The sequence below is a fragment of the Allobranchiibius sp. GilTou38 genome, from assembly GCF_017565325.1.
Classification (GTDB): Bacteria; Actinomycetota; Actinomycetes; order Actinomycetales; family Dermatophilaceae; genus Allobranchiibius; species Allobranchiibius huperziae.
Genome location: NZ_JAGEKN010000006.1, coordinates 57,672 through 288,357 on the forward strand (window position 1 = coordinate 57,672; position 230,686 = coordinate 288,357).

At 69.6% G+C, this 230,686-nt stretch carries 217 protein-coding genes, 2 tRNA genes, 2 pseudogenes and 2 riboswitches (2 of these 223 only partly in view); of the genes and pseudogenes, 157 read left to right on the forward strand and 64 right to left on the reverse strand.

The annotated features are described in order from the left end of the window. The 8 genes from carB to JOB34_RS05440 all read left to right on the forward strand — a co-directional run. On the forward strand, positions 1–1,524 hold the 3' portion of the coding sequence (gene carB / locus JOB34_RS05405; protein WP_208051753.1) for a carbamoyl-phosphate synthase large subunit. Its footprint begins 1,779 nt before the window's first position; 1,524 of the gene's 3,303 nt are visible here — the last part of the coding sequence; its start codon lies beyond the left edge, outside the window; the stop codon is at positions 1,522–1,524. Further along, positions 1,521–2,402 carry an orotidine-5'-phosphate decarboxylase gene (pyrF, locus tag JOB34_RS05410; RefSeq protein ID WP_208051754.1) on the forward strand — a complete coding sequence of 294 codons (882 nt, stop codon included), beginning with the start codon at positions 1,521–1,523 and terminating at the stop codon, positions 2,400–2,402. Before carB ends, pyrF begins: the two co-directional genes overlap by 4 nt. 237 nt (positions 2,403–2,639) lie before the next feature. Then, entirely contained in the window at positions 2,640–2,954 is a 315-nt protein-coding gene (mihF, locus tag JOB34_RS05415; RefSeq protein ID WP_179480372.1) for an integration host factor, actinobacterial type, read from the forward strand. 3 nt (positions 2,955–2,957) lie between these two features. Further along, positions 2,958–3,509: a guanylate kinase gene (gmk, locus tag JOB34_RS05420; RefSeq protein ID WP_208051755.1), complete on the forward strand. Its 552-nt coding sequence runs from the start codon at positions 2,958–2,960 to the stop codon at positions 3,507–3,509. Between the two features lie 101 nt (positions 3,510–3,610). Continuing rightward, the gene (gene rpoZ, locus JOB34_RS05425) at positions 3,611–3,874 is read left to right on the forward strand and encodes a DNA-directed RNA polymerase subunit omega (protein ID WP_179480376.1); all 264 of its coding nucleotides are present in this window, start codon (positions 3,611–3,613) and stop codon (positions 3,872–3,874) included. Between the two features lie 26 nt (positions 3,875–3,900). Then, a complete protein-coding gene (coaBC, locus tag JOB34_RS05430) occupies positions 3,901–5,130 on the forward strand; it encodes a bifunctional phosphopantothenoylcysteine decarboxylase/phosphopantothenate--cysteine ligase CoaBC (RefSeq protein ID WP_208051756.1) in 1,230 nt (409 codons plus the stop codon). Positions 5,131–5,227: 97 nt separating this feature from the next. Beyond that, the gene (gene metK, locus JOB34_RS05435; RefSeq protein WP_208051757.1) at positions 5,228–6,448 is read left to right on the forward strand and encodes a methionine adenosyltransferase; all 1,221 of its coding nucleotides are present in this window, start codon (positions 5,228–5,230) and stop codon (positions 6,446–6,448) included. A gap of 177 nt (positions 6,449–6,625) precedes the next feature. After that, positions 6,626–8,746 (forward strand): primosomal protein N', encoded by a 2,121-nt coding sequence (locus JOB34_RS05440; protein WP_347813737.1) that lies wholly within the window; start codon positions 6,626–6,628, stop codon positions 8,744–8,746. 28 nt (positions 8,747–8,774) lie between these two features. On the opposite strand, the gene JOB34_RS05445 is transcribed toward JOB34_RS05440, so the two are convergent. After that, entirely contained in the window at positions 8,775–9,386 is a 612-nt protein-coding gene (locus JOB34_RS05445) for a DJ-1/PfpI family protein (protein WP_208051758.1), read from the reverse strand. Positions 9,387–9,430: 44 nt separating this feature from the next. Here JOB34_RS05445 and JOB34_RS05450 point away from each other — a divergent pair, with 44 nt between their 5' ends. From JOB34_RS05450 to JOB34_RS05510, 13 genes are all read left to right on the forward strand, one after another. Next, positions 9,431–10,135 carry an HAD family phosphatase gene (locus JOB34_RS05450; protein WP_208051759.1) on the forward strand — a complete coding sequence of 235 codons (705 nt, stop codon included), beginning with the start codon at positions 9,431–9,433 and terminating at the stop codon, positions 10,133–10,135. A gap of 1 nt (position 10,136) precedes the next feature. After that, positions 10,137–10,682 carry a peptide deformylase gene (gene def / locus JOB34_RS05455; protein ID WP_208051760.1) on the forward strand — a complete coding sequence of 182 codons (546 nt, stop codon included), beginning with the start codon at positions 10,137–10,139 and terminating at the stop codon, positions 10,680–10,682. Continuing rightward, entirely contained in the window at positions 10,679–11,605 is a 927-nt protein-coding gene (gene fmt, locus JOB34_RS05460) for a methionyl-tRNA formyltransferase (protein WP_208051761.1), read from the forward strand. Before def ends, fmt begins: the two co-directional genes overlap by 4 nt. Then, a complete protein-coding gene (locus JOB34_RS05465; RefSeq protein WP_208051762.1) occupies positions 11,602–13,113 on the forward strand; it encodes a transcription antitermination factor NusB in 1,512 nt (503 codons plus the stop codon). Before fmt ends, JOB34_RS05465 begins: the two co-directional genes overlap by 4 nt. Before the next feature lie 11 nt (positions 13,114–13,124). Beyond that, entirely contained in the window at positions 13,125–13,778 is a 654-nt protein-coding gene (gene rpe / locus JOB34_RS05470; RefSeq protein WP_208051763.1) for a ribulose-phosphate 3-epimerase, read from the forward strand. Between the two features lie 108 nt (positions 13,779–13,886). After that, positions 13,887–14,023: riboswitch (FMN riboswitch) on the forward strand. Positions 14,024–14,163: 140 nt separating this feature from the next. Beyond that, on the forward strand, positions 14,164–15,189 hold the full coding sequence (gene ribD, locus JOB34_RS05475) for a bifunctional diaminohydroxyphosphoribosylaminopyrimidine deaminase/5-amino-6-(5-phosphoribosylamino)uracil reductase RibD (protein WP_208051764.1): 1,026 nt from the start codon (positions 14,164–14,166) through the stop codon (positions 15,187–15,189). Further along, positions 15,190–15,813, forward strand: coding sequence for a riboflavin synthase (locus JOB34_RS05480; RefSeq protein ID WP_208051765.1), 624 nt, complete (start codon positions 15,190–15,192; stop codon positions 15,811–15,813). Further along, positions 15,810–16,505 (forward strand): nicotinamide mononucleotide transporter family protein, encoded by a 696-nt coding sequence (locus JOB34_RS05485; protein ID WP_208051766.1) that lies wholly within the window; start codon positions 15,810–15,812, stop codon positions 16,503–16,505. The genes JOB34_RS05480 and JOB34_RS05485 overlap by 4 nt, the downstream gene beginning before the upstream one ends. Position 16,506: 1 nt before the next feature. Further along, the gene (gene ribA, locus JOB34_RS05490; RefSeq protein WP_208051767.1) at positions 16,507–17,754 is read left to right on the forward strand and encodes a GTP cyclohydrolase II; all 1,248 of its coding nucleotides are present in this window, start codon (positions 16,507–16,509) and stop codon (positions 17,752–17,754) included. After that, positions 17,751–18,245 carry a 6,7-dimethyl-8-ribityllumazine synthase gene (gene ribH, locus JOB34_RS05495; RefSeq protein WP_208051768.1) on the forward strand — a complete coding sequence of 165 codons (495 nt, stop codon included), beginning with the start codon at positions 17,751–17,753 and terminating at the stop codon, positions 18,243–18,245. Before ribA ends, ribH begins: the two co-directional genes overlap by 4 nt. Positions 18,246–18,256: 11 nt before the next feature. After that, a complete protein-coding gene (locus tag JOB34_RS05500; RefSeq protein WP_208051769.1) occupies positions 18,257–18,520 on the forward strand; it encodes a phosphoribosyl-ATP diphosphatase in 264 nt (87 codons plus the stop codon). Between the two features lie 30 nt (positions 18,521–18,550). Further along, positions 18,551–19,396 carry an ATP phosphoribosyltransferase gene (hisG, locus tag JOB34_RS05505; protein ID WP_208051770.1) on the forward strand — a complete coding sequence of 282 codons (846 nt, stop codon included), beginning with the start codon at positions 18,551–18,553 and terminating at the stop codon, positions 19,394–19,396. 7 nt (positions 19,397–19,403) lie between these two features. Next, entirely contained in the window at positions 19,404–19,859 is a 456-nt protein-coding gene (locus JOB34_RS05510; RefSeq protein WP_208051771.1) for a PH domain-containing protein, read from the forward strand. 25 nt (positions 19,860–19,884) lie between these two features. Here the strand turns inward: JOB34_RS05510 and JOB34_RS05515 are convergent, their stop codons facing one another. Then, positions 19,885–20,490, reverse strand: coding sequence for a hypothetical protein (locus JOB34_RS05515; RefSeq protein WP_347813738.1), 606 nt, complete (start codon positions 20,488–20,490; stop codon positions 19,885–19,887). Between the two features lie 23 nt (positions 20,491–20,513). On the opposite strand from JOB34_RS05515, the gene hisF reads away from it, so the two are divergent. Then, positions 20,514–21,269 (forward strand): imidazole glycerol phosphate synthase subunit HisF, encoded by a 756-nt coding sequence (hisF, locus tag JOB34_RS05520; protein WP_208051772.1) that lies wholly within the window; start codon positions 20,514–20,516, stop codon positions 21,267–21,269. A 47-nt stretch (positions 21,270–21,316) separates the two neighbouring features. Here hisF and JOB34_RS05525 read toward each other — a convergent pair whose 3' ends face one another. Further along, on the reverse strand, positions 21,317–21,958 hold the full coding sequence (locus tag JOB34_RS05525) for a TIGR03085 family metal-binding protein (protein WP_208051773.1): 642 nt from the start codon (positions 21,956–21,958) through the stop codon (positions 21,317–21,319). Positions 21,959–21,976: 18 nt separating this feature from the next. On the opposite strand from JOB34_RS05525, the gene JOB34_RS05530 reads away from it, so the two are divergent. Both JOB34_RS05530 and JOB34_RS05535 read left to right on the forward strand, forming a co-directional pair. Beyond that, positions 21,977–23,866: an ABC transporter ATP-binding protein gene (locus JOB34_RS05530; RefSeq protein WP_208051774.1), complete on the forward strand. Its 1,890-nt coding sequence runs from the start codon at positions 21,977–21,979 to the stop codon at positions 23,864–23,866. Continuing rightward, a complete protein-coding gene (locus tag JOB34_RS05535; RefSeq protein WP_208051775.1) occupies positions 23,863–25,677 on the forward strand; it encodes an ABC transporter ATP-binding protein in 1,815 nt (604 codons plus the stop codon). The genes JOB34_RS05530 and JOB34_RS05535 overlap by 4 nt, the downstream gene beginning before the upstream one ends. An 82-nt stretch (positions 25,678–25,759) precedes the next feature. On the opposite strand, the gene JOB34_RS05540 is transcribed toward JOB34_RS05535, so the two are convergent. Next, positions 25,760–26,134: a ClpX C4-type zinc finger protein gene (locus JOB34_RS05540; RefSeq protein ID WP_208051776.1), complete on the reverse strand. Its 375-nt coding sequence runs from the start codon at positions 26,132–26,134 to the stop codon at positions 25,760–25,762. Between the two features lie 96 nt (positions 26,135–26,230). Between JOB34_RS05540 and JOB34_RS05545 the strand changes: the two genes are divergently transcribed. From JOB34_RS05545 to JOB34_RS05575, 7 genes are all read left to right on the forward strand, one after another. Beyond that, positions 26,231–27,613, forward strand: a complete 1,383-nt coding sequence (locus JOB34_RS05545) for a serine hydrolase domain-containing protein (RefSeq protein ID WP_208051777.1) — start codon at positions 26,231–26,233, stop codon at positions 27,611–27,613. A 75-nt stretch (positions 27,614–27,688) separates the two neighbouring features. Further along, positions 27,689–27,787: a K(+)-transporting ATPase subunit F gene (kdpF, locus tag JOB34_RS05550; RefSeq protein ID WP_208051778.1), complete on the forward strand. Its 99-nt coding sequence runs from the start codon at positions 27,689–27,691 to the stop codon at positions 27,785–27,787. After that, positions 27,787–29,433: a potassium-transporting ATPase subunit KdpA gene (gene kdpA / locus JOB34_RS05555; protein ID WP_208051779.1), complete on the forward strand. Its 1,647-nt coding sequence runs from the start codon at positions 27,787–27,789 to the stop codon at positions 29,431–29,433. Before kdpF ends, kdpA begins: the two co-directional genes overlap by 1 nt. Beyond that, the gene (gene kdpB, locus JOB34_RS05560; RefSeq protein ID WP_208051780.1) at positions 29,430–31,457 is read left to right on the forward strand and encodes a potassium-transporting ATPase subunit KdpB; all 2,028 of its coding nucleotides are present in this window, start codon (positions 29,430–29,432) and stop codon (positions 31,455–31,457) included. Before kdpA ends, kdpB begins: the two co-directional genes overlap by 4 nt. A gap of 6 nt (positions 31,458–31,463) precedes the next feature. Next, on the forward strand, positions 31,464–32,057 hold the full coding sequence (kdpC, locus tag JOB34_RS05565) for a potassium-transporting ATPase subunit KdpC (protein ID WP_208051781.1): 594 nt from the start codon (positions 31,464–31,466) through the stop codon (positions 32,055–32,057). A gap of 65 nt (positions 32,058–32,122) precedes the next feature. Next, complete coding sequence (locus JOB34_RS05570) at positions 32,123–34,615, forward strand: ATP-binding protein (protein WP_208051782.1); 2,493 nt, start codon at positions 32,123–32,125, stop codon at positions 34,613–34,615. After that, entirely contained in the window at positions 34,612–35,289 is a 678-nt protein-coding gene (locus tag JOB34_RS05575; protein ID WP_179480429.1) for a response regulator transcription factor, read from the forward strand. The genes JOB34_RS05570 and JOB34_RS05575 overlap by 4 nt, the downstream gene beginning before the upstream one ends. A 12-nt stretch (positions 35,290–35,301) precedes the next feature. On the opposite strand, the gene arr is transcribed toward JOB34_RS05575, so the two are convergent. Beyond that, on the reverse strand, positions 35,302–35,727 hold the full coding sequence (gene arr, locus JOB34_RS05580) for an NAD(+)--rifampin ADP-ribosyltransferase (protein ID WP_208051783.1): 426 nt from the start codon (positions 35,725–35,727) through the stop codon (positions 35,302–35,304). Between the two features lie 78 nt (positions 35,728–35,805). After that, positions 35,806–36,636, reverse strand: coding sequence for a glycoside hydrolase family 16 protein (locus JOB34_RS17830; RefSeq protein WP_208051784.1), 831 nt, complete (start codon positions 36,634–36,636; stop codon positions 35,806–35,808). Between the two features lie 277 nt (positions 36,637–36,913). Here JOB34_RS17830 and hisI point away from each other — a divergent pair, with 277 nt between their 5' ends. The 12 genes from hisI to JOB34_RS05640 all read left to right on the forward strand — a co-directional run bounded on the left by hisI (position 36,914) and on the right by JOB34_RS05640 (position 51,487). Beyond that, on the forward strand, positions 36,914–37,267 hold the full coding sequence (gene hisI, locus JOB34_RS05590) for a phosphoribosyl-AMP cyclohydrolase (RefSeq protein ID WP_347813739.1): 354 nt from the start codon (positions 36,914–36,916) through the stop codon (positions 37,265–37,267). A gap of 5 nt (positions 37,268–37,272) precedes the next feature. Further along, positions 37,273–38,817, forward strand: a complete 1,545-nt coding sequence (locus tag JOB34_RS05595; RefSeq protein WP_208052378.1) for an anthranilate synthase component I — start codon at positions 37,273–37,275, stop codon at positions 38,815–38,817. Further along, entirely contained in the window at positions 38,814–39,395 is a 582-nt protein-coding gene (locus JOB34_RS05600; protein WP_208051786.1) for a Trp biosynthesis-associated membrane protein, read from the forward strand. Before JOB34_RS05595 ends, JOB34_RS05600 begins: the two co-directional genes overlap by 4 nt. Positions 39,396–39,466: 71 nt before the next feature. Continuing rightward, positions 39,467–39,730, forward strand: a complete 264-nt coding sequence (locus tag JOB34_RS17420) for an HGxxPAAW family protein (RefSeq protein ID WP_233762293.1) — start codon at positions 39,467–39,469, stop codon at positions 39,728–39,730. 5 nt (positions 39,731–39,735) lie between these two features. Further along, positions 39,736–40,536, forward strand: coding sequence for an indole-3-glycerol phosphate synthase TrpC (gene trpC, locus JOB34_RS17425; RefSeq protein WP_347813740.1), 801 nt, complete (start codon positions 39,736–39,738; stop codon positions 40,534–40,536). After that, positions 40,533–41,816, forward strand: a complete 1,284-nt coding sequence (gene trpB / locus JOB34_RS05610; RefSeq protein WP_208051788.1) for a tryptophan synthase subunit beta — start codon at positions 40,533–40,535, stop codon at positions 41,814–41,816. Before trpC ends, trpB begins: the two co-directional genes overlap by 4 nt. 5 nt (positions 41,817–41,821) lie before the next feature. Continuing rightward, positions 41,822–42,610: a tryptophan synthase subunit alpha gene (gene trpA / locus JOB34_RS05615; RefSeq protein ID WP_347813741.1), complete on the forward strand. Its 789-nt coding sequence runs from the start codon at positions 41,822–41,824 to the stop codon at positions 42,608–42,610. Next, positions 42,607–43,548 (forward strand): prolipoprotein diacylglyceryl transferase, encoded by a 942-nt coding sequence (lgt, locus tag JOB34_RS05620; RefSeq protein ID WP_208051790.1) that lies wholly within the window; start codon positions 42,607–42,609, stop codon positions 43,546–43,548. Before trpA ends, lgt begins: the two co-directional genes overlap by 4 nt. 176 nt (positions 43,549–43,724) lie before the next feature. Further along, a complete protein-coding gene (gene gltB / locus JOB34_RS05625; protein ID WP_208051791.1) occupies positions 43,725–48,272 on the forward strand; it encodes a glutamate synthase large subunit in 4,548 nt (1,515 codons plus the stop codon). Beyond that, on the forward strand, positions 48,265–49,722 hold the full coding sequence (locus JOB34_RS05630) for a glutamate synthase subunit beta (protein ID WP_208051792.1): 1,458 nt from the start codon (positions 48,265–48,267) through the stop codon (positions 49,720–49,722). The genes gltB and JOB34_RS05630 overlap by 8 nt, the downstream gene beginning before the upstream one ends. 71 nt (positions 49,723–49,793) lie before the next feature. Further along, positions 49,794–51,266, forward strand: a complete 1,473-nt coding sequence (gene pyk, locus JOB34_RS05635; RefSeq protein WP_208051793.1) for a pyruvate kinase — start codon at positions 49,794–49,796, stop codon at positions 51,264–51,266. A gap of 135 nt (positions 51,267–51,401) precedes the next feature. Then, positions 51,402–51,487, forward strand: a tRNA-Leu gene (locus tag JOB34_RS05640). Positions 51,488–51,560: 73 nt separating this feature from the next. Here the strand turns inward: JOB34_RS05640 and JOB34_RS05645 are convergent. Further along, on the reverse strand, positions 51,561–51,854 hold the full coding sequence (locus JOB34_RS05645) for a hypothetical protein (RefSeq protein ID WP_179480455.1): 294 nt from the start codon (positions 51,852–51,854) through the stop codon (positions 51,561–51,563). Positions 51,855–51,863: 9 nt separating this feature from the next. After that, complete coding sequence (locus JOB34_RS05650) at positions 51,864–53,522, reverse strand: sodium:solute symporter family protein (protein ID WP_347813742.1); 1,659 nt, start codon at positions 53,520–53,522, stop codon at positions 51,864–51,866. A gap of 374 nt (positions 53,523–53,896) precedes the next feature. Between JOB34_RS05650 and JOB34_RS05655 the strand changes: the two genes are divergently transcribed. The 3 genes from JOB34_RS05655 to galK are packed head-to-tail and all read left to right on the forward strand — an operon-like array spanning position 53,897 to position 56,926. Then, positions 53,897–54,700: a DeoR/GlpR family DNA-binding transcription regulator gene (locus JOB34_RS05655; RefSeq protein WP_347813743.1), complete on the forward strand. Its 804-nt coding sequence runs from the start codon at positions 53,897–53,899 to the stop codon at positions 54,698–54,700. Then, entirely contained in the window at positions 54,687–55,787 is a 1,101-nt protein-coding gene (galT, locus tag JOB34_RS05660) for a galactose-1-phosphate uridylyltransferase (RefSeq protein ID WP_208051794.1), read from the forward strand. Before JOB34_RS05655 ends, galT begins: the two co-directional genes overlap by 14 nt. Then, positions 55,784–56,926 carry a galactokinase gene (gene galK, locus JOB34_RS05665; protein ID WP_208051795.1) on the forward strand — a complete coding sequence of 381 codons (1,143 nt, stop codon included), beginning with the start codon at positions 55,784–55,786 and terminating at the stop codon, positions 56,924–56,926. The genes galT and galK overlap by 4 nt, the downstream gene beginning before the upstream one ends. A gap of 12 nt (positions 56,927–56,938) precedes the next feature. Here the strand turns inward: galK and JOB34_RS05670 are convergent, their stop codons facing one another. Next, complete coding sequence (locus JOB34_RS05670) at positions 56,939–57,586, reverse strand: cupin domain-containing protein (protein WP_208051796.1); 648 nt, start codon at positions 57,584–57,586, stop codon at positions 56,939–56,941. Positions 57,587–57,702: 116 nt separating this feature from the next. On the opposite strand from JOB34_RS05670, the gene JOB34_RS05675 reads away from it, so the two are divergent. From JOB34_RS05675 to JOB34_RS05710, 8 genes are all read left to right on the forward strand, one after another. Then, positions 57,703–58,410, forward strand: coding sequence for a TetR/AcrR family transcriptional regulator C-terminal domain-containing protein (locus JOB34_RS05675; RefSeq protein WP_208051797.1), 708 nt, complete (start codon positions 57,703–57,705; stop codon positions 58,408–58,410). Between the two features lie 148 nt (positions 58,411–58,558). Next, positions 58,559–59,146: a response regulator gene (locus tag JOB34_RS05680; RefSeq protein WP_279538880.1), complete on the forward strand. Its 588-nt coding sequence runs from the start codon at positions 58,559–58,561 to the stop codon at positions 59,144–59,146. Between the two features lie 130 nt (positions 59,147–59,276). Continuing rightward, positions 59,277–60,476: a branched-chain amino acid ABC transporter substrate-binding protein gene (locus JOB34_RS05685; RefSeq protein WP_347813745.1), complete on the forward strand. Its 1,200-nt coding sequence runs from the start codon at positions 59,277–59,279 to the stop codon at positions 60,474–60,476. Between the two features lie 75 nt (positions 60,477–60,551). Next, positions 60,552–61,475: a branched-chain amino acid ABC transporter permease gene (locus JOB34_RS05690; RefSeq protein ID WP_208051798.1), complete on the forward strand. Its 924-nt coding sequence runs from the start codon at positions 60,552–60,554 to the stop codon at positions 61,473–61,475. Then, positions 61,472–63,160: a branched-chain amino acid ABC transporter permease gene (locus JOB34_RS05695; RefSeq protein ID WP_208051799.1), complete on the forward strand. Its 1,689-nt coding sequence runs from the start codon at positions 61,472–61,474 to the stop codon at positions 63,158–63,160. The genes JOB34_RS05690 and JOB34_RS05695 overlap by 4 nt, the downstream gene beginning before the upstream one ends. Continuing rightward, positions 63,157–64,011: an ABC transporter ATP-binding protein gene (locus tag JOB34_RS05700; protein ID WP_243757694.1), complete on the forward strand. Its 855-nt coding sequence runs from the start codon at positions 63,157–63,159 to the stop codon at positions 64,009–64,011. The genes JOB34_RS05695 and JOB34_RS05700 overlap by 4 nt, the downstream gene beginning before the upstream one ends. Further along, positions 64,008–64,724 (forward strand): ABC transporter ATP-binding protein, encoded by a 717-nt coding sequence (locus JOB34_RS05705; protein ID WP_179480473.1) that lies wholly within the window; start codon positions 64,008–64,010, stop codon positions 64,722–64,724. Before JOB34_RS05700 ends, JOB34_RS05705 begins: the two co-directional genes overlap by 4 nt. A 114-nt stretch (positions 64,725–64,838) precedes the next feature. Then, positions 64,839–65,417, forward strand: a complete 579-nt coding sequence (locus JOB34_RS05710; protein WP_179480475.1) for a GNAT family N-acetyltransferase — start codon at positions 64,839–64,841, stop codon at positions 65,415–65,417. Between the two features lie 160 nt (positions 65,418–65,577). Here the strand turns inward: JOB34_RS05710 and JOB34_RS05715 are convergent, their stop codons facing one another. Then, positions 65,578–65,961 (reverse strand): PaaI family thioesterase, encoded by a 384-nt coding sequence (locus JOB34_RS05715; protein ID WP_208052383.1) that lies wholly within the window; start codon positions 65,959–65,961, stop codon positions 65,578–65,580. A gap of 136 nt (positions 65,962–66,097) precedes the next feature. On the opposite strand from JOB34_RS05715, the gene polA reads away from it, so the two are divergent. Continuing rightward, a complete protein-coding gene (gene polA / locus JOB34_RS05720) occupies positions 66,098–68,779 on the forward strand; it encodes a DNA polymerase I (protein WP_208051800.1) in 2,682 nt (893 codons plus the stop codon). A gap of 140 nt (positions 68,780–68,919) precedes the next feature. Here polA and JOB34_RS05725 read toward each other — a convergent pair whose 3' ends face one another. Genes JOB34_RS05725 through JOB34_RS05745 form a run of 5 tightly spaced genes read right to left on the reverse strand, consistent with a single transcriptional unit; the run spans position 68,920 to position 72,793 of the window. Then, positions 68,920–69,666, reverse strand: coding sequence for an AAA family ATPase (locus tag JOB34_RS05725; RefSeq protein ID WP_208051801.1), 747 nt, complete (start codon positions 69,664–69,666; stop codon positions 68,920–68,922). 9 nt (positions 69,667–69,675) lie between these two features. Then, entirely contained in the window at positions 69,676–70,224 is a 549-nt protein-coding gene (locus tag JOB34_RS05730) for a GNAT family N-acetyltransferase (protein ID WP_208051802.1), read from the reverse strand. A 4-nt stretch (positions 70,225–70,228) separates the two neighbouring features. After that, positions 70,229–71,095: a metal ABC transporter permease gene (locus tag JOB34_RS05735; protein WP_208051803.1), complete on the reverse strand. Its 867-nt coding sequence runs from the start codon at positions 71,093–71,095 to the stop codon at positions 70,229–70,231. Then, on the reverse strand, positions 71,088–71,903 hold the full coding sequence (locus tag JOB34_RS05740; RefSeq protein WP_208051804.1) for an ATP-binding cassette domain-containing protein: 816 nt from the start codon (positions 71,901–71,903) through the stop codon (positions 71,088–71,090). Before JOB34_RS05740 ends, JOB34_RS05735 begins: the two co-directional genes overlap by 8 nt. Further along, a complete protein-coding gene (locus JOB34_RS05745) occupies positions 71,900–72,793 on the reverse strand; it encodes a zinc ABC transporter substrate-binding protein (protein WP_208051805.1) in 894 nt (297 codons plus the stop codon). Before JOB34_RS05745 ends, JOB34_RS05740 begins: the two co-directional genes overlap by 4 nt. Before the next feature lie 135 nt (positions 72,794–72,928). On the opposite strand from JOB34_RS05745, the gene JOB34_RS05750 reads away from it, so the two are divergent. From JOB34_RS05750 to JOB34_RS05810, 13 genes are all read left to right on the forward strand, one after another. Continuing rightward, complete coding sequence (locus JOB34_RS05750; RefSeq protein WP_208051806.1) at positions 72,929–74,329, forward strand: sigma 54-interacting transcriptional regulator; 1,401 nt, start codon at positions 72,929–72,931, stop codon at positions 74,327–74,329. A gap of 186 nt (positions 74,330–74,515) precedes the next feature. Further along, a complete protein-coding gene (locus JOB34_RS05755; RefSeq protein ID WP_208052384.1) occupies positions 74,516–76,507 on the forward strand; it encodes a VWA domain-containing protein in 1,992 nt (663 codons plus the stop codon). A 91-nt stretch (positions 76,508–76,598) separates the two neighbouring features. Continuing rightward, entirely contained in the window at positions 76,599–77,222 is a 624-nt protein-coding gene (gene pdxT, locus JOB34_RS05760; protein ID WP_208051807.1) for a pyridoxal 5'-phosphate synthase glutaminase subunit PdxT, read from the forward strand. A gap of 111 nt (positions 77,223–77,333) precedes the next feature. Beyond that, positions 77,334–78,089, forward strand: coding sequence for a YebC/PmpR family DNA-binding transcriptional regulator (locus JOB34_RS05765; RefSeq protein WP_179480494.1), 756 nt, complete (start codon positions 77,334–77,336; stop codon positions 78,087–78,089). Positions 78,090–78,195: 106 nt separating this feature from the next. Next, the gene (gene ruvC, locus JOB34_RS05770; protein ID WP_208051808.1) at positions 78,196–78,756 is read left to right on the forward strand and encodes a crossover junction endodeoxyribonuclease RuvC; all 561 of its coding nucleotides are present in this window, start codon (positions 78,196–78,198) and stop codon (positions 78,754–78,756) included. Then, positions 78,753–79,370, forward strand: coding sequence for a Holliday junction branch migration protein RuvA (gene ruvA, locus JOB34_RS05775; RefSeq protein ID WP_208051809.1), 618 nt, complete (start codon positions 78,753–78,755; stop codon positions 79,368–79,370). Before ruvC ends, ruvA begins: the two co-directional genes overlap by 4 nt. Beyond that, positions 79,367–80,491, forward strand: a complete 1,125-nt coding sequence (ruvB, locus tag JOB34_RS05780; protein WP_208051810.1) for a Holliday junction branch migration DNA helicase RuvB — start codon at positions 79,367–79,369, stop codon at positions 80,489–80,491. Before ruvA ends, ruvB begins: the two co-directional genes overlap by 4 nt. 116 nt (positions 80,492–80,607) lie before the next feature. Further along, on the forward strand, positions 80,608–81,111 hold the full coding sequence (locus tag JOB34_RS05785) for a preprotein translocase subunit YajC (protein ID WP_208051811.1): 504 nt from the start codon (positions 80,608–80,610) through the stop codon (positions 81,109–81,111). A gap of 6 nt (positions 81,112–81,117) precedes the next feature. Continuing rightward, positions 81,118–83,127, forward strand: a complete 2,010-nt coding sequence (secD, locus tag JOB34_RS05790; protein WP_347813746.1) for a protein translocase subunit SecD — start codon at positions 81,118–81,120, stop codon at positions 83,125–83,127. Between the two features lies 1 nt (position 83,128). Then, positions 83,129–84,295, forward strand: coding sequence for a protein translocase subunit SecF (secF, locus tag JOB34_RS05795; protein WP_208051812.1), 1,167 nt, complete (start codon positions 83,129–83,131; stop codon positions 84,293–84,295). Continuing rightward, positions 84,295–84,831 carry an adenine phosphoribosyltransferase gene (locus JOB34_RS05800; RefSeq protein ID WP_208051813.1) on the forward strand — a complete coding sequence of 179 codons (537 nt, stop codon included), beginning with the start codon at positions 84,295–84,297 and terminating at the stop codon, positions 84,829–84,831. The genes secF and JOB34_RS05800 overlap by 1 nt, the downstream gene beginning before the upstream one ends. Positions 84,832–84,840: 9 nt before the next feature. After that, positions 84,841–87,261, forward strand: a complete 2,421-nt coding sequence (locus JOB34_RS05805) for a bifunctional (p)ppGpp synthetase/guanosine-3',5'-bis(diphosphate) 3'-pyrophosphohydrolase (protein ID WP_208051814.1) — start codon at positions 84,841–84,843, stop codon at positions 87,259–87,261. After that, positions 87,248–87,784 (forward strand): GNAT family N-acetyltransferase, encoded by a 537-nt coding sequence (locus JOB34_RS05810; RefSeq protein ID WP_208051815.1) that lies wholly within the window; start codon positions 87,248–87,250, stop codon positions 87,782–87,784. Before JOB34_RS05805 ends, JOB34_RS05810 begins: the two co-directional genes overlap by 14 nt. Before the next feature lie 72 nt (positions 87,785–87,856). Here the strand turns inward: JOB34_RS05810 and JOB34_RS05815 are convergent, their stop codons facing one another. Genes JOB34_RS05815 through JOB34_RS17835 form a run of 3 tightly spaced genes read right to left on the reverse strand, consistent with a single transcriptional unit; the run spans position 87,857 to position 91,241 of the window. Beyond that, on the reverse strand, positions 87,857–89,140 hold the full coding sequence (locus tag JOB34_RS05815; RefSeq protein WP_208051816.1) for a M18 family aminopeptidase: 1,284 nt from the start codon (positions 89,138–89,140) through the stop codon (positions 87,857–87,859). Further along, a complete protein-coding gene (locus JOB34_RS05820) occupies positions 89,140–90,519 on the reverse strand; it encodes a DUF349 domain-containing protein (RefSeq protein ID WP_208051817.1) in 1,380 nt (459 codons plus the stop codon). Before JOB34_RS05820 ends, JOB34_RS05815 begins: the two co-directional genes overlap by 1 nt. Continuing rightward, the gene (locus JOB34_RS17835) at positions 90,516–91,241 is read right to left on the reverse strand and encodes a peptidylprolyl isomerase (protein WP_208051818.1); all 726 of its coding nucleotides are present in this window, start codon (positions 91,239–91,241) and stop codon (positions 90,516–90,518) included. The genes JOB34_RS05820 and JOB34_RS17835 overlap by 4 nt, the downstream gene beginning before the upstream one ends. 104 nt (positions 91,242–91,345) lie before the next feature. Between JOB34_RS17835 and JOB34_RS05830 the strand changes: the two genes are divergently transcribed. Both JOB34_RS05830 and hisS read left to right on the forward strand, forming a co-directional pair. Continuing rightward, positions 91,346–92,041, forward strand: coding sequence for an MBL fold metallo-hydrolase (locus JOB34_RS05830; RefSeq protein WP_208051819.1), 696 nt, complete (start codon positions 91,346–91,348; stop codon positions 92,039–92,041). 24 nt (positions 92,042–92,065) lie between these two features. Further along, positions 92,066–93,388 carry a histidine--tRNA ligase gene (gene hisS / locus JOB34_RS05835; RefSeq protein ID WP_208051820.1) on the forward strand — a complete coding sequence of 441 codons (1,323 nt, stop codon included), beginning with the start codon at positions 92,066–92,068 and terminating at the stop codon, positions 93,386–93,388. A gap of 64 nt (positions 93,389–93,452) precedes the next feature. On the opposite strand, the gene JOB34_RS05840 is transcribed toward hisS, so the two are convergent. Next, complete coding sequence (locus JOB34_RS05840; RefSeq protein ID WP_208051821.1) at positions 93,453–94,064, reverse strand: hypothetical protein; 612 nt, start codon at positions 94,062–94,064, stop codon at positions 93,453–93,455. Between the two features lie 116 nt (positions 94,065–94,180). Between JOB34_RS05840 and JOB34_RS05845 the strand changes: the two genes are divergently transcribed. Continuing rightward, on the forward strand, positions 94,181–94,972 hold the full coding sequence (locus tag JOB34_RS05845) for an SCO family protein (protein ID WP_208051822.1): 792 nt from the start codon (positions 94,181–94,183) through the stop codon (positions 94,970–94,972). Between the two features lie 3 nt (positions 94,973–94,975). Here the strand turns inward: JOB34_RS05845 and JOB34_RS05850 are convergent, their stop codons facing one another. Then, the gene (locus JOB34_RS05850) at positions 94,976–95,479 is read right to left on the reverse strand and encodes a MarR family winged helix-turn-helix transcriptional regulator (RefSeq protein ID WP_179480522.1); all 504 of its coding nucleotides are present in this window, start codon (positions 95,477–95,479) and stop codon (positions 94,976–94,978) included. Positions 95,480–95,507: 28 nt separating this feature from the next. Between JOB34_RS05850 and JOB34_RS05855 the strand changes: the two genes are divergently transcribed. From JOB34_RS05855 to JOB34_RS05905, 11 genes and pseudogenes are all read left to right on the forward strand, one after another. After that, on the forward strand, positions 95,508–96,863 hold the full coding sequence (locus JOB34_RS05855) for a ClC family H(+)/Cl(-) exchange transporter (protein ID WP_208051823.1): 1,356 nt from the start codon (positions 95,508–95,510) through the stop codon (positions 96,861–96,863). A 67-nt stretch (positions 96,864–96,930) separates the two neighbouring features. Further along, positions 96,931–97,854 carry a site-specific tyrosine recombinase XerD gene (gene xerD, locus JOB34_RS05860; protein ID WP_347813747.1) on the forward strand — a complete coding sequence of 308 codons (924 nt, stop codon included), beginning with the start codon at positions 96,931–96,933 and terminating at the stop codon, positions 97,852–97,854. Between the two features lie 101 nt (positions 97,855–97,955). Further along, positions 97,956–98,810, forward strand: coding sequence for an AAA family ATPase (locus JOB34_RS05865; RefSeq protein ID WP_233762203.1), 855 nt, complete (start codon positions 97,956–97,958; stop codon positions 98,808–98,810). A gap of 106 nt (positions 98,811–98,916) precedes the next feature. Next, a pseudogene (locus tag JOB34_RS05870) lies at positions 98,917–99,756 on the forward strand (ScpA family protein); the annotation flags it as partial. Further along, on the forward strand, positions 99,749–100,396 hold the full coding sequence (gene scpB, locus JOB34_RS05875) for an SMC-Scp complex subunit ScpB (RefSeq protein ID WP_208051825.1): 648 nt from the start codon (positions 99,749–99,751) through the stop codon (positions 100,394–100,396). The pseudogene JOB34_RS05870 and the gene scpB, both read left to right, overlap by 8 nt. Before the next feature lie 120 nt (positions 100,397–100,516). Beyond that, positions 100,517–101,422, forward strand: coding sequence for a pseudouridine synthase (locus tag JOB34_RS05880; RefSeq protein WP_208051826.1), 906 nt, complete (start codon positions 100,517–100,519; stop codon positions 101,420–101,422). After that, positions 101,419–102,501, forward strand: a complete 1,083-nt coding sequence (locus JOB34_RS05885) for a prephenate dehydrogenase (RefSeq protein WP_208051827.1) — start codon at positions 101,419–101,421, stop codon at positions 102,499–102,501. Before JOB34_RS05880 ends, JOB34_RS05885 begins: the two co-directional genes overlap by 4 nt. Next, a complete protein-coding gene (gene cmk / locus JOB34_RS05890) occupies positions 102,498–103,187 on the forward strand; it encodes a (d)CMP kinase (protein WP_208051828.1) in 690 nt (229 codons plus the stop codon). The genes JOB34_RS05885 and cmk overlap by 4 nt, the downstream gene beginning before the upstream one ends. Continuing rightward, a complete protein-coding gene (locus JOB34_RS05895) occupies positions 103,180–103,854 on the forward strand; it encodes a lysophospholipid acyltransferase family protein (protein ID WP_208051829.1) in 675 nt (224 codons plus the stop codon). The genes cmk and JOB34_RS05895 overlap by 8 nt, the downstream gene beginning before the upstream one ends. A 46-nt stretch (positions 103,855–103,900) precedes the next feature. Further along, a complete protein-coding gene (gene der / locus JOB34_RS05900) occupies positions 103,901–105,382 on the forward strand; it encodes a ribosome biogenesis GTPase Der (RefSeq protein WP_208051830.1) in 1,482 nt (493 codons plus the stop codon). A 93-nt stretch (positions 105,383–105,475) separates the two neighbouring features. Further along, positions 105,476–105,549: transfer RNA gene (locus JOB34_RS05905), tRNA-Pro, on the forward strand. Between the two features lie 40 nt (positions 105,550–105,589). Here the strand turns inward: JOB34_RS05905 and JOB34_RS18060 are convergent. Continuing rightward, entirely contained in the window at positions 105,590–106,270 is a 681-nt protein-coding gene (locus JOB34_RS18060) for an alpha-ketoglutarate-dependent dioxygenase AlkB (RefSeq protein ID WP_208051831.1), read from the reverse strand. Between the two features lie 88 nt (positions 106,271–106,358). Beyond that, complete coding sequence (locus JOB34_RS05915) at positions 106,359–107,204, reverse strand: helix-turn-helix transcriptional regulator (RefSeq protein ID WP_208051832.1); 846 nt, start codon at positions 107,202–107,204, stop codon at positions 106,359–106,361. Positions 107,205–107,306: 102 nt separating this feature from the next. Here JOB34_RS05915 and JOB34_RS05920 point away from each other — a divergent pair, with 102 nt between their 5' ends. Beyond that, entirely contained in the window at positions 107,307–108,023 is a 717-nt protein-coding gene (locus tag JOB34_RS05920; protein ID WP_208051833.1) for an SDR family NAD(P)-dependent oxidoreductase, read from the forward strand. A gap of 374 nt (positions 108,024–108,397) precedes the next feature. On the opposite strand, the gene JOB34_RS05925 is transcribed toward JOB34_RS05920, so the two are convergent. The 6 genes from JOB34_RS05925 to JOB34_RS05950 form a co-directional block, all read right to left on the reverse strand. Next, entirely contained in the window at positions 108,398–108,979 is a 582-nt protein-coding gene (locus JOB34_RS05925; RefSeq protein WP_208051834.1) for a dihydrofolate reductase family protein, read from the reverse strand. A 53-nt stretch (positions 108,980–109,032) separates the two neighbouring features. After that, entirely contained in the window at positions 109,033–109,743 is a 711-nt protein-coding gene (locus JOB34_RS05930) for an MBL fold metallo-hydrolase (protein ID WP_208051835.1), read from the reverse strand. Then, positions 109,740–110,669, reverse strand: coding sequence for a DUF2090 domain-containing protein (locus JOB34_RS05935; protein ID WP_208051836.1), 930 nt, complete (start codon positions 110,667–110,669; stop codon positions 109,740–109,742). Before JOB34_RS05935 ends, JOB34_RS05930 begins: the two co-directional genes overlap by 4 nt. A 57-nt stretch (positions 110,670–110,726) precedes the next feature. Further along, positions 110,727–112,169 carry an APC family permease gene (locus tag JOB34_RS05940; protein WP_208051837.1) on the reverse strand — a complete coding sequence of 481 codons (1,443 nt, stop codon included), beginning with the start codon at positions 112,167–112,169 and terminating at the stop codon, positions 110,727–110,729. A gap of 174 nt (positions 112,170–112,343) precedes the next feature. Continuing rightward, positions 112,344–112,742: an SRPBCC family protein gene (locus JOB34_RS05945; RefSeq protein WP_208051838.1), complete on the reverse strand. Its 399-nt coding sequence runs from the start codon at positions 112,740–112,742 to the stop codon at positions 112,344–112,346. A gap of 185 nt (positions 112,743–112,927) precedes the next feature. Next, positions 112,928–114,325: a wax ester/triacylglycerol synthase family O-acyltransferase gene (locus JOB34_RS05950; protein ID WP_208051839.1), complete on the reverse strand. Its 1,398-nt coding sequence runs from the start codon at positions 114,323–114,325 to the stop codon at positions 112,928–112,930. Positions 114,326–114,397: 72 nt separating this feature from the next. On the opposite strand from JOB34_RS05950, the gene JOB34_RS05955 reads away from it, so the two are divergent. From JOB34_RS05955 to gcvP, 14 genes are all read left to right on the forward strand, one after another. Then, on the forward strand, positions 114,398–115,753 hold the full coding sequence (locus JOB34_RS05955) for a deoxyribodipyrimidine photo-lyase (RefSeq protein WP_208051840.1): 1,356 nt from the start codon (positions 114,398–114,400) through the stop codon (positions 115,751–115,753). Between the two features lie 67 nt (positions 115,754–115,820). Then, positions 115,821–117,005 (forward strand): nucleotide sugar dehydrogenase, encoded by a 1,185-nt coding sequence (locus JOB34_RS05960; RefSeq protein ID WP_208051841.1) that lies wholly within the window; start codon positions 115,821–115,823, stop codon positions 117,003–117,005. A gap of 62 nt (positions 117,006–117,067) precedes the next feature. Continuing rightward, complete coding sequence (locus JOB34_RS05965) at positions 117,068–119,338, forward strand: FdhF/YdeP family oxidoreductase (RefSeq protein WP_347813802.1); 2,271 nt, start codon at positions 117,068–117,070, stop codon at positions 119,336–119,338. Beyond that, positions 119,338–120,243 (forward strand): formate dehydrogenase accessory sulfurtransferase FdhD, encoded by a 906-nt coding sequence (gene fdhD, locus JOB34_RS05970; RefSeq protein ID WP_208051842.1) that lies wholly within the window; start codon positions 119,338–119,340, stop codon positions 120,241–120,243. Before JOB34_RS05965 ends, fdhD begins: the two co-directional genes overlap by 1 nt. Positions 120,244–120,253: 10 nt before the next feature. Further along, on the forward strand, positions 120,254–120,889 hold the full coding sequence (locus tag JOB34_RS05975; RefSeq protein ID WP_347813748.1) for a CDP-alcohol phosphatidyltransferase family protein: 636 nt from the start codon (positions 120,254–120,256) through the stop codon (positions 120,887–120,889). Next, complete coding sequence (locus tag JOB34_RS05980; RefSeq protein ID WP_208051843.1) at positions 120,886–121,779, forward strand: DUF881 domain-containing protein; 894 nt, start codon at positions 120,886–120,888, stop codon at positions 121,777–121,779. Before JOB34_RS05975 ends, JOB34_RS05980 begins: the two co-directional genes overlap by 4 nt. Beyond that, entirely contained in the window at positions 121,776–122,108 is a 333-nt protein-coding gene (locus JOB34_RS05985) for a small basic family protein (RefSeq protein ID WP_208051844.1), read from the forward strand. The genes JOB34_RS05980 and JOB34_RS05985 overlap by 4 nt, the downstream gene beginning before the upstream one ends. Further along, the gene (locus tag JOB34_RS05990) at positions 122,105–122,848 is read left to right on the forward strand and encodes a DUF881 domain-containing protein (RefSeq protein WP_208051845.1); all 744 of its coding nucleotides are present in this window, start codon (positions 122,105–122,107) and stop codon (positions 122,846–122,848) included. Before JOB34_RS05985 ends, JOB34_RS05990 begins: the two co-directional genes overlap by 4 nt. 43 nt (positions 122,849–122,891) lie before the next feature. Next, positions 122,892–123,278: a glycine cleavage system protein GcvH gene (gene gcvH, locus JOB34_RS05995; RefSeq protein WP_179480571.1), complete on the forward strand. Its 387-nt coding sequence runs from the start codon at positions 122,892–122,894 to the stop codon at positions 123,276–123,278. A 78-nt stretch (positions 123,279–123,356) separates the two neighbouring features. Next, complete coding sequence (locus tag JOB34_RS06000) at positions 123,357–123,791, forward strand: FHA domain-containing protein (RefSeq protein WP_208051846.1); 435 nt, start codon at positions 123,357–123,359, stop codon at positions 123,789–123,791. After that, positions 123,775–124,476 carry a MerR family transcriptional regulator gene (locus tag JOB34_RS06005; RefSeq protein WP_208051847.1) on the forward strand — a complete coding sequence of 234 codons (702 nt, stop codon included), beginning with the start codon at positions 123,775–123,777 and terminating at the stop codon, positions 124,474–124,476. Before JOB34_RS06000 ends, JOB34_RS06005 begins: the two co-directional genes overlap by 17 nt. Further along, positions 124,473–125,003, forward strand: a complete 531-nt coding sequence (locus tag JOB34_RS06010; protein WP_208051848.1) for a bifunctional nuclease family protein — start codon at positions 124,473–124,475, stop codon at positions 125,001–125,003. Before JOB34_RS06005 ends, JOB34_RS06010 begins: the two co-directional genes overlap by 4 nt. 279 nt (positions 125,004–125,282) lie before the next feature. Further along, positions 125,283–125,819 carry a MerR family transcriptional regulator gene (locus JOB34_RS06015; RefSeq protein ID WP_243757779.1) on the forward strand — a complete coding sequence of 179 codons (537 nt, stop codon included), beginning with the start codon at positions 125,283–125,285 and terminating at the stop codon, positions 125,817–125,819. Between the two features lie 51 nt (positions 125,820–125,870). Beyond that, positions 125,871–125,968, forward strand: a riboswitch (glycine riboswitch). A gap of 100 nt (positions 125,969–126,068) precedes the next feature. Next, positions 126,069–128,963, forward strand: coding sequence for an aminomethyl-transferring glycine dehydrogenase (gene gcvP / locus JOB34_RS06020; RefSeq protein ID WP_208051849.1), 2,895 nt, complete (start codon positions 126,069–126,071; stop codon positions 128,961–128,963). A gap of 70 nt (positions 128,964–129,033) precedes the next feature. On the opposite strand, the gene JOB34_RS06025 is transcribed toward gcvP, so the two are convergent. From JOB34_RS06025 to JOB34_RS06035, 3 genes are all read right to left on the reverse strand, one after another. Continuing rightward, positions 129,034–130,251, reverse strand: a complete 1,218-nt coding sequence (locus tag JOB34_RS06025; RefSeq protein ID WP_179480581.1) for a pyridoxal phosphate-dependent aminotransferase — start codon at positions 130,249–130,251, stop codon at positions 129,034–129,036. A 64-nt stretch (positions 130,252–130,315) separates the two neighbouring features. Beyond that, positions 130,316–133,405, reverse strand: a complete 3,090-nt coding sequence (locus JOB34_RS06030; protein ID WP_208051850.1) for an SMC family ATPase — start codon at positions 133,403–133,405, stop codon at positions 130,316–130,318. Further along, positions 133,402–134,577 (reverse strand): exonuclease SbcCD subunit D, encoded by a 1,176-nt coding sequence (locus JOB34_RS06035; RefSeq protein ID WP_208051851.1) that lies wholly within the window; start codon positions 134,575–134,577, stop codon positions 133,402–133,404. The genes JOB34_RS06030 and JOB34_RS06035 overlap by 4 nt, the downstream gene beginning before the upstream one ends. Positions 134,578–134,845: 268 nt before the next feature. On the opposite strand from JOB34_RS06035, the gene JOB34_RS06040 reads away from it, so the two are divergent. Beyond that, the gene (locus tag JOB34_RS06040; RefSeq protein ID WP_208051852.1) at positions 134,846–136,330 is read left to right on the forward strand and encodes a glutamate--cysteine ligase; all 1,485 of its coding nucleotides are present in this window, start codon (positions 134,846–134,848) and stop codon (positions 136,328–136,330) included. Positions 136,331–136,333: 3 nt separating this feature from the next. Here the strand turns inward: JOB34_RS06040 and JOB34_RS06045 are convergent, their stop codons facing one another. After that, complete coding sequence (locus tag JOB34_RS06045; RefSeq protein WP_179480589.1) at positions 136,334–136,951, reverse strand: histidine phosphatase family protein; 618 nt, start codon at positions 136,949–136,951, stop codon at positions 136,334–136,336. A 29-nt stretch (positions 136,952–136,980) separates the two neighbouring features. On the opposite strand from JOB34_RS06045, the gene JOB34_RS06050 reads away from it, so the two are divergent. Next, positions 136,981–137,520: a DUF1697 domain-containing protein gene (locus tag JOB34_RS06050; protein ID WP_208051853.1), complete on the forward strand. Its 540-nt coding sequence runs from the start codon at positions 136,981–136,983 to the stop codon at positions 137,518–137,520. A 116-nt stretch (positions 137,521–137,636) separates the two neighbouring features. Here JOB34_RS06050 and JOB34_RS06055 read toward each other — a convergent pair whose 3' ends face one another. Then, positions 137,637–138,113: a cupin domain-containing protein gene (locus JOB34_RS06055; protein ID WP_208051854.1), complete on the reverse strand. Its 477-nt coding sequence runs from the start codon at positions 138,111–138,113 to the stop codon at positions 137,637–137,639. 23 nt (positions 138,114–138,136) lie between these two features. Here JOB34_RS06055 and JOB34_RS06060 point away from each other — a divergent pair, with 23 nt between their 5' ends. The 3 genes from JOB34_RS06060 to JOB34_RS06070 all read left to right on the forward strand — a co-directional run bounded on the left by JOB34_RS06060 (position 138,137) and on the right by JOB34_RS06070 (position 140,566). Next, a complete protein-coding gene (locus JOB34_RS06060; RefSeq protein ID WP_179480595.1) occupies positions 138,137–138,757 on the forward strand; it encodes an L-threonylcarbamoyladenylate synthase in 621 nt (206 codons plus the stop codon). A gap of 107 nt (positions 138,758–138,864) precedes the next feature. Next, positions 138,865–139,485 carry an N-acetyltransferase gene (locus tag JOB34_RS06065; RefSeq protein WP_208051855.1) on the forward strand — a complete coding sequence of 207 codons (621 nt, stop codon included), beginning with the start codon at positions 138,865–138,867 and terminating at the stop codon, positions 139,483–139,485. A 97-nt stretch (positions 139,486–139,582) separates the two neighbouring features. After that, positions 139,583–140,566 carry a quinone oxidoreductase gene (locus JOB34_RS06070; RefSeq protein WP_208051856.1) on the forward strand — a complete coding sequence of 328 codons (984 nt, stop codon included), beginning with the start codon at positions 139,583–139,585 and terminating at the stop codon, positions 140,564–140,566. Positions 140,567–140,579: 13 nt separating this feature from the next. Here JOB34_RS06070 and JOB34_RS06075 read toward each other — a convergent pair whose 3' ends face one another. Continuing rightward, entirely contained in the window at positions 140,580–141,398 is an 819-nt protein-coding gene (locus tag JOB34_RS06075) for an SGNH/GDSL hydrolase family protein (protein WP_208051857.1), read from the reverse strand. A gap of 35 nt (positions 141,399–141,433) precedes the next feature. Beyond that, positions 141,434–142,594 carry an acyltransferase gene (locus tag JOB34_RS06080; RefSeq protein ID WP_208051858.1) on the reverse strand — a complete coding sequence of 387 codons (1,161 nt, stop codon included), beginning with the start codon at positions 142,592–142,594 and terminating at the stop codon, positions 141,434–141,436. Positions 142,595–143,002: 408 nt separating this feature from the next. On the opposite strand from JOB34_RS06080, the gene JOB34_RS06085 reads away from it, so the two are divergent. The 12 genes from JOB34_RS06085 to JOB34_RS06140 all read left to right on the forward strand — a co-directional run bounded on the left by JOB34_RS06085 (position 143,003) and on the right by JOB34_RS06140 (position 155,545). Next, positions 143,003–144,289, forward strand: coding sequence for a DUF222 domain-containing protein (locus JOB34_RS06085; RefSeq protein ID WP_208051859.1), 1,287 nt, complete (start codon positions 143,003–143,005; stop codon positions 144,287–144,289). A gap of 403 nt (positions 144,290–144,692) precedes the next feature. Then, positions 144,693–145,913 (forward strand): acetyl-CoA C-acetyltransferase, encoded by a 1,221-nt coding sequence (locus tag JOB34_RS06090; protein ID WP_208051860.1) that lies wholly within the window; start codon positions 144,693–144,695, stop codon positions 145,911–145,913. A 58-nt stretch (positions 145,914–145,971) separates the two neighbouring features. Next, positions 145,972–146,724, forward strand: a complete 753-nt coding sequence (locus JOB34_RS06095) for an SDR family oxidoreductase (RefSeq protein WP_347813749.1) — start codon at positions 145,972–145,974, stop codon at positions 146,722–146,724. A 1-nt stretch (position 146,725) separates the two neighbouring features. Then, on the forward strand, positions 146,726–147,529 hold the full coding sequence (locus JOB34_RS06100; protein ID WP_208051862.1) for an SDR family oxidoreductase: 804 nt from the start codon (positions 146,726–146,728) through the stop codon (positions 147,527–147,529). Positions 147,530–147,544: 15 nt separating this feature from the next. Beyond that, complete coding sequence (locus JOB34_RS06105) at positions 147,545–148,528, forward strand: NADPH:quinone oxidoreductase family protein (protein WP_208052389.1); 984 nt, start codon at positions 147,545–147,547, stop codon at positions 148,526–148,528. Further along, entirely contained in the window at positions 148,525–149,205 is a 681-nt protein-coding gene (locus JOB34_RS18065; protein ID WP_208051863.1) for an HAD family phosphatase, read from the forward strand. The genes JOB34_RS06105 and JOB34_RS18065 overlap by 4 nt, the downstream gene beginning before the upstream one ends. Positions 149,206–149,231: 26 nt before the next feature. Then, a complete protein-coding gene (locus JOB34_RS06115) occupies positions 149,232–149,684 on the forward strand; it encodes a MaoC family dehydratase (RefSeq protein WP_208051864.1) in 453 nt (150 codons plus the stop codon). Continuing rightward, positions 149,681–150,703 (forward strand): phosphotransferase family protein, encoded by a 1,023-nt coding sequence (locus JOB34_RS06120; protein WP_208051865.1) that lies wholly within the window; start codon positions 149,681–149,683, stop codon positions 150,701–150,703. Before JOB34_RS06115 ends, JOB34_RS06120 begins: the two co-directional genes overlap by 4 nt. Before the next feature lies 1 nt (position 150,704). Next, positions 150,705–151,928 carry an acyl-CoA dehydrogenase family protein gene (locus tag JOB34_RS06125; protein ID WP_208051866.1) on the forward strand — a complete coding sequence of 408 codons (1,224 nt, stop codon included), beginning with the start codon at positions 150,705–150,707 and terminating at the stop codon, positions 151,926–151,928. 1 nt (position 151,929) lies between these two features. Further along, entirely contained in the window at positions 151,930–153,078 is a 1,149-nt protein-coding gene (locus JOB34_RS06130) for an acyl-CoA dehydrogenase family protein (RefSeq protein ID WP_208051867.1), read from the forward strand. Between the two features lie 63 nt (positions 153,079–153,141). Then, positions 153,142–154,656, forward strand: a complete 1,515-nt coding sequence (locus tag JOB34_RS06135) for a long-chain fatty acid--CoA ligase (protein WP_208051868.1) — start codon at positions 153,142–153,144, stop codon at positions 154,654–154,656. A 7-nt stretch (positions 154,657–154,663) separates the two neighbouring features. Then, positions 154,664–155,545: a YihY/virulence factor BrkB family protein gene (locus tag JOB34_RS06140; RefSeq protein WP_208051869.1), complete on the forward strand. Its 882-nt coding sequence runs from the start codon at positions 154,664–154,666 to the stop codon at positions 155,543–155,545. A gap of 6 nt (positions 155,546–155,551) precedes the next feature. On the opposite strand, the gene JOB34_RS06145 is transcribed toward JOB34_RS06140, so the two are convergent. Beyond that, positions 155,552–156,079, reverse strand: coding sequence for a GNAT family N-acetyltransferase (locus JOB34_RS06145; protein ID WP_208051870.1), 528 nt, complete (start codon positions 156,077–156,079; stop codon positions 155,552–155,554). Between the two features lie 158 nt (positions 156,080–156,237). On the opposite strand from JOB34_RS06145, the gene JOB34_RS06150 reads away from it, so the two are divergent. After that, entirely contained in the window at positions 156,238–157,962 is a 1,725-nt protein-coding gene (locus tag JOB34_RS06150) for a choline dehydrogenase (protein ID WP_208051871.1), read from the forward strand. 30 nt (positions 157,963–157,992) lie between these two features. Here the strand turns inward: JOB34_RS06150 and JOB34_RS06155 are convergent, their stop codons facing one another. After that, complete coding sequence (locus tag JOB34_RS06155) at positions 157,993–158,841, reverse strand: PAC2 family protein (protein WP_208051872.1); 849 nt, start codon at positions 158,839–158,841, stop codon at positions 157,993–157,995. Positions 158,842–159,084: 243 nt separating this feature from the next. Here JOB34_RS06155 and metH point away from each other — a divergent pair, with 243 nt between their 5' ends. Together metH and JOB34_RS06165 are read left to right on the forward strand one after the other, a co-directional pair. Then, a complete protein-coding gene (metH, locus tag JOB34_RS06160; RefSeq protein ID WP_208052390.1) occupies positions 159,085–162,798 on the forward strand; it encodes a methionine synthase in 3,714 nt (1,237 codons plus the stop codon). After that, positions 162,799–163,458, forward strand: coding sequence for an HAD family phosphatase (locus JOB34_RS06165; RefSeq protein ID WP_208051873.1), 660 nt, complete (start codon positions 162,799–162,801; stop codon positions 163,456–163,458). A gap of 8 nt (positions 163,459–163,466) precedes the next feature. Here JOB34_RS06165 and JOB34_RS06170 read toward each other — a convergent pair whose 3' ends face one another. Together JOB34_RS06170 and JOB34_RS06175 are read right to left on the reverse strand one after the other, a co-directional pair. Beyond that, positions 163,467–163,739: a hypothetical protein gene (locus JOB34_RS06170; RefSeq protein ID WP_347813803.1), complete on the reverse strand. Its 273-nt coding sequence runs from the start codon at positions 163,737–163,739 to the stop codon at positions 163,467–163,469. A 41-nt stretch (positions 163,740–163,780) separates the two neighbouring features. Beyond that, complete coding sequence (locus tag JOB34_RS06175; protein WP_208051875.1) at positions 163,781–164,644, reverse strand: PD-(D/E)XK nuclease family protein; 864 nt, start codon at positions 164,642–164,644, stop codon at positions 163,781–163,783. Between JOB34_RS06175 and JOB34_RS06180 the strand changes: the two genes are divergently transcribed. From JOB34_RS06180 to JOB34_RS06200, 5 genes are all read left to right on the forward strand, one after another. Next, positions 164,643–164,885, forward strand: a complete 243-nt coding sequence (locus JOB34_RS06180) for a hypothetical protein (protein ID WP_208051876.1) — start codon at positions 164,643–164,645, stop codon at positions 164,883–164,885. The genes JOB34_RS06175 and JOB34_RS06180 overlap by 2 nt on opposite strands. A gap of 34 nt (positions 164,886–164,919) precedes the next feature. Then, positions 164,920–166,053 carry a site-2 protease family protein gene (locus tag JOB34_RS06185; RefSeq protein ID WP_208051877.1) on the forward strand — a complete coding sequence of 378 codons (1,134 nt, stop codon included), beginning with the start codon at positions 164,920–164,922 and terminating at the stop codon, positions 166,051–166,053. Between the two features lie 10 nt (positions 166,054–166,063). Next, positions 166,064–167,062, forward strand: a complete 999-nt coding sequence (locus JOB34_RS06190) for a tRNA (adenine-N1)-methyltransferase (protein WP_208051878.1) — start codon at positions 166,064–166,066, stop codon at positions 167,060–167,062. Between the two features lie 68 nt (positions 167,063–167,130). Further along, on the forward strand, positions 167,131–168,867 hold the full coding sequence (arc, locus tag JOB34_RS06195; protein ID WP_208051879.1) for a proteasome ATPase: 1,737 nt from the start codon (positions 167,131–167,133) through the stop codon (positions 168,865–168,867). A gap of 219 nt (positions 168,868–169,086) precedes the next feature. Next, positions 169,087–171,393 (forward strand): hypothetical protein, encoded by a 2,307-nt coding sequence (locus tag JOB34_RS06200; protein ID WP_208051880.1) that lies wholly within the window; start codon positions 169,087–169,089, stop codon positions 171,391–171,393. A gap of 3 nt (positions 171,394–171,396) precedes the next feature. On the opposite strand, the gene JOB34_RS06205 is transcribed toward JOB34_RS06200, so the two are convergent. Both JOB34_RS06205 and JOB34_RS06210 read right to left on the reverse strand, forming a co-directional pair. After that, a complete protein-coding gene (locus JOB34_RS06205) occupies positions 171,397–172,671 on the reverse strand; it encodes an FAD-binding protein (protein ID WP_208051881.1) in 1,275 nt (424 codons plus the stop codon). Continuing rightward, a complete protein-coding gene (locus JOB34_RS06210) occupies positions 172,647–173,057 on the reverse strand; it encodes a DUF3054 domain-containing protein (protein WP_208051882.1) in 411 nt (136 codons plus the stop codon). Before JOB34_RS06210 ends, JOB34_RS06205 begins: the two co-directional genes overlap by 25 nt. Positions 173,058–173,564: 507 nt before the next feature. Between JOB34_RS06210 and JOB34_RS06215 the strand changes: the two genes are divergently transcribed. After that, a complete protein-coding gene (locus JOB34_RS06215; protein ID WP_208051883.1) occupies positions 173,565–175,007 on the forward strand; it encodes an HNH endonuclease signature motif containing protein in 1,443 nt (480 codons plus the stop codon). A gap of 96 nt (positions 175,008–175,103) precedes the next feature. Here the strand turns inward: JOB34_RS06215 and JOB34_RS06220 are convergent, their stop codons facing one another. Together JOB34_RS06220 and JOB34_RS06225 are read right to left on the reverse strand one after the other, a co-directional pair. Then, positions 175,104–175,979 carry a slipin family protein gene (locus tag JOB34_RS06220; protein ID WP_208051884.1) on the reverse strand — a complete coding sequence of 292 codons (876 nt, stop codon included), beginning with the start codon at positions 175,977–175,979 and terminating at the stop codon, positions 175,104–175,106. Further along, positions 175,952–176,449 (reverse strand): NfeD family protein, encoded by a 498-nt coding sequence (locus JOB34_RS06225; protein ID WP_208051885.1) that lies wholly within the window; start codon positions 176,447–176,449, stop codon positions 175,952–175,954. Before JOB34_RS06225 ends, JOB34_RS06220 begins: the two co-directional genes overlap by 28 nt. 244 nt (positions 176,450–176,693) lie before the next feature. Between JOB34_RS06225 and JOB34_RS06230 the strand changes: the two genes are divergently transcribed. After that, positions 176,694–177,920 carry a DUF2235 domain-containing protein gene (locus tag JOB34_RS06230; RefSeq protein WP_208051886.1) on the forward strand — a complete coding sequence of 409 codons (1,227 nt, stop codon included), beginning with the start codon at positions 176,694–176,696 and terminating at the stop codon, positions 177,918–177,920. A 4-nt stretch (positions 177,921–177,924) separates the two neighbouring features. Here the strand turns inward: JOB34_RS06230 and JOB34_RS06235 are convergent, their stop codons facing one another. Together JOB34_RS06235 and JOB34_RS06240 are read right to left on the reverse strand one after the other, a co-directional pair. Next, positions 177,925–178,473, reverse strand: coding sequence for a hypothetical protein (locus tag JOB34_RS06235; RefSeq protein ID WP_179480665.1), 549 nt, complete (start codon positions 178,471–178,473; stop codon positions 177,925–177,927). A 493-nt stretch (positions 178,474–178,966) separates the two neighbouring features. Beyond that, positions 178,967–179,920: an alpha/beta hydrolase gene (locus JOB34_RS06240; RefSeq protein WP_208051887.1), complete on the reverse strand. Its 954-nt coding sequence runs from the start codon at positions 179,918–179,920 to the stop codon at positions 178,967–178,969. 93 nt (positions 179,921–180,013) lie between these two features. Here JOB34_RS06240 and dop point away from each other — a divergent pair, with 93 nt between their 5' ends. From dop to prcA, 4 genes are all read left to right on the forward strand, one after another. Further along, positions 180,014–181,540, forward strand: a complete 1,527-nt coding sequence (dop, locus tag JOB34_RS06245) for a depupylase/deamidase Dop (protein WP_208051888.1) — start codon at positions 180,014–180,016, stop codon at positions 181,538–181,540. A 115-nt stretch (positions 181,541–181,655) separates the two neighbouring features. After that, the gene (locus JOB34_RS06250) at positions 181,656–181,859 is read left to right on the forward strand and encodes a ubiquitin-like protein Pup (protein WP_208051889.1); all 204 of its coding nucleotides are present in this window, start codon (positions 181,656–181,658) and stop codon (positions 181,857–181,859) included. Continuing rightward, entirely contained in the window at positions 181,856–182,683 is an 828-nt protein-coding gene (gene prcB / locus JOB34_RS06255) for a proteasome subunit beta (RefSeq protein WP_343048469.1), read from the forward strand. The genes JOB34_RS06250 and prcB overlap by 4 nt, the downstream gene beginning before the upstream one ends. After that, positions 182,680–183,447, forward strand: coding sequence for a proteasome subunit alpha (gene prcA, locus JOB34_RS06260; RefSeq protein ID WP_208051890.1), 768 nt, complete (start codon positions 182,680–182,682; stop codon positions 183,445–183,447). The genes prcB and prcA overlap by 4 nt, the downstream gene beginning before the upstream one ends. Here prcA and JOB34_RS06265 read toward each other — a convergent pair. Then, complete coding sequence (locus JOB34_RS06265; protein ID WP_208051891.1) at positions 183,418–184,200, reverse strand: DNA alkylation repair protein; 783 nt, start codon at positions 184,198–184,200, stop codon at positions 183,418–183,420. The genes prcA and JOB34_RS06265 overlap by 30 nt on opposite strands. A 225-nt stretch (positions 184,201–184,425) precedes the next feature. Between JOB34_RS06265 and JOB34_RS06270 the strand changes: the two genes are divergently transcribed. The 5 genes from JOB34_RS06270 to JOB34_RS06290 all read left to right on the forward strand — a co-directional run bounded on the left by JOB34_RS06270 (position 184,426) and on the right by JOB34_RS06290 (position 191,038). Continuing rightward, positions 184,426–186,240 (forward strand): ABC transporter ATP-binding protein, encoded by a 1,815-nt coding sequence (locus JOB34_RS06270; protein ID WP_208051892.1) that lies wholly within the window; start codon positions 184,426–184,428, stop codon positions 186,238–186,240. Continuing rightward, positions 186,237–188,114 carry an ABC transporter ATP-binding protein gene (locus JOB34_RS06275; protein ID WP_208051893.1) on the forward strand — a complete coding sequence of 626 codons (1,878 nt, stop codon included), beginning with the start codon at positions 186,237–186,239 and terminating at the stop codon, positions 188,112–188,114. Before JOB34_RS06270 ends, JOB34_RS06275 begins: the two co-directional genes overlap by 4 nt. A 43-nt stretch (positions 188,115–188,157) precedes the next feature. Beyond that, positions 188,158–189,519 carry a Pup--protein ligase gene (pafA, locus tag JOB34_RS06280; protein WP_208051894.1) on the forward strand — a complete coding sequence of 454 codons (1,362 nt, stop codon included), beginning with the start codon at positions 188,158–188,160 and terminating at the stop codon, positions 189,517–189,519. A gap of 74 nt (positions 189,520–189,593) precedes the next feature. Continuing rightward, complete coding sequence (locus JOB34_RS06285) at positions 189,594–190,574, forward strand: FKBP-type peptidyl-prolyl cis-trans isomerase (RefSeq protein ID WP_347813750.1); 981 nt, start codon at positions 189,594–189,596, stop codon at positions 190,572–190,574. A gap of 44 nt (positions 190,575–190,618) precedes the next feature. Then, on the forward strand, positions 190,619–191,038 hold the full coding sequence (locus JOB34_RS06290; protein WP_179480681.1) for an FKBP-type peptidyl-prolyl cis-trans isomerase: 420 nt from the start codon (positions 190,619–190,621) through the stop codon (positions 191,036–191,038). Between the two features lie 99 nt (positions 191,039–191,137). On the opposite strand, the gene JOB34_RS06295 is transcribed toward JOB34_RS06290, so the two are convergent. Next, entirely contained in the window at positions 191,138–191,383 is a 246-nt protein-coding gene (locus tag JOB34_RS06295; RefSeq protein WP_208051895.1) for a hypothetical protein, read from the reverse strand. A 180-nt stretch (positions 191,384–191,563) separates the two neighbouring features. On the opposite strand from JOB34_RS06295, the gene JOB34_RS06300 reads away from it, so the two are divergent. The 6 genes from JOB34_RS06300 (at position 191,564) to JOB34_RS06325 (ending at position 198,250) form a co-directional block, all read left to right on the forward strand. Next, positions 191,564–192,544 carry a WYL domain-containing protein gene (locus JOB34_RS06300; protein WP_208051896.1) on the forward strand — a complete coding sequence of 327 codons (981 nt, stop codon included), beginning with the start codon at positions 191,564–191,566 and terminating at the stop codon, positions 192,542–192,544. Further along, positions 192,544–193,512: a WYL domain-containing protein gene (locus tag JOB34_RS06305; protein ID WP_208051897.1), complete on the forward strand. Its 969-nt coding sequence runs from the start codon at positions 192,544–192,546 to the stop codon at positions 193,510–193,512. The genes JOB34_RS06300 and JOB34_RS06305 overlap by 1 nt, the downstream gene beginning before the upstream one ends. A gap of 100 nt (positions 193,513–193,612) precedes the next feature. Beyond that, on the forward strand, positions 193,613–193,942 hold the full coding sequence (tatA, locus tag JOB34_RS06310) for a Sec-independent protein translocase subunit TatA (protein ID WP_208051898.1): 330 nt from the start codon (positions 193,613–193,615) through the stop codon (positions 193,940–193,942). A 30-nt stretch (positions 193,943–193,972) separates the two neighbouring features. Then, positions 193,973–194,794 (forward strand): twin-arginine translocase subunit TatC, encoded by an 822-nt coding sequence (gene tatC, locus JOB34_RS06315; protein ID WP_233762054.1) that lies wholly within the window; start codon positions 193,973–193,975, stop codon positions 194,792–194,794. Between the two features lie 27 nt (positions 194,795–194,821). After that, a complete protein-coding gene (locus JOB34_RS06320) occupies positions 194,822–197,614 on the forward strand; it encodes a DEAD/DEAH box helicase (protein ID WP_208051899.1) in 2,793 nt (930 codons plus the stop codon). 93 nt (positions 197,615–197,707) lie between these two features. Continuing rightward, positions 197,708–198,250: a PH domain-containing protein gene (locus JOB34_RS06325; RefSeq protein WP_208051900.1), complete on the forward strand. Its 543-nt coding sequence runs from the start codon at positions 197,708–197,710 to the stop codon at positions 198,248–198,250. 73 nt (positions 198,251–198,323) lie between these two features. Here JOB34_RS06325 and JOB34_RS06330 read toward each other — a convergent pair whose 3' ends face one another. Next, positions 198,324–199,256 carry a 5'-3' exonuclease gene (locus JOB34_RS06330; RefSeq protein ID WP_208051901.1) on the reverse strand — a complete coding sequence of 311 codons (933 nt, stop codon included), beginning with the start codon at positions 199,254–199,256 and terminating at the stop codon, positions 198,324–198,326. Between the two features lie 28 nt (positions 199,257–199,284). On the opposite strand from JOB34_RS06330, the gene JOB34_RS06335 reads away from it, so the two are divergent. The 4 genes from JOB34_RS06335 (at position 199,285) to JOB34_RS06350 (ending at position 202,992) form a co-directional block, all read left to right on the forward strand. Further along, a complete protein-coding gene (locus tag JOB34_RS06335) occupies positions 199,285–199,728 on the forward strand; it encodes an Lrp/AsnC family transcriptional regulator (protein ID WP_208051902.1) in 444 nt (147 codons plus the stop codon). A gap of 321 nt (positions 199,729–200,049) precedes the next feature. Beyond that, the gene (gene lnt, locus JOB34_RS06340; protein WP_208051903.1) at positions 200,050–201,687 is read left to right on the forward strand and encodes an apolipoprotein N-acyltransferase; all 1,638 of its coding nucleotides are present in this window, start codon (positions 200,050–200,052) and stop codon (positions 201,685–201,687) included. Beyond that, positions 201,680–202,438 (forward strand): polyprenol monophosphomannose synthase, encoded by a 759-nt coding sequence (locus tag JOB34_RS06345; RefSeq protein WP_208052444.1) that lies wholly within the window; start codon positions 201,680–201,682, stop codon positions 202,436–202,438. The genes lnt and JOB34_RS06345 overlap by 8 nt, the downstream gene beginning before the upstream one ends. Continuing rightward, positions 202,435–202,992 carry an FxsA family protein gene (locus JOB34_RS06350; RefSeq protein ID WP_208051904.1) on the forward strand — a complete coding sequence of 186 codons (558 nt, stop codon included), beginning with the start codon at positions 202,435–202,437 and terminating at the stop codon, positions 202,990–202,992. Before JOB34_RS06345 ends, JOB34_RS06350 begins: the two co-directional genes overlap by 4 nt. A gap of 11 nt (positions 202,993–203,003) precedes the next feature. On the opposite strand, the gene JOB34_RS06355 is transcribed toward JOB34_RS06350, so the two are convergent. The 3 genes from JOB34_RS06355 to JOB34_RS06365 form a co-directional block, all read right to left on the reverse strand. Next, positions 203,004–203,363 (reverse strand): RNA polymerase-binding protein RbpA, encoded by a 360-nt coding sequence (locus JOB34_RS06355; protein WP_179480705.1) that lies wholly within the window; start codon positions 203,361–203,363, stop codon positions 203,004–203,006. Between the two features lie 251 nt (positions 203,364–203,614). Continuing rightward, positions 203,615–204,982, reverse strand: a complete 1,368-nt coding sequence (locus JOB34_RS06360) for an MFS transporter (protein ID WP_208051905.1) — start codon at positions 204,980–204,982, stop codon at positions 203,615–203,617. A 2-nt stretch (positions 204,983–204,984) separates the two neighbouring features. Further along, positions 204,985–206,496, reverse strand: coding sequence for an FAD-binding oxidoreductase (locus JOB34_RS06365; RefSeq protein WP_208051906.1), 1,512 nt, complete (start codon positions 206,494–206,496; stop codon positions 204,985–204,987). A gap of 154 nt (positions 206,497–206,650) precedes the next feature. Between JOB34_RS06365 and JOB34_RS06370 the strand changes: the two genes are divergently transcribed. Further along, entirely contained in the window at positions 206,651–207,076 is a 426-nt protein-coding gene (locus JOB34_RS06370) for a VOC family protein (protein ID WP_208051907.1), read from the forward strand. A 9-nt stretch (positions 207,077–207,085) separates the two neighbouring features. Here JOB34_RS06370 and JOB34_RS06375 read toward each other — a convergent pair whose 3' ends face one another. Continuing rightward, positions 207,086–207,979: a LysR family transcriptional regulator gene (locus JOB34_RS06375; protein ID WP_347813751.1), complete on the reverse strand. Its 894-nt coding sequence runs from the start codon at positions 207,977–207,979 to the stop codon at positions 207,086–207,088. A gap of 92 nt (positions 207,980–208,071) precedes the next feature. On the opposite strand from JOB34_RS06375, the gene JOB34_RS06380 reads away from it, so the two are divergent. Both JOB34_RS06380 and JOB34_RS06385 read left to right on the forward strand, forming a co-directional pair. Then, complete coding sequence (locus JOB34_RS06380) at positions 208,072–209,214, forward strand: TDT family transporter (protein ID WP_208051908.1); 1,143 nt, start codon at positions 208,072–208,074, stop codon at positions 209,212–209,214. A gap of 67 nt (positions 209,215–209,281) precedes the next feature. After that, on the forward strand, positions 209,282–209,848 hold the full coding sequence (locus JOB34_RS06385) for an isochorismatase family protein (protein ID WP_208051909.1): 567 nt from the start codon (positions 209,282–209,284) through the stop codon (positions 209,846–209,848). A gap of 10 nt (positions 209,849–209,858) precedes the next feature. On the opposite strand, the gene JOB34_RS06390 is transcribed toward JOB34_RS06385, so the two are convergent. After that, on the reverse strand, positions 209,859–210,413 hold the full coding sequence (locus JOB34_RS06390; protein WP_208051910.1) for a TIGR03086 family metal-binding protein: 555 nt from the start codon (positions 210,411–210,413) through the stop codon (positions 209,859–209,861). A gap of 212 nt (positions 210,414–210,625) precedes the next feature. Between JOB34_RS06390 and JOB34_RS06395 the strand changes: the two genes are divergently transcribed. The 5 genes from JOB34_RS06395 to JOB34_RS06415 all read left to right on the forward strand — a co-directional run bounded on the left by JOB34_RS06395 (position 210,626) and on the right by JOB34_RS06415 (position 213,670). Next, entirely contained in the window at positions 210,626–211,060 is a 435-nt protein-coding gene (locus tag JOB34_RS06395) for a hypothetical protein (protein ID WP_208051911.1), read from the forward strand. 92 nt (positions 211,061–211,152) lie between these two features. Then, positions 211,153–211,416, forward strand: coding sequence for a hypothetical protein (locus JOB34_RS06400; protein ID WP_208051912.1), 264 nt, complete (start codon positions 211,153–211,155; stop codon positions 211,414–211,416). 256 nt (positions 211,417–211,672) lie between these two features. Continuing rightward, positions 211,673–211,888: a hypothetical protein gene (locus tag JOB34_RS06405; RefSeq protein ID WP_208051913.1), complete on the forward strand. Its 216-nt coding sequence runs from the start codon at positions 211,673–211,675 to the stop codon at positions 211,886–211,888. A 626-nt stretch (positions 211,889–212,514) separates the two neighbouring features. Beyond that, a complete protein-coding gene (locus tag JOB34_RS06410; protein ID WP_208051914.1) occupies positions 212,515–212,982 on the forward strand; it encodes a hypothetical protein in 468 nt (155 codons plus the stop codon). Positions 212,983–213,325: 343 nt separating this feature from the next. After that, positions 213,326–213,670, forward strand: a complete 345-nt coding sequence (locus tag JOB34_RS06415; protein ID WP_208051915.1) for a hypothetical protein — start codon at positions 213,326–213,328, stop codon at positions 213,668–213,670. 54 nt (positions 213,671–213,724) lie between these two features. Here JOB34_RS06415 and JOB34_RS06420 read toward each other — a convergent pair whose 3' ends face one another. From JOB34_RS06420 to JOB34_RS06430, 3 genes are all read right to left on the reverse strand, one after another. Next, the gene (locus tag JOB34_RS06420) at positions 213,725–214,192 is read right to left on the reverse strand and encodes a hypothetical protein (protein ID WP_208051916.1); all 468 of its coding nucleotides are present in this window, start codon (positions 214,190–214,192) and stop codon (positions 213,725–213,727) included. 159 nt (positions 214,193–214,351) lie between these two features. Continuing rightward, positions 214,352–214,633 carry a hypothetical protein gene (locus JOB34_RS06425; RefSeq protein WP_208051917.1) on the reverse strand — a complete coding sequence of 94 codons (282 nt, stop codon included), beginning with the start codon at positions 214,631–214,633 and terminating at the stop codon, positions 214,352–214,354. Positions 214,634–215,527: 894 nt separating this feature from the next. Then, positions 215,528–215,995: a hypothetical protein gene (locus JOB34_RS06430; protein WP_208051918.1), complete on the reverse strand. Its 468-nt coding sequence runs from the start codon at positions 215,993–215,995 to the stop codon at positions 215,528–215,530. A gap of 341 nt (positions 215,996–216,336) precedes the next feature. Here JOB34_RS06430 and JOB34_RS06435 point away from each other — a divergent pair, with 341 nt between their 5' ends. Next, the gene (locus tag JOB34_RS06435) at positions 216,337–217,587 is read left to right on the forward strand and encodes an MFS transporter (RefSeq protein ID WP_208051919.1); all 1,251 of its coding nucleotides are present in this window, start codon (positions 216,337–216,339) and stop codon (positions 217,585–217,587) included. 230 nt (positions 217,588–217,817) lie between these two features. Here the strand turns inward: JOB34_RS06435 and JOB34_RS06440 are convergent, their stop codons facing one another. After that, positions 217,818–218,606: a hypothetical protein gene (locus tag JOB34_RS06440; protein ID WP_208051920.1), complete on the reverse strand. Its 789-nt coding sequence runs from the start codon at positions 218,604–218,606 to the stop codon at positions 217,818–217,820. 1,737 nt (positions 218,607–220,343) lie between these two features. Here JOB34_RS06440 and JOB34_RS06445 point away from each other — a divergent pair. Next, complete coding sequence (locus JOB34_RS06445) at positions 220,344–221,303, forward strand: aminoglycoside phosphotransferase family protein (protein WP_208051921.1); 960 nt, start codon at positions 220,344–220,346, stop codon at positions 221,301–221,303. A 443-nt stretch (positions 221,304–221,746) separates the two neighbouring features. Here JOB34_RS06445 and JOB34_RS06450 read toward each other — a convergent pair whose 3' ends face one another. Then, entirely contained in the window at positions 221,747–222,022 is a 276-nt protein-coding gene (locus JOB34_RS06450) for a hypothetical protein (RefSeq protein WP_208051922.1), read from the reverse strand. A gap of 584 nt (positions 222,023–222,606) precedes the next feature. Then, positions 222,607–223,203: a TMEM165/GDT1 family protein gene (locus JOB34_RS06455; protein WP_208051923.1), complete on the reverse strand. Its 597-nt coding sequence runs from the start codon at positions 223,201–223,203 to the stop codon at positions 222,607–222,609. Between the two features lie 419 nt (positions 223,204–223,622). On the opposite strand from JOB34_RS06455, the gene JOB34_RS06460 reads away from it, so the two are divergent. After that, positions 223,623–224,849 carry an MFS transporter gene (locus tag JOB34_RS06460; RefSeq protein WP_208051924.1) on the forward strand — a complete coding sequence of 409 codons (1,227 nt, stop codon included), beginning with the start codon at positions 223,623–223,625 and terminating at the stop codon, positions 224,847–224,849. Between the two features lie 100 nt (positions 224,850–224,949). Here JOB34_RS06460 and JOB34_RS06465 read toward each other — a convergent pair whose 3' ends face one another. Next, positions 224,950–225,354, reverse strand: a complete 405-nt coding sequence (locus JOB34_RS06465; protein ID WP_208051925.1) for a VOC family protein — start codon at positions 225,352–225,354, stop codon at positions 224,950–224,952. 234 nt (positions 225,355–225,588) lie between these two features. Between JOB34_RS06465 and JOB34_RS06470 the strand changes: the two genes are divergently transcribed. Continuing rightward, complete coding sequence (locus tag JOB34_RS06470) at positions 225,589–225,885, forward strand: hypothetical protein (protein WP_208051926.1); 297 nt, start codon at positions 225,589–225,591, stop codon at positions 225,883–225,885. Between the two features lie 66 nt (positions 225,886–225,951). Here the strand turns inward: JOB34_RS06470 and JOB34_RS06475 are convergent, their stop codons facing one another. After that, entirely contained in the window at positions 225,952–226,521 is a 570-nt protein-coding gene (locus tag JOB34_RS06475) for a hypothetical protein (RefSeq protein ID WP_208051927.1), read from the reverse strand. A gap of 142 nt (positions 226,522–226,663) precedes the next feature. Here JOB34_RS06475 and JOB34_RS06480 point away from each other — a divergent pair, with 142 nt between their 5' ends. Together JOB34_RS06480 and JOB34_RS06485 are read left to right on the forward strand one after the other, a co-directional pair. Beyond that, positions 226,664–227,146, forward strand: a complete 483-nt coding sequence (locus tag JOB34_RS06480) for an NUDIX domain-containing protein (RefSeq protein WP_208051928.1) — start codon at positions 226,664–226,666, stop codon at positions 227,144–227,146. A gap of 622 nt (positions 227,147–227,768) precedes the next feature. Then, a complete protein-coding gene (locus tag JOB34_RS06485) occupies positions 227,769–228,569 on the forward strand; it encodes a class I SAM-dependent methyltransferase (protein ID WP_208051929.1) in 801 nt (266 codons plus the stop codon). Between the two features lie 20 nt (positions 228,570–228,589). Here JOB34_RS06485 and mraY read toward each other — a convergent pair. From mraY to JOB34_RS06500, 3 genes and pseudogenes are all read right to left on the reverse strand, one after another. After that, positions 228,590–229,692 (reverse strand): annotated as a pseudogene (mraY, locus tag JOB34_RS06490) (phospho-N-acetylmuramoyl-pentapeptide-transferase). A 302-nt stretch (positions 229,693–229,994) separates the two neighbouring features. Further along, positions 229,995–230,567, reverse strand: a complete 573-nt coding sequence (locus JOB34_RS06495) for a copper resistance CopC family protein (protein WP_208051930.1) — start codon at positions 230,565–230,567, stop codon at positions 229,995–229,997. Positions 230,568–230,620: 53 nt separating this feature from the next. Further along, positions 230,621–230,686 carry the final stretch of a YcnI family protein gene (locus JOB34_RS06500; protein ID WP_208051931.1) on the reverse strand. 699 nt of this gene lie beyond the right edge of the window, so 66 of the gene's 765 nt are visible here — the last part of the coding sequence; its start codon lies off the right edge, out of view; it ends in the stop codon at positions 230,621–230,623.

Genomic DNA, 230,686 nt, shown 5'->3' on the forward strand with positions numbered 1-230,686 from the left:
GTGATGGTCAACTGCAACCCCGAGACGGTCTCCACCGACTACGACACGTCCAGCCGGCTCTACTTCGAGCCGCTCACGCTGGAGGACGTGCTCGAGGTCGTGCACGCCGAACGCGCCGCCGGCCCCGTCGCGGGCGTCATCGTGCAGCTCGGCGGGCAGACCCCGCTGGGCCTGGCCAAGGCGCTCAAGGAGGCCGGCGTGCCCATCGTCGGCACCTCGCCCGAGGCCATCGACCTGGCCGAGGACCGCGGCGCGTTCGGCCGGGTGCTGGCCGAGGCGAAGCTGCCCGCGCCGAAGCACGGCACCGCCTACAGCGCCGACGAGGCCCTGGCCGTCGCGCAGGAGATCGGCTACCCCGTGCTGGTGCGGCCGTCGTACGTGCTCGGCGGGCGCGGCATGGAGATCGTCTACGACGACGACACGCTGGCCAAGTACGTCACCCGCGCCACGGACGCCTCCCCGGAGCACCCGGTCTTGGTCGACCGCTTCCTCGACGACGCCATCGAGATCGACGTGGACGCGCTCTATGACGGGCACGAGATGTACCTCGGCGGGATCATGGAGCACATCGAGGAGGCCGGGATCCACTCCGGCGACTCCGCGTGCGCGCTGCCGCCCGTGACGCTCGGCGCGCAGGAGGTCGCCCGGGTGCGCGAGTACACTCTGAAGCTCGCGCAGGGCATCGGCGTGCGCGGTCTGATGAACGTGCAGTTCGCCCTCGCGCAGGACATCCTCTACGTGCTCGAGGCCAACCCCCGCGCCAGCCGCACGGTGCCCTTCGTGGCCAAGGCGACCGGCGTACCGATGGCCAAGGCCGCGGCGCGGGTGATGCTGGGGGCGAGCATCCAGCGGCTGCGCGACGAGGGGATCCTGCCGCCGCGCGGCGACGGGAGCACCCTGCCGCCCTCGGCGCCGACCGCGGTGAAGGAGGCGGTGCTGCCGTTCAAACGCTTCCTCACCACCGAGGGCGAGGTCGTCGACAGCCTGCTCGGGCCGGAGATGCGCTCGACCGGCGAGGTGATGGGCATCGACGACGACTTCGGCTCGGCATTCGCCAAGAGCCAGCTGGGCTCGGTGACCGGACTGCCGCGCGAGGGGCTGATCTTCGTCTCGATCGCCAACCGTGACAAGCGGGCGATGATCTTCCCGCTCAAGCGGCTCGCTGACCTGGGCTTCGACCTGCTCGCGACCGAGGGCACGGCGGACGTGCTGCGCCGCAACGGCGTCCACGCTCAGGTCGTGCGCAAGCACAGCGAGGGTCGCGGACCGCAGGGCGAGCCGACCGTGGTCGACCGCATCCTGGCCGGAGATGTGGCGATGGTGGTCAACACCCCGTCCGGGCAGGGCGCGCGCGTCGACGGCTACGCCATCCGGGCGGCCACCACGAGCATGGACCGGCCGATCATCACCACGGTGCAGCAGCTGGCGGCCGCGGTGCAGGGCATCGAGGCGCAGCTGGCCGGGCCGATGAAGGTCAAGCCGCTGCAGGCGCACGCCCGGGACCTGAACCTCTACGCACGATGACCTCGGGGAGTTCCGGGAGCTCGGCGAACGCAGTGGGCGGGAGGGCGCCGTTCGGGGTCCGGTTGCGCGCCGCGATGGACGCGCACGGTCCGCTCTGCGCAGGGATCGACCCGCACCGCGCGCTGGTCGAGGCGTGGGGACTGCCCTACACCCTCGCGGGGGTCGAGCGGTTCGCGTTGACCTGCGCCGAGGCGTTCGGTGGGCAGGTGGCGGCGGTCAAGCCGCAGTCGGCGTTCTTCGAGGTCTTCGGGTCCGGGGGAGTGGCGCTGCTGGAGCGGGTGGTCGCGGCGCTGCGGGACGCGGGCACCCTGACCGTGCTCGACGTCAAACGCGGCGACATCGGCAGCACGATGGCGGCGTACGCCGACGCGTTCCTGCGCGAGTCCCCGCACGCACCCGACGCGATCACGCTCAGCCCGTACCTGGGGTACGAGTCGCTGCGCCCGGCGATCGACCTGGCCCACGCGACCGGCCGCGGTGTCTTCGTGCTGGCGCTCACCTCCAATCCCGAGGGCGCCAGCGTGCAGCACGCGACGCTCGACGGGGTGAGCGTGGCGCGCAGCGTCGTCTCCGGCGCTGCCGTCGACAATGCACCGGCGCGCGGTCGGGACGAGCTCGGCAGCGTCGGGCTCGTCGTCGGGGCGACCGTCGGCGACGCCGTACGACGCCTGGACCTGGACCTCGTCGGTGCCGCCACGCCGGTCCTCGCGCCCGGTGTGGGCGCCCAGGGGGCCGGGCCGGCGCAGCTGCGGGACGTGTTCGGGGCGGCGCTTCCGCAGGTGCTGGCCGCGAGCAGCAGGGAGGTGCTGGGCGCGGGACCGGACGTGCGCACCTTGCGGGACACCGCCCGGCGTACCGCGGACGCTCTGCGGGTCTGACCGCCCCGGCGCCCCGGAAGATGGCACCGACGGGAGCAGCCAGCGCGCCGTCACGGGTCTCCCTGACTGATTTCCACGCCCGTTCCTTGCGTCAGTGCCGCTGTCGCGCAGCATGATTGGAGACCCGGATTGCCCAACGTCCCTGTCGGTGGATAGGTTCGCCGGAACGGCTGTCGCGGATTCGCGGGTGGCCATCGACGATGCAGACTGACTACAGACCAACTCAGGAGTAACCCGGTGGCCCTCCCCGAACTGACGCCCGAGCAACGAGCCCAGGCGTTGGAGAAGGCGGCGGCAGCCCGCCGGGAGCGGGCGGAGGTCAAGAACCGCCTCAAGTACGCGCAGGGGTCGTTGCGCGACGTGATCGAGAGCGGGAAGCACTCCGAGGTCATCGGCAAGATGAAGGTCTCGGCCCTGCTGGAGTCGATGCCCGGGGTGGGCCGGGTGCGCGCCGCGCAGATCATGCAGGAGATCGGCATCTCCGAGAGTCGGCGGGTGCGGGGCCTCGGGACCAACCAGATCACCGCCCTGCTGGAGCGGTTCGAGGCCTGAGGGATGCCTGCACTCTTCGTGCTGGCCGGACCCACCGCGGTCGGGAAGGGCACGGTCTCGGCGTACATCCGCGAGCACTACCCCCAGGTGTGGCTGTCGGTGTCGGTGACGACCCGCCGCCCCCGCCCCGGTGAGGTCGAGGGCCGCCACTACCACTTCGTCTCCCAGGAGCACTTCGACGAGCTCGCGGCGCAGGGGGAGTTCCTCGAGTACGCCGTCGTGCACGGTCGGGCGAGCTACGGCACCCCGCGGGCCCCGATGCAGGCCGCGATCGAGGCGGGGCTGCTGCCGCTGCTGGAGATCGACCTGCAGGGCGCGCGGCAGGTGCGCGAACAGCTGCCCGAGGCGCACTTCGTCTTCCTGGCGCCGCCGTCGTGGGACGAACTGGTCCGCCGGCTCGTCGGGCGCGGCACCGAGACCACGGAGGAGCGCGAGCGCCGGCTCGCCACGGCCCGCCTCGAACTGGCCGCCGCGGACGAGTTCGACACCGTCATCGTCAACGACGACGTACAGCGGGCCGCCGGCGAACTCGTACACTTGATGCAGCAGCACTAGACTGCTGCAGTTGCGCGACTGTCGCGCCCAGCACTCGATGCCGGGCGCGACGCCGGTCGCCACCACGAACGCACTTGCACCGCAACGGAAAGAGACTCTTCGTGTCCGGCACCCACGCCACCCCCGAGGGCATCACCGACCCGCCCATCGACGACCTGCTGCGCGTCGCCGACTCCAAGTACGCCCTGGTGATCTACGGCGCGAAGCGCGCCCGCCAGATCAACGCCTACTACTCCCAGCTGTCCGAGGGACTGCTGGAGTACGCCGGCCCGCTCGTCGACAGCCAGGTCAACGACAAGCCCCTCTCGATCGCGCTGCGCGAGATCAACCAGGGTCTGCTCGACATCGAGAAGGTCGAAGCCTAGGTCCCACGACCCCCTCCGGTCGCGTCATGCGGATCGTCCTCGGCGTCAGCGGTGGCATCGCCGCCTACAAGGCATGCTCACTGCTGCGATCGTTCTCCGAGGACGGCCATGACGTGACCGTCGTGCCCACGGCCGCAGCACTGCGGTTCGTGGGCGCGCCCACCTGGGCTGCCCTGTCGGGCAAGCCCGTGAGCGACGACGTCTGGTCGCAGGTGCACGAGGTGCCCCACGTGCGGCTGGGCCAGCAGGCCGACCTCGTCGTGGTGGCGCCGGCGACGGCCGACCTCCTCGCGAAGGCCGCCCACGGCATCGCCGACGACCTGCTCACCAACACCCTGCTGACCGCACACTGTCCGGTCGTCCTGGCCCCCGCCATGCACACCGAGATGTGGCAGCACCCCGCCACCGTCGCCAACGTCGCGACGCTCCGAGAGCGCGGCGTGCACGTCATCGAACCCGCCAGCGGGCGTCTCACCGGCGCCGACAGCGGCCCGGGCCGGCTGCCCGAACCCGCCGACATCGCCGCGTACTGCGCGCCGTTCCTCACCGGCGACCCGGACGATGCGCGCGACCGTGACCTCGCCGGTCTGCACGTGCTCGTCACCGCCGGCGGCACCCGCGAACCTCTGGACCCGGTGCGCTATCTCGGCAACCGGTCGTCCGGAAAGCAGGGATACGCGCTGGCGGCCGTCGCAGCGCAGCGCGGCGCGCAGGTCACCCTCGTGTCCACGGTCAGCACGCCCGCGCCGCCCGGATGCGCGCTGGTGCGTGTCGAGACCGCCCTGCAGTTGCGCGACGCCGTGCTGGCCGCGGACGCCGACGTCGTCGTGATGGCCGCGGCCGTGGCGGACTTCCGCCCCGAGCACGCCGCCACCGCCAAGATCAAGAAGACCTTCGACCCGGCCGCGCCGGACGCGGCGCCCGTCGTCCGCCTGGTGCGTAACCCGGACATCCTGGCCGAGCTGCTGACCCGGCGCGGCGAGGGCACGACGCCGGTGCTGGTCGGGTTCGCGGCCGAGACGGGCGATGAGCAGGGCAGCGTGCTCGACCACGCCCGGTCCAAGCTGGCCCGCAAACCGGTCGATCTGCTGGTCGCCAACGAGGTGGGCGACGGTGTGACCTTCGGTCAGGACGACACCACGGTGCACCTGCTGAGCGGCGACGGCTCCAGCTCGCACGACATCGGCCCGGCGGACAAGACGACCGTCGCGCACGCTGTGTGGGACGCCGTACGCGCCATCGCACCCACCGTCTAGACTCGGCCGTCGGCCGCTCGGTGCCCCGGATGACGGGTGCCGCGCGATCACGCGGCACACGCCGCACGAGCGCCGCGACCCATAGGAGAAGCCTGCAGTGGTACGACTCTTCACGTCCGAATCGGTCACCGAGGGACACCCGGACAAGATCTGCGACCAGATCAGCGACTCGATCCTGGACGCCATGCTGAAAGAAGACCCGCGATCCCGGGTCGCGGTGGAGACCATGGTCACCACCGGCCTGGTGCACGTGGCCGGTGAGGTCACCACCAACAGCTACGTCCCGATCGCGCAGATCGTCCGCGACACGATCGTGAACGTCGGCTACGACTCCTCGCTCAAGGGCTTCGACGGGCACTCCTGCGGAGTGTCCATCTCGATCGGCGCGCAGAGCTCCGACATCGCCCAGGGCGTCGACACCGCGCACGAGCACCGCGCCGAGGGCGGCACCGAGGCCCTGGACAGCCAGGGCGCCGGCGATCAGGGCCTGATGTTCGGGTACGCGTGCGACGACACCGCCGAGCTGATGCCGCTGCCGATCTTCCTGGCGCACCGCCTGTCCGAGCGCCTCACCCGGGTCCGTAAGGACGGCACGCTGCCCTACCTGCGCCCGGACGGCAAGACCCAGGTGACCATCTCCTACGAGGGTGACCGGGCCGTCGGTCTGGACACCGTGGTGCTCTCCACGCAGCACGCCGACGACATCTCGCTGGACGGGATGCTCGCGCCGGACATCGACGAGCACGTCATCCGGCCGGTGTTGCAGGACCTCGCCGCGGCGGGCAACACCCTCGACACCTCGTCGTACCGCAAGCTGATCAACCCGACCGGGCAGTTCATCATCGGCGGCCCGATGGGCGACGCCGGCCTGACCGGCCGCAAGATCATCGTCGACACCTACGGCGGCATGGCCCGCCACGGCGGCGGCGCGTTCTCCGGCAAGGACCCCTCGAAGGTCGACCGGTCCGCGGCGTACGCGATGCGCTGGGTGGCCAAGAACGTCGTGGCCGCCGGACTCGCGACCCGGTGCGAGGTGCAGGTCGCCTACGCGATCGGCAAGGCGCAGCCGGTCGGTCTCTACGTCGAGACCTTCGGCACCGAGACCGCGCCACTGGACGACATCCAGAAGGCCATCACCGACGTCTTCGACCTGCGGCCCGCCGCGATCGTGGAGGAGCTGGACCTGCTCCGCCCGATCTACCAGCCGACCGCCGCCTACGGTCACTTCGGCCGCACCGAGGCGCCCGGCGTCCGGGACGCGTTCACCTGGGAGCGCACCGACCGCATCGAGCACCTGCAGAAGGCCGTCCGCGGGTAATACCCCACGAAGTTTCTCCCCCGCTTCGCTCCTTCGAATACTTCGCGAGGACCCCGAGGCGGGGCGCACCAAACTCGTCCCACAGGTGGGGTCGTGGCGCGCTCCATAGAGCGCGCCACGACCCCATCTGTCGTACGCGCGGACGTGGTGTCCGTCCTGCCCCGTATAACTGAGCGCGTGAACGACGGAAGAGGTGCCGCGCAGGCGCCGAGCGAGCAGCAGCTGGCGTTGCTGCACGCCGCTGCCGCGACCCGTCGTACGACCGCGCGCGCGACCTCCCACGACGGTCCCGAACTCCCGGTCGCCCAGGTGGCCGTCGACGTGGGGCTGCCCCACCTGGACCGGCCGTTCGAGTACGCCGTGCCCGTCGACCTCGACGACACCGCCCTGCCCGGCGCCCGGGTCAAGGTGCGGTTCGCGGGCAAGGACGTCTCCGGCTTCGTGCTGGCCCGCGTCCGGGAGGCCGAGCACGTCGGGAAGCTGACGGACATCCGGCGCGTCGTGTCGCCCGAGGCAGCGCTCACCCCGGCGATCGCCCGGCTGTGCCGCGAGGTGGCCAACCGGTACGCCGGGACGTTCAGCGATGTCGTGCGCCTCGCAGTGCCCGCCCGCCACGCGGCCGCGGAGAAGGCGCTGGACGCCAAGGTGGAGGGTGCCGACGCCCCCTCACCCGGCGGCGGCGGGGAGGAACACGCCGCATCCGCCGCGCCCGATCCGACGAGCCCCGGGACGGATGCCTGGGGGCGGTACCCCGCCGGCCCGGCGTTCCTGCACCGGCTGGGCGCCGGCGGCGCGCCGGCCGCCGCCTGGCTCGCAGCGCCCACCACCGATCCCGTGCTCGACTGGCCGACCGCGATGGCGCAGGCGGCCCGCGCGACGCTCGACGGGGGTCGCGGAGCGGTGCTGGTGGTGCCCGACCACCGCGACGTCGACCGGCTCGACGAGGCCCTGACCGAGCAGCTCGGACCCGGCCGGCACGTGCGGCTCACGGCGAGCCAGGGCCCGCAGGCGCGCTACACCGCCTTCCTGAAGCTGCTGCGCGGACACGTGCGCTGCGTCGTCGGCACCCGGGCCGCGGCGTTCGCGCCAGTGGCCGATCTGGGTCTGGTGGCGTGGTGGGACGACGGCGACGACCTGCTGGCCGAGCCGCGCGCGCCGTACCCGCACGTGCGCGAGGTGCTGCGGCTGCGCGCCGAGCACGAGAGCGCCGGCCTGCTGAGCGGCGGTTTCGCCCGGTCGGTCGCGATCCAGCAGTGGGTGCAGCAGGGAGCACTGCAATCGGTCGACCTTCCGGTGCGCCGCGGGGCGGTGCCACGGGTGATCGTGGCCGGCGACGAGCGCGACGTCGAACGCTCCGGCGCCGCGGCGCGGGCGCACCTGCCGTCAGCGGCGTGGCGCGCCGCGCACGAGGCGCTGCAGCACGGGCCGGTGCTGGTGCAGGTGCCCCGCCGGGGCTACCTCCCGTCGTTGCGCTGCGACACCTGCCGCGACCCCGCCCGCTGCGCGATCTGTCACGGCCCGCTGGCGTTGACGGGGTCGGGGCAGACCCCGGTGTGCCGGTGGTGCGGCGTCCCGGCGACCCCGTTCGACTGCCCCAACTGTCACTCGCACGGGCTGCGGGCGGGTGTCGTGGGCGCGCGCCGTACGGCCGAGGAGCTGGGGCGGGCGTTCCCGGGCGTGCCGGTCGTACGCTCGGGCGCCGGTGAGGTGGTGGCCCACGTGTCGTCCTCGCCCGCGTTGGTGATCGCCACCCCGGGTGCCGAACCCGTTGCGGCGCAGGGTTACCGGGCGACGCTGCTGTTGGACGCGTGGGCGCTGGTCGACCGGCCGGTGTTGTCCGCCGGCGAGGAGACGCTGCGGCGATGGTGCACGGCCGCCGCCCTGACCCGGTCGCACGACGACGACGGCGTGGTCGTCGTGTGCGGGGTGCGCGACGACGAACCGCTGCCCGTGGTGCAGGCGCTCGTGCGATGGGCGCCCGCGTGGCTCGCCGAGCGGGAGCTGGCCGAGCGGGAGGCGCTCGCGCTGCCGCCGGCCGTGTGGATGGCCGGTCTCACCGGCGATGCTCCGGCCGTCGCGTCGATGGATCGGGGCGTCGGCGACGGGTTCGAGCGGATCGGTCCACTGGCACACCCGGAGCGCGACGGCACCGTGCAGGAGCGGCTGCTCTTGCGTACGTCGCTCGAGGACGGTCCGCGGGCGGCAGCCGCGTTGCACGCGGCGCGCGCCGGTCGCAGCGCCCGCAAGGAGCCGGGCAGCGTCACCGTCCGCGTCGACCCGGCGGGCGACCTGCTCTGACCTCACCCGTCGGGGGGAGAGGGGCGGGTCAGACCGGAGGCTGCGGGTCGTACTGGATGCCGCGGCGCACCTGACGAGCCCGCTCTTCACCGGCGAGCCGGCGCACGAGGTGCAGCGCCATGTCGATCCCGGCAGACACCCCGGACGCGGTGATCATGTCGCCGGAGTCGACGTAGCGGTCATCGGGCCGCACCTCGATGCTCGGATCCAGTTCGTGCAACCGTTCCAGCGCTCCCCAGTACGTCGTGGCCGGTCGCCCCGCGAGCAGGCCCGCGGCAGCGTAGACAAGCGAACCGGTGCAGACGCTCGTGAGTAGCGGGACCGACTCGCGTTGAGCGCGCACCCAGTCCAACTGCGCCTCGTCGACCAGCTGCGGCCTGGTGCCCTCGCCGCCGGGGTAGACCAGCACCTCCCATGGCGGCGCGTCCGCGTAGGACAGCGGCGCGATCAGGGTGAGGCCCTTGGCGCACCGCACCGGGCCGCCCTCGCGCGAGAAGCAGGAGACGTCGTACCCGTCGTCCGGGTACTCCCTGGTCCAGAACGACAGCACCTCCCACGGGCCGACGGCGTCGAGTTCCTCCACCCCGTCGAAGAGCAGGATGCCGATCTGCTTGCGCACGGGCGCGGTCTCGGTGGTCATGCCCCGATCGTGCCAGCGCGGGTCGCCGTTAGGCTCCCTTCACCATGAGTTCGAGTCTTCCGGAGTCCGGCGGATCCACCCTGCCCTCGCCCACGTCGGTCGATCGCGACCCTCTCGCACCCGCGCCTGTGCTGGCCGTGGTCTTCGACCTCGGCAACGTGCTGATCGAGTGGGACGCGTACGCCGCCATCAGCACCGTCGTCGGCGACGAGCGGGCTCGGGGCTTCCTCGCCGACGAGACGTTCGACTTCCACGCCTGGAACATGCAGCAGGACGCCGGTCGTGCCTGGGAGGACGCCGAGGCCGACGCGATCGCCCGCCACCCGCACTATCGCGAGGAGATCCTGGCCTATCGCGAGCATTTCGAGGCCTCCCTGGTGGGCCCGATCGAGGGGACGGTCGACATCCTGCGCGAGCTGCACGCCGCGGGGACACCGCTCTTCGCGCTGACCAACTGGTCGCACGAACTCTTCCCGGTGGCGCTCGCGCGCTTCGACTTCCTGCAGCTCTTCGAGGACATCGTGATCTCCGGCGAGGAGGGGATCGCCAAACCCGACCCGGAGATCTTCGAGGTGCTGGCCGAGCGGCTCGAGCACATCGGCGACCTGGAGGAGACGATCTTCATCGACGACCGACTCGACAACGTCCAGGCGGCCGTGCTCGCCGGGATGGACGCGGTGCAGTTCACCAGCCCGTCCGATCTGCGCGCGGACCTGCTCTTCCGCGGTCTTCCGGTGAAGGCCATCTGAGATGTCCGTCACCCCCATCCGCCTCTTCGGCGATCCGGTGCTGCGGACGCCGGCCGCACCCGTCACCGCCTTCGACCGTGAGCTGCAGACCCTCGTCGCCGACCTGACCGACACGATGATGAACGCGCCCGGTGCCGGTCTGGCGGCTCCGCAGATCGGCGTGGGATTGCGCGTCTTCACCTACTACGTCGACGGGCAGTTGGGGCATGTGATTAACCCCGAGCTCACCCTCTCCCCGGAGCTGCAGTGCGGACCCGAAGGGTGCCTGTCGATCCCCGACCTGCGCTTCGACACGACCCGGTCGCTGCGGGCCGTCGCCCGCGGCTTCGACATGCACGGCGAACCGGTGACCATCGAGGGCAGCGACATGCTCGCCCGCTGCTTCCAGCACGAGACCGACCATCTCGACGGCATCCTCTTCGTCGACCGGCTCGACCCGACCGCTCGCCGCCACGCGCTCAAGGCCATCCGGGACGCAGAGTGGGCCGGGCTGCCCGGACCGATCATCCGCGACAGCCCGCATGCGACCTATGGCCGTGCGTTGTGAGGGTCGTCTTCGCCGGCACGCCGGAGGTCGCCGTCCCGTCCCTGCAGGCTTTGCTCGACTCCGCGCACGACGTGGTCGGCGTCATCACCCGCCCCGACGCGCCCGCGGGGCGCGGGCGTTCGGTACGCCGTTCGCCGGTGGGTGTGCTCGCCGATGAGGTGGGCGTGCCGGTGCTCACGCCGCAGCGACCGCGTGATCCCGACTTCCTCGCGCAGTTGGCCGAACTCTCGCCCGACGTGTGCCCCGTGGTCGCGTACGGCGCGCTGGTGCCGCGGGTCGCGCTCGACGTGCCGCGCCTCGGCTGGATCAACCTGCACTTCTCGCTGCTGCCTGCCTGGCGCGGTGCGGCACCCGTGCAGCACGCGGTCATCCACGGCGACGAGGTCACCGGTGCCACCACCTTCCTGCTGGAGGAGGGCATGGACACCGGTCCGATCCTCGGCACGATGACCGAGACCGTGCGGCCGCGGGACACCAGCGGCGACCTCCTCGAGCGGCTGGCGACGGCGGGCGCCGGACTCCTGGTGGCCACGCTGGACACGCTGGCCCAGGGTGATCTCACGCCGATGCCGCAGCCCTCCGAAGGCGTCTCGCTCGCACCCAAGATCTCGGTCGAGGATGCCCGGATCCGATGGCACGAGCCGGCGTTCGCTGTCGACCGCAGAGTCCGCGGAGTCACGCCGGCACCCGGTGCGTGGACGACGTTCCGCGAGGAGCGGCTCAAGGTGGGGCCGGTGAGCCTCCTCGACGAAGAGGTGCGCGATGCGCCCGGCGCGATCCGGGTGGGAAAGGCGGGTGTCGACGTCCAGACCGGCGCCGGAGCCGTGCGCCTCGGCACGGTGCAGCCCCAGGGCAGGAAGGCGATGCCGGCGGCAGACTGGGCACGCGGCTCCCGGATCGGCGAGGACGAGGTGCTCGGATGAGTGACGACGGCGGCGGCTACCGCGACGCGAAGGGGCGTCAGCGTCCCGCGGCGCGACGTCGCTCGAACGACGGTCGCTCGGCTCAGCGACCCACCGATCGGCGGCGTTCGGGTGACCCCGCCCGGCGCGTCGCCTGGCAGGTGACCCGCAACGTCGCGGACGGCGCGTACGCCAACCTCGACCTGCAGAAGCTGCTGCGCGAGGCCGACCTGCACGGCCGGGACGCCGGTTTCGCGACCGAGCTGACCTACGGCGCGATCCGGATGCGCGGGCTCTACGACCCGATCATCGAGCGCTGCGCCGGCCGTCCGGTCGCGCAGATCGACGCACCGGTGCTCGACACGCTGCGGCTCGGTGCACACCAGCTGCTCGGCATGCGCGTGCCCGCGCATGCCGCGGCGTCCGAGACGGTGGCGCTGGCGCGCGAGGTCAATGGAGCGGGCGCCGCCGGCTTCGTCAACGCCGTACTTCGCCGGGTCAGTGAACGCACCCGCGAGGAGTGGGTCGCCGAGGTCGTCGCCGGCCGGGAACCGTTGGAGCGCCTGTCGATCGAACACTCCCACCCGATGTGGGTCGTTCGCGCGATGCGTGCCGCTCTGCTCGAGCGTGGCACGGCCACCTCCGACGACGTGGACGAGCAGCTGCTCGCGCTGCTGCAGGCCGACAACGCGCCACCCCTGGTGTCGCTGGTGGCAAGGCCGGGTCTGGCAACCGTGGAGGAGCTGGTCGCCGCGGGCGCTCACGCCTCCCGGCTGTCCCGGGTGGGCGCGGTGCTCGACGGAGGCGATCCGGCGCAGATCGACGCCGTACGCCGGATGCGTGCGGCCGTGCAGGACGAGGGCTCCCAGCTGCTCACCCTCGCGCTGGCCGAGCCGGGTCTGGTCGAGGGGCGCGAACACCAGGAGTGGCTCGACCTGTGCGCCGGGCCGGGCGGCAAGACCGCGCTGCTGGCGAACCTCGCAGCCGAACAGGGCGCTGTCGTCTTCGCCAACGAGGTCAGCGAGCACCGGACCACGTTGGTGCGCAAGTCATTACGCGCCACCCTCGAAGCAGGGATCGAGGTGATGATCGGCACCGGTGACGGGCGCGACCTGGGCGTCGAGGAGCCCGACACCTACGAGCGCGTGCTCGCCGACGTGCCCTGCACCGGTCTGGGCGCACTGCGCCGCCGCCCGGAGGCGCGCTGGCGGCGTACGCCGTCTGACGTCACCCCGTTGGTGACGCTGCAGCGGGAGCTGCTGCTGTCGGCTCTCGCCACCACCCGGCCGGGCGGCGTCGTCGGCTACTCCACCTGCAGCCCGCACCTTGCCGAGACCTCTCAGCTGGTGGCATCGGTGGTGGAGCAGACGGGGGCCATTCTGCGGGACGCTCGCCCGCTCTTCCGCGACACCGCTGGCGCGCCGATCGAGCACCTGGGCAACGGTCCTGACGTGCAGCTGTGGCCCCACCTGCACGGCACCGACGCCATGTACTTCGCGCTGCTGCGCAAGCCGGAAACCCAGGACTGAGAGGACATTTCGTGCAGATCGCGCCGAGCATCCTGTCCGCCGATTTCGCCAACCTGCAGGCGGAGCTGCAGCGGATCTCCCATGCCGACTGGGCCCACGTCGACGTGATGGACGGGCATTTCGTGCCCAACCTGACGCTCGGCGCGCCGGTGGTGGAGGCGCTGGCCAAGGTCAGCCCGATCCCGCTGGACTGCCACCTGATGATCGAGGACCCCGACCGCTGGGCCACGGACTACGCCGAGGCCGGCGCCGGCAGCGTCACCTTCCACATCGAGGCCGCGCACGACCCGGTACGGCTCGCCCGCGCGATCCGCGCGGCCGGTGCGCGGGCGAGTGTGGCCATCAAGCCGGGCACGGCGTTCGCGCCGTACGAGGAACTGCTCGACGAGGTCGACATGGTGCTGGTGATGACCGTCGAGCCGGGGTTCGGTGGCCAGTCCTTCATGGCCGACCAGATGCCGAAGGTGGCGCAGGTGCGCGAGGCCGTCCGGCGTCGCGGCGGCGAGATCTGGGTGCAGGTCGACGGGGGAGTCTCGAGCGACACCATCGAGCAGTGCGCCCGGGCCGGTGCCGACGTCTTCGTCGCGGGATCGGCCGTGTACGGCGCGGACGACGCCGCGGCGGCGATCGACCGCCTGCGCGAACTTGCCCAGAACTGCTGCTGATCGGCCGACACCCGCGGTTGTCAGCGTCTTTCTGGTGCCGGCGTCCGAGATCCGCTGACAACCGGTCCGCGGCGAGCGGCATGGTGACGCTGCGGTAACATCACGGCAGAACGTGCTCCGGGGTCGGTGTAATTCCGAACCGGCGGTGACAGTCCGCGACCCGGCCCAGCTTCGATCAGTGGGCCGGTTGACCTGGTGGAATTCCGGGACCGACGGTGAAAGTCCGGATGGTAGGCAGCACGTGACCCGCTTCGGCGGGTCCGCGACACGCGTGTCGCGACTGAGCGCACCCTTCCGGGGGCTGCGTCCCGTCGCGGACCGCTGTGTCGCCCATCGCCCTGGAGCCCGTGCCCGACCGGCCGGCCGACAGGAGTTGTGAAGCGCGATGGACACCCGATCCCGCGACGAGACCTTTCTGCTGCGAGCCCTCGAACTGGGGCAGCGCGGTCCGGCCGTCGACGCCAATCCTCGGGTGGGATGTGTTGTCGTAGCAGGTGATTCGGTCGTCGGGGAGGGATGGCACGACGGTGCCGGCACTGCGCACGCCGAGGTCATGGCCCTCGGCGCCGCGGGCGATCGTGCGCGGGGAGCCACGGCGTACGTCACCCTCGAACCCTGTGCTCACGTCGGCCGCACCGGCCCGTGTGCTGAGGCGCTCGTCGAGGCCGGCGTACGCCGGGTCGTCTATGCCCAGTCCGACCCCAACCCCGCCGCCCGGGGTGGCGCCGCCGTGCTGCGCGACGCGGATGTCGAGGTGTCGGGCGGGCTCCGTGCAGCGGAGGCTGCCGCGCTCAACGCCCACTGGACCTTCGCCGTCGAGAACGAACGCCCCTACGTCACCTGGAAGTTCGCCGCCACCCTCGACGGGCGCAGTGCCGCGGCCGACGGCAGCAGCCGGTGGATCACCGGTGAGCTGGCCCGCGCCGACGTGCACCGCCTGCGTGCCTCCGCGGGCGCTCTCATGGTCGGCACCGGCACCGTTCTGGCCGACGACCCGGCACTGACCGTGCGTACGCCGGACGCGCCCCGCCGCCCGCCGGTGCGGGTGATCGTGGGGGAGCGGGAGATCCCCGCCACCGCGAGGGTGCTGGACGACGCCGCCCCCACCCTGCTGCTGCCCGTTCATGACCCGCACGTCGTCCTGAAACAGCTGCACGCCCAGGAGATCCGGCATGTGTGGCTCGAAGGCGGCCCCACGCTGGCCGCGGCGTTCCTGAGGACCGGGCTGGTCGACGAGGTCGTCGCCTACCTGGCGCCGGCGCTGCTCGGCGACGGTCCGGCGGCCGTCGCGGGCCTCGGCATCGGATCCATCGACGGCATCCGCCGATTCCAGCTGACTGACGTCACCCGGCTCGGCGACGACCTGCGGCTACGGCTGCACCCCGCGACCACGACGACGAAGGAAGACTGAATGTTCACCGGCATCGTGGAGGAGCTCGGCTCCCTCGGATCGATCGAGCACGGCAGCGATTCGGCCGTCCTGCGCATCAACGGCACGACCGTCGTGTCCGATGCGCGGCACGGCGCCTCCATCGCGGTCAACGGCGTGTGCCTGACCGTCGTCGACCACGACGAGCTCGGGTTCACCGTCGACGTGATGGCCGAGACGCTGCGTCGCTCGAGCCTCGCCGGGATCGCGCCTGGCGACCCCGTCAACCTCGAGCGGGCGATGCCCGCCGACGGTCGCTTCGGTGGTCACATCGTGCAGGGCCACGTCGACGGCACCGCGCGGGTGCTGGGTCGTGAGCCGGGCGACCGGTGGACCGTCGTGCGGATCGAATTGCCGCACCAGCTTTCGTCGTACGTCGTGGAGAAGGGATCCATCACCGTCGACGGGGTCTCCCTCACTGTGGCGTCCGTCGACGACGACTGCTTCACCGTCTCGCTCATCCCCACCACCCTGGCGCTGACCACGCTGGGCCATCGCACGGTCGGCGAGCCGGTCAATCTCGAGGTCGACATCCTCGCCAAGTACACCGAGCGCCTGCTCGCCGGACGCCTCCGCGCCCGGTCCACCACCGAGGAGGACGCATGAGTTTCTTTCAGAACCTGTACGACGCGCACCTGACCATCTCCGGGCACGCGATCACCTGGCGCGAGATCGTCGGCAACCTCTTCGGCCTCGCGTCCGCGCTCGGCGGCATGCGCCGCAAGGTCTGGGCCTGGCCGATCGGCATCATCGGCAACGCACTGCTTTTCACGGTCTTCTTCGCGGTGGGCTTCACCGGCCACGGCGGCCAGGTGCTCTTCGGGCAGGCCGGGCGGCAGGTGTTCTTCATCCTCACCTCGGTCTACGGCTGGTGGGCATGGCGCCAGACCAAGCGCACCCGCAGGCAGGACGCGCCGGCGGTCGACCCGCGCTGGGCCACGGCCGGCGAACGGGCGGCGTACGTCGGGGTGTGGCTCGCCGGGTTGGTCGTCTGCTGGTGGCTCTTCAAGCTCATCGGCGCCGGGTTCCCCGCCCCTTGGTACTACTACTGGTGCGACGCGTGGATCTTCATCGGCTCGATGATGGCGACCTTCGCGATGGCCCGTGGCTGGAACGATTTCTGGTTGATGTGGCTGGCCGTCGACCTCGTCGGCGTGCCGGAGCTCATCAAGTTCCAGTACTACCCGTCGGCCGTGCTGTACGCGGTCTACGCGGCGTTCGTGATCTGGGGCTTCTTCGTCTGGCTGAACGTGTCCCGACGGGACGCGCTGGTTCTCGAGCCGACCGGGAGCGTGTGACATGCGGCTCGCGACGATCGACGCCGCCCTCGCCGAACTGGCGCTGGGCAGACCGGTCCTCGTTGCGGACGATGCGGACCGGGAGAACGAGGTCGACCTGGTGATGTCCGCGGCGGTCGCCGACGAGTCGTGGATGGGCTGGGCCGTGCGGCACGGTTCGGGCGTCGTCTGCGCACCGCTGCCGGGTGAGGTCGCCGACCTGCTGGCGTTGCCGCCGATGGTGCACGACAACCAGGATCCGAAGGGCACCGCCTACACCGTCTCGGTCGACGCGGCCCGCGGGGTGAGCACCGGCATCAGCGCCGCCGACCGCACCGCCACGGTGCGCGCACTGGCTGATCCCGCCGCGACGGCGAGCGACCTGACCCGGCCCGGGCACGTCTTCCCGCTGCGCGCCCGCCCGGGCGGCGTGCTGGAGCGGCCCGGTCACACCGAGGCAGCCGTCGACCTGTGCCGTCTGGCCGGTCTGTCGCCGGTGGGTGTCATCGTCGAGCTGGTGCACGACGACGGGTCGATGATGCGGCTCGACGCCGCGCTCGACCTGGCCGAGTGCGAGGGCCTGCTGACGATCACCATCGCCGACCTGGTCGCCTGGCGCCGCCGTCAGGACCGGGTGCGTGCGGTGGCCCGCACGACGCTCCCCACCCCGCACGGCACCTTCGCCGTCACGGCGTACGTCGACCGGCTCACCGGCGTCGAGCACCTGGCCCTCACCAGCCCCGCCGGGCCCGGCGACGGACTCGTGCGGGTGCACTCCGAGTGCCTCACCGGCGACGTCTTCGGATCCCGGCGGTGCGACTGCGGTCCACAGCTCGAGGCTGCGATGGAGCGCATCGGGCGCGACGGCGGCACCGTCGTCTACCTGCGCGGACACGAGGGCCGCGGGGTCGGGCTCGCCGACAAGCTGCGCGCGTACGAACTGCAGGACGGTGGATACGACACCGTCGATGCTCAAACCCGGCTCGGTCTGCCCGTGGACGCGCGGGAGTACGACGCCGCGTCGGCGGTCCTGCACGACCTGGGAAGCACCGGCGTCCGACTGCTCACCAACAACCCACGGAAGGCCGAAGCGTTGCAGGAGTTGGGGATCGACGTCATCGAGATGGTGCCGCTGCATGTGGGTCAGACGACGGAGAACGAGCGCTACCTGCGCACCAAGCGCGAGCGGCTCGGCCACACGCCGCCGCTGGAGCCGGTGTCGCCCCTGCACCCCAGCGACCTGACGACCGGTCACGGGGTGTCGGCATGAGCGGGCACGGCGCCCCGGTCGTCACCACCGACGCCTCCGGCCTGCGGGTCGCGGTGATCGCCGCGTCCTGGCACGAGCAGGTCATGAGCGGGCTGGTCGACGGCGCGCTGCGCGGACTGTCCGACGCCGGGGTGGCGGACGACGATATCGAGCTCGTACGGGTGCCCGGCAGCTTCGAGCTGACCGTCGCCTGCGCGCGTCTCGCACCGTCGTACGACGCCCTCGTGGCGCTCGGTGTCGTGATACGGGGCGGCACACCGCACTTCGACTACGTGTGCCAGTCCGCGACCCTCGGGCTGACCCAGGTCAGCGTGCAGACTGGGGTGCCCGTCGGCTTCGGCCTGCTCACCTGCGACGACGAGCAGCAGGCGCTGGCGCGGGCCGGGCTGCCCGGGTCGAGCGAGGACAAGGGCCACGAGGCGGCGACGGCGGCCGTGGCGACCGCAATCACGCTGCGGACGCCGGCCCGGTCGACGTCCATCGCACCGTAACCTGGCTCCTCGTGAAGACGTTCGAGCAGTTGTGGTCCGAGCTGGCCGAGAAGGCCCGCGAGCGACCGGTCGGATCCGGCACCGTCGCGGAACTCGACACCGGTGTGCACGGCATCGGCAAGAAGATCGTCGAGGAGGCCGCCGAGGTGTGGATGGCCGCCGAGCACGAGGGCGTGGAGCGGACGGCCGAGGAGATCAGCCAGCTGCTCTACCACCTGCAGGTGCTGATGCTGGCGCGCGGGCTCACGCTCGAGGACGTCTACTCCTACCTGTGATCCTCTGACCGGCACCGACGAAGGACGACCATGCTGAGAGTGGCAATGCCCAACAAGGGCGCGCTCGCCGAACCCGCCGCCGAGATGCTGCGCGAGGCCGGTTACCGCGGGCGCCGCGACGCCAAGGAGTTGGTGATCCTCGACGCCGACAACGACGTCGAGCTGTTCTTCCTGCGCCCGCGCGACATCGCGGTGTACGTCGGGCAGGGCACCCTCGACGTCGGCCTCACCGGGCGCGATCTGCTGCTGGACTCCGGCAGCCCGGCCACCGAGTGCCTGCCCCTCGGGTTCGGTGCGTCGACCTTCCGCTACGCCGGTTCGGCCGGCGGGGTCGCCGACGTCGCCCAGCTCGAGGGTCGCCGGGTCGCGACCAGCTTCCCGGGTCTGGTGCGCGCCGACCTGAGGAAGCACGGCGTGCACGCGGAAGTCGTACGCCTCGACGGCGCGGTCGAGACCGCCGTGACCCTGGGGGTCGCGGACGTGATCGCCGACGTCGTCGAGACCGGCACGACGCTGCGCAACGCGGGGCTCGAGGTCTTCGGCGAGCCGATCCTGCAGAGCGAGGCCGTGCTGGTGCAGCGCGCCGACGCCGACTCCAATCCGCTGCTGGCAGTGCTGATCCGGCGTCTGCAGGGCGTGCTGACCGCTCAGCGTTACGTCATGGTCGACTACGACATCCGCCGCGAGCTGGTCGAGCAGGCGTTCGCGGTCACGCCCGGGCTGGAGAGCCCGACCGTGTCGCCGCTGCACGACGAGCAGTTCGTCGCCGTCCGCGCGATGGTGCCGCGCCGCTCCACCAACGCGGTGATGGACGAGCTCTACGAGATCGGTGCGCGCGCCATCCTCGTCACCGAGATCGCGGCCTGCCGATTATGAGCATCCGATGACAACGACGTCCGAGCCGTACGCCGTCTTCCGTCCGCGGCGCTCCCGCGTGGTGGCCACGGCAGCGGCGATCGCGTGCGTGATCGCCTTCGCGATCGTGGGGCTGACGGTCCCGCGCGGCGGGGTGACCGGTTGGGCCGGCATCGATTCGGTGATGCTGACGCTCTTCGGGGTGCTCATCGCCGCGTTTTTGATGCGGTACGCGCTCGTGCGTGCCGTGCCGACCGAGCGCGGTCTGCAGGTCCGCAATCTGCTCTCGACGCGCACCATCGAGTGGGTGCAGGTGGTCAACGTCCAGTTCGGCGGTGGCCAGCCCTGGCTCATGCTCGAACTCGACGACACCGAGCACTTGGCGGTGATGGCGGTGCAGCGATCCGACGGGCCGCACGCGCAGGCCGAAGCCGGCCGGATGGCGGCCCTGGTGCAGGTGCACTCGACCGTCCAGGACCGCTGACCCGGCGATCCCTCGCCGATCGAGCTCAGCCGGTCTCGATGGTGAGGTGGGCGTGCTCCGGCGTCCCATCCGCGTCGAAGAGCGACGTCTCCTGTGCGGCCCACCGCTCCCAGTGACCGGCGAAGCCCCCACCGTCGCGATCCTCGCCGCGCCGCCGTCGCAGGTCGGTCGGTGCCTGCACCCACACCCGCACATCGGCGTACGCGCGCGCCGCGCCGACGCTGGAGCCCACACCCTCGACCACGACGTACCGCTGGGGCGGCACCACGAGGGTCTCGGCGTAGGCGCCCGCGACCCAGTCGTAACGCCGGTACGCCGCCCGCTCACCTCGCGCGAGCGGCGCCAGCACCTGCTCCACCAGGAGCGGGACCGCCCGGGCCAACCCGTCCCACCCGGGGTAGATGTCGTCCATGTGCACCACCGGCGCGTCGTCGAGCAGCGGCGCCACGAGCGCCGCGAGGCTGGACTTGCCGGCGCCCCCTCGCCCGTCGATCGCGACGACCACCGGTCGAGGGGCCGCTTCGAGCTCTACCAGTTCGGCAATCGAACGCGCCCACGCCGCAACTGCATTCGCGTCGCCGGCGCGCGCGTCGTTGGTTCCCCACACGAAACTCTGCGCACCGACGTCCACGACCCCACCGTAGGCTGGCGCGCGTGACTTCAGCGGTGCGTGTGATCCCGTGCCTCGACGTCGACGCCGGGCGCGTCGTGAAGGGCGTGAACTTCGTCGATCTGCGCGACGCCGGCGATCCCGTCGAGTTGGCCCACGGGTACGAAGGCCAGGGCGCCGACGAGCTCACCTTCCTCGACGTCACGGCCAGCTCCGCCGCGCGCGACACGACGTACGAGGTGGTCGGCCGCACCGCCGAGCAGGTCTTCATCCCGCTGACCGTCGGCGGGGGAGTGCGCACCGTCGCCGACGTCGACCGTCTCCTGCGCAGCGGTGCCGACAAGGTCGGCATCAACACCGGCGCGATCGCCCGGCCGGAGGTCATCGCCGAGATCGCCGACCGCTTCGGCGCGCAGGTGCTGGTGCTCTCGGCCGACGTACGCCGCGCCGCCGACGGCCACTTCGAGATCACCACCCACGGCGGTCGCACGTCCGCAGGGCTGGAGGCCGTCGAATGGTGCGTGCGCGCCGCCGCGCTCGGTGCCGGGGAGATCCTGCTCAACTCGATGGACGCCGACGGCACCAAGGACGGCTTCGACCTGGAGCTGATCCGCGCCGTACGCCGGGAGGTGTCGGTGCCGCTCATCGCCAGCGGCGGAGCGGGTGCGCCGGAGCACTTCGTGCAGGCGGTCGACGCGGGAGCCGACGCCGTCCTCGCCGCGTCCGTCTTCCACTTCGGCGAGCTCACGATCGGCCAGGTCAAGGACGCTCTGCGGGCAGCAGGCCACCCCGTCCGCTGAGACACCGGTGTCGTCGCGCGCCCTATAAAGCGCAACGACTCTCATCGCTACACCCCGCGCTTGGATTCCCGGTACGCCGCCACGTCGACGTCCGCTCCGTCGAACGTCACCTCCGCGACCCCGTCACGACCGAACACCGACAGGAAGATCTCCCCGGGCCGACCCGTGAGCACCACACTGCCGTGTTCGTCCTTCGGCTTGCGGATCGAACGCCGCCCCACCCCCGGCGCATCGGCCACGACTCCCACCCGTACGTCGCGCATCGCGAGCCGGGCGACCTGCGGCAGGTTGTCCCACAGCGCCTGGGACAGCTGCGGCGAGAGCTCGCGCCGCTGCCACGACTCGCCGCCGCGCAGCACGTCCTCGTGGTGCACGAAGAACTCGCCGAGGTTGCTGAGCATGTCGATCTTGGAGATCCGTGCGGGATGCCACACCGGCGGACCTTGCCGGATCTGCTCGACCAGACCGGGGAAGTCCTTCGCGGCCAGCTCGCGCTGGATCCGTTCGGTGCGGTCGGCGAGCGCCGGCAGCACCGCGCCGAGCGCGGCGTCCGGTCGGCGTTCGCGCAGGATCAGATGGGCGGCGAGGTCACGGGCGCGCCAATCCCCGTCCAGCGTCGGCGCATCGGGGCCGACCTCGATGAAGGTCCGGCAGATGGCGGCACGTTCCTGCTGAGCGATGTTCGGCATACCTCCATACTGGTGCATATGCCCTCGCCCGATGCACCCTCGACCGCGAGGGCGTTCGGACCGGCACTGCGCATCATCGGAGTCGGCTTCCGGCGCGAACCACGGGCACTCGCCGTCGCGGTGCTCGGCAGCTTCGTCTATGGCGTGATGACCGTCTTCACCGCCCGCGTCATCGGCCACCTGGTCGGCGCGGTCGTCAGCCCCGCCGTCAAGGCCCACCACGTCACCGGTTCGCAGGTGTGGACGATCGTGTGGGAGCTCGGGATCGTCGTGCTGCTCAACGCGATCGGCGTCGTCTGCCGACGGGTCGGGGCCGGCACGGCCTACTACAACCTGATCGCGCACTACCGCCGACGGGTCACCCGGCAGTACCTGCACCTGCCCCTCGCGTGGCACCACCGACACCCCTCAGGTCAGCTGCTGTCCAATGCGAACGCCGACGTCGAGGCGACCTGGTCCATCTTCCAACCGCTTCCGCTGGCTCTGGGAGTCGTGGTGATGCTGGTGGTCGGCGTGGTCGAGATGCTGCAGATCGATGTGTGGCTGGCCCTGATCGGGGTACTCGTCTTCCCGACACTCTTCGCGGTGAACGCCGTCTTCCGGTCCAAGATGTCGCCGCGGGCCACCCGCGCGCAGCAGTTGCGCGGTGAGGTCAGCGAGGTCGCCCACGAGAGCATCGAGGCGGCGCTCGTCGTCAAGGCCATGGGCCGCGAGGAGCAGGAGACCGAGCGTTTCGCCGAACGCACCTACGAGCTGCGCGGGGCTGCCATCGAGGTCGGCCGGGTGATGGGCATCTTCGAGCCCGTCATCGACGCGATCCCGACCTTCGGCACGTTGGCGGTGCTGGTTGTCGGCACGGCGCGCGTACGATCCGGCGACCTCAGCGCCGCCGACGTGGTCCAGGTCGCCTACCTCTTCTCGCTGCTCGCCTTCCCGGTCCGGTCGTTCGGGTGGGTGCTCGCGGGCCTCCCGGTCACGCTGGTGGGCTGGACCCGGATCGACAACGTGCTGTCCGCGCAGGGGTCCATGACGTACGGCGACCGCGTCCTGCCCGCCGACGGGTCCGGCGCACTCAGCATGCGGGCGGTCGACTTCTCCTACGAGGCGGGCGGCACGGCCGACCTGTCGAGCAAGGACAGCGCGTCGGTCGGCGGTGCCCAGGTGCTGCACGGCGTCGATCTGGATCTCGCGGGCGGTTCGCTCACCGCGCTCGTCGGCCCCACCGGGTCGGGCAAGTCGACGCTCACCAACGTCGCCCTGCGGTTGGTCGACCCGGACTCCGGCGACGTGCTGGTCGACGACGTCCGGTTGGCCGACGTACGCCGGCACGGCATCCCCGCGGCCGCGACGCTGGTCTCCCAGGAGACGTTCCTCTTCGACGACACCGTGCGGGGCAACATCACCCTCGGCGGACCGTACGACGACCTCGACGTCGACCGCGCGCTGCAGATCGCACAGGCGACCGGGTTCGTCGGAGGGCTGCCGCAAGGTCTCGACACCCGCGTCGGCGAGCGCGGGGCGACGTTGTCCGGGGGTCAACGTCAGCGGATCGCCCTGGCACGGGCGGTGATCCGCTCGCCGCACCTGCTGGTCCTCGACGATGCGACATCCGCGGTCGACCCGACGGTCGAGGTCGCGATCCTCGACGGTCTGCGCGAGGAGGCGCAGCGCCGGGGCAGCTGCAGCACCACGCTGGTCGTCGCCTACCGGCTGTCCACCATCTCGCTCGCCGACACGGTGGTCTACGTCGAGCGCGGGCGGGTCGTCGACACCGGCACGCACGCCGAGCTGATGGCCCGGTGCGCGCCGTACGCACGCATCGTGAGCGCTTACGCCGACGACGCGCAGGATCGGGCGGACGCCAAAGCCGCCTCCGGCAAGGACACGCAGGCGGTGGACGCGCGATGAGCATCGTCACGAAGGAGCGCCCCGACACCCGCACCCGCAGCCTGGGCGACACCGAGAGCATGGGCACGTGGGCCATCCTTCGGCGCGGGCTCGCCCTGTCGCCCGAGCTCGGCCGGGGCTTCTCGATCACCCTGGCGCTGGCGCTGGTCGCCACGCTCGGCCAGGTGCTCGTCCCCATCGCGGTGCAGCAGACCACCGACAAGGGGATCCTTGCCGCCGGCGGCCCGGACGTCGGCCTGGTGCTGCGCCTGGTGCTCGTGGTGGCCGGGGCGGTCGTCCTGACCAGCGTGGCGTCGTACGCCGTCAACCTGCGCCTTTTCCGCTCCTCGGAGAGCGGGCTGGCGACGTTGCGGATCAAGGGTTTCCGTCAGATCCACGACCTGTCGATGCTCACCCAGAACGCCGAGCGGCGCGGGTCGCTCGTCTCCCGGGTGACGAGCGACGTGGACCAGATCTCCAAGTTCGTGCAGTCCAGCGGGCTGACGTTGATCATCTCCGGCGCCCAGATCCTCATCGCCACCGCGCTGATGCTCTTCTACAGCCCGGAACTGACCGGGGTCGTCTGGATCTGCTTCGTGCCGCTCTTCCTGCTGCTGCGCAAGTTCCAGGCGAGGATCGGACGTGCCTACCTCGCGGTGCGCGAGCGCGTCGGCGACATGCTCGGCGCGATCTCGGAGTCGGTAGTGGGTGCGACGACGATCCGCGCGTACGGCGTCGAGGACCGCACCGCCGAACGGATCGACGTCGCCGTCGAGGCGCATCGCCGGGCCGCCATCACCGCGCAGATCCGCACGGTCAGCGCGTTCGTCTCCGGTCAGGTCGTCGCGGGTGCCACCACCATCGCGGCGCTCGGGGTCGGCACGATCCTCGCCGCCCACGGCCGGCTCACGATCGGTGAGCTCGTGGCGTTCCTCTTCCTGGTCAACCTCTTCACCCAGCCGGTGCAGACGGCCACCGAGAACCTCAACGAATTGCAGAACGCCGTGGCGGGGTGGCGCCGGGTCATCGGGCTGATCGACACACCCGCCGACGTCCCCGACCCCGGCGAGGGCGGGGTCGACCTGCCGCGGGGTCCGGTGCGCGTGCAGTTGCAGCACGTCGGTTTCGCCTACCCCGGTGGCCCGACCGTGCTGCACGACATCGACCTCGACATCACGCCGGGATCGCGCGTGGCGATCGTCGGCGAGACTGGATCCGGTAAGACCACGATCGGCAAGCTGCTCACCCGGCTGATGGACCCGGTGTCGGGAGCGGTGCTGCTGAACGGGGTCGACGTACGCCGGATCCGTTTCTCCTCGTTGCGATCCCGCGTCGTGCTGGTGCCGCAGGAAGGCTTCCTCTTCGACGCCTCGCTGCTGGAGAACGTGCGGTTCGCGCGCCCGGGCGTCACCCAGGAGGAGGTGCTGCTGGCCTTCGCGACCCTCGGTCTCGGCGACTGGCTCGACGGGCTGCCGAGCGGACTCGCCACAGCGGTCGGGCAGCGCGGGGAGTCGTTGTCGGCGGGGGAGCGGCAGCTGGTCGCGCTGGTGCGCGCCTACCTCACCGAGCCCGATCTGCTACTGCTCGACGAGGCCACCTCGGCGGTCGACCCGGCGACCGAGGTGCGCATTCAGCGCGCGCTGGAGCGCCTGGCGAGCGGTCGTACGTCGATCGCCATCGCCCACCGACTGTCCACCGCCGAGGCAGCCGACGAGGTCGTGGTCGTCGACCGCGGGCGCATCGTCCAGCGCGGACCGCACGACGAGCTGGTGGCCCAGACGGGGAGCGTCTACGCGCGGATGCACGCCTCCTGGTCGGCCCAGTCCGGCTGACGACCCGGATCGATCGCAGCGAGCAGGGTCGTGGCGCGCTGTACAGGGCGCGCGACGACACCGATCAACCCTGCGCGACGACTCATTCCTCGCCGGAGAAGCGACCCCACGCCGATTGACGCGTCATCCCCAGCGCCGTACCGATGCGCGACCAGGTGACGCCACGGTCCCGCAGCCGCGTCACCCACGTCCCCAGCCCGGTCTCGACCTGGTCGGCGACGCCGGCGATCTTCGGGAGGAGATCGAGCATCTGCTCATCGCTCATGCTCTGCCAGTAGGGGAGTTCGGGCTGTTCGGCCGAGGCCTGATCGGGAGCGGACCCGGCGAGGATCTCGTTGCACAGCCGCACGCATTCGTTGCAGATGTAGATGCCCGGTCCGGCGATGATCTGGGCGATGTCCTTCTCGTCCTTGGCGCAGAACGAGCACCGCACCGTCGTGGTCTGCAGCGTCGGCATGTCGGTCTCCCGTCCTAGCGTCAGGCTGTTCCTGACAACCTTCGTCAGGTTACACCTGACAGGCGTCAGCGCAACCTCTTTGGGTACGGTCGCCCGATGGACCACGTCCGCAGCCAGCTGCTCCCACAGACCGCCCGCGACCTGCACCGTAAGGCGGCCACCAGACAGTCCGAGGGGCGCGTGCCCGGACTGCTCGCCGCCGTCGGTCGTGCCGGCGAGGTGTGGTGGAGCGACGGCATCGGGTCGGCCGACCTCGAGCGGCCCGGCACTCCGCCGGACGCCGACACCCAGTACCCCGTCGCGTCCAACACCAAGACCTTCGTCGCCGTGATGGTCATGCAGCTGCGCGACGAGGGGCGCCTCAGCCTCGACGACACGGTCGAGCGGCACCTGCCCGAGGCGACCCACCCCGGCGTCACCATCCGCCAACTCCTGTCGCACACCACCGGGATGGCCCGTGAACCGGTGGGCGACGTCTGGGAGGAGCTGCGCTTCCCCGGGCGCGACGAACTCGTGTCGGGCTGGAACGAGGCCGAACGGGTCGGCCGTCCCCACGACCGCTGGCACTACAGCAATCTCGGCTTCGCGATCCTGGGCGAGATCATCGCCCGTCTCGACGGGCGCGAGTGGCACGAGAGCCTGCGGGCCCGGCTGCTCGAGCCCCTGGGGCTGCGGCGTACGACGCTCACCCGTGTCGCGCCGGCGGCCGGGCAGTACTTCGTGCCGCCCTTCCACGACGTACCCCTGCGGGAGCCGATGATGGATCTGGCCGCGACGGGTTCGGCCGGTGCGCTGTGGAGCACGGCCGGCGACCTGATCGCGTGGCACGGATTCCTCGCCGACCCGAGCGGCGAGATCCTCGACCCGGACAGTCTGGAGGAGATGGTCCAGCCGCAGGTCGTCGCCGACACGGCCGGCTGGACCTCGGCATGGGGCCTCGGCCTGATGCTCGCGCGGCGCGACGGGAAGACCTGGGTGGGGCACACCGGCGGATTCCCGGGCGCGATCACCGGCGTCTTCACCGAGCGCGAGAGCGCGACGACCGGCTTGGTGCTCATGAACGCCACCGCCACTCCTGACCCGGCGGCGATCGCGCTCGACCTCGGCGCCCACCTCCTCGAGCACGAGCCCGTCGACATCACACCGTGGGAGCCCGGCACCGCGCTGCCGCAGGAGCTGCTGCCCTTGATCGGCCGCTGGTACTCCGAGGGACGCGCGTTCGTCTTCAGCATCGTGGACGGCCACCTCGAGGCGAAGGTCGAGGGGCAGCCCGCGCACCTGCCGCCGTCCGTCTTCGAGAAGGAGAGCAGCGAGGGCGGCGAGGACACGGACGCCTTCCGCACGATCTCCGGCCGCGAGCGCGGCGAGCGCCTCACGATCGACCGGCATTCGGACGGCAGCATCCGCCAACTGCACTGGGCCACCTACCCGTTCACCCGCGAGCCGGTCACCTTCGACGGGTTGCCCCCACGCCGCTGAGCTGGGCGCCGTCAAGATCGCATCAAGAGCCGTGAAGACGGCGTCAACGGGCAGGGCGCCGTCCACGGGCCGTTCTTGACTGTCCGTATGGCTGAATATGTGGGCGCGGGAGTGCTGGCCCTGGCGTTGCTGGGCTACCTCATCTACGCGCTGATCCGACCGGACAAGTTCTGATGGGCGACACCTCCGCGGGGTTGCTCACGCTGCTGACGCTGGTCGTGGTCCTCGCTCTCGTGCACGTGCCGCTGGGCGACTACATCGCCCACACGTTCACCAGCGAGCGTGACCTGCGCGTCGAGCGGGCGATCTACCGCGTATGCGGGGTCTCACCGCGCTCGCAGCAGCGGTGGACGACGTACGCCGTGTCGCTGATCGCGTTCTCGGTGGCGAGCTTCGTGCTCCTCTTCGCCCTGTGCGTCCTGCAACCGCATCTGCCGCTGGCGCGCGGCGCGTCGATGGATGTGAGCACGTCGTTCAACACAGCGATCTCCTTCGTGACGAACACGAACTGGCAGAGTTACGCCGGGGAGGTCGGCGCCTCACCGGTGGTGCAGGCCCTCGGGCTGACGGTCCAGAACTTCGTCTCCGCCGCTGTCGGGCTCGCCGTGGTCGTCGCGCTGATCCGCGGCCTGACCCGCTCGGAGTCCGGCACCGTCGGCAACTTCTGGGTCGACCTGGTCCGTGGGGTCGTCCGGATCCTGTTGCCGCTCGCGGTGATCGGCGCGATCGTCCTCCTCGCCGGAGGGGTCATCCAGGATCTGTCGGCGCCCCACGTGGTCCAGACCCTGGGCGGCGGTCGGCAGACCGTGCAGTCCGGCCTGGTCGCGAGCCAGGAGGCGATCAAGCAGGTCGGCACCAACGGCGGCGGCTACTTCAATGCCAACTCCGCGCACCCGTTCGAGAACCCCAACCCCTTCACCAACCTGGTGCAGATCTTCCTCATGCTGGTCATCCCGTTCTCCCTGCCACGGGTCTACGGCCGGCTGGTGGGGGATCGCCGGCAGGGATACGCCGTGCTCGGGTTCATGGGCGTGTTGTGGGCCGCGGGCATCGCCGTCATCACCCTGGCCGAGCGCGCGTCCGCCACTAACGCTCTCGGCGCGATGGAGGGCAAGGAGGTCCGCTTCGGTGTGTGGGGCTCGACGATCTTCGCCGGCTCGACGACCAGCACCTCCACCGGTGCGGTCAATTCGCTGCACGAGAGCTACAGCCCCATCGGCGGAGGTGGCGCGCTCACCAACATGGCGCTCGGCGAGATCTCGCCCGGCGGCGTCGGATCCGGCCTGTACGGCGCCCTGATCGTCGCGATCCTCGCGGTGTTCATCGCCGGCCTGATGGTGGGGCGCACCCCCGAGCTGCTCGGGAAGGCGATCGGTCGGAAGGAGATCACCTACGCCGCCCTCTACACCGTGGTCACCCCAGCACTGGTGCTCCTGGGCACGGGCGCCGCGCTCGCACTTCGCACCGCGCGCTCCGGTCTTCTGGCCAGCGGCCCGCACGGGCTCACCGAGATGCTGTACGCCTACACCTCGACGGCCAACAACAACGGCTCCGCCTTCGCGGGACTGACTGCCGACCAGCCCTACCTCAACACCACGCTCGGCGTCGTGATGGCACTGGGCCGGTTCCTGCCCATCGTCCTCGTCCTGGCTCTCGCGGGATCCCTCGCGGCGCAACGCAGGCGGCCGGCCACCGACGGCACCATGCCGACGCACACCCCCCTCTTCACCGGACTGATGGTCGGCGTCGCCCTGCTGGTGACCGGTCTGACCTTCCTGCCGGCACTCGCTCTCGGTCCGCTCGCGGAGGCACTCTCATGACCACACAGACCACCAGCCTGCTGCACACCGCGGGCAGTTCCATGCCGGACGCGGTCCGCAAGTTCCATCCCGCCCACCTCTACCGCTCACCCGTGATGTTCGTGGTGGGGGTCGGGTCGGTGCTCACGACGCTGCTCGCGATCGTGCACCCGTCCGTCTTCAGCTGGGCGATCACGGTGTGGCTGTGGGCGACGATCCTCTTCGCCAATCTGGCCGAGGCCATCGCCGAAGGGCGCGGCAAGGCGCAGGCGGACTCGCTGCGCAAGACCCGCACGAGTACGACGGCGCGCCGACTGGGTGCCGACCGCACCACCGAGGAGGAGGTGTCCGCCGCGGACCTGCGCCAGGACGACCTCGTCGTTGTGGAGGCAGGTGGGGTGATCCCCGGCGATGGGGACGTGGTCGAGGGCATCGCCACCGTCGACGAGTCGGCGATCACCGGCGAGTCGGCGCCCGTCGTCCGTGAGGCCGGCGGTGACCGGTGCGCGGTCACCGGCGGCACCACGGTGCTGTCGGACCGGATCGTCGTGCGGATCACGTCCAAGCCCGGTGAGACCTTCATCGACCGGATGATCGCGCTGGTCGAAGGCGCCGAACGCAAGAAGACGCCGAACGAGATCGCGCTCGGCATCCTGCTGGTGGTCCTCACGATCATCTTCCTGCTGGCCGTCGCGACCATCCCGCCGCTCGCGGCGTTCACCGGGAAGCCGCCGTCACTGGTCACGTTGGTCGCGTTGCTCGTCTGCCTGATCCCGACGACCATCGGCGCGCTGCTGTCGGCCATCGGCATCGCCGGCATGGACCGCCTGGTGCAGCGCAACGTGCTGGCCATGTCCGGCCGCGCCGTCGAGGCCGCGGGCGACATCTCGACCCTGCTCCTGGACAAGACCGGCACCATCACCCTGGGCAACCGGCAGGCGACGGATATCCGGGCCATGAAGGGCGCAGACGCCTCCCAGGTGCAGCGGTGGGCGCAACTGTCCTCGCTCGCCGACGAGACGCCGGAGGGCCGCTCGGTCGTCACCTGGACCGCGGAGGCGCTCGGCTCCACACAGGAGTCGCCGGCCGACGCGACGGTGGTGCCGTTCACCGCACAGACCCGGATGAGCGGCCTCGACCTCGCCGACGGCACCTCGCTGCGCAAGGGAGCCGCGGGTTCGGTCTGCCGCTGGGTCGAGGAGTCGGGCGGCGACGGCGTGTCCGAGGCGATGCGGGTGGCGGACGAGATCAGCGAGCTCGGCGGCACCCCGCTGGTCATCGCGGTCCGACAGGGTGATGCGCCGGCCTCCGCCGTCGGGGTGATCCACCTCAAGGACGTCATCAAGCCCGGCATGGTGCAGCGCTTCGAGGAGCTGCGCCGGATGGGCATCCGCACCGTCATGATCACCGGCGACAACCCGTTGACCGCCAAGGCGATCGCCGACGAGGCCGGGGTCGACGACTTCCTGGCGGAGGCCACGCCCGAGGACAAGATGCGCCTGATGAAGAAGGAGCAGCAGGGGGGCCGCCTGGTCGCGATGGCCGGCGACGGCACGAACGATGCTCCCGCACTGGCGCAGGCCGACGTCGGCGTCGCGATGAACACCGGCACCTCCGCCGCCAAGGAGGCCGGCAACATGGTCGACCTCGACTCCGACCCGACCAAGTTGATCGAGATCGTCGGGATCGGCAAGCAGCTGCTCATCACCCGCGGCGCGCTCACGACGTTCTCCATCGCCAATGACCTGGCGAAGTACTTCGCGATCATCCCGGCGATGTTCGTGGGCCTCTACCCGGGGCTGCACACGCTCAACGTGATGCACCTGCACTCGCCGAACTCGGCGATGCTCTCGGCCGTGATCTTCAACGCCCTGATCATCGTGGCGCTGATCCCGTTGTCGCTGCGGGGCGTTCGCTACCGACCGTTGCGCGCCGACCAGCTGCTGGCCCGCAACCTCCTGATCTACGGCGTCGGCGGCGTCATCGCGCCGTTCGTCGGGATCAAGCTCATCGACCTGCTCGTCCAGCTCCTACCCGGAATGTGATCCACGATGGCCTCCTCCTCCCTGTCCATTCCGTCACTGCGTCGACAGACCGTCGCCGCCGTCCGTCTCCTGCTGGTGCTCACGCTGCTGCTCGGCGTGGGTTACCCCGCCGTGGTGTGGGCGGTCGGGCGGGTTGGTCTGCACGACCAGGCGACCGGCTCCCTCGTCCATCACGACGGACGGGTCGTCGGCTCCTCCCTCCTCGGGCAGAACTTCTCCGGAGCCACCTGGTTCCACGGCCGGGCGTCCGCATCGTCGTACGCCGGGAACACCAGCGGCGGCACGAACCTGCCGGAGTCCGACCCGCAGCTGTGGAAGGCGGCGGCGGCCATGCGCAGGGCCGCCGGGTCGATCGGTGACCGGCTGCCGCCGGACGCGCTGACCACCAGTGCCAGCGGGCTCGACCCGGACATCTCCCCGGCGTACGCCGAACTGCAGGCTCCGCAGATCGCCGCGGCCCGGCAGCTGCCGGTCGCGCTGGTCCGCCGCCTCGTCGCGCAGCACACCACCGGCCGGACGCTCGGATACCTGGGCGAGCCGCGGGTCGACGTGCTGGAGCTCAACCTCGCGCTGCAGGATCTGTCCGCAGGGGCGCGCTGAGCGGCCCGAACGGTCCGGGTGATCTGCAGAGTCGTCGACGGCGCACGGTAGGAGAGGATAGCGGCATGTCCAGGGGTCGACTGCGCATCTATCTCGGTGCGGCGCCCGGAGTGGGCAAGACGGTGCGGATGCTGCAAGAGGGCCGCCGTCGACGCGACCGCGGCACCGACGTGGTGGTGGGTCTGGTCGAGACCCACGACCGCGCGTACACGGCCGAACAGATCGGCGACCTGCCTCTGGTGCCGCGGTGCAGCGTGCAGCACCGCGGGACGCACCTGGACGAGCTGGACGTGGACGCGGTCCTCGCCCGGCGCCCGGAGGTCGTCCTCGTCGACGAACTGGCGCACACCAACACCGCCGGCTCCCGCCATGAACGGCGGTGGGAGGACATCGAGGAGCTGTTGAGTCACGGCATCGACGTGATCTCCACGGTGAACGTGCAGCACCTGGAGTCCCTCAACGATGTGGTCCGGGAGATCACCGGGGTCCCGCAGCGCGAGACGGTCCCCGACGCCGTGGTCCGCAGCGCCGACCAGATCGAGCTGGTCGACATGGCGCCCGAGGCACTGCGCCGCCGCCTGGCCCACGGCAATGTGTACGGCGCCGACAAGGTCGACGCCGCGCTGTCGAACTACTTCCGGCCGGGCAATCTGTCCGCACTGCGCGAGCTGGCTCTGCTCTGGGTCGCCGACCGGGTCGACGAGGCCCTGCTGAGGTACCGCAGCGAGCACGACATCCGGCCCACCTGGGCCGCCCGCGAACGCGTGGTCGTCGCCCTCACCGGCGGTCCCGAGCAGGACACCCTGCTGCGGCGGGGAGCGCGCCTGGCCGATCGCGGTGCCGGGGGCGAGCTGATCGCCGTACAGGTGCTCACCGAGTCCGGCCTGCGGGAGACCTCGCCAGACTCCACGGCCGCGGCGAGCGCGCTCACCGAGAAGCTCGGCGGACGCTTCCACACCGTCACCGGTGACGACGTGGGCGAGGCGATCCTGGAGTTCGCGCGCGGGGTCAACGCCTCGCAGATCGTCGTCGGGGCGAGCCGTCGGTCGCGTTGGCAGCAGCTCTTCGGCCGCGGTGTCGGGGAGACCGTGGTGGCGGGTTCGGGCGAGATCGACGTGCTGACGGTCACCCACCCCCTCACCCGCAGCGGCCGGTCCGCCGGGATCTCGCTCCCCGGGCTGGGGCGGCGTCGCACGATGCTGGGGTTCCTCCTGGCGACGGTCGGGGTGGCGTTGCTGACCCTTGTGCTGGACGTGACCCAGCAGTACCACTCCCTGCCCTTGGAGATGCTGCTCTACCTGGCACTCACGGTGCTGGTCGCGATCGTGGGCGGCCTGCTGCCCGCCGTGACGGCGGCGGTGCTCGCGAGCCTGGCGCTCAACTGGTACTTCACCCAGCCCACCGGCACCTTCACGATCGGCCGCCCCGAGAACGTCGCGGCGCTGGTGCTGTTCGTGCTGGTCGCCGCGGCCGTCGCGACCGTCGTCCATCTGACGGCACGGCGCAGCGTGCAGGCCTCCGCCGCCGGCCGCGACGCCCAGCTGATGGCCGCGCTCGCGCACTCCCTGCTGGACGCGCAGGAGCAACTGCCCGCGCTGCTGGAGCAGGCCCGGGACACCTTCGCCGTCCCGGGCGCCGCCCTCGTCAGGACGGCGGACCGGGGCAGCGGCCGCGAGTCCCAAGACGTGGTGGCCTTCAGCGGCGTCATCGACGTGTCCGACGAGACCCTCCTCACCTGCGCGGACGTGGGCGACGACCACCGCCTGGTGCTCGCCACCCGGACCGTCGATGCCCGCGAACGACGCCTCGTCGAGGCCTTCGCCGATCACGCCGAGGCGATCCTGCACCGTGAGGAACTCGCCGCCAAGGCCGACGACGCGGCGGTGCTCGCCAAGGACAACGACTACCGCACGGCGCTGCTGGCCGCCGTCTCCCACGATCTGCGGACTCCGCTCTCGGCGATCAAGGCCGGGGTCTCCGGCCTGCGCAGCACCGACATCGAGCTGTCGCGCTCGGACCAGGTGGAGCTGCTGGAGACGGTGGAGGAGTCCACCGACCGACTCGACGCGCTCATCGAGAACCTGCTGGACATGTCGCGTATCCAGTCCGGCAGTCTCACCGTCCGGCGGGACGAGACCCTGGCGGCGGATCTGATCGAGGGCGCGCTGCACTCGGTCACCGACCGGGCGCAGGTGAAGGTGCGCCAGCCCGACCCGCACCTGACGTGCGCGGTCGACCCCGGCCTGGCCGAGCGCGTCCTCGCCAACCTGATCGAGAACGCGATCCGCCATACGCCGAACGGCACGCCCGTCGCGGTGGATGCAGAGGACGTGGCCGGGCACGTGGAGTTCCGGGTGGTGGACCGCGGTCCCGGCGTCCCACCGGCACGACGTGAGGCGATCTTCGCGCCGTTCCAGCGGTACGGCGACGCCCCGCGCGGCGGCGGTATCGGCCTCGGCCTCGCGGTGGCCAAGGGTCTCTCGGAGGCGATGGGCGCGACCCTGACCGCGGACGACACCCCCGGCGGCGGGCTCACCATGACGGTGCGGCTGTCGTGACCCGCATCCTGGTCGTCGACGACGAACCGTCCCTGGTCCGCACCCTCAGCATCAACCTGCGCGCCCGCGGATACGACGTGGAGCACGCGTTCGACGGGCGCACGGCGCTGCAGAGCGTCGTCGACTCCGTCCCGGACCTGATCGTGCTCGACCTCGGCCTGCCCGACATCGACGGCGTCGAGGTCATCCGCCGGGTCCGCGCCGCGAGTGAGGTGCCGATCATCGTGCTGTCGGCGCGGCACGACTCCGACGACAAGGTCGAGGCCCTCGACGAAGGAGCCGACGACTACGTCACCAAGCCGTTCGGGATGGACGAGCTGCTCGCCCGGGTGCGCTCCAGCGTGCGCCGCGCCGCCAGCGACGCGGCGCACGCGGCCACGGTGCGCACCCCCGACTTCACCCTCGACTTCGTGGAACGACGCGCCACCCGCGGCGGCTCCGTCGTCCGTCTGACACCCACCGAGTGGCAGCTGCTGGAACGCCTCGCCGCCACACCGGGCCGGCTGGTGCCTCAGGCGGATCTGCTGCGCGCCGTGTGGGGACCGGGGTACGAGCGCGAGGCCCACTACCTGCGTGTCTACGCCGCCGGCATCCGCCGCAAGCTCGAACCCGCACCCGGGCACCCCCGCTACCTGCTCACCGAGCCGGGGCAGGGCTACCGCCTGCGGGTCTGACCGGCGCCCTGCTCAGTCGTCGATGACCGCGAGGCCGCGGCGCTGCAGGTCGGCGAGCCCGTCACGCCGGGCCTGCAGCTGTGCGGGGGAGTGCCCCACCCAGCCCACGAGTTCGTCCACGACCCGCACCGCCTCGCGGGTGCGGTAGGAGCAGGTCGGATTGCCCGGGTATTTCCGGTCCGTCACGTTGGGGTCGTCCTCCAGCGCGCCCACCGGTTCGACCAGGTAGATCCGGCCGCGACCCTGCCCCGCCGCGAGTTCGGCGCCCCACGTCGCCGCATCGAGGGTCGCCGTCACGTAGACGTGGTTGGCCTTCCTGCCGGCCTCGAAGTTCGACGCGTGTCCCGGCACGAGCAGATCGCCCGGCACGAGATCTGCTTTGGTCCCGTGCAGCAACGATCCGGACGCGTGGACCTCGAACGGTCGTGGTTGCGTCATCGATCTCTCCCCTTGATCCGACCCGGCACCGTACCGCCGCCGATGCGCCACCGAGGCCTCCGACGCCGTCGCGTCGGCTCAGCTGTTGTAGGCCCATTCCTTGACGTAGGCCAGCTGGATCGTCGCGGTGGAATTCGCGACGAGCGGAGGATTTCCCCACATCCGTTGCAGTTGGACCAGCCAGCGCATCGGGATGGTCGGGTAGGGGAATCCCGAGCCCACGGTGGTGAAGACCTGGGTGCCGTCGATGTAGAACGCCATACCGCCGGGCCACCAGTCGTTCTGGTAGGTGTGCCAGTTGCTCAGTTGCTGTCCGCCGGCGGCCCGCCAGCCGATGGAGCCGTCGTGGTAGGCGTAGTGGTAGTTCCCGTTGTCGACGGTGCCGGGCAGCATCGCACCCTCGTGGTCGAACTCGAACTGTCCACTGTCGTCGGAGGGCCACTGCAACGCCGCGAATCCGAACCCCGAAGCGCCGGTCGCCCGCATCCGATAGACCACCCGTCCGTAGGTGCGGGCTCCGAGCGGGTTGTCGGTCGCCACCGGTTCCACGTTGCCGCCCCAGACGACCCCGTTGACGGCCTTGCCGGTGATGCTCAGGACCCCACCGGAGACGCTGAGCGCCGTCTCGGGGTGGTAGACACCCGCGGCCGGCGACCCCCATCCCGTGGGATAGGTCGCCAGACGGCCGCGGTAGGGGTTCGCGGCCGGCAGTTGGCCCGCGTCCGAGGTGGGGACCCACAGGGTCCCGGACGGCACGTCGCCCCGGTTGAAGAAGAGGTTGGCGACCTGCTTCTGGTAATGGTTCACCGGGCTCACTGGGCCCACCGGCGTCGTGGCCCGGCTCTGCGGGATGATCGCCATCGGGAGGACCACGGCGGCCAGCGCCCATGCGGCGCGTATCCGTCTCACAATCCGTCCCCCGTACTCCGTCAGTGATGGCGCGTTCAGTCCGACGGGGACACTGCTGTCGCCATCGACCGGCTCGTAGCGATCAGTAAATATCGGCGAGAGGGCTCCTGCACCGATTCCGTGGAAATCGGTGGCCCCCGAAGCTGTGACGATGGCGTCTATTGGACTATGCTTCGCCGCCTTGCCCGCGCCATGTCGTCGGGCGGCGCTCGCTGCGGCCGGGTCGGGAGGGGCTGCCGATTCGGTCGGCACCTGGACCCGGCGGCACAATGGCTGCGTGTCCGACACACCCACCCTGTCCGCCGAACTCCTGCGATCCCTGCGTCGCGACGCCGCCGGACTGGTCGCCGCGATCGTCCAGCAGCACGACACCGGCGAGGTGCTGATGCTCGGCTGGATGGACGACGAGGCGCTGCGCCGCACGCTGCACGAGGGTCGGGTGACGTTCTGGTCGCGCAGCCGTCAGGAGTACTGGCGCAAGGGTGACACCTCCGGTCACGTGCAGCACCTGCGCTCGGCGTCCCTCGACTGCGACGGTGACGCCCTGCTGCTGCAGGTGGAACAGGTCGGCGCCGCTTGTCACACGGGCGAGCGCAGCTGTTTCCACCGGCCGGTGGGGGAGTTCGCGTGAACGCGGTGACCGCGACCGATCTGCACGCCGACCTGACGTTCGGGCGGGACTGGCCCTCAGCGGATCTCTTCGCCGAGCTGGCCCGGGATCGGCGGGTGATCCCCGTCGTACGACGCCTGCTCGCGGACGCGGAGACTCCGCTCGGGGTCTACCGCAAGCTGGCCAGGGACCGACCCGGCACCTTCCTGCTCGAGTCCGCCGAGCACGGGGGAGTGTGGTCTCGCTACTCCATCGTCGGGGCCGCGAGCCGCGCCACCCTCAGCGAACGCGACGGGCAGGCGCACTGGATCGGTGAGCCGCCGGTCGGGGTGCCCACCGACGGTGCGCCCACCCAGGCGCTCGCCGACACGCTCGACGCCCTGCGCACGCCGCGCATCCCGGGTCTGCCACCGCTCACCGGCGGCATGGTCGGGGCGGTCACCTACGACGCCGTGCGCCGCTTCGAGAAGCTGCCGGACACCGGTCGCGACGACCTAGGACTGCCGGAGATCAGCATGATGCTGGCCTCGGACCTAGCGGTGCTGGACCACTCGGACGGCTCGATCCTGCTGGTCGCGAACGCCATCAACTACGACCGGCGCCCCGAAGGCGTCGAGCGCTCCTACTACGACGCGCTGGCGCGCCTGGAACGGATGCAGTCGGAGCTGGCGGCGCCCGCCCGCAGTACTGTGTCGGCGCCGGATCCGCGCGAGGACGAGCCCGTCAGCACCCATTCGCGTGAGCAGTACCACGACATGGTCGAGGAGGCCAAGGAGGCGATCCGCTCCGGGGAGGCCTTCCAGATCGTGGTGTCCCAACGCCTCTCGGTGCCCTGCGCAGCCGACGCGCTCGACGTCTATCGAGCACTGCGGGTGAGCAACCCCAGTCCATACATGTACCTGCTGCGGATCCCCCTGGACGACGGATCGACCTACGACATCGTCGGCTCCAGCCCCGAAGCCCTGGTGAAGGTCGAGGGTGATCGGGTCACCACGCACCCGATCGCGGGCTCGCGTCCGCGGGGGAAGACCCCCGAGGACGATCAGCGGCTGGCGTCCGAGCTCGCCGCGGATCCCAAGGAACGCGCGGAGCACCTGATGCTCGTGGACCTGTCGCGCAACGACCTGCAGCGGGTCTGTGCGCCCGGCAGCGTCGAGACGGTGGAGTTCATGCAGACCCGCTACTACAGCCACATCATGCATCTGGAGTCCACGGTCGTGGGCCGGCTGCGGGAGGGTGTCAGCGCGTACGACGTGCTGGTCGCGACGTTCCCCGCGGGCACCCTGTCCGGCGCGCCGAAACCGCGCGCGATGGCCCTGATCGATCGCTACGAAGGGGTGCGCCGCGGCGTCTACGGCGGTGTCGTCGGCTATCTGGACTTTGCCGGCGACCTCGACCTCGCGATCGCGATCCGCACCGCCGTCATCAAGGACGGCCGGGCCCATGTGCAGGCCGGCGCCGGCATCGTCGCCGACTCGGTGCCCGAGAGTGAGTACCAGGAGACCTGGAGCAAGGCCCGCGCCGCGCTGCGAGCGGTCGCCACCGCGCAGGGAATGAGCGACATCTCATGACGAGCAAGCGGTCGGTCTTCTTCGTCGGTCTGGTGGCGGCGCTACTCCTGTTGTTGGCCGGGAGCCGCACCTGGGTGACCGGGAGCGTCGCCGACGCGGTGCTGCAACGAGCGGACGTGCAGGTCGGTGGATCCAGCGCCGCCCCGGTCGTGACGGCCGGCGCGCTGGTGGGCGCCGCGGCGGTCATCGCGTTGCTGACCGTCGGGCGGCTGCCGCGCTCTGTCGCCGCCGTGCTGGCCGCGCTGGCCGGGGTGCTCGCGCTCTACGGCGCGCTGCACGTAATCACCGACCCGGACGGCACGATCCGCGACCACGCCGCGGGGTCCACCGGTCGCACGGGCGATGCCGTCGCGCACGGCGCGCTCACCTTCTGGCCGTGGGTCGGTGTGCTGGGCGCCGTCCTTCTGATCCTCACCGGCGTCCTCGGGTTCGTGGGCGGCCGGCGATGGAGCGGACTGTCCAGCAGGTACGACGCCCCGGCAGCGCGCAAGCGCACCGTGTCGGCATGGGACCGGCTCAGCCAGGGCGAGGACCCGACGGCGGATGACCCACGGGGCGACGCGCGCGGACCGGCCTGACAGAATGAAGCGCCCGTCAGGGGCACCCCGCGCAGTCAGCGGGACGACGTCGTACACGGAGGGCACCGCGGATGGCCGAAGAACACGAGAACCACGGACACAGCATCGCTGCGTGGACCCTGGTCGGCCTGGTGGTGCTGGGCTCGGTCTTCATCGCCTTCGGGGTCGCCTTCGGGCGGCACTCGCTGGACATCGTCGGTGTCGTCATCTGCGTGGTCGGTGTGGCTGCGGGCAAGATCCTGGCCAAGGCCGGCTTCGGGGCTCCCGCGCTGCAGGCCCCCGGCAGGCAGGAGCACCACGAGGTGTCCACCCAGGCACAGACCGGAGTGCACTGACCGGCGTGGGCACTGTTCTCGACGACATCGTCGCCGGCGTCCGCGAAGACCTCGAGGAACGCCGCCGGCTGCTGCCCCTCACCCAACTCGCACAGGACGCCGCCCAGGCAGTGCCTGCTCTGGACGCACTCGCCCGCTTCACCGCCCCCGGGCCGGTGAAGCTGATCGCCGAGGTCAAGCGTCGCAGCCCGAGCAAGGGCGACCTGGCCGACATCGCCGACCCGGCGGGGCTGGCCGCCGACTACGAGGCCGGTGGTGCCACGGCCATCTCGGTCCTGACCGAGCGACGTCGCTTCGGCGGGTCGCTGCGCGATCTGGACGCCGTCCGCGAACGGGTGCGGATCCCGGTGCTGCGCAAGGACTTCATGGTCGACCCCTACCAGGTCACCGAGGCACGCGCGCACGGCGCCGACCTGATCCTGCTCATCGTCGCGGCCCTCGACGACCATCTGCTGCGCGACCTCCACCAGCAGGCCACCGCACTCGGCATGACGGCCCTGGTCGAGGTGCATGACGAGGCCGAGCTGGAGCGCGCGGTCGCGCTCGGCGCGCAGTTGATCGGTGTCAACGCCCGCAACCTGAAGACCCTCGAGGTCGACCCCGCGGCATTCGGGCGCCTCGCGCCGTTCGTACCCGATGACAGGGTCAAGGTCGCCGAGTCCGGAATCGGCGGACCGGCCGACGTCACGGCGGTGGTCCGCGACGGCGCGTCCGCAGTGCTGGTGGGCGAGGCGCTGGTCACCGGCGGCTCCCCGCGCGAGGCGGCGGCGGCACTCATCGACGCCGGACGGGCGGCGACGGTATGACGACGGCTGTGCCTTCGGCGGGGCTCGGCCGGTTCGGCGAGTTCGGGGGCCGCTACGTGCCCGAGGCCCTGGTCGCCGCACTGGAGGAGCTCGACGAGTTCCGCACCAAGGCCATGGTCGACCCGGCGTTCACCGGTGAACTCACCCAGTTGCACCGCACCTACACCGGACGGCCGAGCATCCTCACGGCCGTTCCGCGCTTCGCCGAGCACTGCGGCGGGGCCCAGGTCGTGCTGAAGCGCGAGGATCTGAACCACACCGGCTCGCACAAGATCAACAACGTGCTGGGGCAGGCGCTGCTCACCCGCCGGATGGGCAAGACGCGGGTCATCGCCGAGACCGGAGCGGGCCAGCACGGTGTCGCGACCGCGACGGCGGCCGCCCTGCTCGGCCTGGAATGCGTCGTCTACATGGGCAAGGTCGACACCGAGCGCCAGGCGCTGAACGTCGCCCGGATGCGGCTGCTCGGCGCGACGGTCGTGCCGGTCGAGCACGGCTCGCAGACACTGAAGGACGCGGTCAACGAGGCGTTCCGCGACTGGGTCGCCAACGTCGACCGCACCCACTACGTGCTCGGCACCGTCACCGGGCCCTACCCGTTCCCGGAGATGGTGCGCGACTTCCACCGCATCATCGGGGTGGAGGCCAGGGCCCAGATGCTCGACGAGTACGGCCGGCTGCCGGACGCGATCTGCGCGTGCGTGGGCGGCGGATCGAACGCGATGGGGATCTTCCACCGGTTCATCGACGACGCCGGCGTGCGCCTCGTGGGTCTCGAGGGCGGCGGAGAGGGAGTTCACTCCGGTCGGCACGCGTCCCGCTTCAGTGGTCAGGCCGAGCCCGGAGTCCTGCACGGTGCCTACACCTACGTGCTGCAGGACGAGGACGGCCAGACCGTCGAATCCCATTCGGTGTCAGCCGGACTCGATTACCCCAGCGTCGGTCCCGAGCACGCGTTCCTGCGCGACAGCGGTCGCGCGGAGTACTACCCGGTGACCGACGACGAGGCCATGGAGGCGTTCCGTCTGCTGTGCCGGACCGAAGGAATCATCCCGGCCATCGAGAGCGCGCACGCGCTGGCCGGCGCCATGAAGATCGGCCGTGAGCTCGGACCGTCCGGGATGGTGCTGGTCAACCTGTCGGGGCGTGGCGACAAGGACGTGCACACGGCGGCGAGCTGGTTCGGTCTGCTGGACGACGAGGCGACAACTCCTCCGGGCGACGCGCCGCGGCCCGCGGACGACGAGGCCGCGACCGGTGGCGGGGAGAGCCAGACGTGACCGGGGTGAGCGAGGTCCTGGCCCGCACCAAGAAGGAGGGCCGCGCGGCGCTGATCGGCTACCTGCCCACCGGGTTCCCCACCGTCGAGCAGTCCATCGAGGCGATGCTCGCGATGGCGCAGTCCGGCGCGGACATCGTCGAGGTCGGCCTGCCCTACACCGACCCGCTGATGGATGGTCCGGTCATCCAGAACGCCGCGACGAAGGCGCTGGAGAACGGCGTACGCGTCGCCGACGTCTTCGACGCTGCCGCGGCAATCACGCAGGCCGGAAGCGCGGCCGTGGTGATGACCTACTGGAACCCCGTGCTGCGGTTCGGCGTCGACACGTTCGCGGCGAAGCTGCGCGAGAGCGGCGCGAGCGGTCTGATCACCCCTGACCTCGTCCCCGACGAGGCCGGCGAGTGGATCACCGCCAGCGACGACCACGACCTGGACCGGATCTTCCTGGTCGCCCCGAGTTCGACCCCGCAGCGGTTGGCCAGCACCACGGCGGCCACCCGCGGCTTCGTCTATGCCGCGTCGCTGATGGGCGTCACCGGAGCTCGCGACAGTGTGGGCGACCAGGCGCAGGTGCTCGTCGAGCGCACCCGTGAGGTGACCGACCTTCCCGTCTGCGTCGGCCTCGGCGTGTCAACGCCCGAGCAGGCGCACCAGGTGGCCCGGTTCGCCGACGGTGTCATCGTCGGATCGGCCCTGGTGCGGTGTCTGCTCGAGGCCGACTCCTTTGCCGCCGGCCTGGACGAGCTGCGCTCGCTCACCGGCCGTCTCGCGGACGGCGTGCGCCGGACATGACCTCGTACCTGCCCAGCCCGACCCAGGGAGTCCTCTGGATCGGGCCGCTTCCGTTGCGTGCCTACGCGCTGTGCATCCTCGTAGGGATCTTCGTCGCCGTCTGGATCGCCGGCCGTCGCCTGATCCCGCGCGGCGGCACCCCCGACGACGTCTACACCGTCGCCTGGTGGGCCGTGCCATTCGGCATCGTCGGCGGCCGGGTCTACCACCTGATCACCTCGCCGCAGGCCTACTTCGGCGAGGGCGGCCACCCGCTCAACGCCTTCGCCATCTGGCACGGCGGCCTCGGGATCTGGGGCGCCGTCGCCCTGGGCGCGCTCGGGGGCTGGATCGGATCCCGCAAGGCGGGCATCAGCTTCCTGGACTTCGCCGACGCAGCCGTGCCCGGCGTGCTGGTCGCGCAGGCGATCGGGCGCTGGGGCAACTGGTTCAACAACGAGCTGTACGGCGGCCGGACCGACCTGCCCTGGAAGCTGCAGATCCACGAGTGGGACGAGTCACGCGGCCACGCGGTCGTCCAGAACGGTCACGCGGTCGTGCTCGGCTACTACCAGCCGACCTTCCTCTACGAGGCCATCTGGTGCCTGCTCATCGCGGCGGTCATCCTCGTGCTCGATCGACGCCTGCTCCTCGGGCGCGGCCGGGTCCTCGGGCTCTACGTGATGCTCTACCCGGTCGGCCGCATCGTCTTCGAGCTGATGCGCACCGACCCCGCCAACCACATCCTGGGCCTGCGCGTGAACGTGTGGGTCTGCATCCTGGTATTCCTCGGCGGACTGGCGCTCTTCCTGTGGACCGGCCGGAATCATCCGGACGGTGTGCGCGAAGGCCTGGCCGAGCGGCATGAGGACGCCGGGGCGACCGACGACGAGCGGTCCGACGACACCGCCACGGCAGAAAGCGTCTCGACGGATGAGACGGATACGTCCACCTTGTGAACACCAGAGGGGCCCGGATACGCTGAGCGCCCCGCAGGCCAACGTCGTCCCGCAGGTCACTGGATCACCAGTGCAGAGCCGGCGCCGAGGGCGCGGTCTCTTCAAGGATGTGCGCAACGCGTGAGCGCATGCGCCCCCTCGCCGGGGCGCACGACGACGACAGGACGGTGGGTGCGATGAGCGTTCGCGACAACCCCGGCTTCACCTCGGTGCCGAAGGCCCAGGGGCTCTACGACCCCCGTTTCGAGCGGGATGCGTGCGGTGTGGCCATGGTCGCCACGATGCGCGGCTGGGCCGGGCACGACATCGTCGAGCACGCGCTGACGGCGCTGCGCAACCTCGAGCACCGCGGAGCCACCGGCGCGGACCCGAGCGTCGGCGACGGCGTCGGCGTCCTCACCCAGATCCCCGACGAGCTGCTGCGCGGGGTGTGCGACTTCGAGCTGCCGCCCGCCGGCCGGTACGCCGTCGGGATCGCCTTCATGCCCGTCGACCCCGATGCCCAGTGGCACATCGGCGAGCGTTTCGCGCAGATCGCCGGCGAGGAGGGTTTGCGGGTCGTCGGCTGGCGCGACGTGCCGGTCAACCCCGACGGTGTCGGGCAGGCGGCGCTCGACGTGATGCCGGTCTTCCGCCAGGCCTTCGTGGCCGACGCCGACGGTGAGGCCGCGGGGATCCAACTGGACCGGATGGCGTTCTGTCTGCGCAAGCGCATCGAGCACGAGACCGATGTGTACTTTCCCTCGCTCTCGGCGCGGACCATCGTCTACAAGGGCATGCTCACCACCGGGCAGCTGGAGCCGTTCTTCCCGGACCTGTCCGACGAGCGCTTCACCTCCCAGCTGGCCCTGGTGCACCAGCGCTTCTCCACCAACACCTTCCCGTCGTGGAAGCTGGCGCATCCCTACCGGATGATCGCGCACAACGGCGAGATCAATACCGTGCGGGGCAATCAGAACTGGATGCGCGCCCGCGAATCCACCCTGGCCAGCGAGGTCTTCGGCGGCGACCTGTCGCGCACGTTCCCGGTCTGCACTCCGGGCAACTCCGACTCCGCGTCGTTCGACGAGGTCCTGGAGATGCTGCACCTGGCGGGCCGCAGCCTGCCCGCCTCGGTGCTGATGATGATCCCGGAGGCGTGGGAGAACCACGCGACCATGGACCCCGCCCGACGCGCGTACTACGAGTACAACTCCACGATCATGGAGCCCTGGGACGGCCCGGCCTGTGTGACCTTCACCGACGGCACCCTGATCGGCGCGGTCCTGGACCGCAACGGACTGCGTCCCGGCCGCTACTCGGTCACCGACGACGGACTGGTCGTGCTCGCCTCCGAGGCCGGCGTACTCGACCTCGACCCCACCCGCATCGTGCGCAAGGGACGGCTGCGTCCGGGCCGGATGTTCCTGCTCGACACCGCCGAGGGCCGGATCGTGAGCGACGAGGAGATCAAGCAGGAGCTGGCAGCCGAGCACCCGTACAGCGAGTGGCTGACCGCCGGGATCATCAAGCTCGCGGACCTCTCGGAGCGCGAGCACGTCTGGCACACCCCGGCATCGGTCGAACGCCGCCAGCAGACCTTCGGCTACACCCAGGAGGAGCTGCGGGTGCTCCTCGCGCCCATGGCCCGCACCGGCGGCGAGGCACTCGGCTCGATGGGCACCGACACCCCGATCGCGGTGCTGTCGCAGCGCCCGCGGCTCATCTTCGACTACTTCAGCCAGCTCTTCGCCCAGGTCACCAACCCGCCGCTGGACTCCATCCGCGAGGAGCTGGTCACCTCCCTCGGCACCCTGATGGGTCCGGAGAGCAACGCTCTGGAGATCGGGCCGGCGCACGCCCGCCAGGTCGAGCTGCCCTTCCCGGTCATCGACAACGACGAGCTGTCCAAGCTCGTGCACATCAACGCCGAGGGCAACTTCCCGGGCTACGGCACCTACGTCATCCGCGGCACCTACAACGTCGAGGGCGGCGCGACCGCGCTGCGCGCGCGGCTGCAGGGCATCTTCGCCGAGGTGAGCCAGGCCATCGCCGACGGCTACCGCTTCGTGGTGCTGTCGGACCGGGACAGCAACTCCGAGTTCGCGCCCATCCCGTCGCTGCTGCTGACCGCCGCCGTGCACCACCACCTGGTACGCGAGAAGACCCGCACCCAGGTCGGGCTGCTGGTCGAGGCGGGCGACGTGCGCGAGGTGCACCACGTCGCGCTGCTCGTCGGGTACGGCGCGGCCGCGGTCAACCCCTACCTCGCCATGGAGTCCGTCGAGGACATGGTCCGGCGCGGCGAGCTGCCCGAGATCAGCGCCGACCAGGCCACCCGCAACCTGATCAAGGCACTCGGCAAGGGCCTGCTCAAGGTGATGTCGAAGATGGGCATCTCCACGGTCGCGTCCTACCGGGGCGCGCAGGTCTTCGAGGCGGTCGGGCTGTCGGACGAGCTCATCAAGGACTACTTCACCGACACCTTCTCCCGCCTCGGCGGGGTCGGGCTGGACGTCATCGCCAAGGAGGTCGCCGCCCGGCACGCCACGGCGTACCCCAAGAGCGGCCAGCGTCCGCCGCACCGCACCATCGAGACCGGTGGGGAGTACCAGTGGCGGCGCGACGGCGAGCCGCACCTCTTCGACCCCGAGACCGTCTTCCGGCTGCAGCACTCGACCCGGTCGCGGCGCTACGACATCTTCAAGCAGTACACCGCGCGCGTCGACGAGCAGTCCGCGCGACTCATGACGCTGCGCGGGCTCTTCCGCTTCGACTCAGGCCGCGAGCCCATTCCGCTGGACGAGGTCGAGCCGGTCAGCGAGATCGTGAAGCGCTTCTCCACCGGCGCGATGAGCTACGGCTCGATCAGCAAGGAGGCGCACGAGACCCTGGCGGTCGCGATGAACCGGATCGGCGCGCGCTCCAACACTGGCGAGGGCGGTGAGGACCTGGACCGGTTGCTCGACCCCGAACGCCGTTCGTCGATCAAGCAGGTCGCGTCGGGCCGGTTCGGCGTCACCTCCGTCTACCTGACCCAGGCCGACGACATCCAGATCAAGATGGCGCAGGGTGCCAAGCCCGGTGAGGGCGGCCAGCTGCCCGGCCCGAAGGTCTACCCGTGGATCGCCGGCACCCGGCACTCCACCCCGGGCGTCGGGCTGATCTCGCCCCCGCCGCACCACGACATCTACTCGATCGAGGATCTGGCGCAGCTGATCCACGACCTGAAGAACGCCAACCCCCAGGCGCGGATCCACGTCAAGCTGGTCTCCGAGGTCGGTGTGGGCACCGTGGCCGCCGGCGTCAGCAAGGCGCACGCGGACGTCGTCCTCATCTCCGGTCACGACGGCGGCACGGGCGCTGCGCCGATGACCTCCCTCAAGCACGCCGGTGGTCCCTGGGAGATCGGCCTGGCCGAGACGCAGCAGACGCTGCTGCTCAACAACCTGCGCGACCGCATCGTGGTGCAGACCGACGGCCAGCTGAAGACCGGCCGCGACGTGGTCGTGGCCGCCCTGCTCGGCGCCGAGGAGTTCGGCTTCGCGAGTGCGCCGCTGGTGGTGAGCGGCTGCATCATGATGCGCGTCTGCCACCTGGACACCTGCCCGGTGGGCGTCGCCACGCAGAACCCGGAGCTGCGGGCGCGGTTCAGCGGCAAGCCGGAGTTCGTCGAGACCTTCTTCGAGTACATCGCCGAGGAGGTCCGCGAGCTGCTCGCCGAGCTCGGCTTCGCCACCATCGACGAGGCCGTCGGCCAGGTCGGCGCGCTGGACACCCGCGAGGCCGTCGACCATTGGAAGGCGCAGGGGCTGGACCTGTCGCCCGTGCTGGCCGACGTCGACGTGCCCGAGGGCTCGCCCCGTCATCACACGGTGGCGCAGGAGCACGGACTGGCCAAGGCGCTGGACCAGCAGCTGATCGTGCTGTCCGCCGACGCGCTGCAGGACAAGGCCCCGGTGCGCATCGAGCTGCCCGTCAGCAACGTCAACCGCACGGTCGGCACGATGCTCGGGCACGAGGTCACCAAGCGCTACCCCGAGGGGCTGGCCGACGGCACCATCGACATCTCCCTCACCGGCACGGCGGGGCAGTCGCTCGGCGCGTTCCTGCCCCAGGGCATCACGCTGCGGGTCTTCGGCGAGGGCAACGACTACGTCGCCAAGGGCCTGTCCGGCGGACGGGTCGTCGTCCGCCCGACGCGCGACGCGTCGTTCGTGCCGGAGCTGAACGCGATCGCGGGCAACGTCATCGCGTACGGCGCGACGAGCGGCGAGGTCTTCCTGCGCGGTCAGGTCGGCGAGCGGTTCTGCGTGCGCAACTCCGGCGCGACCGCGGTCGTCGAGGGCGTGGGCGACCACGGGTGCGAGTACATGACCGGCGGCACCGTCCTGGTGCTCGGTCCGACCGGACGCAACTTCGGCGCCGGGATGTCCGGCGGCGTGGCGTTCGTGCTCGACCTGAACGAGCAGATGGTCAACACCGAGCTCGTCGACGTCCTTCCCATCCGCGAGGACGACCTGGAGCGGGTGCACACCCTGCTGCGCGACCACCACGATTGGACCGAATCGCAGGTGGCCGCCAAGCTGCTCGCGAACTGGCCCGAGGCCGCTGCGCGCCTCAGCCTCGTACTGCCGCGCGACTACCAGCGGGTGCTGGACGTGCGGGCCAAGGCCGACGCGGAGGGGCTGGACCCCGACGGCGGCCAGGTCTGGGAACGAATCATGGAGGTGAACCGTGGCTGACCCACGAGGGTTCCTGAAGGTCCGCGACCGGGCGCTGCCGAAGCGTCGGCCCGTCTCGGTACGGATCAAGGACTGGAAAGAGGTCTACGAGGAGCAGCAGCTCGCAGAGCTGCAGCAGCAGGCGGGCCGTTGCATGGACTGCGGAATCCCGTTCTGTCACAACGGGTGTCCTCTCGGCAACCTGATCCCTGAATGGAACGATCTTGCCTGGAAGGGCGACTGGCCCGACGCGATCGAGCGGCTGCACGCCACGAACAACTTCCCGGAGTTCACCGGCCGGCTGTGCCCCGCACCGTGCGAGACGGCGTGCGTGCTCGGGATCAGCGAGCCCGCGGTCACCATCAAGCAGGTCGAGCTGACCACCATCGAGCAGGCCTTCGAAGCCGGCGCGGTCGAGCCCCAACTGCCCACCCGTCTGACCGGCAAGACCGTGGCCGTCATCGGCTCCGGCCCCTCGGGGCTGGCCGCCGCCCAGCAGCTGACCCGGGCCGGTCACACGGTCGCCGTGTACGAACGCGACGACAAGCCCGGCGGTCTGATGCGCTACGGCATCCCCGAGTTCAAGATGGAGAAGGCGGTCCTGGACCGTCGCCTGGAGCAGATGATGGCCGAGGGAACCCGGTTCCGCTGCTCGACCGACGTCGGGGGAGAGCTCACCGGATCGGCGCTGCGCCAGCGGTACGACGCGGTCGTGCTCGCGATCGGCGCCACGGTCCGGCGTGGCCTGCCGGCCCCGGGCCACGAGCTGAACGGTGTGGTGCAGGCGATGGACTTCCTGCCGGGCGCCAACCGGGCGGCGCTCGGTGAGCAGGTCGAGGACCAGATCACCGCCAAGGACAAGCACGTGGTCGTGATCGGCGGCGGCGACACCGGTGCCGACTGCATCGGCACCTCCCACCGCCAGGGCGCCGCGTCCGTGACGTCGCTGGAGATCATGCCCAAGCCCGGTGAGGAGCGTGCCGAGGCCAACCCGTGGCCGACGTACCCGATGCTCTACCGCGTGGCGAGCGCGCACGAGGAGGGCGGCGAGCGGGTCTACGCGATCAGCACCAAGGAGTTCCTGGACGACGGCAACGGGAACGTGAAGGCACTGCGGCTGGTCGAGGTCGAGCGCAAGGGCAGCGGCTTCGAGGAGGTCGAGGGCTCCGAGCGGGAGCTCCCGGCCGACCTGGTGCTGCTCGCCATGGGCTTCCTCGGCCCACAGAGCGAGGGACTGATCGAGCAGCTCGGGGTCGAGCTGGACGAGCGCACGAACGTGCGACGCGACGCCGACTTCATGTCGAGCGTGCCGGGCGTCTTCGTCGCCGGCGACGCCGGTCGCGGCCAGTCCCTGATCGTCTGGGCGATCGCCGAGGGGCGGGCCGCCGCACGTGGGGTGGACGCGTTCCTCAGCGGTGCGTCGGACCTCCCGGCGCCGATCGCTCCGACCGATCGGCCGCTCACCGTCTGATCGGCGAAGTTACCTGGTAGTACGGCGTATCGGGTGCGCGACAGACCGTGCGCCGTCGATAGGCTCGACGCATGCGTCACGCCAAGATCGTCTGCACGCTCGGTCCTGCCACCTCCTCCGCGGAACGCTGTCGCGAACTGGTCGAGGCGGGCATGGACGTCGCCCGCCTCAACCTGTCGCACGGCGCGTACGAGGACCACGAGGAGGTCTACAACAACCTGCGCCGCGCCAGTGAACAGAGCGGCCGCCCGTTGGCCATCCTCTGCGACCTGCAAGGCCCCAAGATCCGCACCGGCCGCTTCTCGGCCGGCCCGATCGTGCTGATCAAGGGCGATCGGTTCACCATCACCAGCGACGACGTCGACGGCACGCAGGAGCGGGTGTCCACGACGTACAAGGGACTGCCCGGCGACGTGCAGCCCGGCGACTCCCTGCTCATCGACGACGGCAAGGTCTCGCTGCGAGCCCTCCAGGTCACCGCGACCGACGTGCTCACCGAGGTCGTCGAAGGCGGCACGGTCTCCAACAACAAGGGCATCAACCTGCCCGGGGTCGCGGTGAGCGTCCCCGCGCTGTCCGCCAAGGACGAGGCCGACCTGCGGTGGGCACTGCGGCTGGGCGCCGACCTGATCGCGCTCTCTTTCGTGCGCGAGGCGGCCGACATCGACCGCGCCCACGAGATCATGGACGAGGTCGGACGCCGGGTGCCGGTCGTGGCGAAGATCGAGAAGCCCCAGGCCGTCGACAACCTGGCCGAGATCGTGGAGGTCTTCGACGCGATCATGGTGGCGCGCGGCGACCTGGGTGTGGAGCTTCCTCTCGAGGAGGTGCCGATCGTGCAGAAGCACGCGGTCGAGCTCGCCCGGCGCGCGGCCAAGCCGGTCATCGTCGCCACCCAGGTGCTGGAGTCGATGATCGAGAACTCCCGGCCGACCCGCGCCGAGGCCAGCGACTGCGCGAACGCGGTGCTGGACGGCGCCGACGCGATCATGCTGTCGGGGGAGACCAGCGTCGGCGCGTGGCCCATCGAGTCCGTCCGCACCATGGCCCGGATCATCGCGAGCACCGAGGACCACGGGCTGGAGCGCATCGCGCCGCTCGGCACCCGCCCGCACACCAAGGGCGGCGCGGTCACACGGGCCGCCGCCGACATCGGCGAACTGCTCGGGGTGAAGTACCTCATCCCGTTCACCACCAGCGGCGATTCCGCGCTGCGGCTGGCCCGGTTGCGCAGCCCCCGCCCGATGCTGGCCTTCACCTGCGACCCGGTCGTGCGCAACCGGCTCGCGCTGGTCTGGGGGGTGCACCCCTACCTGATGCCCGAGGTCAAGCACACCGACCAGATGGCCATGCAGGTCGATGAGATCCTCCTGGCGAACGGCGCCTGCGTCGAGGGCGACCTCGTGGTCATCATCGCCGGATCGCCTCCCGGCATCCCCGGCTCCACCAACGCGCTGCGGGTCCACCAGATGGGCGACGCCAAGAACAAGGTGGCGGCGGCGTACGACGAGCCGGCCACGTCGTACGACGGCCCGATGATCTAGCCGCGACCAGTGCGCCGCCGACCCTGACGCAGTTCGGCCCGACGGCCACAGGTCGACCTGTGGCCCTGGGGCCGACGTGTGCCACCGTCGCGACCGTGTACGCCGCCCCGTATGCTGGCGCGCGCATGAACCACCGCCGGGGTGGTGGAATGGCAGACACGGAGCACTCAAAATGCTCTGCTCGAAAGGGCGTGCGGGTTCGAATCCCGCTCCCGGCACCAGCCTCGCACCGTGAGAACGACGAACGGGGGATCCACCAGGACCCCCCGTTCGTCGTACGTCGAGCCAGGAGAGCTAGAACTCCTTCGGTGCCGTGCTCTTGTCGGCTGATTCGTCCTCGACCGGCACGATGATCGGTCGCAGCCCGGCCCACAGAGCCATCAGGACCGCTACCAGGATCATCGCGAGCCCGGACCACAGGTTGAGGTTGACCCCGCCCGTCTTGTGACTGTCGGAGTCGGTGTAGTTGAAGGCGCCCATGATCGTGAGGACCACGCCGTAGATCGCGAAGAGCGCGGCGATGATGTTGCGGACGTCGAAGAGACCGGCCGCGCGCCGATGGGCGGGCGCTGTTGTCGTCTGAGCCATGAGACGTCCTTAGTGGAAGATGACGTTGAGAATGATGACGAGGACCAGGGACAAACCGGCCAGCTTGGTGGGGGAGAGCCACCAGTGGGCGACCTCGCCCTCGGCGAAGTCGGCCTTGGGGGTCATCGAGTAGACCAGTCCCCGAAGCTCCGACTCCGGCTTGGGACTCGTGTACATCGTGACCACGACGCTCACGATCACGTCGACGACGAATGCCGCACCTGCACTGACGAAGCTGGCGCCCTGGCCGGTGAGGTTCAGCGCGCCGATGGACAAGTTGCCGAGCGCGTCCTTGGACAGGATCGCCACCACGAGAGCGCCGAGCGTTCCCGACACCAGACCGGTCCAGCCGGCCGTGGGGGTCATCCGCTTCCAGAACATGCCGACGATGAAGGTCGCGAAGAGCGGTGCGTTGAAGAACCCGAAGAGGGTCTGCAGGTAGTTCATGACGTTCGGGTACTGGCTGGCGAACGCCGACGTCCCTACGGCGACCAGCGTGCCGAGGACCGTCGCGATCCGCCCGAACGCCAGGTAGTAGTCGTCGCTGCGGTCCTTCTGGATGTAGGTCTGCCAGATGTCGTAGCTCATCACCGTGTTGAACGCCGACAGGTTGGCGGCCATACCGGCCATGAATGCCGCGAGCAGACCGGCGATGGCGACGCCGAGCAGTCCGTTCGGCAACAGGTCGCGCATCAGGAAGAGCAGCGCGTTGTTGTAGTCCGGCTTCTTCTCGCCGGCGAACGCGCCGAGACCGGCGGCCGCCATGCCCGGGATGATCACGATGAAGGGGATGAACATCTTCGGGAAGGAGCCGATGACCGGCGCCCGCTTGGCGGAGTTCATGTCCTTGCTGACCATCGCGCGCTGGACCTCGACGAAGTTGGTCGTCCAGTAGCCGAACGAGAGCACGAAGCCCAGACCGAAGACGATGCCGAGGATGGAGAGGAACGAGCTGCTGAAGCCCGTGAGCCCGTTGCCTGGCCACGAGTGGGTCTGGTCGTGGGTGAGCTTGCTGGTGAGGCCGTTCCACCCACCGATCTTCTTCATCGCGATGATGGTGAGCGGCAGCAGCGCCGCCACGATGACGAAGAACTGCAGCACCTCGTTGTAGATCGCCGCTGATAGACCACCGAGGGTGATGTAGCTGAGGACGATGAGCGCAGCGATCACCGTGGACAGCCAGATGTTCCAGCCGAACAGGGTGTTGACGATGGTCGCCAGCAGGTAGAGGTTGATACCCGCGATCAGCAGCTGGGCCACGGCGAAACTGATCGAGTTGACCAGGTGGGCCGCGGAACCGAAGCGCCGGTACATGAACTCCGGGACACTGCGCACCCCGGAGCCGTAGTAGAAGGGCATCATCACCACGGCGAGGAAGAGCATCGCTGGGACGGCGCCGATCCAGTAGTAGTGGAAGGTCGGCAGCCCGATCTGCGCGCCGTTGGCCGACATGCCCATGATCTCGGTCGCGCCGAGGTTGGCCGAGACGAACGCGAGCCCGGTGATCCATGCCGGTAGCGACCGGCCGGACAGGAAGAAGTCGACGCTGCTGGAGACCTGACTGCGGGCAATCAGGCCGATGCCGAGCACGAAGACGAAATATGTCGCGATGAGGATGTAGTCGATCGGCCCGGCATCCAGCCGCAGGCCGCCGGCCACGGCGTTCACCGGAGTACCCCGATGGCTGTGCTCGACTCGTCCGAGCTCCACGTGCTTGCGTGAATCGGCGGCATCGTGCCGACGGGTCGGCGGCCGCCCGTGTGCAACGTCATGGTGATGTCCTCCGTAGTGCCCGCGGACGACGTGCTCGCTCGAAGGCAGCACGCGCGGACCGCGGGTCGTCGATGTGATCGTTGACACTTTGGCGCGGATGTTCGATCATTGTCAACCAGCTTCGCCCATCAACCGCGCAGGTTCACACATATCCCGCCCGCACATGCCACGGTGTACGAGTGCGATGTGCGTTACTGTTCGATCAGAGCTTCTCGCGAGGCTCCCCCGAGCTCTCGACCCGCGCATCCGTCACACCTAGGGGAGTGCCCGTGCTAGCTCGTGAACGCCAGGAGCGCATCCTGTCGCGAGTCCGGGCCGACGGCAGCGCGCGGGTCGCCCAGCTGACCGCCCAGTTCGGGGTGTCGGAGATGACCATCCGACGCGATCTGGACCAGCTGGACTCCGAAGGCCTGGTCGACAAGGTGCACGGCGGCGCGACGATGCCGCGGCAGGCGGTCACGGACGAACCGGGATTCAGCCGCAAGTCGCAGTTGAAGATGGCGGAGAAGAGGGCCATCGCCCGCGAGGCGGCAGCACTGATCCGCCCGGGCTGGGCGGTCGGTTTCGGCGGCGGTACGACGGCCTGGCAGGTCGCGCAGGAACTCGGCGCCGGCGCGGTCACGGGGTTGACGATCGTGACCAACTCGATCCAGGTGGCGACGGCGATCGACCCCGAGGGCGCCGGTCCCAACGTCATCCTCACCGGCGGGCTGCGCACGCCGTCCGACGCGCTCGTCGGGCCGGTGGCGCTCAACACCATGCGCAGCCTGCACCTGGACGCGCTCGTTCTGGGCGCCCACGGTTTCGACCCCGGACGCGGACTCACCACCCCCAACCTGATGGAGTCCGAGATCAACCGCGCGATGATCGACGGCGCCAATCGCCTGATCGTCGTGGCGGATTCGAGCAAATGGGGAGTGGGAGGACTCGCGACGTTCGCCAGATTCGACGAGATCGACATCCTGGTGACCGACACCGGACTCCCGCGCGACGCGCGAACCGCCCTGGAGGGCGCCATCGGCGCCATCCACCTCGTCGATGTGCAAGGAGGCACCGCCGATGAAGGTCACTAAGGCGTCGCTGGCGGACGGCCGCGACATCATCTACTACGACGAGGAGGACGACGCCGAACGGCGGCTCGTCGACACCCGGGATCTGAGCGGAGCGCCCACCCTGCACTCCGAGGTGCGGTACGACCCGCTGCTCAAGGAGTGGGTCGCCATCGCCTCGCACCGTCAGAGCCGCACCTACCAGCCGCCGACCAGCGACTGCCCGCTCGATCCGAGCACGCCGGAGCGGGCCACGGAGATCCCGTCGTACGACTACGACGTGGTCGTCTTCCAGAACCGGTTCCCGTCGTTCGCCCAGGGGGTGCCGCCCGTGCTGGACCGCGTCGACGACGAGCCGCTCCTCGTGCGGAAGCCGGGCGAGGGCCGTTGTGAGGTGGTGTGTTTCAGCTCCGACCACAACGCGTCGCTCGGTGATGTGTCGCCACGTCGGATGCGCACGATCGTCGACGCGTGGGCCGACCGCACCGCGGCGTTGAACGCGCTGGAGGAGGTCGCCCACGTCTTCCCGTTCGAGAACCGCGGCTCCGAGATCGGCGTCACGCTGAGCCATCCGCACGGACAGATCTACGGCTATCCGTTCGTGCCGCCGTGGACCGCGCGGATGCTCGGCTCGGCGGCGGAGCACCACGACCAGCACGGCACCAACCTCTTCGAGGACCTGCTCCACGCCGAGCAGCGCAGCGGCACCCGGGTGGTGACCGCCAGCGAGCACTGGACGGCGTTCGTGCCCGCCACCGCGCGCTGGCCCATGGAGGTGCATCTCTACCCCAACCGGCGGGTGCGCGAGTTGCCCGAGCTGGACGACGCGCAGCGGGACGACTTCGCGCACGTGTATCTCGACGTGCTGCACCGCCTCGACGGGCTCTACGACCTGCAGATGCCATACGTATCGGGCTGGAACCAGGCACCCGCCGGGGGCGACACAATCGGGGCGGAGCACGCGTACCTGCATCTGCGATTGCTCTCCAACCGCCGCGGCCCCACGAAGCTGAAGTACACCGCGGGATCCGAGAGCGGGATGGGCGTCTTCATCAACGACGTCGCGCCGGAGATGCAGGCCGCGTCGCTGCGCGAAGTCGCCGTCCGATGAGCGACGACGCCTTCGAGACGGCGTACGGACGCCCGGCCGAGCTTGCGTGGCACGCGCCCGGCCGGGTCAACATCATCGGCGAACACACCGACTACAACGACGGGTTCGCTCTCCCCGCCGCGTTACCGCTCGGAGTGACGGCACAGGTCGCAGCGCGCGACGACGGCGTCATCCGGGCCTCGTCGGTGCAGGATGACGACGCGGTGACCGTACCGATCGCGGACCTCGCCCCGGGCAGCGTGCAGGGCTGGGCCGGGTACGTCGTCGGGGTGATCTGGGCGTTCCGCGAGGCCGGCCACCACATGCCGGGCCTGGACATCGTCGTCGACGGATCGGTGCCGATCGGATCGGGGCTGTCGTCGTCCGCGGCGCTGGAGTGCGCGGTCGCCGGGGCGGTCGACGACCTGTTCGATCTCGGTTCGACACCTGCTGACCTGATCACCGTGGCGCGGCGGGCCGAGAACGACTATGTCGGCGTCCCCACCGGCGCACTCGACCAGTCCGCGTCGGTGTTGTGCCGGGAGGCCGAGGCTCTCTTCATCGACTTCCGCTCGATGGACACGCGCCGGGTGCCGCTGGATCTGGACGGCGCCGGACTGCGGTTGCTCGTCATCGACACCCAGGCCCGCCACCAGCTCGCGGACGGCGAGTACGCCAAACGGCGCGCCGAATGCGCCCGTGCCGCGGAGCTTCTGGGGGTGCCCATGCTGCGCGACATCGACGACGACGGGCTCGCCGGGGCACTCGAGCGGCTCACGGACCCGGTGCTGCGGCGCCGCGCCCGACACATCGTGACCGAGAACTCCAGGACGTTGCAGACGGTGCAGGTGCTGGAGGGGCAGGGCGACCCTCGTGCGATCGGTGCCCTTCTGCTCGCGTCCCACATCTCCCTGCGCGACGACTTCGAGGTGTCCTGTCGCGAGCTCGACCTCGCCGTGTCGACGGCGATGGACACCGGCGCGCACGGAGCGCGGATGACCGGCGGCGGCTTCGGCGGCAGCGCCATCGCACTCGTCGACGACACCGACACCGACGCTGTCACCGACGCCGTTCAGGTCGCGTTCGCCGAGGCCGAACTCACGGCACCGGTGATCTTCGCAATGCAGCCGGCCCGTGGCGCGCACCGCTGCGACGAGTGAGCCGCTGCCGCTCTAGTCCCATCCCTCGGCGTCCTCGAGCGTGATGAATCCGTCCTGATCGGTGTCGTACCGGCCGAACTGGGCCTTGATGAGCAGCGGCGCCTCGGCGTACGAGAGTCGACCGTCGCCGTCGTCGTCGAAGTCCTGCAGGACCTTCTTGAAGTTCGCGATCATGGTGTCGCGTTCGGCGCTGCTCTGGTCCTTGATGTGCGCGAACGGGTCGTGCAGTTCGACCGGCGAGGCGCCAGGCGTGTTGGAGGAGAAGAACGTCACCAGCTTGTTGCGGCCCTGGCCGAGCGTGGTGACGTTGTGCGTCGTGTGCGGCGGCACCCGCACGATCGCCGGCGCCTTCATGTAATGGATGTCGTCGCCCGAGACGAACGCGACCTCACCCTCGGCGAGGACGAAGACCTCCTCGGTCGGATGCTGGTGCAGCGGGGGACCGAAGCCGGGTCCGGTCTCGGTGACCTGGACCGTCGAGTTGTCCCATCCGTAGTGCTCGCCCTCCAGTTCGACGAAGTAGTCGCCGCTGTGCACATTCCAGAAGTTGAAGAGGGACTGGTTCTGCAGTACCCAGGGCAGCCCGAGCTGGAACACGTCGCCCGGTGTCACTTCGACCTGCCTGCGCGGTGTCGATCCGCCGTCGGTGGACTGCGTCATCTCACGTCTCCCGTATCCTCGGACTCTTACACGATCAGTGATCGCCGAAGACAACGACGGTAGCCACCGGCATCGGGCAGGGCAAGGGCTCGCGCCGACGAATGAAGGGTGCAGCGATGACGGAACGACGTCGCCGGGTCCGCCCGCGGTCACAGAAGGTGACGCTGAGCGTCGCCGCGTTCATCGACGTGGCCGTCGGTCTGCTTCAGCGAGAGGGCGCGGGCGCGATCACGCTGCGCCGGGTGGCCGCCGAGCTGCAGACCGGACCGGCGTCGGTCTACGGGCACGTGAGCACGATGCAGGAACTGCACGAACTCGTCCTCGATCGCATGCTGGGCACCGTCGACCTTCGCGCCGACCTCGCCGACGAGCCGCGCAGCCGCGTCGAGGGGATCCTGGACTCCTACGCCACGATGCTGCTCGATCATCGAGGGCTGGCCGACCTCGCCTCCGGATTCATCCCCCACGGGGAGAACGCGCTCGCGCTGGCCGAGGCCGTGATCGGCTCTCTGCTGCGGCTGGGTCTGAGCCCGGGCCGCGCGGCGTGGGGCTACGACCTGCTGATGCTGCGCATGACGGCGGCGGCGGCCGAACAGGATCGCTGGCGGGATCTCGACGGCCCCAAGACAGACGCGGCGGCCGCCTTCCGCGACGCCGATCCACTCCGGTATCCGAACATCTCTCGCGTGCGGGGCCATCTGTTCTCCGGCGGGCGGGCGCGTTCGGCGTGGGCAGTGGAGGCGATCCTCGCGGGTATCGCCCACGCGCCCGATCCGGCGGAGCGGATGTCACGCGGTGGTCCTCCAGAGTTTTCGGGCCCGTAACACGCCGTGACTAGGCTCGATCGGCGTGAGCGACGAAGCGAACGACGGTTTGGTGCAGCGCTATCCGGCCTCGGGCGACCCGGGGGAGTCAGGCGACCCGGGAGACCCGCGCGGGACGGGATCCGCTCGCGGTGTCGCCCGGGCGGCCCTGCGGGTGCTGGTCGCCGAGGACGAGGCGCTGATCCGGATGGACCTCGCCGAGATGCTGGCGGAGGCGGGGTACGACGTCGTTGCCCAGGTGCGTGACGGCCGGTCCGCGATCGAGCAGGCCCGCACCCTGCGCCCGGACCTGGTGGTGATGGACGTCAAGATGCCCGGTCTGGACGGCATCAGCGCCGCCGAGACGATCGGGCAGGAGGGCATCGCGCCGGTCGTCATGCTGACGGCCTTCTCCGACAAGGACCTGGTCGACCGAGCGGGCGACGCGGGGGTGATGGGCTACGTCCTCAAACCGTTCACGATCGACGATCTGCGGCCGGCCCTCGCGATCGCCTGGTCCCGGTGGTCCGAGCGGCGTGCGCTCACCGCGGAGGTGGCCGACCTGTCCGACCGGCTGGAGACGCGCAAACGACTGGACAAGGCCAAGGGAGTCCTGATGAAACAGCTGTCCCTGGACGAGCCCGCGGCGTTCCGCTGGATCCAGAAGGCCGCGATGGACCGCCGCCTCGGCATGCGGGAGGTGGCCGACGCCGTCATCGCGGGGGCACAGCCGTCGCCCGGTCGTACCGCAGAGTAGATAGTCCACCAAAGGTCACAAACCGGAATCGAACCGGCGCGGAATCCGTTTCGGGCCCCTCGTGCTCCGTACCCTTCGACCATCTTGCTGCGCTCGCAGCGTCCGATCGTGAAAATCAGGAGGCAGTCTCGTGCGTTCGACCTTGATCAAGGTGGGTGTACCCGTCGTCGTTGGCGCCCTCGCACTGTCCGCGTGCGGAAGCCGCAGCGGCGGAGGGAGCAGCAGCGGCAGCAGTGGCGGCGGCAGCAGCAAGGTCGCCACCATCGGCGTCACCGCCCCCTTCTCCGGTGACCTGTCGGCAGTGGGTCTCGGCATCGAGAACTCGGTCAAGCTGGCCGTGCAGCAGGCGAACGCGAAGAAGACCATCCCCGGCTGGACCCTCAAGGCTGAGGCCGTGGACGACCAGGGCAAGCCGGAGGTCGGCACCAACGCCGCCACCAAGCTCGCGGGTGACAGCACCGTCGTCGGCGTCGTCGGCAACCTCAACTCCAGCGTCTCCACCAGCACCCAGCCGGTCTTCGCGAAGGCCAACATCGTGCAGGTGTCCCCGGCCAACACCGGTGTCGCGCTGACCAACGTCAACGGCAAGCGCCCCTATGACACCTACTTCCGCACCTGCACCACGGACGCCATCCAGGGCCCGTTCGCCGCGAAGTACCTGATCAGCCAGGGCATCAAGAAGGTCGCCACGATCAACGACCAGAAGACCTACGGCGCCGGTCTGACCAAGGCGTTCGAGGCGGAGTTCAAGAAGGAGGGCGGCACCATCACCGCCTCCCAGACGATCACCGACGCGCAGACCAACTACTCCTCGGTGATCAGCCAGATCAAGCCGGGCGCCCCGCAGGCCCTCTACTACGGTGGCGAGTACCCGCAGGCCGGCCCGCTGTCCAAGCAGCTGGCGCAGGGCGGTCTGTCCATCCCGGTCATGGGCGGTGACGGCATCTACGACCCGAAGTACATCGCCCTCGGCGGTCGCGCCAACGACCTGGCGACCTCGGTGGGTGCGCCGACCGACAGCACGGCCGCCGGCAAGTCCTTCCTGGCGCAGTACAAGGCTGCCGGGTTCTCCAACGAGGCCGGTGGCTACGGCGCCTACGCGTTCGATGCCGCCAACGCCATCATCGAGGCGCTCAAGACCTCGCTGAAGGACGCCAAGACCGCGCAGGACGCTCGCGCAGCCACCGTGAAGGCCATGGCGAACGTCAGCTTCACCGGTGTCACCGGCAAGGTGGCGTTCGACTCCTTCGGCGACACCACCAACAAGGTGCTGACCGTCTACAAGGTCACCGGCGGGGCGTGGGTCGCGGCCAAGACCGACACGTTCTGATCTGACTCAGCGCGCGGGGGCGGGAACTCATCGGAGTTCTCGCCCCCGCGTTGCCCTGACTCTCCTGGGAGCCTGATGACTCTGTTCATCCAGCAGTTGCTCAACGGCCTGACCGTCGGGTCGCTGTACGCCTTGATCGCCGTCGGCTACACCGTCGTGTACGGCATTGTCCAACTGATCAACTTCGCCCACGGCGAGGTCTTCATGATCGGTGCCTTCGGGTCGCTCGCGACCTGGCAGGTCGTGTGCCGGTCCAACACCGGCCTGTGGGCGCTGCCGATCATGATCCTCGGCGGGGCCGTGTGCTCCGTGGTCGTCGCCCTCCTGATGGAGCGCTTCGCCTATCGGCCGCTGCGCAACGCACCGCGGCTCGCACCGCTGATCACCGCCATCGGGATCTCGATCGCCCTGCAGCGCGCCATCCAGCTCTGGTACCCCGGCGCCACCAGCAACGTGTCCTACCCGAGCATCGACGGGGTGACCGGAAGCTCCCTCACCATCGGCAGCGTCGTCATCCAGCGCACCACGCTCTTCACGCTGGGCGTCCTGATCGTGAGCGCGGCGGCTCTCTACATCTTCATCAGCCGCACCCGCACCGGGAAGGCCATGGTCGCGGTCTCGCAGGACCCGGACACGGCCCGCCTGATGGGGATCAACGTCGACCGCATCATCGCGGCGGCGTTCGCCATGGGTGCCATCCTGGCCGCGCTGGCCGGCGTCGCCCAGGGCCTGCGCGACAGCAACGTGTCGTCCACGATGGGGTTCCTCGCGGGGCTGAAGGCCTTCACCGCGGCGGTCCTCGGCGGCATCGGCAACATCCAGGGTGCCGTCGCCGGTGGTCTGGTCCTCGGCCTCATCGAGGCCATGGCCACCCAGTACATCCCCGGCCAGTTCGGCGGGAACGCCTGGAGTGACGTGTACGCATTCATCGTCCTGATCCTGGTGCTGGTCTTCCGGCCGCAGGGTCTCTTCGGAGCCCGGGTGGTGGACCGCGCATGAACATCCCCAAGATCACGATCGAACCCCGACCGAACGTCGGCAAGGCTCTGCTCGCGGGCGGTTCGGTCCTGCTGATCGTCTCCGCGCTGCTGGCCTGGAGCTACGACTCGACGATCCTCGGGGACCTGTCGATCAGCGGTAATCCCGCGCCGCTGCAGGAGCTCGCCATCGTGATGGGCGTCGTCGGCCTCATCGAGGCCGCCCTCGTGCACCGCCGGCTGTCCTCACTGTCCTGGTGGGACACCACCTACAGCGCCAAGGCCCTCGCGGTGGGCGCGCTGGTCTACATCGTGCTCATCGACTACAACATCGCCTTCCAGTCCGGGGGCGTCATCAACCTGGACCCCGGCGCCTGGCTGGCACTGGTCGCCACCCTCGCGATGGTCGCGGGAGCGCTGCTGCTCGCGCCGGTCAAGGTGACCAACCAGCTGAAGGTGCACGGCGCCAACTGGTTGGAGATCGTGGTGATCGCGGCGACCCTCGCGGGTCTGCTGTTCATGGTCGCCTTCATCCTGCACGGCGACGACGGCGGCTCCGTGCTGGCTGCGCTCGCCGCAGGGGGCACCTTCGGCACCCTGCTCTTCCGTGGTGGATTCTTCACCTGGCTGTCGGTCGCGGCCGCCCGTCACCGCCCGGTGATCATGCTGGGGGCGCTGGTGGTGGCACTGCTCTTCCCGCTCACCCAGAACGGCACCGACGCCAACATGTCGATCGCCGTCGATATCGCGATCTTCCTGTGCGCGGCGCTCGGGCTCAACATCGTCGTCGGCCTGGCGGGTCTGCTCGACCTCGGGTACATCGCCTTCCTGGGCACCGGCGCGTACGTCGGCGCGATGATGTCGAGCGCGGCGAGCGCCACGATCGGGTGGCACCCGCCGTTCCTCGTGGTCGCCCTGCTCGGCGCTCTGACCTCCGCCGTGCTCGGCCTGATCATCGGATCGCCCACGCTGCGGTTGTCGGGCGACTACCTGGCGATCGTGACGCTGGCGTTCGGCGAGATCTTCCACACCGCCGTCAACAACATGGACGGCACCAACGGCCCGGACCTCACCCACGGCCCGAACGGCATCGCGGGAATCCCCGACCTCAACCTGTTCGGGTTCAACTTCGGGTCCTCGCACAAACTCGGGTCGTTCACCATCTCGAACTACTCCAACTACTACATCCTGCTGGTGTTCGTGGCGGCGTTGATCATCACCATCTTCTCCCGCCTCAACAACAGCCGGATCGGGCGCGGCTGGATCGCCATCCGTGAGGACGAGCGGGCCGCCGAGGCGATGGGCGTCAACATCTTCGGACTGAAGATCCTGGCCTTCGCCGGTGGCGCGTTCCTCGCCGGGCTGGCGGGCACGGTGCAGGCGCACGCCACCCCGTCCGTCGTACCCGACAACTACACCTTCCAGGAGTCCTCGTTCCTGCTCGCGGCGGTCGTGCTGGGCGGTATGGGCACCGTGGTGGGTGTGGCGCTCGGCGCGACCGTGCTCAAGCTGCTACCGGAGAAGCTGCGGTTCATCGAGGACTACCGGCTGCTGATCTTCGGTCTGGCTCTGGTGCTGATGATGCGTTTCCGTCCGGAGGGCTTGATCGCGAGCCGCCGGCGTCAGTTGGAGTTCCATGACGAGGACGAGGACCTGGCGACCGTCGTTCAGAAGGAACACGTGGACGAGCAGAAGGCGAACGCATGAGCACCGTGACACGGCGGCCCCGGGACACCGAGTTCTCGTCCGGCAAGGGCGACGTCCTGCTCGAGGCCTCTGACGTCCTCATGCAGTTCGGAGGTCTGACGGCCGTCAAGGACGTCAACATGACGGTGCACGAGGGCGAGATCGTCGGTCTGATCGGCCCGAACGGCGCCGGCAAGACGACGTTCTTCAATTGCCTCACCGGTCTGTACAAGCCGACCTCCGGCGAGGTGCGGCTGAGCGGCGAGCAGATTCCGCCGAAGCCGCGCAAGGTCGTGCGGGCCGGGATGGCGCGCACCTTCCAGAACATCCGGCTCTTCGGCAACATGACCGCGCTGGAGAACGTCATGGTCGGCACCTACTGCCGCACCACGTCGGGGGTGCTCACCACGATCCTGCGGGGGCCGAAGTTCCACCGCGAGGAGCGAGAGACCCGGGTCAAGGCGCAGGAGCTGCTGGACTTCGTCGGGCTCGGTCACACGACGGAGCTGCTGGCCCGCAACCTGCCGTACGGCGACCAGCGACGGTTGGAGGTCGCGCGCGCTCTGGCCACCGACCCCAAGGTGGTGCTGCTCGACGAGCCGACGGCGGGCATGAACCCGCAGGAGACCCAGCAGGCCTCGGATCTGATCTTCCGGATCCGCGACACCGGACGCGCGGTCGTGGTGATCGAGCACGACATGCGGTTCATCTTCAACCTCTGCGACCGGGTGCTGTGCCTCGTGCGCGGCGAGGTGCTGGTCGAGGGCACGCCGGAACAGGTGCAGTCCGACCCGCGGGTCATCGAGGCCTACATCGGCACCGGCGAAGACGACGATTTCGACGACGACGATCTGCAGGAGGACCCGGCGTGACCGCGATGCTCGAGGTCAAGGACCTGTCGGTGGCCTACGGCAAGATCACCGCCGTGAAGGGGATCAACTTCACGGTGGAAGAGGGCCAGGTCGTCACCCTGATCGGTACCAACGGTGCCGGCAAGACCACCACGCTGCGAACCATCTCGGGGTTGCTGCGCCCCTCGAAGGGTGAGATCTCCTTCCTGGGCAAGCGCATCGACAAAGCGCCGGCGCACTCCATCGTCACGATGGGCCTCGCGCATTCGCCTGAGGGTCGACGCATCTTCCCCCGACAGTCGGTGGAGGAGAACCTCATGCTGGGCGCGTTCGCGCGTCGCGACCGCGCTGACATCCAGGCGGATCTGAAGGAGGCCTACGACCTCTTCCCGATCCTGGCCGAACGTCGCAAGCAGCCGGCCGGCACGTTCTCCGGTGGTGAGCAGCAGATGCTGGCCATGGGCCGGGCGATGATGAGCAGGCCGAAGCTGCTGATGCTGGACGAGCCGTCGATGGGGCTCTCGCCGATCATGATGAAGAAGATCATGACCACGGTGCGCACTCTGCAGAAGCGCGGCACGACGATCCTGCTGGTCGAGCAGAACGCCCGTGCGGCACTGAAACTCGCATCGCACGGCTACGTGCTCGAGGTCGGCAAGATCGTGCTCGACGGTCCCGGGTCGGAGTTGCTCGTCAGCGACGACGTGAAGAAGGCGTACCTGGGAGAGGACTGAAAGGGGGCGGGGTTGATACGGATCCGGTGGATCCGTCCAACCTCTGTTCAAGGGTGAAGGGGATGGCACTAAGGTCAGTACGTTCCGTCCCCCGTCGCGCGAGGTGTCGCCCGAATGGCTCGTCCCACCGTCCAGGTGACCATCGCTTCCCCGAGTGATCAGGACCGCTTGATACCCCTGTGGGTGCAGCTGCGATCCGAGACCGGGCAGACCAAGGAGTGGGCTGAGCGCGCCGCTCAGGACGGTCGGATGGAGGCAGCCCTGTCGCGCGACGACGTACGCGTCTTCCTGGCCACCAGCGACGATCGCGACACCGGCTTCGCCGTCGTGATCCGCAGCCCGCTGTCCGGTCTCGGTGACGAGCAGGCCGTGTGGATCGATCAGATGTGGGTCGCCCCCGAACACCGCGGCACCGGCGTGGCGAAGGCGCTGCTCACGCGGGTCTCGGCGTACGGCGAGGAGCAGGGCAGCACCCAGGTGGTGTGCTGCGTGCCCACCCACGAGCGCGGCGTCAACCGCTACTTCGCCAAACTCGGGTTCGCCTCCACGGTCACGTTGCGCGTCACCTCGACCGCGTCGCTGCGGCGGAAGCTGACCGGCGTGGCCGAGTCCAAGGGCGCGGCGACGTTGCGGGCGCGGCGTTCGCTGCGGGCGCGTGCGCGCGACGACGTGAAGGTTGCCTCCGGCCTCTGACGGACCGCGCAGCGAAGGTTGTCGGCGAGGCGCCAGCCGAGTCGGCGGCCGCAGCGGAGCGGGGAGGAAGGGGCCGGGAGAGAGAACGGCCTCTGACGCCCCTCGATTGTCAGCGGATTCGTGACGCGGGCGCCCGAGAACCGCTGACAACCGGGGAGATTCAGGCGCCCGGGGGAGCGGATCGCACCATGCAGGTGATCCGCGAGGTGCACACCCGGCGCCCGTCGTCGTCGAGGATCGCCACGTCGTACGACGCGAGCGTGCGCCCCAGCGAGAGCGCGGTCGCCGTCGCGGTGACGTGACCGGACCGGGCGGCGCGGTGGTGGGTGGCGTTGATGTCGAGCCCGACCGCGATGCCCTTCTCGCCGGCGTGCAGCGCCGCTCCGATCGAGCCGACCGTCTCCGCGAGCACCACGCTCGCGCCGCCGTGCAGCAGGCCGTAGGGCTGGGTGTTGCCCTCCACGGGCATCCGTGCGACCACCCGCTCCGGCGACACCTCGAGGAACTCGATGCCCATCCGCTCGCTGAGCGAGCCGGCGCTCATCTCGTTGAACCGGTCGAGCAGGTCCGCGTCGGTCGTGGCATCGGGCTGTGGCTGCCTGGGCTGGCCGGGCTTGCCGGGCTGGCTGGGTTCCGCGTCGTGCGTGGGGGTGTCGGTCATGGGGCTTAGGCTGCCACGCGTGAAACGGCTGCTGTTGTTGGACGGGCATTCCCTTGCGTACCGAGCGTTCTTCGCGCTCCCGGTGGAGAACTTCTCGACCACGACCGGGCAACCGACGAACGCCGTCTACGGCTTCACCTCGATGCTCATCAACGTGCTGCGCGACGAGGAGCCGACCCACGTGGGCGTCGCGTTCGACGTCTCCCGGCAGACGTTCCGCAGCGAGGAGTACGCCGGCTACAAGGCCAACCGCTCGGCGTCCCCGGATGAGTTCAAGGGCCAGGTCTCCCTGGTCCGCGAGGTGCTCGACGCGCTCAAGATCGCCTACGTCGAGCTCCCTGGTTACGAGGCCGACGACATCATCGCGACCCTCACCGCGCAGGCCAACGCGGCGGAGTTCGACGAGGTGCTGATCTGCTCCGGTGACCGTGACGCGATCCAGCTCATCAACGACCGCGTCACGCTGCTCTACCCGCGCAAGGGCGTCTCCGACCTCGCACGGATGACACCGGCAGCCGTGCAGGAGAAGTACGGCGTGCCACCGGGTCGTTACAGCGATCTGGCCGCCATGGTCGGTGAGACCTCCGACAACCTGCCCGGTGTCCCTGGGGTCGGCCCCAAGACCGCCGCGAAGTGGATCAACCAGTTCGGCGACCTGACAGGCGTCGTGGACCACGTCGGAGAGATCAAGGGCAAGGCCGGGGAGGCCCTGCGTGAACACCTCGACGGGGTGCTGCGCAACCGCCGCCTCAACCAGTTGCTCGGCGATCTGGAGCTGCCGCTGGAAGTCGATGCACTGGAGCGACAGGGCTGGGACCGCGAGCAGGTGCACACCGTCTTCGACGGGCTGGAGTTCCGGGTGCTGCGCGACCGGTTGTTCGCGACCCTCGACGCCGTCGAGGACGAGGCCAACCCCGACGCCAACGTCGAGGTCGACGGCGTCACGTTGGACAGCTCGGAGGTGTCCGGGTGGTTGGCGGAGGCCGCCGGCGTCGGCGTGCGCAGCGGTCTGCAGGTCATCGGCCAGTGGGCGCGCGGCGCCGGTGACGTGCAGGGAGTGGCGATCGCCCCGGCGGGTCGCGACGACGCGGCGTACATCGATCTTGAGACGCTGGCGCCCGACGGGGAGGCCGCGCTGGCGGCCTGGCTGGCCGACGACGAGCGCCCCAAGGCGTTGCACGACGCGAAGGGACCGCTGCAGGCCCTCATGGCGCGCGGGATGCCGGTGCGCGGCGTGGTGAGCGACACCGCATTGGCGGCCTACCTCGTGCGGCCGGACCAGCGCTCCTACGACCTGACCGACCTGGTGCTGCGCCACCTCAAACGCGAACTCGTCGGCACCCCCGACAACGCCGCCCAGGGCGTGCTCGACCTGGGGGTGGGTGACCAACGGTCCGATGAGGCGATGGCCCAGGCCCGTGCCGTGCTCGACCTGTCGGTGTCCCTCGACACCGAGCTGGAGGCCATCGGCGAGACCGCGCTGCTGCGCGACGTCGAGCTGCCCCTGGTGGGCGTGCTCGCGACCATGGAGCGGGCGGGGATCGGCGTCGACGTCGACGCGATGCAGGTGCTCGAGGCCGACTACGGCGACGGGGTCTCCTCCGCAGCGGCCGACGCGTACGACGCCATCGGCGGTGAGCAGATCAATCTGGGCTCGCCGAAGCAGCTGCAGGTGGTGCTCTTCGAGACGCTGGGGATGCCCAAGACCAAGCGCACCAAGACCGGCTACACGACCGACGCCGACGCACTGAGCGACCTCTACGCGCGCACCGAGCACCCGTTCCTGGAGGCGCTGCTGCGCCACCGGGACAGCTCGCGGCTGCGAGTGACGGTGGAGGGGCTGCTCAAGTCCGTCGCCGACGACGGGCGCATCCACACGACGTACCAGCAGACGATCGCCGCGACCGGGCGGCTGTCCTCGACCGATCCCAATCTGCAGAACATCCCGATCCGCACCGAGGCCGGCCGACGCATCCGCGAGGTCTTCGTGGTCGGATCGGGTTACGAGACACTGATGTCCGCGGACTACAGCCAGATCGAGATGCGCATCATGGCGCACCTGTCCGGCGACGAAGGGCTCATCGAGGCGTTCCGCACCGGAGAGGATCTGCACCGGTTCGTGGGGTCGCGGGTCTTCCACGTCGAGCCCGCCGACGTCACCGGTGAGATGCGCTCCAAGGTGAAGGCGATGTCGTACGGCCTGGCCTACGGGCTGTCGGCGTTCGGGCTGTCCAAGCAGCTGACCATCAGCACCGAGGAGGCCAAGGCGCTGATGGACGAGTACTTCGCCCGGTTCGGCGGGGTGCGCGACTACCTGCGCGAGGTGGTGGCAGCCGCGAGTCTGACCGGTTACACCGAGACCATGTTGGGCCGGCGCCGTTACCTGCCCGACCTGACCTCGACCAACCGGCAGCGTCGCGACATGGCCGAGCGGATGGCGCTCAACGCGCCCATCCAGGGATCGGCGGCAGACATCATCAAGCTGGCGATGCTACGCGTCGACGCGGCGCTGCACACCGCAGACGCGCAGTCGCGGATGCTGCTGCAGGTGCACGACGAACTGGTGCTGGAGATCGCGCCGGGGGAGCGGGCCGACGTCGAGGCCCTCGTACGCCGCGAGATGGGCGCCGCGATCGACCTGGATGTGCCGCTCGACGTCAGCGTGGGTGTCGGCTCGTCCTGGCACGACGCCGCCCACTGACCGGGACTGGACCGTCGCGCCGAGCCGCCAGGGGCGGCGGGGATCGCTGCCTCGTACGACCATGTGCGCAGTCTGCGTCGGTGGCCAGGGCTGCAGCACTGGCCACCGACGCACATCGCCCACCCGGTCCCCAGACGCGGTCAGCGCAGGTGGCGCAGGTACCGCTCGGGCAGCTCGCAGAAGCCGCGGTAGTGCAGCACCAGGTCCAGGTCGTCCCACGCACGCTCGTGGAAGCCGTCGGCGTCCAACTCGAGCACCGTGGCGCCGGGCAGGCTCGCGATGATCGGTGAGTGGGTGGCGATCAGCACCTGGACGCCGGAGTGCTCCAACATGCCCATCAGCTCGCTGACCAGTCGCAGCTGCGCCGTGAAGGAGAGCCCCGCCTCGGGCTCGTCGAGCACGTAGAACCCGTCGCCGGTGAACCGGGTGGTGTCGAAGAGGGTCTGGAACGCCTCGCCGTGGCTGAGCTGGTGGAACTCCGGGTCCCGGGTGTAATTCTCCTCGCGGGTGCCATCCAGGAACGTGAACAACCCGTGCATCGTCTCGGCGCGGACGAAGTAACCCCACCGCGACCCGCCGGGCGACCGGGTCAGGGACAGCCAATCCCACAGCGGCGATTCGCTCACCCAGGTCGAGTGGGTGGCGCCGGTCGAACCACCCTCACCGTTCATCCCGTACGCCATCGCAATGGCCTCGACGAGGGTGGACTTCCCGGTGCCGTTCTCTCCGACCAGCACGGTCGCGGGGGACAGGTCGAGCCCCTCGGCGAGCAGCTGGCGGACCGGGCCGAGCGAGGTCACCCAGTGCGAGTAGTCGACCGACGCGTGCTCGCTCAGGGCCACGCGGCGCAGGGGCACCGGAGTCTTCTCCAGCCACCCCTTCACCATGTCGGCAGACTAGGTCGCCGGGGCGACAGCGGGTGCGGACTTCGCCATCAGGATGACCGGGGGTTCGGTGTCGGGCAGCCAATCCGGACGGGCGTGGCCGATCTCGCTCCACCCACGGTGCCGGTAGACGGCGAGCGGACGCTCGTTGGCGGTCACGACGTCGAGCACAGCGGTCCGGCCGCGGGCGAAGATCCAATCCTCCGCCGCGTCCATCAGGGCACCGCCGATACGTCGACCGCGCACCGCGAGGTCGACGAACAGGACTGAGAGACAGGCCAGCTCGTCGATGGGTCGACCGGCGCCGGCTGCCCACGTCTCGCCCAGCTCACCCGGCAGCACCGCGGTCACCGAGACGTGACCGACCACCCGGCCCGCGTCCTCCGCCACCAGGGCGACCAACTCATCGGGCCGGACGATGAACTCGCGCACGGGGAACGGCAACGGCCACCGCAACGGGTAGCGGGACGTCGGCTGCTGGGCTGCCAGCACCTGCTCGAGGACGACGAGGTCCTCCTCGCGGCGGGGTCGGACGCGGATCGCAGGCGGCGTGGTGCTCATCGGGTCATGCTGCAACGACGCGGGTCGACCAGCCACGGCGGGTCCGGACGGCGCCCACGGCACGGCATACGAGGTAGATCGCGAAGGACAGCGTGGTCACGTACGGGCTGATCGGTCGCCCGGGGGAGAGGGACAGCAGGATCCCGCCCTCCATGGACAGCACCGCGAAGGCCACCGACAGCACGCTGACCAGCGCCGGTCGCGCGGTCAGACACGTGGCGGCGGCGGTGGGGGTGATGAGCAGCGCCATCACCAGGAGGGCGCCGACCAGCTGCACGCACATCGCGCAGACCAGGCCGAGCACCACCATGAAGATGAGGGAGAGCTCGCGCACCCGTACGCCGCGTGCCTGCGCCACCACCGGATCCACGGCTGCGAAGAACATCGGGCGCCACAGCGGGATCAGCACGACGGCGACCACCACCGTCAGCAGCGCCAGCGATCCCAGCTGAGCGTTGTCGACCGAGACGATCTGGCCGAGCAGCAGACCGAACTTGTTGCTGCTGCGACCGTCGTAGAGCGACAGGAAAAGCACCCCGAGGCCGAGCCCGAAGGGCAGCACGATGCCGATGAGCGAGTTGCTCTGCCGTGCGCGGATGCCCATGAGTGCCAATACGATCGCGCCGATCACGGACCCGGCGACCGCACCTAGGGTGATGCTCACCCCAGCGAGCAGCGCGGCGGCGGCGCCGGCGAAGGACAGCTCCGCGGTGCCGTGTACGGCGAACGCCAGGTCACGCGCTTGGATCATCGGTCCGATGACGCCGGCGATGACGCCGAGCAGCGCTCCCGCGACGAGTGACGACGTGACCAGGGGCAGCAGCGACCAGAACTGGTCGAAGGAGATCAGTTTGGCGAGAGCGTCAGCCATGCTCGTGCGCCTCCTCGTGGTGGTGGTCGTGCCCGGGCGTTGCCGAGTCGTCCCCGCCCAGCACGACGATCCGCCCGTGGTGGTGCAGCACGTCGACGGGTGCGCCGTAGAGCTCGCTCAGCACCTCCGCACGCATGACCTCCTCCGCGGTGCCGACCCGTGCCTTGCCGCCGGCGAGGTAGGCGACGTGGTCGACGAGCGGCAGGATCGGGTTGATCTCGTGGGTCACGAAGAGCACGGCGGTGCCCTCGAGGCGGCGTACCCGGTCGATGGCCTGCGCGACCTCGCGCTGGTGGTGCAGGTCGAGGTTGAGCAGCGGTTCGTCGCACAGCAGCAGCCGTGGCCTGGTGACCAGGGCCTGCGCGATCCGGAGGCGCTGGCGCTCCCCGCCGGAGAGCATGGACAGTGGCGCGTCGGCGTACGCCGTGGCTCCGACGGTCTGCATGGCGCGCTGCACCGCGTCCTTCTTGGCGCGCGAGCCGAGGCTGATGCCGATCCGGTGGCCGTCCCAGCCGAAGCCCACCAGGTCACGTCCACGGATCGCGGTGTCCGGCGCGAGCGCGCCGTGCTGGGGGATGTACCCGATCAGGGGCGAACCGCGGTGCACCGGTTCCCCGCAGACCAGCGCCCGGCCGTGACGCAGCGGCTGCTCGCCGAGCAGCACCCGCAACAGGGACGACTTTCCTGCGCCGTTGGGCCCGAGGACACCGACGAACTCGCCGGCCTGCACCTGAAGGTCCAGCCCGCTCCACAGCACGCGACTGCCGTAGGCCAGCTCCGCGTCGTGCAGGGAGACCGCGGGGGTCACGAGAGTGCCCGCTGCAGCGTGGTGATGCAGCTGAGTACCCAGTGCAGGTAGTCGTGTTCGCCGGCCGGGAAGGTCTCGTAGACCTGCACGACCGGAACGCCGACCTTGTCCGCGGCGTTCTGCAGGACCGCCGACGTCGCGTCGGAGGTCTGCGCGTTCAGGGTCACCAGCTGCACCCGTTTCGTCGAGATGGCGGTGGTCGCGGCACGCAGTGCGACTGCCGATACCGAATCCGCCTCGGACTGCTCACGATAGGTGGCCGGGGTGCCGTCGGCGATGCCCGCGGTGGACAGCAGGTAGCCCACGACCGGCTCGGTCATCAGCGCGGACAGATGCGGGTGGGCGACGCCGATCGACCGGGCCCGGGTGGTCAGCGCGCCGATCTTCGTAGCGAAGGAGCGGGCGTTGGCGCGGAAGTACGCCGCATGCGCCGGGTCCGCCTTGGCCAGGTCGGCCGCCAGGACGTCGGCCACCTTGATCGAGGTGGGCAGTGACCAGAAGACGTGCTCGTTGAACGACGGGTCGTGTCCGTGGTCGAGTCCGGAGACCGTGACCGCGTCGACTGCCGTCGTACCCGAGTCGCCGGTGACCAGCTTCTGCGCCCAGTCGTCGTACCCCCCGCCGTTGTAGACCGCCACGGCGGACTTGCGCACCGCCAGCTTGTCGCGCGCGGTCGACTCGTAGTCGTGGGGGTCCTGCGACGGGCTCGTGATGGCCGACGTCACCTGCGCGTGCTCGCCGCCGACGTAACGGGCCACCGAGCCCCAGACGTCGGTGGAGGTCCACACCTGCACCTTGCCGTCGGAGGCTTTGCTCCCGCCGCCGGATCCACACCCCGCGAGGGTGAGGACCGCGACCGCGGCGGCGAGGGCGGCGACGGGACGCTTCATCTGCTCTCCTAAGGTGCAAAGTGGGAATCATTCTCGATCGTGATCATAACCACTGAATGAGAATCATTACCAACAAGGATCCGCCCTCGTCGACGGTCGCGGACAGCCCCCAGGCGCGTGACGTAGCGTGAAGTGGTGAGTGCATCCACCACGGCCCCAGTCATTTCCACCGTCGGCGAACTGCGCGCGAGCGGCCACGAACAGGTCGGCGTACGCGAAGAGATCCGGCGCAACCTCCTCAGCGCCCTGGCCGAGGGGCGCGACCCCTGGCCCGGCATCCAGGGTTTCGCCGACACCGTCATCCCGCAACTCGAACGCGCTCTGCTGGCCGGGCACGACATCGTGCTGCTCGGCGAGCGCGGACAGGGCAAGACCCGTGTGCTGCGCACCCTGCAGGGACTGCTCGACGAGTGGACCCCGGTCATCGCCGGATCGGAGCTCGGCGAGCACCCGTACGACCCCATCACCCCCGCCTCGATCCGGCGCGCGGGCGAGTTGGGCGATCAGCTGCCCGTCAGCTGGCGACACCGTGACCAGCGGTACGCCGAGAAACTCGCGACCCCGGACACCTCGGTCGGCGACCTGGTGGGCGACATCGATCCGATGAAGGTGGCCGAGGGCCGCAGCCTGGGCGACCCCGAGACGATCCACTTCGGGCTCATCCCGCGCAGCCACCGCGGCATCGTCGCCATCAACGAGCTGCCCGACCTCGCCGAGCGCATCCAGGTCTCGATGCTCAACGTGATGGAGGAACGCGACATCCAGGTGCGCGGCTACGTGCTGCGACTGCCGCTCGACGTCCTCGTCGTCGCGAGCGCGAACCCCGAGGACTACACCAACCGCGGGCGCATCATCACCCCGCTCAAGGACCGCTTCGGTGCTCAGGTGCGCACCCACTACCCGCTCACCGTCGAGGGCGAGGTGGCGGTCATCTCCCAGGAGGCGCAGCTCGTCGCGACGGTGCCGGACTTCATCGTGGAGATCCTGGCCCGCTTCACGCGCGGCCTGCGCGAGTCCAACGCGATCGACCAGCGATCGGGCGTCTCGGCGCGGTTCGCGATCGCAGCGGCCGAGACCGTGGCCGCGGCGGCCCTGCGCCGCGCGAGCATCCGGCACGAGGACGAGGCCGTCGCCCGGGTCGTCGACCTGGACACGGCCTCCGACGTGCTCACCGGCAAGGTCGAGTTCGAGAGCGGTCACGAGGGGCGCGAGGAGCCGGTGCTGGAGCACCTGCTGCGGATGGCGGTCGCCGACACCGCGCGTTCCCGGTTGCGCGGCATCGATCTCGGTCTGCTGGTGCGCAGCATCGAGGAGGGCGCCGAGATCAGCACCGGCGACGACGTGACGAGCGCCGATCTGCTCGCCGCGCTGCCCGTGCTCGGCGAGTCCGACCTCTACGACCAGATCGCCGAGCGGCTCGGCGCGCACACCCCAGGTGAGCGCGCCAGTGCCGTCGAGCTGGCCCTGGAGGGTCTCTACCTGGCCCGCAAGGTCAGCAAGGACGTCGACGACGACGGACGCGCGACGTACCGCTGAGCAGGCGGGGTCCACGCTGACGGCTCTTGCGACCGTTGACGGCGTTCGAACACCGTCAACCGTCGCGAACGCCGTCACCGTGGGCCTCGACGGGGCGTCGTCGCACCACGCGGGGACCATCCGGTGCCCGCCGTATGATCGAGGTGTCCGGTCCGGGCACCGTCGCATCCCGTTTCGAGGAGGCGCATTTCTTTGGCCAGTAAGCGAACTCACCGCTCCCGCTACGGCCGGTACGTCGGCGGGCCGGACCCGCTCGCGCCGCCGGTCGACCTGGCCGAAGCGCTGGACGCGATCGGCGAGGACGTCATGTCCGGCTACTCGCCCGAGCACGCGATGCGGGAGTTTCTGCGCCGCGGGACCCGTGACCAGCAGGGCCTGGACGAGTTGGCCCGTCAGGTCGCGCAGAAGCGCCGCGAGATGCTTGCCAAGCACAACCTGGACGGCACCTTCCAGGAGGTGAAGGAACTGCTCGACAAAGCGGTGCTCACCGAACGCAAGCGGCTGGCCCGCGACCTGGACGACGACGCGCGGTTCGCCGAGATGCGCATCGAGAACCTTCCGCCGTCCACCGCCGCCGCGGTCAACGAGCTCAGCGACTACCCATGGCGCGACGCCGAGGCGCGCGAGGACTACGAGCGGATCAAGGATCTACTCGGCCGCGAGATGCTCGACCAACGGTTCGCCGGTATGAAGCAGGCGCTCGAGGGCGCCACCGACGAGGACCGCGCACAGATCAGCGAGATGCTGAAGGACCTCAACGACCTGCTCACCAAGCACCGCAACGGCGAGGACACCGACGCGGCGTTCGAGCAGTTCATGGACAAGCACGGCGACCTCTTCCCCGAGCAGCCCGAGACCATCGAGGAGCTGCTGGACTCACTGGCGCAGCGCGCCGCGGCGGCGCAGCGGATGCGCAACTCGATGACCCAGGAGCAGCGCGACGAGCTGGACGCCCTGGCCACCCAGGCGTTCGGATCGCCGGAGCTGATAGACCAGCTCGGCGCCCTCGACGACAACCTGCGCGCCCTGCGTCCCGGCGAGGACTGGAGCGGCGGGGAGGAGTTCGGCGGTGAGCAGGGGATGGGCCTCGGGGACGGCACCGGAATGCTGCAGGACCTCGCCGACCTCGACGCACTGAGCGAGCAGTTGTCCCAGCACTACGCCGGGGCACGGATGGACGACCTCGACCTGGACGCGCTGCGGCGCCAGCTGGGCGATGAAGCGGCAGTGGACGCGCAACGGCTCGCGGAGCTGGAGCGACAGCTGCGCAACCGCGACTACCTGCAGTCCGACGCCCAGGGAGACCTGCGCCTGTCGCCGCGCGCCATGCGCGAGCTCGGCAAGTCGTTGCTGCGCGACGTCAGCCAGACGTTGTCCGGTCGGCAGGGGCAGCGCGACGCGCGCAAGGCGGGTACGGCGGGCGAGCCCTCCGGGGCCTCGCGCCCGTGGGAGTTCGGCGACACCGAGTCGTGGGACGTCACCCGCACGCTGACGAACGCGACCCTCCGCAGGGCGGGAGAACCCGAGGGCCCGGTCATCTCCTTCGAAGACGTGGAGGTGCAGGAGACCGAGGCGCGCACCCAGGCGGCTGTCGCGCTGCTGGTCGACACGTCGTTCTCGATGGCGATGGACGGTCGCTGGCTGCCCATGAAACGTACGGCGCTCGCGCTGCACCAGCTCATCTCGACCAGGTTCCGCGGTGACCATCTGGAGCTGGTGGCCTTCGGCCGGCACGCGCAGACCATGGAGATCGCAGAGCTGACCGGGCTCGCGCCGGAGTGGGACAAGGGCACCAACCTGCACCACGCGCTGATCCTGGCCAACCAGCACTTCCGCAGGTATCCCAACGCCCAGCCGGTGCTGCTCGTGGTCACCGACGGCGAGCCGACGGCGCACCTGGAGTCCGACGGCGAGGTCTTCTTCGACTATCCGCCGCACCCGTTGACCGTGGCGTACGCCGTCCGCGAGCTGGACCAGTCCACCCGCCTCGGCGCGCAGACGACGATCTTCCGGCTCGGCGAGGACCCCGGACTGGCGCGCTTCCTGGACCAGCTGGCCAAGCGGGCCGGCGGACGCGTGCTGGCGCCGGAGCTGGAGGGCCTGGGCGCCGCGGTCGTCGACAGCTACCTGTCGGGGCGCTCGTACGGCGGCAGCAGCTGGTTCGGCGCGTCCGGCTGACGTAGGCCGAACATGTGGGTCGTCGCGCGCTCGATAGAGCGCGCAACGACTCGCGACGTCCCGCGCGATCAGCGCTCCGTACGATCGGCGCGTGACGAAACCGCGCATCGGAGTGCTCGCCGTACAAGGGGACGTGCGCGAGCACCTGCGGGCGCTCGCCAGCGCCGACGTCGAGGCGGTCCCGGTACGCCGCCCCCAGGAGGTCGCGCGCATCGACGGCCTGGTGCTGCCCGGCGGGGAGTCGACCACCATCGACAAGCTGCTGCGCATCTTCGAGCTGCAGGAGCCGATCCGCGCGCGCATCGCCGCGGGCATGCCGGTCTACGGATCCTGCGCCGGGATGATCCTGCTCGCCGACGAGGTGCTGGACGGCCAGCCCGGGCAACAGACCCTCGGCGGGATGGACATCACGGTCCGGCGCAACGCGTTCGGGCGGCAGGTCGACTCCTTTGAGACCGACCTGGTGATGCCGTCGCTCGCGGACGGTGCACACACCCCGGTGCACGCGGTCTTCATTCGCGCGCCCTGGGTCGAGCGTGCCGGCGACGGGGTGCAGGTGCTCGCCACGGTGCCGCACGGGCCGGCGCAGGGTCGCGTCGTGGCATGCCGTGAGGGGGCGCTGCTCGCGACGTCCTTCCACCCCGAGGTCACCGACGATTACCGGGTGCACCACTATTTCGCGGCCATGGTGCGTGACGTCGTTCGCGTGCCGTAAGGGGTGTGGCGTACGCCGTCGCGATCCGGGCCTGCGCGCGAATCGTTACGATGACGGGCGGATCAGCCGTCCACGACGGCCTCACAGCAACGAGCACGAAGCAGGGAGAACATGAGCGGGCACTCCAAGTGGGCCACCACCAAGCACAAGAAGGCGGTGGTCGATGCCAAGCGCGCCAAGCTGTTCGCGAAGCTGATCAAGAACATCGAGGTGGCGGCGCGGTCCGGCGGCGGCGACGTGGTGGGCAACCCCACGCTGTATGACGCGGTGCAGAAGGCCAAGAAGTCCTCGGTCCCGAACGACAACATCGACCGCGCGGTCAAGCGCGGTTCGGGCGCGGAGGCCGGTGCCGCGGAGTATTTGGCGCTGACGTACGAGGGCTACGCGCCCGGCGGCGTGGCGCTGCTCATCGAGTGCCTCACCGACAACAAGAACCGTGCGGTGGCCGAGGTGCGCACGGCCCTGCAGCGCAACGGCGGCACGATGGCCGAGAGCGGTTCGGTCGCCTTCCAGTTCCACCGCAAGGGCCTGGTGACGGTGCCCAAGGCGGACAAGACCGAGGAGGACATCCTCGAGGTCGTGATGGACGCCGGCGCCGAGGAGATCAACGACCTGGGGGAGTCCTTCGAGATCGTCTCCGAGGCCCATGACTTCGTCGCCGTGCGCGAGGCCGTGCAGGCCGCGGGCATCGACTACGACTCGGCCGAGTCGTCGTGGCTGCCCACGGTCGAGGTGCCGCTGGACGCCGACGGCGCCCGCAAGATGTTCCGCATCATCGACGCGCTCGAGGACAGCGACGACGTACAGAACGTCTACGCCAACGGCGAGGTGTCCGACGAGGTCCTGGCCGAGCTCGACGAGGAGTAGGCGACTCGCCGGGTCGCCTGCCCGTGGCCGATCGTCGCACCGGGTAGCGTCGCCGTGTGCCGAACAGGTGTTCGGCACACGGCGATTCAATCTGCGGGAGGCTTGCGTGCGTGTCCTCGGCGTCGACCCCGGACTGACCCGGTGCGGCCTGGGCGTGGTGGAGGGCGGTATCGGCGAACCGGTCCGGATGATCGCCGTCGGCGTCGTGCGTACGCCGCCCGGCGACGACCCCGCCGAGCGGCTGCTCACCCTGCAGACCGAGATCGACGAGTGGCTGCAGCGCTATGCGCCGGACGCCGTCGCCGTCGAACGTGTCTTCGCCAAGGCCAACATCAAGGGGATCATGGGCACCGCGCAGGCCTCTGCCGTCCCGATGCTCGCGGCGGCCCGTCTGGGGCTGCCGCTCGCGATGCACACCCCGTCCGAGGTCAAGGCCGCGGTCACCGGCAACGGCCGCGCCGACAAGGCGCAGGTGACGGCCATGGTGACCCGCATCCTCAAGCTGAAGGTCGCTCCCACGCCCGCCGACGCGGCCGACGCCCTGGCGCTGGCGATCTGCCACGTATGGCGCGGCGGCGCGCAGGACCGCATCGCCCAGGCCCTCGCTCGACAGAAGGCGGCGTACGCAGCCCAAGTAGCAGCAGAGGCACAGCGGGTGGTGCGGTGATCGCGAGTCTGCGGGGCTCGGTGCTCGCGACCGGCCTCGGCACCCTCGTGGTCGAGGTCGGCGGTGTCGGACTGTCGGTGCTCGCGACCCCGTCCACCGCGGCGTCGGTGCGCGTCGGCGAGACGGCCACCCTGGCGACCACGCTCGTCGTGCGCGAGGACTCGCTCACCCTCTTCGGCTTCGCCACCACCAGCGAGCGGGACCTCTTCGAGCTGGTGCAGACCGTCAGCGGCGTCGGTCCGCGGCTCGCGCTGGCGATGCTGGCCATCCACGCCCCGGAGGTGCTGCGCGCCGCGATCGCCGGCGGCGACCTCGCGACACTCGTGAAGGTGCCGGGCATCGGCAAGAAGGGCGCCGAACGGATCGTCCTGGAGCTGAAGGACAAGGTCGGCCCGGTGTCGGCCGCCGCCGGTCTCGAGGACGCGGCGCAGCAGGCGTCCAGCATCGTCGACGGCGAGCACGGCCAGGTGGTCGAGGCGCTCGTCGGCCTGGGCTGGTCGACCAAGCAGGCCCAGGACGCCGTCGAGCGGGTCGTCGATGCGGCCCGCGGTGACGGCCACGTGAGCGACGTGTCGGGTCTGCTGCGCGCCGCGCTGCGGGAGCTCGGCCGGTGAGCGAGAGCGACGACCCGTCGTACGAGGACGAGTCGTACGACGCGACGGCGCGGATCGTGGATCCGGGGGGTCACCCGGCCGACGAGGACCGCCGCTTCGAGGCGGCCCTGCGGCCGCGCAGGCTCGCCGACTTCCCCGGCCAGCCGCGGGTCCGCGATCAGTTGGGTCTGCTGCTGGAGGCGGCGCGGCGCCGCGGTGCACCGCCGGACCATGTGCTGCTGTCCGGCCCGCCCGGCCTGGGCAAGACCTCGCTGGCGATGATCATCGCCGCCGAGCTGGAGCAGCCGATCCGCATCACCAGCGGGCCGGCCATCCAGCACGCGGGCGACCTGGCCGCCGTGCTCTCCTCGCTCGCCGAGGGGGAGGTGCTCTTCCTCGACGAGATCCACCGGATGGCGCGCCCCGCCGAGGAGATGCTCTACCTGGCGATGGAGGACTTCCGGGTCGACATCATCGTCGGCAAGGGCCCGGGCGCCACGGCCATCCCGCTGGAGCTGCCGGCGTTCACCGTGGTCGGCGCGACGACGAGAGCGGGTCTGCTGCCCGCGCCGCTGCGCGACCGCTTCGGCTTCACCGGCCACCTCGACTTCTACGCGACGGCCGACCTCGCGCAGATCCTCACCCGCAACGCCACGCTGCTCGGCGTAGAGAGCACCCCGCAGGGGATCGACGAGATGGCGGGACGGTCCCGTGGCACCCCGCGGATCGCCAACCGGCTGCTACGACGGGTCCGCGACTACGCCCAGGTGCACGGCAACGGCATCGTCGATCTGAGTGCCGCCCGCGCCGCCCTGCGGCTCTTCGATGTCGACGACCGCGGCCTGGACCGACTCGACCGGGCGGTGCTCGACGCCCTCTGCCGACGCTTCGGTGGCGGGCCGGTGGGATTGTCGACCCTGGCCGTCGCAGTGGGGGAGGAGGCGGACACCGTCGAGACCGTCGCCGAGCCCTATCTGGTGCGGGAGGGATACCTGGTGCGCACGCCGCGTGGCCGCGCCGCGTCGCCGATGGCGTGGGCGCACCTGGGCCTGACACCGCCGACGCCGAGCGCTGCGGGCGCCCAACTCGGCTTCGGCGACATCGAGGGCCGCTTCGGTGACAGCAGGTCCGACACGGATTGACGGCGTGGCCTGCGGTTGGGGAAGCCCCCAAGCTGACCTAGACTCTGCCGCTGGCAATCCAACGACGGGCCGGCGTGGCTCCGTCGCACCGTGAGACCCGAAGGACGTTCCGTTCCATGCCCGCTCTTGCAGCAGCCAGTTCCGGTAACTCCGGATCGAGCAATGGCACGTTCATCCTCATCGGGGTGGTCATCCTCCTCGGTGTCCTGCTGTTCGTGTCCAACCGGCGCAAGCGCCGGCAGGCACAGCAACAGCAGGAGAGCCTGAAGATCGGCACCCCCGTGAGCACCACCTCCGGCCTGCTCGGCACGCTGTCCGCGCTGGACGAGCGCACCGCGACCGTCGAGGTGAGCCCGGGCGTGCACCTGCAGTTCGTACGCCGAGCGGTCGTACCGCGCTCCGCGCTGCTGCCCGACGCACCCGCAACCGACGCTGCTGCAGCCGACGCTCCCGCAGCCGGTACGGCCGACGCCGACACGACCTCCGACACCGGAGTCTCGAAGGACGCCGGGGAACCCGCCGCAGCGGACCAGGCGTTGCCTACGAAGGACGATCGCCCGACGGGTGCATCACCCGATCGATCGCCCGATGACCACAACGACACCCGCGCGGAGGCCTGAGCACCGGTGGCAACACGCACACGACGTACGACGCCGGGCGGACGACCCGTCCGTACTCTCGTCCTCCTCGCCGCCCTGGTGATCGCGCTCTTCGCGGCGATCGGCGCGAGTGCGGCATTGGGCAACCCCGCCGGGCAATGGAGCCCGAAGCTCGGACTGGACCTCGAGGGCGGGCGCCAGATCGTCCTGCAGCCCTCGGTCGGAAAGGGCCAGACCGTCACCACCGGCCAGGTCGACCAGGCCGTCGACATCATCCGCGAGCGGGTCAACGGCAACGGCGTCTCCGAGGCCCAGGTCAGCAGGCTGGGCGCGAAGAACATCCAGGTCTCGCTGCCGGGCAACCCCAGCCAGGAGACCCTGAATTCGCTGGCGCAGTCCTCGCAGTTGTTCTTCCGCGCGGTCATCAACAGCACCCAGGACACCCCGCCGACCTTCACGTTGCCCACGCCGTACTCCGCCCCGACCACCAAGGGCTCCACGACGCCGAAGTCGTCGACCAGCCCCTCGGGCACGGCGACGCCGTCCGGCACCAGCTCGAGCAGCTCCAGCAGCTCTACCGCCAACGATGTGCTGCCGCAGGCGTTCCGGGCGGCGACGACCACCCCGACCCCGAGCACGTCCTCCACTCCGGCCGCGTCGAGCACGTCGCCGAGCGCGACCGCCAGCAGCACCCCCCAGGCGACCGCGTCCTCGAGCACCCCCGCGCGCAACTTGCCGACGCCGTACGACTCGAGTGGCAACGTCACGACGAACGGTCTGGGCGCCAGCGACACCGGGTGGGAGAGCCGGACCGTCAGCAACGACTGGATCACCTCCGGACTGGCCACCAAGGGTGAGACCTACAGTCAATTGCTGACCGCGTACTCCTGCTCCAACAACGACAGCCGGCTCGGTCCGACCGCCGCGCAGTGGCAGCAGGTCGCCCGGCAGATCCCGGCCTCCCAGCCGACCGTCGGGTGCGACACGGGAAGGGCCATCTCCGGTGCTCAGGCCCCGGCGATGAAGTACCTGATGGGCCCCTCGGAGGTGACCGGCAGCCAGATCACCGACGCCAGCTTCGGCCAGGCCACCACCCAGCAGGGGGTGACCACCGGCCAGTACGAGGTCAACCTGACGTTCAACAGCAAGGGCTCCTCGGAGTTCGCGAAGGTGACCGGGCGGTTGAACGGTCTGCAGGCGCCGCGCAACCAGTTCGGGATCGTGGTCGACGGCCTGGTCATCTCCGCGCCGTCGAACACCAACGGCGCCATCACCGGCGGCAAGGCGCAGATCACCGGGAACTTCACCGAGAACAGTGCCAAGACCTTGGCCAACCAGCTGAAGTTCGGTGCGTTGCCGTTCTCCTTCAACGAACTGACCTCCAGTCAGGTCAGCCCGCAGCTCGGCTCCCAGCAGCTGCGCGACGGCATCATCGCCGGCATCATCGGCCTGATCCTGGTGGTGCTCTACTCCCTGGCGCAGTACCGGCTGCTCGGCCTGGTCACCATCGCCTCCCTGGTCACCTCCGCGGTGATCACGTACGGCGCGGTCACGCTGCTCGGTTACACCTCCAACCTGCGCCTCACCATGGCCGGGGTGACCGGTCTGATCGTCGCGATCGGCATCACGGCCGACAGCTTCATCGTCTACTTCGAACGCGTGCGTGACGAAGTCAGATCAGGAAGGCCGCTGCGCGCGGCCGTGCAGACCGGCTGGTCCCGCGCCCGTCGTACCGTCCTGGTCTCCGACGCGGTCAACTTCCTGGCCGCCGCCGTGCTCTACATCCTCTCCGAGGACAACGTGAAGGCCTTCGCCTTCACGTTGGGCCTCACCACCCTCATCGACATCCTGGTGGTCTTCCTGTTCACCCACCCCGTGCTCACGCTGCTGTCGCGTACGTCGTTCTTCGGCAACGGGCACAAGTGGTCCGGTTTCGACCCGGAGCGGCTGGGCGCGCGCGGCGTGACGTACGCCGGTCGCGGGCGGGTCACGATCGCCGAACGCAAGGCCGCAGCCGCGGCTGGAAAGCAGGCCTGACATGGCGAGCTTCTCCCAGTTCGGCAACGACCTCTACACCGGTCGCCGGCAGCTGAACATCGTCGGCCGGCGACGCACCTGGTACGCAATCAGCGCGGTCTTCCTCGTGCTGGCCCTCGTGGGCCTCTTCGGCCGCGGCCTCAACCTCAGCCTGGAGTTCAAGGGCGGTTCGGAGGTGCGGGTGACCGGCATCTCCAACCTGTCCAACTATGACGCCCGCGCCCAGAAGGCGGTGGCGTCGGTCACGGGGTCCTCGGCCAACCTGGAGATCAGCAAGGTCGGCGCCAAGTCCATCACCATCGACTCCAAGAAGGTCGGCAACAACACGGCGAACTCAACCGAGAAGGTCGCCACGGCGGTCGCCAAGGAGTTCAAGGTGCCGACCACCTCGGTCGACAGCCAGTTCATCGGACCGTCGTGGGGCTCGCAGGTCACCCACAAGGCCGTCCAGGCGTTGATCGTCTTCCTGGTGCTGGTCTCACTGCTGCTCGGGGTCTACTTCCGCACCTGGAAGATGGCCGTCTCGGCGCTCGTGGCGCTGGTGCACGACCTGGTCCTGACGGTCGGTATCTACGCCCTGGTCGGCATCGAGGTGTCACCTGCCACGGTCATCGGCTTCCTCACGATCCTCGGATACTCCATCTACGACACCGTGGTGGTCTTCGACAAGGTCCGGGAGAACACCGACGAGGCGCTGGCGGCCGGGTCGCGCACCTACACCCAGGCCGCCAACTACGCGGTCAACCAGACCCTGGTGCGCTCGATCAACACCTCGGTCGTCGCCCTGCTGCCGATCGCGGCCCTGCTGGTGGTCGGTTTCACGGTGCTCGGCCCGGGCACGCTGCTCGACCTGGCGCTGGCGTTGTTCATCGGTATCGCGGTCGGCACCTACTCCTCGATCTTCATCGCCACCCCGCTGCTCGCGTCGCTGCGCTCCCGGGAGCCGCAGATGCACGACCTGGAGCGCCGGGCGCACAGCTTCCAGAGCTCCCAGCAGGCCGTCCTCGCCGAGGCCGGCGGTGCGGGGGCCGGCGAGCACCTGCAGGGCGAGGACATCTCGGGCGTCGTCGAGCCGGAGCGCGCCGAAGCGGCCGCCGCCGCACGCCGTACGCGGGTGCGCAAGCGCGAGGTCCACCCGCTCGCCGTACGCGACAGCGAAAGGGACTGATGCCGGTCGACATCGGCCAGGTGCTCCGAGAGCACACCCGGGAGATCCCCGACTTCCCGAAGCCGGGCATCGCGTTCAAGGATCTGACGCCGCTCTTCGCGGACGCCCCGGCGTTCCAGCAGGTCGTCGACGACATCGCGGAGCGGTTCAGAGGTCACGTCGACGCGGTGGCCGGGGTCGAGGCGCGCGGTTTCATCATCGGGCCGCCGGTCGCTCTCGCGCTGGGACTGCCCTTCGTGGCGGTGCGCAAGGCGGGCAAGCTGCCCGGAGAGACGCTGAGCCAGGAGTACGACCTAGAGTACGGCAGCGCCACCATCGAGATCAGCACCGACGCCGTCGGTGCGGGTGACCGGGTCCTGGTGATCGACGACGTCCTCGCCACCGGTGGGACCGCGGCCGCGGCGTGCGCGCTGCTGGAGCGAACGGGCGCCAAGGTCACCGGGATCCAGATGCTGATGGAGCTGGCGTTCCTGCACGGGCGCGACGCTCTGGGCGAGCGCGACGTCCACGTCCTGGTGTCGGTGGACGACGACTAGGATCTGTCCATGAGTGCTGAGGACGGCGGGGCCACAGCGGCACCCTCGTCCGCAGCTGCATCCGCTGCTGCCTCGCGGGTGCGCGCCCGGCTCGTGCGGTTCAGCGGACCGCGCTCCGGGAGCAACCGTGCGTTGGAGCCGCTGCTGCGGACCGTGCGCACCACCCACCCGAAGGCCGACGTGTCGGTCATCGAGCGCGCGTACGCCGTGGCCGAGCGGTGCCACGAGGGTCAGCTGCGCAAGAGCGGCGACCCCTACATCACCCACCCGCTCGCGGTCGCCACCATCCTCGCCGAGCTCGGTATGACGCCCCCGACCCTGGCGGCGGCGCTGCTGCACGACACGGTCGAGGACACGGAGTACTCGCTGGACCAGTTGAAGACCGAGTTCGGCGCAGAGATCGCGATGCTCGTCGACGGCGTCACCAAGCTGGACAAGGTCAAGTACGGCGACGCCGCGCAGGCCGAGACCGTGCGCAAGATGGTCGTGGCGATGGCCCGCGACATCCGGGTGCTGGTCATCAAGCTCGCCGACCGGCTGCACAACGCGCGCACGTGGCGCTACGTGTCCGTCGAATCGGCACAGCGCAAGGCCACCGAAACGCTGGAGATCTTCGCGCCGCTCGCCCACCGGCTGGGCATGAACACCATCAAGTGGGAGCTGGAGGACCTCTCCTTCGCGACGCTCTATCCCAAGGTGTACGACGAGATCGCCCGACTGGTGGCCGACCGGGCGCCCGCGCGCGAGGAGTACCTCAAGGGCGTGGGAGAGCAGGTCAGCGCTGACCTGCGCTCGGCCAAGATCAAGGCCACGGTTACCGGCCGACCGAAGCACTACTACTCCGTCTACCAGAAGATGATCGTCCGTGGCCGCGACTTCGAGGAGATCTACGACCTCGTGGCGGTCCGCGTCCTGGTGGAGTCGGTGCGCGACTGCTACGCGGTGCTGGGCACGCTGCACACGCGATGGAGCCCCGTCCCCGGGCGCTTCAAGGACTACATCGCGATGCCGAAGTTCAACATGTACCAGTCGCTACACACGACGGTCATCGGTCCCGAGGGCAAGCCGGTCGAGATCCAGATCCGCACCTACCAGATGCACCGCCGGGCGGAGTACGGCGTCGCGGCGCACTGGAAGTACAAGGAGGACGCGCGAGCGGGGGCGGGCGGGGCGACCCTCGACACCCGCGACGGGCCGGTCAACGACATGGCGTGGCTGCGCCAGCTGCTGGAGTGGCAGCGGGAGACCAGCGACCCGGGGGAGTTCCTGGAGTCGCTGCGCTTCGAGGTCGGCAGCCGCGAGGTCTATGTCTTCACGCCCAAGGGCGAGGTGATGGGGCTGCCGGCCGGCTCCACGCCCGTGGACTTCGCGTACGCCGTACACACCGAGGTCGGTCACCACACCATCGGCGGGCGGGTCAACGGCCGGCTCGTGCCGCTGGAGTCGCCGCTGGAGAACGGCGACGTCGTCGAGGTGCTCACCTCCAAGGCCGACGGCGCCGGCCCCAGCCGCGACTGGCTCAACTTCGTCAAGAGCCCGCGCGCCCGCAACAAGATCCGGCAGTGGTTCTCCCGCGAACGCCGCGAGGAGGCCATCGAGTCCGGCAAGGAGGCCCTCGCCAAGAACGTGCGCAAGCAGGGCGTCGGACTGCAGCGCCTGATGTCGCACGACTCGCTGACGGAGGTTGCTGCGGGGCTGCATTACCACGACATCGACACGCTCTACGCCGCCATCGGCGACGGTCACGTGTCCGCGGATCACGTGGTGAGCCAACTCCTTTCGTCGCTCGGCGGCGAGGAGGCGACGACGGAGGACCTCGCCGAGGCGACCACCCCGCACGGCACGGCTCGCCGTCGGCAGACCGACCCCGGCGTCACCGTCGTCGGGACGGACGACGTGTGGGTCAAGCTCGCGCGGTGCTGCACACCGGTGCCGGGCGACGACATCATCGGTTTCGTCACCACCGGCAACGGGGTCTCCGTGCACCGCACCGACTGCAAGAACGTCGAGCAGCTGCGCAACCAGCCCGAGCGCATCCTGGCGGTCGCCTGGTCTCCCTCGGCAGCGAGCGTCTTCCTGGTGCAGCTGCAGGTCGAGGCGCTGGATCGCAACGCGTTGCTCTCCGATGTGACGCGCGTGCTGTCCGAACAGCACGTCAACATCCTGTCGGCCAGTGTCGCGACCAGTCGCAACCGGGTTGCGCTGTCGAAGTTCACCTTCGAGATGGGCGACCCGAGTCACCTCAACCACGTGATCCAAGCCGTGCGCAGGATCGACGGCGTCTTCGACGTCTACCGGATCACCGGGTCGGGGCACCGGCGTGCCGACGGGACCTCGCACGCGGCGGCCGACGAGGGGCCGCAGGACACGCCGGACACTCAGGGTGCTCAGGTCATTGACGACCCGGAAGCCGCACGTGCCGCCACCTGACACCGCCCTGTCGGTGCGGTCCCTGTCCGACGGGGGACTCGATGAAACCCTGATCGATCAGAGCACGCGACTGCTGGGGGATCTGATCACCCGCGGCGCCGCCCTCGGTTGGCTGACTCCGCCTCCGCGCGCCGAGGTCGCGGCGCTGCTGTCCCGGATCGCGACGGCGGACCAGGGTGACGCTGCGCTTCTCGTGGCCCGCCATGAGGGGCACCTCGCGGGTTTCGGTTACTGGGAGCGTTACGCGCGCCCGACCATCGCCCGGCACGCGGACCTGACGCTGCTCGCCGTCGGCGACACCTGGCAGGGCGCCGGCGTCGGACGCCGGCTGTGCGGGGAACTGGTCGCGACCGCCCGCCGAGCCGGTGTCGAGAAGCTCACCGTCGACTTCCGCGACGACAACGTGCGCGCCCAGTCCCTCTACGAGTCGGTCGGCTTCCGCCGGTACGGCGTCCTGGGCGACTTCATCGTCGCCGGGGGTCGGCGCTTCGACAAGATGATGTACGTGCTCGACCTGCGCTGAGCCGCCTCAGGCGGCGACTGTCAGCGGATCTGTGGTGCCCGCTTCAGAAAAACGCTGACAACCGAGGGCGGGTCAGGCGGGGGAGAGGAACGCTGCGAGCGCGTCGGCGTACATCTGCTGGTCTTCAGCACCCACCAGTTCGCGCACCGAGTGCATCGAGATGGTCGCGGCGCCGAAGTCCACGGTGCTGACACCGGTGCCGGCCGAGGTGACCGGCCCGACCGTCGAGCCGCAGGGCAGGTCCGAGCGGGTCACGAACTCCTGGACGGGCACGCCGGCCTGCTCACACGCGAGCCGGAACGCCGCCGCGCCCATCGAGTCGGTGGCGTAGCGCAGATTGGCGTTGATCTTGAGCACCGGGCCGCCGTTGACCGCGATCTGGTGCTGCGGTTCGTGACGATCGGCGTAGTGGGGGTGGGTGCCGTGGGCCATGTCGCCTGAGGCGACGACGCTGCCCGCGAGGGCCCGCAGGTGGTCCTGGCGGTCGCCGCCGAGCGAGGCGGTGATCCGCTCCATCACGACGGGCAGGAAGACACTGGCTGCGCCGCGCTCGGAGACGCTGCCGACCTCTTCGTGGTCGAACATCGCGAAGACGGGCACGAGGGCGTCCCTCGGCTGCTCCAGGGCCGTCACCAGCGCCGAGGTGCCTGCATGGCAGGTGGCCAAGTTGTCCATCCGGGCGCCGACGACCAGGTCGCGCTCCCGCCCGAAGATCCGGGCGGGCTGCAGGTCGTGCGTCATCGCGTCCCACCCCAGCACGTCGGCGGTATCGACTCCGACCTGGTGCGCCAGGTAGGCCTGGAAGTCGCCTGGGGTCTCGCCGAGGCCCCAGTGCGGTGCCAGATGCTGCTGGGCGTTCAGCTGTTCGCCCTCACGCACGCTGCGGTCGAGGTGGATCGCGAGGCGCGAGACCCGCAGCACCGGGTCGTCGACGCGGAAGAGCTCGGCGCGCACGCCGGACCCGTCGCGCACCGCGACCCGGCCCGAGAGCCCGAGGTCACGGTCGAGCCAGCTGGAGACCAGCGGGCCGCCGTACACCTCGACCCCGAGCAGCTGCCAGCCGGCGCGGGCGAGGTCGGGGCGCGGTTTGATGCGCAGGTTGGGGGAGTCGGTGTGGGCTCCCACGACCCGGTACGCCGTCGCAGCGCCAGCCGTGTGCTCCGTCGACCACGCGATCAGGGAGCCGCCGCGCACGACGAGGTAGCGACCGGGCTCGGTGGGCCACGTATCGGTCTCGTGCAGCTGCACGAAGCCTGCCGTCGTCAGCCGGGCCGCCGTGGTGGCGCAGGCGTGGAACGGCGACGGACTCGCGTTCAGGTAGTCGACCAGGCCGTCCGCGGCCGTGAGCGCGGGCACTATTCGCCGAACTCCGCCGCGCCGCCACGGGCCTGGTCGAGCCAGGCCTGGCGCGCGGTGAGCGACTCCCGGACCTCCGCAGCCTTGCGCTCGTCGCCGGCGGCCGTCGCCTTGTCCAGATCGGCCTGCAGGTCGGCGACCGCGCGCTCCAGCTGGGCGACCATCGAGTTGGCGCGGGCCGCGATCTCCGGGTCGGTCCTCTTCCAGCGGGTGTTCTCGGCGTCCCGCACGGTCGTCTCGACCCGGCGCATGGCTTTCTCGACGCGTTCCATGTCCTTGCGGGGCACCTTGCCGGCGGCGTCCCAGCGGTCCTGGATCCCGCGCAGCGAGGCCTTCGCGGCGCCCAGATCCTTCACCGGCAGGATCGCCTCGGCCTCCTTGAGCAGTCCTTCCTTGACCACCAGGTTCGCCTCGAACTCCACGTTCTCGGCCGCCACCACCTCGTCCTTGGCATGGAAGAAGGTGTCCTGGGCGGCCTTGAAGCGCTCCCAGAGCTTGTCGTCGTCCGAGCGGGCAGCGCGGCCCGCACGCTTCCACTCGCTCATCAGCCGCTTGAACGCGCCTGCCGTGGGACCCCACTCGGTGGAGGTCGAGAGCTTCTCCGCTTCGGCGACGAGCTCACGCTTGCGCGTCTTGGCCTGCGTGTGCTCGTCGTCCAGGGCGGCGAAATGCGCACGCCGGGCCTTGTCGAAGCCGTTGCGCGCGGCGCTGAACCGGGTCCAGAGGGCGTTCTCGGCGGCCTTCTCCAGACGAGCCCCGGTGCGCTGCGCGGTCTTCCACTCATCCAGTAGCTCGCGCATGCGCGCGGTGCTGGTCTTCCACTGGATGCTGCGCTCGGGGACCGCGGCGATCTTCTCCGCCTCGGCGACGAGCGCCTCACGTGCCGTCATCGCGACTTCGCGCGCGGCGGCGCGTAGCTCACCCTCCACTTGACCCTTAGCCTTCAACGCCGTGGCGATCTGCTCCAGGGTGGCGTCCAGGGCGGCCAGGTCGCCGACGACCCTGGCTTCGCGCACGCTGGTGCGCAGGTGCTTCAGCTGCTCGCCACCCGCCCCCGCCGTCAGGTCGGTCTGGACCACACGCTGCAGGAGCAGTGCCGCCGAGGCGGTGAGTTCGTCGTACTTGCGGGCGAAGTAGGCCAGGGCCTCGTCGTGCGTGGCATCCGGGTAGCTGCCCACCTCGCGCTCACCGTCGGGGGTCCGCACGAAGACGGTGCCGTCCTCAGCGACCCTGCCGAACGGCGCGGCGTTGCTCGCCGGGGTGGCGACCGCGACGGGCTGCACCGCAGCAGGTCCGGCCGCGGGGGTGCCCGGCTTCGGGCCGGGACGCGGGCCGGGAGTGGGATGGGGCTTGGGGATGTCCGTTGACACGGCTCTCATGCCTTCTGTTCGGTGACGGTGATCTTCAGAATGCCGATGTGCTGGAGCGGGGGACCGTCCCCCACGCCGTTGACGCCCTTCTTCGCCAGAGCCTGCAGGATCGGCAGGCCCGAGGTGATCCGCCCGAAGATGCTGTATCCACCGGTCGACGGATCGATCGTGCTCTCCCGGTAGACCATGAAGAACTGGCTGCCGTTGCTGTTCGGATCCTCCGTGCGGGCCATCGCCAGCGTGCCGGCGGGGTAGATCGCATCCGCCGGGGCGTTCTCGATGCCGTACGCGTAGCCGGGACCACCGCTGCCCGTGCCGGTCGCATCGCCGCACTGCAGCACGTAGATGCCGGACGTCGTGAGTCGGTGACACGGGGTCTTCGTGTAGTACGACTTCGCCAGCGTCACGAAGGAGGCAACGGTCTGCGGCGCCTTCGCACCGAACAACGACGCGGTGATGGTGCCGCAGTTCGTCTGGATGGTCGCGGTGAAGGTCCGGCCGGCGGCGATCCTCTTGTCCGGCAGCTTCAGAGTGGGGGAGCCGCTGCGCCCGGTCGGAGCGGCTCCGCAGTGCAGCGACACGGACGTGCCCTGGCTGGTCGTCGCGAGAGACGTCGTGGAGGCGGACGACGTGGTCGTGCCGCCGGCCGAGGCGGTCTGCGAGCCGCACGCGCTCGTCGTACCGGCCGCTGCGAGGACAGCGCAGATCACCGCGCCACGTGACCGTCGCACGCACCCCTCCTCGCCTCGACACGAACCGGCACCGATGGTGGTGCCTTCCGGCAGTGTAGGCAACGGATTAGAAGGGGCCGACCGCCCGTCGGTAGGCTCGCGCGGTGCTCGCTCTCGCCTTCCCCGCCGCCGTGTTCGGCACCAACTGCTACGTGCTGGCGACCGGCCCGGGGCAGGAGTGCATCGTGGTCGACCCGGGGATCGGTGTCACGGACACCCTCGCGGAGGTGCTGCGCGAGCATCGGCTGCGGCCCAGCGCCGTGCTCCTGACCCACGGGCACGTCGACCATGTCTACTCCGTGACCCCCGTGTGCGGCGGGGAACTCGGGGCCTACATCCACCGCGAGGACCGCTACCGGCTCAGGGATCCCCTCGGATCCCTCGACGGGGGACTGCTGGCGATGTTCGAGCAGCAGTTCGGCAAGGCGGCGACCTGGAGCGAGCCGTCGCACATCGTCGAGGTCGACGGCGGCGCCCGGCTCGACCTGGCCGGGCTCACGCTCGACGTGCTGCACGCCCCGGGACACACCGAGGGCTCGGTGATGTTCGGGGTGGACGGGATCCCGGACGGCGTACCGGACGAAGCCGCCTGCACGACGACGATGCTCACCGGCGACGTGCTCTTCGCCGGGTCGATCGGGCGCACCGACCTGCCCGGCGGGTCCTCCGAGGCGATGACGACGTCGCTGCGGGAGGTCGTGCTCCCGTTGTCGGACCAGACGCTGGTGCTGCCCGGGCACGGACCCGGCAGCACGATGGCGCGGGAGCGCGCCACCAACCCCTACTTGCAGAACCTCTAGACGAGAAGGACGTTCACGCACCTCATGGCGAGCAGAGTCACCCCCATCAGCGGCTTCCAGGAGTGGTTGCCGACGCAGCGGATCGTCGAGCAGCACTTCCTCGACACGATCCGCGAGGTGTTCGAGCTGCACGGGTTCGCCTCAGTCAACACCCGCGCTCTGGAACCCGTCGAGCGGCTGTCCGATCAGGGGGAGGACGCCGACAAGGAGATCTACGGCGTACGCCGGCTCGCGGGCGACGACGGCAGCACGCCCGCGCTCGGTCTGCACTTCGACCTCACGGTGCCGTTCGCGCGGTACGTGCTGGAGAACGGCGGCAAGTTGACCTTCCCGTTCCGCCGCTACCAGATCCAGCCGGCGTGGCGCGGCGAGCGGCCCCAGCGCGGCCGCTACCGCGAGTTCATCCAGGCCGACATCGACATCGTCGAGGCCGACACGCTGCCCGGGCATTACGAGGTCGAGCTGCCGCTGGTGATCGCGGACGCGTTCTCCCGGCTGCCGATCGGGCCGTACAAGATCCAGGTCAACAACCGCAAGATCTGCGAGGGGTTCTACCTCGGGCTGGGCATCGAGGACGTCCTGGGCACACTGCGCACGGTGGACAAGCTGGACAAGATCGGCGAGGACGGCGTGCGCAAGGTTCTGCTGGCAGCCGGCCTCAGCGAGGAGCAGGCGGGCAAGTGCCTGGACCTCGCGGCGATCGCGACACCGGACAGCAGCTTCGTGGGTCGGGTGCGCGCGCTCGGTGTGGAGCACCCGTTGTTGGACGAGGGCCTGGCGCAGCTCGCGGCGGTCATGGACGCCGGCAACGAGCACGCACCGGGGGTGCTGTCCGCCGAGCTGAAGATCGCCCGCGGCCTGGACTACTACACCGGCACCGTCTACGAGACGGTCATCGAGGGCCACGAGGACTTCGGCTCCATCTGTTCCGGCGGCCGGTACGACGCCCTGGCCAGCGACGGCAAGCGCACCTACCCCGGTGTCGGCATCTCGATCGGGGTGTCCCGGCTGCTCGGTCTGCTGATCTCCGAGGGCGGGCTGACCGCGTCGCGCGAGACGCCCGCCGCAGTCCTCGTCGCGGTGACCGACGAGGAGTCCCGCTCGGACTCCATGCGGGTCGCCGCGGCGCTACGGGCCCGGGGGATCGCGACGCTGGTGGCTCCGAAGGCCGCACGGTTCGGCAAGCAGATCCAGTTCGCCGACCGGCGGGGCATCCCGTTCGTGTGGTTCCCGTCGGAGGACGGCGACGAGGTGAAGGACATCCGCAGCGGGGACCAGGTGCCCGCCGACCGCGGCACCTGGTCGCCGCCGGAGGCGGACCTTCGTCCGTCGCTCATGCTGCCCTGAGCCTTCGCCTTTCGGACATGCACACCGGGTCATCTGCGACCCGGTGTGCATGTCCAAATTGCCGCTAGGGCAGTTCTTCCAGCTGCAGGCCGAGGGCGCGCAGCCGCAGCCGCGCGAGCGCCTCGATGGTCTCCGGGTCGCGGCGGCGCCACCCGTCGACGCGTTCGTCGCCGACACCGGCGAGTTCGCGCGGCGTGGCCGACCGCAGGGCGTCGAACGCCAGCAGGTCCATCCCGCCGGGAGTGCGTGTCAGCGACCGGGCACGGGAGGCGCGGCGTACGTAGGGCAGGCGGACGAGCGCCCAGATCAACAGCGCGATCGCGATCGGGATGCCCGCCGTGAGAGAACCCAGCACCCGGCCGAGCGTCTCGATCGTGTCGCCGAGTTGGTGACCGGCGTTCGTCATCGAGCTGCCCGCGCCCTGTGCCTGCACGAACGGCTCCTTGAGCTTGCCGCCGACCAGCGGCACCCCGTCGACGGCGCGTGCGGCGTTGCCCATCTGGGTCCGTAGCCGTTCCCCGCCCGCCGACAGGTCCCGCGCGCCGCTCTCGGCGGCGACGGTGTGCCGGTAGACCGCCCACCCGGCGCGGGCCCAGGCGATCACCCAGATCGCCACCAGCGCGTCGAAGACGATCTGGCGGATCAACCGGTCCTGGCGGTCGGCGTACAGCTTCATGGGTTCCGTCGCAGTCTCGGTGGTCTCGGTCGCCTCCGCCCTCGTCGATCGCGGGCTCAGCGTGCTGACGAACCTAGTGCGGGAACCGCTCAGGTTGCGGTGCCACCATCGCGGGCGTGGGGCGGTTGAAGACGGTGGCGGCATCGGTTGCCGCGGTGGTGTGCCTGGCGGCATGCTCCGCGCAGGCATCGGGTGCGGGCCACAGCCAGGCGTCCGATTCCCCGGCATCGAGCGCCATGGACCGGATCGGGACGCCGCTCGACAGCGCGCTCCCGGCGTCGATCCGCGACCTGCGGTTCACCGCCAGCGACGGTCGCACGGTGCGGTTGGCGGACTTCGCGGGCAAGACGGTCGCGATCTCCGACGTCATGACGCTGTGCCAGGAGACCTGCCCGGCCGATACCGCCACGCTGGTGCAGACCGCCCGAGCCGAGGACGCCGCCGGCCGGGGATCGGGGGAGGTGTTCCTCTCCATCACCGTCGACCCGGCGCGCGACACAGCCGCGCAACTCGCGGCCTACCGCAACCTTTTCGTCACACCCCCGGGGAACTGGCTGGCCCTGACCGGCACCGCATCGACGGTGAACGCCCTGTGGAACTACCTCGGCGTATGGCGCCAGAAGATCGGCGAGGGCTCCGGCCCGGCTCCCCGGAACTGGCGCACGAACGCACCCCTGACCTACGACGTCCAGCACTCCGACGAGGTGTTCTTCCTCGACGGTCGCGGGCACGAGCGCTTCGTCCTGGAGGGCGCGCCCTACGCCGCGAAGGGCGCCGTCCCGCGGACCCTCTACGACTTCATGGACGCCGAGGGGCGGCGCGGTCTAGGGGCCGCGTCGACCACGGCGTGGACGCAGGCGCAGGCGCAGAAGGTCCTGGCCTGGGTGAGCGGTCGATCCTCGGCCTGAGCGTCACCAGCCGAGACGGTGGGCGTGGTCGGGTCCGGCGGTGGGCTCGTCCGCAGCGGTCGCGAACGCCTCGAGCGCTGCGATGAGGGCCCCGCGGTCGGTGTCGGGCATGTCCCGCACGATGCGGGCGATGGCCGCGCGGCGGCGGCTCGTCACCGCGTCCACCAACCGGGATCCGTGCGACGTCAATGCGATCGAGACCTCGCGGCGGTCCTGCGGATTCTCCCGCCGGTCCACCAGGCCGTCGCGGACCAGCCGCTCGACCTGACGCTGCGCCGTGGATGCGTTGACGCCGAGACGCGCGGCCAGCCGACTCAGGGTGCCGTCGCCGTCCGCCGCGAGTACGACGAGCGCACGGAACTGGGTGGGGGTCACCGTGTCCTCGACGTCGGCGAGCGACCGCGCAGACACGCCGACCAGTGCCCTGGAGGCCGTCAGAAGCGCGCTGACGAAGTCCTCGGTGTCCCGGTCGCTCTGCTCGTCCGAAGAGGGCTGATTTCGTTGCACGCTGCAATCATTGCAGAATGCAGGGGTGATGGCGACGATCCGGAAGGCGACGGCGGAGGGGCAACCGACCTTCGTGGCGGCAGCGGCGGTGGTCGGGCTGGTCACCGGTCTGGTCGCGGGCAGCTTCGGGCTGCTGCTGGACGCGGCGGGACGCGGTCGGGTGGACCTGGTCCGATGGGCCCACGGCTGGCAGGTGCCGGGGTTCCTCCTGGTCGTCGCGATCTGCGCCTCGGCGACCGGGGCCGCGGCCTGGCTGGTGCACCGGGTCGAACCGCACGCCGAGGGCAGCGGCATCCCGCGTGTCGAGGCGGTGGTGGAGGGCAGGGCGGAGCCGGGACGCTTCCGCATCCTGCCGGTGAAGTACGTGGGCGGTCTGCTCTCCATCGGCTCGGGTCTGGCGCTCGGTCGGGAGGGCCCCTCCGTGCAGATGGGCGGCAACATCGCGGTCATCGTCGCCACCGTCCTGCGCCGGAGCCGCAGCGACCTACGGGTGCTCGTCGCGGCAGGTGCGGCGGCTGGTCTGGCTACGGCGTTCAACGCGCCCATCGCGGGCGGCGTCTTCGTGCTGGAGGAACTGGTCAAGCGGTTCGACCCGCGGACGACCCTGGCCACCCTGGTCGCATCCGCCGCCGGTTTCGCCGGCGCCCACCTGGTGCTGCACGCCACCACGACCACCGACTTCCGGGTGCCGGCGCTCGGCGACCCCACCCTCGCCCAGGCACCGTCGGTGGTCACCCTCGGGGTGGTCGCCGGCCTGCTGGGCGTGGCCTACAACGGCGCCGTCATGGCAGCGCTGCGCATCGCGGACCGCAGCCGCGTCCCCGTGGTCGTGAGAGCACTCGCCGTCGGTGCGGCGGTGGGAGCGATCGGCTGGTGGGCCACCCCGCTGGTGGGCGGCGGCGACAACCTGACCCAGCGAGCGCTGCTCGGCCACGGGGCCGTCCTCGCGGTGCTCGGTCTGATCGCCGTGCGATTCGTGCTGGGCGTGGTCTCGTACGCCGCGGCGACCCCGGGCGGTCTGTTCGCGCCCATGCTGGTGCTCGGTTCGCAGCTCGGGCTCCTCGTGGGGCTCCTCGGCCACGCGGTCGCGCCGCACGCGACGCTCGCGCCCGCCGGGCTCGCGCTGATCGGCATGGCGGCGTTCTTCACGTCCACGGTGCGCGCGCCGGTCACCGGGATCGTGCTCGCCACGGAGATGACCGGGTCCACCTCGCAGCTCGCCCCGATGCTGGGCGCGTGCGCCATCGCGATGCTGGTGGCCATGGCGCTGCGGTGCGCACCCATCTACGACCAGCTGACCCGGCGGTCGGCGTCCGCCGCCCGGGAGAACGCGGCGGAGGCCGCGAGCGGCTCGCACGGCCGCCCGGCGTCCATCGCCGGGTGACATCGGCGCCGCGATCGCGGCGCGGCTTGCCGTGAGCCGTGGTCGGGATGACCTTGAATGGTGCACCGTGACGGGTGCGGTCGAGCGGGCGGTGCGCGGGTGGCTGGACCACCTGCGGGTCGAGCGCGGGGTCTCCCAGCACACACTGAGCGCGTACGAACGGGATCTGCGCCGGTACGTCGCCTACCTCACCGCCCGAGGCATCACCGATCCCGCCGCGATCGCCGAGGCGGATGTGGCGGAATACTCCGCCACCCTGCGCGAGGGCACCGCCGAGCATCCGGGGCTGGCCGCGTCGTCCGCGGCACGCAATCTGGTGGCCGTGCGCGGGTTCCACCGGTTCCTGACCCTGGAAGGGGACACCGTCGCCGACGCGGCCGCCGCGGTGGCTCCGCCGCGTCCGCCGCGGCGGCTGCCCAAGGCCATCCCGCTGGACCAGGTCGAACGCCTGCTCGCGGCGGCCTCGGTGGGCGACACCCCCGCCTCGCTGCGCGACCGCGCACTGCTGGAGCTGCTGTACGGCGTGGGCGCCAGGGTGAGCGAGGCCACCGGACTGGACGTGGACGACCTGGAGTTGGACACCGACGCGGTACGGGTCTTCGGCAAGGGCAGCAAGGAACGGATCATCCCGCTGGGCGGCTACGCCAAGGACGCGCTCACGGCGTACCTGGTGCGCGGGCGCCCCGCGCTGGTCGCGACGGGGAAGGGCACCCCCGCGCTCTTCGTGGGGCAGCGCGGCACCCGGCTCTCGCGCCAGTCGGTGTGGAACATCGTGCAGGCCAGCGCCGAACGCGCCGATCTGAGCGGGCACATCAGCCCCCACACGCTGCGGCACTCCTTCGCCACGCACCTGCTCGAGGGCGGCGCCGACGTGCGGGTGGTGCAGGAGCTGCTCGGCCACGCCTCGGTGACCACGACGCAGATCTACACGATGGTCTCGGTGCAGCAGCTGCGGGAGGTGTTCGCCGCGGCCCACCCCCGCGCACGGTGACGGCCGGCGACGGGCGGCACCGGTAGGTGCGGCATGCGTTAGGTTGAACCGCGATCGGCGCGAGCCGTACGACGCCCTACCCGGAAGAGCACAGATCAGCCGTGAGTTCGACAGACAAGGTGGGCCCGACCGGCCGCCCCCTTCCGACCTTCCCGGCCCCGCGCCCGTTGTCCGCGCACGGGCCGGCCCGCATCATCGCCATGTGCAACCAGAAGGGCGGGGTCGGAAAGACCACCTCGACCATCAACCTGGGCGCCGCCCTGGCCGAATACGGCCGCAAGGTGCTCCTGGTCGATTTCGACCCGCAAGGCGCCCTCAGCGTGGGCCTCGGCGTGCGTGCCAACGAGTTGGACGTCACCGTCTACAACCTGCTGGTCGAGCGTGGTCACGACGTGCACGACGTCATCCAGCAGACGACCACCCCCGGCCTGGACGTCCTGCCGGCCAACATCGACCTGTCCGCCGCCGAGGTGCAGCTGGTCGGTGAAGTGGCCCGCGAGATGGTGCTCTCCCGCGTGCTGCGGCCCGTCGCCGACGAGTACGACGTCATCCTGATCGACTGTCAGCCCTCGCTCGGTCTGCTGACCGTCAACGCGCTGACCGCGTCGCACGGCGTCCTCATCCCGCTGGAGTGCGAGTTCTTCGCGATGCGCGGGGTGGCGCTGCTGATCGAGACCATCGACAAGGTCACCGACCGGCTCAACCCCAGCCTGCGCCTGGACGGCATCCTCGCCACGATGTACGACGGTCGGACCCTGCACAGCCGCGACGTGGTGCGCTCCGTGGTCGACCACTTCGGCGAGGACGTGCTGCACACGGCGATCAACCGCACCGTGAAGTTCCCCGACGCGAGCCTGGCCGCCGAGCCCATCACCAGGTACGCCTCCGGTCATGGTGCCGCGGAGGCCTACCGGCAGTTGGCCCGCGAGCTCATCTCCCGCGGCGCCGCTGCCTGACGTGACCGGCGCAGACGCGACCGGACCTGCTGGGCCCACTGGGCCCGTTGCGCCTCCTGAGCCCCCTCGGTCCGTCGCTCCCGAGCGGAACGGGCAGCCGCAGGCCCCGGGCGGGGTCCTCACCCGGCGGACCGCGAGCACACCGTTCGAGGTGCACCTCGACGTGTTCTCAGGCCCGTTCGACCTCTTGCTGGGGCTGATCTCCAAGCACCAGCTGGACGTCACCGAGATCGCGCTGGCCCAGGTCACCGACGAGTTCGTGGCCCACATCCGGGCCGTGCGCGAGGACGGCGCGGCCGAGTGGGATCTGGACCAGGCCTCGGAGTTCCTGCTCATCGCGGCGACCCTGCTGGACCTCAAGGCCTCGCGGCTGCTGCCCGGCGGCACGGCCGAGGACGAGGAGGACCTCGCGCTGATCGAGGCACGCGACCTGCTCTTCGCACGGTTGCTGCAGTACCGCGCGTTCAAGGATGTCGCGGCGTTCTTCGCCGACCGGATGGCCACCGCCGGGCGGATCACCGCGCGGCAGGCGGGTCTGGAGGAGCGGTTCGCCGCGCTGCTGCCGGAGCTGGTGATGGGCGTGGGCCCCGAGCAGCTGGCACGTATCGCGGCGCGTGCGATGACGCCGCGTCCGGAGCCCACCGTCGGCCTCACCCACCTGCACGCGCCCACCGTCAACGTGCGCGAGCAGGCGGTCATCGTGTCGGCCATGCTGCGCGAACGGCATACGCTCGGGTTTGCGGAACTGGTCGCCGACGCGGACTCGACCCTCGTGATCGTGGCGCGGTTCCTGGCCCTGCTGGAGCTGTTCAAGGAAGCGGCCGTCGCGTTCGACCAGCCCGAGTCGCTGGGTGTGCTGCGGGTGCGTTGGACGGGCACCGGCGAGGTGGACGTGAGTGACGAATTCGACGAACCGGCCGGAGAGGGCGACGAGCACGATGAGTGAGCAGGAGCCCGAGATGGCCACACCCGACATCCAGGAGCCCGACGTCCCGGACGCCGAGGCGCAGCTGGAACTGGACCTGGGCGAGCTGCCGGGCGGGGTCGCCGGCGCCGTCGAGGCGGTGCTGATGGTCGTGGACCAGCCGCTGACCGAGGACGAGCTGGCCGACGGACTGCATCTCCCCGTGGAGGAGATCCGCGAGGTGCTGGAGCGGTTGGAGTCCGGGTACGCCGCGCAGAGCCGGGGTCTCACCCTCCGCTGCATCAACGGCGGCTGGCGCGTCTACAGCCGCGCCGACTACGCGCCGGTGGTCGAGCGCTTCCTCTTGGGCGGCCAGCAGGCCAAGCTCACGCAGGCGTCATTGGAGACCCTGGCCGTCATCGCCTATCGTCAGCCGATCTCCCGTTCGCGCGTCAGCGCCGTACGCGGGGTCAACGTCGACGGAGTCGTGCGCACCCTGCTCACCCGCGGGCTCATCGCCCAGATCGGCGAGTCGGAGGAGGGCGGTGCGGGTCTCTACGGCACCACGCCCTACTTCCTGCAGCGCCTAGGTCTCACCTCCCTGGAGGAGTTGCCTGCGCTCGCGCCGTACCTCCCCGACGCCGACGTCATCGAAGAACTGATCCAAGAAGGACATGCATGAGTACCCCACGAAGTTTCTCCCCCGCTGCGCTCCGCCGAATACTTCGCAAGGACCCCGTATGAGTACCCCACGAAGTTTCTCCCCCGCTGCGCTCCGCCGAATACTTCGTGAGGACCCCGCATGAGCACCCCACGAAGTTCCTCCTCCGATGCCGGCAAGGGCAGCGGAAAGGGGGCCGGCAAGGGCGGAGGATCGTCGCATCGCAAGGGCCGTCCCTCGCCGGGCCGCACCGCCAAGCGACCCGCCCGGCAGGTCACGCCGCCGCGCGAGAAGCCCAAGACCCCCGTCGATCAACATGTTCCGAGCGGTGAACGCCTGCAGAAGGTGCTGGCCACCGCGGGCGTCGGCAGCCGCCGGGTCTGCGAGGAGCTGATCGCCGCCGGCCGGGTCGAGGTCGACGGACACCGGGTCACCGAGCTCGGCATCCGGGTCGACCCGGACCGCCAGATCATCCACGTGGACGGCGAGCGGGTGCAGCTGGACTCCAGCAAGGTCTACCTGGCGTTCAACAAGCCCACCGGCGTCATCTCCACGATGAACGACGAGCTCGGTCGACCCTCGGTCGGGGAGTATCTCGAGGGGCGCAAGGAGCGGCTCTTCCACGTCGGGCGCCTCGACGTCGACACCGAGGGGCTGCTGCTGCTGACCAACGACGGTGAGCTCGCCAACCGACTGCAGCACCCGTCGTACGGCGTGACGAAGACCTACGTCGCGGTCGTGCCCGGCCCCGTGCCGCGCGCGCTCGGCCGCCAGCTGCGCGAGGGCGTGGAGCTGGAGGACGGCATGGTCAAGGTCGACTCCTTCCGGGTAGTGGACTCCCGGCCGGGCTGGGCGATGGTCGAGGTCGTGCTGCACGAGGGTCGCAACCACATCGTGCGCCGCCTGCTGGAGGAGGCCGGGCACCCGGTCGAGTCCCTGGTGCGCACCGACGTCGGTCCGGTGCAGCTCGGCGAGCTGCGCCCGGGCAAGCTGCGTCCTCTCTCGAGCCGGGAGATCGCCGGGCTCTACAAGGCAGCCGGGTTGTGAGCTCGCCCGTCCACGTCGTGGGCGCGGGGCTGATCGGGACGTCGCTCGGCCTCGCGTTGTCACGCGAGGGGGTCGAGGTGACCCTGTACGACCCGTCGCCGACGGCGGTCGCGTTGGCCGCCGATCTCGGCGCCGGCGCGGCGCGCGAGCCCGGTGACCCCGCCGTCGTCGTGGTGGCGGCGCCGCCGGACGTCGCGGCAACCGTCGTCCTCGACGCACTCGTCCGGTGGCCGCGCGCCATCGTGACCGACGTCGCGTCGGTGAAGTCGACAGTGCTGTCGCAGGTGCGCGCGTCGGCCGCCGCGTCCGACCTGGGCCGCTACGTCGGCTCACATCCGATGGCGGGGCGCGAGCGCTCCGGCGCGGTCGCCGCGCAGGCCGATCTCTTCGAGGGCCGCACCTGGGTGGTGTGCCCCCACGAGGGCAGCGAGGCCGGGGCGGCGGACCGGGTGAGCGAACTCGCCCGGTCGACCGGGGCCGCGGTCGTGACGATGGGCGCGGACGCTCACGACCGGGCCGTCGCGTACGTCTCGCACCTGCCGCAGGTCGCGGCGAGCCTGGTCGCCGGCCGCCTGCGCGAGCTGCCGGACGAGGCAGTCGCGCTGGCAGGGCAGGGAATTCGCGACGTCACACGGATTGCCGCGAGTGACCCGCTGCTCTGGACCCAGATTCTCGCTGGCAACGCCGAGGTGCTCGCACCCGTCCTGCGCGATGTCGCGCAGGATCTCGACGCGGTCGCCGGCGCCTTGGCGTCGATCGCCGCGCAGGACGGCGACGGCGCGCGCGGCGTGGTCGCCCGGGCCATCGGGGACGGCCAGCTGGGGCACGCCCGGATCCCGGGCAAGCACGGTGCCGCGCCGACGGCGTACGCCACCGTCGTCGTCCTCGTGCCGGACGAGCCGGGCGCGCTCGGCCGGCTGTTCCAGGACGTGGGGGACGCGGGCGTCAACCTGGAGGACCTGCGCCTCGAACACGGTGTGGGCGCCCCGCTCGGCATCGCGGAACTGTCGGTGCTGCCGTCGGCCGTGGATCGGTTGATGACGCAGCTGGGAAACAGAGGCTGGAAGGTCCACGAATGAGCTTGGCTGAAGACGGTCTGCTGATCGTCGCGATCGACGGCCCGTCCGGGACGGGCAAGTCGAGCGTCTCCAAGGCGGTCGCCACGGCTCTGGGGATCGGTTACCTGGACACGGGGGCGATGTACCGGGCGCTGACCTGGTGGTGTGTGGATCGTGGCATCGACCTGCACGACCGGTCGGCGGTCGCGCGTGAGGCGCAGACGTTCCCGCTCGCGATGGGCACCGATCCTGCCGCGCCGACCGTGCAGGTGGGCGACCTCGATATCGCGGCCGCGATCCGTACGCCGTCCGTGTCGTCCGCCGTCTCCGACGTCGCCACCAACCTGGGCGTGCGCGAGCAGCTGATCCGGCGGCAGCGCGAGCTGATGGCGCGAGTGGCGGCTGAGACCGGCGGCGTGGTCGCCGAGGGGCGTGACATCACGACCGTCGTGGCGCCGGACGCCACGGTGCGGATCCTGATGACCGCGAGCGAGGAGGCCCGGATCGCGCGGCGCGCGGGCGAGCTGGCCTCGACCGCGGCAGCGACGAGGGCCCAGGTGGTCGATCGCGATCAGCGGGACTCGGCGGTGGCCTCGTTCATGACGGCCGCGGACGGCGTCGTGACCGTCGACACCTCGCACCTGGACTTCGACGGCTCGGTCAAGGCGGTGCTGGCCGTCGTGGATGAAGGACGGGGCCGTGACTGAGCTACGGGCAGCGCCCCTGGCGAACGCCGGCCGCCTCTTCGGCGCCGCGCTGGTGCGGGTCGTCTACAGCGCGAGCGCCGTGCATGCGGGGCGGATGCCCCGGACCGGTTCGGTGATCGTGGTCTCCAACCACACCGGCTTCCTGGACGGACCGGTCATCTTCTGCCTGTCGCCCCGGACCGTGCGGTTCCTGGTCAAGCACACCTACTTCACCTCCGCGTGGGGAGCGGTGCTGAGCCGCACCGGTCAGATCCCGATCCGGCAGAACACCGGTGACCGGGTGGCGCTGGCCGCCGCGAAGGATCTGCTCGGCCAGGGCGGCGCGCTCGGGGTCTTCCCCGAGGGCACCCGCGGCTCGGGGTCCGTGCGCGACGCGCAGCAGGGCGCGGCATGGCTGGCGCTGCAGTCGGGAGCACCCGTCATACCGGTGGCGACCCTCGGCACCTGGCGTGCGGGAGGCACGAAGGACTCCTGGCCGCTGCCGCGGGCCCGGGTGCGGGTGGTCTTCGGGGAGCCGTTCCATGTCGAGACAGATCCGGACGTCACCGGCCGCGAACGACTGCGGCTCGCCACCGCGCTGATCCGCGAGCGGCTCGCGACCCATGTGCTGGAGTCGCTGGCCGAGACGGGGATGACCCTGCCGGTGGGGGAGCGGGACGCCGCCTGATCACGTGTGCGCCGGGCATCCCTTTCCGGCTGAGACAATGGTGTCCATGACCGACGACGCACGTGCCCTGCCCGACAGCGACCTCCCCGACGACGACACGTCGGTGGAGCGTGCGCTGCGTGTCGGGTTGGACGATTTCGACCTCAGCGACGAGGACCGTGCGCTGCTCAGTGGAGCAGGGGCCGGACGCGACGGTGACGAGGCCGCTGAGGCGCGTCCGGTGGTCGCCGTCGTCGGGCGTCCCAACGTCGGCAAGTCCACGCTGGTCAACCGGATCCTGGGGCGCCGTGAGGCCGTCGTCGAGGACGTCCCCGGGGTGACCCGGGACCGGGTCGCGTACGACGCGGAGTGGACCGGTCGTGACTTCACCCTCGTCGACACCGGCGGCTGGGAGGTCGACGCCACCGGTATCCACCTGCGGGTCGCCGAGCAGGCCGAGGTGGCCGTGGAGCTCGCCGACGCGGTGCTCTTCGTGGTCGACGCGACCGTGGGCGCCACCGACACCGACGAGGCCGTGGTGAAGCTGCTGCGCAAGTCGGGCAAGCCGGTCGTCCTCATCGCCAACAAGGTCGACGACAACCGCACCGAGGCGGACGCGGCGATGCTGTGGTCGCTCGGGCTGGGTCAGCCCTACCCCGTCTCGGCGATGCACGGCCGCGGCACCGGTGACGCTCTGGATGCCGTCCTCGCGGTACTGCCGGACGAGAGCAACGTCAACGGCGCCTACCCGCGCGGCGGGCCTCGGCGCATCGCGCTCGTCGGCCGACCGAACGTGGGCAAGTCCTCGCTGCTCAACAAGCTCGCGGGGGAGGAGCGCGTCGTCGTCGATGACGTCGCGGGCACGACGCGCGATCCCGTCGACGAGATGATCGAACTCGGCGGCAAGGTATGGCGATTCGTAGACACCGCGGGCATCCGCCGGCGGGTGCACCAGACCCGCGGGGCCGACTTCTACTCCTCGCTGCGCACTCAGACGGCCATCGAGAAGGCCGAGGTGGCGGTCGTCCTGATCGACGCCGAGGAGTCCATCGCCGAGCAGGACATCCGCGTCGTGCAGCAGATCGTCGACGCCGGCCGCGCGTTGGTCGTCGCGTACAACAAGTGGGACCTGCTGGACGAGGAGCGCCGCTACTACCTGGAGCGCGAGATCGAGCGCGAGCTAGTGCAGATCACCTGGGCGCCGCGGGTCAACATCTCGGCGATGACCGGCCGGCACACCGACCGGCTGGTCCCCGCCCTGGAGACCGCTTTGGCGTCCTGGGACTACCGCGTGCCGACCGGCCGCCTCAACGCCTTCCTCGGCGAGGTGGCCTCGAGCCATCCGCACCCGGTCCGCAGCGGCAAGCAGCCGCGAATCCTCTTCGCGACGCAGGCATCCACGCGTCCGCCGCGGTTCGTGGTCTTCGCCAGCGGCTTCATCGAGGCCGGCTACCGACGCTTCCTCGAACGACGCCTGCGCGAGGAGTTCGGCTTCGAGGGCACCCCGATCGAGCTGTCGGTGCGGGTGCGGGAGAAGCGCAAGCGCTGAACCTGGCTCCCGCTGCGGTCGATTGGGCCGCAGCGAGGCCGGTGGGATATCGTTTCGCTCGCCCTCCGGGGCAACGGTTCGACAATTTCACAACGGGATGTGGCGCAGCTTGGTAGCGCACTTGACTGGGGGTCAAGGGGTCGCAGGTTCAAATCCTGTCATCCCGACAGATCGGCTCTGGCCTGCTCGCGCGGGCCAGAGCCGTTGTCACGTCATGTCGCGTGGGGAGTGGCGGGGCGGGTCGATGGAGAAATTGAGGCTCAGCCGGGGTCCGGCGGCCGGCTTCTGCCGGGGGACGCTGTGCCGGTAGTCCCGCTGCGTGCGTCCGCCCATCACGACCAGATCGCCACCGTGGGTGAGGATGGTCCTCGACTTCCCGCCGTCCTCCGGTCGGATGAGGAACCGGCGACTCGCGCCCAGGCTGAGGACCGGGATCACGGCTTCGGCCTGCTGATCGGCAGGCCGGTCGGCATGCCAGCCGGTGCCGTCGTTGTGGTCGCGGTACCAGTTCATCCACAAGCGCGTGAACGACCGCCCGTAGTGGACGGTCAGTGCCGCCGCGAGGTAGTGCAGCACCGGATGCGGTGCCTGGGCGATGACCGGGTACTCGGCCGTGAGGCGGGGCTCGGTGACCTCACGTGTGTACATCCACCGCGAGCGCTGCTCCCAGTCGGCTTCGGCCATCAGCATGTCCATCAGGGCCTGATCGCCCACGAGCCAGCCGTGCACGTGGTCGACCCAGGATGTGTCGTCGAGCTGGATGCGTTCGACAGTGGCGAAGGTGTGGTCGACGGCCACCCGAAGGCCGCCGGTGAGTTGCAGGTCGGTGGTCACGTCCACGTCGGCACCCGGGGGCGTCGGGAGATCGAACAGCGCGTCGTCGGCCACGTCATGCTCCTTCACCGGGGCGGTCCACCTGTCCTGATGATGGTCCCCACCACCGACAGGAGAGTTCGATGGATGCCCGCATGAGCTGCTACTCGACCAGGGCCTGGGTGCCCAGCACGATCGCGAGCTGGAGCAACTCGGCGTCCTGTGTGCCGGGCTCGGCCGTGTAGACCATCACCCGTAGGTCGTCGCCTGCGACGACGAGGGTGTCGCACGTGAGCGCGATGCGGCCGACGGCGGGGTGCTCGATGACCTTGTCGCGCGACTGTGCCGGGGGTGCGGGCGCGGGGGCGGCATCCCACAGCTCGACGAACCGGGGGCTGGCGGCACGCAGCCGACTGACGAGCCGTCGTACCCCGGCGTCGGCCGGGTATCGCGTCGCCGTCATCCGTAGATCGGCGACCAACCGCGCGACCTGTGCCTCGTGCTGCACGGCCGTCTGCACGGTGCGCGATGCGCTGCCCATGACGTTGCGCCACACCCCGTTGCGTTCGTCGCCGCGCAGGACGGAGGTCTCACCCATCAGGGCGTCGTACGCCGCATTGGCGACCAGCAGGTTCCATGCTGCGTCGTACACGACCAGCGGCACGCCCTCGAGCCGGTCCAGGAGGCGTTGCACGCTGGCGGTGATGCGGGTCGGAACGAGGCCCGGGCCCGGCGCGGAGAGCCCCGTGAGGTGGAAGAGCAGCTCCCGCTCGGCGTCGGCCAGCCGTAGGCTGCGGGCGAGCGCATCGACGACCTGCGGGGACGGCGAGGTGGCTCGACCCTGTTCCAGACGGGTGAGGTAGTCGACCGAGATGCCGGCGAGCCCGGCCAACTCCTCGCGACGCAGGCCCGCCGCCCGTCGGTGACCACCCCGTCGCAGGCCGACGTCCTCGGGACCGACCCGCTCGCGCCATCCTCGCACCGCACGGCCGAACTGCGACTGCTGCACGTTCCCCATGGTGACCCATCGGCGTACGGGTGTCCTGGCCCTGTCAGTCCTACGAAGACCGGACGACTGCCTGGCGCACTCGTCGCAGGCAAGCATGGGCGCATGACCACCACATTGATCACCGGGGCCAACAAGGGCCTCGGCCAGGAGACCGCTCGTCTGCTCGTCGAGGCGGGGCACACCGTCTGGCTGGGCTCGCGCGACGAGACCCGGGGAACCGCCGCGGCAGAGGAGGTGGGCGGCCGGTTCGTGCAGCTCGACGTCACCGACGACCAATCCGTCTCAGCCGCGATGGCGACCATCGCCGGTTCGGGGACCGGACTCGATGTGGTCGTCAACAATGCCGGTATCGCCAAGCGTGTGGCGGGTGCGAGCCAGGCGGAGGCACTCGACGGACCCAGCGTCCTGGAGGTCTTCGACACCAACGCCGTCGGTGTCGTCCGTGTCACCGAGGCCGCGCTCCCTCTGCTCGCGACGTCGACGAACCCCGTGATCGTGAACGTCTCCAGCGCGTTGGGTTCGTTCTGGGCAACGCACGAGCCGTCCCGGCCGGCCTCCCACTTCGTCTCCGTCGTCTACGGCGCGAGCAAGGCCGCGGTCTCGATGCTCACCGTGCAGTACGCCCGCGCGCACCCCGGCATCAAGGTCAACGCCGTGGAGCCCGGCATCACCGCCACCGAGCTCGGCGGGGGTGACCCGGGCAGCCACCCCGGACGACCTGCCGCCGAGAGCGCGCGCGTGGTGGCCGAACTGGCGAGCATGGGGTCCGACGGCCCGACCGGCACCTTCTACGAGGACGCGGGCGAACTCCGGTGGTGACGTGGCGGTCGTAGCGAGTCGCATGCTGCCATCTCGGTGGCGCGACCGTCACGCGCGGATTGGCGGCCACCGACGACGGCGCCACTCCACCCACGTCGCGCATCCCTGCGGTGGGGTCCGACGGGTTCAGTGCCGTCCAGCTCGCCCTGCGTCGGGGTCTCTAAGGCGTCGGCGTCGGCCCACCGGGTCAGCGCCTGTCGCGATATCCGCCAGGTCGTGTGGGGCGCGTCCGACTGCCGCCGATCGAGTCGCTTGAACTGCTCGTCCTGCGGCAGTGCGAGGTAGACCAGCTCGACGGTCGCGCCCCGGTCCGCCCCGGCGCGCCGCAGCGCGGAGCGCCCGTCTGAGACAGCGGTCATCCTGCACCCGCTGGGTCAATGCAGGTGTGGGCGGTAGATGAGCTCCTGGGTGCGGCCGTCGAACGTCGTGCTCTGCACCAGCTCGAGGTCGAAGTCGGCCGCGCCGCCGAAGATGGGATCGGTGCCGGTAACACCGGTGATGACAGGGAAGACCGACACGTGCACCAAGTCGACCAGGCCGGCTGCCATCAACGCCCTGTTGAGCGACAGGCTGCCGTGCGACCGCAGGGGGATGTCCGACCGCTTCTTGAGCTCGGTGATGGAGGCGACCGCATCCCCGGACAGGACGGTGGCGTCCGGCCAGTCGAAGGGTCCCTTCAGCGTGGAGGACACGACGGTCGTGGGCAGATCGCGCATCCGGGCGACCCATGGATCGAGGATCCCCGACTCCTCGGTCGGTGCGCTGAGCATCTGCATGAACTGCTGGAAAGTATTGGCTCCGAACACCATTCGCTGATTCTCGCCGTACAGGGCGAGGCGACGGTCCAAGAACTCAGGGCCCTGCTTGCCCCAGTAACCTCCCCAGTCGCCGGGCGGGCCGTAGGAGCCGTAGCCGTCCAGGCTCATGTAGATGTCGAAGGTGTAGGTCGCGGTCATGAGCTGCTCCCTCGTACTGGGTCGACGGGTGCGAGTCGGTGCCGCTTCGGAACTTAGCGCCGGGGAGGCCCGTCCGGTACCCAGATCGCGGCATCGTGGGCGAACACCACCCGGCGCGGGTCGAAAGCGAGCAGGGTGTCGACCCAGTCGGGCGCGACGGGCAGGGGCGGCGCATGACCGAGGTCGGCGCCGCTTCGGGCCAACGCGTCCTCGCTCCACAACGACGCCGTCTCGTGCGACTGGCCGGCCAGCACGATCGAGCCGTCGTCGCACTCGACGATCACGGACTGATGGCCGGCGACGTGAGCCGGCGTCGGGACGACGTGCACGCCGGGCAGGATCTCGGCGCGCCCGTCGAGCACCTCGTACCGCACGCCGGGATGGTCGATGAGTTCGCCGACCGTGTAGCCGCCGCCGCGCGCCGTGTCCAGCTCGGTGCGTTGGGTGAAGACGGGGAGACCGGCCAGCCCCGGGTTGCCGCCGCAGTGGTCGAAGTGCAGGTGGCAGTTCACGACGAACTGCACCTCGTCGACGTCGACCCCGGCATCACGCATCGCCTGGGGGAGCGGCACCCGCTGCGGGCGGTACCACGCCTCAGTCTCCTCGTCGGCGGCACCGATCCCCGTGTCGAGCAGGAGCAGCCCGTCGGTGTGCGGCACCGCGTACCCGTAGACGGCTTCGATCTTCGGCGACCCGGTCCCCGTCTCTTCGGGCGGCCGCACGAAGCTGCCGAGGAAGACCCGTCGTACGTCGTCGATCCTCATCGCCCGATGTCGCCCACCCACCGCTGCGCGTAGGACAGGTAGGTGCGGCCGATCCGCGCGGATGCCTCGGCGTCGTCGACGCTGCCGCGGGTCCAGTCGCGGATGGTGTCCTCCCAGATGCTGCGCCCGATGGCGAACCCCACGAACGCATCGACCTGCGCCGCGACGTCCAGCCAGTGCTCGAGCCGCTCGGGCGGCGCATCCCGGCCGAGCACGATGAGGTCGGCATCGTGACCTCCGGCGCGAGCCTGCGCGGCCACCGCACGGGCCGCGTCGACGGTCTCCAGGCCCTCGACCTTCCACAGCGTCGGCGCGACACCTGCCTGCTGGTTGTCGGCGATGACCCGCGTCACGAGTTCGGGTCGGATGTCACGGTCGTAGCGGTCCGCATCACCGTCGACCGATGCCTTCTGCTCGTCCGTGGCGGGCACGAGCAGCTCGTAGAGGAACGCCACGCGCGCGTCCGCGAGCGCTCCACTGACCTCGGCCAGCGCGTCGAGCTGGCGTGAACGGTCGGAGGCGTCGAACGACGGGTTGTCCCGCACGAGCACCTTGGCGTACGCCGGGCCGACCTCGCGGACGTGGTCCAGCCACTTGTCGCCGTACTCGAGCGTGAACCAGTCGTGCCCGCTCGCCTCGATCGGGATCGCCAGGACCACGCCGTCGGCCGGTGCGGCACCGACCACCGCCGCGCCGTACTGCTCGTCGACGAGCACCCCGACTCGCCCGGCCGTCACCTGCGAACGCACATCGCGCAGCCCGGCGTAGATGATCTGCTTCGCCCGCCGCATCCCCTGCGCCTGCTCGTCGGTCGGCGATTCGTGCTCGACGCCGAAGAGACTGGACCCGAACGAGCCGCGATGGTCCATGGCCAGGATGAGGAGCGGGTCGTCATGGGTCGGAGGCGGGGTTACGGGGACGGTCACGGTGCACTCCCTTGTCGGTGGACGGGGTATGACCATCCTGCTCCCCGCATCGGTCTCCTAGTCCCGAATCGGGGTGGAGGTGCGCCGGGCATCGACCAGATACGACGCGAGCGGCGCGATGACGAACGCGATCGCCAGCAGCGTGATCGCCAGGACGTTGGGATGACCGCCCGACGACGTGAGGAGACCCTTGAAGTCGAACGAGACCAGCAGGAAGAGGGAGAAGACGATCGCCACGACCGGCAGCACCGTGCCGAGCAGTCGGCCGGTGTGAATCGAGGCCCACCGCTGCCTCCGGCTGCGCGCGAACCGGACGACGACGACGGGCACGACGAGGAACTGCACGAAGCGGGCGATGACGGCGAGCCCGGTCAGGTTGGTGGTGTCGTAGCCCAGCGACAGCGGGAAGGCGATCGCTAGGACCGCGGTGATGCCGAAGGCGAGGAGCGGCACGCCGTACCCGTTCTTGCGGGCGACCGCCGCCGGCAGCAGGCCGTCCTCGGCGAGCGCCGTGAAGAGCCGCGGCGAACTGAACGACGAGGCGATGTTGATCCCGACCAACGACACCAGCGCGCCGACCACCACGAGGGTGTGCACGGTGTCGTTGGAGATCGCCGCCGCCAGTTTGACGGTGTCGGAGGAGTTCGCGATCTTGTCCGGCGCCAGGAGCATCCCCGAGGTCATCGCGAGCAGATAGGCCACCGCGACGATCACCATGGCCGTCGGTACGGCGCGGGGCAGCGTCCGATCCGGCTGTTCCATCTCCTCGGCGGCGTTCGCGATCGACTCGAAACCGGTGAAGGCGTACAGCGCGGCGATGACCGCGAGCACGACGCTGGCGAACTCACCGGTGCCCACGTCGACGAAGCCGAAGACGGAGTAGGTGCTCGGTCCGCCGTACACCTTGCTGCTGCCCGCCAGGTGGTAGTTGTTGCGGCCCGTCGCGAGCACCGTGACGACGGCGGCGACGATGAAGACGACGAGGGCCAGGACCTTGCCGACGGTCGAGATGCCATTGGCCCACGCGATGACCCGGTTGCCGAAGTAGTTGATGGCCAGCAGCAGCAGGATGAAGAGCACGAAGGTGAGCGTCTTCACACTGAGGAAGCCGGTCACCTTCGACCATCCCTTGTCCGGGAAGACCACCTGCAGGAAGGTCGTCACCGCGAACGACGCGAGCGTCCCCCACGCGATGGCCGCGGTGAACGCGTGGGTGACGCCGACGTAGATGGCGGACCGGCGACCGATGCCGACCATCGTGTACGCATACGCCGCGCCGTTGGTGCGGACGTAGCGCGCCGCCGTCGCGAACACGAGGGCCAGCACGAGCGCGAACACCGCTGCGATCACATACGCCAGAGGCGCCAGGGTGCCCGCGTCGGCGATCACGGCTCCGGGGGTCAGGAAGATCCCGGCGCCGATCACGGCGTTCACTCCGAGGAGTACGACGCTCCAATAGCCGAGCGGTCGGCGGAGAAAGTCGGCTCGTTGCTCGCTCAATGCCCGCACATCCCTTATCGATTCGGAAAGCAATACTTATATCCGAACCGATGGCGGGCATTAGGAGGTGCCCGCGTACCGAGATGACGGGCTCGGCTGCCGCCGAGCATCGCTCTGGCGTCGGCCCGGACCACCCCGGCCTTGCCCGCTCAGTGCTGTGGCGCGACGGCGCGGTCAGGCAACCAGCTTGTGCAACGCGAAGCGCGCGATCGGCAGGTAGGCGGCGAGCACCGGCCAGGCACTGCGCGCCTCGAGCCAGGTGCTGCAACCGGTCGGCGCCGCGTCGACGCCGTGCGCCAGATGCATCCGGATGGGCCCGACGCGCGCGGTCCACACCCACCGCATGCCCACTTCGTCGAAGGAGTCCACGACGAACGCGACGCGCACTCCCAGCGGACCGAGGACCGTCCCCCTCGCCCCCGTGCTCAGCCGTTCGACGTCCGTCTCGACGCCGCGGATCTGCGGCGACCAGGTCGACCAGAGTTCGGGTCGGGCATACCGCTCCCAGGCCTGCGCCGCCGTCGCCGGTCCGGTCGCACTCAGACGGGCCGTGCCCATCGCGGGGTTTCGCATGGCCTCACCATCGCACCCGGCTGCGACACCGGTCTCGGCGCGCGTCGTAAACGCCCGCTGGGTGCCCTCCCGACCGCCGGACCAGGTAACCGAGCACTGTAAGGGCCCGCTCGGTGCCCTCCCGACCAGCGGATCAGGTATCCGAACGCTGTAAGGGCCCGCTCGGTGCCCTCCCGGCCGGCGGGTCAGGAGATGCCGGCTGCCCGTTCCAGGTTGCCCAGTTCGTCGTCCAGGTGGCGCAGCAGCCATTGCAGGTGTGGCACGGTGCGGCGGCATCCGGTCAGCCCGAACTCCATGCTGCCCGCGTAGCTGGCGCAGGTGATGTTGAGCGCCATGCCCTGCATCGGGATGGACAACGGGTAGCTGCCGACCAGCTTCGCGCCGCCCAGGTAGTGGGTCTCCCTGGCACCCGGGACGTTGCTGATGATGAGGTTGAACGGCGGGCGCACCACGCCCTGCAGCCCGAACCAGGGCAGCAGCATCGCCGGCGTCATTCCGACCGCGCTCATCGCGACGATCTGGTTGGCGGTCATCTGGGACAGCGCCTGCTTGCCGTCCTGCATGCCGGCGTGGATCTGCGCCAGACGCTGCGCCGGCTCGGCGACGTCGGTCGCCAGTCGGGCCATCATGGTCCCGATGGCGTTGCCGCCCTCGGAGGAGGCCGACTGGGAGTCCTTGGCGTTCAGGCCGACCGGCACCATCGCCACGAGCGACGTGTCCGGGAGTTCCCCCAGGTCCTCCAGGTAGCCGCGCACGGCGCCGCCGCACATGGCGAGCACCACATCGTTCACCGTCGTTCCCGATGCCTTGGAGATCGCCACCAACCGCTCCAACGGCCAGCTCTGCGCGGCGAACCGGCGCGACCCGGTGATGGTGGTGTTGAAGATCGTCTTGGGTGCCCGCATCGACACCGGGGACGTCTCGTCGCGTGCGCCGCGGGTGAGGGTCCTCGCCAGCGCACCGGGCATCCCGGCAGCGTCACCCGCCAGTCCCCGTACGGTGCGCAGCAGCTGCGTGGCGACATCGCCGCTCTCCTCCTGCTTCGCGGGGCGTTCGCGACGCGGACGGGCGGCCCACATGGGCACGATCTCGGGGTCGTTCGGATCGGTGCTGAGGGTGTTCATGAGCAGTCTGCTCGCGGCGATGCCGTCGACGAGCGAGTGGTGCAGCTTGACGTAGATCGCGAAGCGGCCGTCCCGCAACCCCTCGATGACGTGGGCCTCCCAGAGCGGACGGTCGCGCGCCAGCGGAGTCCCGTGCAGTCGCGAGCACAGTTCGAGCAGCTCGCGCACCCGCCCGGGCTTGGGCAGAGCGCTGTGTCGCACGTGGTGCTCGACGTCGAACTGCGCGTCCGGCTCCCACATCCACTGACCCGCCGTGCGCCACGAGCGGGTCGGCCGCTTCAGGAAGAGCGGGTTGATGTCCTCGACGGCGATCAACTGCTCATAGACCCGGCGGGCGTAGTCGCGTGGCGCCCCCGGCGGCTTCTCGAACAGCTGCAGGCTTCCGACGTGCATCGGCATCGCGCGGCTCTCCGACAGGAGGAACGCCAACGACGTGGGATCGATGAGACTGGGCGTCATCGGCGACCTTTCTAGGAGTGTGACGCAGATCATTGCGCACGCGATGTCGGCGGGCACCGGCAGGATGGGTGCATGACCTCTTCGATCCTGTGGTTCCGCCGCGACCTGCGACTGCACGACCACCCGGCACTCAACGCCGCCGTCGAGCAGGCTGGTGCGTCGGGGGTGGTTCCCCTGTTCGTGATCGAGCCCGCGCTGTGGGACGGAGCCGGCGATTCCCGTCGCCGATGGCTCGCCGCGACGTTGCGATCCCTGGACGCCGAGTGCAACGGCCGGCTGACCGTACGCCGCGGCGACCCGGCGAAGGTGGTGGCGCAGGTCGCCCGCGAGCAGCACGCCGACACCGTGCACGTCTCCCGTGAGACCACCCCGTACGGGCGGCGGCGCGACGAACGTGTCACTGCCGCCCTCGGCGACGACATCTCCCTCGCCGAGACCGGCACGCCGTACGCCGTCGGGCCCGGCGTCATCACCAACGGCAGCGGCTCGCCGTACAAGGTCTTCACCGCCTTCTCGCGTGCCTGGCAGGACCACGGCTGGCCGGCTCCGGCGGAACGCCCGTCCCGGATCCACTGGGTCGACGGCGGCTCCAGCGATGACGCGCACGAACTGATCGCCGACGCCGCCGAGGGACATCTCGACTTCGCGGTGGGGGAGGACGCGGCGCACCAGCGGTGGGAGGACTTCCTCGACGGCCCGGTCGACCACTACGGCACCGACCGCGACCGCCCCGCCAAGGACGGCACCTCGCGCCTGTCGCCCTACCTCAAGCTGGGCGTGCTGCACCCGCGCACGCTGCTCGCCGACCTGGCCCGCAAACGCTCCGACGGTGCGCAGACCTACCGCACCGAGATCGCCTGGCGCGAGTTCTACGCCGACGTGCTCTGGCACCAGCCGCGCTCCTCCTGGCACGACCTGCGCGACCAGCTGTCCGGGATGAAGTACGACGAGCCCAAGGACGCGATCGAGGCCTGGAAGGCGGGGAAGACCGGCTATCCGATCGTCGACGCGGGGATGCGCCAGCTGCTGCAGACCGGGTGGATGCACAACCGGTTGCGGATGATCACGGCCAGCTTCCTCACCAAGGACCTGCACGTGTGGTGGCCGGTGGGCGCGCGGCACTTCCTGGACCACCTGGTCGACGGCGACGTGGCGTCCAACAACCACGGCTGGCAGTGGGTGGCGGGCACCGGCACCGACGCCTCGCCGTACTTCCGGGTCTTCAACCCGGTCACCCAGGGGCAGAAGTTCGACCCGGACGGCGCCTACGTGCGCCGCTGGGTGCCGGAGTTGCGCCACGTGCAGGGCAAGGCGACCCACGAACCGTGGACCGTCGACGACGGGTACGCCGATGGCTACCCCGAGCGCATCGTCGACCACGCCGACGAGCGCAAGGAGGCCCTGCGCCGCTACGAGTCCGCGCGCTGACCGCGATCGATCGCCGCCCGGTGCCACACGTCGGGCGGACCAGGTCGGGTCGGGCAGGATGACCCCCATGAATCGCAGAATCGTGGTCGTCGGCATGGGATATGTCGGCCTGTCCAACGCTGTGCTCCTCGCGCAGCACAACGACGTCCTGGGCGTCGACCTGGACGTGTCCAAGATCGAGCGCCTGCAGGCCGGTGTCAGCCCGATCAGCGACCCCGAGCTGGAGGACTTCCTGGCGCACGCCGACCTGCGGCTCACCTTCGCCACCGATCCGACAGCGGCGTACGCCGACGCCGATTTCGTGGTCGTGGCGACCCCCACCGACTACGACCCGCAGACCAACTACTTCAACACCTCCAGCGTGGAGGGCGTCATCCGCGACGTGCTCGACGCCAGGAGCAACGCGACGATCGTCATCAAGTCGACGATCCCGGTGGGCTGCGTGCACGCGCTGCGTGAGCAGTTCGGCACGGAGGCGATCCTGCACTCCCCGGAGTTCCTGCGGGAGGGTCGCGCTCTCTACGACAACCTGCATCCGTCGCGGATCATCGTGGGCGCCCAGACGCGGGAGGCCAAGGAGTTCGGCGAGCTGCTTCTGGAGGGCGCGGACGCCGGCGGGTCCGGCGGCGAGATCGCGGTGCTGCTGACCTCCAGCAAGGAGGCCGAGTCGATCAAGCTCTTCTCCAACACCTTCCTGGCGATGCGGGTCGCCTACTTCAACGAGTTGGACACCTTCGCGATCACCCACGGCGTCGACAGCCGCCAGATCATCGAGGGCGTCAGCCTCGACCCGCGCATCGGCAGCCACTACAACAATCCGTCCTTCGGATACGGCGGCTACTGCCTGCCCAAGGACACCAAGCAGTTGCTCGCCAACTACCGGGACGTCCCCCAGAAGCTGGTGGAGGCCATCGTCGGGGCCAACACGACCCGCAAGGACTTCATCGCCACCGACATCCTGCGCCGTAACCCCTCCGTGGTCGGCATCCACCGGCTCATCATGAAGGCCGGTTCGGACAACTTCCGGGCCAGCAGCGTGCAGGGGATCATGAAGCGCATCAAGGCCACGGGCGTCGAGGTGATCGTCTACGAGCCGGAGCTGGAGGGCCACACCTTCTTCGGCTCCCGCATCGTGCGTGATCTGCAGGAGTTCATCGACACCGCAGACGTCGTCGTGGCCAACCGGCGCACCCCCGAACTGCAGTCGGCGGGGGCGAAGGTCTATACGCGCGACCTGTTCGGCGAGGACTGAGCAAGCTCCTCCTGCGCCGATACTTGGCGGCGTACCGTGAGGTGGTGGCACGAGAACTGAAGGTGCAGGACAGCGACGATCACCTCGAGGTGAGCCCCCCGCTGCATTCCGCGGCCGGCGTCCCCGCGGTCACCCGCGCGATGCGGATGGCGATGAAACAGATGGGTCCGACGCGCTCCGGCCGCACGCTGCTTCGCCTCAACCAGCCGGGCGGCTTCGACTGTCCCGGGTGCGCCTGGCCCGATCCCGGGCACACGCACGCCGCGGAGTTCTGCGAGAACGGCGTCAAGGCCGTCGCCGAGGAGGCCACCACCCGCCGGGTCACGCCGGAGTTCTTCGCGAAGCACAGCATCGAGGAGCTGCGCGGCCGCACGGACTACTGGCTGGGCCAGCAGGGGCGTCTCACCACCCCGATGCACAAGGCGCCCGGCGACAGCCACTATCGGCCGGTCAGTTGGGATGCCGCGCTCGACATCGTGGCGGGCCACCTGCGGGGGCTCTCGGACCCGGACGAGGCGGTCTTCTACACCTCCGGCCGCACGAGCAACGAGGCGGCGTTCTGCTACCAGCTGTTCGCGCGGGCGTACGGCACGAACAACATGCCCGACTGCTCCAACATGTGCCACGAGTCGAGCGGCACGGCCCTCACCGAGTCGATCGGGATCGGCAAGGGCACCGTGACCCTCACCGACGTGGAGAACGCCGAGCTGCTCGTCGTGGCCGGGCAGAACCCCGGCACCAATCACCCGAGGATGCTCTCGGCCCTGGAGGCGGCGAAGAAGCGCGGTGCGCGCATCGTGGCGATCAACCCACTGCCGGAGGCGGGCCTGATCAAGTTCCGCAACCCGCAGACCCCCCGAGGCGTGATCGGACCCGGCACCCCGTTGGCCGACCTCTACCTGCAGGTGCGCCTCGGCGGTGATCAGGCGCTCTTCCAGGCGCTCGGACACCTTCTGCTGCAGCGCCCGGACGTGCTCGACAAGGACTTCATCGCGCAGCACACCAGCGGATTCGAGGAGTACGCCGCGTCGCTGGCGACACTCGACTGGGACGCCACCGCGCGCGCCACCGGCTTGCAGCGCGGTGAGATCGAAGCGCTGGCAGACGAATTCGCCCGCTCCCGCGCCACGACGATCTGCTGGGCGATGGGGCTGACCCAGCACCGGCACGCCGTCGCGACGATCCAGGACGTCGTCGACGTCCTCCTGCTGCAGGGCAACATCGGCAAACCCGGCGCCGGTGTGTGCCCGGTCCGCGGGCACTCCAACGTGCAGGGCGACCGCACCATGGGCGTCTGGGAGAAGCCTGGCGAGAGCTTCCTGCAGGCCCTCGACGACGAGTTCGCGATCACCGCACCACGCGAGCACGGGTACGACGTCGTCGACGCGGTCCGTGCGTTCCGCGACGGGCACGCGAAGGTCTTCATGGCTGTCGGCGGCAACTTCGTGCGGGCCACCTCCGACACCGACGTGACCGCCGCCTCACTGGAGAAGGCCACGCTCACGGTGCACGTCTCCACCAAGCTCAACGGCTCGCACGCGGTCACCGGGGACGAGGCGCTGATCCTGCCGACCATCGGACGTACCGAGGAGGATCTGCAGGTCTCCGGCGCGCAGCGGGTGAGTGTCGAGGACTCCATGAGCATGGTGCACGCCTCGCAGGGTCGGTTGCGACCGGCCGACCCGACGCTGCTCAGCGAGGTCGCGATCATCTGCGAGCTGGCTCGAAAGACACTGCCCGGCAGCACGATCGACTGGCCGGCCATGCGCGGGGACTACCGGGTGATCCGCTCGCACATCGCGGCGGTCGTGCCCGGATTCGAGCATTTTGAGACCCGGCTGGAGCACCCAGGTGGCTTCCTGCTGCCGAGTCCGCCGCGTGACGAACGCCGCTTCGAGACGCAGTCGGGGAAGGCCACCTTCACCACGCACGAGATGTGGGCGCCGGACTGCCCGCCCGGCCACCTGCTGCTGCAGACGGTGCGCAGCCACGATCAGTACAACACCACCATCTACGGCATGGACGACCACTACCGCGGCATCAAGGACGGTCGCCGGGTGGTCTTCGTCAACCCCGACGACCTGGCCGAGTTGGGCCTGCACGACGAGCAGATCGTCGACATCGTCTCGGTGTGGCGCGGCATAGCCGGCGCCGACAAGGTGGAGGAACGCCGCGCCGACCGCTTCCGGATCGTCTCCTATCCGACGGCCCGCAGCTGCGCCGCCGCGTACTTCCCCGAGACCAACGTGCTGGTGCCGCTGGACTCCACGGCCGAACGCAGCAACACGCCGACGTCCAAGACCGTGGTCGTGCGGCTGGAGCCGTCGACCTGATGGGCCGGATCACTACGCGTCACAAGGCTGTTCGGTTCGACCTGGCGGGGGAGTCCCGCGCGAGGATCGACACGGTCGCCGTCGAAGAGCCCCTGGAGATCCGGGTCGGCGGTGAGCAGCTGACCGTCACGATGCGCACGCCCGGCCACGACATGGAGCTCATCCACGGCTTCCTGCTGGCGGAGGGCGTCATCCGGCATCGGGACGACATCGTGCTGGCGAGGTACTGCAGCGACACGGAGACCCTGAACGTCGTCGACGTCACGCTGCGCGACGCCACCGCCTCGGTGCCCGTGAGCGCACAACGCAACCTGGTCATGCACGGTGGGTGCGGGTTGTGCGGCAAGACCACGATCGATGCCGTGCTGGCCGCGAGGCCGACCGCGGCGGACGGCACGACCGAGGACGCGGGACCGGCCTGGACCCCGCAGATCCTGGCGCGCTGCGCCGCTGCGCTGCGCGACGGCCAGGCGGTCTTCGAACGCACTGGCGGAGTGCACGCTGCCGGCCTGTTCGACGGGTCCGCGCACCCGCTGGTCGTACGGGAGGACATCGGCCGCCACAACGCGGTGGACAAGGCGATCGGCTGGTCGGTCATGCACGGGGAGCCTGCCGTGGGCGGTTCTGACCGCGCCGACCTTTCCGGACTCGCCCTGATCGTGACCTCGCGGGCGTCGTTCGAGATCGTCCAGAAAGCGGCGATGGCCGGCATCCGGCTCATGGCCTGCGTCTCGGCGCCGTCCAGCCTGGCGATCGAGGCGGCGCAGGAGCTGGGGCTGACGTTGATCGGGTTCCTGCGCGAGGACCGGATGACGGCGTTCACTCACCCGCACCGGCTGCAGCACGAGACGTCACCGCAGCAGGCTCAGGCACGCGTCGCCGGGGAGCGGATGGTCACCAACTAGGCTGCGCGCTGTGCAGGACAAGGGTGCGGCAGGTCACGCGGAGCAGACGCCGCAGCCCGTCAGCCACCGCATCGTGACGGCGCCCAACATGCTGTCGACCGCCCGTCTGGTCGGCGTGCCCATCTTCCTGGTGCTCATCCTGCAGCGGCACGACCTCTGGGCGCTGCTGGTGCTGGTGCTCTCCGGTGTCACCGACTACCTCGACGGCAAGATCGCCCGCGCGTACGGGTTGGTCTCCCGCCTGGGTCAGCTGCTCGACCCCACGGCGGACCGGCTCTACATCCTGTCCACCCTGCTCGGCCTGGCCTGGCGGCACATCATCCCCTGGTGGCTGGTGGCGCTGCTCCTCCTGCGCGAGGTCTTCGTGCTCGCCCTGGGGCCCGTCCTGCAGATCCACCACCTGCCGATCCCGCCGGTGCACTTCATCGGCAAGGCGGCGACGTTCAACCTCATCTACGCGTTCCCGCTGGTGCTGCTCGGGCAGCAGCACGGGGTGGTCGGCGCCGTCGCGCTGCCCATCGGGTGGGCGTTCGTGTGGTGGGGAACCGGCCTGTACTGGGTCGCGGGCGTGATGTACGCCGAGCACGTGCGTCAGATGGTGCGCGACCGGCCGGGCCGGACCCGTGCGCCGGTGGATGCGCGATGAGCGGTGCCACCGACCGGGCGCAGGCACCGCCTCGCGACCCGGCCGCTTCGATGTCGCTCATCACCGAGTTGATGAAGAACCCGCTGGACCCGGCGTACCGCCAGGAGGCCGACCGCCGCGCGGCTGCGGGGGGCTCTCGCGGCGCTGCCTCAAGCGGGCACCGTTCGCCGATCCTCATCGCCGTGGTGATCCTGCTCGGATTCGCCCTGGCCACCGCGGTGTCCGCGCTGCGGGTGCCCCGCACTCACCAGGACCGGCAACGCGCCTCGCTGATCTCTCGCATCCACCAGGAGCAGGGCGACATCGCCGCAAGTTCCCGGCAGATCACCGGTTTGCGGGGTGAGATCTCGACCCTGCAGAACAAGGCGCTCGCCCGGAACAACGGAGCGAGCACGGCTGCACAGCTGAACGCGCTCGGCGCGAGCACCGGCCTGGTCGCCGTACACGGCCCGGGAGTCGTCCTCAGCGTCGACAACGCACCGAGCGGCAATGCGGGCGCGGGCGTCGATCCGCGCCACCAGCAGGGCAGTGACACCACGTCGGCCGAGGGCCAGGTGGCGTCGGCGGACCTGCAGCTGGTCGTCGACGGCATGTGGCAGGGTGGCGCCGAAGCCATCGCGATCAACGGTCAGCGCCTCACCGCCCAGAGCGCCATTCGATCCGCCGGGGAGGCGATTCTCGTCAACTTCCAGCCCCTGCAGCCGCCGTACGTCGTCTCGGCGATCGGACCGCCGTCGTTGCGCACCGCCTTCGACGACTCCGAGGGTGGGATCTACCTGCACGGTCTGGCGACCGGGTACGGCATCCGCACCAGCCTGCGATCGGACAGCTCGCTCAAGCTGCCCGCCGCCGTCGTGGCCGACCTGCGCTACGCGAAGGCGGCGCAGTGATCCCGGCACTCGGGCTCCTGGGCGGTCTGCTCCTCGGCCTCTTCCTGCACCCGGACGTGCCGCTGTGGCTGCAGCCGTATCTCCCGGTGGCGGTCATCGCGGCGCTGGACGCCGTCTTCGGTGCGGTGCGCGCCATGCTGGACGGCATCTTCAGCGACAAGGTCTTCGTGGTGTCGTTCCTGTCGAACGTCGTGGTGGCGGCCCTGATCGTCTTCATGGGTGACCAGCTCGGCGTCGGGTCCCAGCTGTCGACCGCCGTCGTGGTCGTGCTGGGTCTGCGGATCTTCTCCAACGTCGCCGCCATCCGCCGGCACCTCTTCCACGCATGAGCGAGCCGGCGCGCGAGTCCGGCTGGCGCACGCTGGCCAGGATGGGCCGCCCGCGCGCGACGAAGGCCAACGCCCTGGCCGCCGTGCTCGCCGCCGCCCTCGGCTTCGCGATGGTGACCCAGGTGCACCAGAACCGCTCCTCGGGCCTGGACAACCTGTCTCAGGACGACCTGGTCGCTCTCCTCGACGGCGAGGCGCAGCAGGCCGTGCGCCTCGGCCACGAGAGCGACACCCTCACCTACACCCGGGATCAGCTGCGCGGCAGCACCGGGGACCAGGCCGCCCTGAAGGCGGCGCAGCAGCGGTTGACCCAGCTCGGCATCCTGGCCGGCACCCTGCCCGCCACGGGGCCGGGCATCCGGATCACCGTCGCGGACCCCAAGGCCGGGGTGCAGTCGGCCAACCTCCTGGACGCGGTCGAGGAGCTGCGGGACGCCGGCGCCGAGGCCATCCAGGTCAACTCGGTGCGCGTCGTGGCCAGCTCCTACTTCTCCACCGGCAGCGACAACCGGCTGCAGGTCGACGGGACCTCCATCAGCGCGCCGTACGTGCTGCTCGCCATCGGCGACCCGCACACCATGTCCACGGCGATGGCCATCCCCGGCGGCGTCGTGAGCACCCTGCGCCAGCTGGGTGCCACCGCCTCGGTGACCAGTTCCAGCACAGTCTCGGTGAGCGCGTTGCGGGCCGGAAGCGGCGATCAGTACGCTCACCCCGACACCACCACGTCGACCGGCTGACCGGCCGCGCCGACGCACCGCACGCCTTAACCCGAGGAGCCCCATGTCCCAGCTGGAGTACCCCGCCGACCTGCGCTACACCGAGGATCACGAGTGGGTGCGAGAGCAGGACGACGTGGTGCGGATCGGCATCACGGCCTTCGCGCAGGACGCGCTCGGCGATGTGGTGTACGTCAGCCTGCCGGCGGTCGGCGACCAGCTCACCTCGGGTGACTCGTGCGGCGAGGTCGAGTCGACCAAGTCCGTCAGCGACCTCTACGCCCCGCTGGACGGCGAAGTCACCGCGGTCAACGAAAGCCTGGACAGCACACCGGAGTTGATCAACTCCGACCCGTACGGCGAGGGTTGGATGTTCGAGTTGCGCGTCGCCGACGCATCGGCGGTCGCCGCCCTGAAGGACGCCGACGCGTACACCGCGTCGCTGGGCTGAACCGAGCACTCCCACCGCGCCTGCATCGGCACGGCCCACCTCACCGACCCCGTTACAACGATCACATAGGGTGACGCAATGACCGAGCAGCCGGCGTCCGGTGACACCACCGCACGCATCCCCGCAGCAGGAGTCCAGCCGGCGGACGCCGTACCCCCGAGCGAGATCGGCCTCTCCAGCGCCGACCAGGCGACCGTGGACGCGCTGCGTCCCGGGACGGCGCTGCTCATCTCCCAGCGTGGGCCGGGCTCGGGCGCCCGATTCCTGCTCGACGCCGACGAGGTCAGCTCGGGGCGTCACCCCGACAGTGACATCTTCCTGGACGACGTCACCGTCTCGCGCCGGCACGCCATCTTCCGGCGCACCGGCCAGGGTTACACCGTGCAGGACGTCGGCTCGCTCAACGGCACCTACGTCAACGGCGAGATCACCGACTCGGCACCGCTGAAGACCGGCACCGAGGTCCAGATCGGCAAGTTCCGCCTGGTCTACTACGGTGCCGCCGGCTCCTGAGGGCGGCAGCCACACGGTCGGTGCGGTCCTCGCGCTGCTGCGCGAGGACTTCCCCGACCTGACGATCTCCAAGGTCCGCTTCTTGGATGCTGAAGGTCTCGTCAGTCCGGGCCGTTCACCGTCGGGCTACCGCAGGTACAGCAATGCCGACCTGGACCGTCTGCGATTCGTCCTCACCGCGCAGCGCGACCGCTTCTGGCCGCTGAAGGTCATCCGGGAGGCGCTTGACGCCTACGACCGCGGCCTGCAGCCACCGCAGGGCCTGGACGCGCGGCCCGTCCCGCCGCCACCGGCCGGCGACCCCGCGCTCAGCACGCCGCCGTCACCGCCGGAGGAGGAACGCGCCGAGCCGCCGTTGCGACTGACCCTCGCGGAGGTGGCGCGCGGATCGGGGTTGAACGAGGCGCAGGTGCGCGACCTGGCGGGCTTCGGTCTGATCACCCCGGACGCCGGATACTTCGACCGGCAGGCCCTGGTCGTCGCCCGCAGCGCTGCCGCACTGATGGCACGCGGACTCGGCGCCCGGCACCTGCGTACCTTCCGGCTGGCCGCGGAACGAGAGGCCGCGATGGTCGCGCAACTGCGCGGCCGCGGCGCTCGAGGCACCGAGAGCGAGCAGGTCGTGGGCGAGTGCCTGGCACTGCATCTCGCGTTGCTGCGCGCGCAGGTAGCGTTGCACCCATGAGACGGGTCGATGTCATGGGTGTGCGAGTCGAGATGCCGACCAACAAGCCGATCGTCCTGTTGCGCGAGAGGGACGGCGAGCTCTACGTGCCGATCTGGATCGGCGCGCCGGAGGCGACCGCGATCGCGTACGCGCAGCAAGGGGTGGCGTCGCCGCGTCCGCTGACACACGATCTGCTGGTCAACGTCCTGTCCGACCTCGGTCACACCCTGGAGCACGTCGTGGTGACCCGGATGGAGGACAGCATCTTCTACGCCGAGCTGGTCGTCGACGGTGACACCACCATCAGCGCCCGCTCCTCCGACGCGATCGCCATCGCCTTGCGTGCCGGGGTGTCGATCTACGTTGCGGACGAGATCTTCGACGAGGTCGGCGTGTCCGTGCCGGTCGAAGAGGACGACGAGGTCGAGAAATTCCGCGAGTTCCTCGACAACGTGTCGGCCGAGGATTTCGAGACCTCCGAGGGCGAAGGACCTGGTGAAGCCCCCGAAGACGGGCCCGAGGACCGACCCTCATCCTCGACTTGAGGGTTACTGTTGCGCCAGATGCCGCGACACGCCGAAATTAGACCCCGCCGGTCGTTGACCCTGCCTGCAGCGCGCCTTACGTTGCGAGCACGGTTTCAGTGGTTCGCGGGCCCTCCGCAACGCCTCTCCGGCCGTAGAATGCAGGAACAGCGGCTCGTTCGACGGGTTGCTCACGCGGGTCGGTAGGACCCCGGAAACTGGAGGTCGACCGTGGCTGCGACAGGCACGACAGGCGATGCTGCGTCGGTACTGCAGGACGGGACCCGCGCCGCTCAGCCGCTGCAGGGCGCGCTGTTCGCGCACCCGGGTGACGCGTCCGACACCGAGACGGTCGGTTACCGCGGTCCGGCGGCATGCAACGCGGCCGGCGTCACCTACCGGCAGTTGGACTACTGGGCGCGCACGGGGCTGCTCGAGCCGTCGGTGCGCAATCCCTCGGGTTCGGGCCACCAGCGGCTCTACAGCTTCCGCGACATCCTCGTGCTCAAGGTCGTCAAGCGACTCCTGGACACCGGTGTCTCCCTGCAGCAGATCCGGATCGCGGTCAGCACTCTTCGGGCCCGGGGCGTGTCCGACCTCGCCGGGATCACCTTGATGTCCGATGGCGCGAGCGTCTACGAATGCACCTCCGATGAAGAGGTCATCGACCTGATGCGCGGCGGGCAGGGCGTGTTCGGTATCGCGCTCGGCTCGGTGTGGCGCGAGGTCGAGGGCACGCTCAGCGAGCTGCCGAGCGAGCGACCGGAGGAGCCGGAGCCCGCCGTACACCCCGGCGACGAGTTGCGTCAGCGTCGCCAGGCCCGCCACGCCGGTTGATCCGGCCGCGGTAGGAGTCCACCCGCCCGCGTAGTAATCTTGAGCACGCTCGCGACGCCGGCGGGAGAGAACTCGCACGATCCTGTGCGAGGACGCCGAAGGGGCAATTCTCCCCAGAACCTCTCAGGCTCCCGGACCGCCCGGTCGAGGCATCTCTGAAGGCATGTCCCCGCACGGTCGAAGTCCGGCCGGGACCAGCTGACAGAAGGGGAGGCGACCGACCGCCGCCTGCCCTCTGCGAGGAACGCCATGAGCACCCCCACCCAGCACGACGCGCCCGCCCCCGACTTCGTCCGCCGCCACGTCGCGCCCACCGAGGACGACGTCGCGGTGATGCTGAAGGCCGTCGACCAGCCCAGCCTCGAGGCCCTTCTGGACGCCGCCGTCCCGGGCCGGATCCGCGCGGACCACCCGTTCGAGCTCCAGGCCGCACCGTCCGAACCCGCGGTCATCGAGGAGCTGCGCGCGATCGCGGCGCGCAACTCGGTGCGCACCAGCATGATCGGCCTCGGCTACTACGGCACCCACACTCCTGCGGTGATCCGCCGCAACATCCTGGAGAACCCGGCCTGGTACACGGCGTACACGCCCTACCAGCCGGAGATCTCCCAGGGCCGGCTCGAGGCACTGCTCAACTTCCAGACCGTCGTACGCGACCTGACCGGCCTGCAGACGGCCGGTGCGTCGCTGCTCGACGAGGCCACCGCCGTCGCCGAGGCCATGACGTTGATGCGCCGCGGCAGCAAGGCGTCCGCCGACGCGGTCCTGCTGGTCGACCAGCACGTCATGCCGCAGTCCATCGCCGTCACCCGCACGCGTGCCGTGCCTCTCGGCATCGAGCTCGTCGTGGCGGATCTGCGTGGTGTCGACGACGCGGCCTCCCTGCGGCAGGCCGCGGGCGACCGCGACGTCTTCGGTGTCGTAGTGCAGTATCCGGATGCGTCCGGACGCATCGTGGATTGGACCACGCTGACGCAGGCGGCCCACGAGGCCGGCGCCCTGGTCACGGCCGCTGCCGATCTGTTGGCGCTGACGTTGCTGACCGCGCCCGGCAGTTGGGGCGCCGACGTGGCCGTCGGCACGACCCAGCGCTTCGGCGTGCCGATGGGCTTCGGTGGACCGCACGCGGGTTACATGAGTGTGCGCGCCGGACTCGAGCGCACGATGCCCGGACGACTGGTCGGCGTGAGCGTCGACGCGGCCGGCAACCCGGCGTACCGGCTGGCGCTGCAGACCCGTGAGCAGCACATCCGCCGCGAGAAGGCGACGTCGAACATCTGCACCGCCCAGGTGTTGCTCGCGGTGATGGCCTCGATGTACGCCGTCTGGCACGGCCCCCAGGGTCTGGCCCGGATCTCCCGCGAGGTGCACGCGAAGGCCACCGCCCTCGCCTCGTCGTTGCGCGATGCGGGCGCACAGGTCGCCGACGGTGACTACTTCGACACGCTGACCGTGATCGTGTCCGGGCGCGCCGACGACGTTCGCACCGCGGCCCTCGAGCAGGGCGTGAACCTGTGGCGGGTCGACGCCGACACGGTCTGCCTGAGCGTGGACGAGACCACCACTGCCGACGATCTCGCTGCGGTCGCAACGGCCTTCGGCGCGGCGGCACCGCAGTACGCGGCCGCGTCGGCGGGGGAGCCCGACTGGGCCGACGCGATGCGGCGTACCGACGAGATCCTCACCCACCCGGTGTTCCACAGCCACCAGAGCGAGACGGCGATGCTGCGCTACCTGCGCACCCTCGCCGACCGCGACTACGCCCTGGACCGCGGGATGATCCCGCTGGGCTCGTGCACCATGAAGCTCAACGCCACCACCGAGATGGAGGCGATCACCTGGCCGGAGTTCGCGAACCTGCACCCGTTCGCGCCCGCCGACCAGACCGAGGGCATCCGCTCGATCGTCGCCGACCTCGAGAGCTGGCTGGCCACGATCACCGGCTACGACTCGGTGTCCCTGCAGCCGAACGCCGGCTCCCAGGGCGAGTTCGCAGGACTGCTCGCGATCGCCGCCTACCACCGGTCGAACGGCGACAACGACCGGCGGGTGTGCCTCATCCCGGCGTCCGCGCACGGCACCAACGCCGCCAGTGCGGTGATGGCGGGCCTCAAGGTCGTGGTGGTCAAGACCGCCCCGACCGGCGAGGTCGATCTGGACGACCTGCGGGCCAAGATCGCCCAGCACGGCGACACGCTGGCCGCGGTGATGGTCACCTACCCCTCGACGCACGGTGTCTACGAGGACACCATCACCGAGCTGTGCGAGCTGGTGCACGAGGCCGGCGGCCAGGTCTACGTCGACGGTGCGAACCTCAACGCGCTCATCGGGATCGCCGAGCCGGGCAGCTTCGGAGGCGACGTGTCGCACCTGAACCTGCACAAGACCTTCTGCATCCCGCACGGCGGTGGCGGCCCCGGCGTGGGGCCGGTCGCCGTCCGCTCCCACCTGGCGCCGTACCTGCCCAACCACCCGTTCGCCAAGGAGGCCGGTCCGAAGACGGGTGTGGGCCCGATCTCGGCAGCGCCGTACGGCTCGGCGTCGATCCTGCCGATCTCGTGGGCCTACGTCCGCCTGATGGGCGGGCAGGGTCTGACCGACGCGACGCGCACCGCGATCCTGTCGGCCAACTACGTCGCGGCGCGGTTGCGCGACTCCTACCCGGTGCTCTACTCCGGCGAGGACGGCCTCGTCGCCCACGAGTGCATCCTCGATCTGCGCGGCCTCACCAAGTCGTCGGGGATCACTGTGGACGATGTCGCGAAGCGCCTGGTGGACTACGGCTTCCACTCGCCGACCATGTCCTTCCCGGTGGCGGGCACGCTGATGGTCGAGCCGACCGAGAGCGAGAGCCTGGAGGAACTCGACCGGTTCTGCGAGGCCATGATCGCCATCCGTGCCGAGATCCAGCAGGTCGAGGACGGCGCCGTACCCGCCGCGGACAGCGCGCTGCGGCACGCGCCGCACACCGCGCAGTCGCTGACCCAGGACTGGGAGCACCCCTACTCCCGCGCCGAGGCGGTCTACCCCGCGGGCGTGGACCCGATGCGCAAGTACTGGGCACCCGTGCGGCGCATCGACGGCGCGTACGGCGACCGGCACCTCATCTGCTCGTGCCCCTCGCCGGAGGCGTTCGAGGACTGAGCGCGAATGTCACCGGATTCCTGGCGTATCCGCCAGGAATCCGCTGACAACCGTGTGCGGGAAGCGTGAGTTATACGCGAATCGTGCTGAGGTACCTGCTGATCCGGCCGATCGCCTCGGTGAGCGTGTCGACGTCCGGCAGCGTGACCAGGCGGAAGTGATCCGGCGCGATCCAGTTGAAGCCCGTCCCATGGGTGACCAGGATCTTCTCGGCTCGTAGCAGGTCGATGACGAACGCCTGGTCGTCCTGTATCGGGTAGATCTGCGGGTCCAGCCGCGGGAAGCAGTAGAGCGCGCCCTCGGGCTTGACGCAGCTGACGCCCGGGATCTCGTTGAGCAGCCGCCACGCGAGCATGGACTGCTCGTAGAACCGCCCGCCGGGCACGATGAGCTCGTCGATGGACTGGTATCCGCCGAGGGCGGTCTGGATGGCGTGCTGGGCGGGCACGTTGGCACACATCCGCATGTTGGCCAGCAGCGTGAGGCCTTCGAGGAAGTCGGCCGCCAGGTGTCGTGGTCCGGTGATCGCCAGCCACCCGGAGCGGTAGCCGCACACCCGGTAGGCCTTCGAGAGCCCGCTGAAGGTCAGGCAGAGCACGTCGTCGCCGGCGAACGTCGCGGCGTGGTGGTGGACCGCGCCGTCGAAGAGGATCTTCTCGTAGATCTCGTCGCACATCAGCACCAGTTCGTGGCGCCGGGCGATGTCCACGAACCCGCGCACGATCTCCTCGCTGTAGACCGCACCAGTCGGGTTGTTGGGGTTGATGAGCACGAGGGCATGCGTGTTCGGGGTGATCCGCGACTCGATGTCGTCCAGGTCGGGATTCCAGCCGTTGGCCTCGTCGCAGCGGTAGTGCACCGGGGTGCCCCCCGCCAGCGTGACCGCCCCGGTCCACAGGGGATAGTCCGGCGCCGGGATGAGGATCTCGTTGCCGTCGTCGACGAACGCCTGCAGCACCAGGGAGATCAGCTCACTGACCCCGTTGCCGATGAAGACGTCGTCGACCTCGACACCCGTCAGGCCCTTGCCCTGGTAGTAGTTCGCCACCGCCGTACGTGCGGAGAAGATGCCTCGGGAGTCGCTGTAGCCCTGGCTCTTGTGCAGGTGGTGCACGACGTCCCGCTGGATCGCATCGGGCGCCTCGAAGCCGAACGGGGCGGGGTTGCCGATGTTCAGCTTGAGGATCGAGTGCCCCTCGGCCTCGAGGCGTTCGGCCTCGACGAGGATCGGTCCGCGCACGTCGTACCGGACATGTTGGAGCTTCGCCGACTGCTTGATCTCACGCACGGCGGACAGCCTCGCACAGCGTGAACGCCCGGCAGGGGCACCGCCGCGCGTGGCGCGTGTGTCGTTACGCGACCGCGTCCTGCGCGGCGGGGACGACCTCGATGTGGGACCCGCTCTCGGTCTTGCGGACCTGTACGCGGCTGCGGATCCTGGCTCGCAGCTCGCCAACGTGACTGACGATGCCGACACTGCGTCCGCCGGCGCGCAGCCCGTCGAGCACTTCCATGACCTGGTCGAGGGTCTCCTCATCAAGGGATCCGAAGCCCTCGTCGACGAACAGCGTGCCGAGCGGGCGGCCGCCGGAGTCGTGAAGCACGGCGTCGCCGAGCCCGAGGGCCAGGGCGAGGGAAGCGGTGAACGCCTCACCGCCGGAGAGACTCGCGGTGTCGCGGGCACGACCGGTCCAGGCGTCGAGCACCCGCAGGCCGAGGCCGCTGCGGGCACCGCCGCGCGCCAGCTCGTCGCTGTGTTCCAAGGTGAAGCGACCGTCGGACATCACCTTCAGGTGATCGTTGGCGAGGGCTGTCACCAGCTCCAACCGGGCGGCCAGCACGTAGGACGTCAGGCGCATCCGCAGCAGGTTGTCGCCGTGGCCGGCGGCCGTGTCGGCCAACGGGCCGAGGACCGCGAGCTCCTCGAGCGCGGGCCGGGATCGTTGCGCCAGCTCGCGGACCGCCGCCGCGATGCTGTCCAGGTCGCGCACGGCACGGTCGGCGGTGGACACGGCCTGCGCGGTCGTCGTACGCCGATGCTCGGTCACCTGTGCCGCCTCCTCCAGGGCGGGCAGATCCGGAGCGGGCGCCGTCTCGGCGTCGGCGACGTTCGGCTGGTCCAGCACCCCGACCGCCCGGTCGTAGGCCGCACGCTCCGTGGCCACCGTCTGCTCGAGGTGCTCCATCCGATCGGCGGTCAGGAGCGCCTCGACGGCGTGCGGCAGATCGGGGAAGTCCTGCGCCGTGAGGATCTCGGACAGGTCACCGGCCGCCTTGCGGTCGTCGTCCTGCGCGACTCGCCAGGTCTGGTCGGCGGCCTGCAACGTCTCGCCCGCCCGCTCCAGCTCCAGATGGCGCTCCAGCGGGTCGCCCTGGTCGACGAGGTCGCACCAACACTCCTGCGCATGCCGGTCGCGACGGTCGGCCATGCGCCGCTCGATGTCGGAGAGTCGCTCGCGGGTCTCGGCCAGGCGCGACACCGCTGCCGCGTGACCGGCCTGTGCCCGGGCGTGTGCCTCCTGCGCCTCGGACGTCGCGGCGGTGGACTCCGCGAGCAGCTTCGTGAGCGTCTTCCGGTGATCCCGTGCCGAGATCGCAGCGGTGACCGTGCGCCGGGCGACGGACAGGAGCTCGCGGAGGGCGTCGGCGTCGGGGACCGCCTCTTCTGCAACCCGCCCGGGGATGGCCGCCAGGGCGAGGCGGTGGGCCGTGACGCAGTCCTCGTGGCGGCCCTGGGCGATGGCCAGCGCGGTCTGTGCGTCCGCGTGGATCGTCCGTGCTGCTTCGGCGTCAGCCTCCGCGCGCTCGACGTCGGCTGCGGTCACCGCGTCGTCGATGGGCATCGCCGGTGCCGGGTGCTGCTCGGATCCACAGACAGGACAGGGGCATCCGGGACGCAGCTCGCCGCCGATCTCGCCGACCATGCCCGCCAGCCGTCGGCGTCGCAGCTCGAGCACCTGCTCCTCCGCGGCGACATAGACCGGCGTGACCTTCACGGTGTGCTCGCGGGCCGCCCCGACGACAGTGAGTGAACGGTCCAAGGACTCGTTGGCGGACTGCGCCGTCCTGATCGATTCGACGACCCGCTCGGCGGCGCTGACGGCGTCCGGACCTGGATCCGCGGCGCCGACCAGTTCGGCCTCGATCCGCTCGACCCGATCACGCAACTGATCGAGCTGGGCCACCACCGCCGCCAACTGCTCGGCGGTCGCGGACGCCTCGTCGTCCTGACGACCGACGCTCCTCGCCTCGGCGGCCGCTTGAGACTCCAGATCGCGCAGACCCGTGAGTGCTAGGCCGCCGTCGGCGATCGCACAGGCCAGCGCGGACCGGTCCCGCGCCGAGTCGAGCGAGTGGGCGGGGCCCACGAGTGCACGTGCCTGCGCGACGGAGGCTTCGAGGCGCGAGGAGGCCGCGTCGAGGGTCGCGGCTGCTTCCCGTCGCCGCGCGGCGACCGGCCGGACGACGGCTGCGCGGCGGGACGCCCGCACCGCCTCCCGCTGCGCGCAACGCGCGTCCTCACGCGCCTCGTACGCCTGCAGCACCGCGCGAGCCGCGCGGGCCTGCTGTTGCAGTCCCACGAGCCGAGCGGCCTGCTGCAGTGCATCTCGGGCGATGTCGCGCTGCCGGTCCGCATCGTCGGCGTCGACGAGGGCGCGGGTCGCGTGGTCGGCGGCCAGCCGGCGACAGTCCACGACCGTTGCGAGGAGCGCGGTGACTTCGGGAGCGTCAGCGGTCTGCGGCTGGTCCTGCGGTGCTGGCAGGTCCAGCTCCGCGAGCAGGTCGACGAGTCGGTCGGCCTGATGACCGATGGCCGTGGCGGTCTCGCGGACCTGCGTGTTCAGCTCGCGCCGGCGCTCGGCGAGCCAGTCCTGCGCCGCGGTGAAGCGACCGATGACGAAGAGCCGGCCGAGCAGTGCCGCGCGGTCCTCGGGTTTCGCGCGCAGGAAGGTCGCGAACTCGCCCTGGGGGAGCAGCACCACTTGGGCGAACTGCTCCAGTCCCAGGCCGAGGTGGTCGGTGACAATCTCGGCCGCCTCGTCCATCCGGGTGCTCTGCGCGACCCACTCATTGCCGTGCAGCACTTCCAGCAGGACGGTGGCGGGGCGTTTCGTGGTGCCGGTGCCGCGCTTCTTGGGAGCGTCCCATTCCGGACTGCGTCGGATCCTCAGTCGCTCACCGGCGGCGGTGAATTCGATCTGCACGTGCGACGGGACGCTCGGGTCGGCGTGGTCGCTGCGAATGGTCTCGCGATGCCCGGTGCGGCTGCCGGGAAGGGCGCCGTAGACGGCGTAGCAGACCGCGTCGAGGATCGAGGTCTTGCCGGCTCCGGTGGCGCCGTGGATGAGATAGAGCCCTGCCGCGTCCAGCGCGTCGAAGTCGACCCGCTCGAGGCCGGCGAAGGGTCCGAACGCCTGCAGCTCCAACAGGTGCAGCCTCATGCGACGCCCCGGCCGCCCGAGGTGGCCCGGGCAGCACCCTCGTCTGCCCCGGCGTCGCGGGCGGTGCGGCCGTGCTCGAACGCCGCGGCCCAGACGGCGCGCTCGGCGTCGGTGGCGGCTACCCCACCGCGTACGTGCTCGGTGAAGTCGCAGCAGAGGTCCAGGTCGTCGCGGCCATCGACCCGCTCCGCGTAGCTGCGGCGGTCGATGGGGGTCGCGGCCTGGGCGAACCCGAGCGTGAGGGTGTGCGGGAACCGGCGGCGTACCTGCTCCATGGCCGCGGGCGGTCGCGTCGGGTCCGTGAGGACGACCTCGCACCAAGCGTCTTCGTGCTGGGTGAGGGCCGGGTCGGCGAGCAAATCGGCCAGCACGCCGCGCAACCGGGCGATCGGTCGGTGTACCGGAGCCTCGATCAGCTCGGTGCGCACCTGCCCGTCCTGCAGGTCGAGCAGCACCGAGGACTTCACCTGACCCGCCTCGGAGAAGGACATCGCCACCGGCGACCCGCTGTAACGCACGCCGTCGGCCAGCTCCATCGGCCGGTGGATGTGGCCCAGCGCGGCATACGTCATGCCCGCGAAGACAGCGCGCGGCACCGCAGCGACCCCGCCGACGGCGATGTCGCGCTCGGAATCGCTGGTGGTGGCTCCGGTGACGAAGGCGTGCGCCATGACGATCGTCGAAGTCGGTCGGCTTGCGGCGTCCGCGCGCACCCGGGTCATCGCGGCGCGCAGCACGCCGGCGTGCGTGGGCGCGGCGTCCAGCGCGGGTGCCACCACGGACGGTTCGAGGTAGGGGAGCGGGTAGACCGCCGCCCCGCCGAGGTCGACCGGCCTGCCGATCCCGTCCAGGGAGGTGCGGATGTGCAGGCCCGCACGCTCCAGCACCCGCGACCCGAAACCGAGTCGCGTCGCGGAGTCGTGGTTGCCGCTGGAGAGCACGACCTGCGCACCGGCGTCGAGCAGCCGCACCACGGCCTCATCAAGCGCCGCAACGGTCGCTGGGGCGGGCAGGGCGCGGTCGTAGATGTCACCGGACACCAGCACCGCGCCGACCTTCTCCTGGCGCACCACGTCGACCAGGTGGTCGAGGTAGGCCACCTGCGCATCGAGCAGCCCGGCACCGTGGAAGGAGCGGCCCAGGTGCCAGTCGGAGGTGTGGATGATGCGCACGTTCCGAAGGCTAGGAGCCACCTCCGACAGGTCTGCGCATTTGCCCCGGCGTGTGGCTGCCCAGTCCGGGCGTCCTGCGAAAAAGTGACCGCCGGGCCGACAACCCACCGTCGGAGGGCCGGGTGGCGCAGGAAAATGGCCGCCAGGCCGACAACCCGCGACCCGGGGAAGCACGTCCGGCGGATCGGGTGCGGCCGCGAATCGTGGTCGGTGCTACGACCAGGTCGTCGACACCCCGTAGGTTGGGCCCGATCTTCGAGGAGGCCTGATGGGCGCGGAAGTTTCCGGCACGACGTACACCCGCGAGCAGCGGCAGCGCTACCGCGAGAAGGTGCGCCAGGACCTGGACGTCTTCGAGCGGATGCTGGCGACGCACCGCTTCGAGTACGAGCAGCAGCTGACCGGCATGGAGATCGAACTCAACCTGGTCGGCAAGGACGCCATGCCGTTGATGTCGAACGCCGCCGTGCTGGAGAGCATCGCCGACACCGACTATCAAACCGAGCTCGGCCGCTACAACATCGAGCTCAACGTCAGCCCGCGCCCCATGCCCGGCGACTCGGCGATCCAGCTGGAGCGCGAGCTGCGCGAGAGCCTCAACCGCGCCGAGACGAAGGCCAACGAGGCCGGCGCGCGCATCGTGCAGGTGGGCATCCTGCCCACCCTGATGCCCGAGCACTTCTCGCCGGACTGGATGAGCGCCAACGCCCGGTACGCCGCACTGAACGAGTCGATCTTCGCCGCGCGTGGTGAGGACCTCTTCATCGACATCGAGGGCACCAGCGGCGAACGCCTTGCCATGTATGCCGATTCGATCTACCCCGAGTCCGCGTGCACATCCGTGCAGCTGCACCTGCAGGTGCAGCCCCACCAGTTCGCGGCCTACTGGAACGCCGCCCAGGCGCTGTCCGGCGTACAGCTCGCGGTCGGTGCCAACTCGCCGTACCTCTTCGGCAAGCAGCTGTGGCAGGAGACCCGGGTCGAGCTCTTCCTGCAGGCGACCGACACCCGGTCGGTGGAGCTGAAGTACCAGGGCGTGCGGCCGCGGGTGTGGTTCGGGGAACGGTGGATCACCTCGATCTTCGATCTCTTCGAGGAGAACGTGCGCTACTTCCCGGCGCTGCTGCCCGAGACCAGCGAGGAGGACCCGATCGCTGTGCTCGACGAGGGGCGCGCGCCCGAGTTGGCCGAGCTGAAGCTGCACAACGGCACGGTCTACCGCTGGAACAGGCCGATCTACGACACGGTCGACGGCACACCGCACCTGCGGGTGGAGAACAGGGTGCTGCCGGCCGGCCCCACGATCGCCGACACCCTGGCCAACTCGGCGTTCTACTACGGCGTCGTGCGGATGCTGGCCGAGCACGACCGGCCGGTGTGGTCCCGGATGAGCTTCGCCGCGGCCGAGCACAACTTCACCGAAGGCGCCCGACGGGGGATGGACGCGACGATCTACTGGCCGGGGTTCGGCGAGGTCGCGTCCGAGGAGCTGGTGCTGCGCCACCTGCTCCCGCTCGCGCACGAGGGACTGCGCAAGTGGGGCGTGGCGACGGCGGTCCGCGAGCGCTACCTCGGCATCATCGAGCAGCGCTGCCGGGTGGGGCGCAACGGCGCGAGCTGGCAGGTCGAGTGCGTCCAGGCGTTGGAAGCCAAGGGCCTCAGCCGGCTGGACGCCCTCGCGCAGATGGTGGAGCGCTACCTCGACGGCATGCACAGCAACGAGCCCGTGCACACCTGGGAGCTGCCCGGCTGACGCCTACACGCCCTCGCGGGTCGACCGGTTCCACACCTGGATGCACGGATTGCCGTGGTAATAGCCGAGCATCGAGATCGCGCCGGCGTCCAGCATGAGGCGGGCGCCGAGACGCGGCACGTTCTGCAGGAACACCGTGGCGAGGATGCGCAGGGAGTGGCCGTGCGCGACCACGACGACGTTGCCGTCGTCGAGCATCGGGATCGAGCGTTCGATGATGTGGCTGACCCGGGCAGCGACGTCCTCGACCGTCTCGCCGGGCGTCTTGCCGGGCACCACACCGTCCTTGAAGATCTCCCAGCGCGGGTCGCCGGACCGCTCACGGATCTGGGGAGTGGTGAGGCCCTCGTAACCGCCGTAGTCCCACTCGCGCAGGTCGGCGTCGATCGTGTAGTCGGTGATGCCCGCGAGCTCCGCCGTACGTCGCGCGCGCTGCATGGGCGACACGAACGCCGCCACCCGCGGCATGTCCCGGATGACCTCGCCCGCCCGGCGCGCGCAGTCCTCACCCTCGGGCAGAAGCGGCAGATCCGTCGTCCCGGTGTGCTGGCCGGTGCGCGACCACTCCGTCTCGCCGTGCCGGATGAGGATCAGGCTGTATGTCGGACTGTCGGCGCTCATCTGGGCAATCTAGTGGCAGCCTGTGAGGCGTGCCGACCTACATCGTGTTCCTGCGCGCGGTCAATGTGCGGCCGCGGTGGGTGAAGATGGCCCTCCTGCGCGAGCTGCTGTCGGACAACGCGTTCAGCGATGTCGAGACCTACATCCAGAGCGGCAACCTGCGCCTGCAGACACCGATGCGGTCGGCGGTGAAGGTACGCGCCGAGCTGGAGCGGCTGATCGGGGCCGAGTTCGGGTTCCAGGTGCCCTGTGTCGTGCGCACTCCCGCGGCGCTGGCCGAGGTCGCGGCGTACGCCGAGGGCCTGGCGTCGCCGTTCCCGGACGACGAGGCGCGTCGTTACGTCACGTTCTGCGCCGAGCCGGTGAGGGCGGACGCCTCCGACCTGCTGCACGACTGGGAGGAGCCGGGCGAACGGCTGCGGGTCCACGGCTCGGAGGTCTACTGGTGGCTGACCACACCGGCGCACGAGGCGAAGATGACCAACGCCCGACTGGAGAAGACCGTCGGTGATGCCACCACCCGGGACATCAAGGTCGTGCGCACCCTGGCCGACCGCTGGGGGAGCTGAGCCGATCCGCTGCGAGGGCACCGCTAGGTTCCTTGCGGCGTCCCCTTACGTGAGCAGGGTTCTGGGGCGGCGCCGCGCGGTCCCAAACGCACGCCGTCCGTCGCACGTCAGTCGGGTCAGCCGTCGTACAGCTCGAAGTCGGCGAAGTCGAAGCCCGGTGTCACCACGCAGCTGACCAGCACCGGTTCGACGCGGCCGTTCAGCCCGAACGGCGATGCGCGCTGCCAGTGCCCGGCGGGCACGAGCGCCTGGGGCACCGCGAAGTCGCGGTCGAGGGCTGGACCCATGCCGAGATATTCGGTGGTCCTGCCATCGGGCACCTGTCCGTCGCCGCCGAGCTCCAGCGCGAGCAGTCCGCCATGTTGGTGGATCCACAGCTCGTCCGAGGTGACTCGATGCCATTCGCTCTGCTCACCCGGCATCAACAGGTAGAGGATGGCCGTCGCCAGCGACCGGTGGCCGCCCGAACCGCCCGACAGGAAATCCGGGATCTGCAGGTCGCTGCGGTAGGTCTCGCGGAACCAGCCGCCCTCCGGATGCTCGTGCAGGTCCAGCCGCTCCGCCCAGTCCGGCAGTTTCTTCCGACCGCTCATCGTCGTCCCCTAACGTGTGCCGAATGGCGAGGTACTTCGACGTGCACCCTAGGGATCCCCAGCCGCGCAGCATCGGCCAGGCGGTCGCGATCGTGCGCGACGGCGGGCTGCTCGCCTACCCGACGGAGTCCGGCTACGCGCTCGGATGCTCGCTGGACAACCCGGACGGCAAGGAGCGGATCACCCGGATCCGGCAGCTGGACAGCCACCACCACTTCACCCTGGTCTGCCACGACTTCGCCCAGGTGGGACAACTGGTGCACTTCGACAACCGCGTCTTCCGCTCGGTCAAGGCTGCGGCGCCCGGCTCGTACACGTTCATCCTCCCGGCGACAGGTGCCGTGCCACGCCGGCTGCTGCACCCGAAGAAGCGCACCGTCGGTGTCCGCATCGCCGCCCACCCGGTCGCCTGCGCGCTGTTGGAGGAGCTCGGCGACCCGATCCTCTCGAGCACGCTGATCCTGCCGGACCACGAGGAGCCGATGACCGACGGCTGGCAGGTCAAGGAGGAGCTGGACCACCAGGTGGATGCCGTCATCGATTCCGGTGAGTGCGGCGACGAACCCACCACGGTCGTCGACTGGTCGGGCGAGACGCCGGAGGTCGTGCGAGTCGGGTCCGGCGATCCCGCACCGTTCGAATGACGCTGCCGGACGACGGGTTCGACAGCTGGGGTCTTCCACCACACCTGGTGACTTCCCTGCAGACCACCCATTCCCACCCGCTGGGATCCGCTATCCACGCTGCCTGGATGAGATTCCCGCCGCCGGCCGACGATGGTTGGACGCGGATGCCGAGCTGGGCGCCCGGGGTGTTCGGCGTCGTCGCCTTCACCGGTCACGCCATCGTCTGCGCGCCGGACGACCTCAGCGACAAGGAGCTGGCCACGTTGGGCGCGGACGGGACCGGAGGGGCCCACCATCCCGCCATTGCGATGGCTCTGCTCGGAGGTCATGGAGTCGTGCACTCGCTGGACCTCCTGATGGTCGCATCGGGCACCGGCCGCGACCTCGAGGAGACCGACGGCCTGCTCGTGCGGCGTCCGGATCTCGATGACCACCCTCGGGTGCGGTACGCGGCGGCATTCCGCACGGACGCGCGGGCGTTCGGTCTGACGGAGGGCGACGACGTCGTGGTCTCCCTGAGCACCGGTATCGGCGGTCTGCAGGAGATCGGGGTCGAGGTGGCACCGGGCGCACGGGGTCAGGGCCTCGGTGCAGAAGTCCTGCGCGCGGCCTCGGCGCTCATCCCGGAGGGACACCCGCTGATCGCTTCCGCGGCTCCCGGCAACGTGATCGCCGTACAGGCCCTGCTGGGCAGCGACTACGAACTCGTGGGCTCCCACCAGGTGGTGGTGCGCGACCTGCAGTGATCCAGAAATGGACCAGGTGCGGATATAGGCACAGCTGCTGGTCAGGCGCGGAGCGACTGGCCAAGGGCTTTGCACGCACCGCAATAGGGTGAGGGTCATGACGCGCGCTCTCTTCGTGACCGAGCATGGTGACCGTTCGGTGCTGGCGGTCCGTGGCCACGACGTGCCCGCGCCCGCACCCGACGAGGTGCAGGTGCGGGTCGTGGCGACGGGGGTGAACTTCATCGACGTCTACAAGCGGGAGGGCGTCTACCCCGGTCCGACCCCGTTCGTGGCGGGCGAGGAGGGTGCCGGCACCGTCGAGGCGGTCGGCGCCGAGGTGTCCGACATCCGCCCGGGCGCGCGCGTCGCGTGGGCCTCCGGGGCCGGCTCGGCTTCCGAGCTGGTCAACGTGCCCGCCGCCGCTGTCGTCCCCGTGCCCGACGGTGTCGACCTCCCGCAGGCCGCCGCAGCCATGCTCCAGGGAATGACCGCGCACTATCTGGTCGAGTCGACCTACCCGGTGCGCGAGGGGGACATCGCCCTGGTGCACGCGGCGGCCGGGGGAGTCGGACAGCTGCTCGTCCAGCTCATCGTGGCCAAGGGCGCCCAGGTGGTCGCGACGGCGGGCACCGCGGACAAGCTGGCCATCGCCTCGCGACTGGGTGCGCAGCACACCATCGGCTACCACGATTTCGACGGCAAGCCGGAGGAGCTGGCGGCCGCGGTGCGCGACGCAGCCGGCCGCGGGGTCGACGTCGTGTACGACGGTGTCGGTCAGGCCACCTTCGATGCGTCGTTGCGCTCACTGCGACCGCGCGGGCTGATGGCGCTCTTCGGCGCGGCCAGCGGACAGGTCCCGCCATTCGATCTGCAGCGGCTCAACCGACTCGGCTCCCTCTTCGTCACGCGCCCGACCCTGGCCTCCTACATCGCGACCCGCGAGGAGCTGCTGTGGCGTGCGGGGGCCGTGCTCAGTGCCGTGGAGCGCGGGTCGTTGCACGTCGACGTCAGCGCGAGCTACCCGCTCGACGAGGCCGGTGCGGCGTACGAGGCCCTGGAGGGCCGCGCCACCACCGGCAAGCTGCTGCTCACCCCGTAACCGGCCACGCCGCTCACCGCGAGGAGACCGTGCACCCGGGCTGAGGTGCGCCGCTCGCGGGGAAGGCGTTGGCCAGTGCCCGGGCGATGCCGAGCGACCGGGCGCGGTAGCCCGGTGTCGTGTAGTGGATGTCGTCGGTGCGGGTGTACCAGTCCGGTCGCACCTCGCTGGCCCAGTCGTAGACCCGCAGCTCGGGATAGCGCCCGCACGCCCCCAGCAGCGCGGAGTCCCAGGCGGCCATCTTCGGCTCGGCGTTCGGGCCGGTGCTCACGAGCGTGCGGGTGTCGACCCAGAGCACTTTCTGTTCGCCGATCCTGCGCATCACCATGTCGATCCGGCCGGCCGCGTCGGGCGTGCCTCCGACGGACATGTTCGCCGCGTCGTTGTTTCCCAGCGCGATGATCCAGCAACCCCGATACCCCTGCGCAACATAGCGGTTCACCACGTCCGCGCCGCTGGCCTGGCCCTTGTAGTGCTCCACGATCGCCCGCGCACCTGAGATCTCCGGGATGAACGCGCGGACGCCCACCGCCCGCAACCGCGCGTCCTCGCGGTCGGAGGGCTCGGGCAGGTAGTCGACCGAGACGACCCCCTCCGAGGTCGAGTCACTGATGTAGAGCACCGAGCTGCAGCTGGTCCTGAGCGGACCCGGATGGGTGGCCGGCGGCGTACTGGATCCCGGCGCGTGAGGCTGTCTGGAGGTGGGGGAGGAGACGGGCGGGGAGACCGGCGGGAAGGCCGTCGGTCCGAATGCCGTCACCGGGTCGGGGCGGCCGGCGTGCAACGCCGCCGGCAGGATGAGCGCGATCACGGCCACCGCCAGAAAGGTCACGACCCCGAGGACAGTGCGTCGACCACCGGCGCTCCTCACGAGCGCACCATGTCCCGCTCGACCGCGGTCAGTGCCGGCGCCGGGCGGGTCGCCGCGCGCGTGGCGAACGCGCCTCGGAAGCCCAGTCGGCGGATCGGATCCTCCACCAGCGTCCACGAGAGGGCTGCGAGGGCGACCGTGACCGCGACGTTCGCGAGCGACAATGCCCACCCGTGCCGGTCCGTGAGCCCCTGGGAGAAGACGATCACCGGGGTCTGCCACAGGTAGATGCCGTACGACCGCTCGCCCACCCAGCGCATCGGCGCACTCCCGAGGACGGCGCCGAGCATTCCGCCGTCCTGCACCGCGGCCATCAGCACGACGACTGTGGCGAGGGAGAGCAGCAGGAGTCCCCACGGGTAGAGGAAGGCGCTGAACTGATCGGTGTGCCAGACCAGTACACCGATCGCTGACAGTGCCCCGACTGCACTCACGTCGAGCGCGACCCGTCGGCTTCGTCGCCGGTCGCCGCGCCGGAGCGAGGGCAGCCAGAGCATCGCGGCCAGCGCGCCCACGAGCAATGCCCCGGCGCGGGTGTCGGTGCCCTCGTAGGCACGGGTCGCGCCCTCGACGCCCGGTGCGAACAACGTCCAGGAGAGCGCGAACGACCCTGCCGCGAGGAGGGCGGTGACGGCCGCGACCACCCGCACCCGTCCACGACATACGAAGAGCAGCAGGCCGAGCACCGGTGGCCACACCAAATAGAACTGCTCCTCGACACTGAGGGACCACAGGTGTTCGAGCGGATTGACCGCCTGAGTGTTCGCCGCGACGTACGCCTGGCCGATCGTGTTCCAGTTGGCGACGTAGAACACCGCGGCCAGCGCGTCTCGTACGCGGGTTGCGAAGGCCGCCGGGTCGAGGATCGCCGTACATGCGAGCACCACGACGAGCAGCACCACGAGCGCGGGCAGCAGCCGGCGTGCACGACGGATCCAGAACGTGCGCAACCGCAGGCTGCCCAGCCGCTCGAGCGAGCCGAGCAGGATCGAGGTGATGAGGAATCCGCTGAGCGTGAAGAAGATCCCGACGCCGAGGATCCCTCCACGAGCCCAGGGAAGCCCCAGGTGGGCGCAGATCACGAGGGCGACGGCGACGGTGCGGACACCGTCGAGCCCTGGTAGATAGGTCGCGTTGCGGTCAAGCGGTCGTGGCACGGTTCAAACCCCCGAGTCGGTTCCGGTAGCTGCACCCCCGAGGTGCAGCTGCCCCTCGTACGACGCCGCTCCGGAGGACCTCGTTGGGTCACGTTTCACCGACCCGGACCCGACGGCGCAGCTCAGCGCGGCCAGCGAACGGCGCCGTCCTTCGACGACCACACCTGCAGGTCGAGCTCAAGGCGGGTCGTGACGGTGCGGCCTTCTGGTGCCAACGCAAGGGTCCGACAGAAACGTGTGTACAACCATGACAATATCGCCGCTACGTCAGGGGGATGTGGATAACTTTTCCTCGAATCACCAGCAGGGCCAGGGACATTCGCCTGATTTACCCTTGTGCAATGTGTCGAACAGGCGTATGATGCACAGTAGATGGCAAGGGGTGCCGTCACCAGCGCAGGAGGGGCCATGGCGCAGTCGACGACCGACATTCATGGTCCGGCTGCGCCGGGCTCTGGTAGCCGGTTGTTGAGTCTGCTGAGGGAGTTCGCGTCGTCCTTGGACCATTGGCCTGATGCGCTCTACCAGCTGAGCGAGCCTGATCTGGGCGAGGTTGTCGGGACGATGCTGCAGGTCGCGTCTCGCACGGAGAACGTCGCTGCGCTGGCCACCGCGGACGCCCTGACTCGAGGGACGGTCGCGAATTCCGCCGCGACGGGTGCGCCGGCGTGGGTGGCCCGACAGGCGGCCGGGGTAGACCCAAGCGTCCTACGCCGCGTGGGCTCGGTGGGTGTCGAGTGCGCCGACCTCCGCAACCAGGTCGTCGCCGATGCCCTGGCTGACGGGTCGGCGAGTGTGCCGGTCGCGGCTGCCGCCTTGCGGGAGGTGCCGCGGATACTTCCTCAGCTGCCGACCGCGGACCGGGATGACCTTCTCGGGCGGTACCTGTCGTTGTCCGATCATGGGTGGCGGACGTTGCGGGAGTTGACCACCCGCATCTTGGGTCAGTACGCGCCGCTGCGGTTGGTGCGGGACGAGGGGCGTCAGCAGGAGTGCGAGTCGGTGGTCTGGGCCGACCTACCGTCCGGGCTGACCCGGTTCGTCGCCGAACTCTCGAGCGGGCATGCCGCGGTGGTCAAACATGCCCTGCGCGCCCTGTCCGCACCCGCGCCGGTGGAAGCCGGCGACCACGGGGCTCAGCGGGATACTCGCACCCCTGCCAAGCGGCGAGCGGACGCGCTGGTGCGACTCGTCGAGACCTCCGCCGGCGTGCTCGACGGCACCGTGCCACGGCCGGTCGGGGAGTTCGGGGGCACAGCGAAGATCCTGGTCACGATGGACTACAACACCCTGTACGAGGGGCTCCGGGACGCGGGCCGACTCCGCCAACACGGCTCGGGCGAAGACGGATTCGCCCCGACGTACCTACCGGGCATCGGACGCACCACCGACGGCGATCACCTCGACGCCGGCACTCTGCGCCGACTCGCGTGCGACGCCGACCTCTTCCCGCAGTCCTCGGCACCGACTCCGAACCACTGGACGTCGGCCGCGCCAAACGCCTCTTCACCGGCGGCCTACGCACCGCGATCATTCACCGGGATCAGCACTGCACCTTCCCCGGATGTGACCGACCACCGGACTGGTGCGATGCGAACCTCACCCCACGAAGTTCTCCGCTGCGCTCCGATACTTCGCGGGGACCCCGAGACCACCATGTGCGGCCCTCGTGGGCCGGCGGCGAGACAACACTGACCAACGCAGCCTTACTGTGCGCCCGGCACCACACCATCGTGCACCGCGACTTGCTCACTGCCACCATCACCACCGGCGTCACCTGGGACCTCACCCCCGGACTGATGCCCACCCGACCCGGCCAGAGACCTGCCGCATGAGCCTGACGGCGTTTACCGCCATTGACGGCGTTCGAACACCGTCAACGAACGAGAACACCGTCAGTGTCGCCTGCGCGCTCATACCCGGGTCGGCCGCGAACCGGCGGCGTGAGCACATGCACGAGCACCCACCACGTCGGCGCCCGGGACCTCGTTCGATCATGTCCCGGTGACCGCTAGGGTGAGCTGGCACACAGTAAGCAAGCGCTTAGTCAGCCGCCGGGGTCATCACAACGCCGTCGGCCCGAATGCGGGGAGCACCCATGCCCGAAGCTGTCATCGTCGCCACCGCCAGGTCGCCCATCGGCCGGGCGCGCAAGGGATCCCTGGTCGATATGCGCCCGGACGACCTCACCGTCCAGATGATCCAGGCGGCCCTCGACAAAGTCCCCGAGCTAGACCGTGGCGACATCGAGGACCTGATGCTCGGCTGCGGGCAGCCCGCCGGTGAGTCCGGATTCAACATGGCCCGCGTCGTGGCCACCCAACTCGGCCTGGACCACGTCGGCGGCACCACGGTGCAGCGCTACTGCTCCTCGAGCCTGCAGACGTCCCGGATGGCGATGCACGCGATCAAGGCGGGGGAGGGTGAGGTCTTCATCTCCGCCGGCGTGGAGACGGTGAGCCGCTACGACCGCGGCTCGGCGGACGGCTACCCCGACACCAGGAACCCCCAGTTCGACGACGCCCGCCGACGCACCGAGGTCGCCGCCGCCGGACAGATGCCTCCGTGGCACGACCCGCGCGAGGACGGCGAGCTGCCCGACATCTACATCCAGATGGGCCAGACCGCCGAGAACGTCGCGTCGTACAAGAACGTGACCCGCGGGGACCAGGACGAGTTCGGCGTACGCAGCCAGAACCTCGCCGAGGCGGCGCAGACGAACGGCTTCTGGGCGCAGGACATCACCCCCGTGACGCTGCCCGACGGCAGCACCGTGGAGAAGGACGACGGTCCGCGCGCGGGCGTCACCCTGGAGAAGGTCTCGCAGCTGCAGCCCGTCTTCCGCCCCGACGGCACCGTGACCGCCGGCAACTGCTGTCCGTTGAACGACGGCGCTGCCGCAGTGATCATCATGAGTGACACCAAGGCCAAGCAGCTGGGGCTGACCCCGCTGGCCCGGATCGTCTCCACCGGCCTGACCGCGCTGTCGCCCGAGATCATGGGCCTCGGCCCGGTCGAGGCGTCCCGCAGGGCGCTCGCCCACGCCGGCATGAGCATCAGTGACATCGACCTGGTCGAGATCAACGAGGCGTTCGCGGCGCAGGTCATCCCGTCCGCCCGCGACCTCGACATCCCGTGGGACAAGCTCAACGTCAACGGCGGCGCCATCGCCGTGGGTCACCCGTTCGGGATGACCGGTGCGCGCATCACCAGCACCCTGATCAACTCCCTGCGCTTCCATGACAAGCAGTTCGGTCTGGAGACCATGTGCGTCGGCGGTGGCCAGGGCATGGCCATGGTGCTCGAGCGTCTCAGCTGACCTCGTCCCGCTCGACCCGATAGAAGCCCCACATACATTGCACGACAAGGAGATACGAGTGAGCAGACTGTCCGGTAAGACCGCCCTGGTGACGGGTGCGAGCCGAGGTATCGGCCTCGGCATCGCCCGTCAGATCGTCGCCGAGGGTGGCCGCGTGGTCATCACGGCGCGCAAGCAGGAGGCCCTGGACGAGGCCGCCGCCGAGCTCGGCGGCCCCAACGTGGTCGTCGCGGTCGCCGGCAAGGCGGACGACGCGGCGCATCAGCAGGAGGCGATCGACACCGCCATCAACACCTTCGGTTCCCTCGACCTGCTGGTCAATAACGCCGGCATCAATCCGTCGTTCGGCCCGTTGGTCGAGGTCGACCTCGCAGCCGCCCGCAAGACCACCGAGGTGAACGCGATCGCGGTGCTCTCCTGGGTGCAGCTCGCCTACCGCTCCTGGATGCGCGAGCACGGCGGCTCGATCGTCAACGTCGCGTCGGTGGCCGGTGTGCGCCCGGCGCCGGGCATCTCGTTGTACGGCGCCACCAAGGCCATGCTCATCTCCCTCACCGAGAGCCTCGCGGTGGAGCTGGGCCCGACCATCCGGGTCAACGCCGTCGCACCGGCCGTGGTGAAGACCCAGTTCGCGCAGGCGCTCTACGCCGAGGGTGAGGAGAAGGCCTCGGCCGACTACCCCCTGAAGCGACTCGGCGAGCCCGAGGACATCGCCACCGCCGTCACCTACTTCCTGTCCGCCGACAGCTCGTGGGTGACCGGCCAGACCCTCGTCCTGGACGGTGGCATCACCCTGCGCGGGGGAGTCTGAGATGTCGGCTCCGGCAGCCGGTGCACGGACCGTCGTCGTCACCGGCGCGGCTCGCGGCATCGGAGCGGCCATCGCCACCCGGATGGCCGCCGACGGTGCACGAGTAGTGGTCAGCGACCGCGACGGTGACGAGCTGCACGAGCTCGCGGCACGGATCGGCGCCCACCCGGTGGTCGCCGACATCGCCTCGGACGGCGGCGTGCAGCAACTCGTCGATGCCGCGCTGGAGACCCTGGGCCGCATCGACGTCTTCTTCGCGAACGCCGGAATCGCCCTGGGCACAGGCCTGTCCGGCACCGACGACGGTCACTGGGCGACGATCCTGGACATCAACGTGCTGGCGCACGTGCGCGCGGCGCGGGCTCTCGAGTCGGTCTGGGAGAAGCAGGGGGGTGGCCGCTTCGTGGTCACCGCATCTGCGGCGGGGCTGCTCACAATCCTGGACGATCCGTCGTACGCCGTGACCAAGCACGCCGCGGTCGCGTTCGCGGAATGGTTGAGCGTCACCTACCGCCACCGCGGCGTGGTGGTGCAGGCGATCTGCCCGCAGGGCGTGCAGACGCGGATGCTCGAGGCGTCCGGCGAGCTGGAGGAGCTGCTCAGCCATGACCAGGCGCTGCCGCCCGAGCGGGTGGCGGACGCCGTCGCGACGGCGCTCGCGACCGAGGACTTTTACATCCTTCCCCACCCCGAGGTGGCCGGGTACGCGGCGCTGCGTAGCGCCGAGCCGGACCGCTGGCTGGCGGGCATGAACAAACTGCAACGCAAACTCGAGGACGCGCGGGCGACGCGCGATGGAGGCTGAGACGACGTGGCGACGATGAGAGCACTGCGGATCGAGGAGCTGGGCCAGCCGAACAAGGTGCTCGAGGTGGTCGATGTCCCGGTGCCCGAGCCCGGCGCCGGTCAGATCGCCGTGCGGGTGCTGGGTGCTGCACTCAACTTCCCGGACGTGCTGATGTGCCGGGGGGAGTACCAGGTACGCCCGCCACTGCCCTTCACTCCGGGCGTCGAGGTGTGCGGCGAGGTCACCGCACTCGGCGAGGGCGTGGTCCATCTCGCCGTCGGGGCGCGGGTCCTGGGCTCGCCGGCTCTGCCGTCGGGCGGCTTCGCGCAGTTCGCACTGATGGAGGCCACCGACGCGCACCCCGCGCCCGCAGCCCTGGACGACGCGCAGGCGGCGTCGTTCTGGATCGGCTATCAGACCAGCTGGTTCGCCCTGCACCGTCGCGCCGCCCTGCAGCCGGGCGAGACGCTGCTGGTGCACGCCGCGGCCGGTGGGGTGGGAAGCTCAGCCGTGCAGCTCGGCAAGGCGGCCGGCGCCCGGGTGATCGGTGTGGTCGGCGGCGCCGAGAAGGCCGTGTTCGCGCGCGAACTCGGCGCGGACATCGTGGTCGACCGGCACACCGAGGACTTCGTCCAGGTGGTCAAGGACGCGACCGGCGGGCGCGGCGCCGACGTGATCTACGACCCGGTCGGCGGCGACACCTACGACCGCTCCACCAAGTGCATCGCCTTCGAGGGACGCATCGTGGTCATCGGTTTCGCGGGAGGCCGCATCCAGTCGGCCGCGCTCAACCACGCCCTGATCAAGAACTACTCGATCCTCGGGCTGCACTGGGGTCTCTACAAGTCCAAGATTCCGGGGCTGATGGGGGAGTGCCACGAGGTGCTCTCCCAGATGGCGCAGGACGGCGTCGCCGTCCCGCTGGTGAGCGAGCGGGTCGGTCTGGAACAGGTGCCGGACGCCCTGCAGCGACTAGGCGACGGCTCCACCGTCGGTCGCGTGGTGATGGTGCCGTGAACCAACCCCACGAAGACCCCTCCAGCACTGCATCAGCGAAGGCCGTCCTCTTCGACTACGGCGGCGTCGTCACGACCCCGATCCGCGACAGCATCGCCTCCTGGACGACCGCCGCCGACGTCGACCCGCAGTCCTTCTCACGGGTGCTCAAGCGGTGGCTCGGCCGGGACGCGTCGGCCGACAGCCCGATCCACCGCCTCGAGCGCGGTGAACTGTCCGCGTCCGAGTTCAACACCCTCCTCACTCGCGAACTGCGTTCTCCCAGTGGTGACCCCGTGCCGCCGGGCGACTACCTGCGGGGCATGTTCAAGGCCAGCAAGGTCGACGAAGGCACGGTGGCGCTCGTTCGCGACCTGCGCGCGGCCGGCGTCCGCACCGGGCTGTTGTCGAACAGCTGGGGTTTCTCCTACGACCGCACGCTGCTGGACGAATTGTTCGATCCGGTCGTGATCTCCGGCGAGGTCGGCATGCGCAAGCCGGAGAAGCGCATCTTCGATCTGGCCGTCGAACGACTCGGCCTGGCGCCCGGCGACGTCGTCTTCGTCGACGACGCCGAGCCCAACCTCGTCGGTGCGCGCGCTGCCGGTCTGCGCACCGTTCTGCACAAGGACGCAGCCACCACTCGTGCGGCGTTCGACGAGTTGTTGCAGCACGCCCCGACATCCGCATCCCGCTGAAGCACCCCGAAGACAAGGAGCATCACATGCGCACGTTCGATGGACTGGACGACCTCGAGACCGCCATCGGGGACGAGCTGGGAGTGAGCGACTGGCACACCGTGACCCAGGAGCAGGTCGACACCTTCGCCGAGGCGACCGGGGATCACCAGTGGATCCACGTCGATGTCGAGCGGGCGAGGACGGGGCCGTTCGGTGGGACCATCGCGCACGGTTACCTGACGCTGTCGCTGCTGCCCACGCTCGTCTCCGAGATCTACACGGTGCAGGGACTGTCGATGGGGATCAACTACGGCTCCAACAAGGTCCGCTTCCCCACGCCGGTGCCTGTCGGCTCCCGTGTGCGGGCCCGAGCGGTCCTGAAGGAGCTCAACCGCGGACCGAACGGCGCCCAGAGCGTCGCCACCGTGACCGTCGAGCTCGAGGGCAACGAGAAGCCCGCCTGCGTCGCCGAGACCGTCTCGCTGCTGGTTCCGTGACCGACAGCCCGCGGGGTCTCGACCTGGAGGCGCTGTCCGCGTACCTGCAGCGGGAGGCACCGGGCCTGTTGAAGGCCGAGCTCACCGGACGGATCCTCGCCGGCGGCAAGTCCAACCTCACCTACGAGGTGGGTGACGGCGCCACCAGCGTCGTCGTACGCCGCCCGCCGCTGGGTCACGTGCTGTCCACCGCCCACGACATGGTCCGTGAACACACGGTCATCACGGCACTGGCGCCCACCGACGTCCCGGTGCCCACGACGTACGCGGTGTGCCCGGACGACAGTGTCATCGGCGCGCCGTTCTACGTGATGGAACTCGTGGCGGGCACCCCGTACCGACACGCGGCGCAGATCGCGCCGCTCGGCCCCGAACGCACCCGTGACATCGTCCACCGGCTCGTCGACACCCTCGTGGCGTTGCACGCTGTCGACCCGGAAGAGGTCGGCCTGGGCGAGTTCGGTCGCCCGCACGGGTTCCTGGAGCGGCAGGTACGTCGCTGGCGACGTCAGATGGACGCGTCGGCCAGTCGGGAGCTCCCGCGTGCCGAGGAGCTGTCCGACGCCCTCGCCGCCGGCGTGCCCGGAGACGGAGACGTGTCGGTGCTGCACGGCGACTACCGGCTGGACAATCTGCTGGTGGGGGAGTCCGACCAGGTCACCGCGGTGCTCGACTGGGAGATGGCGACCCTGGGAGACCCACTCTCCGACGTCGCGCTCTTCGTGGTCTACCAACGGCTCTCGCAGGTCACATCCGGCGCCGGCGTCTCCGACGTCGCCGCCGCACCCGGCTATCCGGACACCGACGCGATGCTGGCCCGCTACACGCAGGCGAGCGGGCGCGACGTGTCGCACATCGGCTGGCACCTGGGCCTCGCCTACTACAAGCTGGCGACCATCCTGGAGGGCATCCACTACCGCTACATCCAGGGCCAGACCGTCGGCTCCGGTTTCGACAACGTGGGGACCGCAGTCGGTCCCCTCCTGGACGCCGGGCTCGCAGCCCTGCGGGAAGGCTGACATGGACTTCGAGTACGACGAGCGCACCACCGCGCTCATGGAACAGCTGCGATCGTTCGTCGACGAGCGCGTCATCCCCTCGGTGAGCACCTTCCACGAGGAACTGGACGCCTCCGACGACCGGTGGGCGTGGTCGCGCACCCCGGTGCTGCAGACGCTGCGGCAGGAGGCTCGCGACGCGGGCCTCTGGAACCTCTTCCTGCCGGGTGAGGGCGGCGCAGGGCTCACCAACCTGCAGTACGCGCCGCTCGCGGAGATCACCGGCCGCGCGATGGAGCTGGCGCCCTCCACCGTCAACTGCTCGGCCCCGGACACCGGAAACATGGAGGTGCTGGAGCAGTTCGGCACGCCCGAGCAGAAGGAGCAGTGGCTGAAACCGTTGCTGGAGGGGCGCATCCGCTCCTCCTTCGCGATGACGGAGCCGGCCGTCGCGTCCTCGGACGCGACCAACATCGAGACCCGCATCGAGCGTGACGGCGACGAGTACGTCATCACCGGTCGCAAATGGTGGATCACCGGCGCGGTGAACCCGGACGCCGCGATACTCATCGTGATGGGCAAGACCGACCCGAGCGCCGAGCGGCACCGCCAGCAGAGTCAGATCCTGGTACCCCGCGACACCCCGGGTGTGCAGATCGTGCGCGGCATGCACGTCTACGGGTACGACGACCACGACCACGGCGGGCACGCGGAGATCGTCTTCGATCAGGTCCGGGTGCCGGCGAGCAACCTCATCAGCGGGGAGGGCGAGGGTTTCGCGATCGCCCAGGCCCGCCTCGGCCCCGGCCGGATCCACCACTGCATGCGATCCATCGGCGTCGCCGAACGCGCGATCGAGCTCATGTGCGAGCGGGTCAGCGATCGGGTGGCCTTCGGCCGTCCGCTGTCGGAGCAGGGCGTCGTCCGCGACTGGATCGCCGAGTCGCGCGTGCGCGTCGAGCAGCTGCGACTGCTGGTGCTCAAGACCGCCTGGCTCATGGACACCGTCGGCAACCGCGGTGCGCACGGCGAGATCCAGGCCATCAAGATCGCCACGCCGAGCACGGTGGAGTGGATCCTCGACAAGGCGATCCAGGCGCACGGCGCCGGTGGCCTCAGCCAGGACTTCCCGCTCGCCCGCGCGGCGGCCGGCATCCGGACCCTGCGGTTCGCCGACGGTCCGGACGAGGTGCACAAAAACTCGCTGGCCAAGCGCGAACTGCGTCGGCACACCTCGGGCCGCTGAGATGGATCTGTCGCTGAACGAGGATCAGCGCGACCTGCGCGACCTGGTGCGGGAGTTCCTGGAGAAGGAGGTCGTGCCGCACCGGGCGCAGTGGGATCGCGACGAGAGCGTCGACACCTCGATCGTGCCCCGGCTCGGTGAGCTCGGCGTCTTCGGCTTCGGCATCCCCGAGGAGTACGGCGGCGTCCAGGCCGACTTCTTCACCTACGTGCTGGTGATGGAGGAGCTCGGTCGGGCGGACTCGGCGATCCGCGGCATCGTGTCGGTCAGCAACGGCTTGGTGGCCAAGACGATCGCGGCGCACGGCACCACCGAGCAGAAGCAGCAGTGGCTCCCGGGGCTCGCCACCGGCCGGCAGCTCGGCTGCTTCGGACTGACCGAGCCCGGCAACGGGTCGGACGCGGGCAACCTCACGACGAAGGCGCGGCGCGACGGCAGCGACTACGTCCTGCAGGGCGAGAAGATCTTCATCACCAACGGCACCTGGGCCGACGTGGCCCTCGTCTTCGCGCGGACCAGTGACGAGGGACCGCACGGTGTCACAGCGTTCGTGGTGCCCACCGACGCACCCGGCCTGACGCGTACCGAGATCAAGGGCAAGCTCGGCCTGCGCGGCCAGGCCACGGCATCGCTCGCCTTCGACGACGTACGCGTGCCGGAGTCGGCCGTCCTGGGTGAGCCGGGCACCGGCTTCAAGATCGCCATGACCGCGCTCGACAAGGGCCGGGTCGGTGTGGCCGCGGGCTGCGTCGGGATCGTGCAGGCATGCCTCGAAGCTGTCGTCGAATACACCGGCGAACGCACCCAGTTCGGCAAGCCCATTGCCGGCTACCAGCTGGTGCAGGAGATGATCGCCGACATCTCCCTGGACGCCGACGCCGCCCGACTGATGGTCTGGCGCGCCGCCGACCTCATCGACCGGGGCGAGCCGTTCCGGGTGGCGGCGTCGAAGGCCAAGCTGTTCGCGAGCGAGGCGGCGGTGCGCTCCTCGAACCTCGCCATCCAGGCGTTCGGCGGCTACGGCTATGTCGATGAGTACCCGGTGCAGAAGCTCATGCGCGACGCGCGGGTGATGACGCTCTACGAAGGCACCAGCCAGATCCAGAAACTCCTGATCGGCAGGGCCGAGACGGGCATCAACGCGTTCTAGCGAGGCGGTGCCCGTCACGGGACCCCCCCCGCACACCAGTCGTCAGATCGAGGATGGGAAGTCATGCCTACGCTGTCGCTCGCCAGCATCCTGTCGGACTCGGCCAAACGCCGTCCGAGCAAAACCGCCGTCGTCCAGGGTGAGCGTCGGGTCAGCTACGCCGACCTGTGGGACGCCTCCCTGCGGGTGGCCGGTGCGCTCACGGAACGACAGGTCAGGCCCGGTGTCCGGGTCGCGGTGCTGCTCCCGAACGTCGTGGAGTTCATCACGGCGTACTACGGCGTCATCGCCGCCGGCGGCACCGTGGTGATGATCTCCCCGCTGCTGACTCCCGATGAGGGCAGCGACATGGTGCGCCGCTCGGCCGCCGACATCGTGCTCTACCACGAGTCGTTCGGGGACCTGGCGCGCAGCATCGCGCAGGGGAGCAACGCGCAGGCGCTGCAGGTGAGCGACCTGATGGACCACCCCCGGCCGCTGCCGACGTACGTGACGCGCGCCCCGAACGACATCGCCGTGATCATCTTCACCAGCGGCACCACCGGCCGCCCGAAGGGCGTGATGCTCTCCCACCTCAACCTGCTGCTGTCGATGCACAACATGGCCTACGACTCCGACACCCCGGCGAATTCGACCGACGTGGTGATGGGCTGTCTGCCGCTGTTCCACATCTTCGGCCAGCAGGCGGTGATGAACACCCCGCTGCGGATCGGCGGCACGATCGTCCTGCTGCCCCGCTTCGACGCGGCCACCTGCCTGCGACTGCTCAACGACGAGCACGTGACGATCTTCTCCGGCGTCCCCACGATGTTCGTGCAGCTGCTGCAGGCCGCGAAGGAACCGGGCGCACCGGGCATCCCGCAGATGAAGCGGGTGGCCTCCGGAGGCGCGGCCCTCCCGGTGTCGGTGCTGGAGCAGGTGGAGAGCACCTTCGGCGCCCAGATCACCGAGGGGTACGGACTGTCCGAGACCTCGCCCGGTGTCAGCTCCAACCAGCAGGTGTACGGCGTGCGGCCGGGCACGGTGGGGCACCCGGTGTGGGGCGTGGAGGCCGAGATCGCCGACAGCGACATCGAGGATCGCGTCGAGCTGCTCGCCACCGGTGAGCGCGGCGAGGTCGTCGTGCGGGGGCACTGCGTCTTCGAGGGCTACCTCGACGACCCGGAGGCCACCGCCGCCGCCATTCAGGACGGCTGGTTCCGCACCGGCGACATCGGCGTGAAGGATGAGGACGGCTTCCTGTCGATCGTGGACCGTAAGAAGGATCTGATCATCCGCGGCGGCTACAACGTCTATCCGCGCGAGGTCGAGGAGGTGCTCGTCCGGCACCCCGGCGTGCAGATGGCCGCGGTGGTCGGCGTCCCCGACGACGAGCACGGCGAGGAGATCGTGGCGTTCGTGACCCTGACACCGGGCGCCGAGGTCACGGCGGAGGACGTACGCGCGTACGGCAAGGAGCACCTGGCGCGCTACAAGTACCCGCGGCATGTGCAGGTCCGCGACGCGTTGCCGATGGGACCGTCGATGAAGATCCTGCGCCGCGAGCTGCGCGACGAGGCCGCAAGACAGCAGGGATAATCGCCTGGTGAGCAGGAGACAGCAGGCGAAACAGCTGAGTTCGTCACTGCTCGTGCGATGGCGCCGCACCCTTCCCGGGCACACGCTGAGCCGCTCGCAGGCCCTGGACCTCGGCCACTACACCCTGGCGCTGTCGGCGCAGCAGCTCTTCTGCGTGGTGCCGCTGCTCGTCGCGACCTCGTCGGTGCTGCACCGGATGCACGAGGGTTCGGCGGCCGGGCTCATCAGCGACGCGCTCGGGCTGAACGCAGGCGGCAGACATGATCTGCACGTGCTGTTGCAGCCCGCGGCGACACCGGGGTGGGGCGAGTTGGTGGTCGGTCTGCTGCTCGCGGTGGCGTTCACGTTCGGTGTCGCCGGCACCACGCAACGCATCCTGGAGATCGCGTGGGACCGCCCGCGCGCTCCCTGGCAGCGGTGGTGGTGGATGCGCCTCGTGTGGGTCGCGTCCCTGGTGCCGTTCCTCGCGAGCGCCATCTGGCTGAGCGGGCGCACCCGCAACTGGCCGATCGGTGGCGTGCTGGAGATAGCGGTCGAGTCGGTCACGGTCGGGTTGTCGATGGGTGGGTACTACTGGTGGACCCAGTGGTGCCTGCTGCTGCGACGGGTGCCGTGGGTCAAGCTGCTGCCCGGTTCGCTGCTGATCGCTCTCGGCGCCACCGTCGTGTCCGTGGGTTCGGAGATCTGGCTGCCCGGTCAGGTGACCGAGCAGGTCGATGACTACGGCCTGGTCGGCACCACCTTCGTGCTCTCGGTCTGGGTGCTGTTCGTCAGCGGGGTCGTGGTCGCGGGGATCCTGTTCAACGCGGTGCTCGACGAACGGCGTGCCGCGCGCGTGCGGGAGGGCTCGGTGCGGCTGGCCGACTGGCGGACCCGCAGCGACGTCTGAGCACCCTTAGACGGTCTCCTGCGGCGGGTCCGCGGCAACGAGCAGCGTCCGCTGCAACCGCGCGACGTCGTGCCATCGCCCGTGCTTCCACCCGACCGCCCGGAACACCCCGACGGGCTCGAAGCCCATCGCCTCGTGCAGACGCAGGCTGGCCGGGTTGGGCAGGGTGACCCCGGCGACGGCCTGGCGGAAGCCCCGCTCGACGAGACGGTCCAGCAGGGCGGCGTAGAGCGTGCGGCCCACTCCGCGACCGCGCACATCCGGGGCCAGGTAGACGCTCGGCTCGCAGGTCCACCGGTACGCCGGCCGCGTGGCGTACGGGTGGGCGTAGGCGTACCCCAGCAGCACCCCCTGCTCGTCCTGCGCCACCAGCCACGCATGCCGGCGCTGAGCGTCCTCGATGCGCTGTGCCATCTGCAGTGGCGACGGCGCGGTGACCTCGAAGGAGATGGCCGTATCGCGCACGTACGGCGCGTACACCTGCGCGCACGCCCCAGCGTCGTCGGCGTCGGCATCACGCACGTGCACGATCATGCTCCGACGCTATGGCACGTCCGACCACACACCGGCGCCGCCTCATCGGACCCAGGAATCAACGAAGACGGGCGTGGCGTAGTTCCCCGAGATGCCTGCGTATCCCTCCTGGGGGGTGGCACGATGCGAAAGACCTCGCAGGGAAGACGGGACGCGCAATGAGACTTCGACGGTCCGTGCCCCAGAACGGCGCCGACTCCCACTACGACACGGTCGTCGTGGGCGCGGGCTCGGCGGGCTGTGTGCTCGCGGACAGGCTGAGCGAGGATCCGGCCCATCGGGTGCTCGTCCTGGAGAGCGGTGGGATGGACTGGAAGTTCGACATTCTCGTCCACATGCCCAACGCGCCGATCCCGCTCGGGCGCGACTCCTACGCCTGGCGTTACCTGTCCGAGCCGGAGCCAGGCCTGGACAACCGCCGGTTGATGCACACCCGGGGCAAGATCGTAGGCGGCTCCAGCTCCATCAACGCGATGATCTTCCTGCGGGGCAACCCCATGGACTACGACCACTGGGGCACCCTGCCCGGTCTGCAGAACTGGGACTGGGCGCACTGTCTCCCGTACTTCATGCGCATGGAGAACGCCACCGCGACGGGATCCGACGACCCGCGACGCGGGCTGGCCGGGCGCACCCTGCTCCAGCGAGGTGATCCACACAGCACGCTCAACGCCGCGTTCCTCCGTGCAGCCGCGGAGGCGGGCCACGAACTGATCGACGACGTCAACGGTTACCGCCAGGAGGGGTTCGGCCCGCTGGACCGCAACACCTTCGGCGGCACCCGGTGGTCGGCCGCTGACGCGTATCTGCGGCCCGCGCTGCGCCGCCCCAACCTGCACCTGATCACCCGTGCGTTCGTCACGCGCGTCCTCTTCGAGGGCACCCGGGCGGTCGGCGTGGAGTACCGCGAGAACGATCGGACCCATACGGTGCGCGCCGACGAGGTCATCCTGTCCGGCGGGGTCTTCAACTCTCCGCAGGTGCTTCAGCTGTCCGGGGTCGGCAACGCCGACGAGCTCGGCGCACTCGGGATCCCGATCGTGGCGCACCTGCCCGGCGTCGGTGAGAATCTGCAGGACCACCTCGAGGCCTGGGTCCAGTTCCATTGCGAGGCACCGGTGTCCGAACAACCCCACCACCGCCACCGGGCCCGGCATGCTCCCAAGATGGTGTCCCACTGGCTCTACAACCGGGGCGGCCCGGGCGGCTCCAACCACCACGAGGTGGGCGGCTTCAGCCGATCGCGCACCGACACGCCGTACCCCGACCTCATGTGCCACCTGCTGCCGTCGCTGCGGGAGGTCGATGGAATTCCGCAGGGCGGCCACGGCTTCGAGATGCACGTGGGCCCGATGCTGTCCAAGGCCACCGGTCACGTCAAGACGGTGTCGCGCAACCCGGCGACCCGGCCCTCGATCGCCTTCAACTACCTGAGCGCCCCCGAGGACGAGCGGGAGTGGCTTGCCGCCATGCGGGTCGCACGGGAGATCGGCGCGTCTCCGGCCCTGAAGGCACTCGGCGCCTACGAGCTGGCGCCGGGGGAGTTCCTCACCTCGGACCGCGACGTGCTCGCCTGGGTACGCCGCAACGTGGGGTCGGCGCTGCACCCGTCCTGCAGCTGCCCGATGGGCTCGGACGAGATGTCGGTCGTCGACCCCGACACGCTGCGCGTGCACGGCCTGGACGGCCTGCGCGTCGTGGACGCCTCGATCATGCCGACCATCCCCAACTGCAACATCTACGCACCGGTGATGATGATCGCCGAACGGGCGGCCGACATCGTCTCCGGCGCCGAACTGCTCCCGGCGTCCGGGCTGAACTACTACCAGGCCGAGGTGGTGCCTGAAGTGGTGGTCGACACCGTGCAGGACCCGGTCCGCTGACAGGGCGCCAAGTCGACCCCGCCCGCCCGGTCAGTCCTCTTCGTCGTCGCGGCGGCGCAGGTAGCGCTCGAACTCCCGGGCGATCGCATCACCGCTCGCCTCGGGCAGTTCCGTCGTGTCCTGCGCCTCCTCGAGGGAGTGCACGTACTCGGCCACCTCGTCGTCGGACGCCGCGAGCTCGTCGACGCCGTGCTCCCACGCCCGCGCCTGGTCGGGAAGGTCGGCGTGCCCGATCAGGGTGTCGAGCAGCTCCTCCAGCCGGGTGAGGAGCGCGAGCGTCGCCTTGGGGGAGGGACTGCCGCCGGCGTAGTGCGGCACGGCGGCCCAGCACGACAGGTTCGGCACCCGCGCCGTACGGGCCGCGTCGCTCAGCACGCCCACGATCCCGGACGGGCCCTCGTACTTGCTGGCCTCCACGTCGTAGCGAAGCTGCGACTGCTCGTCGTCGGAGGTGACGGTGACCGGGATGGGCCGGGTGTGCGGCACGTCCGCGAGCAGCCCTCCGAGGGTGATGATCATCGACACGTCGACCTCGGCGGCCAGGCTCATCAGCTCGCGGGTGTAGCCGAGCCATCGCATCGAGGGCTCGATGCCCTGCACGAGCAGGACGTCGCGCTCCAGCGGCGTGTTGCGCGCCAGGAAGACCTTGGTGGTCGGCCAGGTGATCTTGCGATCGCCTCCCTCGCCGGAGACCTGCGGGCGGTTGACCTGGAAGTCGTAATAGAGCTCGGGGTCCATCGCGCACAGCGGTTCGGCGTCCCACATCGCGATCAGGTGGGCGAGGGTCGAGCTGGCCGTCTCACCTGCGTCGTTCCAGCCCTCGAACGCGGCGATCATGATCGGGTCGCGCAGCAGTGGCACGTCCTCGAACTCGATCAAGGTGTCCTCCTCCGGGCCGGCGGAGCGCCAGAGGGAATACCCAGCGCTGCGTGCAGCCTATTGAGTACGCCGCCCGTGGCGAACGACCGACATCCACCGCGACGCAGGTGCCTCATAGAATCGGGCGCATCACTCGATGAAGGGACACCACCTGTGAGCAGCCGCTCCGAGGGCTCCCGCCCCACACCCACCCTCCAACCGGACCGCACCGCAGAGCTGCAGGAGCTGCTCGCCGCGCGGATCATGATGCTGGACGGCGCGATGGGCACGATGATCCAGAGGCAGCGCCTGGGGGAGGCGGACTACCGCGGGGAGCGGTTCGCCGACTGGGACAGCGACCTCAAGGGCAACAACGACCTGCTGTCGCTGACCCAGCCCGACCTGATCAGGTCCATCCACACCGAGTACCTCGACGGCGGAGCGGATCTGGTCGAGACAAACACCTTCAACGCGCAGCGCATCTCCCTCGCGGACTACGGCATGCAGGACCTCGCGTACGAGTTCAACCTCGCCTCCGCGCGCCTGGCCCGCGAGGCGTGCGACGCGGTCACGGCACGCGACCCGCAGCGACCGCGTTTCGTCGTCGGAGCGCTCGGCCCCACCAACCGGACCGCGTCGATCTCACCGGACGTCAACGACCCGAGCAAGCGCAACGTGCTCTTCGACGAGCTCGTGGGCGCCTACCTCGAGCAGGCCGACGGGCTGGTCGACGGCGGTGCCGACCTCCTGATCGTCGAGACCATCTTCGACACCCTCAACTCCAAGGCCGCGATCTTCGCGCTCGAGACGCTCTTCGAACAGCGGGGCCGCCGCTGGCCAGTCATCATCTCCGGCACCATCACCGACGCGTCCGGCCGCACGCTGACCGGGCAGGTCACCGAGGCGTTCTGGAACAGCGTCCGGCATGCCCGGCCGCTCGCCATCGGCCTCAACTGCGCCCTCGGCGCGGCCGAGATGCGCCAGTACATCGCCGAGCTGTCCTCCATCGTGGACTGCTTCGTCTCCTGCTATCCGAACGCCGGCCTGCCGAACGCGTTCGGGGAGTACGACGAGGAGCCCGACCCGATGGGCGAGATCGTCTCGTCGTTCGCCGCGGACGGCCTGGTCAACATCCTCGGTGGCTGCTGCGGCACCACGCCCGAGCACATCGCCGCCATCGCGCAGCGGGCAGCAGGTCACGCGCCGCGCAAGCCCCCCACCATCGCGCCCGCGCTGCGGCTGTCCGGCCTCGAACCGCTCACCGTGCGGCCCGACTCTCTCTTCGTCAACGTCGGTGAGCGCACCAACATCACCGGCTCCGCCCGCTTCCGCAAGCTCATCAAGGAGGGCGACTACACCACCGCCCTCAACGTGGCGCGCCAGCAGGTGGAGGCCGGCGCGCAGGTCATCGACATCAACATGGACGAGGGGATGATCGACGGCATCGAGGCGATGGACCACTTCTGCAAGTTGATCGCCTCCGAGCCGGACATCTGCCGCGTGCCGGTGATGGTCGACTCCTCCAAGTGGGACGTGATCGAGGCCGGGCTGCGCTGCATCCAGGGCAAGTCGATCGTCAACTCGATCTCCATGAAGGAGGGCGTGCAGCCCTTCATCGAGCACGCCCGGATGTGCCGTAAGTACGGCGCCGCCGTGGTCGTGATGGCGTTCGACGAGGAGGGGCAGGCCGACACCCTGGAGCGCCGCAAGGAGATCTGCGGGACGGCGTACCGGATCCTCACCGAGGAGGTGGGCTTCCCGGCCGAGGACATCATCTTCGACCCGAACATCTTCGCGCTGGCCACGGGCATCGAGGAGCACGCCAACTACGGCGTGGACTTCATCGAGGCCACCCGCTGGATCAAGGAGAACCTGCCACACGCGCTGGTCTCCGGTGGCGTGTCGAACGTGTCGTTCTCCTTCCGGGGCAACAACCCGGTGCGTGAGGCCATCCACGCGGTCTTCCTCTTCCACGCCATCAAGGCCGGCATGGACATGGGCATCGTCAACGCAGGCGCGCTCGTTGTCTACGACCAGATCGACACCGAGCTGCGCGACCGCATCGAGGACGTCGTGCTCAACCGCCGCGAGGACGCCGCCGAGCGGCTCCTCGAGGTCGCCGAACGGCACAACGCCAGTGGACCCGCGTCCCCCGCCGAGCAGCAGGAGTGGCGTTCGCTGCCGCTGCGCGAGCGCATCACGCACGCCCTGGTGAAGGGCATCGACGAGCACGTGGTCGAGGACACCGAGGCGCTGCGACTGGAGCTGGTCGACAGCGGGGGACGGCCGTTGGACGTCATCGAGGGCCCGCTGATGGACGGCATGGACGTCGTGGGCGACCTCTTCGGCTCGGGCAAGATGTTCCTGCCGCAGGTCGTGAAGTCCGCGCGGGTGATGAAGAAGGCCGTGGCCCACCTCATCCCCTACATCGAGGCGGAGCGCAAGCCCGGCGACGTGAGCCGGGCCAAGGGCAAGATCGTGATGGCCACCGTCAAGGGCGACGTGCACGACATCGGCAAGAACATCGTCGGCGTGGTGCTGCAGTGCAACAACTACGAGGTCGTCGACCTCGGGGTGATGGTGCCTGGCCAGAAGATCCTGGACGCCGCGAAGGCCGAGGACGCCGACATCATCGGACTGTCCGGCCTGATCACCCCGTCCCTGGACGAGATGGTGAGCTTCGCCGAGGAGATGGAGCGCCTCGGCATGACCATCCCGCTGCTGCTCGGCGGAGCGACGACCTCGCGCGCCCACACGGCCGTCAAGGTGACCCCGAAGTACTCCGGCCCGGTCGTCTGGGTCAAGGACGCCTCCCGTTCCGTCGGCACCGCGGCCGCCCTGCTGTCCGACGAACGGCGCGACTCCTTCCTCGCCGGGGTCGAGAAGGACTACGACTCGATCCGGGCGCGGCACGCCGCCAAGAGCACCGACCGGAAGCTGGTGGGTTACGACAAGGCTCAGCAGCGGCGTACGCCGATCGACTGGACGGGCTACCACCCGCCGCGGCCGCGTCTCCTGGCGGCTCAGGAGAAGGACTTCCACGAGGGTGAGAGCACCCACGAGGGCACCCAGTGGACCAAGGTCTTCCGGGACTACCCGCTGGACGTGCTGCGCGAGTACATCGACTGGCAGCCGTTCTTCAACGCCTGGGAGATGAAGGGGCGCTTCCCCGACATCCTCAACAACCCCGCGTCCGGCGACACCGCGCGCAAGCTGTGGGACGACGCCCAGACGATGCTCGACACGATCATCGAGGAGGGCTGGCTGCGCGCGAACGGCGTCGCCGGATTCTTCCCGGCCGCGGCCCGCGGTGACGACATCGTGGTCTACGCCGACGAGGAACGCACAGAGGAGCGCACCGTCCTGCACCAACTGCGTCAGCAGGGCGACCACCGCGAGGGGGTGCCCAACCGGTCGCTGGCCGACTACGTGGCCCCCATGGACAGCGGGCTGCGCGACTACGTGGGCGGGTTCGCCGTCACCGCGGGGCTGGGGTCGCAGGAGCGCGCCCAGAAGTTCAAGGACGACCTCGACGACTACAGCGCCATCCTGCTGGAGTCCCTGGCCGACCGGCTGGCCGAGGCGTTCGCCGAGCGCCTGCACGCCGTCGTACGCCACGACCTGTGGGGCTACGCCGGCGACGAACACCTCACCAACACCGAGATGATCCAGGAGAAGTACGTCGGGATCCGGCCCGCGCCGGGCTACCCGGCCTGCCCCGACCACACCGAGAAGGCGACGATCTGGGAGCTGCTCGACGTCGAGCGCACCACCGGCATCGAGCTGACCGAGTCGATGGCCATGTGGCCGGGCGCCGCGGTCAGCGGCCTGTACTTCTCCCACCCGGACAGCCAGTACTTCGTGGTCGGGCGGCTCGGGCGCGACCAGGTCGAGGACTACGCCGGCCGCAAGGGCTGGCCGCTGCGCACCGCCGAGAAGTGGCTCTCGCCCAACCTCGGCTACGAACCGGAGGACTGAGTGACTCTGCCCGATGCCGTCCTGTGGGACATGGACGGCACGATCGTCGACACCGAGCCCTACTGGATCAGTGCCGAACACGACCTCGTCGAGTCGTACGGCGGCACGTGGACCGAGGAGCTCGCCCACGAGTGCGTGGGCAACCAGTTATTGGTCTCAGCGGAGATCATCCGCGCGAACTCGCCGGTCACCATGTCGGCGCCGGCCGTCGTGGACGTGCTGCTCTCGGGGGTGGTCGCTCAGATGCGGGAGCACGTGCCGTGGCGGCCCGGTGCCCGAGAGCTGCTCGTCGCGCTGAGCGAGCAGGGGGTGCCCAACGCGCTGGTGACGATGTCCTACCTGTCGTTCGCCCAGGTGCTGGTGGACGCGCTGCCCGACGGCACTTTCGCGGCGGTCATCACCGGTGACGCGGTCAGCGAGGGCAAGCCCTCGCCGGAGCCCTATCTGGCCGCGTGCCGGGCGCTGCGTCTGCCGCCGTCGCGCTGCGTGGCGATCGAGGACTCGCTGCCGGGGGTGACCTCGGCGGTCGCCGCCGGAGTGCCGACCATCGCGGTGCCGCACGTGGTGACCCTGCCCGCCACCCTCGGTGCCGTGCAGCTGCAGACCCTCGCCGGCGTGCACCCGGCGGATCTGCTGGGGATCTTCGACCCCGTCCACTGACGGACGGCTCAGTCGAGGCGCACGCCGCCGATGCGCAACAGCTCCTGGAGTCGCTCGGCGTCGGTCGAGGACTCCGGGAGGTGCACGATCATCCGCAGCTCGGCGGCCCCATCGATCGCGTAGCTGAGGGTGTTCAACCGGATCGTCCCGACCGGCGGGCAACGGAACTCCTTGTGCTGCAGTCCCGGCGGCCAGATCTCCTGCCGGGCCCACGCCTCCCGGAAGGGGGCGCTGGACCCCGACAGCCTCTCGATCAAGGCCTCCCACGTGGCATCGCCGATGTGGTCGACCTACCGCAGGGCTGCCCGGCTGAACGAGCGGCTCAGTCGGGGTCTTCGACGCTGCCGGACCGGGCCGGGTCGAGCGCGAGCTCCTGGGCCCGTTCGGGCAGCGGGGGAGCGATGCCGCCATGCGCAGGGCACAGATCGCGGAAGCTGCACCAGTCGCACAATCGCGAAGGGCTGGGTCGCCAGTCACCGTCGCTGGCGGCGCGTTCGATGGCCGCCCAGAGGGCACGCACCTTGCGCTCGGTGGCGAGCAGGTCGTGCTCCTCCGGCTCGTAGCGCACCAGCTCGGAGTTGCCCAGGTAGACCAGCTGCAGCATCCGCGGCACGACGCCGCGGGTGCGCCAGAGCACCAGCGCGTAGAACTTCATCTGGAAGAGCGCCTTGGCCTCGAACAGCTGCGAGGGCGAACGCCCGGTCTTGTAGTCGACGACCCGCAACTCGCCGCTGGGGGCGACATCCAGCCGGTCGACGTACCCCCGCAGCGTCAGTCCGTCGACCTCGACCTCGACATAGAGCTCACGCTCGGCCGGCTCCAGGCGGGTCGGGTCCTCCAGCTCGAACCAGCGCTCGACCAGCACGGCGGCGTCGGCGACCCACTGCCGCATCGCATCGGGGCCCTCGGCCACCAGGGCGGCCAGCTCGGGCTCGGCCTCGACGAGTGCGTCCCACTGCGGGCCGATCAGGGTGCGCGCGTGCTCGACCGTGCGCTGCGGCGCCGGGACGTCGAAGAGCCGCTCCAGCACCGCATGCACCAGCGTGCCGCGGGCGGCGGCGGGGCTCGGCGGCTCCGGGAGCCTGTCGATGGTGCGGAAGCGGTAGAGCAACGGGCACTGCATGAAGTCCGATGCGCGGCTCGGTGAGAGCGCCGCGGTGCGGGGAAGTGCCGTGTGCTGAGCCATGCAGGTGACTGTAGGACCGCGCGCCGACAACGCCCCGCACACCCTGCCGCGCGGCGCATGCGGGGTGCAGGAGAACGACGTACGCGCCGCGACGCAGCAAAGTGGCCGCGGTGCCGACAACCGACGCGACGTGGTCCGGCAGCGGCACGTGATCGACACCGGTGTCCTCCCGGGCGCCCGTGAACAGGCATCACAGCGAGCAGTTGCAGCGTGCCACCACGCACCCGACAGTCGGCTCTGAAGTGCTGGACAGGGCCTGCGACTAGCCTGAGGACATGCCGCGAACCCCCGACGCTCCCGGCCCCGGGTGGCAGATCGGCCAGGTCCGCGGCGTGCCCGTCTATCTGGGCCGCAGCTGGCCCATCATCGCGATCTTCATCGTGGTCACCTTCGGGCCGCAGGTGCGCGGCGTCCTGCCCGAGCTCGGCTCCGGAGGCGCCTACCTCGTCGCGATCGGCTACGTCCTGCTGCTCCTGCTCTCCGTGCTCATTCATGAGGGCTCGCATGCGCTGGTGGGGCAGTGGCGGGGATACCGGGTGCGCCAGATCGTCGCGGACCTGTGGGGCGGGCACACGTCGTACGACACGGCCGACACCACACCGCTCTCCAGCGCCATGGTCGCCGTCGCCGGACCGCTGAGCAACGGGGTGCTCGCGGGCCTTGGTTACCTGGCGCTGCAGGGCACCGACGGCGGCGTGCCCCGACTTCTCGTGCAGGTCTTCGTGTGGACCAATGGGTTCGTCGCGGTGTTCAACCTGTTGCCGGGCCTGCCGCTCGACGGCGGATTCCTCGTCGACTCGCTCGTATGGCGGATCACCGGTTCGCGCGCCACCGGCCTGCTGGTCGCCGGATGGTGCGGCAGGGTCGTCGCCGTCCTCGTCGTGGTCGCCGCCTTCGGGCGCTCGATGCTGGACGGCGGTCAGGTCGACCTCTACACGGTCGTCTGGGCCGTCCTGATCGCGGGCTTCCTATGGGTGGGCGCGACGAGCGCCATCGCGAGATCCTCCGCGAGTCGGGTCATCTCACGGGTGACCGTGCGGCAGCTGCTGACCCGGGTGACCCTGGTCCCGTCCGGGACGCCGCTCTCCCGGCTGCGCGGTGACGGTGACCTCGTGGTCACCGACCCGGCGGGGGTGCCCTGGGGATTCGCGACCGCCGCCGACCGGGCCCGCGTTCCCGCGGGCATCGGCAGCGCGCCCGTGGACGCCGTCGCGCGGCGCCAGCCGCAGGGCTGGGTGGCCCAGGTGGACTCGGTGGACGACGACTGCACGGAGCTCATCGCAGCGGTGCAGTCGGCCGATCCCGCACCGGAACAGCTGCTGGTGACGCTCCGAGACGGCCGGCCTGTCGGCATCATCCGGACGGCTGACCTCGGACAGGCTCTGCAGGCCGCCTCCCGGGCTCACTAGGCTGCGCCCGATGACCACACCGACCGCACACGCCACAGGCGCCGACACACGACGCGGTCCGTTCACCGCAGGGGAACGCGTCCAGCTCACCGACGCCAAAGGCCGGATGCACACCATCACCTTGGGCGAGGGCAAGCAGTTCCACACCCACCGGGGCCACCTGCTGCACGACGACCTGATTGGTGCACCGGACGGCAGCACCATCACCAACACCGCCAACGTGCAGTACCTGGCACTGCGGCCGCTGCTGTCGGACTACGTGATGTCGATGCCGCGCGGCGCGGCCGTCGTCTACCCGAAGGACGCCGGCCAGATCGTCATCATGGCCGACATCTTCCCCGGTGCCCGGGTCGTGGAGGCCGGGGTCGGCTCGGGTGCGCTCAGCATGTCGCTGCTGCGGGCCGTGGGCGACACCGGCCACGTGCACTCCTTCGAGCGCCGCGAGGACTTCGCCGACATCGCCCGCGGCAACGCCCGCGCCTTCTTCGGCGCGGACCACCCGGCATGGACGGTCACCGTGGGCGACCTGGTCGAATCGCTTCCCCAGCACGAGGCGCCGGGCTCTGTCGACCGAGTCGTGCTCGACATGCTGGCGCCCTGGGAGTGTCTGGAGGTGGTCGCCGAGGCGCTCGCGCCGGGTGGCGTGCTCATCGCGTACGTCGCGACCGCGACACAACTGTCCCGGGTCGCCGAGGCAGCCCGTGACCACGGCGGCTTCACCGAGCCGCAGGCGTGGGAGTCGATGGTGCGAGGCTGGCACCTGGAGGGTCTGGCGGTGCGCCCCGAACACCGCATGCACGGGCACACCGGCTTCCTCATCACGACGCGCCGGCTGGCGCCGGGCGTCACGCCGCCGCTGCGCAAACGTCGCCCCGCGAAGGGCGCCTACGGCGACGAGAACGACGCGTCGAGCTCGATCTGGGATGCCGAAGATCTGGGCGAGCGGCCCGTCTCGGACAAGAAGGTGCGCAAAGTTGTTCGTTCCTTGAGTGAGCCGCCCGCGAGTTGATCAGACCGTCGGGTTAAAGTCGAGTGACATCACCCGCGAAGCGCGCACCGCTCCACGCAGGAGGCCCGATGTCCGACCAGCAGCCCACTGATCCCTCGTCCTATGACGCCGTCGAGAGCCTCCAGCAGGAGGTCAAGGCGCTGCGCACCCGCCTGAACGCCACGAGTGCGGGCCGTAACCCGCAGCTCACTCAGCAGGTCAACCAACTGCAGTCCTCCGTGGGCACCCTCTCGGCACAGAACGAGCGGCTCGTGCGCACCTTGGGCGAGGCCCGCGAACAGATCGTCACGCTCAAGGGGGAGGTCGACCGACTGGCACAGCCGCCCGCGGCGTACGGCGTGGTCCTCGCCGTGCGGGACGACGCGACGGCCGACATCCTCAACAGCGGGCGCAAGATGCGCGTCGCGGTCAGCCCGACCGTCGAGCCGGAGGTGCTGCAGCCGGGCCGCGAGGTGCTGCTCAACGAGGCGATGAACATCGTCGCGGTGACCGGGTACGAGTCCATCGGCGAGCTCGTCACGGTCAAGGATCTGCTCGACGACACTCGGATCCTCGTCGTCGCGCACACCGACGAGGAGCGGGTCTGCCGCCGCGCCGCGAGCCTGGACGGGCAGACCGTACGCGCCGGCGATTCGCTGCTGCTCGACAGCCGCAGCGGCTTCGTCTACGAGCGCATCCCCAAGGCCGAGGTCGCGGACCTCGTGCTCGAAGAGGTGCCCGACATCCAGTACGAGGACATCGGCGGCCTGGCCGGGCAGATCGAGCAGATCCGCGACGCGGTCGAGTTGCCCTACCTGCACAAGGAACTCTTCCGCGAGCACGCGCTGCGGCCGCCGAAGGGCGTGCTGCTCTACGGTCCTCCCGGGTGCGGCAAGACGCTCATCGCCAAGGCGGTCGCGGCGTCGCTGGCCCGCAAGGTCGCCGAGAAGACCGGGCGCACCGAGACGCGCAGCTACTTCCTCAACATCAAGGGTCCGGAGCTGCTCAACAAGTACGTCGGCGAGACCGAGCGGCACATCCGGCTGATCTTCCAGCGCGCTCGCGAGAAGTCCTCCGACGGCACGCCCGTGGTGGTCTTCTTCGATGAGATGGAGAGCCTCTTCCGCACCCGCGGGTCGGGCGTCTCCTCCGACGTGGAGACGACGATCGTCCCGCAGCTGCTGTCGGAGATCGACGGTGTGGAGCGCCTGGAGAACGTCATCGTGATCGGTGCCTCCAACCGCGAGGACATGATCGACCCGGCGATCCTGCGGCCCGGTCGGCTCGACGTGAAGATCAAGATCGAGCGGCCGGACGCCGAGAGCGCCCGGGACATCTTCGAGAAGTACCTCACCGTCACGCTGCCGCTGCACGCCGACGACCTGGCGGAGCACGGCGGTTCGGCGCAGGAGACGGTGACCGACATGATCCAGGCGACCGTCGAGCGGATGTACACCGAGATCGACGAGAACAAGTTCCTGGAGGTCACCTACGCCAGTGGCGACAAGGAGGTCCTCTACTTCAAGGACTTCAACTCCGGCGCGATGATCCAGAACATCGTCGACCGCGCCAAGAAGATGGCGATCAAGGACCAGATCACCCTGGGCGCCAAGGGCATTCGCATCGATCACCTGCTGCGCGCGTGCGTCGATGAGTTCAAGGAGAACGAGGACCTGCCCAACACCACGAACCCCGACGACTGGGCGCGGATCTCCGGCAAGAAGGGCGAGCGGATCGTCTACATCCGCACGCTCATCGACGGCAAGGACGGTTCGGAGCCCGGGCGCGCGATCGACTCGATCGCCAACACGGGTCAGTACCTGTAGTCCTCGGGCCACGCGACATCGGCGGTTGTCCGCAGTTTCGGGACCCCGTCCGCACGAAACTGCGGACAACCGCCGGCAGCGTCCGACCGCGTCTGACCTCTTCCGACCAGGACGGCTGAACCCCCCGCCGCGTAACGGCCACTCACCACCTACGGCGCAGTAGTTTGAGCCCGCGGCCTGTGCTCTGCCGTGTCCTGCTCCGTCGGAAGTGGTCCTCTCATGCGTTCGTACGCCGCGTTGCGCAGTCTGCTCCTCGCCATGCTCCTCGGGTGCGCGCTCGCCGCACCCGCTTCGGCGTACGCCGCCGCGCCGACCGGTGCGACGCACCACGCAGGTGCCGCCCGACCGGCAGTCGTGGCCGGACCTGCACCCACGACCCGACTCACGTCCGTTGCCCCGACCCGCGTGATCGACACCCGTACCGGTCTGGGTGGTCCGAAGGGCGCTGTGGCAGCGGGCAGTACGACGACCGTGCAAGTGGGCGGCAAGGGTGGCGTGCCGACCTCCGGCGTCGCCGCCGTCGTCCTGAACATCACGGTCGCGGGGTCGGCGAGCTCGGGATATCTGATCGCCTACGCGACCGGCGCCACCCGACCGGGCACCTCGAACATCACCTTCGCCGCCGGGCAGGCAGTGGCGAACCAGTCCGTCACACCGGTGGACGCGAGTGGCCGGGTCAGTGTCTACCTGTCCACCTCGACGCAGTTCTTCGCCGACGCGTCCGGCTACTACGCCACCGGCGGCTCCTACCACCCGGTCACACCCACCCGTCTGCTGGACACCCGCAAGACGCACACGGTCGCTGCCGGATCCACCACGACCGTGCCGGTGACGGGCGTCGCAGGTGTCCCGTCGAGCGGCGTCGGGGCCGTGGTCCTCAACATCACGGTGGTCGCGCCGGCCACCTCCGGTTACCTCATCGCCTACCCGGCCGGAGCGGCCCGCCCGTCGTCCTCGAACGTCAACTTCGCCGCCGGGCGCGCAGCGGTCGGTACGACGTTCGCGCGGGTGGGCAGTGGGGGAGCGGTGTCCATCTACACCTCCGCGACGACCCACCTGCTGGTGGACATCGCCGGGTGGCTGCCGACGACCGCCGACTACACCGGCGTGACCCCTGTCCGCCTGGTCGACACCCGTAGCGGCACCGGCGCCCCGAAGGCGCGCGTGCCGGCCGGCGGCAGCCTCACCGTGCAGATCACGGGAGCGGGCGGCGTACCCACCTCGGGCATCAACGCCGTCGAGTTGGGCATCACGGCGGTCGGGCCGTCGGCCGGCGGCTATCTCACGACCTACCCTGCGGGCGGCAGCCGCCCCGGATCCTCCACCCTCAACTACGTGCAGGGACAGGCCGTCGCCAACTCGGTGACCGCCAAGGTCGGCGCGGGCGGCAGGGTCACCATCTTCAGTTCGGCCGAAACCGACCTGCTCGTCGACGTGCAGGGGTACTTCCGCTACCCGCTCACCGGCGTGGTCTCGTCGTGGGGTGCGGGATCGAGCGGTCAGCTCGGCAACGGCACCAGCCCCGATTCCTCGAGTACGCCCGTGCGGGTCAGTGCCCTGTCGGGCGTGACCGGGATCGCGGCCGGCGAGGCTACCGGCTACGCGCTGCGGGCCGACGGCACCGTGTGGGCCTGGGGTGACGGCGGGGCCGGCGAGCTCGGCGACGGCGGCAGCCTGGACGGTTCGAACCTCACCAGCGTGCCGCGCCAGGTCGTCGGTCTGACCGGCGTCACCGCAGTGGCGGCGGGGTACTTCTCCGGGTACGCGCTGCGTGGCGACGGCACGGTCTGGGCGTGGGGCAACGGCTTCCACGGCGAACTCGGCAACGGATCCGGCAATTCCAGCAGTACGCCGACGCAGGTCACCGGGCTCACGCGGATCGTCGAGATCTCGGCGGGATGGGACACGGCGTACGCGCTCGCTTCGGACGGGAGCGTGTGGGCCTGGGGCGACGGGTACTACGGGCAGATCCCGGGGACGACCGAAGGGTCGGCCACCCCGGTCAAGATCTCCGGCATCAGCAACGTCACCTCGATCGTCGGCGGCGGCCGCTCGGTGCTCGCGCTGACCTCCGACACCGGGGTCTGGGTCTGGGGGGACAACTCGGTGGGCCAGCTCGCCCTCAATTCACCCGACCCGTACGTGACCGTGCCGACGCGCATCCCGGGCTACACGGCGGACGCGGTCGCCGCGAGCGGCGTCGACGGGTATGCGATCCGCGGTGGCGGCGTCTCCGCCCAGGGGCAGGGCACAGGCGGTGGCATCGGCTACGGCAGCACCGCGGACTCCCGCGTGCCCCAGAGCGTGCTCAATGTGTCGGGCGTCCTCTCCATCGCCGCCTCGGACAACTCGGCCTACGCGCGGATGTCCAACGGCACCGTCGCCGCGTGGGGCGACAACAGCTACGGCCAGCTGGGCAGCGCCGGCCCTGCCGACTCGGCGAGCACACCGGTCGTGGTCACCGGCATCAGCGGTGCGACCGCGATCGCAGCCGGCGGCAGTTCGGCCTACGCGATCACACCCTGAGCTTCACGCCGGCACGACGTGACGGCGCAGGAAGTCGTTGAGGAAGCGGCCGGCCGGGTCGAACTCACGGCGTACGGCGTCGAAGTCGTCCAGGCGCGGATACGCCGCGTCGAGCCGCCCCGGGTAGGTGAAGAGCTTGCCCCAGTGCGGGCGCGGGTCGAACGGTGCGAGGGCCTGCTGTACGAGGTCGACGGCGGCCGACGCTGCGGCCGTGTCCGGCCGCCAGGTGAAGTGGAAGACGACGCTGTCGCGGTCGTACGTCGGGGCGAGCCATTGCGCGTCGGCCGCGACCGCGCGGATCTCAGACACGATGGTCACCGGGGCGATGCGCTCGCCGATCTGCAGCAGCGCGTCGGCGGCCGCGGCTCCGTGTGCCGCCGGCACGAAGAACTCGGACTGGATCTCGGCCCCCGAGCTCGGCGTGAAGCCCATCCGGAAGTGCGGCAGCCGATCCGACCAGAGGCCCGGGACGCCGCCCTGCTCGGTCACCTTCTCGTTCGTCTCTCCCGAGCCCCACGAGGGATGACGGGTGTCCTTGATCCATTCGGCGCCGGGCACGGCGGGAGTGCCCGTCACCTCGTCGAGGCGGCTCTTCAGGACGATGTGGTCGGGGCCCGCCCCGATCCACCGCCCGAAGACGCTGACGCTGTAGGCCGATTCCAGGATGGCGCCCAGCCCGGCCGTCAGCTGCGACCAGGGCAGTCCGACGAAGGTGTCCTGCCGCACCTGGTACGCCGGCTCGACCGACAGCCGAAGCCGGGTGACGACCCCGAGCGCGCCCAGCGACACCACGAGCGCGGGGAAGCGCGAGTCCGAGCGGTCGAACCACCGCACCTCGCCGTCAGCACTCAGCAGCTGCACCGCCTGCACGGAGCTCGCCAACCCGGGCCGGCAGACCCCCGAGCCGTGCGTGCCGGTCGCGACACTCCCGGCGATCGTGATGTGGGGCAGGGAGGCGAGGTTCGCGAGGGCCAGTCCGGCCTGCGCGAGGTGGGGCACCAACGCGCCGTACGTCATCCCCCCGCTGACCTCGACGATGCTTCGGTCGTCACTGACGACGGGCGGCTCCACGAGCCCTGACAGATCCAGCTGCCAGCCGTGCTCGCTGTCCGCGATGTGGTTGAAGCTGTGACCGGAGCCGGTGACCTTCGCAGCCGGCGCCTCGCGCAGAACCCGCTGCAGCTCCTCGATGGAGGCGGGTCGGATCCGCCGACCTGAGCGGTAGTCGATCGTCCCGGACCAGTTGGTCGCTCTCAGCTGCGCATCCGTCGTTGCCATCCGGCAACCATGACACGCCAGCCCAGCAGAAACACTCCCAACACGATCGTCGCGACGATCACGAAGCTGACCGCCACCCCGCGGCCCGTCAATGTCCGCAGCACCATCCCGATCACGACGGCCCCCACCCAGATCGGCACGCCTGCTCGCGGCGACGCCGGCGCCCACCGCCGTACACCCACCGCGACCGCCCACCCGGCTGCCGCACCCGCCAGGAACGGCCACGCCACGACCGCGGACTCGAGCACGGGGTGGCTCTCGGAGTGCGACGCCCGCCCGATCGCGGCGAACGCCACGATGAGCACCACGTCGAGGACGACGGCTACCACGGCCCTACGCCGCGTGTCAGCCTGTTCGGCCCTTGGAGGCGTCTGGGTGGTCGTCATTCGTCGAGCCTAAGACGCCGGCCGCCGATGACCTCACCACCCCGGATCCAGGGCCTCGGAGCCGCTATCTGCAACCTTTGAAAACTAGTTGCAGGCACATCGCGTGCAGCGGCACCCCGGCGCCGAAGCACTGCCGTTGCACATCCTTTCCGCATCTCGGTGCGGTCACGCAAGGAGCGTTACGACGACGAGACCGAGCACGGTGACGTGCGAGCGAAACTGCACCGAGGCGTGCCAGCGGGCCCATCGGTAGCGCAGTTGATTAGCCCTGGACGAAATCCCGGCGCACGCCCATCCCATAGCTGTTCGTGTCGGCATCAGAAGCGATTCTGATGTGTGGACAACTGCTGGAATGGCAACACCGACACCGGGGGATGTGGATGGTTGCGGCTCGAATCATTCTTATTAGCAGGGATATTCGTTAGATTTGCTCTTGCGTCGATGATCGAACACACGTATGATTCAGGGTAGATGGCCAGGGGTGCTGTCACCAGCGCAGGAGGGGCCATGGCGCAGTCGACGACCGACACGCAGCGGTCCGCGGCGCCCGGGACCGGGGCTCGGTTGATGGAACTGCTGGGCGAGTTCACGACCACGTTGGACGAATGGCCGGGTGCTCTGTGGCAGTTGGATGAAGCGGCGCTGGGTGAAGTGGTCGGGGGGATGCTGCGGATCACGGCTCGTGCGGAGAATGTTGCGGCGCTGGCGACCGCGGATGCGCTGAGTCGGGGGACCGTGGCGAACTCCACGGCGACGGGTGCTCCAGCGTGGGTCGCCCGTCAGGCAGCCGGTGTCGAACCCGCGGTGGTGCGCCGGGTGGGTTTGGTGGGGGTGGACTGCGCGGATTCGGCCAATCAGGTGGTTGTTGAGGCGTTGGCGACCGGGTCGGCGAGTGTGCCGGTGGCTGCTGCCGCATTACGGCAGGTGCCGTTGATCCTGCCGCAGCTGCCGACCGCGGACCGGGATGACCTGTTGGGACAGTACCTGTCGTTGTCGGACTACGGGGCACGCACGTTGCGGGAGTTGACCACCCGCATCTTGGGGGAGTTCGCGCCGCAGCAGCTCGTGCGGGACGAGGAGCGTCAGCAGGACTGTGAATCCGTCTTCTGGGCCGACCTACCCAGTGGGCTGACCCGCTTCGTCGCCGAACTGTCCGGTGGTCACGCTGCGGTGGTGAAGCGCGCCCTGCGCGCGCTCTCCGCACCCTCGCCTGAGACTCCGACTGCGCCAGAAGGGTCCCCGACGAGCACCAGCGAGGATCCTGCGGTGCTGCTGGAAACCGGGAGCAGTGCACCCGAGCGTGACATGCGGACCCCGGCCAAGCGCCGTGCGGACGCCCTGGTGCGACTGGTCGACACCGCCGCCGGTGTGCTGGACGGCACCAGCCCGCGGCCGGTCGGAGAGTTCGGCGGCACCGCCAAGATCCTCGTCACGATGGACTACGCGACCTTGTACGAGGGCCTCCAGATAGCCGGCCGGCTCGAGCGTCTAGACGAAAAAACCTCGCACGACACAGCGTCGGCGCCGACGTACTTGCCGGGAATCGGGCGCACCACTGATGGCGAGTACCTCGACGCCGGCACTCTGCGACGGATGGCGTGCGACGCGGATCTGATCCCCATCGTCCTCGGCAGCAAGTCCGAACCCCTGGACGTCGGGCGAGCGAAACGCCTCTTCACCGGAGGACTACGCACCGCGATCATCCACCGCGACCAGCACTGCACCTTCCCTGGCTGCGACCGGCCACCGGACTGGTGCGACGCGCATCATGTGAGGCCCTGGTGGGCCGGCGGCGAGACAACCCTGACCAACGGAGCACTGCTCTGCGCCAGACACCACACCATCGTGCACCGCGACCTACTGACCGCCACCGTCACACTCACCGGCGTCGCCTGGGACCTCACCCCGGGACTGATGCCGACTCAACCCGGCCAGCGACCCGCTGCATGACGCTGACGGCGTACGCGTTCGTTGACGGAGTTCGAACGCCGTCAACGAACGCGTACGCCGTCAGCGTGCGGCACGACCGAGGTGCGCCGTGAACCCTCAGGACGGGCTGACGACCGCGTCCATCTCCGGCTGTGCGTCGCCCGCAACCCGGCTCTCCGCGAGGATCGCGTCAGCAGCCTTCTTGGCCTCGGCGACCTTGTCGGAAGCGTCGGCGCTCGGCTTCAAGCCGCCGAGCACACCCTGGATCAGGTCGATCGGCAGGGGGATCACGACCGAGTTGCTGTTGTTGCTGCCGATCTCGAGCAGCGTCTGCAGGTAGCGCAACTGAAGTGTGGCGGGGTTGGTCGACATGACATCGGCCGCCTCAGCCAACTTCGCGGACGCCTGGAACTCACCCTCGGCGTTGATGACCTTCGCGCGACGTTCGCGCTCGGCCTCCGCCTGCCGCGCGATGGCGCGCTGCATGCTCCCGGGAATCTCGACGTCCTTGATCTCGACGATGAGGACCTTGATGCCCCACGGCTCGGTCTGCTGGTCGATGACCTTCTGCAGGTCGGCGTTGAGGCGCTCCCGCTCGGACAGCAGGGTGTCCAGCTCCGCCTTACCGAGTACGGCGCGCAACGAGGTCTGCGCGATCTGACTGGTCGCCGCCAGGAAGTTCTCGACCTCGACGATCGAACGGTTGGCGTCCACGACACGGAAGTAGGTCACGGCGTTCACCCGCACGGGCACGTTGTCCCGGGTGATCACGTCCTGCGCCGGCACGTTGAGAGTAACCGTGCGCATGCCGACGCGGACCATCCGGTCGATCACCGGGATCAGCAGGACGAGGCCGGGGTCCTTCAGCGTGACCAGGCGTCCCAACCGGAAGACGACCCCGCGTTCGTACTCGCGCAGCACCCGGACGGAGGATCCCAGCAGGGCGACGAGTACGACGACGACGATTACAACGACAATTCCGAGGGCTTCCATACCGGATCCTTTTCCCACGAGTGCGGTCGACGAATCATCAAGGTCAATCCGTCGAGTCGTTCGATCACGATGGTCTCGCCCGCCGTAGGGGCGGGATCCTGCCATCCGAAACTGGTACGTGCGCTCCAGAGCGAGCCGTCCGCGGCCACTTGGCCCTGGTCCCCGGCCCACGTCTGTACGACGCCGGCCACACCGGGTAAACGTTCCGGCCCGGACTGCGGTTCCAAGCGGTGCGACAGCAACACCTTCTGGCCCACGACGAACAGCAGGACCGCACCGATCACGGCGAGGATGAGGGCCACCGGAAGGGCGACGGCCAGTGGGGCGCCGGCAGCATCGACGATCAACCCGACGCCGCCGGCGAGCGCGAGGACGCCCGCCGAGCCGAAGATTCCGAAGCCGGGAACATGGGCCTCGAGAACCAGCAGCCCCAGTCCGCACAGGGCCACCAACACACCGATCGCAGCCATCGGGATCACCTGATCCGGGCGAACGGGCCGTCGCATGGAACGAAGCCCCAACCGACTCGACGCGCCTGTTCTACCGATTTGAGAATACCCCGAGCCCGCAGCGCAGCCCCCGCCGCCATCGCATCGGAAGCACCGTTCGAAACGCGCCCGCCCTTCGCCACGAAATTCTCCCGACGACCTGCAGGACGTCGTCCTCCGGGCGTACTCTCGTGGGTCGAGATCGCCGCTGCCGAGGGGTGTTGTCATGTCGGATCAGGCAGTGCACTCGGCGCCGCCCCCGGCCGGGACCAAGACGATCGTGATGTGCCTGGACGGCACCAACGATCAGATCGGTGTCTCTGAGCCGTCGAACGTAGCCAAGATCTTCCGGATGCTGAGCCTGGTCGATCGATCCCGGCAGATCGCGTACTACGACCCCGGTATCGGCACGCTGCCCGCACCACACGCGCGGGGGATCATCGAACGACACCTGTCCACGGGGGAGGAGCTCGCCTTCGGGATCGGCATGAAACACAAGCTGACCGAGGCCTACAGCTGGCTGATGCGGCACTACGCATTCGGCGACCAGATCTACATCTTCGGATTCAGCCGCGGCGCCTACACCGCGCGCGCACTCGTTGGGATGCTGCACTGCCCCGGCCTGCTGCGCACGGGTTCGGACAACCTCATCCCGTACGCCATCGAGAAGTACGCGACGAACGACTGGCCCGACACCACCGCAGAGTGCGAAGGCCTCGCCGAGTTCGCCGACGCCTTCTGTTGGGGGACTGAGCAGACTCCGGTCGACCCCGCACTTCACGACCAGGTCACCGACGACGGGTGGAGGCACCCGGCGCTGGATGGCACCTTCTTCGTGCCGCACCACTCGGTGCCGGTCTCCTTCCTCGGCATCTGGGACACGGTGGAGGCCTCCGGCCTCGCCCACTTCCACGAACACCACTGGCGGTTCACCGATTCGGTCCCGAACGCCCAACAGGTGCAGCACGCCGTCTCCATCCACGAATGGCGCAACCCCTACCGCGCGATGCTGCTGCAGGACCGTCCCGACCGTCCGGGACGTCTCGAACCGGAGGAGGTCTGGTTCGCCGGGGTCCACTCCGACGTGGGCGGGACCTACGAGGACGACCACCGTCTCGCGCTCATCGCGCTGAAGTGGGTCGTCGACGGAGTGGTCGAGAAACTGGTCCTGCGCGAACGGGACTCCTACTCGCTGCTGTTCCGTGCGCTCACCGAGACCGCGTACGAGGGCGTCGTCCATCCGCTGCCCAAGTCCTGGCTGGTGACCGGACCGCCCTACCACCGGCGCATTCCGGAGGGCGCCTGGATCCATCAGTCCGTCGCTTCCAGAGTCGCTGCTGACCACCTCGGGCCGCCGTGCGAACTGCCGTCGCCCCACAACGTGACGGATCGTGCGTGGTTCCAGCCGATTCCGCCCGATCGCCTGCAGGTCAGCCCCACCGCAGCGAAGTGACCGGTCAGTTGACGGTGTAGGACGCCGAACCGTTGGCGTCCGTGGCGTTGGTGGCGCTCGCGGTCGCTGTGAGCGTGCGCTGACCTGAGTTGGTGTTGCTCATCGCGACAGTGAACTCGAGCGATGACGTCTGCTGGCCGGGGTCCATGGCACCGGTCCAGGTGAAGGTGAAGACCCGGTTGCCACCCGAGGTCGCCACACTGGTGAAGGCCCAGCCGGTACCGGACACTGCTGTCGGAGCAGCGGTCGATACCTGCCCGCTGGGGAAGCGGACGACGACGGTGAGCTTCTGCACGCTGGCGGACACCGAGGGGTAGGACGCGTAGTAGACGTTCTGCACCTGCACCTGGGTCTGCAGACCGGTGGGCTTGCCCGACCCGTTGTACGCCGTGCCCGTGGTGTTCAGCGTGTTGAACGCGAGCTGCGCCGGCTGGACGCTGGTCGAGGCCGCTTCGGCAGGTGCGGGTGCTCCGATGAGGATCACCGGGGCGGTCCAGAGAGCGCCCGCGATGACGGCCCGTCGCCTGACGTGCGACCGCTCGTCCACGGCCACACCCCCTCGTTCACGGTTGTACCCCAGCACGGCATCTCCCCGGTCAGTGTTTGGTAAAGAAAGAGTAAACCGTTGAAGGATCAAGAAGTGGCGGAACGCGCCGATCTCTCAAGAAAACTTGTCGTGATCGACTCTGGACCATCCATACGCACTGTCGGATCACCGTTCTACGACGGAATCCGCACGTCGGGCATTCGGGCGAAATGTCAGCCGGCTCAGGCGTGGTCAATGCAGACGCACCCTGCCCATCGGGGGAGCGAAATTGCGACATCGACCGCAGCGCCGGCGGCGCTCAGGCGGGCGTGTGGGGTGCGCCCGAGGGCGCGGAAAAGTCGGCGTGCGCGACCACAGGGACGTGTGCACGGACGCCGGAGCGCAGGAGAGCGCCCTCGAGCGTCGTCAGACCGAGTGAGGGCGCGGCTCAGCGTTAGCGGGGGAGCGTGGCTGTCACGCGGTGCTCACCCGGCTTCAAGAAGAGGGGGCGCGAGCGGGCTCAGGCCCACCAGCGACGCAGCGTGTCGCTGATCTCCCACCAGGCCTGGTATCCGACATGGGTGCCGCCGGGCATGTTCAGGAAGCCGTGGGGCACGCCGCGGTAGCAGGTGTAGCGGGTCGGGACGCCGGCGGACTCGAGCGTCTGCGCGTACCGCTCGCCCTCGGGGTGCAGGGGGTCCAGCTCGGCGGTCTGCACCAGCGCCGGAGCGAGATCGGCGTGGCTCTCGGCGTGGGCCGGGGAGACGACCGGGTCGGTCCCGGTCAGGCCGGAGCCGGTGAGGTAGAAGGCCTCGAACGCGTCCATGTCCTCACCCGACAGGATCGGCGCGTTCCGGTAGGGCCGGTCGGTCGCCAGGTCGGTGGCCGGGTAGACGAGCACCTGACCGGACAGCTGCAGCCCCCGGTCCCTGGCGTGCAGCGCTGCGAGAGCGGCGAGGTTGCCGCCGGCACTGTCGCCGCCGACCGCAATCCGCGGCGCCGGGCTGGTGATGCTCCCGGCGCCCGTCGCGGCCCAGTCGAGGACGTCGAGGCAGTCGTGGACGCCCGCTGGGGCCTTGTCCTCCGGCGCCAGCCGGTAATCGGGCGCGAGGACAACGCAGCCGGTCTGCTCGACCAGGAAACTCAGCAGCGGATCGAAGTCCTTCGGACGCCCGAGCGCCCAGCCTCCGCCGTGGTACCAGATGAGCACCGTGTCCGACGGTCCGGACGCCGGCCGCAGCACCCGGGTCGACACGGTGCGACCGTCGCGGACCGGCACCTGCACGGTCTCGATGACGGCGCCGGTGTCACCCGGCCGACCACCCAGGACACCGGGCCTCGCGGTGGCGGCGACAGCGCGCGTCGCTTCTGCAACTCCCCGGCGCTGAGCTCGCTGAGCGGCTTGCCCTGACTCATCGCCAGGCCCGTGCTGATCACCCTGGTGCGCAACGGCATACCCGCCGATGCCGTCCATAGCGACTTCAGTCGCGCGCCACCGGCCACCAGTGCAGATCGCTCGTCCATGGCGCCAGTCTGCCGTCCGGGGATCGCTGGTTACTGTCGGGGGATGACTGCGCGCCGCGTGATGGGCATCGAGACCGAGTACGGCATCTCCGTCCCGGGCGACCCGACGGCGAACCCGATGAACCTGTCCGGAGCCGTCGTCACCGCGTACGCGACCCGCCAGGGCATCCGCTCCACCCGTGCCGGCTGGGACTACGAGGACGAGGCACCGCTGCGCGACGCCCGCGGTTACGACCTGTCGCGGGCGGCCGCCGACCCCTCCCAACTCACCGACGAGGCCGACCCCACGCTCGCGAACGTCGTCCTCACCAACGGCGCCCGCCTGTACGTCGATCACGCACACCCCGAGTACTCCTCGCCGGAGGTGACGAGCCCCCGCGCCGCCGTGGTCTGGGACCGGGCCGGCGAGCTGGTCATGCGGGAGGCGTCGCGGCTGCTGTCGCCCCCCGGCGCACCCGGCGTGAACCTCTACAAGAACAACACCGACGGCAAGGGCGCCTCCTACGGCACCCACGAGAACTATCTCATGCGCCGGTCCACGCCCTTCGCCGACATCGTCAAGCACCTCATCCCGTTCTTCGTGGTGCGCCAGGTGATGAGCGGTTCGGGCCGGGTCGGGATCGGTGCGGAGTCCACTCGCCCCGGTTTCCAGTTGTCCCAGCGCGCCGACTTCTTCGAGGTCGAGGTCGGGCTGGAGACCACGCTCAAACGGCCGATCATCAACACCCGCGACGAGCCGCACGCCGTCACCGACCGCTACCGGCGACTGCACGTGATCCTGGGCGACGCCAACCACTGCGACGTCGCGAACGTATTGAAGCTGGGCAGTACCAGTCTCGTGCTCGCCCTGATCGAGGCGGGCGCGGTGACCCGTGACCTGACGCTGGATCAGCCCGTGACGACACTGCGCGAGATATCCCACGACCCGACGCTGCGCACCCGGGTGAAACTGGCCGACGGCACCAGCATGACGAGCCTGGAGCTGCTGCGCAGCTACCAGGAGATGGCCGACACCTGGCTGACCAAGACGTACGGCGACGGTCCCGGTGACTGGGACGAGGACACCGTGCAGGTCATGGCGCTGTGGGAGCAGGTTCTCACCGGCCTCGAACGCGACCCGAGGAGTTGCGCGCGCCAGGTCGACTGGGTCGCGAAACTCACTGCGCTCGAAGGATTCCGGGCCAGGGACAACCTCGACTGGTCCGACCCGCGACTGCGCGCCATCGACATCCAGTGGTCCGACGTGCGTCTGGACAAGGGGCTGTTCCACCGGATGGCGGCCGCCGGGCGGTTCGACACGCTGGTCGACGAGGACGAGGTACGCCGGGCGGTCACCGCACCGCCGGAGGACACGCGCGCCTACTTCCGGGGCCAGTGCCTGGCCCGGTTCCCCGACCAGGTGGCGGCCGCGTCGTGGGACTCGGTCATCTTCGACGTCCCGGGGCGCCCCAGCCTGCAGCGGGTGCCGATGCTCGAACCCGAGCGCGGCACCAAGGCGCATGTGGGGGAGCTGATGGAGCGTGCCCAGAGCGCCGATGAGCTGCTCCGCGCGCTGGCCGTCGCCGACTGACCCGTCGCCGCTGTCGCCCTGACGGGGCCGGACCCGACTCGGGCGCGCCCTGCGGACGTGACGGATGCGCGCATTAGGGTGGACGAAGAGACTTCCTCAGCGAAAGCGAGCGACCATGGCCGGCCAGGAGCACAAGAGTCCCCAGCGTCGAGACGCCGATCCCGACGGTGACGCCCCCGAGCCCGCCGCCCCCGCAGCGCAGGCCGGCAAGCAGGAGCTGGACGAGGACACCGACAGCATGCTGGCCGAGATCGACGGCGTGCTGGAGAGCAATGCCGAGGAATTCGTCCGGGGCTTCGTCCAGAAGGGCGGCCAGTGACCTCACCCGAGGCGTCGAACGGCCGTCTCCCGGCGGCGTTCCTGCAGACCGGATCGGCGTCCTTCACCGAATTCATCGGCGCCCACGCCCCGCACCTCATCCCGGGCATGCGAGCCGTGCCCGGCGGCGCGCCGGTCGATGCACCGCACGGCACCACGATCCTGGCGATCCAGTACTCCGGCGGCGTGCTGCTCGCCGGTGACCGCCGGGCCACGATGGGCAACCTGATCGCCAACCACACGATGCAGAAGGTGTTCACCACCGACGAGTACTCCGCGGCCGGCATCGCCGGCGCGGCCGGTATCGCCATCGAGTTGGTGCGACTCTTCCAGGTCGAGTTGGAGCACTACGAGAAGATCGAGGGCACGCTCCTGTCGCTGGAGGGCAAGGCGAACCGCCTCGCCAGCATGATCCGCGGCAACCTCGGCATGGCGATGCAGGGACTATCGGCTGTGCCGCTCTTCGCGGGTTACGACCTGGCCACCGATCGTGGCCGGATCTTCTCCTACGACGTGACCGGCGGCTGTTACGAGGAGGCCGACCACCACAGTGTCGGCTCGGGCTCGCTCTTCGCCCGTGGCGCCCTGAAGAAGCTGTGGCGCGCCGGCCTCACCCGTGAGGACGCCGTTCGGGTCGCGGTCGAGGCGCTCTACGACGCCGCCGACGACGACTCCGCGACCGGCGGTCCGGACCTCGGCCGCAGGATCTGGCCCACCGTCGCGCTGCTGGACGCCGAAGGGTCGCGTTTCGTCAGCGCCGAACAACTCGAGCAGGTGGTGACCGCCGTGGTGGCGCAGCGCCGCGAGGAGGCCGATCCGCGATGAGCATGCCGTTCTACGTCTCGCCCGAGCAGCTGATGAAGGACCGGGCCGACTTCGCGCGCAAGGGCATCGCCCGCGGCCGTTCGGTCATCGTGCTCGGCTACGACGGGGGCATCGCCTTCGTCGGTGAGAACACCAGTCGCGCCCTGCACAAGGTCTCGGAGATCTACGACCGGATCGCGTTCGCCGCGGTCGGGAAGTACAACGAGTTCGAGAACCTGCGGGTGGCCGGCGTCCGGTACGCCGACTTCCGGGGCTACTCCTACGACCGGATGGACGTCACGGCGCGGGGCCTGGCCAACGCGTACGCACAGACCCTCGGCACCGTCTTCACCCAGGAGTCCAAGCCGTACGAGGTCGAGATCGTCGTCGCCCAGGTCGGCGCGTCGACCGACGAGGACCAGATCTACCGGCTCACCTATGACGGGTCCGTCGGCGACGAGCACGGGTTCGTGGCGATGGGCGGCGCGGCCGACGCGATCACCGAGCTGCTGCAGGACCGCTGGCACAGCGGGCTCGATCTGGGGCAGGCGCTGCGACTGGCGGTGGAGGCTCTGGCACCCGATCCGCAGGGCGTCTCCCGTGAGCTCGGAGCCGCGCAGCTGGAGGTCGCGGTCCTGGACCGGCATCGGGAACGACGCGCGTTCCGGCGGCTGGCCGGGCCGTTGCTCGACGCGCTGCTCAGCCCCGACGACCCCACCCACGACGTCCCGCAGACCGACGATCCAGGGGTCGGTTCACACGAGACGCTGACCGGTGAGGGCTGAGGTCGACCGCAACGAGCGGTAGTGAGTGCGTTCGCTCGGCTCGAGGTGCTCGACCGCGTAGGTCAGCATGGTGCGGGGCATCCGAGCGGCATTCCCGTCCAGGAACGTGCGCAGCAGCTCCACGTCGACCCGCTTGCCGACCTCGCGCAACATCCATCCGACAGCCTTCTGCAGCAGCGGCTCGGGGTCGCCGAGCAGCTGTTCGGCCAGTTGCAGTGTCGTGCTGGCATCGCCGTGCTTGATGAAGGCAAAGGACGCCAGCACCGCGACCCGCCGCTCCCACAGCACCGGTGATCCGGCGAGGTCCAGCAGCAGCCGGCGGTCCCGGTCCACGAGGTACTCCCCGAGGATGAACTCGGCCGAGGCGTCCACCAGGTCCCAGTTGTCGATCCGGCCGCGACGGACGGCGGCCAGGTAGAACGCGACGTACGCGGCGCGCGCCCGCTCGTCGTACCCGCGAGCGGTCGACGCCGTTGCGAACGCCCGGCCCAGGACGATGACCGCGAGCTGGCGGTGTTCGTGCACGGGGGAGTCGAGCAGTACGTCGAGCTGCACCAGTCCCATGCCACTGGCCTGACGGGCGACCTCGCGCACCGCCGGCATGCGCACGCCGATGAAGACGTCGCCCTCGCCGTACTCACCAGGTCCGGTCTTGAAATAGCGCTGCAGAGCGGGCACGTCGCCGGGGTCGGCGACCTCGCCGAGAGCCCGCATCGCGGAGCGGGCGTCGGTGAGGGCGTGACCGTTCGGCATCCGCTCAGTCTCGCATCGTGCCGCGCTCGGATGGTGATTCGCGGCGGCCCGAACCCGCGGACGGGCGAAACCCGGTGGCGGCTGTCGGTGGCCGATGACAGAGTCGATGTCGGGCGCCCGACCGGTCATCAGGCATGGACGGCGGCGGATGCGCGAACTGACACATAGATCGGCAATAGACTGGTGCGGCCGGAGCGGGTCGCACCGGCGGGACAGGGGGAGTGGATGACCTCGGACGACCGGAGGGACGCGCTAGGGCGCCGCCCTCCCCTCGGCCCACCACCCGCCAAGGCTTCGCGTTACGCCGCGATGCGCCGGTTGCTGCCCTACCTGCGGCCCTACCGCACCCGCTGGCTGGCCATGGTGTTCGTCGCGGTGCTGAGCACGGTGGCGACGATCGTCATCCCGCTGATGACCAAGGTGGTGATCGACGGCCCGGTGCGCCATCACGATCGCACCGGCCTGTGGTGGTGGGGGACGGCCGCCCTGGCCATCGGGATGTCCGAGGTGCTCCTGTGGATCGTGCGCCGGTGGCTCGTGGCGCGCGCGACGATGGGCGTCGAGGCCGACATCCGCAAGGACCTCTATGCCCGGATGCAGTTGCTGCCGATGTCCTTCCACAGCAAGTGGCAGTCGGGGCAGCTGCTGTCGCGGATCATGAACGACCTGGGCACGGTGCGCCGCTTCCTGTCGTTCGGCGCCCTGTTCCTGCTTCTCAACACGATCCAGATCGTGGTCACCACACTGATCCTGCTCGCGATGTACTGGCCGCTGGGCCTGGTCGTGGTGGTCTCGGTGGTGCCGATCTGCGTGACCGTGCTGCGCAACGAGCGCAAGTTCACCGCCCTGTCCCGCAAGGCGCAGGACCAGTCCGGCCGTGTCGCCACGCACGTGGAGGAGTCCGCGCTCGGGCTGCGGGCGATCAAGTCCTTCGGCCGCGAGGACTACGTCTACAACCGGTTCGACACGCAGGTCAAGGAGCTTTACGACATCCAGGTCGGCAAGGTCTCCCTGCAGGCCACCTTCTGGACCATCCTGGAGGTCATCCCCAACGTCACCCTGATCCTCGTGCTGGGGCTCGGCGCCACCGCGGCCGGCCAGGGCCGGATCACGCTCGGCACGCTGGTCGCCTTCATCACGATGATGCTGTCCATCGTCTGGCCGATCGCGTCGATGGGTTTCTTCCTGTCGATGACGCAGGAGTCCATGACGGCTGCCGATCGGATCGTCGAGGTCTTCGACGCTCCGCGGGAGACCCTCGACGGTGCCGGACTCGTGCCGGTCCGCGGCGGTGAGTTGGAGCTGCGCGACGTCGGCTACCGCTTCCCGGACGGTGAGAAGTGGGCGTTGCGCCACCTCGACCTGACGGTCCCCGCGGGTCAGACGCTGGCGGTGGTCGGCACGACCGGCTCCGGCAAGACCGTGCTGACCGGCCTGATCTCGCGGCTGTACGACGTGAGCGAGGGGCAGGTGTGCATCGACGGGGAGGACGTGCGCGACCTGCGCCTGGAGGAGCTGCGCTCGGTCGTCGCCACGGCGTTCGAGGACCCGACGCTCTTCTCGATGTCGGTGCGCGAGAACCTCACCCTCGGCCGTTCCGATGCCACCGAGGAGGAGATCCGCGAGGCGCTGCAGGTGGTGCGCGCCGACTTCGTCGACGACCTGCCCTACGGTCTGGACACTCGCATCGGCGAGCAGGGAATGAGCCTGTCCGGTGGCCAGCGCCAACGACTGGCCCTGGCCCGTGCGGTGCTGGCCCGGCCTCGGATCATCGTGCTGGACGACACCCTGTCCGCGCTCGACGTGCACACCGAGGCACTCGTGGAGGATGCGCTGCGGGACGTGCTGGTGGGAGTGACCGCGATCGTCGTGGCCCACCGTGCGTCCACGGTGATGCTCGCCGACCGGGTCGCCTTGCTGCAGGACGGGCGGATCACCCACGTCGGCACGCACCGCGAGCTCCTGCGGACGGTGCCGGAGTACCGCTACCTGCTCGCCGCGGAGGACGAGACCGCCGTACCCGCGGGGGGTGCGCGATGAGCACGGAGGTGACGGCGCGCGCCGAGGCACCCGAGGGCGACCCCACGGGGGACGAGGCTCTCGCCCCCGAGCAGTGGCGCGGCCGGATCGCGGACCCCGAGCAGGAGGCCGTCGACGACGGCACGACGTACCGCGTCGAGGCACGCGCCCTGCTCCGCAACCTGCTGCACCCCTACCGTCGGGCCATCGCGCTGCTCACGCTCGTGGTGGTGCTGGAGAACCTCTCCCGACTGGCCGTGCCGTTCCTGGTGCAGCGCGGCATCGACCACGGCATCCCGCCGATCGTGGCCCACCAGGGTTCGCACACCCTGATGGTGGTCGTGGGGATCCTCTGCGTGGCCGTGATCGTGCAGGCGGTCACTCGCACGTTCTTCCTGCGCCGATCGGGGATCATCGGCCAACAGGTGCTTCTGGAACTGCGTCGCCGCGTGTTCCGGCACTTCCAGCGCCTCGACGTCTCCTTCCACGACCGCTACACCTCCGGTCGCGTGGTGAGCCGCTCGACCAACGACGTCGAGGCCATCCAGGAGATGCTGGAGAACGGTTTCGACAGCCTCATCACCGCGGGACTCACCCTCGTCGGCACAGCGATCGCGCTGCTGCTGCTCGACATCAAGCTGGGCCTTGTCTGCCTGGTGAGCTTCCCCTTCCTGGTCCTGCTGTCCGCGTGGTTCCGCCGGGAGTCCTCCAAGACCTACCGCGAGGTGCGCGAGAGCGCAGCGCTGGTGATCGTGCAGTTCGTCGAGACCATGACGGGCATCAAGGCCGTGCAGGCCTACCGCCGCGAACCGCGCAACCAGCAGATCTTCGAGACACTCGCCGATCGCTACCGCAGGATCAACGAGCGCACCTTCAAACTCGTCGCGATCTTCATGCCCGGCGTGAAGCTGATCGGCAACATCACCACCGGTGTCGTCCTGATCTACGGGGGCTGGCGGGTGCTCGAGGGGTCGATGACGATCGGCGTCCTCGCGGCGTTCCTGCTCTACCTGCGGATGTTCTTCGAGCCGATGCAGGACATCACCCAGTTCTTCAACACCTTCCAGTCCGCCTCCTCCGCCCTGGAGAAGCTGGCCGGCGTGCTGGCCGAAGAGCCCAAGATCGCCGACCCGGCCGTCCCGAAGCCGTTGGATTCGGCGCTCGGCACGGTCGACTTCGACCACGTCGACTTCGCGTACGTGCCGGGGCACCCGGTGATCGCCGACCTGGACCTGCACATCCCCGCCGGGCAGACCGTGGCGGTGGTGGGCACCACCGGCGCGGGCAAGACCACCGTGGCCAAGCTGATGGCCCGCTTCTACGACGCGAGCTCGGGCAGCGTGCGCCTCGACGGCGTCGACCTGCGCGACGTGACGCAGGAGCAGCTGCGCCGGCAGGTGGTGATGGTCACCCAGGAGAACTTCATGTTCGAGGGGAGCGTCGCGGACAACATCCGGTTCGGCGCGCCCGACGCGAGCGACGAGCAGGTGCTCGCGGCGGCCCGTGCGGTCAGCCTGGATCGGTTCATCGACACCCTGCCGGACGGGTACGACACCGACGTCGGCAAGCGCGGCGGGCGACTGTCGGCGGGCCAGCGGCAGCTCGTGGCATTCGCGCGCGCGTTCCTCGCCGACCCTGCCGTCCTCATCCTCGACGAGGCCACGTCCTCTCTCGACATCCCCAGCGAGCGGCTGGTCCAGCGCGCGCTGGAGACCGTGCTCGCCGACCGGACGGCGGTGATCATCGCGCACCGGCTGTCCACGGTCGCGGTCGCCGACCGGGTGCTGGTGATGGAGCACGGCAGGATCGTGGAGGACGGCAGCCCGGCGGAGCTCATCGCCGATGCGGGGCGCTACGCCGCGTTGCACGACGCCTGGACACGCTCGCTGGCCTGACGCCGCCCGGGCAACTCCCGGGTCGCGAGACTAAAGTCAGGTCATGGAGCGTCGCATCTTCGGTATCGAGAACGAGTACGGCGTCACCTGCACCTCCGCAGGGCAGCGTCGACTCTCCCCGGACGAGGTCGCGCGCTATCTCTTCCGCAAGGTCGTCTCGTGGGGCCGCTCCTCGAATGTGTTCCTGGGCAACGGTTCCCGGCTCTATCTCGACGTCGGCAGCCACCCGGAGTACGCCACCCCCGAGTGCGATGACATCCGCGAGGCCGTCATCCACGACAAGGCCGGCGAGCGGATCCTGGAGGGCCTGGTCGAGGAGGCGCAGCTGCGCCTCGCCGAGGAGGGCGTCGAGGGTCAGATCTACGTCTTCAAGAACAACACCGACTCCGCCGGCAACTCCTACGGCTGCCACGAGAACTTCCTGATCGGCCGGCAGGGGGAGTTCCAGGCCGTCTCCGACGTGCTCATCCCGTTCCTCGTGAGCCGTCAGATCGTCTGCGGGGCCGGCAAGATCTCGATGCTCGGGCACAAGCCGACGTACTGCGTCAGCCAGCGAGCGGACCACATCTGGGAGGGCGTGAGCAGCGCGACGACCCGCTCGCGGCCCATCATCAACACCCGCGACGAGCCGCACGCGGACGCCGAGCGCTACCGCCGACTGCACGTCATCGTCGGCGACAGCAACATGAGCGAGACCACCACGCTGCTCAAGCTCGGCTCGGCGCACCTCGTGCTGCAGATGATCGAGGCCGGCGCGCCGATGCGCGACCTGAGCCTGGAGAACCCGATCCGCGCGATCCGGGAGATCAGCCACGACATCACCGGTCGTACGCCGGTGCGCCTTTCCAACGGCAAGGAGATGTCGGCGCTGCAGATCCAGAGCGAGTACTTCGAGCGTGCGAGGGCGTTCGCCGAGAAGGAGGGCATCAGCGACCCGGTCACCAAGCAGGTGCTCGACCTGTGGCAGCGCACGCTGACCGCCATCGACACCGATGACCTGGGCATGGTCGACACCGAGATCGACTGGGTCATGAAGCACCGCCTGCTCGACCAGGTCGCAGCGAAGCACGGTCTGGGGCTGGACGACCCGCGGCTGCAGCAGATCGACCTCACCTATCACGACATCAACCGCCGCCGCGGGCTCTTCTACCTGCTGCAACGCCGCGGGAAGGCCGCCCGAGTGTGCACCGACCCGGAGGTCTTCGCGGCCAAGACCTTCCCCCCGCAGACCACCCGCGCCAAGCTGCGCGGCGACTTCATCCGGTCCGCCCAGGCGCACCGTCGTGACTTCACGGTCGACTGGGTGCACCTCAAGCTCAACGACCAGGCGCAGCGCACGGTGCTGGTCAAGGACCCGTTCTCCGCACAGGACCCTCGCGTGGAGCGGCTGATCGACGGCATGTGACCGCTGGCGAGCGGGCACAGAACACCGGGTTAGGGTGACGTGTCTCCCACCACCCGACCCATGAGGTTTGCTCCGTGCGCCGCACTGCCGTCCGCCTGCTCAGCATCACCGCCGTTCCGCTCGTCCTGCTCACAGGATGCGGCAGCGACTCCAAACCCAAGACGGCGACGTCGCTCAGCGACCTCACGGTCAACACGTCGAACGCCGACAAACCGACGGTCACCATCCCCAAGGGGGGATTCAAGGCGGGCAGCCAGACCGCGACCCAGGTGCTGACGCAGGGGACCGGCCCGACCATCGGCGCCAAGCAGATCGCGTACGTCGACTACGTGGCCTACAACGCCACGAAGAACAAGCAGCTGGTCAGCACCTTCGGGCAGCGCTTCGTGCCGATCCCGTTGGCGGACACCACCCAGCTCCCGGGCCTGGTGAAGTCGCTCGTCGGCAAGAAGGTCGGCACGACGCAGAAGGTCGCGATCCCGGCGTCGCAGGGCTTCGGATCGGCCGGAAACAGCACGCTCGGCGTCTCCGCCACCGACACGTTGGTCTTCTACATCAAGATCGACGGCGCGGCGGACGCGCTCACCCAGCCGACCGGCACCCAGGCCACCCCGCAGGACGGCTTCAAGGTGTCGGTGCCGGCGGGCACGAATAAGCAGGCCACGATCACCGTCCCGGCCACCGCGCCGAAGACGCTTCTCATTCAGCCCCTCATCAAGGGCACAGGCATCAAGACCGCCACCGGCGACTTCGTGACGGTCAGCTACACCGGCGTCAACCTGCGCACCAAGAAGGTCTTCGACGCCAGCGCCAAGACCGGCCAGCCCGCGACCTTCCAGCTCTCGACGGGAGCGATCGCCGGTTTCGTCAAGGGCCTCACCGGTCAGACGGTCGGCAGCCGCGTCCTCATCTCGATCCCGCCGGCGGAGGGCTACGGCAGCGCCGGACAAGCCCAGGCGGGCATCAAGGGCACCGACACCATCGCGTTCGTCGTCGACATCCTGGCGATCGTCCCGCAGCCCCCGCAGCAGCAACAGCAGTCCGGCGGCAACTGACGCCCGTCGCGCCCCGCCGTCACCGAAACGCCAGAGAGGCCACCATGCCGTTCGACTCCACCACCACCAAGCCCGAGGTCGACTTCCCGGGTGACACCCCGCCGACCGACCTGGTCATCGAGGACATCACCGAGGGTGACGGCAACGAGGCCAACTCCGGCGACACCATCGAAGCGCACTACGTCGGCGTCGCCTGGTCGACCGGCGAGGAGTTCGACTCCTCATGGGACCGCGGCGAACCCCTGCGGTTCCAGGTCGGCGTGGGTCAGGTCATCAGCGGCTGGGACGAGGGCATCGTCGGCATGCGCGCGGGCGGTCGCCGCAAGCTGACCATCCCGCCGCAGATGGGTTACGGCGAGCGTGGCGCCGGCGACGCCATCAAGCCGGGGGAGACCCTGATCTTCGTGGTCGACCTGGTCAGCACCAACCGACCCGGTGCGGGTGCGGCGTTCGGTATCGGCTGACCGACCTGCGCGCCTGAGCGGCGTACGACACCGTCGAGCGGCATCCCTTCACGGATGCCGCTCGACGGTTCTTCGTTGCACTCAGGCAGGAAGTGGTGGTCACAGGAGGATCGCGACGAGCGGCGCGAGGACCACGGCCACCGAGACCACCAGCCCGATCCAGGCGAGGACGCGGTGGAACCTGTTGTCCGCGCGCAGATTGCTCGCCAGCTGCAGCTCGGGTGCCACCCAGGGCGACAGGCCCATCCGGCGGGCGTCCGGCGGCAGCTCGTTCGCACGCCACACCGGAGTGCCGGGCGACCACTGCGGGGTCGGCTCGTCGGGCGCGGGAAAGACTCCGGGCATGACCTCAGCGTGACAGACGCGACACGCTGAGCGGTGACCTTGGCGCAGATACGTCCGAAGGACACAGGTCGGCCCGTGACTCTCGGACCCAGCTGTGACACCGTCGAGCCGAGTTTCGGCCGCGCCGCGGGGCGAACATACGTGCGCACCTGGGGTGCGGGTGGGATAGCGTTGCCGCACATGAGCACCACCTCCCCGGCCGCCAAGACCGAGCGGCTGCTCAACCTGGTGATCTGCCTCCTCTACACGCGTCAGCCGCTGTCGAAGGCGCGGATCCGCGACGCCGTCCCGCAGTACGGGGAGACCGCGTCGACCGAGGCCTTCGACCGGATGTTCGAGCGCGACAAGGACGAGCTGCGCGACCTGGGCATCCCGTTGCGCACCGAGCCGCTGGACGCCTACTTCGACGACGAACCCGGCTACCGGATCGACCGTCGGGAGTACGCGCTGCCCGACATCGTCTTCGAGGCGGACGAGCTGGCCGTGCTCGGTCTGGCGAGCCGCACGTGGCAGCAGGCGAGCCTCGCCGGGGCCGCCTCGACCGCGATGCGCAAGCTGCAGGCGGCCGACGTCGAGCGTGACGCCGCCTCGATACTCGGCCTGGAGCCTCGCGTGCGCACGACGGAGGCCGCGTTCACCCCGGTCAAGGATGCCGTCCTCGCCTGCCGGCCGATCAGCTTCGACTACCGCAAATCCGATGGGGCCGTCAGCACTCGTCACCTGCAGCCCTGGGCGGTCACCAACTGGCACGGCCGTTGGTACCTCACGGGATTCGACACCGACCGCGGGGCTCCACGGGTCTTCCGGCTCGGTCGCATCGACGGCGCCGTGAAAGCCACGGGACGCCCCGGCGCCTACCAGGTGCCGGACGACCACGACCCGCTGCGGATGATCGAGGGCGTCGAGGTCGAGCGCGAGCCGCAGCCTGCTGTGCTGCGGGTGCTGGTCGGTGCGGGCAACACGCTGCGCCGTCGGGCACGCACCGTCGGCGACATCGACGACCACTGGTCGCAGCTCGACGTCGACTTCACCGACACCGAGGTCTTCGCCGAGCAGATCTCCGGGTTCGGCCCGGCCGTGCGGGTCATCCATCCGCCCGAGCTGACGCAGGCCGTCGTACGCCGGCTGCGGGCCGCCCGCCACGCCCAGGAGGCACGCTGATGGCCACTCCCGAGAGCGCGACCGCTCGCCTGTCGCGGTTGCTCACGATGGTTCCGTGGCTGGTGCACCGTCAGGGGATCGACATCGACGAGGCCGCCGCCGAGCTCGGCGTGCCCCGCGCGCAGATCGAGTCCGACCTCAGCCTGCTCTTCGTCTGCGGGACGCCGGGCCACCTGCCCGACGACCTGATCGAGGCCGAGTGGGAGGAGGGCCGGGTCTATCTGCGCAACGCCGACACCATCGCCCGACCCCTGCGGCTGGGCATCGACGAGGCGACCGCCCTGATCGTCGGCCTGCGGGCCCTGGCGGCCGTGCCGGGCCTGGGGGAGCGGGAGGCCGTCGACCGGGCTCTCGCCAAGCTCACCGAGGCGACCGGCGAGAGCGCCCAGGCGACCCGCCGGGTGCAGGTGACGCTGGCGGGGTCGGTGGCCGACGAAACGCTCGCCCTGGCGCGTGAGGCGCTGCGCGGGAATCGTCGGCTGCACCTGCGCTATCTGGTCGCCGCTCGCGACGAGGCCACCGAGCGGGACGTCGATCCGATGCGGGTGTTCAACATCGACAGCCACTGGTATCTCGAAGGGTGGTGCCACCGCGCACAGGATGTGCGGCTCTTCCGGCTCGACCGGATCGAGACGATCACCCCGCTGGACGTGGACGGCACACCGCCCGCGCAGGCCAGGGCCCGCGACCTGGACGCCGACATCTTCACCCCGGCACCGGACGATCTGACGGTGACCCTGGGACTCGCGCCGCGAGCTGCGTGGGTGGCGGAGTACTACCCGGTGCAGGACCGCACCCAGGCCGCCGACGGCACCCTGACGGTCACGCTGCGCACCGCCGACAGCACATGGGTGCGCAACCTGGTCTGGCGACTCGCCGGTGGGGCCTGGGTCATCGAACCGCACTCGCTGCGCGAGGAGGTCCGCGCTGGGGCGGACGAGGCGCTCGCGGCGTACGAGGAGAGCTGATCCTCCGCCGAGACAGACCACCGGCATCTCCGAGGAGTGTCCAGGCGGGTCGCGTACAGTGGAGACTGCTGCACCACCCTCGACGTGAAGGATCCTCCTGATGCGTAACTTGTTCGACGGCTGGCACATCGTGGTCCTCGCTGTCGTCATCCTCCTGCTCTTCGGGTGGAAGAAGATGCCCGACATGGCCCGCAGCTTCGGCCGCTCCGCACGCATCCTGCGCTCGGAGATGGACGAGATGAAGAACGACAAGAAGTCCGAGGCCGCCGGCCAGACGGTCAAGGGCCAGGCCACCACGCCGCCCGCCACACCTGCTGCCGCCCCGCCCCCCGCGCCTGCTGCCACTCCGCAGGCTCCGGCCGCCGGCACGACGCCGACGGTGCCGGAGACCCCAGCGCAGCACCCGGCAGACCACAACACCACCGCCTGACACGTCGCGCAGCGGGGCATCTGAGACTTCATGGCCGTACTGGGCCGTAAGGACAATCCGGAAGGTCGGATGTCCCTGGGGGAGCACTTCCGGGAGTTCCGTCGGCGTGCGCTCATCGCGGCCGTCGCGGTCGCCATCGGTGCGGTGGTCGGTTGGCTGAAGTTCCACACCGTCTACCAGTGGATGATCGATCCGCTGCTGGACGCGGCCCGCGATCGCCACGTGCCCGCCTCCCGAGTGAGCACCAACTTCGGCCGCGGCGTCGGTGACGCCTTCAGCATCAAGTTGAAGGTGTCGCTCTGGCTCGGTTTCATCCTCGCCAGCCCCGTGTGGCTGTGGGAGATCTGGGCCTTCCTGGCACCCGGCCTGACCCGCAAGGAGAAGCGGGTCGGCGCGGCGTTCATCCTCTCGGCCGTGCCGCTCTTCCTGATCGGCTGCTGGGTCGCGACCCGCACCATTCCCAACGCCGTGGTCTTCCTCGTCGGCCAGACGCCCAAGCAGGGCACGAACTTCATCGACGCGCAGACCTACATCGCGTTCATCACCAAGTTCGTCCTGGCGTTCGGGCTGGCCTTCCTGCTCCCGGTCTTCCTGGTGGGCCTCAACGGGATCCGGGTGCTACCGGCCCGGGTGATGCTCAAGGGCTGGCGGATCGCGACGATGCTGATCTTCGTCTTCGCCGCCGTGATGAGCCCCAGTCCGGACGCGTGGTCGATGCTCGCTCTGGCCTTCCCGATGGTCGGCCTGTACTTCGCGGCCGTCGCCGTCTCGGCGTTCTTCGACCGGCGCCGCAAACAGGCCGAGCCGCGGGAGTGGCTCGACGTGCCCGACGACGAGGCCTCCACGCTCTGATCCACCGGCAGGGCTAGCCTTCGAGACATGTCCAGCTCGGCAACTTCGCAGCCCTCGCGCGCCCCGCGCCGGATCGACGGTTCGCACCTGCGACGGTTCGCCGACGGGTACGACTTCCCGTTCGACGACTTCCAGCGCCGGGCCCTGGTCGCCGTCCAGGAGGGCCGCCGCAGCGTGCTCGTCGCCGCGCCGACCGGGTCGGGCAAGACGCTGGTCGGTGAGTTCGCGGCGTACCTGGCGCTGCAGACCGGCACCAAGACCTTCTACACGACGCCTATCAAGGCGCTGTCGAACCAGAAGTACGCCGACCTGGTCGCCCGGCACGGCGCCGACAAGGTCGGGCTGCTGACCGGCGACTCCTCCATCAACGGCGAGGCGCCGGTGGTCGTGATGACCACCGAGGTGCTGCGCAACATGATCTACGCCGGGTCGGACACCCTGCGCGGGCTCGGCTACGTCGTGATGGACGAGGTGCACTACCTCGCCGACCGCTTCCGCGGTGCCGTATGGGAGGAGGTCATCATCCAGCTGCCGGACGACGTGCAGCTCGTGTCGCTGTCGGCGACGGTCAGCAACGCCGAGGAGTTCGGGGAGTGGCTCGGCACGGTCCGCGGCGACACCGAGCTGATCGTCGAGGAGACCCGCCCGGTGCCGCTCTGGCAGCACATGATGGTCGGTCCGAGCATCCTGGACCTCTTCGTCGACGAAGAGAACAGTGACCGTCTGCGACTCAATCCTGAGCTGCTGCAACGCATCTCACAGTTCGACGCGAAGACCGACCGGCACGGACGCCGAGAGGACGCCGGGGGACCGAAGGGTCGGCGGGGCAACCAGCGTCGCGGCCGCGCCCACGACGGGCCCGTGCGCTCGGGCCGGCCCAGCCGCGGACCCAGCAGGGCTGAGGTCATCGACGCACTCGACCGCGCCGGGCTGCTTCCCGCCATCACCTTCATCTTCAGCCGCGCCGGCTGCGACGCGGCGGTCACGCAACTGCTCTCCTGGGGCACCCGGCTCATCCCGGCCGCCGAGGGCGAGAGGATCCGGCAACTGGTGCAGGAGCGCGTCTCCTACCTGCCCGAGGAGGATCTGGGCGTCCTCGGCTACTGGGAATTCGTGGAGGGCCTGGGTCGCGGGTTCGCCGCGCACCACGCCGGGATGCTGCCGACGTTCCGCGAGATCGTCGAGGAGCTGTTCACCGAGGGCCGGATCAAGGCCGTCTTCGCGACCGAGACGCTCGCGCTCGGTATCAACATGCCCGCGCGCACCGTCGTCCTGGAGCGACTGGTGAAGTACAACGGCGAGACGCACGCGGACATCACGCCGGGGGAGTACACCCAGCTCACCGGCCGAGCGGGCCGCCGGGGCATCGACTACGAGGGGCATGCCGTCGTGCTCTACAACCGCGGCCTGGACCCGCACGAGGTGGGCGGCCTGGCCTCGACCCGCACCTACCCCCTGCGGTCCAGCTTCGTGCCCACCTCGAACATGGCGGTCAACCTGGTGGACCAGGTCGGCCGTCCCGCGGCGCGAGAGCTGCTGCTGCAGTCGTTCGCCCAGTTCCAGGCCGACAAGTCCGTGGTCGGCGTCGGGACGGCCGTGCGCCGCAACGAGGAGGCCCTGGAGGGTTACACCGAGGCGATGCGCTGTCACCTGGGCGACTTCGCGCAGTACGCCGCGGTGCGCCGGGAACTGTCGGACCTGCAGAAGGCCGCCGTACGCCGCCGCGCCGCCAGTCGCCGAGCGGAGACCGCGGTGTCGCTGGAGGCGCTCAAGCCCGGCGACGTGGTGCAGGTGCCGTCGGGCCGCCGCCAGGGCCTGGCCATCGTGATCCAGGCGAACGTCGGCGGCCGCCGCGGCAGCGCCGAGCCGATGATCCTGACCCAGGACGCTCAGGTGCGCCGTCTGGAGGACAGCGACCTCGACGGGCCGATCGCGGCGTTCACCACGCTCCCGATCCCCAAGGGCTTCCACTCCCGTAACCCCAAGGCCCGTCGTGACCTGGCGGCCACGCTGCGCGCCAAGGTGCCCGAGGGGATGGCCGAGCGCGCCGCGAAGGCGAACGCCCCGGAGCCCGACGAGCAGACCCAGGCCGACGTGGAGCGCCTGCGCCGCCGGTTGCACGATCACCCCTGCGACCGGTGCGAGCACCGTGAGGAGCACGCCCGCTGGGCCGAGCGGTGGTGGCGACTGCGCCGGGAGACCGACGGCCTGCAGCGCAAGGTGTCCGGGCGCACCCAGACCGTCGCCGCCACCTTCGACCGCATCTGCGACCTGCTCGCCGAGCTGGGCTACCTGACCCCGGACGGCGAGAAGGTGACCGACGAGGGCCGGGTGCTGCAGCGCATCTACGCCGAGAAGGATCTGCTGGTCGCGGAGTGCCTGCGTCAGGACGTCTGGCGCAGGCTCGACCCGCCGTCGCTCGTCGCGGTGGTGAGCTCGCTGATCCACCAGGCCCGCCGGGAGGGGGAGGGCGGCTCGGTGAAGGTGCCCAACGACCAGGTCGCCGAGGCCCTCGAGCACATGAACCGGCTCTGGGGCGAGTTGCACGACCGCCAGCTCGGCAAGCGGCTGGCACCGACCGGCGAGCCGGACTCCGGAATCGCCTGGATGATGCACCGGTGGGCCAGCGGCGGGCGCCTGGAGCTGGTGCTGCGCGACTCCGAACTGTCGGCCGGCGACTTCGTGCGGCGCTGCAAGCAGCTCGTGGACCTGATGGACCAGATCCACGACGCGAGCTCGGACCCGCAGATGCGGCGTACGACGCGTGCCGGCATCGACGCGGTACTGCGCGGAGTGGTGGCGGCCGACCGGCTGGACTGACCCGCCGCCCCTTTGTCAGCGCCGTCCTGGCGTCGGCGCCGCAAATGAGCTGACAGCCGGGGGAGTGGGGTCGGGTCGTGGCAGGATGCGGCCATGTCCTTCTCGCCGAAGCACCTGACCCAGGGTGAGCGCGTCGAACTCGAGTTGCACACCCACATCAAGGCCATCGTCCTTCCGCTGATCATCCTGGTCGTCGCGACCGTGGCGGCTCTCGCGGGCGCGGTGTACTGGGACAACCAGTGGGGTCGCCTCGCCATCGGGGTCCTCTGGCTGCTGATCGTGATCGTCTTCGTGCTGGCGCCGGTGTGGCGGTGGCGGGCGACGTTCTACGTCATCACCAACCGCCGGCTGATCACGCGGACCGGGATCGTGAGCAAGTCGGGCCGCGACATCCCGCTCTACCGCATCTCGGACGTCGCCTACGACAAGGGCCCGCTGGACCGCATCCTCGGCTGCGGCACCCTCATCGTCTCGGACGCCTCGGACCAGGCCGGTCTGCAACTGCACGACGTGCCCCATGTGGAGGACGTCCAGGTGCGGCTCAACGAGCTGCTCTTCCAACACGACAACGGCACCGACGACGAGGGCACCTTCCCGCCGGGCGACCCGCGCGGAGACCGCCGCCGCGCCTACTGACGCTTCACACCCGAGTGTCCGAAGCGCTGCGGCCCCCGACGTGGGAAGAGTCCGGACGCCCGCTCGGGACGCCTCAGCCCCGCAGGTTCAGCGCAGCGAGGACCCGCCGCAACGGGGTGGTGATGTCGATCTCGTCGACGATGCGCTGCAGCGCCTCCGGGTCCGCGACCTTCCGCGGCAACGCCGTCACCAGATCGGTCGGCACCGGCACGTCCAGTGCCACGTCGACCACGGCCGGGGCCACGTCGAGGTAGTCCGAGGCCGCTTCCAGCTTGGCCCGCTGCGCGCCCTTGAGGGTCGGGTCACCGCCGTCGATCGCGGCGCGCAGACCCGCGAGGTCGCCGTACCGCGCGAGCAGCGTGGCGGCCGTCTTCTCACCGATGCCGGCCACCCCGGGCAGCCCGTCGCTGGTGTCGCCGCGCAGCGTGGCCATCTCGGCGTACGCCCGCCCGGTCGCCACGGCGTACTTGGCCTGCAGCGCCGACTGGTCGATCACGTCCGGCTCGCGCACCCCGCCGCGTGCGGTGTAGAGCACCCGCACCGACGCCTCGTCGTCGACGAGCTGGAAGAGGTCCCGGTCACCGGTCACCACGTCGACGGGGCAGACGCCGAGGTGGGTGTGCACCAGAGTGCCGATCACGTCGTCGGCCTCGTAACCGTCGGCGCCCAGGCGCGTGATCCCGAGCGCGGCCAGCAGCGACACGATGTAGGGCACCTGAGGGGTGAGGTCCTCCGGGGACTCCTCGAGCACCTCCGACCCCTCGGTCACCCGATGGGCCTTATAGGAGGGGATGGCGTCGACCCGGAACGCCGGTCGCCAGTCGTTGTCCCAGCACGCGACCAGATCGGAGGGCTCGTGGTCGTTGACCAGCGTCGCGATCATGTCCAGGAATCCCCGGATCGCATTGGTAGGCAACATATCCGGACTGTCTCGCCGGTCCGGCACTCCGTAGAACGCACGGAAGTAGAGACTGGCGGAGTCCAGCAGCATGAGGCGTCGGGTCATGCACGGCATCGTCCCTTACAGTGCCCCCATGGAGGAACTCGATCGTCGGATCGTCGGCATGCTGGCGGCGGACGGTCGGATGAGCTTCACCGACCTGGGCCGGGCCCTCGGGCTCTCGACCTCGGCGGCACACCAGCGGGTACGCCGGCTGGAGGAGCGCGGGGTGATCCGCGGCTACCGCGCATTGATCGACCACGACGCGGCGGGCAATCCGCTCACGGCGTTGATCTCGGTGACACCGGTCGATCCGGCGGCGCCCGACGACGTGCCGGACCGCCTGCGGGACCTGACCGAGCTGGACTCCTGCTACTCGGTCGCAGGCGTGGAGAGCTACGTCCTGCAGGCGCGGGTCGCTGGTCCGCTGCAGCTGGAGGAGTTGCTGGCCCGGATCCGGGCGGCGGCGTCGGTCACCACCCACACCACGGTCGTGCTCAGCACACCGTGGGAGGACAGGCTTCCCCCAGCCGACTGACGACGAGTTCTCATACGACGCCGCTACGGCGTGTCGGCCGCGACACGCCGTAAATCTCGATATTGGTGAATTCTTGACGTCCGTCCAGGCGGCGCGTTGACCTGCGACGACGCGCGTCTTCGCAGGTCAGACCGCTGTTGACATCTACTTGGCGACCGGTAAATTTCTCTTCGCGCCGCGGGGCCGTTACGGCGGCCGCAGGCTGGATGGACCCGCACTCTCAGTAGAAAACATGCGCCCCGGCGCGTACTGGTCCCAACGGAGTGCGGGTCCTTCCCTCTGCCCGGGGTTGTCACGGGCTCCTCGCATACTCTTGCTCGCGTGTGGCGACGGCTCCTGCTCTCGGCCGCGGGCGGACTGTGCCTGTGGCTCTCCTTCCCGACGCTCGGCATCTGGCCGCTGGCCGTGGTCGGGGTCGCGTTGATCTCGCTCGCCACCTGTGGCGCACGCGCCCGGGTGGGATTCCTGTGCGGCCTGGTGGGCGGCGCGGCGTGCTTCCTGCCGGTACTGCACTGGACCGGCATCTACGTGGGTCCGCTGCCCTGGATCGCCCTCGGTGTCACCGAGTCGATCTACGTGGCGTTCCTCGGGCTCGGCATCGCCATCCTGCAGTCGGCGGCGCCGCTGCCGTGGCTGCCCCGCTGGGTGTGGCCCGCCTCCGGACCGCGGGTGCGCCCGTTCTGGGTCGCGCTGCTCTGGGTCGTGCAGGAGGGCGTGCGCTCCAGCGTCCCCTTCGGCGGGTTCCCCTGGGCCCGCCTGGCATGGTCGCAGTCCAACTCACCGCTGTCGCATCTGGCGTCGATCGCCGGCGCGCCCGGCCTCACCTTCGTCGTCGCGCTGCTGGGCGGGGTGCTCGCAGCGCTCGTGCAGCGGTGGGTGCCGGGGATCGTGGGCGGTCGGCGATCCGACGCGGCGGCGTACGCGCCTCGACGCAGCTTGCGCGCCCTCTGGCCCGCGCTCGCCGTCGTGGTCGTGGTGGCCGGGTCGATCTGGTACCCGACACCCACCTCCGGCAAGAAGCTGCAGGTCGTCGGCATCCAGGGCAACGTGCCGACCATCGGCCTGGAGTTCAACGCCCAGCGCCGCGCCGTGCTCGACGACCACGCGCGAGCGACGGCGAAAGCTGCCGAGATGGTGCGGCGTGGCCAGATCCCGGCGCCCGACCTGGTGGTGTGGCCGGAGAACTCCTCCGACATCGACCCGACCCGCAATCCCGACGCGATGACCGAGATCCTGCACGCCGTGGCCGAGGTCAAGGCACCGCTCATCGTGGGCGCCGTGCTGGACGAACCGGCACCGGACGTCTCGAACACCTCACTGCTGTACCTGCCGGGCCGGGGGATCGTGGCGCGCTACGTCAAACAGCACCCGGTGCCGTTCGCGGAGTACATGCCCTACCGCTCCTTCTTCCGGCACTTCAGCAGCAAGGTCGACCTCCTCACGGTCAACTTCACCCACGGCAAGAAGACCGGGCTCTTCACGATCCCGACCCGCAGCCAGGGCAACGTGAAGGTCGGGCCCGTCATCTGTTTCGAGGTGGCGTACGACGGCCTGGTGCGCGCGCCGGTCGAGAAGGGCGCCCAGCTGCTCATCGTGCAGACGAACAACGCGACGTTCGGGCGCACCGCCGAGTCCGAGCAGCAACTGGCGATCTCCCGGATCCGCGCCATCGAGCACGGCCGGTCGGTGGTGCACGTGTCCACGGTCGGGGTGAGCGGCCTGATCACCCCTGACGGCGTCGTGCACGACCGCTCCAGCCTCTTCACCAGCAAGGTGCTCTCCGGGGCGATGCCGCTGCGTAGCTCGCTGACGATCGCCGATCGACTCGGGAATGTGCCCGAACACCTCGCCTACGCGTTGGCTGTGGCATCCTTCCTGCTGGCCGCGATCGGTTCGCGGCGACGACGCACCGCCGTTCGTGCCGACACGACGTCCCCGAGAGGCCGCCAGCTTGTCTGACTCCGCCCCACGACGCGTGCTGGTGCTGGTGCCGACGTACAACGAGCTGGAGAGCCTTCCGACGATCCTGGCGCGCCTGCGCGAGGCCGTGCCCGAGGCCGACATCCTGATCCTGGACGACGCCTCGCCCGACGGCACCGGCGAGCTCGCCGACGAGCTGGCCGCCCACGACTCACACGTGCAGGTGATGCACCGCGCCGCCAAGGAGGGCCTGGGCGCGGCGTACCTGGCCGGGTTCGCCTGGGGCCTGGACCGAGGCTACGACGCACTGGTCGAGATCGACGCCGACGGCTCGCACCCGCCGAGCGTGCTGCCGAAGATGCTGCAGGCGGCAGCGCGCGCCGACGTGGTGATCGGCTCGCGGTGGGTGCCCGGCGGCAGTGTGCGCAACTGGCCGCGCCAGCGCGAGGCCCTCAGCCGCGGCGCGAACCTCTACACCCGCCTGCTGCTCGGCATGCAGGTGCGCGACGCCACCGCCGGCTATCGGGTCTACCGCGCGGACGCGCTGCGCCAGCTGCGCCTGGAGGACGTCGCCTCGGCCGGTTACTGTTTTCAGATCGACCTCACATGGCGCGCCGCGCAGGCCGGCATGCGGATCGTGGAGATACCGATCACCTTCGTCGAGCGTGAGGTAGGGGTGTCGAAGATGAGCAGCGACATCATGCGCGAATCCCTGGTCAACATCACGTCCTGGGGCCTGCACTACCGCGCCGGGCAACTGGCGCGGCTGCTGCCGGGCCGCTCGCGATGACGACGGCACCCCGTCGACGGACCCGCTGGCTGCAGTGGGTGCCGCTGATCCTGTTCGTGACGGTGGTCTGCGAGATCGCCGTGATCATCGCGATCGCCCGCGCCATCGGAGGATGGCAGACGCTCGGACTGCTCGTCCTGTGCTCGCTGATCGGCGCCTGGCTCGTACGCCGTGAATGGTCCGGCGCCTGGCGCGGCCTGCAGGAGGCGTTGCGCACCGGCACCATGCCGGCCGACGAACTGGCCGACGCCGCCCTGGTGCTGGCCGGCGGCCTGCTGATCCTGGTGCCCGGCTTCATCACCGACGTGCTCGGACTGCTGCTGGTCCTGCCGTTCACCCGGTCGGTCGGACGCCGGCTGCTGCAGGTGCTCGTCGCGCGCCGGGTGCTCGGCGTCGCCGGGAGCGCGCGCGTCGTACGCGGTGAACGGGTGCCCCCGACATACCGGGCAGAGTCCTACGACCAGTCGAAGGATCAGCGGGCCGACCAGGGTCCGGATACGCCGATGGCACCGGGCAAGCCCGGTGCCATCGAGGGAAAGATCGTGCGGGACTGAATCCCGCGGGATCAGGCGGTGCGCTTGCGGCGCGGCTTCTCACCGCGGGAGGCGCGCAGCCAGGTGAGGCGCTCCTCCAGGAGTTCCTCCAGCTCGGGCACCGAGCGGCGCTCGAGCAGCATGTCCCAGTGGGTACGCGCGGGCTTGACCGGCTTGCGGCTCGGCTCGGGACCGTCGACCAGGGTGGCTTCCTTGCCGCAACGGCACTCCCAGATGGAGGGCACGTCGGCCTCCACGGAGAAGGGCAGCTCGGTGATGCGGCCGCATTGGCACTCGTAGCGGACGGTCTGTCGCTCGCTGTAGGCGATGTTCTCGTCCGTCTCCAGCGACAGCGTGGAGAGGTTGGTCCCTCGAAGTGAACGGTCTGCCATGGTCTTCTCCCTGCTCGGCGGCCGCGGTTCGTCGGCAACACCGCGGCGATCTCATACGCATAACGAACCGATGTGGTGTCGTGTTCCATTGCGCACGAGGATTGATGAGTCTGATTCGTAGACGTCGGCGGGCTCGGATTGGTTGCCCCTGGATGCCACCATCGCGCTGCAACGTCGGCGGCGACAGTATCGAGGGCGCTCGGGGGAGGGCAAATCGGCGTACGCCGGCGGCGCACTGCGCGGACCTGCGGTCAGACGACCGCCGGCACCTCGTTGCCGGCGGCCACCACCCCGCGTCGTACGTCGACGGTGCGCAGCAGCGCGCCCCCGACCACGAAGAAGACGACCAGCGCCACGATGGAGAGCCGGTAGTCGCGGAAGAGCTGGTAGACGAGCCCGAACGTCAGGGTCCCGAGCCAGCTGGTGCCGCGGTCCATGGCCTGGTAGAGGCTGAAGAACTCCGCCTCGCGGCCGTGCGGCACCAGATGGGAGTAGAGCGACCGGGAGAGCGCCTGGGTGCCGCCAAGCACCAGGCCGATCCCGACGGCGAGCAGCAGCCAGAGCCCGAATGCGTGCTGCGGCACGAAGAACGCCAGAATCACCACGACGGTCCACAGGTAGAGGCTGCGCCGTACCAAATCGCGCGCGGGCACCCGGCGGGCGAGCCGGCCGAAGCCCAGCGCGCCGCCGAACGCCACGAACTGCACCAGCAGGATCGTGAGGAGCAACTGGGTGCTGGAGAACTTCAGCTGTTGCGCCCCGTAGAGGCTCGCGGAGGCGATGACGGTCTGCACGCCGTCGTTGTAGAAAAGATAGGCCAGGAGGAAGCGCAGCGTCTGCGGGTATCCGCGCAGCTCGGCGAAGGTCGCACGCAGCTGACGGACTCCCGCCGTCAGGGGGCTGCCGCCGATCGCGGCCGACGGATCGTGCGGCACCGCGTGCAGGCCGCGGATCGAGTAGGTCGCGAAGACCGCCCACCACACGCCGTTCACCGCGAAGCTGATGCGCACCACCGCCGAGGTGCTGAGGCCGAGGGTGTCGTGCAGCCCGAGGAAGACCAGGTTGACCACGAGCAGCAGGCCGCCGCCGAGGTAGCCGTAGGACCAGCCGCGGGCCGAGACCCGGTCGCGGTCGTCCGGCGGGGTGATCCGCACCATGATCGCGGAGTAGACGATGAGCGACCCCGCCACGCACACGTTGGAAACGATCGCCAGCCCCATGCCGAGCGCCCAGCGGTCGCCGGCCACCAGGCACAGGGCGGCTGCGGCCACCGAGCCGACCGCGGAGAAACCGGTCAGGAAACGCAGCGGTCGCTCGGAGCGGTCCGCCATGGCGCCCACCACGACGAGCACGAACGCCGACACGATCGTGGCCGCGGTGATCGTGTAGGGCACCAGTGAGCCCGGAGCCACCGGGACACCGAGCACGTGCAGGTCGGCGTGGCAGGTGCGGTCGCTGGGCTGGGTCGGGCAGGCGGCTTTGTTCGCGATGCTGGTGAGGTAGGGGGAGAAGAGCACCGCGAGGGTGACGGTGATGTACGCCGTGACCGACCAGTCGTACCAGTACCAACGCGACTGCAGACGAAGCTGTTCGGGAGTCGAGGAGCGTCCGTCTGCCACCGTCAGAGGGTAAAGGGAAGATGCATCAGCCCGTGCGGATCGTACTTCTGGTGCACCGAATTCAGCTTCGAGGTGTTTTCTGCGAAGTAGCGGGATCCGGCGACACCGCTCTCCAGGTAGTTGACGTAGCCGCCGACCGACACAGACCTGACCGCCGAGTGCGCGGCAGAGATCCACGAGCGCGCCCCGGCGTAGTCGCTGCCTCCGGCGTACCACTGGATCGAGGCCTGGTGGGAGCGCCACGGGAAGGCGCCGGCGCTCACAGCGACGTCGTGCACGGCGCCGTCGAGGGGGTCGACGATGGCCGCGACCGAACGATGACCGGCCGCGAGCGTGCCCTGCACGATGGCCGCGGCGGCCGAGCTGGTCATCGTCCTCACCAGGTCGGTGCCCGCCGTGAACGGAGCGCGCGCCGACGTCGTACCGCCCCCGAAGTACTGCACGGTCGATAGGTAGCTGCGCTGAAAGTGCGAGGTGGAGGTGGCGCGGGCGCCGATGTGCCGCTGCAGCGAGCTCAGTGCGAGCAGCTCGCGACCGGCGGTGCAGACCCCGAGGATGCTGGGGCGCAACGACCCCCCGCTGAGGTCGAGGTGCACGTTGGCCCACCAGTCCCGGCTGGCGCTGCCCAGCCAGGAAGCCCAGCCTTCCAGCACCTGGGTCGCCGACCCGACCGGGAAGGTGGCACGGAAGATGCCCCGGTCGGTCGTGGAGTACGTCCCGTACCCGAGGCTGGTGACCACACCCGGGATGGCGCTGCTGCCGCCCCTGGCCGCCCAGTAGAGGTCGCTGTTGGTGGAGGCCGTCGCTGTGACGAGGCTGCTGTCGGGCAGGACCAGCTGCACCGACTCCACGCGGTCGCAGGTCAGTCCGTGGGCCCGTGACTCGGTGCCGAGTCCGCCGCCGAGCGTGAGCCCGGAGGTGCCGACGGTGGGGCAGGTGCCGGTGGGGATGGTGCGGTTCCGGCCCGCCAGGGTGGCGTGCACGGAGTAGAGGTTGGCGCCGGCCTGCACGCTGACGCTGGATCCCGACGCGTCCACGGCCGCCATCTCGCGCAGGTCGATCACGACCGTGCCGTCGGCTGCAGAGGCGCCGATGTAGGAGTGTCCGCCCGAGCGGGGTGAGACGTGCAGCCCGTACTTGCTGGAGAAGGCGATGGAGCGTTGCACGTCCGTGGTGGTCTTGGGGCGGATGACCGCCTGCGGCTTCGCGCCGTCGTACTCGGGGTTGAAGAGCAGCTTGTCCTGCGCGTACGGCGTGCTGCCCGGCAGCAGCACGACCCCCTGGATCTGACCGGCCAGCTGCTTCCAGTCCGCCAGGGTGGGTCCGCCCGTTGCGCCGGCCGCAGCAGACTGCCCGGACGATGACGTGGCCGCCAGACCAGCGCTCGAGGACTCCCCGCCTGCGGCTGCGCTACCTGCCGCGCGGCTGCTCGTGGGGCTGCACCCGGCGAGGGCGGCTGCCGCAGCACCCGCGGCGGTGACGGCCAGGAAGGCACGACGATCGATGTGGTCCATGTCTCGTAGACGCGCGAGGATAGGTGCCTGGTTGGGTCCGTCGTACGCCATGACCGTGCCTCCCTGGTTCGTGCGCGTCGATCGACGATTCTCAGATTAGGACGCAGCGCAAGACCGCCGCCGCGCGCGAGAACAAGGACGGGAGTGACCGACGATGGACTCACCTGAGGACGTGCCGAGACTGCGGCAGACCGTGCTCGACACGACCGACGTACGCGCGCTGGCTGATTTCTACCGTCTGCTCCTCGGCTACACGTACCGCCACGGTGACGAGGCGCCGGGCTCGGGGGAGCCGGACACTGCCGAGTGGCTGGTGCTGCGGGCTCCGGAGGGTTCACCGCCGCTGGCGTTCCAGAAAGTGGACACCCTGCCGCGCTCCAGTTGGCCGGACAACGAGCCGGTGCCGCAACAGTTGCATCTCGACATGACGGTGCTGTCGAAGGAAGCACTGGACGAGCAGCACCGTCGGGTGCTGCGGCTCGGCGGCCGGATGCTGCTGGACCGATCCGACGACGACGAGGAGCCGCTGCGGGTCTACGCCGACCCGGCCGGTCACCCGTTCTGCATCTTCGTGGGCTGAGGGTCCCGGTCAGCCGGCGCGGGCGATCGCGAGCAGGTCGCGCACCGGCCCGGCCGGCGGCCGCGCCGAACCCTGCCAGACCGCCGTGAGGTCGCGGCGCAGGTCGAGGTCGTAGACCGGCACCGCGCGCAACCGGCCCGCGCTGAGGTCGGCCTCGACCGCCAGGTGACTGAGCACGGCCGGCGGACTTCCCGCGAGGACGGAGCTGCGGACGGCGGCGGTCGTGGTGAGTTCGACCGCGGGCACCGAAGGGGCCAGGCCCGCTGCCCGCAGCGCCGCCTCCAACACGCGGCGGGTGCCCGAGCCGGGCTCTCGCGCAGTCAGCCCCCGACGCGCCAGGGTGCTGGCGTCGACCGCCCGGCGTCGGCGGCACCACACATCGTCGGGGTAAGCCACGACCACCAGCTCGTCGTGGGCGACGACCAGGCTCGCGAGACCACTGTGCGACACCGAGTCCTCCACGAACCCGAGGTCGGCTTCACCGGCGCGCACCGCCTGAACAACGTTCTCACTGTTGGTCGCTCGCAGGGTCACCGTCGTGTCCTGTCGCTGGCGCAGGCGGACCAATAAGGCGGGCAGCAGGTATTCGGCGACGGTCATGCTGGCGACCACGGACAGTTCCCGGTCGCGGTCCGCGCGCAGGGTGCTGATGCCCTGGTCGATCTCGTCGGCGACGTCGAGCAGCCGGGTCGCCCATTCCACGAGGAGGGCACCCGCATCGGTCAGCGTCGAACCGCCGGGGGAGCGGCGCAGGAGGGTCACCCCGACGTTCGCCTCGACCGTCCGCAGGCGTTCCGAGGCGGCCTGCTGCGACATCCCGGCGGCCCGCCCGGCGGCTCCGATGCTGCCCAACCGCGCCACGTCGACGAGCAGTCTCAGCGAGGGCATGTCGGGCAGCGTCACGCCACCTACCGTAGCCACTCACAGGTGCAGCTTGTGCCCGGACAGGGACGCGACCGCTACCGCCGTGCCGGCTCTAGCGGGAAGCTGGTCCCATGACACAGACCTTGCGGCCGCCGACGGCGCGTCGTACCGGGGGAGTGTTCGGTGAGCTGAGCGGTGCCTCGCCGTTGGCGTACGTCGGACCGAACTGGTTCGCGGCCGTGATGGGCACCGGCATCGTCGCAGTCGCTGCCGTGGGACTGCCCGTGCGGCCGACCGGCACCGCCGACGCTGCTCTGATCGTATGGGTCTGGGCCGCAACGCTTCTCGTCGTCCTCTGTGCCGCGACGGTCGCGCACTGGGTCCGCCATCCGGCCGCTGCGCGGAGCCATTTGGACCACCCGGTGATGGGCCATTTCTACGGTGCGCCGGCGATGGCGTTCATGACAGTCGGGGCGGGCGCGCTGGCGGTCGGGCGGCCGTTGCTCGGTCCTCATCTCGCGGTGCTCATCGACGCCTCGATGTGGACTGCGGGCACGGCGATGGGTCTGGCAACGACCGTGGTGGTGCCGTATCGCGCGTTCGTGCGGGGGAGTGCGACTGCCGACGCAGCGTTCGGCGGATGGCTGATGCCGGTGGTGCCGCCGATGGTCAGCGCGGCGACGGGGGCCGCCCTGATCCCGCATCTGCCGTCCGGGTGGGCGCGGGAGGCGATGCTGCTCGTCTGTTACGGCTGCTTCGCCGTGACGGTGCTCTGCAGCCTGGTGATCGTGCCGCTGATCTGCCGGCGGCTGTGGTGTCACGGGGCCGGCGCGGCGGGCCTGGTGCCGACCTTCTGGATCGTGCTCGGCCCGCTCGGGCAGTCGGTGACCGCGGTGCATCACCTGGGCGTCGTAGCGCCGAGCGTGCTGGGTCCGACCTACGGTGCGCCGTTCCGGCGGATGATCCTCCTCTACGGGCTCCCCGTGTGGGGATTAGCGATGCTCTGGCTCGGCCTGGTCGTCCTGCTCACCGCACGGACCGTGCGGGACGGTATGCCCTTCGGGCTCCCGTGGTGGTCCTTCACCTTCCCTGTCGGCACGATGGTGACGGGCACGTCCGCGCTCGCGAAGTTCACCGGGAGCGAGCCGCTGACGGTGGTGGCCTGCCTGCTCTTCGCCGGGTTGGTGATCGCCTGGGTGACTGTGACGGTACGGACGGCACGAGGCGTCTGGTCGGGGCACTTGCTGGCTGCCCCGGCCCAGGTAATGCCTTGACCGGGCGGGGTGTCGGTGGCCGGTCCTAGCATCGAGGTCACGACCCGATCCGGACCTGGAGGCCTCCATGACCACGCTCGCGAACCGCCCGAAGACCGCACTGCTCGTGATCGATGTGCAGAACGGAGTGATGGGGGAGTCCTACGACCGCGACCGGGTCGTCGCGAACGTCTCCACACTGGTCGACAAGGCCCGCGCGGCACAGGTGCCGGTGGTGTGGGTGCAGCACAACAGCGACGAATTGCAGACCGGCAGCGAGAGCTGGCAGTACGTGCCGGAGCTCACGCGTCTCGACGCAGAACCGTTGGTGCAGAAGGCATTCGGCGATTCGTTCGAAGACACTGAGCTCGAGTCCGTACTGGCCGACCTCGGCGTCGGATCGCTGGTGCTGTCCGGAGCGCAGACCGACGCGTGCATCCGGTCCACCCTGCACGGCGCGCTGGTCCGCGGCTACGACGCACGACTGGTCTCCGACGCGCACACGACCGAGGACCTGTCGCCGTACGGCGCGCCACCGCCGGAGAAGGTCATTGACCACACGAATCTCTACTGGGAGTACCAGACCGCGCCGGGTCGGACGGCAGGTGTCGTGGCGACCGCGGACGTCGACTTCGCGGAGATCTCCGCGGGCTGACAGGACGCGGTCAGGGTCGGCGGCCGAACTCGTCCAGAAGCCGATGTTGGGCTGAGGCGTCGCCCGGCAGCGTGCCGCTCGGCCCATCGCCGTACGCGCCGTAAGAGATCATCTCCTCGAGATGCGGCCCGACCACCGCCAGGAGCGCCTCGACGAGTTCGGGATTCAGCGCCTCGTCGAGGCCTGCACCGCGGCGCAGATCCCAGGCATGAACGACCAGGTCGACCAGCCGGAACCTCAGGAAGGTGTCCACGGTGACGTCGCCCGTCCGATACGGCACGAGCTGACCGGGCAAAGCTGCGGCGAACGCGCCGGCCTGATCGCGCGACGAGTCGACGACTGCGGACACCGGGTCGGTCCCAAGCTGGTCGGCATCGAGTCGTGCGCGTGCCGCGTCGCGGCTCACACCCTGCAGAAGCAAGGTGGTGAACCGGTTGCCGACAACGACGTGCTCGACGAGTGCTCGCACCGTCATGTCACACGGTGTCCGCAACGCCCACGAATCCTCAGGTAACTCGCGCACCGCGCGCTCGAACTCTGTCGATGCGGCATCGATCAGCTTCACCGCCACCACGCTAGACCGCAGGACCACTGAGTTCGCCAGGCCTGTTGGATATCGCCGATAATCTGCATTATGACAAGTAGCGTGATAATCGGGAGGGGTCTATTGGCAGGCCCCTCTCCCGGCGATGCCAGTGCGACAGGGGCCTGGACCGCTCCGCTCGAAAAGGCCTTCTATAGCAGGCCGGCGTCTGGTCCCTAGGTCATGCTGTTGTCGTGAAGCTGTTCAAGATGGCCGCAGTGACTGGTGCGTGTGCAGTCGCGCTGTCGGCGTGCAGCAGCGGGAGTAGCTCATCTCCAACCCTGTGCGCAGACTCACTCATTGGCACCGGGGTGAGGATCTCCTCCTCTGGGTTCGGCGCTGGAACCAAGCTGGCCGTCAAGGTATGTGTCGCTCGAACGTGCCACGAGACCGTATTGGTAACCAAGAAGGGGCCCACGACCTGGACCGGCGCCGGCATCGATCCACGGACCATGAAGGGTGTGCACACGATTTCCGTGACCGTCCGAGACCGCTCACGCCGCATCATCGCGATCAAGCAAGCCGTGAGCGTGCGTCAATTCGAGGTCACCGACGGCTGCACCACCACCATCTACAACGCCGCTGTCCAAGTCTCCCCAGGACGCGTTACTGCAGCGACGCACGCGTAGGGCATCGGCATCTAGCAACTGGTGCCAAACCCTCCGGAGCCCACTAGCTCACCGCAGCGCGTCAGGTCGACCCGTTACGCCATGATCCCGAGATGACGTTCACATACGCAGACCGCCCAGTAGCCCGTCACCTCGACGCCGACGACGCCGAAGCCCTGACCGAAGAACTGAACTTCTACTTCATGAACCTGACGACGCGAGATGTCGCAGCCAAAGTCACTGTGCTCGCTGGACCGCAAGTGTGGTGCGAACCCAACGGGCGGGTGCACGCCCTGCTCATCGTAAAAAGCGACGTCGAAGACGCGCCCTACGACGACATCAGCCTCCAGATCCACGAGGACGACCTCGATGAATAGGTCACGCCCACGCCACTCCCCCGCCCTGCGGATCAGAAGTCACGTCTCCCCTGGTCCAGGCGCGACCGGTGCTCGAAAGTCGCCACGATCGGACATTCGAGCAGCGTCGCCACTGAGCACGGCTTTCGAGCAGCAGTCCTGGCGGATCTCGGCTTGCGGTGCGAGGCCTGTGCAGCTGCTCGGAAAGGATCGTCACTGAGCAGAGCTGAGACCTCATCGGACGGACTCGACGAATACGCCCTGGCACACTGCCGCGATGGGCATTGATCATGACTGGGTGGCAGTCCGGGAGATCGTGGAAGCGGGAATTCGGGACGCGGTGGATGGAGGCACCCAATCACGGGAACCCATGGTGCTGGAGGAGAACATCGAGGATCTGGCCCACACCGTGACTGATCATCTGGCCGGCTCGTTGGCGAGCGGAGTTCTAGTGGAGCGGCGCGACCGGCGGAGTAGGAGAGCGCAGCGTTGAGGAATCGCATCCTCCCCAGGGTGCGCACCCGCGGCTCGATACCGGAAGTGCTGGCTACGGCGCCCAACGGTCGCGAGGTGTGGGTGCGAGCAGTACCCCGCGGGTACCGACTACGGGAGTTCAACGACAGCGGAGACGTCGCGGACATCGTGGTGCTGCCCCTCCTAGAGGGAGTGCAGTTAGGTCTGGCGTTGCTCACAAAGAGTTGGGTGCTGGGGGTCATCAGCGCAGACCAGGAGCCTTGGTTGGGGGTCCGACGATTTCACGTTGAACGGTGCATTGATCGCGACCCAACAGCACGCGTCGATGAGCTCGTCCAAGACGTCGAGGCGGGCCGGATCAAGGTGCCTGCGCCGCGCGGCTGGCGACCGCGAGCAGCACGCCAATGACGTCGCAGCGACGGTCTGAGGTCTAGACGTCCGGACACATCTGTCCGAGAACTACCGATCTGGACCCTGGACGGACGCTTTCAGGCCTCCTGGGGATGTCGGTTTGGGGTGTACCCAAACCGACAGTCTGTGTAGCGCAGATGCACACGAAACTTACTTGTACGCCGCCCAGCCGACGTAGTTGGGGCATGGCCGTGTTCTACCGATTTTCGTCGCGGACCGCGACATACTCCTCACATGCAGTGGACGAGATGGATCTGGGGTGCGGCAGGGGCGGTGGCCCTTGCGACCGGGGTTGGGTACGGCGCAGACGTGCATGTCCCTCACAAGACTGTTGCTTCGCCCGGCCCCGACGCGTCTCCTACCGACGTGGTCCGCACTTACGTGCAGGCAATCAACGACCGCGACTACTCCACCGCCAACAACCTGCTAGCGCGAGGGCCGGCACTCAAGAACCACAGATGGTTTGACGCCCCCACGATCAAGCAGCTGGAAATACTCCACGTCGCCGGACCGTATAAGGGAGCCTCGACGGCACCATCGAGCTCGGTGGCGAGCTACCAACAAGTCGTCCAGATCGACACACAGGCACGGTTCAACCACTGGGATGAAGGCCTGCCCGATGGGCAGCAGGGGTGGTCCTACTACCTCGCGCGCAACGCGAACACAGAACGATGGCGAATCGTCGACCAAGGGCAAGGCTGAATCGAGAACGCGCTGCGCTCACGTCGCGATCGGTCACAGCGCGAGCATGCATCGGTGGATAGCCGCTTGACTCCTCACCTGACCTGGTGGCGCGTTCGCGATGTGTCAAAGAGATGCGAGGGCGCCTCGGTTGTAACCCAGGCGCACAGGGGTCAGCAGCTTTGACGGCAGTGTCGGTTGGCCTCCCTTAACCGGGATTGCTTACCGGACGGCTCCTGCGGGACGGTTGGGCAGAAATGAGCAGCGAGCACACCCGCGTGCCGCCGGGGCGCGCCGTCGAGAGTTCGTCCTACGGGATGTCGCTAGCTCAGCAGTGGCTGAGCAGCCTCGTACTGTTTAGTGCGTGGCCACTGAACTCGAGCTGCACCAGCGCGAGGATCATCGCGATCGCGGCATGGTCACCGGTATTGATGGGCGCGGCTACGTTCGGCGGGGAACCAAAGCCAAGTGGAGTGTCGCTGACGCTCTTGTGGCCTCGGGCTCGCCGTTGATTCTTGAGATGTACAGCAGCGGCCAGTTCGAGTGGTTCGAAGGTGGTGAGGCGTTGACGAAGTGGGCGGAGGTCCGCCCGTACGTTCGCTCTACCCTTCCCACCGCCAAGGAAGCGCGTAAGCACGAGATGTGGAACGCAGGTGTCTGGGAGAGCGAGATGGGGAAGCAGTTGCTCTATCTGACAGGGTTCTGTTGACCGGTGGTGAGCGAGTTGGGTGGGGTGCTGGTCTACGTAGGGGATCGTCGTCAATCACGGGGTGGGCAACGTGTAATCAGCAGCACGCAACTCGCCCCAGGCGAACGCCGTCTCACACAGCCAGTCCTGCAGATGGTCTGCCAGACGCGCGGCGACGGTCACGGCGTCCAGATCACCGCCGTCCTCATAGTTCGGGCTGTCCAGCAGGTCCTCGAAAACTTCCCCCCGGGCGAGCAGGTGCACCCACACATCCCGTTCATGCGGTGGCGCGCCCCACGCTAGGTGGAGGTCCTCCAGTTCGTCCTTGCGGAGCAGGCTTGCCACGACGGGCACAACAGCCTTCACGCAAAGCGAGGCAAGGTCGGTGTCCGTGGCGTCGGTGACGTCGCCTGGGCGTTCCAGATCGGCAGGCGGCGGACCCTGCTGGAAGATGGCCCCCTCCTTGATCGCCGCGGGCAGGTCAAGTGGCTGATCACCGTAAATGATCAGCTGGCTGCGATACGCCGCGGAGTCCTCGGTCACGGCACCCAGCATCGGCTATTACCGATGCCCGTACCAAGCATTTCGCGCCGGGCAGCGTCTCCTTGGCCGACGTAGCAGCGCCGCCCTGCATGAGCTTGACCTTGTCTGACCTGCAAACACCACCGTTCGTGGTTCGGCTACCGGGGACGTCGTCGATCGCTATTTCTTCGACTTGCCCTGTTCGAGATAGGGATCGGTCACGGTGAGCAGGCCGCGGAACCATCGGTAGGTCATCGGGGCCAGCACGCATAGGAAGATGAAAATCAAGGCCACGTACACAATCTTGGCCGCAATGGAGTTGTGGAAAACGCTTCGAACGAGGACTGGCCCAAGAAAAACGACGACCAGACCAACCCCACTCAGCAGGAACAGGCGTCCTCTGTTGCTCCGGGAAGCCGTCTGCATCTGAGACGTGATTTCGTCCTGTGAGGGTTCTGGCACGGTTGGAGCGTAGAGGATTCCAACGGTGCGCCAGCACAGGACCGGCAAGGAGTCGACTCCTGGTAGCTAAACGTTCCGTGGACAACCCCGTGTAGGGATCCGTTTGTGGTGCGGTACCAGTCGTAGGTCCCGTATGCCTCGGCGAACGATCGCGTCAAAGTCGGTGGAGCGCTCAAACTGTGGACGTCACCGCGGCGGTCGCGAAGTAACCCGTGGGATCGCAACCGGGCCCGTTCGGTTGGGCCTTGATCGGCACGACAGTCAAGCGCGTAGTCGGCACGATGACCCTTCCCTTGGCGGCGTGCACTGTGATACTCACGAGCACGGCCTTGATGGAGCTGATGCCTGGATTTCCGACGTGCGTGGTGGGCTCTTTACTGGAAGCGTTCCGGGTAGTTGAGGTGCATGTTCGGGGTGTGCATACCTTGAACACCGCGCCTGCTAGCTGTGATGACCCCCCGCCACGTACCTGCACGTCGACACCGTTCGGCACGAGGCCGACGGCGCCGCACCCTCGCTCGGTCTCGTTTGCGCCACAGGCTGTCAGTGGGAGGACGATCGCCAACGCGGCGACCGAACCTGTCTGGAACCACCCACGCCGCACAGTGGACCGCGCGTGTCGAAACCCCTCGCGCCGCACCCAACCACTCCCTTAGCTCACCCCGCAATGGTCATGGTGGTCACCCACCATGACTCGCGACCGAAAGGATGTTCATCAAACCGCAACCTCAACACCGCCAGATCCTTCGTCGCGCGTTCAGGGCGCCCAATTGCCGGCAAAACTTGACTTCTGTGGGATCTTCCCGCGCGGAGCGTGCCACAACAGGATCCGCTTACGGCGAACGCTCCGAGCGGTGCCGGTCATGTCGTGCTCCTGCTTGGTGGAGGGTTTGCTTAGTCGGCGCAGCATTCGGCGGCGACCTGCAGGGCCTGTCGTGATGAGGCGATGAGGTCCTCGTTGCTCCCGCGGATGCGAAGTTCCAGAGCCCGGGCAAACTCATGCTTTGCCGCATGAACGTGGCCCGCTGCTAAGAGAGCCTTTCCGTAGTGCTGACGCATCACGGCTTCCGCTGGACCGTCGACGCTCTCTTGGACCAGTTGTTGGTAGACGTTTATTGCCTCCGTGTGCCGTGCCAGATCTCGTAGGCAATCTCCTCGTAGGGCACGAACACGCGGCGAGGGATCCTGAGCCGACAGCAGATCAAGTGCCTGATGGGGTTGCCCACTCCACAGCTGCTCGATCACGGCAGCAAGAGGATCCTGCAGACGGCTCTCGCGGAACGCGACAAAGTCGGTGATGACGGGGCGCAACGTGTGCCCCGAGATGATCCACCCGGGGCCGCCCGTTAGGTCTTCCGCCACGACGCGACTGTAGTTCAGCCTTGGGTGATACTTCCTCCCCGCTGGCAGCCGTCGCGGACAGCCAAGCCACTAGGCACACCCCGGCATAGAACCCACACGTCAAGCGCGCCGACCGAGCGCTGACCGCCCAGCAACTGGAGGCGGTTTTAGGGCAGGTCTAACACCCCGGTCGGCAATCGAGGAGCGGGACGGTTGCCAGTGCTAGTAGCCCTTCGGCGGAGTTCTGCCAGTCGGAACGGTCGTAGGGTGCTGGTGCCGGTTGGGTATGCGATCTTGCTTGGTTGGCACGCCCTTCGAGCGATGATCTGGGACGGCCCACGTGGGCCACGAGAGAGGGCTGGGTGCGGTCGCCGGAGCTGTTCGAGGAAGTCGCTTTTAGGCGGTTCTTCATTGGTCAGTCCGCCTCCCTGCTGGGTGATCAGTTCGCGGTTCTCGCCGTCCCTCTCGCTGCGATCCTGACGGTCGGGGCGGGAGCAACTCAAGTCGGCGCCCTGACGGCTGCAGGGGTTGCGCCGAGCCTGTTGTTATCCGTGTGGGCAGGGGCCCGGATCGACCGACACGGGCATCGCCGGGTCGTGATGCTGGTGGCCGACTTCTCCCGCGCTGCAGCAGTGCTGTCCATCCCGATCGCGTACGCCTTCGGCGGCCTAACGCTCCTGCAGCTCTACCTCGTCGCGTTCCTGATCGGCGTCTTCGACGTGTTCTTCGGTGTGGCCTACCAAGCCGTCTTGATCTCAATGGTTCGACGCGACCAGTACGTAGCGGCCAGCAGCTGGTTACGCGGCAGCCAGGCTGTCACCCAAACAGTCGGTCTCACACTGGGTGGAGTGCTCGTCAGCGCGCTCACCGCACCCATCGCGCTGGTACTCAACGCAGCCAGCTTCGTGATCAGCGGGACACAACTGGCACGGATCCACCCCACCGAACCCCCGCCCGCGAAACCCGCCCATGGCCAAGGAGTGGGCGACGGCTTGCGGTGGGTTTACCGTTCCCCGCTCCTACGGGCGGTGTTGACCTCCTCAGGGCTGACAAACCTGGCCGTCTTCATGAGCACCGGCGTGCTGACCCTGTACGCGATACGCACCCTGCACCTGACACCGACAGCGATCGGTGTGGCTCTTGGCGCCGGCGCTATCGGCGCATTCATCGGCGCGGCCACCTGCACACGTGTGGAAACCCGACTCGGCCTGGGACCACTCCTGGCCCTCTCCTCGCTGATCTACCCCGGCGGTCTGCTCTTCTACCCCGCGGCCAGGGGACCTGCACTCCTGGCGGCGGCCACGCTGGCAGCCGGTGAATTCATCGCCGCGGTCACCGCGGTCTGGGCCGACATCGCACTTGGCACCATCCTCACCATCGAAGTCGCCGATGACATCCGCTCCCGGGTCAACGGCGCCTTCCGAACCATCAATCAGGGAGTACGCCCCATTGGCGCCATCGCCGGCGGACTACTTGCCACCAGCATCGGACTACGCAGCGCACTGCTGTGCTCCGCGGTGATAGGCCTGCTCGGCGGTTCGCTGATCCTGCGCAAACAGGTCCTCTCGATAACGTCCACCCCACGCAGCCCTAAGACGCCGACCACCGATTAGAGCCCCGAGACCTGGTCTCAGATCACCGTCGGCGCGAACCGATGCCGGCGACGACACGAGCGTTCAGCGCTGTCGCCGGCGTCGTGGCCCAAGCGCCCAGATGGGTGTCCCACGGGACAGCCACTTGCCGGCCGCCCGGAAGCCGACCCACGATCGACGATGGTTCCCTGTCTGGTGAAGTGTTGGCGCCCCGGTCGCGTCGTCACCGAGTTGCTGTTGGTTGTAGGTTTTCAGCAGATAGTGACGGGCTGAGCAAGCACTGTGATGGTCGTTGTGTGCTCGCTCAGCAGGGATCGCCAATGCACGCGCACCGATCCGTCGTAGGCCTCGTGCCCATCTTGGGTGTGCGCGCCGCAGTCAGCGGGCCGACCCAACGTCAGCTGTAGGCGGATCCCGCCGTCGGCGGGGATGGTCGCGGGGAACGACCGCCAGGGGGTGTTGATGCCGAAGGCGTTACCTCCAGGCACCCGGTGCAAGACCGACCAACGCACCTGTGTCACCCCCCGATCGGCATCGACCGAGGAAACCTTCACCGCGCGTGACCCATCGTCCTGCAGTACCGCCACCATCTGCGCTGATGCGCCTGGTGTAGACGCCAAGCGAAATGAGAACCCGTCCTTACTGAACACCAAGCCACGGAGTGATTCAGGACCGCTCACACCACCGTCCTCGACCGGGCCGTACCTACCGTTCACAACGCCCACCACGACACCCGCCACGACAAGCACAACGACGACGACTCCGGCCAGCAGCGCCGTGACTCGACGCCGTCGGCGCTGCTGCGACCCTCTCGCCGCAGCCCCGTGGCCGACCCTCTCTTTCATCAACGGTCCGTGGCCGACGACGTCATAACGTTGCCCGCCAGCACGACTGTCCCGCCCTGGATCATCGTCCACCATCAAGAATGACTCGCTCGAGACAACCACCCGGTGATCATGACCAGAACCTAATACCCCACGCACTCGCACGCGCGTGTTGCGAACTGACCCATCCCAATCGATGTTGATGAGCAACGCCATGATCATGGGTGTCCAGTTGGAGATCCCGTTGCGGCACGCTCTGCGTGCCGATGATCTTGTGGGCTCGAAGCACTTCAGTGGATCGCACTTTCTCTAGTCCTGCGGTTTGTCGGATGTCGATCTGCAGGCAGGGTGTAGAAGTGGTTGTCGCGACGAGGTGGGCAGAGGTGATGCCGTATGAGTGAGGGATCGCACGTAGTGCATTGGAAGCGGCTCGTCCCGCGGCTCGCGCTAGGTGTGGGCCCGGTAGCCCTTATCCTCTCGATTGTATGGAGTGTGGGCCAAGGGCGGGCCGGGCGACTGGAGTTCGCTGGTCTCATCCTGCTCCTGGTCGTGCTGCTCGTAGTGGGACTGACATGCCTGCTGCTGCGGTCACGGACCGACACTTTCGGACCGTGTATGACCTGCGGCAGCGGGGGGTCGAGGCGTGGATGTGCTCGATGTCCATCACGGCAGTACACACGTGGCTGGGAAAGGTCACGGTCATCGTTAGACGCGGGGACACGATCGAGTTCTTCCGATTTCAGCACTCCGAGCTTGTAACGGTCCGCGGGTACCCGATCAGTCAGGTGGAGTTACTTGTGTGTCCACAGGTTTGGATCGCCCGCGCGCCATCAAGGGAAGGCATCGAGATCGACCTATCCGACAATCCACCCGCCCAGCTGCGCCTGCTCCGAAACATCCCACCAAGCAGCCCGTGGGTCCTGCGTGGTCCGACGCGCGGCTACCTCTCTGGAGATGAACTAGCAAAACAGGCATCTCGCCTCACCGCGACCGGCATCCCACGAACGATCTAAATCGCCTTTGCAACGGTGCCAAAGAGAACGACCAGCCTTGCCAGTAGTGGATCCCCGGACGGTCTACCCTAAGCACGCATCGTCACCCACCAGCCATCCACTGACTAATTGCAACATCTCTAGCGCCGTCTAGCAAATAACCGATATTTAGGGTTATGACGAGTAGCGTGATAATCGGGAGGGTTCTTAGGCAGACTCCGCTTCCGCCGATGCCATTGCCCAGTTCTGCGTTATGTGGACTGCTAACGGTCCGTGCAGACGAACCACCTCGCGAAGTGTTTTGGATCGCTGGCCACCAGGTCGACACCGCGGATGATCGGCTACGTCCGCTGGGCTTACGACTGGTCGGTCACGCACCACGAGTGAACCCGATGAAAGCACACCAGTCCGTGCCGCTTGACCGGAAAGACTGCGGACACATTGTGTGCGTGGACTGGTCTTCCTGGTAGAGCAAAATGGACTCGTTTTGCCCCAGAGAGCGCGGCTGCGACGGAGGTCCCCAGAACGTCACACCACTCCCCCACCCCGTGCTTCAGAAGCGAGGTTCGCTCACCAACGTCCGGGCCGCTCCGATCGTGGACCGGAATTCCGAATTAAATCTGGTCGGCGCCCACAACTGTCTGCACTCGATGTTGATGCAATATTCACGCGCGCACACCCCAATCGCCGTCACCGTCCGTTCGTGATCTACGTCTGAGTCCTTGGTGTCGGCGGCGGTGGGGGATATGGCTCGCTGGATACGACCCGCACGGCCCAACGGCCGACACCAGACCCCGACTCCCCCGCCAACCGTCCTGGCGGTGAACGACGATCGGATCGAGCTCGCAGTCTCGCGGTGATCACGTTTCTCTCTGCCGCTCGAACCGACTGTTCCCCAAGCGGCGCGAGTACCCGGTCGGACCACCTCGTCGTCGACCCGCGTCCGGCATAACATTTGGCCGTGCCCAGTTCGCCGGTGCCCGAATTCGATGCTGTCCTGCGTCGCATGTTTCATCGCGACGGCGTCGACACGCTGCCCGCGCATCTCGAGCGGGCGCACGGCATCGCGGTCGCGAAGATTAGCAAGCCTGACGTCGGAGTATTCAAGATCGACCAGGACGACGGCGCCGACCTGGTCGTGCGCATGTTCTCCGCCGCCAGGCCTTTCGCCGCCGCGCAGGGTGACCTCGCTGTCCTACGTCACCTATCCGAGCTCGACTTCCCTGCCGAACGACCGCTGCAGGACACCCCATTGACCCAGCACGAGGGCCAGGCAGTGCTCGTCACCGAGTTCGTGAAGTCGGCCCCGAAAGCCGAACAACCCCCCCATCCCATCGTCCGTCTGGGCGCCGGCATCGGCCGCCTGCACGGATTACCGGTGCCGCATGACGCCGATCGTCCGGCCGGGGCATTGCACCACTTCGCAGAAGGCACGATGTCCGACGAACTGCGCGCTGCCGCATCCTGGCTCGACGCGCTCGCGAGGCACACACCAGGAGTGGCCCTCGACGCGGTCACGGACCTGCGCGCCGCCCTACACGACACCGACGGCGGCGACGGCCTACCCGAAGCATTCGTCCACCCTGACCCCGTGCCCAAGAACGCGATCTTCACCGCGAAAGGCCCGGTCCTGATCGACTGGACGTCGGCGGGACGGGGCCCCCGACTGGCCTCGATGACCCTGGTGCTGAGATCGAAGTGGGCGGCCCGGCCGTTACTGAAGGGCTATACGAAATGCGCCACCCTCACCGCCGACGAACGCGAGCGACTGGCCGGCCTGCTGTTCAGCCGCACACTCATCGACCGGGTATTCCGGGTGTGCTGTAAGCCCAAATCTGCCCCTGCAGCAGCGAAGAGACTGTCCACGCTGCGACGTGACTGCGACAAGCAGGCCGAACTTCTGCTCGCCATGCTGGCGTGACCACCATTCCCATGAGTGATCCACGGTCTGAGCGAACGCGAATGGTGATCTCGGGGACGGCCGCTGCGAGGTCGAACTCAAGGTGAGTCCACTCGATGGAGGCACCGGTGACGATTCCTCGGGCGTGCGTCGAGTCTGAGCCGTCGGTCTGCTGTTGACGAATCTCGGTCGCCGATTCGTTGTCGGGACGAGTCCTGGAGACTGTGAGACTCGCTGGCGTGTCTCAGGGGGTGATGATGATCGGCACTGTGATGACGGTGCTCGGGTGCTTGATCTGGGGGGCGATCGCGTTCGGTGTGGGGCGGTGGTTGTTGCACCGCGGCCACCCTGGTCGTCGGTTTCCTCACGCTCAGACCCTGCCAACGGCGTCACCGAAGCGACGCAGACGGATCTGGTCCTGCCGTGACGCGCCGATCTGTCACTGCCTTAGTCGTGGCGACTCGTCAACAGTCGTGTGAGGGCACCTCGGCCGGCGATGCGTTGATGTCGAGGTCCCAGACACCGTCGCCATGGGTATCGGGTGGAGTCAGTTGGGCTATCTCCCCGTACGTGTCCGCACCGCTGGGCTCGTACGAACGGAAGCCGGGCCCGGAGGGTCCCTCCGCGGGTGCTGTGTCGGACGACGGCTCGTCGGACGTGTTCTTCTTCCACCCCAGACGCTGCATGAGCACATCGACGTCGAAAGGTGTGGTGTTGGGCGCGCGAAAGGTCAGGTCCACGTCGGCATTGGACCAGCCCGGCGCAGCGCCGTCACAGGTTTGCGGGTCCCAGCGGAACCCGTGCACCGTGGCGTGGACACCCTGTGCTGTCGCGGGCACTGTGCGCCGCGCGACGGCCTGCAACGCCGCCAGACGATGCCCGCCGGGGTCAGGGTTCCCGTGTATACGCGCAGACGCTCCGCTGCTCGGGATGACTCCACAACCCGCGACCGCGACCATTCCCACTGCCATGAGAAGTCCTCTGCGGAACGGGCGAGCATACGTCCCGGTCGATCGCGCGTCACGGCACGCCACGCTGTTGCTCATCTGGTCGTCGCTCTCCCCCGTTGAATCGCGCCATCGAATCACGCTCCGAACCACCGATGGACGCGCATCGGCGCTATTCCATTGCCGATACTGGCGCACGTGATGGACGGCGGGGACGACGACGCGCGGTGATCACCCACGGTCGGACCAGCTCGAACGCGTTGAATGAACCGTCGTCACCGCCGAGAGCGGTAGCCCCTTGCGCGCGACTGGAACGCTCGGAACGAGAGTCGACGGAGCGCCCGTGGGCAATGTCGACCACGGACGCTCGATCGCGCCTAGCCGTGGATGGCGGTGATGACACTGAAACCGGCAAGCGCGACCATGACGATCGCGGCGACCCGGGTGATCCACTTCAGCGGCAGGACGGCCAGCAGGCTCTTGCCGCCGAGGATCGCCAACAGTCCGACCGCCCACAGGCCGAGGGTGGCGCCGATGGCGACCGAGATCGGGTCGTGGTACTTGGCGGCGAGGTTCGCGGTCAGGATCTGCGTCAGATCGCCCCACTCGGCCACGAAGATGACGCCGTAGCCGAGCGCCGCCACGCGCCAGAACCCCGCCGCGTCGGGCGCCTCGGCGACCTGCTCCTCTTCCTCCTCCTCGGTGTCCTGGCCCTCCCGCCAAACCAGGACCGCGCCCAGCAGGAAGAGGGCGGCCACGACGAATTCGACGGGACGGCGTGGCAGGAGGGTCAGCAGGGAGCCTGCAGCGACGGCGATGACGACGTGCGTGAGGAACGCCGCAGCCATGCCGGCGAAGACCCATAACCAGGGGAAGCGCGTACCGAGGACCAGACCTGCGACGGCAGTCTTGTCGGGTAGCTCGGCCACGAAGACGAGGCCGAAGACGATGGCAATGATGGATGCGCTGAGCACTGGGGGTTCCTTGTGGGTCAAGGCCGCGACCCGAACCTCCGGCGCGTGACAGGAGACGTCGGACCGACAGCCGAAGGGCTGGTAATGGTCCGAACGTCTCGTCCAGCCGGCATCGCCGACCCTGGACACCGGGCCGCGCGAGGCGGCCAGTATGTCGACATCCAGTCGAGGGACTACTCCCGTTCGCCGGTCAACCTACCGGCCACGTGAGACGCCGACAAATTCGACCACGCGCAGTACCGCCATGTGCCAGGTCGTGTGGCATCCATTGCGCGCACGACGGGGTCGGACGTGGATCGATCGTGAGCCGGGGGGCGTTGGGTTCTCTAGGGGGCTCACCTTCGAGTCCGGGATTTGTGTGGCCACATCTAGGGGCGTTGCCGTAGATCTAGGACGAGAGGAATCGAATGCTGGTGACGGTGGATGCCCACCGCGATCGGGACTTCTGGTTGCTCTGGGCGGGTCAGGGGCTGAGCATGGTCGGCTCCGAAGTCGTCATCATGGCTGCCCCGTTCGTGGCGGTGATCGTGCTCCACGCGTCGGCGCTACAGATCGGAATCCTCAGTGCCGTGCAGACTTTGGCGTTTCTGCTCATCACTCTGCCCGCCGGGATCGTCGTCGACCGTGTCGGTGCACGCAGAACGATGTGGTGGGCCAACCTGGCACGGACGGGGTTGGCGGGAACGACTGCACTGCTCCTCGCGAGCAGGCACCTGACATTCGGCACCTTCGTGATCCTGACGGCGGTTGCCGGCTGCAGCGCGGTCTTGTTCGAGGTGGCCTACCCGACCTTCGTGCCACAGATCGTCGACGCGAAGCGGTTGACGGGCGCCAACAGCCGATTGACGGGCACCCAATCGATGGCGCAGGTGCTCGGCCCGCCGTCCGGCGGCGCACTCGTCGGTGCCGTCGGCCCCGCCGGAGCGTTCCTGGTGGACTCCTTGTCCTTCGTGGTCTCCCTCATCACGCTGGGCCTGATCCGAAAACCTCAGTGCGACAACCGAATCGAGAAGTCGACTGCGGGCGTGAGGAGTCGCAGCGTGGTGGCTGGCATGACGTTCGTATGGCGTGACCGAATCCTGCGCGCGGGCATGTTGTGGTCCGGGTGCGCGAACATCTTCGTCGTCATGGTGGAGACCATGGGAGTGCTCTTCCTGCTGCACGAGCTGCGGTTCTCCGCCGCGGTGGTCGGCGCATTACTCGCGGCCGGTGCTGCCGGTGGTGTCGTCGGCGCGGTGCTGGTGAGGCGGGTGAATCGGCTGCTCGGTTCCGGTCGAGCCACCTGGTTGATGATGACCGCGTTCAGCCTCCCTGGCCTGGTGATCCCGCTCACCGGTCACGGGCCCCGAGCCGTCTTGTTCGGCATCGGGTCGGCCTCGTGGGCGATGTCGGCGACCATCACCTCGGTCAATCTGCTCACCTACCGCCAGGGGGTGGCGCCGGGCGGGATGCTCGGTCAGGTCAACGCCGCCGTCCGCTGGGTCACCTGGGGCACCCTCCCGGCCGGCGGCGTGCTCGGCGGTCTGCTGGCATCGAGGGTCGGAGTCCGCAAGACCCTCTGGGTCGCGGTGGTCGGCGGATGTTGCTCCGGACTCTGGCTGCTGTTCTCACCGCTGCGGACGATGCGCGAGCTTCCGGCATCGTGATCCGCCGCCTGGCGAAGAACGGCGCGAGCCACCGATGACTCGCTCGCCGGATGCTGCCTCGGCTGGTTGGGAGGTGGGATGAGACTGCGAAGCCAGCGACTCAGCCAGAGACCGGCTGTGCTGCCTCGTCCGATGTCAGCAGGATGACGTTGCCGTCAGGATCATCGACCATCGCCGCGAAGGGACCGGAGGTCCTGGTGGGCGACACCCGGCCGTGATACCCGGCCCCGGTCAGCGTCGACCACATGCTCTCCACCTCCGAGTCCTCCCCCACGTAGAACTCCAGCATCTGCTGGTAGCCGCCGCCGGGGCGCACGAACGACGGGTCGTACTGTCCCGCGAAACCCGTCGTGAGCAGCAGACTGACCCCACTCCCCATCCGGTGCACCGTCACCGGTCGGCCTTCGAGCGGGTCCGGCACGTCGAGCCCCAGTGCTCGGTAGAACGCGATGGAGTCGTCGAGGTCCCGCACCTCGAGCACGACCATGGCGAGTTGGATCTCCATCGGTCGATTGTGCAGCGGTTCGGACCGGAACATGAGGACAGCCCGGCAGCTCATGTCAGAGGGTCGCCCTACCTTCAGCGCATGGCAACCGCGGCGCATGACGACAGCCCCGAGCCCTCGCCCACCCTCGCCGACCTGCGGACGGCGTTCCTGGCGTCGTGGGGCCCCGATACCTGCTACCCGGAGTCCGAGCACGAATGAAGCGACTCCAATCCGGCTCGCGACCAGTGCGGGATGACTGCGCTCGTCGCGCACGACGTCCTGGGTGGCGAGATCATTTTGGCCGAGGTCCACGTGGCGGGCACCAAGGTGGGTCATCACTATTGGAACGTGCTTCCGGACGGCACCACTGTCGACTTCACCGCCGGTCAGTTCCGACCGGACGAGGTCATCACCAACGCACAATCCGTGATCCGCCCACCGGACGCACCACATCGGCATCGTGACCGGTATGAGCTGCTGCGCTGCAGGGTCCTCGATCACCTTGAGCGCGCGAGAGACGAGGCGCTGGAAGCCAGGCACGCACGGTAGCCGGTGCGACGAACATGGCCCTGCCGCCATATGGCTCGGTGCTCACACCCTCCTTCTGCTCGCACCTCACGGGCGCGGGGGCGATCGGAAGTCCCAGCCGGGGTGAGCCGTTTCGAGTACCTCGAGATGTTCTTCCCACTTCGCCGTTTCAAAGCGGGTAGGGGCGTCGATCGCGACGTGGCCCCGATGTACTCGAAATCCCCAGCTGAACGCGACAATCGGAGCGGCCGCTCGCGTCACGACTCCGTCCGGGCTGACAGCGAGGTACGAGCGAGCCTGCCAGGTCAGGTCCGCATCACGACCACGGTATGGCGCGTCGAAAAGTGTCGGTGCCATCCCGAAGAACGCGTACGGAGTGTTGACCCCGTCGAACAGCGCCAAGGGGTCCAGCTCGAAGGTCTCGGGCCGCTGCGAGTCGCTCGACCGGACGAATTGCACCCACCCCATCGCGGCGGCGTACCCGACTCCCGCGTAGTCGATGAATGCCGTGCACATGGGCAGTTCCGCGCCGTCCTCAGGTGGCAGATAGGGGTCGAGTGCACCTCGACCCGAGCTCGCTGCGTCCGCAGCGGCCTCCAGTTCGACGCGGACACGGCCCATCGCTCCACGCAGCATGAAGTCGATGTCGAGTCTCACCGCAGCAGAGTCACACATCTGGTGTTGGTTCAGGCGAGAACAACACCCTGGACTGCGCTGACAGACTCTGCGGCATGCTCTCGACGAGTCCGTGCCGCACAGGGCGGATGCCCGACGACGATCCGCAGACCGGGAGTGGTCGATGACAGCCGCGCCGAACCAATCCTTCGCACTGATCCCGGCTTCGTACGTGTATCTGCGACGAGGCGATGAAGTCCTTCTTCAACGGCGTGCAGGGACGGGGTACATGGACGGTCACTGGGTAGCCGGCGCTGCCGGACACATCGAGCCACGGGAGACCGCGCAGGCCGCCGCCGTACGGGAAGCGATGGAAGAACTGGGCGTCACGATCGCTCCAAGCGCACTCGAAGCACTCACGGTGATGCATCGCACCGATGGCACCTCCAACCCACGCGAGCAACGGGTGGACTGGTTCTGGACCAGCACCGAATGGACCGGCACCCCCAGGATCATCGAGCCGCATAAGTGCTCCGGCCTGGGCTGGTTCCAGATGACGGCCCTGCCGGACCCCATACCGGAATACGAACGAGTAGTGCTGATCCCCTGGGCCCGTAACGCCCTTCCGGTGACCACCACGCACGGTTTCCTGGCTTCTGACAGCTGACGCCGACCGCAAGGTCCTGAGGATCCCGACGACTGCCCGGAAAGAGTTCAGTACTCGATGATCTCGAATCCTTCGTCTGCGGCGGGTTCTTCCATGATGGACGCGAGATGCTCGTGTCACGACCCGTGACGTGGTGTGCGTAGCGGCCCCCGTCGTCGAAGCGAGTCTGTGCCCTCGAGGACGCTTCGCTGACTCCGATGTTCAAGTTATGCACGATCACCGACGCTCCGACGGACCCGGCGTGGTCGACCGCCCACCGGCGGCGATCACGCGACCAGCTGTTCCAGTCGAGGACGACATCACAGCCGCAGCGGAGCACCTGCTCGGCTATGGACCAGATCAGTTCGCGAGCCTCGGACGCTCGTACCCCGTACTCCTCGGAGTCGAACTGGACGCCGGGAAATAGGCGCACCATCCATTCATCGAGGGTAAAACTCACCCCTCCCCCGCTCCGGCACAAGGACCTCGCGAGGGTCGACTTACCCGACCCCGCGAGCCCGTACAGAAGATGGACCCGTCCAGTCGGCATGGGCTTGAGGCTAGGTGCGCTCGCGGCGCTGCGGTCAGAGGCAGATGCGCGCGTCACATTTCTGGACGCTCCGCACTAATGCAGAATCGGTGTGTGGCCGACGACGCGATGATCCGGCGGGCGAAGTCTTTCGAGTCCGGCGCCGGCGCCTACGAGCGATTTCGGCCCGAATACCCCGAGGCGCTCTTCGATGACCTGCTCGTCGCGGCGGGTCCGCGCATAGGACGCGGTGTTCTGGAGGTCGGAGCAGGCACCGGACGGGCCACCCTGCCGCTGGCGCGACGCGGAGTTCGCCTGGAGGTGATCGAGCCGTCGCAGGACATGTTGCGAGTCCTGCGGGATCGACTGACAGCGGAACATCTGCTGGACGCGGTCACGATACGGCGCGGCACGTTCGAGGACATCGACGTTGCTGAGGCCCCCTTCGGAGTCGTCGTCGCGGCGCAGTCGTTCCACTGGACCGATCCGCGCACCCGATGGTCCAGGCTGGCCACCCTGCTCGGTGAGGACGGCATCGCTTTCCTGTTCTGGAATGCGTGGCATCTCGACCCGACACATCATGATCTGGACGCCGTACGCCGGGTGTATTCAGAGGAGGGCTCTGGCCTCGTCCCCGATATCGAGGGCGCCAACCCGGTCCACGGCAGCTCCGATGAGGAGCAGATCGCCGCGGACCCGGCCCTCACCGCCGCCGTCGCTGCGACGTATCGGTGGGACCGTGCACTCCCCGTCCACGACTATCTGAGCCTCCTGTCCACTACCTCCTCGTATGCCGTGGCAGGTCCGGACGACCGCCGACGGCTCTTCACCGCTCTCCGACCTGTGCTGGGCGCGACCGTCCGACTTCGCGGATCGACGCCGTCCCTCTCCACCCGGGCCGCGGGGCGCGGCTGAACGCACCTGGGACGGCGTTCTCACTTGCCGCCGACCACGACCCACTCGGCGTAGAACAGTCCCAGACCTGCCGCGACGCACAGCCCGCAGATATCCAGAACCGGATGGTGACGGTGACCTGCTCCCACCCGAGCATCTCGAAATGGTGGTGAATCGGAGTGATTCTGAACAGTCTTTTGCCGACTCCGCCGTTGCTGCCCTTGGTGTACTTGAAGTAGCCCACCTGCAGCATCACTGAAAGCGTCTCGAGGACGAAGAGGCCGCCCAGGATGGGCACGAGCAGCTCGGTGCGGGTCATGATCGCCAGACCCGCCAGTGCCGCACCCAGGCCGAGGGAGCCGGTGTCGCCCATGAAGATCTGGGCCGGCGACGCGTTCCACCACAGGAAGCCGAAGCAGGCGCCCATCACGCTGGCGGCCACCACGGCCAAGTCGAGCGGGTCGCGCACGTCGTAGCACTGGGACGAGCTCACGAACTGGCAGTTCTGGTTGAACTGCCACACGCTGATCAGCACGTACGCGCCGAACACCATCGCGCACGCCCCAGACGCCTGGCCGTCCAGACCGTCGGTGAGGTTCACGCCGTTGCTGGTGCCGGCGATCATCAGATTGGCCCAGAGCACGAAGAGGATGATCCCGATGACGGTGCCGTGGAACGCGAAGTCGAACCAGATGTCCCGCACGAACGAGATGCGATAGCTGGCCGGGGTGATTCCGCCGCGGGGGAACTTGGTGGCCAGGATCGCGAAGATGACGGCTACGACGGTCTGCCCGATGAGCTTCTGGCTCGACCGTAGGCCGAGCGATCGTTCGCGGGTGATCTTGGTCCAGTCGTCCAGGAAGCCGACGAACCCGATGCCGACCATCAGGAAGAGCACGAGCATCCCGGACACCGTGGGCGCTGACCACGTGAACAGATGGGCGAGCGCGTAACCGACCACCGAGCCGGTGATGATCACGATGCCGCCCATCTGGGGCGTGCCGCGCTTGGTGTGGTGGCTGGTCGGGCCGTCGTCACGGACGAACTGGCCCCAGCCGTTGCGCTTGGCCAGTGAGATGAAGAACCGGGTGCCGATGAGCCCGATGGTGAGCGCGACGAGGGCGCTGATCAGGATGAGCTTCATTGCGGCAGCACTGCCGCAATGACGTGCGCCGCAACGAGTCGGGGCCTACGCGTGCGTCGGTCCATCGTCTTGACAACCCCACCCTGTTCGACGGTGACCGGCCCCCATAATCGCAGCCTGACCCATGCCTGGCTTGGAGGTTACGGCGTCGACAGCGTCTGGAGCCTCATTGGCACCGGCGTGCCTCGGCGCCCGCCTGCGGGCCGGCTCGACCGACCGCGCATTTGTCGGGTCCCCAGCTCAGCGGAACTGGGGAACCGACGAATCCGCGGGTCCCGCTCGCCGAAACGGCGCAGGTCGAGTCAGCCCGAAGAGTCACCCTCCTCCTCCACTGCTTCGGCGTCCCTCGGCCGACGGCGAACGAACAGAAGCACCAGGGCCAGTACGGTCACGACCGCGATACCGCCGCCGACGAGGAGCGGAGCGTGGCTCGACCCGTTCGCACTGGTGGCTTTCGTCGCCGAGGCAGCCTGCGTCGTCGACGTCGCACACGTCGTGCCGGTCGTCCCTGAGGCCGCGCGCGTGCCGGCTCGGGGTTGATAGGTGAAGCTGATGCTGCTGGTGACCGGATGCCCGTCCGCGGACACGATGCGCCACTCCACGTCGTACCGGCCGCCCGCGCCGAACTGGGCCGGGACAGTCACCACTCGTCCGAGGACGGTGGGGCAACCGGTCTCGTAGAACCGGCCACCGGGGCCGGTCACCCGCACCCGGTTGCGGATGACCGGCGAGTTGAGCACGACATCGTCGAACGTCAGGGCAATCGAGCCGGGCTGGGAGCGCACCGTGCTGTTGGCGCCGGGCGTGCTGGAGACCAGGTAGTCGTGAGCGGATGCCACCGGCACCACTCCCCCGAGCAGCAACACGGTGAGCACGACCGCAGCGCACCGCGTGACGGCCGTCCGGCGGCCCTCGCCACCGCGGTGTCTCACGCCTTGGCCGATCGGATCCTGGTGAGCGCGTACGCCGCGACGACCAACGCGACAGCGCCGAC

What these genes read in the sequence shown, in the direction of transcription:
- pyrF (WP_208051754.1), top strand. Translation starts at nt 1,521, where the DNA reads ATGACCTCGGGGAGTTCCGGGAGCTCGGCGAACGCAGTGGGCGGGAGG.
- gmk (WP_208051755.1), top strand. Translation starts at nt 2,958, where the DNA reads ATGCCTGCACTCTTCGTGCTGGCCGGACCCACCGCGGTCGGGAAGGGC.
- coaBC (WP_208051756.1), top strand. Translation starts at nt 3,901, where the DNA reads ATGCGGATCGTCCTCGGCGTCAGCGGTGGCATCGCCGCCTACAAGGCA.
- JOB34_RS05445 (WP_208051758.1), bottom strand. Translation starts at nt 9,386, where the DNA reads ATGACCACCGAGACCGCGCCCGTGCGCAAGCAGATCGGCATCCTGCTC.
- JOB34_RS05450 (WP_208051759.1), top strand. Translation starts at nt 9,431, where the DNA reads ATGAGTTCGAGTCTTCCGGAGTCCGGCGGATCCACCCTGCCCTCGCCC.
- def (WP_208051760.1), top strand. Translation starts at nt 10,137, where the DNA reads ATGTCCGTCACCCCCATCCGCCTCTTCGGCGATCCGGTGCTGCGGACG.
- JOB34_RS05465 (WP_208051762.1), top strand. Translation starts at nt 11,602, where the DNA reads ATGAGTGACGACGGCGGCGGCTACCGCGACGCGAAGGGGCGTCAGCGT.
- ribD (WP_208051764.1), top strand. Translation starts at nt 14,164, where the DNA reads ATGGACACCCGATCCCGCGACGAGACCTTTCTGCTGCGAGCCCTCGAA.
- JOB34_RS05480 (WP_208051765.1), top strand. Translation starts at nt 15,190, where the DNA reads ATGTTCACCGGCATCGTGGAGGAGCTCGGCTCCCTCGGATCGATCGAG.
- JOB34_RS05485 (WP_208051766.1), top strand. Translation starts at nt 15,810, where the DNA reads ATGAGTTTCTTTCAGAACCTGTACGACGCGCACCTGACCATCTCCGGG.
- ribA (WP_208051767.1), top strand. Translation starts at nt 16,507, where the DNA reads ATGCGGCTCGCGACGATCGACGCCGCCCTCGCCGAACTGGCGCTGGGC.
- ribH (WP_208051768.1), top strand. Translation starts at nt 17,751, where the DNA reads ATGAGCGGGCACGGCGCCCCGGTCGTCACCACCGACGCCTCCGGCCTG.
- hisG (WP_208051770.1), top strand. Translation starts at nt 18,551, where the DNA reads ATGCTGAGAGTGGCAATGCCCAACAAGGGCGCGCTCGCCGAACCCGCC.
- JOB34_RS05510 (WP_208051771.1), top strand. Translation starts at nt 19,404, where the DNA reads ATGACAACGACGTCCGAGCCGTACGCCGTCTTCCGTCCGCGGCGCTCC.
- JOB34_RS05525 (WP_208051773.1), bottom strand. Translation starts at nt 21,958, where the DNA reads ATGCCGAACATCGCTCAGCAGGAACGTGCCGCCATCTGCCGGACCTTC.
- JOB34_RS05530 (WP_208051774.1), top strand. Translation starts at nt 21,977, where the DNA reads ATGCCCTCGCCCGATGCACCCTCGACCGCGAGGGCGTTCGGACCGGCA.
- JOB34_RS05535 (WP_208051775.1), top strand. Translation starts at nt 23,863, where the DNA reads ATGAGCATCGTCACGAAGGAGCGCCCCGACACCCGCACCCGCAGCCTG.
- JOB34_RS05540 (WP_208051776.1), bottom strand. Translation starts at nt 26,134, where the DNA reads ATGCCGACGCTGCAGACCACGACGGTGCGGTGCTCGTTCTGCGCCAAG.
- JOB34_RS05545 (WP_208051777.1), top strand. Translation starts at nt 26,231, where the DNA reads ATGGACCACGTCCGCAGCCAGCTGCTCCCACAGACCGCCCGCGACCTG.
- kdpA (WP_208051779.1), top strand. Translation starts at nt 27,787, where the DNA reads ATGGGCGACACCTCCGCGGGGTTGCTCACGCTGCTGACGCTGGTCGTG.
- kdpB (WP_208051780.1), top strand. Translation starts at nt 29,430, where the DNA reads ATGACCACACAGACCACCAGCCTGCTGCACACCGCGGGCAGTTCCATG.
- kdpC (WP_208051781.1), top strand. Translation starts at nt 31,464, where the DNA reads ATGGCCTCCTCCTCCCTGTCCATTCCGTCACTGCGTCGACAGACCGTC.
- JOB34_RS05570 (WP_208051782.1), top strand. Translation starts at nt 32,123, where the DNA reads ATGTCCAGGGGTCGACTGCGCATCTATCTCGGTGCGGCGCCCGGAGTG.
- arr (WP_208051783.1), bottom strand. Translation starts at nt 35,727, where the DNA reads ATGACGCAACCACGACCGTTCGAGGTCCACGCGTCCGGATCGTTGCTG.
- JOB34_RS05600 (WP_208051786.1), top strand. Translation starts at nt 38,814, where the DNA reads ATGACGAGCAAGCGGTCGGTCTTCTTCGTCGGTCTGGTGGCGGCGCTA.
- JOB34_RS17420 (WP_233762293.1), top strand. Translation starts at nt 39,467, where the DNA reads ATGGCCGAAGAACACGAGAACCACGGACACAGCATCGCTGCGTGGACC.
- trpB (WP_208051788.1), top strand. Translation starts at nt 40,533, where the DNA reads ATGACGACGGCTGTGCCTTCGGCGGGGCTCGGCCGGTTCGGCGAGTTC.
- lgt (WP_208051790.1), top strand. Translation starts at nt 42,607, where the DNA reads ATGACCTCGTACCTGCCCAGCCCGACCCAGGGAGTCCTCTGGATCGGG.
- gltB (WP_208051791.1), top strand. Translation starts at nt 43,725, where the DNA reads ATGAGCGTTCGCGACAACCCCGGCTTCACCTCGGTGCCGAAGGCCCAG.
- pyk (WP_208051793.1), top strand. Translation starts at nt 49,794, where the DNA reads ATGCGTCACGCCAAGATCGTCTGCACGCTCGGTCCTGCCACCTCCTCC.
- JOB34_RS05645 (WP_179480455.1), bottom strand. Translation starts at nt 51,854, where the DNA reads ATGGCTCAGACGACAACAGCGCCCGCCCATCGGCGCGCGGCCGGTCTC.
- galT (WP_208051794.1), top strand. Translation starts at nt 54,687, where the DNA reads ATGAAGGTCACTAAGGCGTCGCTGGCGGACGGCCGCGACATCATCTAC.
- galK (WP_208051795.1), top strand. Translation starts at nt 55,784, where the DNA reads ATGAGCGACGACGCCTTCGAGACGGCGTACGGACGCCCGGCCGAGCTT.
- JOB34_RS05670 (WP_208051796.1), bottom strand. Translation starts at nt 57,586, where the DNA reads ATGACGCAGTCCACCGACGGCGGATCGACACCGCGCAGGCAGGTCGAA.
- JOB34_RS05675 (WP_208051797.1), top strand. Translation starts at nt 57,703, where the DNA reads ATGACGGAACGACGTCGCCGGGTCCGCCCGCGGTCACAGAAGGTGACG.
- JOB34_RS05690 (WP_208051798.1), top strand. Translation starts at nt 60,552, where the DNA reads ATGACTCTGTTCATCCAGCAGTTGCTCAACGGCCTGACCGTCGGGTCG.
- JOB34_RS05695 (WP_208051799.1), top strand. Translation starts at nt 61,472, where the DNA reads ATGAACATCCCCAAGATCACGATCGAACCCCGACCGAACGTCGGCAAG.
- JOB34_RS05700 (WP_243757694.1), top strand. Translation starts at nt 63,157, where the DNA reads ATGAGCACCGTGACACGGCGGCCCCGGGACACCGAGTTCTCGTCCGGC.
- JOB34_RS05710 (WP_179480475.1), top strand. Translation starts at nt 64,839, where the DNA reads ATGGCTCGTCCCACCGTCCAGGTGACCATCGCTTCCCCGAGTGATCAG.
- JOB34_RS05715 (WP_208052383.1), bottom strand. Translation starts at nt 65,961, where the DNA reads ATGAGCGCCGGCTCGCTCAGCGAGCGGATGGGCATCGAGTTCCTCGAG.
- JOB34_RS05725 (WP_208051801.1), bottom strand. Translation starts at nt 69,666, where the DNA reads ATGGTGAAGGGGTGGCTGGAGAAGACTCCGGTGCCCCTGCGCCGCGTG.
- JOB34_RS05730 (WP_208051802.1), bottom strand. Translation starts at nt 70,224, where the DNA reads ATGAGCACCACGCCGCCTGCGATCCGCGTCCGACCCCGCCGCGAGGAG.
- JOB34_RS05735 (WP_208051803.1), bottom strand. Translation starts at nt 71,095, where the DNA reads ATGGCTGACGCTCTCGCCAAACTGATCTCCTTCGACCAGTTCTGGTCG.
- JOB34_RS05745 (WP_208051805.1), bottom strand. Translation starts at nt 72,793, where the DNA reads ATGAAGCGTCCCGTCGCCGCCCTCGCCGCCGCGGTCGCGGTCCTCACC.
- JOB34_RS05765 (WP_179480494.1), top strand. Translation starts at nt 77,334, where the DNA reads ATGAGCGGGCACTCCAAGTGGGCCACCACCAAGCACAAGAAGGCGGTG.
- JOB34_RS05785 (WP_208051811.1), top strand. Translation starts at nt 80,608, where the DNA reads ATGCCCGCTCTTGCAGCAGCCAGTTCCGGTAACTCCGGATCGAGCAAT.
- secF (WP_208051812.1), top strand. Translation starts at nt 83,129, where the DNA reads ATGGCGAGCTTCTCCCAGTTCGGCAACGACCTCTACACCGGTCGCCGG.
- JOB34_RS05800 (WP_208051813.1), top strand. Translation starts at nt 84,295, where the DNA reads ATGCCGGTCGACATCGGCCAGGTGCTCCGAGAGCACACCCGGGAGATC.
- JOB34_RS05805 (WP_208051814.1), top strand. Translation starts at nt 84,841, where the DNA reads ATGAGTGCTGAGGACGGCGGGGCCACAGCGGCACCCTCGTCCGCAGCT.
- JOB34_RS05820 (WP_208051817.1), bottom strand. Translation starts at nt 90,519, where the DNA reads ATGAGAGCCGTGTCAACGGACATCCCCAAGCCCCATCCCACTCCCGGC.
- hisS (WP_208051820.1), top strand. Translation starts at nt 92,066, where the DNA reads ATGGCGAGCAGAGTCACCCCCATCAGCGGCTTCCAGGAGTGGTTGCCG.
- JOB34_RS05840 (WP_208051821.1), bottom strand. Translation starts at nt 94,064, where the DNA reads ATGAAGCTGTACGCCGACCGCCAGGACCGGTTGATCCGCCAGATCGTC.
- JOB34_RS05855 (WP_208051823.1), top strand. Translation starts at nt 95,508, where the DNA reads ATGGCGACGATCCGGAAGGCGACGGCGGAGGGGCAACCGACCTTCGTG.
- scpB (WP_208051825.1), top strand. Translation starts at nt 99,749, where the DNA reads ATGAGTGAGCAGGAGCCCGAGATGGCCACACCCGACATCCAGGAGCCC.
- JOB34_RS05880 (WP_208051826.1), top strand. Translation starts at nt 100,517, where the DNA reads ATGAGCACCCCACGAAGTTCCTCCTCCGATGCCGGCAAGGGCAGCGGA.
- cmk (WP_208051828.1), top strand. Translation starts at nt 102,498, where the DNA reads ATGAGCTTGGCTGAAGACGGTCTGCTGATCGTCGCGATCGACGGCCCG.
- der (WP_208051830.1), top strand. Translation starts at nt 103,901, where the DNA reads ATGACCGACGACGCACGTGCCCTGCCCGACAGCGACCTCCCCGACGAC.
- JOB34_RS05920 (WP_208051833.1), top strand. Translation starts at nt 107,307, where the DNA reads ATGACCACCACATTGATCACCGGGGCCAACAAGGGCCTCGGCCAGGAG.
- JOB34_RS05925 (WP_208051834.1), bottom strand. Translation starts at nt 108,979, where the DNA reads ATGACCGCGACCTACACCTTCGACATCTACATGAGCCTGGACGGCTAC.
- JOB34_RS05930 (WP_208051835.1), bottom strand. Translation starts at nt 109,743, where the DNA reads ATGAGGATCGACGACGTACGACGGGTCTTCCTCGGCAGCTTCGTGCGG.
- JOB34_RS05945 (WP_208051838.1), bottom strand. Translation starts at nt 112,742, where the DNA reads ATGCGAAACCCCGCGATGGGCACGGCCCGTCTGAGTGCGACCGGACCG.
- JOB34_RS05950 (WP_208051839.1), bottom strand. Translation starts at nt 114,325, where the DNA reads ATGACGCCCAGTCTCATCGATCCCACGTCGTTGGCGTTCCTCCTGTCG.
- JOB34_RS05955 (WP_208051840.1), top strand. Translation starts at nt 114,398, where the DNA reads ATGACCTCTTCGATCCTGTGGTTCCGCCGCGACCTGCGACTGCACGAC.
- JOB34_RS05960 (WP_208051841.1), top strand. Translation starts at nt 115,821, where the DNA reads ATGAATCGCAGAATCGTGGTCGTCGGCATGGGATATGTCGGCCTGTCC.
- fdhD (WP_208051842.1), top strand. Translation starts at nt 119,338, where the DNA reads ATGGGCCGGATCACTACGCGTCACAAGGCTGTTCGGTTCGACCTGGCG.
- JOB34_RS05980 (WP_208051843.1), top strand. Translation starts at nt 120,886, where the DNA reads ATGAGCGGTGCCACCGACCGGGCGCAGGCACCGCCTCGCGACCCGGCC.
- JOB34_RS05990 (WP_208051845.1), top strand. Translation starts at nt 122,105, where the DNA reads ATGAGCGAGCCGGCGCGCGAGTCCGGCTGGCGCACGCTGGCCAGGATG.
- gcvH (WP_179480571.1), top strand. Translation starts at nt 122,892, where the DNA reads ATGTCCCAGCTGGAGTACCCCGCCGACCTGCGCTACACCGAGGATCAC.
- JOB34_RS06000 (WP_208051846.1), top strand. Translation starts at nt 123,357, where the DNA reads ATGACCGAGCAGCCGGCGTCCGGTGACACCACCGCACGCATCCCCGCA.
- JOB34_RS06010 (WP_208051848.1), top strand. Translation starts at nt 124,473, where the DNA reads ATGAGACGGGTCGATGTCATGGGTGTGCGAGTCGAGATGCCGACCAAC.
- gcvP (WP_208051849.1), top strand. Translation starts at nt 126,069, where the DNA reads ATGAGCACCCCCACCCAGCACGACGCGCCCGCCCCCGACTTCGTCCGC.
- JOB34_RS06030 (WP_208051850.1), bottom strand. Translation starts at nt 133,405, where the DNA reads ATGAGGCTGCACCTGTTGGAGCTGCAGGCGTTCGGACCCTTCGCCGGC.
- JOB34_RS06040 (WP_208051852.1), top strand. Translation starts at nt 134,846, where the DNA reads ATGGGCGCGGAAGTTTCCGGCACGACGTACACCCGCGAGCAGCGGCAG.
- JOB34_RS06045 (WP_179480589.1), bottom strand. Translation starts at nt 136,951, where the DNA reads ATGAGCGCCGACAGTCCGACATACAGCCTGATCCTCATCCGGCACGGC.
- JOB34_RS06055 (WP_208051854.1), bottom strand. Translation starts at nt 138,113, where the DNA reads ATGAGCGGTCGGAAGAAACTGCCGGACTGGGCGGAGCGGCTGGACCTG.
- JOB34_RS06060 (WP_179480595.1), top strand. Translation starts at nt 138,137, where the DNA reads ATGGCGAGGTACTTCGACGTGCACCCTAGGGATCCCCAGCCGCGCAGC.
- JOB34_RS06065 (WP_208051855.1), top strand. Translation starts at nt 138,865, where the DNA reads ATGAGATTCCCGCCGCCGGCCGACGATGGTTGGACGCGGATGCCGAGC.
- JOB34_RS06070 (WP_208051856.1), top strand. Translation starts at nt 139,583, where the DNA reads ATGACGCGCGCTCTCTTCGTGACCGAGCATGGTGACCGTTCGGTGCTG.
- JOB34_RS06085 (WP_208051859.1), top strand. Translation starts at nt 143,003, where the DNA reads ATGGCGCAGTCGACGACCGACATTCATGGTCCGGCTGCGCCGGGCTCT.
- JOB34_RS06090 (WP_208051860.1), top strand. Translation starts at nt 144,693, where the DNA reads ATGCCCGAAGCTGTCATCGTCGCCACCGCCAGGTCGCCCATCGGCCGG.
- JOB34_RS06100 (WP_208051862.1), top strand. Translation starts at nt 146,726, where the DNA reads ATGTCGGCTCCGGCAGCCGGTGCACGGACCGTCGTCGTCACCGGCGCG.
- JOB34_RS06105 (WP_208052389.1), top strand. Translation starts at nt 147,545, where the DNA reads ATGAGAGCACTGCGGATCGAGGAGCTGGGCCAGCCGAACAAGGTGCTC.
- JOB34_RS06115 (WP_208051864.1), top strand. Translation starts at nt 149,232, where the DNA reads ATGCGCACGTTCGATGGACTGGACGACCTCGAGACCGCCATCGGGGAC.
- JOB34_RS06125 (WP_208051866.1), top strand. Translation starts at nt 150,705, where the DNA reads ATGGACTTCGAGTACGACGAGCGCACCACCGCGCTCATGGAACAGCTG.
- JOB34_RS06130 (WP_208051867.1), top strand. Translation starts at nt 151,930, where the DNA reads ATGGATCTGTCGCTGAACGAGGATCAGCGCGACCTGCGCGACCTGGTG.
- JOB34_RS06135 (WP_208051868.1), top strand. Translation starts at nt 153,142, where the DNA reads ATGCCTACGCTGTCGCTCGCCAGCATCCTGTCGGACTCGGCCAAACGC.
- JOB34_RS06145 (WP_208051870.1), bottom strand. Translation starts at nt 156,079, where the DNA reads ATGATCGTGCACGTGCGTGATGCCGACGCCGACGACGCTGGGGCGTGC.
- JOB34_RS06150 (WP_208051871.1), top strand. Translation starts at nt 156,238, where the DNA reads ATGAGACTTCGACGGTCCGTGCCCCAGAACGGCGCCGACTCCCACTAC.
- metH (WP_208052390.1), top strand. Translation starts at nt 159,085, where the DNA reads ATGATGCTGGACGGCGCGATGGGCACGATGATCCAGAGGCAGCGCCTG.
- JOB34_RS06180 (WP_208051876.1), top strand. Translation starts at nt 164,643, where the DNA reads ATGCAGGTGACTGTAGGACCGCGCGCCGACAACGCCCCGCACACCCTG.
- JOB34_RS06175 (WP_208051875.1), bottom strand. Translation starts at nt 164,644, where the DNA reads ATGGCTCAGCACACGGCACTTCCCCGCACCGCGGCGCTCTCACCGAGC.
- JOB34_RS06185 (WP_208051877.1), top strand. Translation starts at nt 164,920, where the DNA reads ATGCCGCGAACCCCCGACGCTCCCGGCCCCGGGTGGCAGATCGGCCAG.
- JOB34_RS06190 (WP_208051878.1), top strand. Translation starts at nt 166,064, where the DNA reads ATGACCACACCGACCGCACACGCCACAGGCGCCGACACACGACGCGGT.
- arc (WP_208051879.1), top strand. Translation starts at nt 167,131, where the DNA reads ATGTCCGACCAGCAGCCCACTGATCCCTCGTCCTATGACGCCGTCGAG.
- JOB34_RS06200 (WP_208051880.1), top strand. Translation starts at nt 169,087, where the DNA reads ATGCGTTCGTACGCCGCGTTGCGCAGTCTGCTCCTCGCCATGCTCCTC.
- JOB34_RS06205 (WP_208051881.1), bottom strand. Translation starts at nt 172,671, where the DNA reads ATGGCAACGACGGATGCGCAGCTGAGAGCGACCAACTGGTCCGGGACG.
- JOB34_RS06210 (WP_208051882.1), bottom strand. Translation starts at nt 173,057, where the DNA reads ATGACGACCACCCAGACGCCTCCAAGGGCCGAACAGGCTGACACGCGG.
- JOB34_RS06215 (WP_208051883.1), top strand. Translation starts at nt 173,565, where the DNA reads ATGGCGCAGTCGACGACCGACACGCAGCGGTCCGCGGCGCCCGGGACC.
- JOB34_RS06220 (WP_208051884.1), bottom strand. Translation starts at nt 175,979, where the DNA reads ATGGAAGCCCTCGGAATTGTCGTTGTAATCGTCGTCGTCGTACTCGTC.
- JOB34_RS06225 (WP_208051885.1), bottom strand. Translation starts at nt 176,449, where the DNA reads ATGGCTGCGATCGGTGTGTTGGTGGCCCTGTGCGGACTGGGGCTGCTG.
- JOB34_RS06230 (WP_208051886.1), top strand. Translation starts at nt 176,694, where the DNA reads ATGTCGGATCAGGCAGTGCACTCGGCGCCGCCCCCGGCCGGGACCAAG.
- JOB34_RS06240 (WP_208051887.1), bottom strand. Translation starts at nt 179,920, where the DNA reads ATGGACGGCATCGGCGGGTATGCCGTTGCGCACCAGGGTGATCAGCAC.
- dop (WP_208051888.1), top strand. Translation starts at nt 180,014, where the DNA reads ATGACTGCGCGCCGCGTGATGGGCATCGAGACCGAGTACGGCATCTCC.
- JOB34_RS06250 (WP_208051889.1), top strand. Translation starts at nt 181,656, where the DNA reads ATGGCCGGCCAGGAGCACAAGAGTCCCCAGCGTCGAGACGCCGATCCC.
- prcA (WP_208051890.1), top strand. Translation starts at nt 182,680, where the DNA reads ATGAGCATGCCGTTCTACGTCTCGCCCGAGCAGCTGATGAAGGACCGG.
- JOB34_RS06265 (WP_208051891.1), bottom strand. Translation starts at nt 184,200, where the DNA reads ATGCCGAACGGTCACGCCCTCACCGACGCCCGCTCCGCGATGCGGGCT.
- JOB34_RS06270 (WP_208051892.1), top strand. Translation starts at nt 184,426, where the DNA reads ATGACCTCGGACGACCGGAGGGACGCGCTAGGGCGCCGCCCTCCCCTC.
- JOB34_RS06275 (WP_208051893.1), top strand. Translation starts at nt 186,237, where the DNA reads ATGAGCACGGAGGTGACGGCGCGCGCCGAGGCACCCGAGGGCGACCCC.
- pafA (WP_208051894.1), top strand. Translation starts at nt 188,158, where the DNA reads ATGGAGCGTCGCATCTTCGGTATCGAGAACGAGTACGGCGTCACCTGC.
- JOB34_RS06290 (WP_179480681.1), top strand. Translation starts at nt 190,619, where the DNA reads ATGCCGTTCGACTCCACCACCACCAAGCCCGAGGTCGACTTCCCGGGT.
- JOB34_RS06295 (WP_208051895.1), bottom strand. Translation starts at nt 191,383, where the DNA reads ATGCCCGGAGTCTTTCCCGCGCCCGACGAGCCGACCCCGCAGTGGTCG.
- JOB34_RS06300 (WP_208051896.1), top strand. Translation starts at nt 191,564, where the DNA reads ATGAGCACCACCTCCCCGGCCGCCAAGACCGAGCGGCTGCTCAACCTG.
- JOB34_RS06305 (WP_208051897.1), top strand. Translation starts at nt 192,544, where the DNA reads ATGGCCACTCCCGAGAGCGCGACCGCTCGCCTGTCGCGGTTGCTCACG.
- tatA (WP_208051898.1), top strand. Translation starts at nt 193,613, where the DNA reads ATGCGTAACTTGTTCGACGGCTGGCACATCGTGGTCCTCGCTGTCGTC.
- tatC (WP_233762054.1), top strand. Translation starts at nt 193,973, where the DNA reads ATGGCCGTACTGGGCCGTAAGGACAATCCGGAAGGTCGGATGTCCCTG.
- JOB34_RS06320 (WP_208051899.1), top strand. Translation starts at nt 194,822, where the DNA reads ATGTCCAGCTCGGCAACTTCGCAGCCCTCGCGCGCCCCGCGCCGGATC.
- JOB34_RS06325 (WP_208051900.1), top strand. Translation starts at nt 197,708, where the DNA reads ATGTCCTTCTCGCCGAAGCACCTGACCCAGGGTGAGCGCGTCGAACTC.
- JOB34_RS06330 (WP_208051901.1), bottom strand. Translation starts at nt 199,256, where the DNA reads ATGACCCGACGCCTCATGCTGCTGGACTCCGCCAGTCTCTACTTCCGT.
- JOB34_RS06335 (WP_208051902.1), top strand. Translation starts at nt 199,285, where the DNA reads ATGGAGGAACTCGATCGTCGGATCGTCGGCATGCTGGCGGCGGACGGT.
- JOB34_RS06350 (WP_208051904.1), top strand. Translation starts at nt 202,435, where the DNA reads ATGACGACGGCACCCCGTCGACGGACCCGCTGGCTGCAGTGGGTGCCG.
- JOB34_RS06355 (WP_179480705.1), bottom strand. Translation starts at nt 203,363, where the DNA reads ATGGCAGACCGTTCACTTCGAGGGACCAACCTCTCCACGCTGTCGCTG.
- JOB34_RS06365 (WP_208051906.1), bottom strand. Translation starts at nt 206,496, where the DNA reads ATGGACCACATCGATCGTCGTGCCTTCCTGGCCGTCACCGCCGCGGGT.
- JOB34_RS06370 (WP_208051907.1), top strand. Translation starts at nt 206,651, where the DNA reads ATGGACTCACCTGAGGACGTGCCGAGACTGCGGCAGACCGTGCTCGAC.
- JOB34_RS06380 (WP_208051908.1), top strand. Translation starts at nt 208,072, where the DNA reads ATGACACAGACCTTGCGGCCGCCGACGGCGCGTCGTACCGGGGGAGTG.
- JOB34_RS06385 (WP_208051909.1), top strand. Translation starts at nt 209,282, where the DNA reads ATGACCACGCTCGCGAACCGCCCGAAGACCGCACTGCTCGTGATCGAT.
- JOB34_RS06400 (WP_208051912.1), top strand. Translation starts at nt 211,153, where the DNA reads ATGACGTTCACATACGCAGACCGCCCAGTAGCCCGTCACCTCGACGCC.
- JOB34_RS06405 (WP_208051913.1), top strand. Translation starts at nt 211,673, where the DNA reads ATGGGCATTGATCATGACTGGGTGGCAGTCCGGGAGATCGTGGAAGCG.
- JOB34_RS06410 (WP_208051914.1), top strand. Translation starts at nt 212,515, where the DNA reads ATGCAGTGGACGAGATGGATCTGGGGTGCGGCAGGGGCGGTGGCCCTT.
- JOB34_RS06440 (WP_208051920.1), bottom strand. Translation starts at nt 218,606, where the DNA reads ATGGCGTTGCTCATCAACATCGATTGGGATGGGTCAGTTCGCAACACG.
- JOB34_RS06465 (WP_208051925.1), bottom strand. Translation starts at nt 225,354, where the DNA reads ATGGAGATCCAACTCGCCATGGTCGTGCTCGAGGTGCGGGACCTCGAC.
- JOB34_RS06470 (WP_208051926.1), top strand. Translation starts at nt 225,589, where the DNA reads ATGACTGCGCTCGTCGCGCACGACGTCCTGGGTGGCGAGATCATTTTG.
- JOB34_RS06480 (WP_208051928.1), top strand. Translation starts at nt 226,664, where the DNA reads ATGACAGCCGCGCCGAACCAATCCTTCGCACTGATCCCGGCTTCGTAC.